The following is a 179,425-nucleotide window of genomic DNA, read 5'->3' on the forward strand; positions in this document are numbered from 1 at the left end:
GCTCGTGATCGTGGGCACGGCGAACCACTACTGGCTGGACGCGATCGTCGCCACCGCCATGCTCGGCATCGCCCTCGCGCTGACCCCCCCGCCGCACCGCACGGCGACCACGGCAGGTCGCGGTCAGCCGGAGCTCGCCCCCGAGAAGCAGCCGGTTCTCGTCGGAGCCGGCCGATGAACGCCACGCTCGTCGCCGTCGGCCTCTCCCTGTTCTCGGCCGTCGCCTACGCCGCCGCCGCCGTGGCGCAGGAACGGCTGGCGTCCCGCAACTCCGACGCGGGCATGCTGCGGCTGCTCGCCACGGGTTCCTGGTGGTGGACGGTCGTCCTGAACGCGTCGGCCGCGCTGCTGCACGTGGTGGCCCTCAAGTACGGTCCGCTGACCGTCGTACAGCCGCTGGGCGCGCTCACCCTGGTCGCCGCCGTGCCCATGGGCGCGCGGGTGGCCGGGCGGCGGGTCAGCGCGGTCGAGTGGCGGGGCACCGCGCTCACCCTGCTCGGCCTGTCGGCCCTCCTGGTCACGGCGTCCGGACCGCAGCCCGACCAAGTCCTCACCGTTCCGCAGGCGTTGGCGGTCGCGGGCGCGACGTCCGCGCTGATCGGCCTGCTGGCCCGGCGCGGCGCGAAGCCCGGTCTACGGCACGCCTCGGCGTCCGGTGTCGCCTCGGGTGTCGCCTCCGCGCTCACGCAGACGGTGACGGTCGCGGCGACGGACCGCTCGGGCCCGCTGCTGAGCATGCAGGTGGTCGGAGTCGCCCTGCTGGTCGCGGTGTTCGCGGCGGGCGGGCTGCTGCTGTCGCAGACCGCCTACCGGGGCGGCCTCGGTGCCCCGCTCGCGGTGGTGACCCTGGCGAACCCGCTGGCCGCCGCCGGGATCGGCCTGGCCCTGCTCGGCGAACGCCTCCAGGGCGGTGCGGCCGGCATCCTCCTCGCGCTGGCGGGGGCCGCACTCGCGTCGTGGGGTGTGGTGCTGTTGACCCGGGTGACCCCGGTCGTGCCGCTGCCGAACGAGTACGGCGACCACGATCATCCCGTGGCCGCCGTCCTGGCGCTGGAGCCCGAATCGGCCTCCCTGGAACCGGCGTTGATGCCCCGGCAGCCGAACCGACGGTCCGAGCCGGGGCACCTCACCGCGCTCTGATCGGGGTCAGCCGAGGCCCCGCGAGTCCTGCTTGAGGGCGGTGTCGACGGTCAGGGCCGTCGCCACCACCAGGCTCAGCAGCGGCTCGGGCAGCTGGTAGTGGATCTGCAGGACGTAGTTGTCCGCGGTGGTGAACATCGTCTTGGCGAGGCCTTCCCAGGTCTTGGTGATCCGGGCGACCTCGTTGTCCGCGTGGTCGACGATCGCGAAGTTCCAGGCCCGCCAGTTCTCCGCCTTGATGGCGCCGATCTGCTGACCGTTCACCATCAGCCCGAAGTTGATCTTCCCGATCATGTTCTGCTGGACGATCTCGCCCACCGGCGAGCCGTCGGGACGGGACACGATCACCCTGGACTTCATGATCTTCGCGGGCCGGGTCAGCACCAACTGCGGCTGTCCGTGGGCGTCCCGGATCTCCAGCCGGTGCGTCATGAACTGGTCGAGGCTGGAGACGAAGCGCAGCGCCTTCTTCAGCGCGCTCTGGCCGATCTCGGTGACGGTGCCGATCAGATTGCCGTTCTGATCCATGACCTTGTACTCGTTGGTCAGCTCGATCAGCTTGGCCTTCTGGTTCACCACGAGGACCGGCTCGCTGAACAGACCACCGCCGCCGGGGCCACCCCCGGCGACCCCGGCCTGCTGCTGAACCTGCTGCTGGACCCGCGGGTCCGGCCCGGGCGCCTGCTGCGGTACGCCCTGCGGCGCCTGCTGGGCGCCCTGCGCCTGCTGGTCCGGGTTGGTGTGCTCGGTCCACTTCGCGCCGTCCCAGTAACGGAGGGTCTGGGGCGCTCCGTGCGGATCCGGGTACCAGCCTGCAGGTGTGTTCGAATGCGTGGTCACCGGGGCACACTACCGCGAGTGCCCCGGAATACAACCGGCGCTACGACAGCGGTCACACCTGCCCGAACGCCGGGTCGCTGACCCCCGGGCGGCCGTTCTCGACATGTCCGGCGAATCGCCGCAGGAAGCCCGCGTCGCCGTCGGAGGTGACCGTCAGGTCGTACCACCGCTTGCTGGCGCCGAGGTCGAAGGTGTGCCGGACGGTGGCACCCGCCCGCACCTTGACGGTCAGGGTCTTGCCGCCGTAGCCGTTGGCGACCTTCAACTGCACTGTGCCGGAGCCCTTGTTGGTGAAGGTCAGCTCGACGTCGTCGCCGCAGTCGCGGGCGGTGACCTCGGGTCCGGCGCTCTTGCCGGGGCCCTTGAAGACGCGCAGGAAGCCGTTCGGGCCGTGCACGGTCAGGTCGTGGGAGCCGTTGGAGTAGGCCGAGTTCCAGGTGTCCGAGACGGTCTTGCCGGCCTCGGTGGTGTAACTCCAGGGCCCGTCCGTGCGGTTGCCGGAGGTGACCAGGAAGTTGGCGCCGGCCTTGGCACCGGAGGCGAAGGCGAGCGTGAACTTCCCGGCCGCCGTGTCCGCCGAACCGTCCACCGCCGACGCGTACTTGAGCGGGCGGGCCGGGCGCAGTCCGCGCTCCTGCTTCGGCAGCACGGGGTTGGCGGGCGGGGTCGGCACATAGTCGGGGTGGCGGTTCTTGTCCGGCGGCTGGTAGCCGTCGGTGTCCGGCAGCGAGACCTTCTTGACGTCCTTGTGGGAGAAGTCGAAGGCGGTGGTCAGGTCGCCGCAGATCGCGCGCCGCCACGGCGAGATGTTGGGCTCGTGGACACCGAAGCGGCGCTCCATGAAGCGGATGACCGAGGTGTGGTCGAAGGTCTCCGAGCAGACGTAACCGCCCTTGCTCCAGGGCGAGACGACGATCATCGGCACCCGCTGGCCGAGGCCGTAGGGACCGGCGGGGGGGCTGGCGTTGCCCGCGAAGAGGTCGGGACCGACGTCCACGGTCGACTTGCCCTGCGCGGCGGAGCCCGGCGCGAACGGCGGGACCAGGTGGTCGAAGAAGCCGTCGTTCTCGTCGTAGGTGATGAACAGAGCCGTCTTCGCCCACACCTTCGGGTCGGAGGTCAGCGCGTCCAGAACCTGGGAGACGTACCAGGCGCCGTAGTTCGCGGGCCAGTTGGGGTGCTCGGTGAAGGCCTCGGGGGCGACGACCCAGGAGATCTTCGGCAGCTTGCCGCCCTTGACGTCGGCCTTCAACCGGTCGAAGAAGCCCTCGCCCTTGGTGGCGTCGGTGCCGGTGCGGGCCTTGTCGTAGAGCGGGTCGCCGGGCTGGGCGTTCTGGAACTGCTTGAAGTAGAGCAGCGAGTTGTCGCCGTAGTTGCCGCGGTAGGCGTCCTGGATCCAGCCCCAGCCGCCGGCCGCGTCGAGGCCGTCGCCGACGTCCTGGTAGATCTTCCAGGAGACCCCGGCCTTTTCGAGCCGCTCGGGGTACGTCGTCCAGCTGTAGCCGGCCTCGTCGTTGCCGAGGACGGGGCCGCCGCCCTGGCCGTCGTTGCCCGTGTAACCCGTCCACATGTAGTAGCGGTTGGGGTCGGTCGAGCCGATGAACGAGCAGTGGTAGGCGTCGCAGATGGTGAAGGAGTCGGCGAGCGCGTAGTGGAACGGGATGTCCTCGCGGGTCAGGTACGCCATCGTCGTGGAGCCCTTGGACGGCACCCACTTGTCGTACTTGCCGCCGTCGAAAGCGGCGTGCCCGTCGTTCCAGCCGTGCGGGAGGTCCTGGATGAACTGCAGGCCCAGGTCGTCCGCCTCGGGGCGGAACGGCAGGATGTCCTTCGTGCCGTCCGACTGGTACCAGACCGGTTTTCCGTCCTGCCGGGTCACGACCGGACGCGGGTCGCCGAAGCCCCGGACACCTCTGAGCGAACCGAAGTAGTGGTCGAACGACCGGTTCTCCTGCATCAGGACGACGATGTGCTCGACGTCCTCGATGCTCCCGGAACGGTGGTTCGCGGGGAGCGCGGCGGCACGCTCGATGCTGTTCGACAGCGCGGTGAACGCCGTGGTGGCACCCGCGAGTTGGAGAAAGCGACGCCGATTGACTTCGGACATGGGTGAGGCACCTCTCATCCTGACGCGCGGCCGGCCGGAACATGGCGAAATGCGCGCGGTGCGAGTGTTCCAAGAGCAACAAACGTCAGGGAAGGGTCTGGTGGCGCCCATGTGAAAGTCGTCCGTACGTGCGGGGGCGGGTCGGCGTTCCCCACAGCCTCACGCCGTCGCCAACGCCTCCGTCGGGGTGAGCCGGGAGGCCCTGATGGAGGGGTGGACACCGGCGGCCATGCCGATCAGGACAGCACCGCCGAAGCCGCCGGCCACCGCCGGCAGCGGGATCACCGGCGGCCAGCCCTGGTAGGCGGCGTAGCCGACCGTCGCCAGGACGCCGAGGACCGTGCCGGCCAGACCGCCCAGGCAGGACAGGGCCACCGACTCGGTGAGGAACTGGCCGCGGATCTGACCCCTGTTGGCCCCAGCGCGCGGCGCAGACCGATCTCCTTGCGGCGAAGTCCCGCAGCCCGCGCACCGGCGGCAGCGGTCTCGGCCTGGCCATCGTCCGCCGCCTCACGGAGGCGCACGGCGGGACGGTGACGGTGGCCGGCACGGTCGGCGCCGGCACGGTCTTCACCGTCCGCCTGCCGGTGTGACCCCTCGACGCGGAACCTTCCCTCTACGACTCCTCAGCGCGCGGCGGCGGGCGGGGGCAGGCGCATTCCGGCGAGGTCCGGCGGGACGGGGGTGTCGGGGCGGAAGAAGGGGGCCGCCGGGCCGTCCTGGGCGGTGGCGGGGGCGTCGGTGAGCCGGAACCGGTCGCGCAGTCGGCCGTAGAAGTCGGTGGGGCGCAGGCGGATGAGGCGGACCCGCTGCGGGGCGCGGAAGACGCCGATCCAGTCGCCGGGGTCCAGGACGCCGCGCAGTTGGCCGTCGACGCTGACGGCGGCCTGGCCCGAGTGGGGCAGTACCCGTAGGCCGACCGGTTCGTCGGGGGCCGCGACGACGCTGCGGTCGAAGGTCATGTGCGGGGCGATGGGCGTGAAGACGAGGGCGTCCATGTGGGGTGAGAGGACGGGTCCGCCGGCGGCGAAGCTGTAGGCCGTGGATCCGGTGGGGGTGGCGACGGCCAGGGCGTCGGCCGAGTAGCTGGCCAGCAGCCCGCCGGCCAGGTAGACGCCGACGCTGACCTGCCGGTCGCGGGCGAGCTTCTCCAGGACGACGTCGTTGAGGGCGATGACGTCCAGCGCGCAGCCCCAGCCGCCGCCCTCCGTGGTCTCGGGCCTGACCTGCGGCGGCGGCAGCATGGGACCGCGTCCGTAGCGCAGCAGGGACTCCATCTCCGCCGGGATGTCCAGGGGCCGGGAGGCGCGCATGGTCAGCGTCATGCGTTCCTCCACGATGGCCTGCCCCTCGTGCACGGCGTCGAGGGCGTCGCCGATGTCGCAGGCCGGGACCTCGGTGAGGAAGCCGACCTTGCCGAGGTCGACGCCGAGGACGTCGGCTCCGCTCTTGACGGCGATGCGGGCCCCGCGCAGGAAGGTGCCGTCGCCGCCGAGGGTGACCACGAGGTCGGGGTTGCCCGCGGCCTCGGCCTCCTCGCGTCCGGTGCGGCGGTGCTGGTCCTTGGCCCACACGTCGATCTCCGTGCAGCGGACGCCGTGTGCCTCGCTCCAGCTGTGCACGGCGCGTGCCGCGTCCCGGGCGGTCGCCCGCCCCTGGTGGACGACGAGGCCGATACGACGTACGGGCATGGAGTCCTCCATGGAGTGTGGTCAGGCATCAGGGCTGCGGAGCTCGTCGGCGAGGGCGGCACGTTCGTCCGGCGGGACCTGACTGAGCACGATCTTCCCGCGGGTGTGGCGTCGCTGCACCTGCCGGTAGGCCTCGTCGGGCCGTCGAGGGTGCGGGTGTCGGCGACGCGCTCCGCGACGAGCAGGGCCCGCACCTTCTCGCCGTCCAGACCTGAAACTCCCGGCGCGGTCACAAGTGTGCGGTCGCCCGGGCCTTCTTCGGCTCGGTGGCCAGGGCCCGCAGCGTCTCGAAGGCCGCCGCGGTGGGGCTCGCGGGTTCGGCCTGGTAGACGACGAGTTGCTGGTGCGGGGCGCCGTTGACCGTGAAGGCGGCGAACGCGATGTGCAGGTCGCCGACGTCCGGGTGCTTGAGGTGCTTGCCCTCCTGGGACTTGGACTTGACGTCGTGCAGCCGCCATAGGGCGGTGAACTCCTCGCTGGCGTCGGACAGTTCGGCGACCACCTCGGCGATCCGGGCCGATTGGGGATCATGTCCGTAGGCGGCCCTGAGTTCGGCGACACAGGAGTGCGCGGCCCGCTCCCACTCCTGGTAGAACTCGCGTCCTGCCGGGTCGACGAACACATTGCGGGCGAGGTTGTCGAAGGCGTCGAACCCGCTGTGCAGCGCCGTGGCGAGGGAGTTACCCGCGAGGATGTCCAGGGCCGGGCCGAGGACGAAGGCCGGGGTGTGCTCCCAGCCGTCCATCAACTGCAGCAGCTGCGCGCCGACTTCGGCCTCGCTCCGGCCGTGCGGGCGCTGCGAGGGCGCGAGGCAGAGGCGGTTGAGATGGTCGGTGGACTCCGCGTCCAGCTTCAGCGCCTGCGCCACGGACTCCAGCACCTGCGCGGACGGGCTGTTCTCCCGCCCCTGCTCCAGCCTGATGTAGTAGTCGGAGCTGACTCCGGCGAGCAGCGCGACTTCCTCCCTGCGCAGACCCGGCACCCGGCGGCGGCCGTACTCCGGCAGACCGACGTCCTGGGGTTTGAGGGCCTCGCGGCGGGCCCGGAGGAAATCACCCAAAGGGGTCCCATTGCTCATGCGGCAAGACTAAATGCTTTTCGATCGATGAGAAGGATCGGTCGTCCACCATTGCACCAGGTTCCACACGCTGCACACACAGTGATTCGCCGTGGGCCGGCCCTCCCGCGTCACCCGGGGAGCCGCGGTCCTGGGTGCGACGCACCCACTGTCGACCGAACTTCTCCCGGTGTTTTCCGCCTAGCCTCGACGGTATGGACAACGACACGCGCCCCGACCCGGTGGAAGGACTGGGTCGTTTCCTCCGCTCCCGCAGGGAACGCGTCAGCCCCGCCGACGCGGGACTGGCCGGCTCCGGCCGCCGCAGGGTGCCCGGGCTGCGACGCGACGAGGTCGCGGCGCTCGCGGGGGTCAGCCCGGGCTACTACAGCCGGCTGGAGCAGGGCCGTGAACTCAGCCCATCGGTAAGCGTGTTGGAGGCGATGGCCCGTGCGCTGCGGCTCGGGGACGAGGACCGGCGGGAGCTGTTCCGCCTCGCACGGCCCACGGCCCGTCGTACGAGGCAGCCCGTGCGGGTCGAGCGGGTCCGCCCGCATCTGCGGCAGCTGATCGAGAGCTGGACCGGGACACCGGCCTTCATCGTCGGCCACGCCCAGGACCTGCTGGCCACCAACGCCCTGACCGACGCCCTCTACGGCGACTTCGCCCAGCAGGACAACGTGCTGCGGATGCTGTTCCTTGACCCGGCGGCCAAGATGTTCTACCGGAACGCGGAGCGGGCCAAGGACCGTGCGGTCGCCGACCTCCAGCAGACCGCCGCGAGCACCCCCGAGGATCCCCGCATCCTGGAACTCGTCGGTGAACTGTCCGTGCGCAGCGGCGAGTTCCGCTCACTGTGGGCCCGTGAGTACACCCGGGTCCCGCCCTACGAGGTGAAGCGGATGCGGCATTCCGTGGTGGGGGAACTGGAGTTGCGGCACGAGGCCCTCAACATCCGCAGCGCGCCGGGCCAGCAGCTCATCGTTCTCCAGGCGGAGCCTGACTCCCCCTCGGCGGACGCCCTGGCTCTGCTGGGCTCGCTCAGCCTGCCAGAGGTGCCGCACCAGCAGAATCCGGCACAGGACGCCCAATAAAAGCACGGCCCTTTGCCGCATTGGCTTTTACTGGGAATTCTGCTCGACAGCCTCCAGTATTCGGTGCAGCATCTCGCCGAAAAGGCGCACCTCGTCAGGAGTCAGCGGATCGAACACGAGCCGCCGTACATTTTCCGCGTGCGCGGGTGCGGCGGCCTCGATAGCTTCTCGGCCCTTTTCCGTCAGCCGCACCATGGAGCCGCGGGCGTCGTCGGCGCAGGCCTCGCGGGTGACCAGCCCGCGCTTCTCCATGCGGCTGATCTGGTGGGACAGCCGACTGCGCTCCCAGTCGACCTCGGCGCCGAGGTCCCGTGCCCGCAGCACCCCGTCGGCGGACTCCGACAGGGGCGCGAGGAGCGCGTAGTCGGCCGCCGAGAGGCCCGAATCGCGCTGCAGCTGCTGGTCCTGGGCCCGTTGCAGGGTGCGGCGCAGCGTCCGGTACTTCGCCCAGACCTCGGCCTGGTCGGGGGTGAGCCATCGGGGTTCGGACATGCCGTCACCGTACCAGCTTGTTGACATGTCACCGACTTCGCGGTCCGGTCCCCGTTCCTGGGTGTGGGACTCCCAGGAAAACCGCTGCCTTCATAGCTCCTCGCTGGAGGGACAGACTCATTTGTGTCAACAGGAAATCCCCCACAAGGGGAAGCGAAGAAAGAGGTTTTCCCCATGGCTACGTGGTTTGTCACCGGCGCCTCCCGTGGAATCGGCGCGGAAATCGCCCGGGCCGCGCTGGCAGGCGGTAACAATGTCGTGGTCGCCGTACGGAATCCGGAGCGGGTGCCCGGCGACCTGAAGAAGTCGGACAACGTGTTCGCGGTCGCACTGGACGTCACGGACAACGACAGCATCCCGCAGGCGGTCGAGGCCGCCGTGGAGCGCTTCGGCGGTATCGACGTCCTGGTGAACAATGCGGGCCGCGGTCTGCTCGGCGCGCTGGAGGAGATCACCGACGCGGAGGCCCGCTCGCTGTTCGACCTCAATGTGTTCGGCCTGATCAACGTCACCCGGGCCGTCCTGCCCGTGATGCGCAAGCAGGGTTCCGGCAGGCTCGTGCACATCGGTTCCCGCTCGGGTTTCGAGGGCGAGCCCGGTGTCAGCCTGTACTCCGCCTCGAAGTTCGCGGTCGCAGGCGTCAGCGAGGCGCTCTCCGCGGAGATGGCACCGTTCGGCATCCAGTCGATGGTGGTCGAACCGGGCGTGTTCCGCACCAACTTCCTCGACGCGAGCTCGCTCTCGGTGGCCGCGAACCGTATCGCCGACTACGACGACACCCCCGCCCACGTCACGCTGGACTGGATCGACCGGGCCAACCACGCCCAGCTCGGCGACCCCGTGCGCGGCGCCGCGCTGATCGTCGAGGTCACCGGCACCGAGAAGCTGCCCACGCATCTCTACCTCGGCCGCGACACGCTGGAGCGGCTGGAGGTCAAGTACCGGCAGGTGCAGGACGACCTGACCCCGTGGCGCGAGAAGTCCGCGGCCACCGCGCACGACGACGTCGCCTGACACACCGTCAAACACCGTTCCCAGCACACTTCCCAGCACCCCCGGCACGCTTTCCCGCACAGAGATCGAGGTCTTGCGATGTCCACTTCCGCCCTACTCACCGGCACCCCGCTGGCCGGCCGTGTCGCCGTCGTCTCCGGCGCCTCCAGCGGCATGGGTGCCGTCACCGCCGAACGCCTCGCCGAACTCGGCGCCACCGTCGTGGCGTTGGCCCGCCGCAAGGAGCGGCTGGACAGCCTGGTGAAGAACATCGAGGCCGGCGGCGGCACCGCGCTCGCCCTGGCCGTCGACGTCACCGACCGGGCCGCCGTCCAGAGCGCCGCCGACGAGGTGGCCGAGCGCTTCGGCAAGGCCGACCTGGTGTTCAACAACGCCGGTGTGCAACTCATCTCCGGTATCCAGGAGTTGAAGGTCGACGACTGGCAGCGCCAGATCGACCTCAACATCAGCGGACTGATGAACGTGATCGCCGCGTTCCTCCCCCACCTCACGGACTCCGCCGCCGCGGGCAAGTCGGCCGACCTGATCAACACCTCGTCGATCGCGGCCACCCGCATCCTGACGAAGTTCTCGATCTACTCCGGCACCAAGGCCTACATCAGCCATCTCACCCGGCTGCTGCGGGTCGAGCTCGGCCCGAAGATGGTCCGCGTGGCCACCATCGAGCCCGGCATGGTCGACACCGAGCTCCCCGACCACGTCACGGACGCCGACGCGTCGAAGCTGATGGCCGACCTCATCCACGACATCGACGTCCTGCAGAGCGCCGACATCGCCGAGACCGTCGCCTTCATGGCCGCCGTGCCGCGCCACGTCAACCTGACCGAGATCACCATCCTGCCCACCGCGCAGGCCGTCTGAGCTCCAGCATTGGTTGACATGACAACAAGCCTGGTGTTTTGTTGATACGTCAACGAGGACAGCGAACTCCCGGCAGACCGGAGGGCCCGACATGAACATCACGGTGATCGGACGAGGACACGTCGGCGGCGGCCTGGCCCGGCTGTGGGAGAAGGCCGGGCACCAGGTCAGGACGCTGGGCCGGGACGGCGGTGACGCCTCGGACGCGGACGTGGTGGTCGTGGCCGTCCCCGGCGGGCTCATCGCCGAAGCGCTCGCCGGCGTCACCGGGCTCAGCGGCCAGGTGACCATCGACGCGACGAACCTCTACGGCGACCGCGACGAGTCCTTCCCCTCGCTCGCGCACCAGGTCAAGTCGATCGTCGGCGGTCCGACCGCGAAGTCCTTCAACACCGTCTTCGCCTCGGCGTACGACCGGATCGGCACCCAGCGCGTCACCCCGAGCAACCTCTACGCCGCCGAACCCGCCGCGAAGGACCTCACCGCGCGACTCATCACCGACGCCGGCTTCGACCCGCTCTACGTCGGCGACCTCACCCCCGGCGCCCGCCTCCTGGAGGACAGCTCCGGCCTGACCCGCGCTCTGGCGGGCCAGCTCGACGGACCGTTCTTCTACCGCTACGGCCGCCCCGGCGAGCTGTAGAACCACCTTGCCCTCAGCGGCAGTTCACGCCCCCGACTGGATGTCCCCCCGCGTCGACGACTCGATGGTGTCGCGGTGGGCGAAGTCGCCCGGGGGGATGCCGGGGTGGTGGCCGAGGGGGGCCGTGGGGGCCGCGACCGAGGGACCGAGGGTGAGGCGGGAGACGATGCGGTAGCGGTCGCCGCGGTAGATCGAGTGGACGTACTCGACGGGCCGCCCGGTCGTGTCCGAGGTGAGGCGTTCGAAGAGCAGGGCCGGGGAGAGTTCGGGGACGTCGAGGAGTTCGGCCTCGGCCTTGGTGACGACCGTCGGCTCGATCGCCTGGACCGCCTCCTGGACGTGCACGCCGTGCTGTTCCCGGAGGTGTTCGTAGAGGTCGCCGGTCTCCAGCTCCTGTGCGGACAGGGTGGGGACCAGATCGGCCCTGATGTGCAGGTGCTCGATGGCCATCGGGGCGCCGTCGACCAGCCGCAACCGCGCCACGTACACGATCTCGGCGGCGGGCGAGAGGCGCAGTCTGCGCCCCACCCGGGCACCGGCCGGGATGGTGGTGAACTCCAGCAGCCGGCTCGACCAGGCCCCGGAGGCCTGCGGCGCCGTCATGGTCTGCTCGGCGGAGACGAGTTCCTGGGTGATCTTCTCGGGCGCCACGAACATGCCGCGCCCGTGCTCCCGCACCAGCAGCCCCGCGGCGACGAGTTCGTCGACCGCCGCGCGCAGTGTCGGGCGGGACACGCCCAGGCGGGCACAGAGGGCGCGCTCGGAAGGGATCGGGTCCCCCGGCTGCTGCGACTCGACGAGGTCGAGGATGAAGTCGCGGACCCGCTCCCGTTTGAGTACCGCCCCTGGCGCGTCGGCCTTCATGTCGCACTCCCTCGTACGCGGAACCCCCGGCCGACCGGTTGACCAGTTGACCAGCGAGTGCCCGCAGTTCGCCCCTCTTGACCGGGGAAGTGTAACCACCATCGGCCGGTGATCATCCGGTTCCCGACCGATATACGGGCCAAATCCCCTAGCGGCAGAGGGGGTTGACGCCCGCATTGGTCTATGCCACCTTCATCCCCACATCGAGAGGTGAGCTGTCCAGTGGGCTTCACTGGTCAGGTGGTCAGTTCATGTCCTCCAGGGGTGAACCGTGCAGCTCCGTATGTTCGCCGGCGTGTCCGTGCTCGTGATGACAGCAGGGCTGAGTGCCTGCAGCAGCTCTTCCGATACCTCCGACGGCAGTTCCAAAGGCTCCGGGGGAAACACCACCATCGACGTCTGGCTGATGCGCGACAGCGTCTCCGCCCAGTTCCAGAACGAGTTCGTCAAGGGCTTCGAGGCCGCCCACCCGGACATCAAGGTCAAGGTGCAGATCCAGGAGTGGGACGGGATCGGCGAGAAGGTCACGGCCGCCCTGGCCAGCAACGACGCACCGGACGTCATCGAGACCGGCAACACCCAGGTCGCCCAGTTCGCGCAGAGCGGGGGGCTGCGCGACCTCAGCGACAAGGTCGACGACCTCGGCGGGAAGACCTGGCTCAAGGGCCTCGCCGAGCCGGGCGCCTACGACGGCAAGCAGTACGGCATTCCGTACTACGCCGCCAACCGCGTCGTCATCTACCGCACCGACCTCTTCAAGCAGGCCGGTGTCGACGCGTCCGCCATCAAGACCCGGGACCAGTGGATCGCCGCCACCAAGAGGCTCAACTCCGGTGGCACGCAGGGCATTTACCTGCCCGGCCAGAACTGGTACACGCTCTCCGGCTTCATCTGGGACGAGGGCGGCGACCTCGCCGTCCAGTCCGGCGGCAAGTGGAAGGGCACGCTGGACACCCCGGCGGCGATTCGCGGCATGCAGTTCTACGAGAAGCTGCAGGCCCTCGGCAAGGGCCCCAAGGACTCCGACGAGGCCAACCCGCCGCAGGCCGACGTCATGGCCAAGGGCAAGGTCGCCCAGGTCGTCTCGTCCCCGGGCGGCGCCAACGTCGTCATCCAGAACAACCCGGCCCTGAAGGGCAAGTTGGGCTTCTTCCCGATCCCGGGCAAGACCGCCGCGACGCCCGGCGCGGTCTTCACAGGTGGGTCCGACCTCGTCATCCCGACGGCGTCCACCAAGCAGGACGCGGCCTACACGTTCATCAAGGAACTCACCGGCGACACCTGGCAGAAGAAGCTCGCGCTCGCCATGAGCTACGTCCCGAACAAGACCACCCTCGCCTCCGCCGTCGCCGCCGACCCGGGTGCCGCGGCCATGGCGGTCGGCGCCGCGCAGGGCCACGCCACGCCCAACACCCCGGGCTGGGCCGCCGTCGAGGCGAAGAACCCGATCAAGGACTACATGACGGCCGTGCTCACCGGCGGCGACATCCAGAAGAAGGCCGCCACCGCGTCCGAGGCCATCACCGCGGCGATGAACTCCGGCTCCTGAAGCGCCCGTTGACCGGAAGGAGGAGCGCCGTGCCGGCCGTCCGAGAACAGACCGCCCCCCGTCCCCCACTCGGTACCGACCCGCCCCGGCGCTCCCAGGCACCGGGCACGCGCCGCCCGTCGAAGTCCGGCGGCCGGGGAATCTGGCCGTACCTCCTGATCGCGCCCGCCGTGCTCGGCACGCTCTATCTGCTCGTGTATCCGCTGATCCGTGCCGTGGTGATCTCGCTGCAGGACTTCGGGCTGCGCCAACTCATCCTGGGGCACGCGAAGTTCGTCGGCCTCCGGAACTACGGGACGCTGCTGGGCGACAGCGACTTCTGGGAGGTCGTGCGGCGCACGTTCCTCTTCATGGCGATCAACGTCGTACTGATCATGACGCTGTCCACGCTGGTCGCGCTCATGGTCGAGCGGCTCGGCCGGTTCGGGCGGACCACGGTGCTCAGCGCGCTCGTGCTGACCTGGGCGATGCCGGTGATCTCGGCGACGACGGTCTTCCAGTGGCTGTTCCACTCGGAGTTCGGAATCGTCAACGCGGTCCTGACCGGGATGGGGTTCGAGTCCTTCGACCGCTATCCCTGGTTCGCGCACGGCCCGGCCGCCTTCGCCATCGTGGTCGCGCTCGTGGTGTGGCAGTCCGTGCCCTTCGCGGCGATCACCCTGTACTCGGCGCTCACCACCGTCCCCGTCGAACTGTACGAGTCGGCCCGCATCGACGGGGCGTCGGGGCCGCGGATCTTCCGCTCGGTCACCTTCCCGATGATCCGGCCGATCTTCCTGCTGGTGTTCTCCCTCGAAGTGATCTGGACGTTCAAGGCGTTCGTGCAGATCTGGGTGATGACCAACGGCGGGCCGGGCGACGCCACCACGATCCTGCCCGTGTACGCGGTGCAGACCGCGCTCTCCCACCAGCGCTACGACCTCGGTTCGGCGGCCTCCATGGTCACCGTGGTGCTGATGTCGGGCGTGCTGGTCTTCTACTTCCGTCAGATGTTCCGCCAGGAGGACGAGCTCGCATGAGCACGACCCGGCCCCGGATCCGCCGTCTGCCCCTGAACGCCGCCGCCGTCCTCACGGTCCTGGTGTGCCTGTTCCCGGTGTACTGGATGGTCGCGACCGCGTTCACCCCGACCCGTGACATCCAGTCCGACAACCCCCGGATCATTCCCGGGAGTTGGACCCTCGACCACTTCCGTACGGCCGTCGGCGCCACCGGTTTCGGACTGTTCTGGCGCAACAGCGTTCTCGTCACGCTGAGCGCGGTCCTGCTCGCCCTCGTCATCGCGCTCGGCTCGGCCTACGCGGTCGCCCGGATGAGGTGGAAGGGGCGCCGGCAGTTCATGCTGATGGTGTTCATCGCGCAGATGGCACCCTGGGAGTCACTGATCATCCCGGTGTACATCATCTCCCGGGACACCGACATGCTGGACCGGCTGCCGACGCTGACGCTCGTCTACTTCATGATGACGCTGCCGTTCACGATCATCGTGCTGCGCGGCTTCATCGGCACCATCCCGCCGGAGCTGGAGGAGGCCGCGCAGGTCGACGGCTGCACCCGGTTCGGCGCGTTCCGGCGCATCGCGTTCCCGCTGCTCGCACCGGGTCTGATGGCCACCTCGCTGTTCGGCTACATCACGGCCTGGAACGAGTTCACCTACGCCAACTTCCTGATCATCAAACAGCAGGACCACCGCACGCTGCCCGTGTGGCTGTCCTCGTTCCAGAACGTCTTCGGCACCGACTGGGGCGCCACCATGGCGGCCTCGACTCTCTTCGCGGCACCGGCACTTGTGATCTTCCTGCTGCTCCAGCGCCATGTCACCTCCGGCTTCGCGGCCGGCGCGGTCAAGGGCTGACGCTGCGCACCACCCCCACACGCCCCCGTCCCGGAGACGATCCATGCCCGCACAGCGTTCCGCGCTCTTCCTCGTCCCCCGACCCACCAAGTCAGCACCCCGGCCAGGGCACTTCACGCTCGACGCCGACACCGCGCTGCACATCGGCGCGGGCGCCGAACCGGCCGCGGACCTGCTGCGCACCCTGCTCGCCCCCGCCACCGGACTGCCCCTGGGGGCGTCCCCCGACGGGCAGTTGACCCTGACGCTCGACCCCGGCCTGGCCGGTCTCGGCGACGAGGGCTACGGACTCACCGTCGCCCCGCACGCCGTCCTGCTGCGCGCCGCGCACCTCACCGGACTGCTGCGCGGAATCCAGACGATCCGTCAACTCCTGCCCCCACAAGCCCTGTCGGCGAATCCACAGCCCGACACGGAGTGGCTGCTCCCCTGCATCGAGATCACCGACCTGCCCCGGCACCCCTGGCGCGGCGCGATGCTGGACGTGGCCCGGCACTTCCAGCCCGTCTCCTATCTGCGCCGGTACGTCGACCTGCTGGCGCTGCACAAGATCGGTATGTTCCATCTCCACCTCACGGACGACCAGGGCTGGCGCATGCCGGTGGCCGCCTACCCCAAGCTCACCGAGATCGGCGGCCACCGCGCCGAGTCCCAACAGGGCCCCGCCGGAAGCGACTTGTACGACGGCGTACCGCACGGCGGGTCCTACACGCGGGCCGAACTCGCCGACCTGGTGGCGTACGCGGCGGCTCGCGGTGTGACCGTCATGCCGGAGATAGAGATGCCCGGGCACGTCCGGGCCGCCCTGGCCGCCTATCCCGAGCTGGGCAACCACCCGGAGCGCAGCCTCGACGTCTGGACCAGGTGGGGCGTGTGCGACACCGTCCTCGCCGTCCACGACGAGGTCCTCGACTTCTGCCGTACCGTCCTCGACGAGGTCATGGACGTCTTCCCCTCGCCGTACATCCACGTCGGCGGCGAAGAGTGCCCCACCGCCGAGTGGACGAGCAGTACCGCCGCGCGCGAACGGGCGGTCGCGCAGGGCCTGTCGAGTCCCGCCGCGCTGCACGGCTGGTTCCTCGGGCGGATCGGCGAGTTCCTCGTCCGGCACGGGCGGCGCCCGGTCGGCTGGGCCGAGACAGGAGCCGAACTGCCCCTGGACTTCACGGTGATGACCTGGCGCGACGCGGCACACACCCTGACGGCCGCCCGGCGCGGCCACCAGGTGGTGAGCGCCTATCACCGGGCGACCTACCTCGACTACGCCCAGTCCGAGGACCCGCGCGAGCCCCCGGCGCAGTCCGGCAAGGTCGTCGATCTGCGGACCGTCCACACCCACGACCCCGTTCCCGAGGACGCGGACGCCCAGGCAGCCCGTCAAGTGCTCGGTACCCAGGCCCAGTTGTGGACCGAGTTCGTCACGACACCCGAGCGCGTCGAGTACCTCACCTATCCCCGCCTGTGCGCCCTGGCCGACCGCGCCTGGAGCGGCCCGACCGACTGGGACGACTTCCGCGCCCGGCTCGACGGCCACACGGCCCGGCTCGACGCGCTCGACGTCCGGTACCACCCCTGACCCGTCCCGTACCGCCCTTGCTGTCCCGTTCCGGAATCACCCCACCTTCTGGAGAGGCACGACATGAGACACGACACGAGGTTCGCCAAGGCCAGGCTGCGCGCCGCAGCGTCCGCCGCCGTCGCGGTGGCCCTGGGCGCCGCCGCCCTGACCGCCATGCCGTCCACCGCGAGCGCGGCCGGCGACGGGCTGAGCGTCCAGTACCGCACGAGCGCCACGGGTGCCACCGCCGACCAGTCCGAGCCCTGGTTCAAGGTGAAGAACACCGGCTCCACCACAGTGCAGTTGGCGAACGTCAAGGTCCGCTACTACTTCAAGGCGGACTCGGCGAGCGCGAGTTACCGCTTCGCGTGTTCCTGGGCGGTCAAGGGCTGCGCCAACATCACGGGCACCTTCGGCACCCTCGCCAACCCGACGGCCACGGCGGACCGTTACCTGGAGATCGGCTTCACCTCCGGCGCCGGCACCCTCGCGCCCGGGGCCGACACCAGTGACATGCAGCTGCGCTTCTACCAGTCGACGTGGCAGACCCTGAACCAGAGCGACGACTACTCCTTCGGCGCCTCGCAGACGTCGTACGCCGACTGGTCGAAGGTCACGGCACAGCTGTCCGGCGCCACCCTGTGGGGCACGGCTCCGGCGGGCAACGACCCGACGAACCCGCCCACCGACCCGCCGACCGATCCCCCGGCCGCCGGCGCCACGCTGTTCGACGACTTCAACTACAGCGCCTACAACGACCCGAAGGTCTCGGCACACGGCTGGAGCGTGCGCTCCAGCTCCGGCGGCCCGGGCGTCTCCGGCGCCACCTGGGCGCCCCAGAACGTCACCTTCGCCAGCACGAGCGGCAACTCCATCATGAACCTGGAGACCTCGACCTCGGGCACCGGAGAGAGCACCAAGCAGACCGAAGTCGTCACCAACTCAAGGAAGTTCAAGAACGGCACCTACGCGGCCCGGGTCAAGTTCAACGACGCGCCCAAGTCCGGCCCGGACGGCGACCACCTCGTCCAGACGTTCTTCACCATCAACGACCTCACCGCGCCGCTGGCGGACGACTACTCCGAGTACGACTTCGAGTACCTGCCCAACGGCGGCTGGGGCGAGACCTCCAACATCCTCTACACGACGTCCTGGGAGACCTACCAGGCCGACCCCTGGATCGCGGTCAACCAGCACACCGAGGGCCGGCAGAGCTACAACGGCTGGCACGACCTGGTGCTGACCATCGACAACAGCTCCATCAAGTACTACATCGACGGCCAGCTCTTCGGCACCCATGACGCCGCGTACCTGCCGGAGCGGCCGATGTCGATCAACTTCAACCAGTGGCTGATCGACTTCGGCGGCCTGACCAGCTCCACCGCCCGCGCCTACGACGAGCAGGTCGACTACGTCCTGCACGTCAAGGACCAGGTCCTCACCCCGGCACAGGTCGCCGCCAAGGTGGCCGCGTACCGAGGAGCGGGCACCACGTTCGAGGACACCGTGCCCAGCAGTTGAGCACGGAGCGCGGCGGGGCGCGCACTCGGCGTACGGGATCGGAGTGCGCGCCCCACCGTCGCCTAAGCTCCGGGCCATGCGCGTATTGGTCCTGGAGGACGATCTTGAGCTGGGGCCCGTCGTCGCAGCTCAGCTACGGGGTGCGGGGTTCGCGGTCGACCTCGCGCGGACGCTGGCCGAGGCCGACCTCAAGCTGTCCGTGAATCGCTACGACTGTGTCGTGGCCGACCGCTCGGTCCCGGACGGCGATTCCCTCACGCTGCTCGCCGCACAGCGCCGGGCTGGATCGGTGCTGCCCTTCCTGCTGCTGACCGCGCTGGACGCGGTGAGCGACCGGGTCGCCGGCTTCGAGCACGGCGCGGACGACTACCTGGTGAAGCCGTTCGCCTTCGCCGAACTCGTCGTACGGGTAAGGGCGTTGTGCCGACGGGAGCAGCCCGCGCGGCCCTCGTTGCTGCGGGCGGGTGACCTGGAGGTCGATCTGCCGCGCCGCCGGGTGACCCGGGCCGGGGTGCTGCTCAGTCTGTCGGCCAAGGAGTTCGCGGTGCTGGAACTGCTGATGCTGCGGGCGGGCGAGGTGGTCACGCGCAGCGGGCTGATCGAGAGCTGCTGGGACGAAGCGAGCGAGCCGATGTCCAATGTGGTGGACGTCCTGATCGGGCAGTTGCGCAGACGGCTCGGGCCGCCCGACCCGATCGTGACGGTGCGCGGTGTCGGCTACCGCCTGGGCGGCGAGGCGTGAAGCGCCGGGCCGAGGCGGCTGCCCCCTCACCGGCGGTGGCCCGGCTGCGGCGTACCCGACGGCTGATGACGCTCCTGTTCGCCTCGACGACGGCGGCCTGTCTCGTCGTACTCGCCGTCGTCGCCGTCCGTATCGACGCGGCCTCCCGCCGCTCCGGCCTCGACCACGAGGTGGGCAGCCGCGCGGCGGGGCTGTCGCGGGCGGTCTGGTTCGACGCGGGAGTGCTGCACCTGGAGCCGCTGCGCGAGGACGAACTCGCCCAGGGCGCCCAGGTGTTGGCCGTGCTGCAGGCCGCGCCCGGGAAGGCGCCGACGCTGCGGAATGTCGTACCAGGACGCGACTCGCTCCCCGATCAGGACCGACTGGACGAGGTCTGGCGCAGTGTCCTGGACGAGCAGGAGACGGTCCTCGTGAGCGCCCCCGCCACCAAGGGCGGGCGGCTGCGGTGGGCTGCGGCGCCGGTCTGGGACGACGACCGGATCGGGGCGGCCGTGCTGGTCGGCACGGAACTGGCGCGCAGCGACCGCGACCACGACCTCCTCGTGCGCTGGCTGGCACTCGGCTGCACGGCGCTGGTGTGCTGCGCGGCGGCCGTAGGACATCTGCTGTCCGGGTGGGCCATGCGCCCGGCCCTGCGCGGTCTCGACCAGCAGGAACAGTTCCTGGCCGAGGCCGCGCACGAGCTGCGCACCCCGCTGGCGACCCTGCGGCTCACCGTCGAGCGCGGCGGCTCGTCCGACGAGGCGCTACGGCTGGTGGACCGGCTGGGCCGACTGGTCACCGGGCTGCTCGCCAGGGCCCGGCTGGAGTCGGGTGCGCAGCGGGTCGAGCTGGTACCGCTGCGCCTGGACCAGCTGGTGGAGACCACGGTCGAGGAGCTGCCCGACCACGACAGCGTGACGGTGACGGTCGAACCGGTGGTGGTGCTCGGCGATCCGGACCTGCTGGCGCAGGCGGTACGGAACCTGGTGGAGAACGCCCAGCGGTACGGGGGTCCGGTCGGGTCTCCGGTGGAGGTCACCGTCGCGCCGGGGCTGGTAACGGTCCGCGACCACGGGTCGGGGGTGCCGCCCGAGGACCGGGAACGCGTCTTCGCGCGCGGTGTCACGGGAGCCGGTCAGGGCACCGGAGCCGGCCTCGCCATCGTCCGCTGGGTCGCCGGCCTGCATCACGGCACCGCCCGCCTCACGGACGCTCCCGGCGGCGGCCTGGTCGCCGAACTCCGGCTGCCGGCGGCCCGGGCGTCCTCATCCTCATCTCATGAAGGCCCCGGCACCGTGGGCGCATGAACGTTTTGCGCAGCCCTTTCCTGCTGGTCACCACCACCGCCGTGGGCATCGGCGCCGTCCTCGTCGGCCTGAACGTGTACGGCGAGGCCGCCACACCGTCCGCCTCCGAGGTGGCCGTCCGGGTCGACCAGGTCGGCTATGTGCGCGGCGAGACGAAGCAGGCGTACGTCATGGGACCCACGAAGGCGCTCGCGGGGGCGCGTTTCAAGGTCGTGGACGCGAAGGACAAGGTGGTCACGGCGGGCCGGCTCGGTGCCGTCACCGGTCATTGGAACGCGAAGTTCCCCTCCGTGCGGACCGTCGACCTCTCCGCGCTGGACAAGCCCGGCACCTACCGCGTCGTCCTGTCCGGCACCGCGTCCGGCCGCTCCCCCGCCTTCCGGATCGCCGACGCGAGCGAGCTGATGACCCCGCTGGTCCGGGACAACGTCCTCTTCCTGCAGGCGCAGCGCGACGGTGCCGACGTGGTGTCCGGCGGCGGCCTGACCCACGGGCCCTCCCATCTCGCCGACCAGGACGCGACCGTCTACGCCGACCCGCACTACGACGAGGCGGGCGAGGAACTCCTCGACGAGCACCTGACCCCGACGGGTGTGAAGACCGATGTCTCGGGCGGCTGGTTCGACGCGGGCGACTTCCTCAAGTTCACCGGCACCACCTCCTACTCGACCGCCGAACTCCTGCTCGCCGAGCGGGACTTGCCGGCCATGCCGGCGCTGTCCGCCGAGGCCGACCATGGGCTGGAGTGGCTGGACAAGATGTGGGACGGCGACAGTGGAACGCTCTACGCCCAGGTCGGCATCGGCGCGGGCAACGAGAACGTGCGCACGGATCACGACGTGTGGCGGCTGCCGGAGGCCGACGACCGGCTCGACGTCTCGCCCGGCGACCCGGACTACACGATCAAGTACCGGCCGGTGTTCCGGGCGAACGCGCCGGGCGAGCCGATCACACCGAGTCCGGCGGGACGGGTGGCGGCGGTGTTCGCCCTCGCCGCGCAGCGCACGGCCGACTCCGACCCGGACCAGTCGCGGGAGTGGCTGGAGAAGGCCGCGGCCGTCTACGAGCAGGCCGACACCGACCCGGACCCCGACCAGCCGCTCGTCACCGCCTTCCCCAGCGGCTTCTACCCCGAGGACTCCTGGCAGGACGACCTGGAGTTCGCCGGTGCCGAACTGGCTCTTGCTGCAAGGGAGTTGGGGGACGACCGGGAAAGCGGCTGGACGGCCGAAGCGGCCCGCTGGTCCCGCGCCTACCTGGACTCCGACGTCAAGGGCACCCTGAACGTCGCGGACGTCAGCGCCCTCGCCCATGTCGACCTGGCCGCCGCACTGGACGGCGCCCGCAGCAACGGCGTCGGGGCCGAGGACCTGTACAAGGACCTGCGCCGGCAGTTGGAGGACGGGGTCGAGCGCGCCGGGCACGATCCGTTCGGCGCCGGCGCGGTCTACGACGACTTCGACGCCGTACCGCACACGTTCGGTCTTGTGGCCACCGCCCGCCTCTACGCCAAGGCGACCGGGGACACCCGCTTCGCCGCCTTCGCCGGACGGCAGCGGGGCTGGGCGCTCGGCGCCAACCCGTGGGGCACCAGCTTCGTGATCGGGGCGGGTGAGGTCTATCCGCACTGCCCGGAACACCAGTTGGCCAATCTGCGCGGCAGCCTCGACGGGAAGGGGGCGATCCTGCGCGGCGCGGTGGTCAACGGCCCCAACGCGGCAGGGAAACTTACCGACTTGAACGGCTTCCCGACCATGAAGAAGTGCACCGCCGGCCCGCCGTCGGGAGCCTGGACCGACTTCGACGGCAAGGGTTCGCGGTACGTGGACGACGTGGGCGCCTGGCAGACGGTGGAGCCCTCGCTCGACTTCACCACAACGGCCCTGCTGGCCTTCGCCCTGACGGCGCAGGAGGAGGGCGCGTGGCCGAGCCTCTGAGCCTCCTCAAGTCGCTTGGCGCGCACGGGACATGACGGTCAGGCTGAGCCCCATGACAGGAATCACGGGACTGAGCAAGAAAAACACCTTCGTGTTGACCGTCCGGGACTCGGACGTGATCGCGGCGGCCCTGCGCCAGGCACTGGCCGGGGCGTCTCCCGAGGAGCGCCCCGGCCTGGAACGCGCCGCCGCTCTCGTCGAGTCCACCGCCGCCGCCAGCGAGGGGCGGCTGCGCGCACATTGGGTACGGTCCCGGCTGGACGCGGTCGGCTTCACCGGGGACCCCACCTCGGTCGCGGCGGTGCGTGCGCTGCGCCAGGCGGAACCGCGACTGAGCCTGCTGGCCGCTGTGCATCTGCAGAAGGAGGCAGTGGCCCATCCGGAGTGATCCGGCAGCCTCCGGTCACGCGGGGAGTGGAGGCTGCCGGATGCGCCGGGCCGCTCAGGACGTGAGGTAGCAGGACTTGCTCACGTTCGGGAGCGGGTCGGATCCGAAGGCCGTCGTCGTGCAGCTCGCGCCACCGCTGAAGGTCTTGTAGAGGAAGCGGCCCCGGGCGCCGTAGGCGACGGTCTGCTGCCCGGTGAAGCCGCAAGTGCCGCCTTCCGCCGAGCAGTTGGTGGCGTAGCCGACCGGGCCGCCGGTGGCGGTGTAACAGGCCTTCGACTCACCGGCGATGGGGTCGCCGAACGTGGCGTCGGTGCACGCGGTGTCGCCGGTGGCGGTGGCCGTGGTGAACGCTCCGTAGGCGCCGTACATCACCGGCTGTCCCGCCACCGCCGCACAAGTCCCGTTCTGGTCCGCACACTTGGTCCAGCCACCGGCCGGGGCACCGGCGGGCGGCAGGTAGCAGGACTTGGCGACGCCGTCGATGGGATCGCCGAAGTGGGCGTTGGAGCAGTCGACGGAGCCGTTGGTGACCTGGTGGACGAAGTTGCCGTTGGCTCCGTAGGCGACGTCACGGTTGTAGCCCGGCACGGAGCAGGTGCCGTTCTCGGCCGCGCAGACCGTGTATCCGGGCGGGCCGCCCGCGTCGGCGACGTAGCAGGACTTGACGAGGTTCGCCGCCGGGTCCCCGCCGAAGGAGTCGTTGGAGCAGGCGGTGCTGCTCGTCACGGTCTTGTACGTGTACGTCCCGGCGCCGTACGCCACCGAGCGGGTGCCGCTGAAGGAGCAGGTGCCGCCCTCGCCCGCGCACCGGGTGTAGCCCGCGCGCAGGGCGCCGGTGCCGGGTTCGGCGGGCGGTGCCGGGTTGCCGAGGCCGGTGGCGGACACCGTGTAGCTGCCGGGGGCGACGCCGGTGAGGTAGACGTACGTGTCGTCCTGGCTGCCGCCGGTGATGCCGGAGGTGGGCGCGAATGAGCCGTTGCTCCAGACCGTTGCGCCGTTCACGGTCACCGTGATGTTCCCGCCGAGCTTCGGGACGCCGATCCGGCCGGTGCTGCCGGACGGGCTGGAGAGCGTGGCCGAGTAGGTGCCGGCCGACGGGTTGCGGGACCAGGAGGCGTTGATCGCGCCCTGGGGCATGGTGATGCGGCCCTGGGCACTGGTCAGGTCGCCGGGGTGCGGGACGAAGCGGTAGGCGCCGGTGGACGACTCGGGCGCGGTGCCGAGCACGTCGAAGGTGAGCGTGGAGGTGGGCGCCGTGGACCAGCCGTGGGCCAGGCTCATGAACGAACCGCCGTACGCGAGGCCCCCGTCGGACTGGATGCCCTCCCAGAACGTGCTCTTGGTGCCGATGTCGCTGTCGAGCATGTGGCCCCAGGTGCGGCGGATCTGGTCCAGGGCGGTGTAGTCGTCGTTGGCGGTGAAGCGGGCGTTCAGCTCCATGCCGCCGGCGAACGGCGAGACGTTGCCGCCCCATTCGGGCGTGGTCGGGCCGTAGATGCCCCAGTTGTTGCCGAGCCCCGCGATGATGCTCCTCGACTTGGCCGTGGAGTCGCTCAACCCGTACCAGACGGCCAGGGAGTTGCCGTCCTGCGGGTACAGGCCGCTGGTCGGGTTGTCCTTGTACATGCCCTTGGAGGCGTCCCACAGCCGGGAGTTGGCCGCGGTCCTGATGGCGTCGGCCTTGCTGTTCCAGCTCGCCGCAAGGGCGCTGTCGCCCTCGACCGTGGCGAGGGTGGCGCCGCCTCTGAGGGCGCCGTACAGCAGCGCGTTGGCGGAGATGTTCTCGCCGCCCTGGCCGACCCGGGCCCAGTCCTGGGTGCGGGTCACGTTGAGCAGGTTGTTGCCGTCGATCTTGTTGGTGATGAAGGCCATCCCCCGCTTGTAGTTGGACCATTCGGAGTCCAGCCACGACCGGTCGGCGGTGTACGTGTAGTACGTGGCCGTCCCCAGCAGTGTCCAGGTGTGGTAGGTGTCCGAGCCGGTGAGGTTGAACGGCGGCCCGGACCACGGGATTTCACCGGCGGACGACTGCGCGTTGTACATGGTGGTGAGCGCGTTGCGGGTCGAGGTGAGGTCGTTGGAGTACGCGTACTGCGTGGGTACGGCGATGCCCATGTCGCCGGGCCACACCGTGCGGTCGCGCTTCGCCCCGTCGACCAGCACGGAGTCCCCGACACCCACGGTGGCGCTGTTGTCCCACGCCGAGGAGGGCGGCGGCCAGGCGCGGCCCTGGTTGGAGGCGATGGTGTTCAACTGCACGGTGTATGCCCCGGCGTACCAGATGCGGTTGAGCAACTCGTCGCTGGAGGTGAAGTAGTTGGCGTAGTCGGCCGGGTCGGACTTCCCCGGTGCCGCGGTGAAGTCGAGGCTGACACCGGTGAGGTCCACCCAGCCCGAGCTGTCCAGGAAGACGGTCAAGTAGCGGAAACCGCCCCGGAGTTGGGCGGTGGGCACGGTGTAGGTGCCGTTGGCCGACGGGGTGGCGTAGAGGGCGCCGTCCTCGCCGTCGCGGCCACTGCTGCGGTCGCTGTTGTTGCCCACGTACAGGGACGACTCGCTGAAGGCCAGGCCGACGCGCTGGCCGCTGGAGCTGGTGCTGCCGAATGACAACGTTACCAAGCCGCCGACCTCCTTCCCGAAGTCGAGCGTGACGGCGGACTGCGAGCCGGAGATCCGGGTCGCCTGTCCGTTCAGCACGTTCGTCGGGTTCGCGACGCTGCCCGAGGTGCGATAGACGGCGGTCGGCTTGAGGGTGCGCGAGGTCGGCGAGTAGTTCACGGCGTCGAGGGCCGCCTTGGGGGCGGGCGTTGCGGTCGTCGGCGCCGCCCCGGCGGACAGGGCCGGGGTCACGGCCAGCGCGGCGGCCACCACCACGGTGAGCCCGACTAGACGCCCTGGTCTGGGCTTTCGGTTCAGCGCTGGCCTGCGACGGCGCATGAGTGCCTCCCGGATCGGTGGGGGAACCAGCCGCTCAACTGGACAACCAGGTGAGTGAATCGATTCAACTCGATCGACCACGGAAGCCTGGAGCTGGAGGAGTGACGGGTGTGCGAGATGACTCGCCGAAGTTCGCACCGATGATGGGCGCCGGGAGAGCGGGTGTCAACCCATCGCGAAAGCCTTCAACTCCCGGGTAAAAAGCGCACCTTACGACATTGACAGGGCCGCACCAAGCCGGTTCACTGCGTCGAGTACGGGTATAGGTATGGACCTTTGATCCAGAGCTGAATCCATTCATGCCCGGCGTCCCCCATCGTGAAATCGAGGCGAGTTTCCGGTGTCCCTACATGGCTTCGACATCGTTGTCAGACCACGGTTCCTCAGCTTTCTGCTGACGGCCGCCCTCGCGTTCGTGGCGCTCGTCCCGGCCGCGACGCCGGCGTCCGCCGCAACCCAGGTGTGCGTCCTGGCCTGTGACACGCTGGACCCTTCGCAGGCCGGACAGGAAACGTTTCCAGTGCCGGACAAGACGCTCAACGGCCGGCGTGTGCAGCTCCATGTGTCCGACGCGGACGACATGGCGTGGGCCAGCATCGACAACGGCTCGACCGGTGACGCGGTCTGGTTGGACCGGTCCTGGGACGGCGGCGCCACCTGGGACGGGCTGCTCGGCAAGGCGAGCATCCCGAGTACGTGGACCGGTACCAGGACGCTGATGTACAACATCACCGACCCGCGCAACCACAAGCGCGGCCTGGTCCGGGCCTGCGGCGACGCGGCCGGCGTCGGCTGCACGAACTGGGTCTACCCCACCGTCTGCGACACCCTCTGCGACGGCACGGGCGCGGGCCAGGCGGCGGGCGACGACCAGCCGGTACCGTCAACCACCCTCTACGGCCGCACGATCCGGCTGCACGTGGACCAGAAGAACTCCATGGCCTGGGCGAGCATCGACACGGGCGGCGCCGGTGACGAGATCTGGCTGGACCGGTCCTGGGACGGTGGCGCGACCTGGCCGGACGGCTCCTCCCTCGGCCGTACCAGCACCCCGTCCGGGGCCACCACCACCCGCACCACGATGTACGCCACCCGCGATCCGCGCGGTCTCCTCTACGGCGGCGCGGTCCGCGCCTGCGGCCGGGAGGCGAGCCACAACGAGGGCAGCTGCACCGCGTGGTACCGGCCGGTGCCGACCCGGGCGCGCGCGGCGGCGGACGCGCTGATGACGTCGTACGACCCCTACAACGGCTGGTGGCCCAGCAGTTGGTGGAACTCGGCGGCCACCCTCACCTCCGTCATCGACTTCGCGAAGACCACGGGCACACACGACTACGACTGGATCATCGCCCGCACCTTCGACCAGAACAAGGGCGCCTTCCCGGCCGGGACGCGCAGCTCGGACGCGATCGAGGGCGACTTCATCAGCCGGTCCATCGACGACTCGGGCTGGTGGGCGATCGCATGGATCGACGCCTACGACTACACGCACGACGCGCGCTATCTCAACGAGGCCGTCACCATCGCCAATTACGTGCAGCAGTACTGGGACACGAGCACCTGTGGCGGCGGTGTGTGGTGGGACCGGGAGAAGACCTACAAGAACGCGGTGACCAACGGGCAGTACCTGTGGCTGACCACCGCGCTGCACCAGCGGATCCCGGGTGACACCGTGTGGCTGCAGCGGGCGAAGACCTCGGCCGCCTGGTACAGGGCCAGCGGGATGATCAACTCCTCGGGTCTGGTCAACGACGGACTGTCCTCGTCCTGTGCCAACAACGGTTCCACCGTGTGGAGTTACAACCAGGGGCTGGCCATCGGCGCCTTCACCGAACTGTGGAAGTCGACCGGGGACAGCTCGCTGCTCACCACGGCGAAGACCCTGGCGAATGCCGCGATCAGCAGTTCGCAGCTGACCGTCGGCGGGGTGCTCACCGAGTCCTGCGATGTCGGCTCGGCCTCCTGCGACGACAACCAGAAGCAGTTCAAGGGCATCTTCATGCGGAACTTCGCCGATCTCGCGAACGTGACCGGATCCAGTACCTACCGCGCCTACATCCAGAAACAGGCCGACACCCTGTGGGCGCAGGACCGGTCCACGCTCAACGCGCTCGGTGAACGCTGGGCCGGCACCAGTCCGAACCAGACCGACTGGCGGACACAGGCCAGCGCGCTCGGGGCGCTGACCGCCGCCGCGGGCTGAGCCGGCGCGCAGGGTGGGTGCGGGACACCTGGGGTAACGGCGGCCTGGTTGCGTCCCTCGGACGCGGCCAGGCTTGCCGTGCAGCACCCGATCCGCCCACCCGAGGAGCAGGCGATGAGCACCACCCACACGGACACCGTGACCTGGAACGGTCCAGCCTTCGACGAGATCGTCAGGAACGACGCGGGCCGTCCCGTCCTGTTCACCAACGCCCGGGTCCTGACCATGGACCCGCTGATCGGCACCCTGACCGGTGCCGACGTCCTGCTCGTCGGCGCCCTGCTCGTGGGCGTCGGTCCGGGCATCGTCACGGCGGCCGGGGACGACAACGCCATCGTCGTCGACTGCACCGGCATGACGGTGGTGCCGGCCGTCGTGGACACGGTCGCCCTGGTAGGTGGACGCGGCCAACGCTCCGAGTACGTGGCGACGTTGACGCCCGGGAACACCGGTGACCTGCTCGTCGTACCGGACGAGTGCGCCCCGGACGTGGCGGGCGCGCAGGCCACGTTGCTGACCCGGCCGGAACAGGTCCGCGCCCTCGTGGCGGACGGCAGGCCGGTGCTGTGGGCGGGCGCCGATGCCCCCGGCCGGGCCACCGCGCCCGAGGCGGGTATCCCGGCCGCCCAGGACCTGACCGGCAGCCCGCGCGTCGGCGTCTGGATCGACGAGAACGACTTCCTGCACCAGGAGTTGACCGCCGACGGGCGCTACGACGAGACCCGCGGTGGCCGCCCGCACGCCTACGAGGGCCGCTACTGGATCGACGGCGACCGCATCGACTACCTGGACGACCTCGGCTTCTGGGCCTTCGGCGAGTTCCGGGGCGACGAGCTGCACCACGCGGGGTACGCGATGCGGCTCGGGGCGCGCTCCCGGTCGTAGCGGATCAGTCGTAGCGGATCATCGGGCGCCGCTCCCCCGGAACCCGGCGCGCAGCCGGGCCTCCGCGCCGGGGGCCGCTCGCGGGTGGAGGTCCAGGGCCGCCAACGCGGCGCCGAGCAACGGCGGTTGGGTGCACACCACCGGGCGGACGCCCGGTACGGCCTCGGTGAGTCTGCGTTCGATGTCGTCGAGGAAGGACCGGTGGCCGGCGGCCAACACGCTTCCGCCGAGGACCACTTCGGGGTCCGGGGCGGTCGCGAGCTGGAGGCGGCACAGGACCGTCAGGGCCATTCTCGCGATCTCCGCCGCGAGGCGTTCGACCAGTTCGGTCGCGATCTCGTCGCCGTCGTCGCGGGCCGCGAAGACCGCCGGGCAGAGTTCGCTCAGCCGGAGCGCGGGCAGGTCGCCGCTGTGCAGGGCGGCGGTCACGTCGGCGACCGCGGCGAGACCGAAGTGCCCGGTCACCGCGGCCCGCAGCGCGGTCGGCGCGCCCCGGCCGTCCTCGGCCCTCGCCGCGTGCCACAGCGCCGAGGTGCCCATGTCGATACCGCCGCCCCAGTCCCCGGAGATCCGGCCGAGCGCGGCGAAACCGGTGGTACGGCCGTCGGGGGCGACGCCGACACAGTTGATGCCGGTGCCGCAGACCACGCCGACGCCCCAGGGTCTGGCAGCCCCGGCGCGCAGGACGGCGTAGGAGTCGTTGTCGACGCGCTGGGTGACGGCCCAGCGGCGGGCGCCGACGGCCTCGCGCAACGCCTTGACCTCGTGCGGCAGGTCGGCCCCGGCGAGGAAGGCGGTGATGCCGTCCACCACGGTGTCGGCCCCGACACCCGCCGCTGCCATGGCCTCGGCGCGCAGTGCAGCCAGTACGTCCATGGCCGCGTCGAGGCCCACCGCCTGGGGGCGGAATCCGCCGCCCCGGGCGCGGCCCAGGACCGTACCGTCCGTGGTCAGTACGGCGAGGTCGGTCTTGGAGTTGCCGCCGTCGACGGCCAGCAGCAGACCTGAACTCATCAGGCCCACCAGAGGTGTTCGCGATTGGCGGCGACGAGCTTCGCCGCCAACTCCTCGGCGACGGAGACCTGTCCGATCAGCGGGTGCGCGAGCAGTGCGGTCGCGACCCGGTCGACTCCGCCGTGCAGGGCGGCTTCCAGGGCCAGTTCCTCGTACGCCGTCACATGCGCGATCAGTCCGGCGAACAGCGGCTCAACGGCGGTGACGGGCAAAGGAGTTGCGCCGTGCGCGCCGATACGGGAGGGGACCTCGATGACGGCGTCGTCGGGGAGGAAGGGCAGGGTGCCGTTGTTGCGGACGTTGGCGACGCGAACGTCACCGGTGTCGGTGGTGAGGGCGTGGACCAGTTGGACGGCGGCCTCGGAGTAGTAGGCGCCGCCGCGCTTGTCGAGGAGGGCGGGCTTCTCGGTCAGGGCCGGGTCGGCGTACATCTTCAGCAAGTCGCCCTCCATCGCGGCGACTTGCTCGGCGCGGGACGGCTCGGTGAGCTGTTCGCGGAGGACCTCGTCGTGGGCGTAGTAGTAGCGCAGGTAGTAGGAGGGGACCACGCCGAGGCGGCGGACCACGTCGAGCGGCATGCGCAGCCGGTCGGCGAGGGCCTGGCCGTGCTCGTCGAGGAGTCGCGGCAGGACGTCGACGCCGTCGAGCCGTACGCTCCGTTCCCAGGTCAGGTGGTTGAGCCCGACGTGGTCCAGGGTGATCCGCTCGTGGTCGACGCCGAGCCAGTCGGCGAAGGTGCGCTGGAAGCCGATGGCGACGTTGCACAGGCCGACCGCCTTGTGCCCGGCGTCGAGAAGGGCGCGGGTGACGATGCCGACCGGGTTGGTGAAGTCGACGATCCAGGCGTTCGGGGCGCGCTCGGCGACCCGTTCGGCGAGGTCGAGGACGACCGGTACGGTGCGCAGCGCCTTGGCCAACCCGCCTGCGCCGGTGGTCTCCTGGCCGATGCAGCCGCACTCGTGCGGGAGGGTCTCGTCAATGTGCCGGGCGGCCTGGCCGCCGATGCGGAGCTGGAAGAGGACGGCGTCGGTGCCGTCGATGCCGGCGTCCGGGTCGGCGGTGGTGGTGATCTTCGCGGGGCTGCCCTGGCGGGCCAGGATGCGGCGGGCGAACGGGGCGACGACGTCGAGGCGTTCGGGGTCGGGGTCGACGAGGGCGATCTCGGTGACGGGCAGTCCCAACCGGGCGAATCCGTCGACCAGTTCGGGGGTGTACGTGGATCCGCCGCCGACAACGGTGATCTTCAACCTTTGACTCCTGTCAGTGTGACGCCCTCGATGAAGGCCTTTTGCGCGAAGAAGAAGACGATGATCACCGGCGCCATCGCGATGAGGGTCGCGGCCATGGTGAGGTTCCACTGCACCGCATGGGAGGTCTTGAAGGTGGCCAGGCCCAGGGCCAGGGTCCAGTGGGCGGGCGTCTCGCCGGTGTAGATGAGGGGCCCGTAGTAGTCGTTCCAGGCGTTGAAGAAGGAGAACAGGCCGACCGCGACGAGCGCGGGGCGCATCATCGGCAGCACCACCCGGGTGAGCACGCGCAGTTCGCCGCAGCCGTCGATGCGGGCCGCGTTGAGGTAGTCCTCCGGGACGGTGAGCAGGAACTGGCGCAGGAGGAACACCGAGAAGGCGTCCCCGAACAGGGAGGGGAGGACCAACGGCCAGATGGTGCCGGTGAGATGGAGCCTCGCCCACATCAAGTACATGGGGATGACGAGGACTTGGGGCGGCAGCATCATCATGGTGATGACGCAGAGGAACGCGGTGTTGCGTCCCTTGAAGCGGAGCCGGGCCAGCGCGTAGGCGATGGGGACGCTGGAGAGCAGGGTGGCGACGGTGGCAGCGACCGCGTAGAGCACGGTGTTGACCAGCCAGGTGCCGACCGGTGCGGTGGCGAAGACGGTGCGGTAGTTGGACCACTGCCAGTGGTGGGGCCACAGGCTGGTGGTGAGGGACTGGCCGTCGGTCATGACGGACGTCAGGAAGATGAACACGATCGGGCCGATGAAGGCACAGGCCAGGCCGACGGCGACGGCGTGTTCGGCGATCCAGACCAGTTTGCGCCGCCGGCTCGCCCGGCCGCGTGCGGCCTGGTGGGGTGATGCGGCGCGGGTCTGGCGGGCGGGGGCCGGGGCATAGGTGGCCGTCATCGCGGCGCCTCCTCGATGTCGAAGCCGGAGGCGCGGCGGAGCAGGACGACGGTGAAGGCCATCGCCACCACGAAGAGCACCACGGCCAGCGCGCAGGCGTAACCCGCGTGGAACTGGTTGAAGCCGGCGATGTAGAGCTGCTGCGGGAAGGTGAGGGTGGAGCCGTCGGGATAGCCGGGCGCGGGCTGGATGTTGCCGTTGGCGACCTGTGAGGCGACCATCGCCTGGGTGAAGTACTGGAGTCCGGCGATCACCCCGGTGACGGTCGCGAACAGCACGACCGGTGAGATCGTCGGCAGGGTGACGTAGCGGAAGCGCTGCCAGGAGCCTGCGCCGTCCAGTTCCGCGGCCTCGTACAGTTCGGCGGGCACCTCCAGCAGGGCCGCCAGGAAGATGACCATCATGGTGCCGCTGCCCCAGAGGGCGAGCAGTGTCAGGGCCGGTTTGGACCAGCCCGGCGAGTTGAACCACAGCGGTCCGTGGATGCCGAGCAGGCCCAGGATTCGGTTCACCGGGCCGGAGTTGGGGTTGAACATGCAGACGAAGGCGACGGTCGCGGCGACCGGCGGGGCCAGCGCAGGCAGATAGAACAGGGTGCGGAACAGGCTCGCCCCTGCCTTGAGGCGGGCGGTGACCATGGCGACGCCGAGGGCGAAGAGCACCTGCGCCGGCACCATGACGGCCACCAGCCAGCCGGTGTTGCGGATCGCGTGCCAGATCAGCGGGTCGCCGTCCAGCAGATAGCGGTAGTTGCGCAGGCCGACGAAGCGGGCCGGGGAGATCATGTTGGAGTTGGTGAAGGACAGCCAGACCGTCATCACCAGGGGGTAGACCAGGAAGACGGCGAAGCCGATCAGGCCGGGTGCGAGGAAGAGCAGGACGCGCAGCCGGTTGCGGCGCAGCCGGGCCCTCAACGGCGCCGGGGCGAGCTGGAGTTGGGTGGCCATGACGGTCACTGCCCCAGCTTGAGCGCGGCGTTGTTCTGCTTGTCGACGGCGGCGAGACCGGCCTTCAGGTCGGATACGGAGCCGCTCTGCCACTTCTCCACGAAGTGACCGAAGTTGGTGAGGTAGGCACCGCCGTCTGCGCTCGCCGGAGTGGTGGTGGTGAGCGGGTTCTTGAACACCTGGAGGAACGGCGCGAAGTGCGGGTCCTTGGAGAGCCCCAGCGCGGGCGAGTCGAGCGCGGCCTTGGTGGTGGGGACGTTGCCGATGGCGTCGGCGAGGGTGGTCAGCGCGTCGGTGTCGGTGGTGAGGAATTTGATCAACTTCCAGGCCGCGCCCGGGTGTTTGGCGCCGCGCGGCATGCCGATCACGTTGCCGCCTACGTAACCGGCGCCGTACAGCTGGGACTTGCCGTCGGCGGCGGGCATCACCGCGGTGCCGTAGTCGATGTCGGCCTTGTCGCTCTTGATGAAGGAGTTGCGCCACTCGCCGTCCACCATCATGGCCAGCTTGCCGGTCTCGAAGGCGTTCTGCGCGGAGAACTCGTCGCCCATGCCGGCCTTGAAGGTGACCAGTTTCTTCGCGCCGAACCAGTCGACCAGGCTCTTCTGCCAGGTCAGCGCCTGGGCGAAGGCGGGATCGCCGCCGACGTTGGACTGGCCGTCGGCGGTGAGCCACTTGCCGCCCCAGCTGGGGACCAGGTGCTCGGTGAGCATCTCGTAGGCGCCCAAGTAGGGCATGAATCCAGCGGTCTTGATCGAGCCGTCCGTGTTGAAGGTGGTCAACTTCTTGGTGTCCGCGGCGAGTTCGGACATCGTCTTGGGCGGCGCGGATATCCCGGCCTGCGCGAAGAGCTTCTTGTTGTAGTACAGGCCGAAGGTGTCGGCGAGCCAGGGCATGGTGCAGCGCTTGCCGCCGAACGCGGTGTACGACTGGACCGCCTTCGGGATCTGGGACATGTCGACGTGGTCGGCCTTGATGTCCGGGGTGAGGTCCTGGAACGCTCCACTGGTACACCAGCCGCCGACGTTCGCCGCGTTGAACGAGGACGCCACGTCGGGCGCGGTGCCGCCGCGGATGGCCTGGTTGACCTTGTCGTCGGTCTGGGCGGCGACGGCCTTGACCGTGATGTAGGGGTACTTCTTGTGGAACTTGGCGAGCACGGCGTTCACCGAGGCGATCTCGTGCGGGGAGCTGAGACCGTGCCAGAAGGTGATGGTGACGGGCGTGGTGTCGTCGGCGCCGGTGTCCGCCTTCGACGCGGCACCGCCGGTGGTGCATGCTGCGGCCAGCAGGGCCGTGGCCGCGAGCAGCGACGCGGCGACGGTACGGCGGGGGCGGCGGGCGGTGCGGGTGACGGGTCCGCCACGGGACTCGGACATGGGACCTCCGGCGAATTCACTTACCACTTATTGACCAGTGGGCACATGTTGGGGCACTATTTGGGGACTGTCAAGCAAGCATTTCGGAAGTAACCGGCAGAGAAGATGAACCACTGGTAAGGAAAGTTGGTAGGAATGGTCAGCGGTGAGAGCCGTTGGGAGAAGCGGGAACGCATCCGCACCCACCTCCTCGATCTGATCGAGGAGACCGGGACCGGACGCCCCCTCCCGGGCGAACGGCAACTGTGCGAGGAACTCGGGGTCTCCCGCCCCACGTTGCGCGCGGTCGTCGACGACTTCGTCCGCGACGGTCTGCTGGTGCGGGAGCACGGGCGCGGTGTGTTCGTCGCCCGGGCCAAGGTCGCCCAGCACCTCAGCGGCTCCCCCGGGCAGCCGCAGACGCTGGGGGTCGGCGGTGTGGACGGCACCTGGGCCAGCCGCACCCTGGACTTCAAGACCGTCGCCGCGGGGCCCCGGATCGGCCGCCGGCTGGGCATCGCGCCCAGCGAGCAGATCCTGCGGATCCTCCGGCTGCGGACGGTGGACGGCGACCCGATGTGTGTGGAGACGCTGCATGTGCCGCACGCGCTGGTGCCCGGCCTGACCGCCCGCGACCTGGAGACCGACTCCTTCTACCGGCTGCTCGGCCGCCGCTACCAGATCCTGCTGACCGACGCCGCGCAGAGCATCGAACCGACCGTGGTCGACGAGTGGGAGGCCGAACTCCTCGGCGTGTCCGTGCACACCCCCGCGCTGCTGTTCGAGCGGGCGGCCAGGGACGCCGAGGGCAGGGTGGTCGAGTTCACCCGCTCCGTCTACCGGGGTGACCGCTACCGCATCTTCACCCGGCTGTCGCTGGCCGGCCGGCCCGACGGCGGACGCGTCGTCGACGGCTCCTGGTCGGCCGCCACCACCGTCCCCGGCGCCGACACCCTGGCCTTCGACCCCTACTGGAGCAACTAGCCACTCCTGTCCCCCAGTTCACCGCGCCGGTCCTCCGGCCGACGCGGCGATCCCGCACGCCCCTCCCCACCCGAAAGGACCGCTCATGTTCCGTCACGCACTCACCGTGACCGGCGTCGTGGCCTCCACGGTCACCACGCTGCTCGCCTGTACGGCCTCCGTCCCGGCCGGCGCCAGCCCCTCCGCCACCTCGGGCGTCCAGCTCCAGACCTGGCTGTACCCCGGCTCGACGGGCGACTCCACCTGCACCGCCAAGAGCGAGTACGCCGACAACAGGGTGAAGAACGGCGCCCTCAACCCCGAGTACTGGTCGGTCGGCGGCGACGGCTCGGTCACCCTGGAGACCACCGCCAACGGCACCTGCAACACCTACAGCGCGGCCAACGTCGCCGACCTCAAGGCGCACTCCACCTACCAGTACCCGACGCTCTCCGGCATGACCACCGCCGACGTCCACGCCCTGGTCGGCAGCAGCGCCAAGCGTACGGCGGCCGTCTCCAAGGTCACCTCCCTCGTCAGCGACGCCGGGCTCAGCGGCGTCGACGTCGACCTGGAGGACTACTGGTCCTGGAGCACCGCCGACTTCACCAACTACAAGACGTTCCTCGGGCAGTTGGCGACCGCCCTGCACGCCAAGGGCAAGCGTCTCCAGGTCGACGCACCGGCGATGACGGAGGACGCCGCCTTCTACGACTACGCGGCCGTGGCCGCCACCGGCGTGGACGACCTGGTGATCATGGCGTACGACGAGGAGTTCGACACCGCGTCCGGCGCCCGCTGCCTGCCCATCAGCCCCTACGACTGGCTGAAGAAGGTCACCAAGTACGCGCAGAGCAAGGTCCCCGACCCCAACCGCCTGATCATCGGCGTGCCCTCCTACGGCTACAGCGCGCCCGACCCCTGCGACCTCAACTCCGTTACGGGCAACATCCAGTTCAGCGACATGAAGAAGAGCCCCGGCTTCTCCAGCAACCCGGCGACCATTGAGAGCCGCCGGGACGCGTCCTCGGGCGAGATCCGCTGGACCTCCGGAGGTGTCCTCTACGACTACGTCGACAGCGTCGCCATGGACCGCAAGCTGGCCGTCCTCAAGGGCCTCGGCGTCACCAAGGTCTCGGTGTGGTCGCTGGGCGGCGGCAACCCCTGGTTCTCCAACTGACCTGAGCACGCGTTCGGGGCGCTCCCGGGCTCGTCCCGGAAGCGCCCCGAACTCCCGTCAGGCGACAGGGGTGTTGAGGACGTGGTCGCGGGAGGCGTTGACCTCGGCGCGCAGTGCGGGCAGGTCCACGTCGAGGACCTGCCCGTCCCACTTGCGCGGCTGCCCGTCGACGAACACGGCACTGATGTTGCGGGCGTCGGAGCCCAGCACCAGAGTCCCGATGGGGTCGTTGAGCGGCATGTTGTTGAGGTCCTCGGCCCGGACCACCAGCAGGTCGGCCTTCTTGCCGACGGTCAGGGAGCCGGTGACATCGCCGAGCCCGTTGGTCCGGGCGCCCTGGAGGGTGGCGAAGTCCAGGACGTCGCGCGTGGTGATGCGGGAGAGCTCGCCGCCGGTGCCGTGGGCGGCGTTGACCGCGCGCATCCGCTGGATGGCGAGCAGGGCCCGCATCTGGGTGAACAGGTCGCTGGCCAGGGCGACTTCGACGTCGATGCTCAGGCCTGGGCGGATGCCGACGGCGAGTGCCTCGTCCACGGCGGGGATCGCGGTCTCCAGGCCGATCTGCGCGTCCGAGGTCGGGGCCAGCGCAACCGTCGTACCCGACTCCCCCATCGACTTCCAGGCTTCGGCGGTCAGACCCGTGGAGTGGATCAGGGTGACGTCGGGGCCGAGGATGCCGTGCTCGGCCCAGGACAGTACGGCCCGCGAGGACGCCTCGCCGAAGACCGCGTCGACGCTGACGCCGATGCCCAAGTCTGCTGCGGTGCGGGCGAGTTCGGGGCCGTAGGCGAGGGCGGGGCCGGCGATCTCGTCGGTGGCCAGGGTCGCCAGGCGGAGGGTGAGGAGTTGGTCCTCGCTGCTGAAGTACCGGTCCTTGAGTCGGGTCAGGTCGGCGGGCCATTGGCGGTCCCAGTCCCCGAAGTGCGGTCCCATGGACGCGTGGACGCCACGGATGCCGGTGTCGCGGAGGGCCTCGATCGCCGCCTCGGAGTGTTCGCGGGTACGGGAGTTGTGCGAGAAGTCGAGCATGGTGGTGATGCCGCTGTCGAGCGCGGTGAGCGCCGCGAGTCTGGTGCCGATGTACATGTCCTCGGGCCGGTAGACGGTGGCGTACCCGGCGAGGGTGGTCATCACATAGCCGCCGAGGTCGTCGACGTCGGGCATGATCCGGCGCAACTGCGCCTCCCAGGCGTGCCGGTGGGTGTCGACGAGGCCGGGGGCCAGGATGGTGCCGGAGGCGTCGACGACCACCGCGCCGTCCGCGCCCAGGTTCGGCCCGATCGCGGCGATACTGTCGCCCTCGACGAGCAAGTCACCCTGGAGGATGCCCAGTTCGGGGTCCATGGTGACGATGGTCGCGCCGGTGAGGAGGATGCGTCGGCGCGGATCGGCGGACTGGCGGCGGAGTTGTTCCAGGACGGCGGCGCTGGTGGTGTCGTGGGTGTTCATGAGCGGTGCCTTTCAGGTGCGCTGAGACTGTGCCGAGTTGGCTTCGCGTGCGGGATGGGGAGTTCAGGGCCTGCTCAGCCGGACTTCCTCCACGTCGAGGACTTCCTGCACGCTGCGCAGGACGATGTCGTCGATCCGGCCGCTGTCGCGGAGGTCGGTGAGGGTGTCGCGTTTGACCTGGAGCAGGGCGAGTTGGAGGTGTCGCAGGCTCTCGCGGCGGTGCGCGGAGTCGGGTGCGGGGGCGGTGCGGTCCTCGATGTCCTGGACCATGCGCGCGGTGTCCTCCTCGGGCACCCCGAACCGCTCCGCCAGCTCGGGCAGGGCGTCGAGGGCGGCGCTGCTCAACCGGCAGCGGGCGAGGGTGAGTTCGGCGCTCTTGGCCGCGTCGGCGGGGAAGCGGGCCCGGCGGACCATGGCCGGCAGGGTGGGGCCGAGCATCGTGAGGGTGACGACGATGGCGACCGTGGTGATGAACACGACGGCGTCACGCTGTCCGACGACCGGCCCGTCGGCGGTCGTGGCGGGCACGGTCAGTGCGGCGGCCAGCGAGATCGCGCCGCGCATGCCCGCCCAGGCCAGCGGCAGCCGCTGCGGGGCGGTGATCCGGCGGTCCCGTTGCTGGGGGCGCCGGTCGAGGAGCCGTACCAGATAGGGCACCGAGTAGAACCAGAGCAGCCGGGTGCCGAGCACGGCGACGCTCACGGCGAGGGAGGCGGTCGTCGCCTGCAGCAGCGAGACCGAGGTCAACGCTCTTACGGCGGCCGGCAGTTGGATGCCGACGAGGACGAACAGGGCGCCGTTGAGCAGATAACTGGCCACCTCCCAGAAGGCGACGGCCTGGATACGGGCCTCGGAGCCGATGACCCGCGGCCCGAACCTGGCGGACACCAGACCGCAGACGACGACCGCCAACACACCGGAGACATGCAGGAGTTCGGCGGGGAGGTAGGCGAGGAAGGGCGTCGCGACGCTCAGGACGCTGTGCAGCAGCGGCTCGGGCAGCCGGCGCCGGACCGGGATCAGGAGCAGGGCCACGGCGGCGCCGATCAGGATGCCGCCCGCGTAGGACGTGACGAAGGCGAGCGCCGTGCCGGACCAGGAGAAGGGGTGTTCGTCGGTGACGACGTCGATGGTCACGGCGAGCAGGACGAGCGCGGTCCCGTCGTTGAGGAGGCTCTCGGTGCGCAGCACGGTCAGGAAGCGGCGCGGCATGGCCCTGGCGACCGCGGCGACGGCCGCCGCGTCCGTCGGCGCGAGGACGGCGCCGAGGACGAAGGCGATCGGCCAGCCGTAGCCCAGCGCGTGGGCCACGGCGGCGACCGCGACGGCGGTGGCGAGGACCAGACCGGTGGACTGGAGCGCGATGCTGCGGAAGTTGTTGCGGATCTCCCGCACCGAGGAGGTCAGCGCCTCCCAGTACAGCAGCGCGGGCAGGAGGAGGAACAGGACGACGTCCGGGGACAGCGCGAACGACGCGAAGGACGGGGTCAGCCCCACGAGAGTGCCCACGCCGAGCAGCAACAGGGGTTCGCTCAGGCCCGTGCGCCGCGAGAGCCTGCCCATCAGCAGGACGGCGATCGCGACGACGACGATCAGTTCGAGGCTGTCCATGGCCGTACCGGCTTACGCGCGGTACAGGACGAGGTGCTCGTGGAAGAGCACACCGTCGCGGACGTCACCGGTGGCGGTGAAGCCGGTGTCGTCGACGTAGTCGATGTGGTTGCCGGTGACGGTGTAGCTGCCGGTGTAGGCGCTCTGCCGGTTGCCACGGGCCTCGTCGTAGCGGCCGTTGGGCAGGAGTTCCTGCCGGATGTGGCCGTCGGCGGTGACCCACATGCCGACGAAGGGGTGCGGTGCTGCGTTCGTGTTCATGGCTCCACGGTCGCGGTCCCGCACGGGGTCAACCAGGCCACGCCTCTCCTGGGTGCACGGCACCCACCCTCAGTGGACCGGTCCTACGGCGGAGGCGTCGAAGGCGTGCGTGACCTCGGGTGCGGTGCCGGGCAGGAGGAGGGCGCGGGCCTTGTCCTCGAAGGCACGGTCGGTGGTGGTGAGGCGGTTGTGGTGCTGGGCGAGGTGCTCGGCCCAGGAGCCGACGAGGTAGTTCTCGATGAACCGGCCGGGTTCGTTGCCGTCCTGGAAGAGGCCCCAGGTGAGCGCGCCGGTGCGGCGGCGGGAGCGGGCGACGTTGTCCATGGCCTCGACGAACGCGGGACTGTCGTCCGGTGTGACGCGGTACACGACGGAGACCAGCACCGGGCCGTCGGAGGGGCCGGGCACGAAGACCAGCGGCGGGGTGGGCCAGTGGTCGGAGAGGGTGGGGTCGATGCCCTCCATGCCGTAGAGCCGCCAGCGGCGGAGGCTGAGCGCGCTCAGCAGCATGACGGCGGTGCCGATGAGGAGGGCCGTGGTCAGGCCCAGCCATTGGACCAGGGCGCCCCACACGGGGGCGGCGAGTGCCTGGCCGCCCTGGAAGACCAGCAGGTAGACGGCGAGTCCGCGGGCCCGGACCCAGCCCGGCAGCCGGGTCTGGATCGCCGCGTTGAGGGTGGACAGGACGCCGATCCAGGCGACCCCGGCGGGCAGCAGTGCAAGGACCGCGAGCCAGGTGACGTGCACGGTGGCGAGGACCAGCAGGACGAGCGCGAACACGACGGCACCGGCGGCCAGGATGCCGTTGATGCCCAGGCGCCCGCGCAGCCACGGCAGTGCGAACGCGCCGCCCACCGCGCCGAACCCGACCGCGCCGAGCAGCAGGCCGTAGCCGCCCGACCCCATCCCGAGCGAGTCGGCGGCGATCAGCGGGAGCAGGGACCACAGTGCCGCCGCGCCGGGGATGAACAGGGCGGTGCGCAGCAGGACGCGCCGGATGCCTGGAGCGTTCCAGACGTAGCGGCGGCCCGCGTACAGCGCGGTCAGCAGCCGTTCGCGTTCGGCGGCCGGGACGGTGGTCTTCGGGCGGTGCCACAGCAGCAGTACGGCGGCGATCCCGAGGAACGACAGCGCGTTGAAGCCGAACACCCACCCCGCACCGGCCGCCGCGACCACCACACCGCCGAGCGCCGGACCGACCGCCCGCGCGAGGTTCATGTTCACCGCCCCCAGCGCGGACGCCTGCCCCAACTGCTCCCGCTCCACCAGCTCGGGCTGGATGGCCTGCCACGACGGCCCCATCAGCGCCGTACCGCAGCCGAGGAGGAAGGTGAGAGCCAGCAGCGGTACGGCGGACAGCGCGTCCGCGAAGGCGAGCGCGGTCAGCACCGCCGATACGGCGAACATCGCGAGCTGCGCGACCAGCAGCAGCCCCCGCCGGTCGAACCGGTCGGCGAGGACGCCCGAGGGCAGCGCCAGCAGCACGATCGGCAGACTCGACGCCGTCTGCACCAGGGTGACCATGGTCGCCCCGTGCCCCAGCAGCAGCCACTGGGCGCCGACCGTCTGCATCCAGGTGCCGATGTTCGACACGAACTGGGCGATCCACAGGGCCCGGAACACGGGGCGGGCCAGCGGTGCCCACGCCGAGCTGGACCGGGCGTCGCTCCCGGACGTCGTACTGGCGCTCATGGTGCTGCTCCCGGGGCGAGGTCGGGCGGTCGGGAAAGGTGACCGGTCGAGGAAGAAGGTACGCCGGACGCGTCTGCCGGTCAGAAGCAGCCGTCCAGCGGGTCGAGGGCACCGCCGAGTCGGTGCGGCACGGACGGTACGTGCGGTACGTGGTCGAAGTCGCCGCGTCGCTCGCGCCAGGCGCGCTGCTCCTCGGAGTCGCTGGCCGCGTCCACGAAGTCGCGGGCCTGGCGCGCGCCCGAGCCGTCGGCCTGTCGTCCGCCGGTCGCCGCCCGGCAGCCGCCGAAGCGGGCGACCGGGCTCCAGGCGGGGCTGATCTCCGGGAGCGGGGCGGCGATGTTCTCGTACTCACCGGCCGCGTGCACGACCTTGCCGCCCGCCACGGTCACCAGGGCCTCGATGCGGTCGATGTCCTCGTCGGCGACGGAGAAGTAGTCGGCGGACAGGATCGCCAGGTCGCCGTACTTGCCCTCGGTGATGGTGCCCTTGACGTCGGACTCGCCGGTCAGACGGGCGCCCGCGCTGGTGTACATCTCCAGGGCGGTGGAACGGTCCACGCGGTTCTCGGCCGGGTAGAGGAGTGTGTCGCCGATGGTGCGGCCGGTGACCAGCCAGGACAGGGAGAGCCAGGGGTTGTAGCTGGAGACGCGGGTGGCGTCGGTGCCGGCGGCGACCAGCAGGCCGGTGTCGCGCATGGCGCGGATCGGGGGTGCGGTCGCGGCGCGCTCGGCGCCGTACCGGTCGATGAACGCCTTGCCCTGGAACATCATGCGGTTCTGGACGGAGACGGCGCCGCCGAGGGCCTTGATCCGGTCCAGACTCTCCTGGCTGACGGTCTCGGCATGGTCGAACAGCCAGCGGGTCCCGGCCGGGAAGGCGCCGTCCGCGGCGATCTTCTCGAAGACGTCGAGGTCCTGGCGGATCGTCTCGTCGTAGGTGGCGTGGAGGCGGAAGCCCCAGCCGTTGTCGAGGAGCAGTCGGGCCGCAGCCTCCAGGTCCTGGCTTGCGCGGGTGGTGAGTTGGGGGCGGGGTTCGGCGAAGTTCTCGAAGTCGGCCGGGGACCAGGCGAGGTTCTCGCCGGCGCCGTTGCAGCGCAGCCATGCGTCGCCGTCCCCGGGGCTGACCATACCGATCCAGCGGCGCAGGTCGTCGAGTTCCTGACCGGCGGTCTGCGGGAAGAGGTGGTAGGCGATACGGACCGTGAGTTCGCCGCGCTCGGCGAGTTCGGTGACGGCCGCGTAGTTGTCGGGGAAGTTCTGGAAACCGCCGGCGGCGTCGATGGCGCTGGTGATGCCGAAGCGGTTCAGTTCGCGCAAGTAGTGGCGGGTGGAGCCGAGTTGGTCCTCGGGGGCGAGGATCGGGCCCTTGGCGAGGGTGGAGTAGAGCAGCCCGGCGGCGGGCGCGGCGAGCAGAACGCCGGTTGGGTTGCCCGCGAAGTCGCGGACGATCTCGCCGCCGGGCGGGTTCGGCGAGTCACGTGTGAAGCCGACGGCCTCCAGCGCGGCCCGGTTGAGGATCGCCGACTGGTACAAGTGCAGGACGAACACAGGGGTGTCGGGGGCCGCGGCGTTCAACTCGGACACGGTCGGCAACCGCTTCTCCGCGAACTGTTCGCCGGTCCAGCCGCCAACCACCCTCACCCACTGCCCTGTTGGCGTGCGCTCGGCCTGTTCCCGCAGCATCCGCAGCGCGGTGCGCAGGGACCGTACGCCGTCCCAGCGCAGTTCGAGGAGGTAGTTCAACCCGCCCCGGATGACGTGCAGATGGGAGTCGTTGAGGCCGGGGATCACCCGTCGCCCGAGCGCGTCCACGACGCGGGTGTCCGGGCCGATGTGCGGGGCCACGGTCGCGTCGTCTCCCACGGCGCTGAAGACACCGTCGGTGATGGCCACGGCGGACGCCGCCGGGCGGGCGGGGTCACCGGTGTGAACCCGACCGTTGCGGACGACGAGTTGCGCGGGGTGCCGGACCCCGTCGTAGGGGCGTATGCCGCCCACGGGCATGGTGCTGCTGGACACGTCGGCTCCTGAGGGGTCGGTCGGCTGGTGGCGTCCCGACGCTAGGTTTGCGACGATGGATCGGTCCAACACATGGTTCTGCTCGAATCGATCGGCCAAAGGGATGGACGAGGCCATGGACCTGCGCCACCTGAAGTACTTCCTCGCCGTCGCCGAGACCCGCAACTTCACGCAGGCGGCGGCCAGTTGCTACGTCGCGCAGTCCGCCCTGAGCCAGCAGATCGCCCGGTTGGAGAAGGACGTGGGCGCCCGGCTGTTCAGCCGCACCAGCCGTTCCGTACGGCTGACGGCCGCCGGGGAACTCCTGGAACCGTTGGCCCGCCGCGTCCTCGCAGACGTCGACAACGCGCAGGCGGCCCTCGACGCGCTGTCCGGGCTGCGGCGCGGGCGGCTGCGCCTCGGCCTCGTCCAGACGCGCGCCTCCTCCGTCGACCTGGTCGAGGTGATGGCCGACTACCACGCCCGCTACCCCGGCATCGACTTCCATGTGACCAACGCGCCCAGCGCGCAGATGGCCGCGTCCGTCCTGGCCGGTGACCTCGACATCGCGGTCGTGGGCCTTGGACCGCGCCAAGTCCCGGAAGGGCTCGACCACTTGGTGCTGGCCGTCGACCCGCTGCTCCTCATCGTGCCCGCCGATCACGCCCTGGCCGACCGCGACGCCGTCGACCTCGCCGACCTGCCGGAGAGCCATCAGCTCATCCAGTTCACCCGGGGCAGCGGACTGCGCCGTCAGGTGGAGGCGGCCTTCGCGCGCGCCGGGGTGGAACCCGGCCAGCACTTCCAGGTCGGCCAGATCCACGACATGATCCGGCTGGCCGCGCGGGGCATCGGCGTGACGGTCGTGCCGCGCTCGTCCGTGTTCACCGGCTCCGCGCCGGGCACCGACCCCCAGGGCTCCCTGCCGTACGGGGCCCGCGCGCTCCGGGTCGCGGACGAGGCGGCGGTGCACACCATCTGCGTGGTCCACGACAGCAAGCGGCTGGCCCCGGCCGCCGCCGCGTTCCTCGAAGTGGTGGAGCGGCACGCGGCCCGGGAGGAGAGCGATCGATCGCCGCGATAGTTCGATCGCTGCAACAGATCGCTGCATCCGCATCCATATGTTGGACGAAACGCTCCCGCGGCGCGAGGCTCGTGGAGAAGCCCGAGATCCAGCGAAGGGGAGCACTGCCATGTCTGCCGTACTGCGGGACGCCTGGTCCACGGTCGTCCCGGACATGAAGGACCGGCACGGTCCGCTCCCCCCGCTCATGCTCGCGCTGACGGTGGTGACCGGGCTGGTGGACGCCTTCAGCTATCTCGTCCTGGGCCATGTCTTCGTCGCCAACATGACGGGCAACGTCGTCTTCTCCGGCTTCGCGATCGCCGGTGCGGCCGGTTTCTCGCTGGCCGCCTCCCTCGCCGCGCTGGCCGCGTTCGCCCTCGGCGCCCTGCTCGGCGGCCGGCTCGCCCACGGGGCCGGCGCCCACCGGGGACGGGTCCTGCACCTGGCGCTGCTGCTGGAGACGACCCTGGTCCTGGGGGCGTACGTCATCGCCCGGACCACCGACACCGCGCACGTGAGCACGGTGGTGCAGTACGCCCTGATCGCTCTCCTCGGCCTGGCGATGGGCGTACAGAACGCCACCGCGCGCGCCCTGGCCGTACCCGACCTGACCACGACCGTGCTGACGCTCACCATCACCGGAGTCGCCGCGGACAGCCGCCTCGCGGGCGGCAAGGGCAGCAGGATCGGCCGCCGGCTGCTCTCGGCGGCGGCGATGTTCGCGGGCGGTCTGGCCGGTGCCGTCGCGGTCGAGCACGGCGGCCGGGCCCTGCCCCTGCTGTTCGCCGCGCTGCTGCTGGTCGCGGCCTCCGTCACCGCGTTCGTGCTGACCCGCTCCGACGCCTCGTGGACGAAGCCGCTGTGAGCGCGAACCGCCGCACGCTGCACTCGTCCCTCCTCGAACTCGCCCTGACCGCGGTCATGTTGTTCGTCGTGGCCACCACGGTCCGCTGGCTGATGGGCACCCTCGACCCGGCGGCGGGCGGCTGGTGGAACGGTCCAGAAGCCCGGCTCCTCGTGGTGGCCCCGCTCTCCGGCTACACGGTCACCGCCGTCATGCTCTCCCCCTGGGGCAGAGTGACCGGCGGCCACATCAACCCGGCGATCACCCTCGCGATGTGGCGCTACGGCCGCACACCGGGCCGCGATGTCGCGCCGTTCGTCGCGGGGCAACTGCTCGGTTCACTCCTCGGCATCGCGGCCGGACGTCTGGTCTGGGGACCGGTGTTCGCCTCCCCCGCCGTGGACTTCGCCGTCATCAGGCCGGCCCCCGGCTGGAGTTGGGCCGCGGTCGCCGTGGTCGAGGCGGCCACGATGTTCGTCATCGTCGCCGTCGCCGGGATCGGCGTCTCCAGCCACGGACTCGGCCCGTTCACCCCTTGGGCGGTCGGCACGATGATCGCCGCCCAGATCATCGCCTTCGGCACCCTGTCCGGCGGAATCGCCAACCCTGCGCGGGAGTTCGGCCCGGCGCTGCTCTCGGGCGACCTCTCCCTCCTGCCGGTCTATCTCCTCGCCCCGCCGCTCGGGGCGCTCGCGGCGACGGTCGTGATCAACGGCGTCAACACCCGTCGCCGTACGACGCCACAGACGCCGACCGCCGAGGAACCGGCCGCGGCTCGGTGCTCGTAGGCGAGCCCCTTCCGCGAGACGGTCGCCTCCCCTGGAATGATCCCCGACGGCCGCACCGACCGATTGGCCTGGTCACGGTGACCCTGCGTGCGGGGCGGCTCGGCACCGTGGTGCCGTGGTGGTCGGGCCGCCTCCCATGCCCGACGGATCACGGGCCCGCCTTCTCCAAGTCGGCGCCGATGAGATGCCCTTCAGACCCCTTTCAGAACCCGATCGAGTGCCGCACGGCCTACAGGTCCCCAGTTCGGCTTGCCGCCGGGAAGGCCCCGGTCTCCGTTCTGTCCCATGAGCATCAGGAAGAGGCACTTCATCGCGGCCAGCCCGCGGGCGCGCCGGATCGCCGCCTCGTCTGCGTGCGCGTACACCTCGAAGAACCGTGAGGCCGTGCCCGCGGGCAGCAGCACCCATGCGGCGGCGAGGTCGCAGGCCGGGTCGCCGGCGCACAGGGCACCGAAGTCGACGACGCCCGAGAGCGTTCCGTCCGAAACGACGACGTTCGCGGGATGAAGGTCACCGTGCACCCACACCGACGGGGCCTCCCGTTCGGGGGCCGCAACGGCGTCGTCCCAGACAGCCCGCACCTCGTCGGCGATGCCGCCGGGGACAACGGCTTCGAAGAAGTGGTCGAAGCCGTTCGTGCACCTCTTCGGGTGCACGCCGAAGTTCGAGCTGATCGGCGCCTCGGCGGGCGCCTCCACGTGGAGCGCCCGCAGGAAGCCCGCCAGGGTGTCGGCCGCGTGGACGCCGCGGCTGATCGAGCCGTGGTCCAGCGGCTCGCCGGGGACCCACGTCATCACGGTCCAGTGCTTGGGGAAGCGCTCGGACGGTTCGCCGAACCGCACCGGGGTCGGCACCGGGAGCGGCAGACGCGGGGCCACCACGGGTAACCACCGCCGCTCCTTGAGCTGGAGCTCCGGGGTGGGGTCCATGCGCTGCATGCGTACGGCCAACTCGTCCCCGAGGCGCCACATTTGATTGCCCCAGCCGCCCGCCACCTCACGGATGGCCAGCCCCGCAAGGTCTGGATGCTGCTCCTGGAGCAGGTCGCGGACCAGGTCCGCGGTGATCTCGATCTCGGTGCCGGTCATGCGAAATCACAGTACTGGCCTTCCACATGCCCTTCATGAAGACCCAGTAGCGCGAACTCAGGGACACCTCGGCCGAGCGACAGCGCGCAGGGGAAGAACGCGGCGCCTGGTCCGGCACCGGTGTCGCGGGCGTGTTCCGCGATCCGATCCCGGAGCGCTACTACGAGTACGGCATTGCCTCGGTGTACGCCGAGGCGTCCCCTCCTCTCCCGGTCGCGGCCTCGGGAGGCCTGTCGCTCGGTAAGAGCCTGAACGGGTCGTGATCGTGAACGCACGGGCCACCTGCCGGGCACTCCCCGTGATCCGCCCGGTCAACCACGTCCTCGACGGCGACACGGTCATCATCCGCACCCAGACAGGCTCAGCCCTGATCGGCGGCTCCACCGTCGCGAGACACCACGGCTGACCGTCGGCAGCCTGCTTCGCTCGCCGCTTGCGCGCCCCGGAAACCGCACCTCAGTTCCGGCCAGGAAATGTCACGAAAGGACACTTCGCTACAAAGCGCCCGCCCTCGCTTCAGCCGGTGCTGAGATATGCCATGGAACCAGGCAGGCGCGAGAGGCACCCCAACATGATCCCGGTGGCTGAGGAGCCGTTTCGCGCATTGCTGGAGGCGGCTCCCGACGCGATGGTGATCGTGGACGACGCCGGAGTCATCCGCCTGGTCAATGCCCAGACCGAAGCCCTGTTCGGTCATCCCCGCAACGAACTGCTCGGCCGTCCCATCGAGATGCTGGTCCCGGAGCGTTTCCGCGGTCAGCACCCCGGTCACCGTCTGGGCTACTCCGCCAACCAGCAGGTCCGTCCGATGGGTGCCAACCTGGACCTGTACGGGCTACGCCGGGACGGAGCCGAGTTCCCGGTCGAGATCAGCATCAGCCCGCTGCAGACCCCCGACGGGTTGTTGATCTCCGCCGCCGTGCGGGACGTCAGCGAACGCAAGGCCGCCGAAGCACGTTTCCGCGCCCTGTTGGAAGCCGCCCCCGATGCCATCGTCATCGTGGACGACACCGGCACCATCCAGCTGGTCAACGCACAGACCGAGGCACTCTTCGGCTACCGGCGGGAAGAACTCCTGGGACAGCAGGTGGAAATCCTCGTCCCCCAGCGGTTCCACCATCACCACCCCGCCCACAGGCACGGCTATGTCGACAACAGGCGTGTGCGTCCCATGGGCGCCGGGCTGGAGCTCTACGGACTGCGCCAGAACGGGGTCGAGTTCCCGGTCGAGATCAGCCTCAGCCCCCTGGAAACCCCGGACGGCACCCTGGTCTCCGCCGCCATCCGTGACGTCAGCGAACGCAAGAAGGCCGAAGCCCAGCTCGCCGAACTCTACGAACAGCAGCGCCACGTCGCCCTGACGCTCCAGCGCAGCCTGATGGGCTCACCCATCCCCCTGCCCGGCATGGACACCTCCAGCCGCTACTTCCCCGCACGCCAGGGACCCGGCGTGGGTGGGGACTGGTTCGACCTGATCGCCCTGGGCGGCGGACGGATGGGCGTCCTGATCGGCGACGTCATGGGCCGCGGCCTGGAGGCCGCCGCCGTCATGGGCCAGCTGCGCTCTGCCTCCCACGCCCTGGCGAAGACCGGCATGCCGCCCTGGCAGCTGATGCGGGCCCTGGACGCGGTCGTCAGCGAACTGCCCGACCAACTCGTCACCTGCTGCTACCTGGTCCTGGACCCCGACGAGAGCGCCCTGACCGTGTGCTCGGCCGGTCACCTGCCGGTGCTGGTGGTGGATCCCACCGGACAGGTCCGCAGGCTCCCGGTCGATGTCAGTGTGCCGCTGGGCGTCGGCGACGTACCCCACCAGGAGACCCGCATCACCGTCCCCCCGGGCTCGGTGCTGGCCCTCTACACCGACGGCCTGGTGGAAACCCCCACCAGCGACATCGAACTGCAGATCGACGCCCTCGCCATCGCCCTGGAAAAAGCCGCCGCCGACACCACTTGCCTGGAGCGGGCCGCCGACTGCGTTCTCACCGCCCTGCTGCCCGACCCCCAGGACTACAGCGACGACGTGACCCTGCTCCTGGCCCGCATCCCGCCCTCTCCGGTGACCGCCGTGTCCGCGCTCCTTCCGGCACAGCCCATCAGCGTGCGGGAAGGACGCCAATTCCTGCGCCGCACCCTGCAGGACTGGCACTGCGAGACCCTCACCGACACGGCATGCCTGCTGGCCTCCGAACTACTGTCCAACTCGGTACGCCACGCCTGCGACCCCCTGCGGCTGCGACTGCGCCGCACCCGGGACGAACTCCACATCGAAGTCTGCGACGGCAGCCCGGTCCTGCCCCGAGCCAGGACCGCGGGCCCCGACGAGGAGTCCGGCCGCGGACTGGCCCTGCTCGACCAACTGGCCTCCACCTGGGGCACCCTGCTCGCCGAGGAAGGCAAAGCCGTGTGGTTCTCGCTCCCCCTGCCCGGCTCTCCTCACCGCCAGGGCGAGAACACATCGGGAGACGCGAGCGGCCCTCCGGAGTAACCACTCCTGACCCGGGCAGCTCCCCCTGTCCCCGCGGAGCTGATCTGTCGCACGCCGAATCCGGCGAAGTGAGCACCCGTCGCCGACCCGTGCGACCAACACGCCCTTGACGTACGAGGACGTAGAAGGATTGGGACACGCATGTCAAGCAGATCCGGCGAAAATCGCTCCACCGAGTGAACTCCGCCTGCAGAGAATCGTTTTGTCATGCAAGAGACTCCAATGGGGCATACGCTGGCGGTCTGTTGCCGCCCCAGCCCCCGGTGGCGAAAAGCGCCCCGGACCCGGCATATCGGGCTTCCGGGCTCACTCGGGGGAACCGCCGTGCAACAGGGCGACAGCACATGGCCCATTGGGTACATCCGCACCCAACAGGTCAGCGGGGCCACAGTCATCGAGTTCCACGGCGAGATCGACATCGCCGCCGCCCAACAGATCCTGCCGAACCTGGACGCCGCGACAGCCGCTCCCAGCCAAACCGTGGTGATCGATCTGACTCCGACCGAGTTCTTCGACGCCTATGGGCTACGACTGCTGTGCCACGCCGAGCGACGCGTCAAAGAGCGGGGCGGATGGCTGTTACTGGTCTGCCCGCATCCGATGATCCTGAGGGTCCTGCGCGCAGGACGTCTCATCGGCCGGTTCACCCCCCTCGCCACGCGGGAGGAAGCCCTGATACTCAGCGACTCGGAAGCCACAGGCTGATGCACAGGGCGGACCGGACCGAACAAAGCCAACTCGGCTGGAGCGTGGTCGTCACCGGCCATGAGCTGACCCGTTCACGGATCTCGCCGTGCGTATCCGTCCCGAGGTGGCCACCGCCCTGCGCCTCACCCGCTGAGCGCGCCGCCCGCCCTTGCTTTCTTGGGTAGGGCCCACAGGCCATCCCCGCGTGATCAGTACCGGCGCGTTCCGCCCGCGCTGCTATGACCGTGTCGTGCTCCGCATACCGCCTGCGGTGCTGCGCCGGCAGAGCCCGACCGGCCTCGAAAAGTGACTGCGTGGCCGCGGCCCGCCTGGCCATCCGGCCCTGCCGCCCGAGGCAGTGGAGAACGGCTGGTCTCTGAAGTCGATCGCATCGGGGCCGACGACCTGGCGCGCGGAGGGATCCGCGAAGGTCCGTCCCATGGAGGCTAGGTCGTCGAAGTACGGTCCAAGACCTCGTCATGGGCTCCCTCGCACATGAGTCCCTGCACCGGTGGACCACGCGTCGCGAGAACAGCCGGAATGACGATCGGTATCCAGACACACACCGACAGGCCCAGCCGTAGGCAGACCCGTGACCGCGCCGATCGGACGGTGGGTGGCGCCGAGGCCGGTCAACCGGGCATGGTCGCCCACGCCTTCTCGACCGCGTCCGCCAGGGCCTCTCCCTTCGCGAAGCCGTAGTACGCGGCGAACTGCAGCACGATCTCGTCCATCTCCTCCTTGGTGAGGTCGCCGGAGTGGAGCGCGGACCTGACGTGCGTCTGCAAGGGAACGGGCGAGTCGTCGAGAGCAACGCTGGCGACGGTGATGATCCGGCGTTCGCGGCGGGTCAGTCCGGGGCGCTGCCAGACGTGCCCGAAGACGAAGCCCAGTCCTCGCCACGATCCCGGCCGTCGTGCGCTGGTTCGGCATGCTGGTCATGCCGGAGAGCCCACGCTGGCTGGCCTCCAGGACCCGCTTCGCCGAGGCCCTCGACGTGCTCGAACAGGTCCGGTCCCAGCAGCGGGCCGAGGCCGAACTCGCCGAAGTCTCCGCGCTCGCGGTCCGGGAGGACCAGCAGAGGCTCGGCGGCTGGCAGGACATGAAGTCCACCCCGTGGCTGCGCCGACTGATGCTCGTCGGCTTCGGTATCGCCATCGTGCAGCAGATCACCGGCGTCAACACGATCATGTACTACGGCACCCAGATCCTCACCGACGCCGGCTTCACGGCCGACAGTGCCCTGACCGCGAACATCGCCAACGGCGTCATCTCGGTGCTGGCGACCTTCGTCGGCATCTGGCTGCTGGGCCGCGTCGCGCGCCGCCCGATGCTGATGACCGGTCAGATCGGTACGACAGCAGCCCTGTTGCTCATCGGAATCTTCTCCCTGCTGCTGCCGTCGGGCGATACCCGGGCCTTCCCCGTACTCGCCATGACGGTCACCTTCCTCGCCTTCCAGCAGGGGGCGATCTCGCCGGTGACCTGGCTGATGCTCTCGGAGATCTTCCCGATGCGGATGCGCGGATTCGGGATGGGTGTCGCGGCCGTGGTGCTGTGGCTGACCAACTTCGTGATCGGGCTGGTCTTCCCGTCCCTGGTCGACGGGATCGGGGTCTCCAACACCTTCTTCCTCTTCGTGGTGGCGGGGGTCTTCTCGTTCACCTTCGTCAGGCTCTACGTCCCGGAGACCAAGGGCCACACCCTCGAAACCCTCGAAGCCGAACTCCGGGCGCGCTTCTCCTGAACACCCCTCATTCCTGAAGGAATTGACCATGACCGTACGTGTAGGAGTCATCGGCGCCGGCTGGATCGGCAAGAAACACATCCGGCGCCTCACCCACACCGTCACCGGCGCCCGCGTCACCGCGGTCACCGACATCGACGCCGCCCGCGCCGAGGAGGCAGCTGCCCCGGTCGGCGCCCGGGTCCTGCCCGACGGCGCCGCCGTGATCGCGGCGAACGACGTCGACGCGGTTCTCGTGACGTCCTGGGGCCCGACCCACGCCGAGCACGTGCTGACCGCGATATCCGCTGGGAAACCGGTGTTCTGCGAGAAGCCGCTGGCCACCACCGCCGAGGACTGCCTGCGGATCATCGAGGCCGAGCAGGCGCACGGCCGTCGCCTGGTCCAGGTCGGCTTCATGCGCCGCTACGACGCCGGATACCGGCAGATGAAACAGGTCATCGACGCCGGCCGCATCGGTGAGCCGCTGATCGTGCACTGCGCCCACCGCAACCCGACCGTCCCGGAGTCGTACACGTCCGACATGGCCGCCCTGGACACGGCCGTGCACGAGGTGGACGTACTGCGCTGGCTGCTCGACGACGAGATCGTCTCCACGCAGGTGGTGACCCCGCGCGCCACGAGCAAGCGGTTCGCGCACCTCAAGGACCCGCAGATCATGCTCTTCGAGACAGCCAAGGGCGTCCGTATCGACCTGGAGGTCTTCGTCAACTGCCAGTACGGCTACGACATCCAGTGCGAGGCGATCGGCGAAGAGGGCCTCGTCCGGCTGCCCGACCCGACCGCCGTCGGCGTGCGCACGGCGGGACAGCACAGCACGGAGGTGCTCACCGACTGGGTGGGCCGCTTCGCGGACGCCTTCGACACCGAGTTCCGCGAGTGGATCGCGGGGATCGCCGCCGGCACCGAGCCCACCGGCCCCTCGGCCTGGGACGGCTACGCGGCCACCGTCATCACCAGCGCGACCGTCGAGGCCCTGGAGTCGGGCCACGCCGTCGCCACCGACCTCAAGCCCCGACCCGCCTTCTACGGAGGTGCCGCGTGAAGATCGCCCTCGACCCGTACATGTTCCGCAGCCTGCCCATCGACGAGATGGTCCGCACGGTCGCCCAACTCGGCTACGAATACATCGAGTTGTCACCCCGCGACGACTTCATGCCGTTCTTCCTGCACCCGCGCGCCGACGACGAGCGCGTCGCCGAGCCGAAGAACTCCCTGCGCACGCACGGGGTGAAGTTGTCCTCCGTGCTCCCGCTGTACAGGTGGTCCTCGCCCGACGAGACCGAGCGACAGACCGCCGTACGGTACTGGAAGCGGATGATCGAGATCACCGCCGACCTCGAATGCCCCCTGATGAACTCGGAGTTCAACGGCCGCCCCGAGCGCGCCGCCGAGAGCGAATCCGCCTTCTGGCGCTCACTGGAGGAACTGCTCCCGGCCTTCGAGCGCGAGGGCATCGCCCTCAACCTGGAGGCCCATCCCGACGACTTCTGCGAGGAGAACACCCCCGCCGTCGACCTCGTCCGCGCCGTCAACAAGCCCTGGGTGAACTACCTCTACTGCGCCCCGCACTCCTTCCACCTTTCGGGCTCCGACCCGACCGCGGACATCGCCGCGATGATGCGCTACGCCGGCGACAAGCTCCAGCACGTGCACATCGCCGACTCCTTCAACCACAAGGGGTCCAGCGGACTGCGCTACATCCTCAACCCGCCCGGCACCACCGCCCGCATCCACCAGCACCTCGACATCGGTCAGGGCGAGGTCGACTGGAACGCCTTCTTCGGCACCCTCCGCGAGCTGAACTTCGACGGCGTGGCCACAGCCTGCGTCTTCGCCTGGGAGGAACGCGCCCGCGAATCCTCCACCTTCATGCTCGACCGCATCACCAAGGAACTCACCGTGTAACCGACCGTCGGACCGCTTCCACCAAGGGCCACCCCTGCACCTACGGGGACAGTCCCGACACGAATCATCGGCAGAAACGCTCGGCAAGGTCGCCGGCTCGGCGCAGCCCTGATCTCACTCCCAGAGACGAGCACCCGTCCTGAACAGGCAGTTCCCCCTACCTCTTCCGCGAGACGGAAGAGGTATTGCGCCCCGGTGACGCCCTTCCGGACGATGTCGCCATCACCCAACGACGGGAGCCGCAACGATGCCGCACACCACCGCCTTCGCCAGGAACCAGTGGTACGTCGCCGCCTACAGCCACGAGGTCGGCCGTGACCTGCTCGGCCGGACGATCCTCGGCGAGCCCCTCGTCTTCTACCGCACCGAGGACGACGGCACCCCGGTGGCGCTGCACGACCGGTGTGTGCACCGGCGGTTCCCGCTCTCCGAGAGCCGGCTCGACGGGGACCGGATCGTCTGCGGCTACCACGGTTTCACCTACGACACGACCGGCACCTGCGTGTACGTGCCGGGGCAGAAACGCATCCCCCGCACCGCCCGCGTCGCCTCCTACCCGGTGGTCGAGCAGGACGCGCTGGTCTGGGTGTGGATCGGCGACCCGGCGCTCGCGGACCCGCAGGTCATCCCGCGCGCCCCGCACCTCGCCTCCCCCGAGTGGGTCACCGTCAGCGGCATGGAGCCGATCGACGCCGACTACGGCCTCCTCGTCGACAACCTCCTCGACCTCTCCCACGAGACGTATCTGCACGGCGGCTACATCGGCTCCCCCGAGGTCGCCGAGACGCCGATCACCACGGAGGTCGACGAGGGCGCCGGTGTCGTACGGGTGAGCCGGCACATGGACGACGCCGAGTGCCCGCCGTTCTACGCCAGGTCGACCGGCATCGAAGGCCGCATCACCCGCTGGCAGGACATCGAGTACCACGCCCCCTGCCTCTACCTCCTGCACAGCCGGATCGCCCCGGTCGGCGTGCTCCCCGAGGCGGACAGCAGCGACCCGAACGGCTTCCACACCGAGATCACCTACGCCATCACGCCCTCCTCCGACGGCAAGGTGTACGACTTCTGGGCGGTCTCGCGCGACTGGGCCACGGACGACGCCGAGGTCACCGAGTTCCTGCGGGCCAACAACCACACCGTCGTCATGCAGGACGTGGACGCCCTCAACCTCCTTCAGAAGACGTTGGGTTCGGAGCGCACCGGCTACCAGGAGCTGAGCATCAACATCGACACGGGCGGTCTCGCCGCCCGCCGGATCCTCGCCCGGCTGGTCGAGGAGGGCGCCAAGCCGGTGGAGAAGGTCCAGTGACCGCTCCGACCGGCGAGGTCTACCGCATCGACTGGCTGCCGGGCACCGACATCCTGCACGGCACCTGCCACTGCGGACGCGAGCACACGTCCCAGGACCCGATCGAGATGTGGGAGTGGATGCTCGCCCATCCCAGGGGCCACTCGGTCGACGAGCCGCAGGGAGCCGACGCATGACCACCTACGAGGCCGAACCCGCCGTCGAACGGAGCGAATTCACAGCCGACACCGAACTCGTCGTCGACCGGCGCGAGTTCGCGGCAGACGGCGTGCTCGCCCTCACCCTGCGCCACCCGCTCGGCGAGCAACTGCCGCGCTGGGAGCCGGGCGCGCACATCGACGTCCTCCTCGGCCCGGATCTGGAGCGCCAGTACTCGCTGTGCGGCGACCCGGCGGACCGTACGGCGTGGCGGATCGCGGTGCTGCGGGAACCGGACGGGCGGGGCGGATCGGCTTATGTGCACGGGCAGTTGAGGCAGGGCGACAAGGTGCGGGTGCGCGGACCGCGCAACCACTTCCGCCTGGAGCCCGCCCCCCGCTACCGCTTCGTCGCGGGCGGCATCGGCATCACCCCGCTCCTGCCGATGCTGGCCGCGGCGGAGGCGGCGGGCGCTGAGTGGAGCCTCCTCTACGGCGGTCGCACCCGCAACTCCATAGCCTTCCTAGAGGAGTTGAGCCGCTACGGCGACCGGGTCACCGTCGCTCCGCAGGACGAGGTCGGGCTGCTCGACCTGCCGTCCGTCCTGGACGACGTGCCCGAGGGCACCCTCGTCTACTGCTGCGGTCCCGGACCGCTGCTCGACGCGGTCGAGGCACGCTGCCCCGGCGGCATCCTGCACCTGGAGCGGTTCCAGCCGAAGGTCCAACAGGCGGGCACCGACAGCGAGTTCGAGGTGGTGTTGGAACGGAGCGGAAAGACCCTCACCGTCCCGGTGGGCGTGTCCGTGCTCGACACGGTGCGCTCCGCCGGGGTCGAGGTGCTGTTCTCCTGCACCGAGGGCACCTGCGGGACCTGCGAGACCGACGTCCTCGACGGCACCCCGGACCACCGGGACTCGGTGCTGAGCGAGGAGGAGCGGGCGGCCGGCGAGACCATGCTCATCTGTGTCTCGCGCTGTGCGGGGAAGCGGCTCGTGCTCGATCTGTGATCCGCAGATCGTCGTCGATGAGCGCCACCGCCGCCAGCAACTGGGGCAGCAGGTCCCGTCGTACGGCCTCGGCGGAGTGCCGGCCGGAGTGCGCCCCGACGCTCACGCCGGCGACCACCGCGCCGTCCCGGTCCCGCACCGGGGCGGCGACCGATCTGAGCCCTTCCTCCAGCTCTTCGTCGACGAGCGCGTACCCCTCGTGCCGTATCCGGTGAAGTTCCTTGCGCAGTAGGTCGCTTGACGGCCGGGCGTCCGGTTCCCCGGCCGGCAGGTGGGCGAGGAGCACCCGGCCCGCGGCGGTGGCACGGGCGGGGTGGCGGGTGCCCACGGTGATCGTGGCGGCCAGGACGCGGCGGGCCGGGAGACAGACGACGTGGACGACGTCGTCGCCGTCGAGGACGCACAGGGACGCCGACTCCCCTGTCCGTGCGACGAGTTGCTCCAGATGCGGGGCCACGATCTGCGGCAGGGTGGAGCCCGCGAGGTAGGAGTAGCCGAGCTCCAGGACGCGCGGGGTGAGCCGGAAGAGGCGCCCGTCGGACTGGACGTAGCCGAGGTCGGCCAGGGTCAGCAGCAGTCGGCGGGCGGCGGCACGAGTCAGCTCGCAGGCGCGGGCCACCTCGCTGAGCGTACGGGCGGGATGCTCGGCGTCGAAGGAGCGGATGACGGCGAGGCCGCGCTCGAAGGACCTCACGAAGTGCGGTGCGCGGACTGCCGCAGGCATCGTCGCCTCCAGACGGACGCACGGAGTGCGCTCCGGGAGCACGGTAGAAGCGCATTTCGATAACTGTCAACAATTTTGTTAGCCAAACCATTGACCCGGTTGGACGCCGGGTTCTACGTTCCCGCTGAGCACCAAGAAGAGCACCACTGTGCGCTGTGCGCACAGCCTGTCGGAACACCGTTGTCTGCACAGGAGGAGCCGTATGCGTCGTCTGCTCGCCGGTCTCACGGTCGGCACATTTCTGCTCGCCACCGCGGCCTGTGGCTCGTCCGACGGGTCGAGTTCGTCGAAGAGCACGTCCTCGGGAGGCACCACCACGGTCAAGGTGGGGGTCATCCCCATCGTCGATGTCGCCCCGCTCTACCTCGGCCAGAAGCAGGGCTTCTACACCAAGCACGGCCTGAAGCTGACCATGACGCTCGCGCAGGGCGGCGCGGCCATCGTGCCGGGTGTGGTCAGCGGGCAGTTCCAGTTCGGCTTCTCCAACATGACCTCGCTGATGCTCGCCCAGAGCAATGACGTGCCGGTGAAGGCCATCGCCAACGGTGTCGCCTCAACCGGCGTGTCAGGGAAGGACTTTGGCGCGCTGGTCGTCAAGAAGGGCAGCACGCTCAAGTCGGCGAAGGAGCTGGAGGGCAAGAAGGTCGCGGTCAACACGCTGAAGAACATCAACGAGACGGCCGTACGCGAATCCGTCCGCAAGGCCGGCGGCGACCCGGACAAGGTGAAGTTCGTCGAGTTGGCCTTCGACCAGATGCCGGCCGCGCTCGACAAGGGCCAGATCGACGCCGCGATGGCCGTCGAGCCCGCGCTCACCACCATGCTGAGCCAGGGCGCCCAGCAGATCGCCTGGCCGCTGGTCGACGTCGCGCCGAACCTCACCGTCGCCATGTACTTCACGTCGTCGGCGTACGCGACCAAGAACCCGGACGTGGTGAAGAAGTTCCAGGAGGCGACCGCCGAGTCCCTCGCCTACGCCGACGCCCACCCGGACGAGGTCCGCCAGATCGTCGCCACCTACACCAAGGTCCCGGCGAGCGTGCTGGCCAAGGTGATCCTGCCCAAGTGGCCCGCCGATCCCAACCGTTCGTCGATCGATGCGCTGGAGAAGCTGAGCGAGACCGACGGCCTCTTCAAGAAGACCCCCGACCTGAACACGCTGCTCCCGTGAAAGGACTGAACACCGCACTCGGTGCGGCCGGACTCGCGGCCTTCCTCGCCCTCGGCGAGGTCGTGCCGCGCGTCGGCATCGTCAAGGAGGCCTACTTCCCGACGACCAGCAGGATCGCGTCCGCACTCCGGGACGAGCTGACGGACTCCGCGTTCTGGTCGGCGCTCGGCGACACCCTCACCGGCTGGGCCCTCGGCCTCGCCATCGCCGTCGGCGCGGGCATCGCCGCGGGCGTCCTGCTCTCCGTCGTCCCGTACCTGCGCGAGGCGACCGCCTCCACGATCGAGTTCCTCCGCCCGATCCCCTCGGTCGCCCTCATCCCCCTCGCGGTGCTGTTGTACGGCACCGAGCTGAAGTCGGTGCTATTGCTCGTCGTCTACGCCTCCTTCTGGCAGATCCTGATCCAGGTCCTCTACGGCGTCCAGGACGTCGACCCGGTCGCCGAGGAGACGGCGCGGTCCTACGGTCTCGGCACCTGGGCGCGGGTGCGGTACGTGCTGTGGCCGAGCGCGCTGCCGTACGTCATGACGGGTGTGCGGCTGGCGGCGGCCGTCGCGCTGATTCTCACCATCACCGCCGAACTGGTCATCGGGGCACCGGGGTTGGGCGCGACCATCATGGTCGCGCAGAGCTCGCAGGCCGTGCCCGAGATGTACGCGCTGATCGTGGTGACCGGTCTGCTGGGCCTGATCATCAACGTGGGCGCGCGAACGGTGGAGCGGCGGGCGCTTGCCTGGCACCAGTCCGTGCGCGGGGAGGTGACGGTGTGAGGCGTGTTCTCCTCCGGCTGCTGTTCGTGATCGCACTCCCGGCGGTGCTGCTCACCGTCTGGTGGCTGGCGTCGGACGGCAGCACCAATGTCTTCTGGCCACCACTGCGGACCATCCTCAAGACGTTCCCGGACGTGTGGACCGCCGACCGCTTCAGGACGGACGTGCTGCCCAGCGTGCTGCGGCTGACGGCCGGTTACGCCGCGGCGGCCGTCCTCGGGGTCGCACTCGGCACGGTCATCGGCTCCTACCGTCGGGTGCGCGCGGTGTGCGAACCGGTCCTGGAGTTCCTGCGCGCGGTCCCGCCGCCGGTCCTCGTCCCGGTCATCATGCTGTTCGCGGGCATCGGCGACACCATGAAGATCGTGGTCATCGCGAGCGGCTGCGTCTGGCCGATCCTCCTCAACACGGTCGAGGGCGTCCGCGCGGTCGACCCGGTCATGAAGGAGACGGCCCTCTCCTACGGCATCACGGGCGCCGCCCGCCTGCGGAGCCTGGTGCTGCGCTCGGCGAGCCCGCAGATCTTCACCGGGCTGCGCCAGGCGCTGTCCATCGGGATCATCCTCATGGTCATCAGCGAGATGTTCGCGGGCACCGACGGACTCGGTTACACCGTCGTCCAGTTCCAGCGCAGTTTCGCCGTGCCCGACATGTGGACCGGCATCCTCGTCCTCGGGATGCTGGGATTCCTGCTCTCCGTCGTCTTCCAGGTGGTCGAGCGGCGGGTGCTCGGCTGGTACCACGGCCTGCGCGCGGCAAGCCGCCGGTCCCCGTGAACATCGTGAAAGGGCGGTCCATGCACGCGCTACTCGACGTATGCGGCCTCAACAAGGTCTACGAGGGTTCCGGCCGCCGGGTGGAGGCGGTGCGGGACCTCACCTTCACCGTCGACGCCGGCGAACTCGTCTGTCTCGTCGGCCCGTCGGGCTGCGGCAAGACCACTCTGCTCAAGTGCATGGGCGGACTGCTCACCCCGACCGCGGGCGAAGTCCTGCTGAGCGGACGGAAGGTGAGCGGTCCGCCGCCCGGGATGGCGTTCGTGTTCCAGGAGTACGGGCGCAGCCTGTTTCCCTGGATGCGGGTCGGCGAGAATATCGAACTCCCTTTGAAGCAGAAGGACTTGAGCAGGTCCCGGCGTCGGGAACTGGTCGCGGACGCGCTGGAGTCGGTGGGACTGACGGATGCGGCGGGGGCGTATCCGTGGCAGTTGTCCGGCGGTATGCAGCAGCGGGTCGCCATCGCCCGCGCGCTCGCCTACGAGCCCGAAGTCCTGCTGATGGACGAGCCGTTCGCGGCGGTCGACGCGCAGACCCGGGCCGATCTGGAGGACTTGGTACGGGGGTTGTGGCGGGAGCGCGGCATCACGATCCTCTTCGTGACCCACGACATCGACGAGGCCGTCTACTTGGGCGAGCGGGTCGTCGTTCTGTCCGCGTCGCCGACCGTCGTGCAGGAGCAGCTGAAGGTCGATCTGCCCGTGGAACGCGACCAGTTGCACACCCGGGTCGCCCCGCGCTTCGCCGAACTGCGGACCCATGTGTACGAGCAGATCCAGGCGGCGAAGCGCGGGACGCTCCCGGTTCAGGACCGGCTCACAAAGTCGGATACGCCTCCACTTCGCTGAACTGAGCCGCCGGTCGGCCGGAGTTGGCGCTCACGTCAGCCGCAGACAGCGCAGGTTGGTGCCGCTCGGCCGGGCCACGGTGCCCGTGTTGCCGGTCGCCGGGTCGAAGCGGTAGCCGGCGGAGCCAGCGACGGTCGAGTACGTGGAACCGTCGGTGCTGCCGAGCACGGTGACGGTCTGCGTGCGCGCTCCACGCGGACGCGGGCGGGAGCTTCAGCACCAGTCTGCGGACGGCCTGGGCCGAGCCGAGGTCGACCGTCCAGGCCTGCGGGAAGGCGTTGTTGGTGGACTCCTTGGGCGGCGGAGATGTCGTCCCGGAAGGCCTGCGTGGAGTTGCCCGCGCCGCTGGGGTCGGCGCCCTTGGAGACCACGGACACCGAACCGGCCGGCTGCGCTGCAGCACCGGCGACCTGCTGCTCGAAGTCGGCGACGTCGACGGTGACTTGAGTACCTGTCGCCGCGAACGCGACCTTGTCGCCCTGCTGCACGTTCTGGGCGAGCAGGAGCCGGGAGTTGTCGAAGTAGTGGTGCGTCTTGGCACCGGCGATCCAACTGGTGTCGACATACGAGTACTTGGACGTGACGGCGAGGGTTTTGGCGATCTTGGTGCCGTTGACGTACACGTCGAGGCTGCCGCTCTGCCCGTCCGGGACGCTGTAGGACACCTTCACGGCATTGGCCGCGCGCGGCACGGTGAAGTCGACGCGCTCTCCGGGGGCCAGCCGTACGGCCTGCCGCCCGGAGGCCTCGGAGGCGAGGCTCCCCTGGGTTTAGTCGGGGCCGATTCCGGTGCCGGTCGCGGGGACAGCGGATGCGGGGTGGCGGTCGACCGTTGACGGTCGACCGTGGGCACTACGCGGTGTGCAGCCAGGCCGCCGTGTCCTTCGGCAGTCGGCCCCGGTCGTCCGGGGGGCCGCTGGTCAGCAGGAGTCGGCTGTGCGGCGGGAGTTCGACGGGCGTGTCCGACAGGTTGACCACGCACGTCGCGCCGTCGGCCCGGGCGAAGGCGAGGACGCCCTCGGGGGCGGGCAGCCAGGCGAGGGGGCCGTCACCGAAGGCCGGCCGGAGGCGGATCGCCTCGCGGTAGAGGTTGAGCATGGAGTCAACCGTCCGCAGCTGACGGTCGACCGCATACGATGTCCAGCCGTCCGGCTGCGGCAGCCAGGGCTCACCGCGCGAGCCGAAGCCCGCGTACGGCGCGTCCGCGACCCACGGCAGCGGTACCCGGCAGCCGTCGCGGCCGGGGTCGGTGCCGCCCGACCGGAGGTACATCGGATCCTGAATACGGTCGACCGGCAGCTCGACCTCGGGCAGCCCCAACTCCTCCCCCTGGTAGAGGTAGACCACCCCGGGCAGTGCCAGTGACAGCAGCGCCGCCGCCCTGGCGCGCCGGGTGCCGAGGGCGAGGTCGGTCGGGGTGCCGAAGGCCTTGGTGGCGAAGTCGAAGCCGGTGTCGGTGCGGCCGTAGCGGGTGACCGTGCGGGTCACGTCGTGGTTGCACAGGACCCAGGTGGCGGGGGCGCCGATCGGGGCGTGCTCGGCGAGGGTCTCGTCGATCGAGGTGCGCAGCCGGTCGGGGTCCCAGGGGCAGGACAGGAAGGAGAAGTTGAAGGCGGTGTGCAGTTCGTCGGGGCGCAGGTAGCGGGCGAAGCGCTCGGTGTCGGGGAGCCAGACCTCGCCGACGAAGACGGCGCCGTACTCGTCGGCGACGGCCCGCCAGGCGCGGTAGATGTCGTGGAGTTCGTCGCGGTCGACGAAGGGGTTCGGGTCACGGCCCTCGACGAAGTCGGGCAGTGCCGGGTCCTTGGCGAGCAGTGCCGCCGAGTCGATGCGCACTCCGGCGACGCCGCGCTCAAACCAGAAGCGCAGGATGTCCTCGTGCTCCTGTCGGACGGCCGGGTGGGCCCAGTTGAGGTCGGGCTGTTCGGGGGTGAACAGGTGGAGGTACCAGTCGCCGTCGGGGAGGCGGGTCCACACGGGTTCGGTGGAGCCGGCGAACTGGGACGGCCAGTCGTTGGGCGGGAGTTCACCGTGTTCGCCGCGTCCGGGGCGCAGGTGGAACAGCTCGCGCTCGGGGCCGCCGGCGAGGGCGGCGCGGAACCACGGGTGCTGGTCGGAGACATGGTTGGGCACGATGTCGACGATCGTGCGGATGCCCAACTCCCGTGCCTCGGCGATGAGTTTCTCGGCCTCGGCGAGCGATCCGAAGGCGGGGTCGATGGCGCGGTAGTCGGCGACGTCGTAGCCGCCGTCCTTCATCGGTGACAGGTACCAGGGGTTGAACCACAGGGCGTCCACGCCGAGTTCGGCGAGGTAGGGCAGTCTGGAGCGGACGCCCGCGAGGTCGCCGGTGCCGTCGCCGTCACCGTCCGCGAAGCTGCGGACGTAGACCTGGTAGATGACGGCGGAGCGCCACCAGTCGTGGCTGAGGGCAGGGGTGGGCTGTCCCACTGTGCTGGCCTTTCTGTCGGAGGGCGTCGAGGGGCGGTGTCAGCCCTTCGTGCTGCCCGCGCTGATCCCGGCGATGATGTGGCGCTGGAAGACCAGGAACATGGCGACCATGGGGATGCTCGCGATCACCATCGCGGCGATGAGCACGGTCAGTTGGATGTTCTGCGACAGCTGGACGAGTGCCACGCTGATCGGCTGTTTGTCGGTGTCGGAGAAGACCATCAGGGGCCACAGGAAGTCCTGCCACACGGCGACCAGGGCGAAGATGGAGACGACGCCGAGCACGGGCCGGGACATGGGCAGCACGATGGACCACAGGATGCGGAGTTTTCCGGCGCCGTCGATCTCGGCGGCCTCCATGACGTCGCGCGGGAGTTGGTCGAAGAACCGTTTGAGGAGATAGAGGTTGAAGGCGTTGGCGACGGCCGGCAGCCAGATGCCGAGGGGGTCGTTGAGCAGGCTGGTGTGGATCAGCGGGAGGTCGGCGACGGTCAGGTACTTCGGTACGACCAGGGCCTGCGCGGGGACCATCAGCGTCGCCAGGATGCCGCCGAGGATCAACTTGCCGAAGGCGGGCTTGAGTTTGGACAGGGCGTAGGCGGCGGCCGTGCACAGGACCAGCTGGAAGGCCCAGGCGCCGGCGGCCTGGACGACCGTGTTCCACAGGTGCTCCGGGAGCTGCATCAGGTCCCAGGCGTCGGTGTAGCCGCTGAGGTGCCAGTCCTTGGGGATGATCGTGGGCGGTGTCTGCGCGATCTCGTCCGGCGACTTCATGGCGCCGGTGACCATCCAGTAGACGGGGAAGAGGAAGGCCAGCGCGAAGAGCACGACGACGCTGGTGAACACCGTCCAGTAGACGGCCTTGCCGCGGGGCCGGGCGAGCGCTGCCGGGGAGAGAAGGGTGCGGGTGCTCACAGGTCGTCCTCTCCGGAGCGGGTCAGCCGCAGATAGAGGGCCGAGAAGACGCCGAGCAGCACGAGGAGCATCACGCTGAGCGCGCAGGCGCCGCCGAAGTCGTTGTAGAGGAAGGCGTATTTGTAGATCAGGTAGAGGACGGTGACGGTGGCGCTCTCCGGTCCGCCGCCGGTGATGACGAACGGTTCGGTGAACACCTGCATCGTGGCGATGATCTGAAGGAGCATCAGCATCAGGATGACGAACCGGGTCTGAGGGATCGTCACATAGCGGACGCGTTGCAGCAGGCTCGCGCCGTCCAGTTCGGCGGCCTCGTACAGCTCGCCCGGGATGGACTGGAGCGCGGCCAGGTAGATCAGGACGGTGCCGCCCAGGTTGGCCCAAGTGGCCACGATGACCAGGGAGATGAGGGCGGTGTCGGTGCCGTTGGACCAGTTCGAGGTGGGCAGGTGCAGGAAGCGGAGCGTCTCGTTGGCGAGGCCCGCTCCCGGGTCGTAGAACCACTTCCAGAGCAGGGCGGTGACCACCGGCGGGATCATCACCGGGAGGTAGACGACGACCCTGAAGAAGGCCTTCCAGTGCCTCAACTCGTTGAGGACCAGGGCGAGTACGAACGGGATCGCGAAGCCGATGAGCAGGGCCAGCAGGGTGAAGACGAGGGTGTTGCGCCAGGCGGCGGTGAACTCGGGGTCGTGCCAGACGCGGGTGAAGTTGGCGGTGCCGACCCACTCGGGCGAGGAGCCGGGCGTGTACTTCTGGAAGGCGATCACGACGGCGCGGATCGCCGGGTACCAGGAGAACAGGGCGAAGCAGATGAGGCCGCCGAGGAGGAACGCGTAGGCGCGGGCCTGGTCGAGGAGGCGGCGCCGCCCCCGGCCCCCTACCGGGGGCGGCGCCTCGACCTGTCGTACCGCCGTCGTCCGGGCGGGACTCCGGGTGGCCGTCCGGGTCATCGGGTCAGCCCCGGGCCAGGATGCCGTCGATCTTTCCGGAGGCGTCCTTGAGGAGTTGGTCGATGTTCGCGTCCTTCTTGGTGAGGACGGCGGAGACGGCCGAGTCGAGGACGGAGTAGATCTGCTGGGCGTCCGGCGGCTCGATCTTCATCTGGAGGGACTGGTTGCCGTCCAGGAAGGCCTGGTAATTCTGCACCGGGACATTGGAGTTGGCCTTCTTGACCTGTTGGTCCTTGGCGTCGGCGGCGCCGGTGAACAGGCGCGGTTCGGGCAGTCCGACGGGCGCGTTGGCCTGCTTGGCGCGGGCGTAGTCGCCGAGGAAACCGCTGCCCGGGGTGAGGAACATGCTGTCGAGCCACTTGAGGCCGGCGCGGATCTGGGCGGGCGTGTCGTGCTTGTTGAACATGTAGCCGTCGCCGCCGATGAGCGTGCCCTGGCCGCCGGGCATCGGGCCGAGGGCGAGGTCGTCGTAGTTGCCGCCCTTCTCCTTGACCAGGATCGGGATGTTGTCCGGGGCGGAGAGGTACATGCCGAGCTTGCCCGAACCCATCAGCTGCTGCACGTCGTTGATGACGAGGAGCTGCTTGCTGCCCATCGAGTTGTCGGTCCAGCGCATGTCGTGCAGGTTCTGCAGCACGGCGTGGCCCTGCGGGGTGTCGATGGTGGCCTTCTTGCCGTCGGCGCTGACGACGTCGCCGCCCTGTGAGTACATCTCGACGGTGAAGTGCCAACCCCCTTGGTTCTGGGCGCTGTAGTCGGCGTAGCCGATGGTGCCGTTGCCGAGCGCGGCGATCTTCTTGGCGTCGGCGCGGACTTCGGCCCAGGTCGTCGGCGGCTTGTCGGGGTCGAGGCCGGCCTGCTGGAAGAGCTTGCGGTTGTAGAGCAGGCCCATCGAGTAGCCGGTGCGCGGGATGCCGTAGATCTTGCCGTCGACGGTGTAGATGTCGCGCAGCTGCTGCTGAAGAGTGTCGTAGCTCTTCAACTCCTTGATGTACGGGGTGAGATCGGCCGCCTGCTTGATGTCGACCACGTGCTCGGCGTCGGTGAAGTACGTGTAGAACACGTCCTCCATCTGGCCGCCGGCGAGTTTGGCGTCGAAGGTCTTCGGGTCCTGGCAGGGGAACGCGTCATGGGCGACGACGTCGATGTCCGGGTTCTTCTTCTCGAAGGACGCGACATCGGAGTCGAAGAACTTGCGGTCGACCTTGGCGCTCTTGGGCGGCTCGCAGTTGACCGTGATGCGCGTCTTGCCGCTCGCCGAGTCGTCGCCGGACCCGCAGGCGGCGGCGGTGAGCGCGAGAGAACAGACGCCGATCGCGGCGAAGGTACGGCGGAACCCGGTGCTTCTCATCGGTGGACCCCTCTGGGCAGGAGCGGTGGGCGCCCACACTCAAGCACCGCCGACATCTCTCCGCAAGATGTCGCGCAGAATCTGTAATTATTCGACAGCTATACGGCCGTCAGCTGCGCGGGGCTTGCGCGGTGGAACCCCTGACCACCAACTCCGGCTCGAAGAGCAGCTCTTCGGCGGGTACGACGGCTCCGCCGACCTGTGAGTTCAGGAGCTCAACGGCCGCCCGGCCCATGGCCTCGATGGGCTGGCGGACAGTGGTCAGCGGGGGCTCGGTGCAGTTCATGAACGCGGAGTCGTCGTAACCGACGACGGAAATCTGTGACGGGACGTCAAGTCCCTTGCGACGGGCGGCCCTTACCGCGCCGAGAGCGAGCGGGTCGCTGGCGCAGATGATGCCGGTGACACCCCGGTCGATCAGCCGGGAGGCCGCCGCGTGACCGCCCTCGATGGAGAAGATGGCGCGCGCCACGAACTCGTCGGGCAGGTCCCCGGACAGGGCCCGCGCGGCGGCCAACTTCCTTGCCGACGGCATGTGGTCGGCGGGTCCGAGGACCAGCCCGATGCGCTCGTGACCGAGGGAGGCGAGGTGACGCCAGGCCTGTTCGACGGCGACGGCGTCGTCGCAGGAGACGGCGGGGAAACCGAGGTGGTCGATGGCCGCGTTGAGCAGGACGACCGGGATGTTGCGCTCGGCGAGCAGCCGGTAGTGGTCGTGCGGCGCGTCCGCCTGGGCGTACAGGCCGCCGGCGAACACGACTCCGGAGACCTGCTGTTGCAGCAGCAGCGTCACATAGTCGGCCTCGGACACCCCGCCCTTGGTCTGGGTGCAGAGCACCGGGGTGAGGCCGAGTTGGGCGAGCGCGCCGCCGATCACCTCGGCGAAGGCGGGGAAGATGGGGTTCTGCAACTCGGGCAGCACCAGGCCCACCAGCCGCGCGCGTTCACCGCGCAGTTGGGTGGGCCGCTCGTAGCCGAGGACGTCCAGGGCCGACAGCACGGACTGCCGGGTCGAGTCGGAGACTCCGGGTTTGCCGTTGAGTACCCGGCTGACCGTGGCCTCGCTGACCCCGACCTTCTTCGCCACCTCAGCAAGTCGTCGCGTCATGTGCGCAAGAATAGCGCAAGGGACGCAAGCGGTTTGCGCCATGGGGCAAGTGACCGGAACCGACTCACGGCGTCCCGGCCCCGATGTCAGTCGTGTGCGGCCCACAGTCCGCGGACATGTCCCAGGTGGCAGGTCATGATCTCACGCACGGCCCGCTCGTCACGGTCCACCAGCGCGTCGAGGAGGTCCAGGTGCTCCTGGGCGGAGGCGAGCAGGCGTCCTTCCTTGACGAGGGCCGTGAGCCCGTAGAGGCGGGACCGCTTGCGCAGATCGCCGACGACCTCGACGAGATGGGCGTTGCCGGCCAGGGCGAGCAGCCCGAGATGGAAGCGGGTGTCGGCCTCGACGTACGCGATGAGGTCGCCGGCCACGGCCGCGCCGACGATCTCCCGGGCGGCGGGTCGCAGCGCCTCCAGCGAGACGGGGTCGGCGGTCCCTGCCAGCCCCACCACCGTGGGGATCTCGATCAGGGCGCGGACATGGGTGTACTCGTCGAGCTGCCTCTCGGAGACCGCGGTGACCCGGAATCCCTTGTTCGGCACGGTGTCGACCAGACCCTCCTTGACGAGGTCGAGCATGGCCTCGCGTACCGGTGTGGCCGAGACACCGAAGCGGGCGGCGAGCGTCGGCGCGGAGTACACCTCGCCGGGCCGCAGCTCCCCCGCGATCAGCGCGGCCCTGAGCGCGTCGGCGACCCGCTCGCGGTAACTGCTCTTCCCGCCCAGCGTGGGCAGATCCGGGGCAGTGGCGGGCGGGGCGCCGGTGCGCTGGACGGCCATCGAATCTCCTCGTGGTGCAAGTGGTGCAATGTCACGCGTGACCGGCCATTATCCCCGGGCTAGAGGATGAACCCGCCCGGGAACGGGTCGGTGGGGTCGAGCGAGTACTGCGCGGTGCCGGTGATCCAGGCACGGCCGGTGAAGCTGGGCAGGACGGCGGGGACACCGGCGACCTCCGTGGTGCCGAGGAGCCGTCCGGTGAACTGTGTGCCGATGAAGGACTCGTTCACGAACTCGGTGTGCAGCGGGAGTTCGCCGCGCGCGTGGAGCTGCGCCATGCGGGCGCTGGTGCCCGTGCCGCAGGGCGAGCGGTCGAACCAGCCGGGGTGGATCGCCATCGCGTGCCGCGAGTGCCGCGCGGTCGCGCCGGGCGCGTACAGGTGGACGTGATGGCAACCGCGAATGGAGGCGTCCTCGGGGTGGACGGGCTCGTCCCTCTCGTTGATCGCTTCCATGAGGGACAGGCCGGCCTTGATGATGTCGTCCTTGCGGGACCGGTCGAAGGGCAGCTCGAACTGGTCCAGCGGCAGAATGGCGTAGAAGTTGCCGCCGTACGCCATGTCGTATGTCACCGTCCGCCCGTCGGCGAGTGCGATTTTCCGGTCTAGGCCGACGGAGAACGACGGGACGTTCTTGAGGGTGACGTTCTTCGCGGCACCGTTCTCGACCGCGACCTCGGCGACGACGAGTCCCGCCGGGGTGTCGAGGCGGATCGTGGTGACCGGCTCGACGACCTCGACCATGCCCGTCTCGACAAGCACGGTGGCCACGCCGATCGTGCCGTGCCCGCACATCGGCAGATAGCCGGAGACCTCGATGTAGACGACGCCCCAGTCGCAGTCGGGGCGGGTGGGCGGCTGCAGGATCGCGCCACTCATCGCGGAGTGGCCGCGCGGCTCGTTCATCAGGAACTGCCGGATGTGGTCGCGGTGTTCGCGGAAGTACAGCCGCCGCTCGTTCATGGTGGCACCGGGGATGGCGCCGATGCCGCCGGTGATCACCCGGGTCGGCATGCCCTCGGTGTGCGAGTCGACGGCGTGCAGGACGAGTTTGCTGCGCATGACGCTCCTGGTGGATCGATGCCGATGCGAGGGTGCTTACGCGAGTCCGGCCGCGACCGCCCTCTCGGTGGCGGCGCGCACGACGGCTTCCTGCTCGGGCAGCAGCGGGACGCGCGGCGGGCGCACCGGGCCGCCGTACCGTCCGACGATGTCCATGGACAGCTTGATGGCCTGCACGAACTCGACCTTGGAGTCCCAGCGCAGCAGCGGGTGCAGCTGCTCGTACAACTTCTTCGCGGTGGCCAGGTCCCCGTCGACGGCCGCGTGGTACAGCTCGACACTCGCGGCGGGCAGCGCGTTCGGGTAACCGGCCACCCAGCCCTTCGCACCCGCGAGCGCCAGCTCCAGCAGGACGTCGTCGGCGCCGATCAACAGGTCGAGTTCCGGGGCGAGTTCGGCGAGCTGGTAGGCGCGGCGGACATCGCCGGAGAACTCCTTGACGGCGTGGATGTACCCCTCGCCGTGCAGCTTGGCGAGGAGTTCGGGCACCAGGTCGACCTTGGTGTCGATGGGGTTGTTGTACGCCACGATCGGCACGCCCGCCTTCGCGACCTCCGCGTAGTGCGCGAGGACCGAACGCTCGTCGGCACGGTAGGCGTTGGGCGGCAGCAGCATCACGGAGGCGCAGCCGGCGTCGCGGGCCTGCTCGGCCCAGCGGCGGGACTCGGCGGAACCGTAGGCGGCGACACCGGGCATCACCCGCGCCCCGCCGATCGCGGCGACGGCCGTCTCGACGACCTTGGCGCGCTCCTCGGGGGTGAGCACCTGGTACTCGCCGAGCGAGCCGTTGGGCACGACACCGTCGCAGCCGTTGTCGACCAACCAGGCGCAGTGCTCGGCGAACTTGTCGTGGTCGACGGCGAGTTCGTCGGTCAGCGGAAGCGCGGCGGCGACGAGGACGCCGCGCCAGGGACGGTTCGGGGTGGTGGTCATGGAGCGCCTCATCTCAACAGGGTGTGACATTTCATTGATGCTCGTCGTCCTCGGCCGCACCGGCGCGCGCCAGTACACCGAGCGGCACGGGTCTGGCGAACGGCCGCCGGGGCGGGGTGGGTTCGCACCCGGCGAGCCCCGCGACCGCGGGCCCGCACATCCGCCCCTGGCACCAGCCCATCCCGGCCCGCGTCAGCAGCTTCACGGTGCGTACGTCACCGGCGCCGAGCCCGGCCACGGCCTCGCGGATCGCACCTCCGGTCACCTCTTCGCAGCGGCACACAACGGTGTCGTCGGTGACGAGATCCGTCCAACAGGCGGGCGGCGCGTACACGGTGTCGAGTGCGGCGAAGAACTCCCGCAGTCCCGTACGGGACTTGGCAGCCGTCGCCCACCCGCGCGGGTCGGGTACGGCACCCGTCAGGCGGGCGGCTGCGGAGCGTCCCGCGATGTGCCCTTCGGCGAGGGCGAGGTCCGCGCCGCCGATACCGGTGGTCTCGCCGGCCGCCCAGACGCCGGGGACGTCGGTGCGTTGCTCGTCGTCGACGTGGACGTCGAGCCCTTCGAGCCGGCAGCCGAGGGTCTCGGTGAGGTCGGTGTGCGGCAGCATGCCGTGGCCGACGGCGAGGGTGTCGCAGGCGAGGCGCCGTTCGGTGCCTGGGCGGACACGCCCGTCGGTGTCGAGCGCGGCGACGGTCACCGCCTCCAGCCGCTCGGCGCCGTGCGCCTCGACGACGGTGTGCCGAGTGAGCAACTTGATGCGGTGGCGCAGGAGTTGGGCCGCGTACTGGGCGCCTTCGGCGACCTTGCCGGGCTGTGCCGCGAACGTGCGGGGCCGTCGTGCGAACGCCTTGAGGTCGGCGGACTCGATGAGCGCGGCCACCTCGACACCGGCCGCGGCGAGTCCGGTCGCCACGGGGAGGAGGAGCGGGCCGGTGCCGGCGACCACGGCGGTTCGTCCCGGGACGGCGAGGGAGCCCTTGAGCATGGCCTGCGCGCCGCCCGCGGAGAGGACTCCGGGGAGGGTCCAGCCGGGGAAGGGGAGGACCTTCTCGTAGCCGCCGGTGGCGAGGAGGACGGCGTCGGCACGGATCTCGACGGGGACTTCCTGTTCGGGGCCGAGGAGGGCGTGCACGGTGAAGGAGTCACGGGGGCTGCTTCCGTCGGCAGTACGGTCACCCTCTCGGTTCGACCTCCGCTCCACGAACCAGATGTGATGGTCCGTCAAGTGGGTTACGCGGCCTGCCTCCACGTGGCGGGCGAGGGCGTCGCTGAGCCGCCGCCATGTGCGCCACCGGTGGTGCAGGGCCTGCGGTCGCGCGGCGCGCAGTTCGGCGGCGGGCTGACGGTAGAACTGGCCGCCCGCCAGCGCCGCCGAGTCGAGCAGCGTGACCCGGACGCCGTGGGCCGCGGCGGCCACGGTGGCGGCGAGTCCCGCCGGGCCCGCGCCGATCACGGCGAGGTGCGGTCGGTCAGTCATCGTGGCCCGTTCCGTCCTGTGTGCGGATGGCGTCTCCCGGGTGCAACAGCACCAGGCAGGCCCGTTGGTTCGGGCGGTCGTTGACGGTGACGAGGCAGTCGTAGCAGACCCCGATGCCGCAGAAGACGCCGCGCGGCGCTCCCCCGACCCGGGTGGTGCGCCAGGACGTCACGCCCGCCGACCACAGTGCGGCGGCGACGGTCCGGCCGGGGACTGCCTCGATCTCACGGCCGTCCAGGGTGACCGTGAAGGCCGGTCCCGGGCGGGCGTCGGCGAGGTCCTGCGGGGATCCTGAGCTCACTTGCCCTCCTGGTCCGGGAAGCGGTCGGGGCGGAAGGGTGCCAGGTCCAGGTCGGGGGCCTTGCCGCCGAGCAGTTGGGCGATCAAGTGCCCGGTGCCGGTGGCGAGTCCGATGCCGGCGCCCTCGTGTCCGCAGGCGTGGACGAGGCCGGGGGCCCGGGGGTCGGGGCCGATGGCGGGGAGGTGGTCCGGCAGGTAGGGGCGGAAGCCGAGATAGGAGCGCATCGCCCGTACGTCGGCCAGGAACGGGAACAGCCGGGTCGCGCCCGCCGCCAGCGCCCGGACGATCGGCAGCGAGAACTCCCGGTCGAAACCGACGCGTTCACGGCTGGCGCCGATCAGGACGGGTCCGGCGGCCGTGCCTTCCACGACGGGTGAGGTCTGCAGGGCGGCAGAGTCGCTGGCCACGTCGGCCACGTAGTCGGCGGCGTACACCTTGTGGTGGATCAGGCGCGGGAGCGGTTCGGTGACGAGGACGAAGCCGCGGCGCGGGAGGACGGGGAGGATGACGCCTGCGAGGGCGGCGAGTTCGCCGCCCCAGGTGCCGGCGGCGTTGATCACGGTCGGGGCGAGGATGTCGCCCGGGGCTGTGCGGACACCTTGGACCGTTCCATCGGCCTTGCGGAGTACGGCCGTCACCGTGCGGCCGGTGAACAGGCGGGCGCCGGATGCCCGGACGAGGTGGGCGGCGGCCAGGGCGGGCATCACCTGGCGGTCCTGGGGGTAGTACACGCCGCCCGGGAGGCCCGGGGCGAGGCGGGGTTCGAGGTCGTACAGGGCCTCGGCGTCGACCGGTTCGGCGACGACGCCGGCGGTGCGCTGTTCCCCGGCGAAGCGTTCCAAGGCGGTGAGCCCGCTGGGCGTGGAGGCCACGACGAGGCCGCCTTTCGCCTCGTACTCGATGAACTCCCCCAGACCCTCCGCAAGTTGTGCCCACAGGCGGGCGGAGAGGAGGGCGAGGTCGAGTTCGGGGCCGGGTTCCTTGTCGGAGACGAGCAGGTTGCCCTCGCCGGCGCCGGTCGTGCCGCCGGACACCGGGCCGCGATCCACGATGACGACATCGAGGCCTGCCCGGGCCGCGTAGAGGGCGCAGGCCGCGCCCACCACTCCGGCTCCGACGACCACGACATCGCAGGTCAGTCGCTTGCTCACATCAGTACTATGTCACATACCTCTCTGGCTGAGTATGTCCCCGCGCGAATGTCACCGCTGAGGGCGGCACGTGAAAAGGGTCTGATGCACGATCGGGTGACATCTGAACTGGCTTGCCCTGTGGGGGGTGCCCTGCAGGCACAACCGGTCCGGCACCGGTTTCGGCCCCTGCGACCACTCAGGCCAGGACGGCAGCAGCGGCTCGCTCACTGCCCACAAGTCGTCGTCTACGATCCGCGGCCGAGTCATCACACCCACCCGACCGATCGGATCGTCACAACAGTCACGCCCGACCAGGACCGCCCAGCAAGATCCTGTTACGAGCTCTGAGCAGCTCACGCCAGTTCGTCTCACGTCCATCCCCACAGCCCGCTGTGAACCACTGGAGACGGGATGCAAAAGGAGGCTCCCCGCACCTGACACGGGAAGCCTCCTGGCCTGCGGAGTACCCGAGGTCAGCCCGGGAGCCCCCTGACGGGCGTGGTCATGGTGCGGGTGCTGTCGACGATGCGCTCGTCTCCTTGCAGGGTCACCTGGACGGGAACGCCACGGTCGCCCGCCGACCGGGCGACGGTGAGGGTGAGGTCGCCGGGTTCGACGCGTCGGCGAAGGTCTCTCCCGGTGAAGGCGGCCATGTCCGTGTGGACCTCGAACTCGACGACACGGGTCTCACCGGCGGCGAGGTCGACGCGAGTGAAGGCGATGAGTTGGCGGACCGGGCGGGTGACCGAGGCGACCGGGTCGGTGAGGTAGAGCTGGGGGACGCAAGTGCCCGCGCGCTCACCGGTGTTGGAGACCCTGGCCCGCAACGTGATCGTGGCGTCGACGGACACCACGGCTTCGTCGACGGACGCGCTCTCGATCTCGAAGGTCGTGTACGACAGACCGTGCCCGAACGGGAACGCGGGTGTGGGGTCGATGTTGCTCACACCATCGCTCTTGAGGGCGAGCGGAGGCGCCAGGTAGGTGCCCGGCTGGCCGGCCTCGTCGCCCGGGATCTGGACCGGCAGGCGCCCGGAGGGGTTGATCCGGCCCGAGAGGACACCGGCGATCGCCCCCGCCCCTTCCTCGCCGGGGAAGAACGCCTGGACCGTGGCGCCCGCCCGCCACGCGTGCCGGCCGATGGCGTACGGACGGCCCGAAAGGACGACGAGGACGGCTTGGTTCGCCGCGTCGAGGACGGCCTCCACCAGTTCGTCCTGGACTCCGGGGAGTGTCAGCACGCTGACGTCGCAGCCCTCGCCGGAGGAACCGTGTCCGAACATCCCGGAGCGGTCACCGACGACGAGGACCGTCACGTCGGCCGCGGCTGCGGCGGCCACCGCGGCGGCGATGCCGCTGCGGTCGTCCCCGATGACTTGGCAACCGGTCTCGTGGCGGACCTCGGCGTCGGGGAACTCGCGCCGGAAGGCGTCGAGCACCGTGGGCGCCTCGACTCCCAGGGGGGTGTCGGGGTAGTGGGGCAGTACGTGGTTGGGGAACGAGTAGCAGCCGAACAGGCACCGGACGTCGGCGGCCGCGGGACCGATCACGGCGACGGAGCGCGCGCCGGTGAGCGGCAGCAGGTCCGAGGAGTTGTCGAGCAGGACGACGGACTCCTCGGCCAACTCGCGTGCGACGGAGCGGTTTCGGGCCGAGTCGAAGTCGGCGGGAGCGGTGTACTGCCCGGGCTTCCAGTCTGGATCGAGCAGGCCGAGTTCGGCCTTCTGGGTCAGGACCCGCAGTACCGCGCGGTCGACGAGATCCGCCGGCATTCCGTCGTCCAGGAGCGGCCCCCCGTATGCGGTGGTGTGGGGCAGTTCGACGTCGATTCCGGCCCGGAGCGCGGCACGTGCCGCGCCCGGGATGTCGGCCGCCACGTGGTGCAGGGAGGCGAGGAACGCGATCGCCCAGTAGTCGGACACCACCGTGCCCTCGAATCCCCAGCTGTCACGCAGCAGTCGGGTCAGGAGTTCCTCGCTGGCACCACAGGGCACGCCGTCTATGTCGTTGTAGGCGTTCATGACCGAGCCGACCCGGCCCTTCACCACGGCCTTCTCGAACGGCACGAGGATCAGGTCGGCGAGTTCGCGGGGACCGACGGCGGCGGGGGCGTGGTTACGGGCGGCCCTCGATGCGGAGTAACCGGCGAAGTGCTTCAGCGTGGCGACGACGCCTGCCGACTGCAGCCCCTGCACGTAGGACAGGCCGAGTTCGGACACGAGGTAGGGGTCCTCTCCGAGGGTCTCCTCGACCCGGCCCCAGCGGTAGTCGCGTACGACGTCCACGACGGGTGACAGTCCCTGGTGGATACCGACGGCCGCCATGTCCGAGCCGATGGCCGCTGCCATGCGGTGGACGAGGTCGGGGTTGAAGGCGGCTGCCCAGGCGAGCGGTGTGGGGTAGACCGTGGCCTGCCAGGCGGTGAACCCGGTGAGGCACTCCTCGTGGGCAATGGCCGGGATGCCGAAGCGGTTGGCCGCTGTCACCCGCTCCTGGAACTCCGCGAGGCGCTTGCGGCCCGCCTCCGGTTCGACCGGCGCCGTACCGAACACCCGGGTCAGATGCCCGAGACCGTCGACGATCGCTTCTTCGAAGCTCTCGGCGCCGCGGAAGGTGTCCTGCATCGGGGCCACGTCGCCGGACTCGTCGTGGCCGGGCCAGGTGCTGCCGAGCTGTGCGACCTTCTCGGCCCTGGTCATGGTGTCGAGGAGGGCCCGCGCGCGAACGGACGCCGGCAGGGCGGGATCGTTCCACAGCCCGGTCGTCGGGCGCTCGTCGCTGATCGTCAAGGTCTCATCCGTTCTGTTGCGGGGGGGGTGCGCGAGAGCGCGCGAATGGTCCAAGGGGCCGAGGGGATACTGCCGACCGGGAAGGGAGTGGGCCCGGGCGCCGGTCCGGCGGTCATGGGGAGGCAGACACGCCGGACTGCGTCGCACGGGGGGAGTCGGCGCCTTTCGGCGTCCGGGCCCCGAACAGGGTGGCGTCCCGCTTCGGCGAATCCGGCGGGACTCGGCACCGTTACTTGCCGCCGGCTCCCATCAGACCCGCGACGAGGGCGCGGCGGGCGAAGAGGTAGACGACGAGGATGGGGACCGCGGACATCAGCACCGCGGCCAGCAGGGCCGGCACGTTCGACCCGTACTCGGAGACGAAGTTGTACAGGCCCAGTGTCACCACCTTGTTGTCGTTCGACTGGGTCATGATCAGCGGGAACAGGAAGCCGTTCCACGCCTGGAGGGCCGTGAAGACGCACGTGGTCGCGATGGCCGACTTCGACATCGGGACGACCAGCGTCAGCAGGGTCCGGGCCGGGCTCGCGCCGTCCAGGGCCATGGCCTCGTACAGCTCGTTGGAGATGTCCCGCATCCCGCCGCTGAGGACCAGCACGCTCACCGGCAGCGCGAACGCGGCGGTGGGCAGGATGATGCCCCACAGGGTGTCGTAGAAGCCGAGATTGTTGATGATCAGGAAGAGCGGGATGATCACCGCCTGCGAGGGGATCGCCAGGCCCAGCAGGAACAGGCGGAACACGCCCTTGGTCATCCAGCCCCGGCCGCGCACCACGGCGTAGCTGATCGGGACCGCGAGCGCCAGCACGATGGCGACCGTGGCCACCGCGACGACGACGGTGTTCCAGATGTACTGCAGGAAGCCGCTGTCCAGGACCGTGCGGAAGTTGTCCAGGGTCACGGTGTCGGGGATCGAGACGGGGCCCTTGTCGGTGTACGTCGTCTGCGGCTGTACCGCCGTGTTCACCAGCGCGTACAGCGGGACGCCGATGATCAACAGCCAGACCAGGGTGGCAGCGCCGGCGAGGTAGTTCGGGCGCGTCCTCACAGCCCCTCCATCGTGCTCGTCATCTTGTCGTACCCGCTGAGCTTCGTGAGGAGGACCGAGGCGGCGGTGGCGAGCAGCAGCAGGAAGCTGGCGATGGCGCTCGCATAGCCGTAGTCGTAGGTCCGGAAGGCCGTCTGGTACATGGAGAACGGCAGGATTGAGGTGTCCGTGCCGGGTCCGCCGTTGGTCAGCAGCAGCACGATGTCGAAGGCCGTGAGGCCGCCGACGACCATGAAGATGGTCGAAGTGATCATCGTGTTGCGCAGCTGCGGCAGGGTGATGTGGACGAACTGCCGGACCCGTCCCGCGCCGTCGATCGAGGCAGCCTGATAGAGCGTGTGCGGGATGGCCCGGGCGGCGCCCTGGTAGAGCAGGCTGTGGAAGGGGACGAACTGCCAGGTGGTCACGAGGACCAGGCAGGCGATCGCACCCTGCTGGGTACCCATCGGATCGGAACCGAAGAGCCATTCGAACTTCGATGGAAGACCGAAGTTCGGGTCCAGCAGCTGGCGCCACATGACGGCCGTTGCCGCTGTGGACAGCAGCAGCGGCAGGAAGAACAGCGCCGACAGGACCGCCCGGTTGCGCTGGGGACCGGCCGCCCAGACGCCCAGCAGGATGCTGACCGGCGCCTGCACCACGATGTTCCCGATCAGCAGGACCCCTGTGACCACGGTGGACTGCCAGACCTGACTGTCGCCGAAGAACCGCGACCAGTTCGCCGTGCCGGTGAACTGCGGTGGGTTCAGGCCGTCCCAGTGCGTGAAGGAGAGGTAGAGCACGCCCACCATCGGCGCGACGGCGAAGACGAGGAAGAACAGCAGCCCGGGAACCGCCCAGGCCACGCCGGGCCGCTCCAGGGTGGGCGGAGCGGCCCGGTCACGCACCCGCTGCTTGCGCATGGGCCGTGAAGTCGTTGCGGAGACCACGTGGACGCGCCTTCCTACTTCTTGATCGCCAGAACCGCGCTGACGAACTGCTCCGGCGAGCTCTGCCCGTTGAACAGCTTCTGGATCTCGGTCAGCAGCGGCGTGCCGAGGGTGAGGCCGAGCGCCTGGTCCCAGGACTGGGTGAAGGAGGGTGCCTTCTGCACCAGGTCGTACTGGAACTTGGCGTACGCCGGGTCGGCCGCCTTGGTGAGGTACTGCGCGGCGTTGGAGGTGACCGGCACCTCACCCTTCTCGACCAGCCCCTGCACGTAGCTGTCGCTGTAGGTGGTCTGCAGGAAGTCCGTCGCGGTCTGCATGGCGGCGGAAGTGGTCACCGAAAGGTAGTTCGTGGGGTTGCCGACCACGTTGGCGGCATCGCCCTTGCCTCCCTCCACAGAGGGGAAGGCCACGTATCCCAGGCCGTTCTTCGCGAAGTCGGGGGCCTCGGCCAGCTGGGTCGCGTACTCCCACGAGCCCATCAGCACCATGGCCGCCTTGCCCTTGTTGAGCAGCGTGGAGGTGCCGCCGGCGCCGTAGTTGACCGATCCGAACTTCTTGCCGAACGCGCCGCTGTCCACCAGCTCCTTGATCATCTGCGCGGTCTTGAGGATGGCGGGGTCCTTCCACTGCGACCAGTCGCCGCCCTGGATCTTGTCGAACAGCTTCGGCCCCGCGAGGCGGTCGACGAGGTACTCGACCCACATCAGCTCGGTCCACGAGGAGCTGGCGTTGCCGGCGAGCGCGAAGGGCGTGATGCCCTTGCCCTTGAAGACCTTGACCAGGTTCTGCAGCTCGGCGTAGGTCGTCGGCGGCTCGACGCCCGCGTCGGCGAAGACCTTCTTGTTGTAGAAGAGGAACACCGGCTGGGTGCCCCGGCAGGGGATGCCGACCAGCTTGCCGCCGACCTTGCCCGCGGCCAGGGCGGACGGCAGGAAGTGCGACTCCAGGGCCGTGTCCAGCGTGACCAGCTTCCCGGCCGTGACGTAGTCGTTCAGGCTGCCGCCGCCCCAGCTGAAGAACACCCCGGGCATCTTGGCCGAGCCCATCGCGGTCCGCAGCTTGTCCTTGTACCCGTCCGTGGCGATGACGGTCATGCTGACCTTGCCCTTGCCGGCGGAATTGAAGGTGTCCACCGCCGCCTTCTGGACGGAGTTGGTCGGGTCCTGCAGCGTCCAGAAGTCGACGTTGCCTGTGGGCGAGGACGTGGAGCTGGCGGACGAGCCACAGCCGGCCACGGTGACGCTCAGCGTGGTCGCCGCCGTCGCGGTGAGGAACCATCTCCGGGACACACTGTTCATCGTTGAACACCTTTCGAGTCAGCAGGATCCCTTCGCGGGTGAACTGCACCCGGCAGGCCGTCCCGGGCCTGCCCGCACTGGGGGATCTGGGTCGATGGCCATGACCGTCAGGTGCTGTTGCGCAAGTGTTGCGGTTCCGTTGCTCCTGCGGTTGAGCTGGCGTCGGTCACGTTAAGCGGCGCAATTCGGCCGCGGCAATATCGGAGCGAAATCACTTCCGAAAGACTTTCGCTGTCCGAGGGCTTGCGGAACCGGCTCGGGGTTCGTCCCTATTTCCCGGTTTCGGGCGGCGCCGTGGACATGCGCACGACGAGTTCGGTCGCGAGTTCCCTGCGCGTCGTGGCGGGAGGCCTGCCGTCGGCGAGGTTCAGCAGGACGCGCGTGGCCTCCTGACCCAGTTCCCTGAACGGCTGCCTCACCGCACTCAGCGGTGGCGAGGCCATGCCGGCCACGAGGGTGTCGTCGAACGACATCACCGACAGCCCGCGCGGTACAGCGATGCCCAGTTGCCGGGCTGCCTCCAGGGCGCCGAGCGCCTGGACGTCACTCGCGGCGAAGAGAGCCGTCGGTCTCTCGCCCTGCTCCAGCACACTGCGGGCGGCGCGCAGTGCCTCGCCGTAGTCGAAGTCCGTCGAGCGCACGAGCGTGGCGTCGTAAGGGATCCCGGCCTCCGTCAGGGCGGCCCGGTAGCCGTGCAGGCGCGCGGACCCGGCCAGGGAGTGCGACCGGCCGGCCAGCATGCCGATGCGGCGGTGCCCGAGGTCGATCAGGTGCTGGACAGCGGTCGTCGCGCCGTGCCAGTTCGCCACCCCTACGCTGGGGATGTCTGCTGACGGGGCGTTCAGGGGATCGACGAGCACCACCGGAATCCGCTGCTCCAGGATCCGGCGCTCGTCCCTCTCCACGAGTGTGGAGATGACGATGACGACCCCGAGGGCGTCCAGCTTCTGAGACTCTTCCAACCACTGCGCGATGGAGCGCCGACTCGTCGTGCCGACGGTCGTGTGGACACCGATCTCGGCCGCCGACTCCACGATGCCGCGGACCACTTCGAGGGTGTACGGTCCCGCCAGGTCCCGGAACACCGCGAGGATCTGCCGTGGCCGACGAGCTTCGGTCTCCCACGTACGGACAAACCCACGTTCGGCCAGCAGCGCCTCGATGCGGGCGCGTGTCGCCTGGGACACGTCGCGCCGCCTGTGGACGACCTTGGACACGGTCGCCGGCGAGACGCCGACCTCGTCGGCTATCGAGGCGAGAAGCCCGTACTGGGCGTTCCGTCGGGAGCTGGTTGGGCCCGTCACTGCGGTGTGGACCTCCCCGACCCCGTCCATTGGCTTGATCTGATTGCGTGCTGAGCGAACGTACACGCCGGTTCGATCACGGCAGGCCGAGACAGGGCGCCGAAAGCCCTGTACACCTGCGGAAACGGGGAGGCTCAAGGGCTGCGAAAGTCTTTCGCGACCCGATCGGCCGCCTCTTGTAGGCTCCCCCGCAGCCTGTTCGAGCCGCTCAGGCACGTTACTTCCGGGAGGCCGGGAATGCCGGTGCACAGCATCTACGACACACAGCCCGCCGACCGCTGGGAGGACGCTTTCCTCTCCGGCAACGGCGAGTACGGAATCATGGTGTTCGGGCATCCCCACCGGGAACGGATCGTTCACAACCACCACCGTTACGTGCTGCCCAACGAGTCCCTAGGGATGCGGCCGCCGGCCGTCGCCGACCGTCTTGAACAGGTTCGCGACCTGGCCCTCGCCGGGGAACGGGAGCAGGCACAGCGCGAGTTCTCCGACGGCAGGGGGATGGCCTGGACACAGTCCTTCCATCCGGGGCACATGCTGCATGTGGACACGACGGCCGGGGACGGCGCTGTCGAGCACTACCGCCGGGTCACCGACTTCACCACCGGCGAAGTGAGGGTCACCTGGTCCGACGGGGAACGGGAGTGGATACGGCGCGCGTTCGTGTCGCGCACCGACGCCGTCGCGGTCGTCGAGATCACCGGTCCGCGGCTCGACCTGGCCCTACGACTGTCCGGAGAGCTGTCGGGCCGCCCCGCCGAGGTCACTTTCACGACGTCCACCGAGGTCACCGGGGACGGCGAGGCGTCACTCGCCGTCGTGGGCGAGTATCCGCCCGGTCCCGGCGCGGCGGGTTTCACCGGCGTGACCCGGGCCGTCGTCACGGGCGGCCGGGTCGCCGCGGAAGGGGACACGGTCCGTGTCGAAGGAGCGACACGCGTCGTTCTGCTGACCCGGATGGACCGGTCGGCGCCCCTCCCCCGCATCGACGCGCTCCGCGCGGCCCTGGCTGAACTGCCCGCCGAATACGACGAGTTGCTCTCCCGGCACGCGCCCGTCCACGGCGAGCTCTACGGCCGCGCCGAACTCGACCTGGGCGTGCCGGACAGCGACCGCGGCCTCCCCGTGGGCGAGCTGATCGCCCTCGCCGACACCAAGACGCTGGACGGCGCGCTGGTCGAGGCGCTGTTCCACTCCGGCCGCTATCTGCTGCTCAGCTCCAGCGGGGTACTGCCGCCCCGACTGACCGGCCTGTGGCTGGGCGAATGGGGCGCCGCCTGGTCCGGCGACTACACCACCGACGCCAACATCAACCTCCAGATGGCCGGGGCGGTCCTCACCCGCATGCCCGAACTCATCGCGCCGTACGCCGCCTTGATCGATGGTCAGATCGACGACTGGCGCACCAACGCCCGCACGATCTACGGCACCCGCGGAATCCTGGCCCCCAGCCGGACGGACGGCGAACACGGGCTGCTCTTCCACCTGGACGACGACTGGCCCTGGACCATGTGGCTGGCGGGCGCGGACTGGCTGCTGTTCCCGCTGCACGAGTACTGGCAGGCGACCGGCGACGACGGCTTCCTCGCCCGTACCCTCGCCCCCTGGCTCGTCGAGGCCGCCGTCTTCTTCGAGGACTTCCTCACCCGCGAGGACGACGACGGGCACGTCGTCCTGGTCCCCTCCTACTCCCCCGAGGTCGGCCCTCGCGACGGGCGGGGCATGTCCGGGGTGAATGCCACCATGGACCTGGCCGCGGCCCGGCACGCCCTCACCACCGCAGCCGACGTCTGCACCCACCTCGGTATCGAACAGGACGCGGTCGGCCGCTGGCGCGCGCTGGCGGAGCGGCTGCCGCCCTACCGCGTCGACGGGCAGGGGGCGCTCGCCGAGTGGGCGTGGCCGGGACTGGAGACCGCAGACGACCACCGGCACATCAGCCACCTCTACCCGGTGTGGCCGCTGCACGACATCACCCCGGACGACACCCCCGACCTGGCCGCCGCCGCCCGCGAAGCCCTGCTGCGACGCGGTGACGAGAACCTCTCCGCGCACGGCAGCCTGCATCGCGCCCTGGTCGCCGCACGCCTGAAGGACAGCGGGACGGCGAAGGAGAACGTCCTCAAGATCGTGGGCCACAACATGGTCTTCCGATCCCTGATGACCTCGCACAACCCCGACTTGGAGATCTACAACGCGGACGCCGCCCACTGTCTGCCGGCCGTGGTCGTGGAGATGCTCCTCGACTCCCGGCCCGGGATCGTGGAACTCCTGCCGGCCCGGCCCCCGGAGTGGCGGTCCGGCAGCCTGCGCGGCCTCGCCACGCGCGCCGGTGTCGGCGTCGACGAACTGACGTGGGATGTGTCCGAGGGCCTCGCGAAGGTGGTTCTCACATCGCCACTTGAGCGGGACCTCGTCCTCGTGTGCCGTGACGGCTCGGACCAGCGGCAGACCGTACACCTGCTGCCGCACGTCCCCACCACGGTGACCGTCCCGCTCGCCTGAGGCCTCAGGGACGCCCGCCCTCGGGGCAGCCGCAACGGCGCAACGCGTGTGCCCTGGGGTCACTCACTGTGTATCGACTCGCCTGCGTACCGACGTCGAGGTGCGCAGCACGAGCTCCGTCGCCAACTCGATCCGGGACGACGCGGGCGGTCGACCCTCCGCGAGTTGCACGAGCACCCTCGTGGCCTCGGCGCCCAGCTCCTCGAACGGCTGGCGCACCGCGCTCAGCGGCGGACAGGCCATGGCCGCCACGAGGGTGTCGTCGAAGGACATGACCGCCAAGTCCTCGGGAACGCTGAACCCGTGCTGACGCGCCGCTTCCAGAACACCGAGCGCCTGCGCGTCACTCGCCGCGAAGACGGCGGTGGGTGGATTGCCGGAGCGCAGGATCTGCAGGCTGGCGAGCAGCCCTTCTTCGAAGTCGAAGTCGGTCGAGCGCACGATCGCCGGGTCGTACGCGATCCCCGCCTCCTCCAGAGCGGCCCGGTAGCCGTGCAGTCGCGCCGCCCCGGCCAGCGAGTGCGAACGGCCCGCGACCATGCCGATCCGGGTGTGCCCGAGGCCCAGCAGGTGTTGCACCGCTTCCCTGGCTCCGCTCCAGTTCGTCACCCCGATGCTCGGAATGTCGTGGGTCGGTGCGCTCAGCGGGTCGATCAGCACCACGGGAAGCCGCCGCTCGACGATCCGGCGCTGGTCTTCCTCGGCCAGCATGGAGATCACGATGATCAGGCCCGCCGCGTCGAGCGCCACGCACTCGTCGAGCCACTGGGAGATCGAACGGTGACCGGTCGTCCCGGTCACCACGTCCAGGCCCAGTTCGTCCGCCGCGTCCACGATCCCGCGGACGACTTCCAGCGTGTACGGCCCCGACAGGTCACGGAACACCGCGATGATCTGACGCGACGCCGCGGGATCGGGTTCTCCCGGGCGGACGTACCCGTGGCGTGCCAGGAGATCCTCGACTCGGGCTCGCGTCGCCGCTCCGACGTCGGCACGCCGGTGCACGACCTTCGACACGGTACTGAGCGACCCCCCCGCCTCGCCGGCGATGCTGGTCAGCAAACCGTACTGCGCATCCCCGCGCGCGCTGCCCCAACCTGTCACTCGTACGCCTCGCCTTTGAGCTGCCACCCGAAACTCCGCCGCAAGCCAACAGGACGAAAGGCCCGGTGACAAGGCTGCTGCGTCGGATGACCCCGACCGCACCTGTCCGCGCGACCTCTACGCGCCGTCGTCCGGGAACAGCACGCGGTGCGCCGGTGGCACGTCCCCGCGAGTGAGCCTGAGTCCAGGCCCGGACCGGTACCGCTCCGGCCACTCCCCTCTCGCTCGGCGACGGGAGGGTGGCAACGGTGAGCGACGGCCGGGACTGCCGACCAGTGATCAGCCGGCCGGCCATGGAGCGGAGGTGCGGAGGTGGCGGGGCTACGCCGTCGTCAGGGGCAGCGCGGCGAAGGTGTGGTGTTCCCAGAGTCGACGGACGGCCTCCTCCGGGTACGCGGTCACCGTCGGTTCGGTGTCGAGGAGTTGGACGAGGCGGCGCTCGGGATCGTACGCGGGCCAGCCCGGGTCACCCGTGGTCGCGAAGGCGGTCCAGGCGGAGCGGAAGCGGGCGGAGAGCGCCTCGGTCTCCGGCGAGGGAACGGGACCGGTCAGCATGGCGCCGAGACCGCCGTAGACGCCGAACGTCAAGGGCACATCGAGTCCGTGACAGGCGCCCAGGGCGCCGCCGTTGGCGGGTGCGGCCCAGGTCAGCTCGTACACGTGCGCCCTGCCGCCGCCGGCCACCTGCGCCTCCGCGAGGTGCAGCGACGGCATCCGGAACAGCCAGTCGGACTGCACCAGTTCGAACAGATACTCCGCCGAGGCGTCCGGAAACGCGCCACGGTAGGCCGACTCGCTCTCCGGCCCCGGTCCGAACAGGCCCAACGCCATCGAGGCCAGCCCCTCGTCCACCTGGCCGAGCAGCCCACCGAGCATCAGGAAGAGGCGGTATTCGTCCCTGTTGTGCCCGGCGATCAGCTCCACGTCCCGCGCGGCACCACTCGCGAGGGCCTGCCACGGGGTAGTGGGCAGGACATCGCCGTCGACGACGGGCGAGAACGGGGTCGGGGTCAGAGCGACCGGACCCCAGCGCTCCACGTACCCACTCATCCGGCCGGTCAGTTCGGCTCCTGCCTCAGGCAGCTTGCGCGGGTCCACACCGGACAGATCGGCGACCGTCGGACGCAGCCCCAACCCGCCGGCCAGCACCTCGGCGATGTCACCGGCCAGCTCGGAGGAGAAGAACGTGCCCGGCACACTCTGGGTGATCGCCCGCCGGAACAGACCCCGCGCCCGCGGCATGGCCATCAGCGCGGCGATGGACCCGGCACCCGCGGACTCGCCGAAGACGGTGACCTGCTCGGGGTCGCCACCGAAGGCGGCGATGTTCTCGCGCACCCACTCCAGGGCAGCGACCTGGTCGAGCAGACCACGGTTCGCGGGCGCTCCCTCGATCAGGGCGAATCCCTCGATGCCGACCCGGTAGTTGAGCGTGACCACGACCAACTCGCCGTCACGCGAGAGGCGACTCCCGTCGTAGGCCGGATCGTCGGCGGAGCCGAACTTGTACGCGCCGCCGTAGATCCACACCATCACCGGCCGCCGCACGGCCGGGTCCGTCTCGGGCGACCACACGTTGACCGTCAGCCAGTCGTCACCGGCCGGAAGACCGGCGGGAACCTCGGGCCCGGGACCCGCCTGTTCCTGCGGAGGAGGCGGGCCGAACGTGAACGCCTCCCGCACACCGTCCCAGCCGTCCACGGGTCGCGGCGCCGCGAAGCGCGCCGCACCCACCGGCGGCTGCGCGAACGGGATACCCCGGAAGACCTCCAGGCCACCCTCACGACGACCGCGGACCGCGCCCGCCACCGTCCTGGCCTCCGGAAACTCGCTACTGCTCATCGACGACTCCTCAAAGGACCGGCCACCGGGCAGACGGTCCGCACGCGGGATTCAAGCGGATCACCGAACGGGATACGTGGCCGGCCGCCTCAGATTTTCGTGAATCATATTTCACTAGACGAACTCATTTGTCGACGAGTTCGCACTTCGAAGACCCGCGCCTTCGAGGGCGAGGGCCCGCCTCGCGCGACAGAGCGGGCGAGGTCACCGGCGAAATGGCGGAGGAGGAGGAATGAAGATCCATGGTTCGGGCTCTCGGGGAGGTCGGCGGCGTTTCGGACGGGGCGCGCCTGCGGGGACGAGCCGAGCTGCGGGACGTGCGGGCCTCGACGGTGAGGCGAGCCGCCGTCGACGGTGTCATCGATTCGATGTGAACATCGAATCGATGAAACATATGAGAAGATGACCCCATGCTGGAACTCGCGATACTGGGCTTCCTGGCCGAAGGCCCCCTACCGGGTCATGAGCTGCGCCGACGTGTTTCGGACCTGACCGGCTACACGCGCCCGGTCAGTGACGGCACCCTCTACCCGGCCATCAACCGCCTCGCGAAGGCGGGTCTGCTGGAACGGCGGGCCGATCCGCGCGCGGGTGCGGGCCGCTACATGCTCAGCCTGACCGAGGCAGGCCGCGCCGACATGCTGGAGCGCCTGCGCAAGCCGGCCGACCACGAGATCACCGACTTCACCCGTTTCTACACGGTGCTGTCCTTCCTCTCGCACCTCCCTGACGTCGCCGAACAGCACGCGGTACTGCGCCGCCGCCTGGCGTTCCTGGAGGAGCCGGTGAGCTTCTTCTACGACGGTGACCGGCCCCTACGCGCCGAGGAGGTCTCCGACCCCTACCGGCGTGGCCTGCTCCTCACCGCCCGCGCGACCAGCCGCGCCGAACGCGCCTGGCTCCGCGAGGTCCTGGGCGAACAACCGCCCGAGAACCCCTGAAAGACCCCGGAGGTACCTCCATGCTCGCGTCCTGGTATGACCGGCAGGGCTCCGCCGCCGATGTCCTGCACGTCGGTGAACTGCCCGACGCCCACCCCGGCCCCGGTGAGGTGCGGGTCCGCGTGACCGTCTCGGGCGTCAATCCCGGTGACACCAAGAAGCGGCGCGGCTGGCTGGGCTCCTCGATGCCGTATCCGAGGGTCGTCCCGCACAGCGACGCCGCCGGCGTCATCGACGCGGTGGGCGACGGCATCGACGCCCACCGCGTCGGAGAGCGGGTGTGGGTGTACGGCGCCCAGTCCTACCGGGCCTTCGGCACCGCCGCGCAGTACACCGTCGTACCGGATCAGCAGGCCGTACGTCTCCCCGACCACCTCACCGACGAGCTCGGCGCGAGTCTGGGCATCCCGGGCATCACCGCTCACCGCGCCGTTTTCGCGGACGGCCCGGTCGACGGCCGGATCGTCCTCGTCCACGGTGTGCTCGGCGGCGTCGGCTCCCTGGCCGCACAGCTCGCCCGCTGGGGCGGCGCCACCGTCATCGGCACCGTCCGACGCGGCGACGACCTCGCCCATGTCGACGCGACCGCCGTCTCCCACGCCGTCGCCCTGGATTCGGCCGACCCGGCGGCAGCGATCCGCTCGTACGCGCCGGGTGGTGTCCACCGTGTCGTCGAGGTGTCCCTGTCGGCCAACGCCGACCTCGACAACGCGGTCACCGCGCTCGACGCCGTCATCGCCGCCTACGGCACCCACGCCGACCGTACCGAACTCCCCTTCTGGCCCCTGCTGTTCAACAACGTCACCCTGCGGCTGCTCGGCAGCGACGACTTCCCCGCCGTGGCGAAGCGGCAGGCCGCCCGTGATCTCACCGCGGCCGCCGCGGTCGGCGCCCTCACCGTCGACGTCGCGGACCGCTACCCGCTGGAGGACATCGCCAAGGCCCACGAACGGGTCGACGCGGGCGGGCGGGCCAGGGTGGTGGTCACCGTCCCCGGCTGACCGGAGCACGGCCAGTCGCCGTGTTGTCAGGAGAGGGGCATTAGTCCTGCGGTACTAATCGAGGCCTGTCGATTCGATGCCACAGGGGGCAGGAAGCGCGGAAACCCGCACCTAGCTTGAGATCAAGGGTCGATCAGGCCCTGCTCGCGTAATGATCTCTTCTCCTGGTGGGAGTACCCCGTGGCCACCTTCCTCTATCGACTGGGACGGCTCGCCTTCCGGCGACGACGCCTGTTCCTGATGTTGTGGATCGCCGTCCTGGCCGCCGTAGGCATCGGCGCCATGAGTTCCACCGGCTCCACCTCGGACAGCTTCACGCTGCCCGGCACGCAGTCCCAGAAGGCCATCGACCTGCTGGGCAAGGAGTTCCCGCAGGCCTCCGCCTCGGGCGCCACCGCTCGGGTCGTCTTCGAGGCCCCTTCCGGCCAGAAGCTCACCTCCGCCGCCAACAAGGCGGAAATCACCTCGCTGGTGGCCGAGTTGAAGGCGTCGCCGCAGGTGGCGAGCGTCTCCGACCCGTTCACCAGTGGTCTGGTCAGCAAGTCGGGCTCCATCGCCTACACCCAGGTGTCCTACAAGGTCGCCAAGTCCGACGTCAGCAGCGCCGCGCACGAGGCCTTGAACAAGGTTGCCGCGGAGGGCGAGAAGGCCGGGCTGACGGTCAGCATGGGCGGTGACGCGGTCGAGGACAAGGCGGCCAGCAAGGCTGCCGAACTGATCGGTCTGGCGGTCGCCGCGGTCGTTCTGGTGATCACCTTCGGCTCGCTGATCGCGGCGGGCCTTCCGCTGCTGACCGCGATCCTCGGCGTGGGCGTGGCCGTCATGTGCATCACCATCGCCACCTCGTTCGTGGACATGGCCTCGGCCGCCTCGACACTGGCTCTGATGCTGGGTCTGGCGGTCGCCATCGACTACGCCTTGTTCATCGTCTCCCGCTACCGCAACGAGATCCGCGACGGCCATGATCCGGAAGAAGCCGCCGGCCGGGCCCTGGGCACCGCCGGATCCGCCGTCGTCTTCGCCGGCCTCACCGTGATCATCGCGCTGGCGGGCCTGAGTGTCATCGGCATCAAGATGCTCACCTCGATGGGCCTGGCCTCCGCCTTCGCGGTCGCTGTCGCCGTGGTCATCGCCCTGACCCTGCTGCCCGCGATGCTGGGCTTCGCCGGGACGCGGATCATGAAGGGCAAGCTCCTCAGCCGCCGCATGCACGCGCTGGAGGAACGCGGCGAGGGCGAGGCCATGGGTGTGCGCTGGGCGCGCTTCGTCACCCGCAATCCGGTCAAGGTCCTCGCCGTCGCGGTGATCGGCCTGGGCCTGCTGACCATCCCCGCCATGTCGCTGCGCCTAGCGCTGCCCGACGACTCCATGAAGTCCCCCGACAGCACCCAGCGCGTCGCCTACGACACCCTCAGCAAGGGCTTCCGTCCCGGCTTCAACGGTCCCCTGACCGTGGTGGTCGACGCCCGTGACAGCAAGGACCCGAAGGCCGCCGCCGCGGACGCGGTGGCGCGGATCAAGAAGCTGCCCAACGTGGCCACGGTGCGCGACGCCGCGTTCAACGAGTCCGGCGACGTGGCCCTGATCGGGGCCATCCCGAAGAGCGCGCCGAGCAGCCAGGCCACCAAGGACCTGGTCAAGGACATCCGCGCCCAGAGCGGCACGTTGCACAAGGACACGGGTGCCGACCTGATGGTGACCGGCACCACCGCCGTCAACATCGACGTCTCCACCAAGCTCGGCCAGGCCCTCATCCCCTACCTGGCGATCGTGGTCGGCCTGGCGCTGGTCCTGCTCCTGCTGGTCTTCCGCTCGATCCTGGTCCCGCTCAAGGCAGCCCTCGGATTCCTCCTGAGCGTGGGCGCCACGCTCGGTGTCGTGGTCGCCGTCTTCCAGTGGGGCTGGCTCAAGGGTCTCTTCGGCATCCAGGAAACCGCGCCGATCGTGAGCGTCCTGCCCATCCTGCTGATCGGCGTGGTCTTCGGACTCGCCATGGACTACGAGGTCTTCCTCGTCACCCGGATGCGGGAGGAGTACGTCCACGGGGCCGAACCCACGCAGGCGATCGTCCAGGGCTTCAAGCACAGTGCGCGCGTGGTCACCGCGGCGGCGATCATCATGATCTCGGTGTTCTCCGGCTTCCTCCTCGACGACGTGGCACTCATCAAGTCCATCGGCCTCGGCCTCGGCTCCGCCGTGTTCTTCGACGCCTTCGTGGTCCGCATGACCATCGTCCCGGCGGTCATGACCCTGCTCGGGCGCCGCGCCTGGGCCCTGCCCAAGTGGCTGGACCGGGTCATGCCCAACGTGGACGTCGAGGGCGAGAAGTTGCGAAAGGCCCTGGCAGCCGAGGAGACGAGCACCGCACCCGAACCCGTATTCGCCGGCGTACCCGCCGGGGGCCGCCAGGGCTCGGACGACCACGCCGCCCCGTCAGTCCTCACCAGCAGCTCCGGCTCCGACGCCTCGGACACGCCTGGCTTCGCGTCGCCGCTTCCCCGGCACCACCGTGGAAGGATCCCGGGACTGCCCGGCCTCGGGCACCGCGCGAACGAAGGCGACGCCGCCCCGTCGGCCGACACGGCCGAGCCGAAAGCAACGCCGACGAGGGGGTTGCGGAACAAACTGTTCCGCAAGAGCTAAGAGCTGACGGAGACGCGTCGCAACAGCGACCACTGCCGACCGCTGTTCGACCACCGACCGGATCGGCCACCTCCCACCGGCCGATTCCCCAGCCCCGCCCGCCGGTCCAATCCCCCGGGACCGGCGGGCGGCCTCCCGACCCGTGAAGGACCCCCGTGACCACACCGAGCGCCCCCGCGGCCCCCGGCCCGGACGACCGCCGGGTCCTGGAGACCCTGACCAGCGATTCCGAACAGCGCGTGATCGCCTCGGTCATCTTCCGGCTGGCCGCGCTGCGGCGGGCCGACCGGGCCCATCCCAAGGTCCGGTACTGGGGGGTACCGGCCTTCTGCGCCGCGCTCGGCATCAACTCCTACCTCAACCCCTACAACACCGGCGACGTCCCGGCGCAGCTGGCGCTCATCGTCGCGTTCGCCCTCCCCCTCCTGTGGCGGGAACGCCGGCCCATGCTGGTCTTCGCCCTGACCACCGCCGCCTCCGTGCTGGCCCTCCCCCTGGGGGTGCTGACCGGGGCCGAGTCCGCACGGGTCGTGGCCCTGTTCAACGTCGGCCGCTACAGCACCCCCCGGCAACTCGCTCTCGCCGTCGGCATCACCACCGTGCAGCTCGGAGTGTGGGCCGCCGTCTTCTGGCGGGGCGGCCAGCTGGAACACGCCACACGCCCCGAGGTCGTGACCCTGCTGGCGATGACCGCCATGGCGGCGTTCGCCGCGCTGGGCCTGCTCAGCCGACTGGCCAGTGCCTACATCGACGCCCTGCGGAAGGAACGCGACCAGCAGGCCCGCCTGGCCATAGCGCAGGAACGGGCCCGGGTCTCCCGGGAGATGCACGACATCCTCGGCCACACCCTCGCCGTCATCGTCGGTCTCGCCGACGGCGCCGCCGCCCTCACCGACAAGAAGCCGGAACGCGGGGCCCAGACTCTCCGCATCATCAGCACCAGCGGCCGTGACGCACTGGCCGAACTGCGCCGCCTGCTCTCCGTCATCGGCGACGAGGACGACCGGCCGGGCGACAAGCCGCTCGCCCCGCAGCCCGGCCTGACCGACCTCGACTCGCTGCTGGACCGCGTCCGCGCGGCCGGTCCCACCGTCACCCTGGACACCCACGGCAGCCTCACCGACCTGCCTCCCGGGATCCAGCTCTCCGTCTACCGCATCATCCAGGAGGCCCTGACCAACACCGTCAAGTACGCCGCCCCCGACACCTCGGTCCAGGTGTCCCTCACCGCCGACCCGGACGCCGTACGCGTCACCGTCGAGGACACCGGCCCGTCCCGCACACCCTCGGCGAACCGTCCCCGCGCGGGCGGCGGCCGTGGCCTGGTAGGCATGCGCGAACGCGCCGCCCTCTACCAGGGCACCGTCACCGCAGGCCCCAACGCTCACGGCGGCTGGTCCGTCCACGCCCTCCTCGTCCCCAGCCCGCAGCCCAACTCCCCGGAGAAGCACCCCTCATGACCACCGTCCTCATCGTCGACGACCAGGCCCTGCAACGCATGGGCTTCAACATGCTCCTGGAGGCCCAGTCCGACATGAACGTCGTCGGTGAGGCCACCAACGGCGGTGAAGCGGTCCGTATGACCGCCGAACTCCGGCCCGACGTCGTCCTCATGGACGTCCGGATGCCCGGCATGGACGGCATCGAGGCCACCCGCCGCATCGTGGAGTCCGGCGGCCGTTCACGCATCCTGGTGCTGACGACCTTCGACCTCGACGAATACGCCTACGACGCCCTGCGTGCCGGCGCCAGCGGCTTCCTGCTCAAGGACGCCCAGCCCGACGAACTCGTCGCCGGGGTCCGGGCCGTGGCCGCCGGCGACGCCGTCATCTCCCCAGGCCTCACCCGCAAACTGATCGACGCCTTCAGCGACCGCCTCCCCGGGCACAGTCCGCAGCAGCAGCGCCGACTCGCCGACTTGACCCAACGCGAGTGCGAAGTCCTCACCGCCATGGCCACCGGCTGGACCAACCAGGAGATCGCCGAGCGTCTCCACCTCGCCGAATCCACGGTCAAATCCCACATCGGCCGCATCCTCACCAAGATCGACGCCCGCGACCGCGTGCAGGCCGTCATCTTCGCCTACGACACCGGACTCGTCCGCCCGTCGTAAACCGCCCCGCCCCGCTCGCCCGACCCCCAAGGGCCACACCGACGCCGCTCCTTGTGTACCGACACGTCCCCGCAACCCAGCATCCGCAACGAAGAACAGGACACAGCAATGGGACCGTTGGCACGAACCGGCATGGGCGTGGCCCTTGCCTGCGGGGTACTGGTCACCGCCGTCAGCATCGGACAGAGCTCCGACAGCAGCGGCAAGAGCCACGACAAGAGCACCGCCGAAGAGATATCCAAGGGGCCGTACGTCGCACTCGGCGATTCGTACACCTCGGGTCCCAAGATCCCCCCTCAGACCGGCACTCCGGCCGGCTGCGACCGATCCGGCCGCAACTACCCGGCCCTGGTCGCCAAGGGACTCGGCCTCAAGACGGCCGACTTCCGTGACGTCAGCTGCAGTGGGGCCACCATCTCCGACCTCACCACCTCCCAGTCCACGGGCAACGGCACCAACCCCGCGCAGCTCTCCGCGCTGACCGCCGACACGCGGCTGGTCACGCTCGGCATCGGCGGCAACGACATCGACTTCAGCTCGATGATCACCAAGTGCGTAGGCACCGGAACGCTCTTCAAACTGGCCGAGCGCGTCACGGACATCACCGACAAGGCACCCTGCGAGGAGAAGTACACCTCCGGCGGCACCGACAAGGTGGCCCAGAAGATCAGCACCGCGGGTGACCGCCTCACCCGCGCACTGAACGAGATCCAACGCCGTGCGCCCGAGGCCCGGGTCTACGTCGTCGGTTACCCGTCGATCCTGCCCGCCAAGGGCACTCGCTGCGGTCGTGGCCTGCCCATCGCTCCCGGTGACGTCACGTTCCTCCGCGAGAAGCAACAGCAGCTCAACACCATGCTCGGCAAACGCGCACGGGCGGCAGGAGCAACGTACGTCGACACCTTCACCCCGTCCGCCGGCCACGACGCCTGCTCGCCGGCAGCCACCCGCTGGATCGAACCCCTCAAGCCCAGCAGCCCCGCCGCCATGGTCCACCCCAACGAACGGGGTGAACGAGGTATGGCCACCGCCGTCCTGAGCACCGTCAAGAGCTGAGGACACGACAGTCCGACGGCAGTGAGACCATCCGGCAGGCCACCCCGGCCTTCTGCCTCCTGCGCCCCACGACTCCGGTCGCGCGTACTCAAGCGGAGCGCGCGTCCGGTCCGCATCGGCCGTCCGTGGGGACAGGCGCCCGGTGCGGGTGAAGGGCCCGGCCACGATCTGAAATCCCAGGATCCGTGGCCGGGTCCGCACCCCCACGCACCGTCCCCGCCCCGACCATCGCCGGCCGAACGCCTTCAGGGCCCGGTCCGCCGGGAGAGCACCCGCATGACCACCGTACTCATCGTCAACGACCAGGCTCTGCAACGCCTCGGGCTGCGGATGTTCCTGGAAGCCCAGCCCGACCTCACGATCGTGGGCGAGGCGACCGCCTACGCCCAGGCGGTCCGACTCGCCGACTCGCTCCGGCCCGACGTCGTCCTCATGGACATGGGCCGACCTGACGAGAAGCACATTCAGGCCATACATCGCATCACCCGGCCCTATGAGGATGCGAGTACACCTCACGCGGACGGGACAAGCAGGCTCCCTCCGCGGGTGCTCATACTCAGTCCCTTCGACGCCGACGAGTCCGCCTGCGCCGCCCTGCGCGCCGGTGCCGACGGACTCCTCCTCAAGGACGCCCTCCCTCACGAACTGACAGCGGCTCTCCACGTCATCGCCCTCGGAGGTGCCGTCCTGTCTCCCCACCTCACCCGCGCACTCGTCGACGCGGTCCGTGAGCAGAGCCAGGCCGACCTCACCGAACGCAGACACAGGCTGTCTCATCTCAGCGAGCGCGAATGCGAGGTGCTCGCCGCTCTCGCCTCCGGCTGGAGCAGCGGGGAGATCGCCGAACGGCTCTCGATAGCCCCGACCACGGTCAAGAGCCACATCAGCAGCATCCTCACCAAGATCGGCGCCCGCGCCCGCGTCCAGGCCGTCGTGTTCGCCTACGAGACCGGTCTGGTCAGGCCGACAGGGCAGCAACTCCACCGGAACGACACGGACTTCTCGGATCAGTCAGGGTGAGGTCGATCGGCAGCGCACTCACTTGACCAGACAATCGCTGACGGACTGACGGCACATCGAAGCTCCGGACGGCGCGGGCGACTTGATCGGGCCCCGGCATCAACCGGAGCTTCGTTGCATCCGGACCGGGCCGACCACCCATCGACCGAGCATCGCGACCTACACCCTCACGTGATCACCGGGACTTTGAAACCGCCCTGGATGGCGACGGATGCGCCGGCACGTCAATACACGGTGAACCACCCCTCCGCGAAACACTTTCGAAACGCGCTGGTGACATGGATGCCCCACGCCCGAATAATTGTCCCAACCCCGCTCCCCGTCGGAGATTTCAGAGGAGGTGAAGGGGTTGCCTTGCTCGCGCTGGCACGAAGGCATTGGAACTGCGTTACAACCGCAGCCGGAATGGCACACCGCCGGCCTCCTCTGAACGGACCGCCACCCATCCGGTCCGTGCCGTCTGCGAATGTACCGACAGCGACGTGCCATCACCGATTCCCCTGTCACCGCCAACGGTTGAGGAAAACGCAACACCGCCTTCCTCTGTGAACAGCAGTCGCGGACAGGTCGCTCGGCTCCCTTCGGATTTCACGCACTGACGCACGTGTACGCCATAAGCCGTGAATTCGCCCGCTCGCCAACCAGGGAAACCGGTACCCCAGGGCCCGACTCGACTGCGCCGATCCGCAGGCTCAGTCCGCGACTCGAACGTTTGGCTTCCCCTTGCCACGGCACGAACGGGCCGCTCCAAATACCTGGGGGAAGACAAACCCGCCTCCGCCTTGGCGCCGCCAACTCGGAATCGAACCACCGGCCGCCGCCATGCGGATCCCGGCTCGCTCCGGACTCCAAGATCCGATCTTGTCTATCTTTTCGGGAGGAAAGATGAAAGGCACAAGACATCCGCGTAAAGCCTTGATCGTCGTTCTGGCTATAGCCGCGGCGCTGTGGGCCTTCGTGACGCCCGCGCAGGCGTCCACGCCGACTCCTGCCACCCTCTACCAGCTCCCGAGCAACGCATCCTGCACGAAGGCCACCAACAACTGCGCCCTGTACCCGAAAACGGCAGTGCTGCCGAGCGGACGGCTCGTCGCGGCATTCGAAAAGTCGACGGTGGCCGCCTCGGGCTCGGCCGACGGCCAGACAATGCCGTTGTACAAGAGCGACGACAACGGCACGACCTGGCAACACCTGACAGACGTCAAGGCACCGGCGTACGCGTCGTCGAACCCCGCCTACTCGTCGTATGTCAGTAACTGGACCAACCCGTATCTGTACGTGCTGCCCCAGGCAGTCGGAAATCTCGCATCCGGCACACTGCTGATGGCCACCGTCGTCTCGGGCGACGACTACAACTACCTCGACCAGAAGGCAGCCAACTCCAGCTACACGCCGACGCATGACGGCGACCGCAGTAACACGGCGATCGCGCTCTATTCGAGCACCGACTCGGGCGCGACGTGGAATGTCGTCAACGTCATCACGACGGGCAGCTGGTCCAACGGCGTGAACTATCCGGCCACCGAGAACACCAGCCACCAGAACGACCCCGTATGGGAACCGTATCTGATGGTCTACAACAACCAGCTCGTCGCCTACTACTCCGACGAGAACGACTACACCGGTTACGACTCGTCGACGGGCATTCCGACGATCGATCCGAACAACAGCACAACTCCGGATCCCGCCACACAGATCCTTGCGCACCGGACATGGGACGGCGTCAGCTCGTCGTGGAGCAGCCCGGTTGTCGATGTCTCCGGAACGACCGTCACCAATTCGTCCGGCTACAGCGAGATCGGCGGTGGTCGCCCCGGCATGACCAATGTCGTCCAGACCAGTGACGGCAAGTGGATGATGACCTACGAATACTGGGGCGGCGGCGACAACGTCCGCTACAAGATCGCCAGCGATCCGCTGCACTTCTACTCGGTGGGCGGCACCGCGGGCACCGGCATCACCTCGCTCTCGGTGACATCGGGCTCCAGCGCCTTGTCCCGTGGAGGGAGCCCGGTGCTCATGCGGATGCCGAACGGACGGATCGTCTTCAACGCCGCGGGCAGCGGGGACGTCTGGACGAACGCCAGCGGAAGCAGCACCGGCGCGTGGACGCAGCAGCACACGACGATGGCGTCCTCCTACAGCCGCAGCCTCACCTACATCCCCAACACGGGCCGGGTCGAGATCGTCGGCGGGACAACCACGATCTCCTACGCGGACATCGACTTCGGAAACTCCACCGGCGCGTACTACAAGCTCGTCAACGTCAACAGCGGTAAGGCCCTTGGTGTGCTGGGCGCGGACCTCCTCGACGGGCAGAACGTGGTCCAGTGGACCGACAACGGGTCGGCAGACCAGTTGTGGCACGTCACGGATGTCGGCAGCGGATACAGCACACTGCTCGACAAGAACAGCGGCCGAGCCCTCGGCATCCTGGCCGCCAACACGTCGAGCGGTGCGAGCGCCGTGCAGTGGGTACAGAACAGCGGCAACGACCAGCAGTGGCAGGTGGTCGCCGTCGGCTCCAACTACAAGCTGGTGAACCGCAACTCGGGTCTCGCCCTCGGCGTTTCCGGAGCATCCACCAGCGACGGCGCGCAGATCGTCCAGCAGACGTACACCGGCGCCTCCTCTCAACTGTGGTCCCTGGTGCTGGTGTCGTCCTAGACACCGGCACGCCTCAACGGGCAGCACACAAAGCGGGAGCCCGGCCGGACGTCGGGCTCCCGCCAGGGTCGTCACGTGAGCGTGTTCATGGGCCGGCGCACGATGTGGCGTCGGCCCTACGGCGTCAGTCGAGCGGGACGGTCCGCGCCGAGCGGGCAGGTTCACCCCGATACACGACGCGTGGTGGTCAGCTGCCCGCAAGGCCAGCAGGTACAAGACGGGCACGAAGGCTCTGATCGAGGTGCTGCTGTTGCACCGTCGTGTCTCACACGAGCACCTGGTGGCCGGGCTGGCCGCGTCCTTGGGGGGCGCATCGACCGCGGACGCTGTCGCTCCGGAGGCCCGCAAGGCCGTCGAGGCCGATGAGGCCGATGATGATTCCGCGCTGGTCCTGACCCAAGAGCCTTCTTCCGTGGCCTCGTTGACGCAGCGTCGCCTTGCCTGCTTTCCACCCGATCTTCGGCCGTTGCCCTCGCCGACCGTATAAACGGATGTAAAGACGCGGGCCGATTGTGCCTGGGCTGTCTTCCGCCTGCGGACCACCGCCCGGAGCTGTCCAGCCGCCGCGACGATCGACAACACGGAACGGGTGGCATCGTGATCACGATGCCACCCGTTCCGTCGGTGATCAGCAGCACTTTCGTCGACACTCCCGGGGCCCCGGCGACGTTGCTGAGACTCAACGACGGGCGTTGCCGGCCGTCATCGACATACGCGCTCAATCGGGGTGGGCTCAGCCCTCACTGGCTTGAGATGTGCGATGCCGTGCTTTCGGAGATCGGCGCCCCCGATCCGGGAGAAGTGACCTGGCACGGGTGGTTGAGCGAGTCCGAGATGCGGAGGATTCTGCAGTGATCGACTCGCCGCTGGCCGAGCCCGCGCGGGGCCGGTTCGCGTCGGCTGTGGGCGTGAGCGGGTCAGCCGGCGGGCGGCGAGCACCCAGCTCACACAGCTCCAACAGCCCGACCACCGACGGCATCCACGACCTCCTGGGCAGCGACGGCACGACAGGCCCCTCTTCCCACAAGACCGCCACCCTTACGCCCGACCAGCGAAAACGCAGTCCTCATCTCCGGAATGACAACAGCTTCTCCAACTCCTTGCCGGGGTGGGAAGGTACTGCCGGTGCGGTGTGCCGGACAGCCGTGTTCAGGCGCGCGGGCGGATCCGCAGTCCGTGCATGCCGCCGTCGACGGCGAGATCGGTGCCGGTGGTGGAGCCGGAGAGCGGGCTCGCCAGGTAGGCGATGGCCGCGGCGACCTCTTCCGCGCTGACCAGGCGGCCCATGGGCTGGCGAGCGTTCAGGGCGGCGCGTTCGGCCTCGGGGTCGGCGGCGCTCTCCAGCAGGCGTCCGACCCAAGGGGTGTCAGCGGTACCGGGATTGACGCAGTTGACGCGGATTCCGGAGTGCACGAGGTCGGCGGCGGTCGCCCGGGTGAGGGAGAGGACGGCGCCCTTCGTGGCCGAGTACAGGGCCCGGTCGGGCAGCCCCGCCGTGGCCGCGATGGAGCAGGTGTTGACGATGGCCGCGCTGTGCGAGCGCCGCAGGTGCGGCAGCGCGGCACGGGTCACCCGCACCATGCCGAAGACATTGACATCGAAGACTCGACGCCACTCGTCGTCGGTGTTGTCCTCGATCGTGCCCTGGGCGCCGATCCCCGCGTTGTTGACGAGAATGTCGATGCCCCCGAGCCGACGCGCGGCCTCCTCGACGGCCGTTTGGACACCGCTGTCGTCCGCCACGTCCGCCTGTATGCCGATGAGCGGTCCGGGCACGTCGTCCGGCTTGAGATCGAGGCAGGCCACGCGCGCCCCACGCCCGGCGAGCAACTGAGCGGTGGCCAGACCGATGCCGGAGGCACCACCGGTGACCAGCGCGGTCAGCCCGGCGAACTCCTTCGTGCTCATGTCCCGGCCTTCGCTTCCCATACGGGGCCCTCGGGGTAGCGGTGGGCCGCCACGGAGTCCGGGTGCAGTTCGGCACTGATCCCGGGAGCGGTCGGTGCGAGGTAGTGGCCTTCCCGGATGCGTACGGGATCGGTGAAGTGCTCGTGCAGATGGTCGACGTACTCGATCACGCGGTTCTCGGTGGTGCCGCTGACGGCGACGTAGTCGAACATCGCCAGGTGCTGCACCATCTCGCACAGGCCGACCCCGCCGGCGTGCGGGCAGACCGGGACGCCGAACTTGGCGGCCAGCAGCAGGATGGCGACGTTCTCGGTGACGCCCGCGGTGCGGCTCGCGTCCATCTGGAGGATGTCGAGCGAACCGACCTGGAGCAACTGCTTGAACATCACCTGGTTGTGGGTGTGCTCACCGGTGGCCACCTTCACGGGCGCCAGCGCCTTGCGGATGGCGGCGTGGCCGAGGATGTCGTCGGGGGACGTGGGTTCCTCGATCCAGTACGGGTCGTAGGGCACGAGCGCCCGCATCCAGTCGATGGCCTGCTGGACGCCCCACGCCTGGTTGGCGTCGACGGCGATCCTGATGTCCGGGCCGACCGCCTCGCGGGCCAGCCGCATCCGGCGCTCGTCGTCCGCGCGGTCGGCGCCGACCTTCAGTTTGATCTGCGAGAACCCGTCGGCGACCGCCTCCTTCGACAGCCGCACCAGCTTCTCGTCGTCGTAGCCGAGCCAGCCGGGTGTCGTCGTGTACGCCGGATATCCGTGCTCCAGCAGGTGCGCGGCACGTTCGGCGCGGCCCGGTTCGGCGCGGCGCAGGATGTCCAGGGCCTCGTCGCGGGTCAGCGCGTCCTGCAGATAGCGGAAGTCGACCAGGTCGACCAGCTGCTCCGGGGACAGTTCGGCCAGCAGTCGCCAGACCGGCTTGCCCGTACGGCGGCCGTACAGGTCCCACACGGCGTTCACGATCGCCGCGGCGGCCATGTGGATGGCGCCCTTCTCCGGGCCCAGCCAGCGCAGTTGGCTGTCGCCGGTCAGCCGCCGGGAGAAACCGCCGAGGTCGTTCAGGACCTCTTCCACCGGCAGGCCGACCACCAGCGGGGCCAGCGCACGTACGGCGGCGACCTCCACGTCGTTGCCGCGCCCCACGGTGAAGGCGAGCCCGTGGCCCTCGTCGCCGCCGCTCGTACGGATCGTCACATAGGCGGCCGAGTAGTCGGGTTCGGGGTTCATCGCATCGGAGCCGTCGAGTTCCAGAGAGGTCGGGAACCGTACGTCGACCGCGTCGACGGCGCTGATCAGTTCACTCATGGTGCCCGGCCTTCGTGGCCGGGAGGCCGAGCTGTCGTTTCGGGGTCATGGCAACCACCCATCGTCATGTGTACATGGCATGTCTGTTCTGCAGCAGCGGCTCCAGACATGGGATGGATTTTTAGTCTCTGTTCGCCTCCGTGTCCATAGCCGAAACGAAAAGAGATGGGCGATTACGCCTCTGACCTGCAAGGTAGACGAGATTTTCGTGGTCGCGGCAGCGGGTTCAGTCATCCCATGTCTTCCTACGTCATGGGATGTATTGCTACGGTGCCGCTGCGCACGCAACGACAAGGAGGGCAGCCACACATGTCACTGACCGACAAGGCCATCGACCGCATCAGGGACCTCATCCAGTCGGGCGAGCTGCCCCCTGGGGCCAAACTTCCGCCCGAGCAACAGCTCGCCGCGGAGCTGGGTCTGTCCCGCAACCTGATGCGGGAAGCGGTGAAGGCACTGGTCGTCGCGCGGGTGCTGGAGATCCGGCGCGGGGACGGCACCTACGTGACCAGCCTGGAACCGGAGCTGCTGCTCAGCAGCATCGGGTCCGCGGTGGAGTTGCTGCGTGGCGACACGTTGCTGGAGCTCACCGAGGTGCGCCGATTGTTCGAGCCGGTCGCCACGGCGCTGGCCGCCACCCGGATCTCGGCCACCGAACTCGGCGAGGTGGAGCGGCACCTGGACGCGATGCGGGCGGCCCGCGACGACGTGGAACGCCTCAACGAACACGACGCCGCCTTCCACCGGGCCGTGGTCGCGGCCACCGGCAACGCCACGCTGACCACTCTCCTGGAGGGCATTTCCGGCCGGACGCTGGGCGCCCGCGTCTGGCGGGGACTGGTCGACGACAACGCCGCCGGCCGCACCCTCGCCGAACACGAGGCGATCTACCAAGCGCTGGCCGACGGTGACGCCGCGCTCGCCCAGGCGGCGGCGCTGATGCACGTCAGCACCACCGAGCGGTGGCTGCGCGAGCACCTGGAACGGGACAGCCGGCTCCCCCGGAACGGCTCAGCCGCGTAGAGGCTTCCTCTCCGAGCGCTGGTGCGCCCCTTTTCCCCCTTTCCCCCCTTTCATTCCTGATGTCCCGCTCCCGGGTGCCGAATTGCCGGTCACCGGGCGGGCTTGTTCACCTCACCTAGGAGTACCGATGAGATTTCTGCGCGTGGGCCCGGCGGGCTTCGAGCGGCCCGTGGTTCTGGATTCCGACGGCACCGCGAGAGATCTGAGTCCGCTGACCGCCGACATCGACGGTGCGTTCCTGGCCGAGGGCGGCGTGGAACGCGTCCGTGCCGCCCTGGCCGACAACGCGCTGCCGCGCACGGACATCGCCGGCCGGCGGGTCGGCGCCCCGGTCGCACGCCCCGGCAAGGTGGTGTGCATCGGGCTCAACTACGTCGACCATGCTGCGGAGACGGCGACACCGCCCCCTGCCGAACCGGTCGTCTTCATGAAGGCCGCCAACACGATCGTCGGCCCCGACGACACCGTGCTCGTACCGCACACCAGTGAGAAGACGGACTACGAGATCGAACTCGCCGTGGTCATCGGCCGCACCGCGCGCTACCTGGACTCGCCGGAGGCGGCCGACGACGTCATCGCGGGCTACGCCATCGCCGACGACGTCTCCGAGCGGGCCTTCCAGCACGAGCGGGGCGGGCAGTGGGACAAGGGCAAGTCCTGCGAGACGTTCAACCCGCTCGGCCCCTGGCTGGTCACCCCCGACGAGACCGGCGACCCGCAGGGGCTGGCCATGCGGCTGTGGGTCAACGGCGAACTGCGCCAGGACGGCCACACCAAGAACATGATCTTCGGGGTGCGCCACATCGTCTGGTATCTGAGCCAGTTCATGGTGCTGGACCCCGGAGACGTGATCAGCACGGGTACCCCGGCCGGCGTGGCCTTCGGCGCCAACGACTTCCCCTATCTGGTCGCCGGTGACGTGGTCGAGGTGGAGATCGACCGGCTCGGCCGCCAGCGGCACGTCCTCGGACAGGCCTGATGACCTCCGCGAGCCCGCCCTGGTTCGCCGAGCGCGTCCCGCTCGGCCGCTCCAGGGTCACCGTCAGCCGTATCGGCCTGGGCACCGCACCGCTGGCCGGGCTGTTCTCGGCGGTCGGCGACGAACAGGCCACCGCCACGCTCGACGCAGCCTGGGCGGCCGGTGTCCGGTACTTCGACACCGCCCCGCACTACGGTGCCGGGCTCGCGGAACGGCGGCTGGGATCCTTCCTCGCCGGCACGGGCCGCCCGCGCGCCGAGTTCACCGTGTCCACAAAGGTGGGACGGCTGCTCGTGCCGGGCGACGCCGCCCTCGGGGACGAGGCGTTCCACGGCGAACGAGGGCTGGTCAGGGTACGCGACTACAGCGCCGAGGGCGTCTACCGTTCGCTCGCCGAGAGCCTTGAGCGGTCCGGTCTCGAAGCCTTCGACACGGTCCTGATCCACGACCCGGACGACCACTGGGAGGACGCGGTCACGGGGGCGTACCCGGCTCTGGCCCGGCTGCGTGACCAGGGAGCGGTGCGGGCGATCGGCGCGGGCATGAACCAGACGGCGATGCTCACCCGCTTCGTCACCGAGACCGACCTCGACTGCGTACTCGTCGCCGGCCGCTACTCCCTGCTGGACCGCAGCGCCGCCGACGTGCTGCTGCCGCTGTGCGCCGAGCGCGAGGTGGGCGTCCTGGTCGGCGGCGTCTTCAACAGCGGCATCCTCGCCGACCCGTCCCCGGGCGCCACCTACGACTACGCCCCGGCCCCCGACGAAGTGCTGCGCCGCGCCCGGTCCCTGAGCGAGCGGTGCGCAGCCCGCGGGGTGCCGCTGGCCGCCGCCGCACTGCAGTTCCCGCTGCGCCACCCGGCGGTCACCGGTGTGGTCCTCGGCGCGCGCAGTCCACTGGAGGTCACGGAGAACATCGCGCACGCCACGGCGGAGATCCCCGCGCAGTTGTGGGCGGAACTCGACGCCCTGGCGGGGGCCCGGCCATGACACGGATCGACGCACACCACCACGTCTGGCGGCCCCGGCCCGCGACGCCTGTGGCAGAGACGGCTCCGAGAGCGCCCAGGACCGCTTCCGGCCCGAGCCGTCGCCCGCACGACTGGCTGGACGCCCCCGGCATGGCAGCGCTACGCCGTGACTTCACCCTCGACGACCTCGCACCGGGGGCCGCGGCAGCGGACATCGACCGTACGATCCTGGTCCAGGTCCTCCCCGACGCCGACGAGACGGCGGAGTTCCTGTCCCTGGCGGGGGCAGCGGACCTGGTCGCCGGTGTCGTCGGCTGGGCGGACCTCACTTCGGACCACCTCACGGACACACTGGCCGCCCTGCGGACGGGCACCGGAGGTGAACTCCTGGTAGGGATCCGCCACTTGGTGCAGGGGGAGGCGGACCCGGGCTGGCTGAACCGGGTGGGCGTCCGGCGCGGACTGGGCAGAGTGGCGGACGCGGGTCTCGCCTACGACCTGCTCACCCTCCCGCACCAGCTCCCCGCCGCCATCGCCACCGCACGGGCCCTGCCCGAGCTGACCTTCGTCCTCGACCACCTGTCCAAGCCGCCCATCGCCTCCGGCGAACTGCATCCGTGGGTCTCGCTGATCCGTGAACTGGCCGCCGAACCCAACGTGTTCTGCAAGCTGTCCGGCATGGTCACCGAGGCGGACCGCACCGGCTGGACCGTCGCGGATCTGCGACCGTACGCCGATGAGGTGCTGGACGCCTTCGGCCCGTCCCGTGTGATGTTCGGCTCCGACTGGCCGGTGTGTCTGCCTGCCGCCTCCTACGAGGAGGTCGTCCGCGCGGCCGAGGAAGTGACCGACCGGCTGACCGCCGCCGAACGTACCGAGGTCTTCGGAGGCACGGCGGCCCGCGCCTACCGACTGCGGAAGGAAAACCTGTGAAGATACGTCTGGCCTACGGGCAGTCGGGCCTCGACATCGAGGTGGATCCGCGGACGGCGACCGTCGTCGAACCCGTTCACCACGAGGCCGCCGCGGACCAAATGGCCGTACTGCGCGAGGCGTTGCGCGCCCCCGTCGCCGGGCCCCCGCTGCGCGAACGGGTGCGACCGGGGCAGACGGTGGCGATCTCGGCCTGCGACGGCACCCGCCCCCAGCCGCGCCATCTGATGATCCCCGCCGTCCTCGCCGAACTCGAAGGGATCGTCCGGCTGGAGGACGTGGTGATCCTCGTCGCCACCGGCACCCACCGGGGCAACGGCGAGGCGGAACTGCGCGAGATGTTCGGCGACGAGGTCGTGGACGCCGTACGCATCGTCAACCACGACGCCCGCGACCCCGGACGACTGACCTGGATGGGGACGTACGGCAACGGCGTCCCGGTCTGGCTGAACCGTGCGTGGGCCGAGGCGGACGTCCGCATCACCACAGGCTTCGTCGAACCGCACTTCTTCGCCGGCTTCTCGGGCGGTCCGAAACTCGTGGCCCCCGGCCTGGCCGCGCTGGAGACGGTCCTCGTCCTGCACGACGCGGCCCGCATCGGCGACCCGCGCGCCACCTGGGGCAACACGCACGGCAACCCCGTCCACGACGACGTACGGGCCATCGCCGAAGCGACCAGAGTCACCTTCTCGCTGGATGTGGTGCTGAACCGGGACAAGGACATCGTGGCCGCCTTCGGGGGCGATCTGGCGCCGATGCACGCCGCGGCCACGGCCACGGCGAAACGCATGGCGATGCGGCCGGTCGAGGCGCCGTTCGACGTCGTCGTCACCACCAACTCCGGCTTCCCGCTGGACCAGAACCTCTACCAGGCGGTCAAGGGCATGTCCGCCGCCTACCAGGTGGTCAAACCCGGCGGCATGATCGTCTGCGCAGCCGAGTGCCGCGACGGCTTCCCCGACCACGGCTCCTACCGGGAGGTGCTGGCCTCCGCTCCGTCCCCGCAGGCGCTGTTCGACGACATCAGCGCCCGCACCGAAACCGTGCCCGACCAGTGGCAGGTACAGATCCAGGCACGTATCCAGTCCGGCAGCCGCGTCGTCATGCACACCGGTTTCCTGAGCGACGCCGAACTGGCCACCGCCCACCTGCGACAGACCCGCGACATCTCGGCCACCGTCGCCGAGGCGCTGGCCGCAGCGGGCCCCGGCGCCCGTCTCTGCGTCCTGCCCGAAGGGCCGCAGACCATCCCGTACGTCGGCAGGAGCGGGGCATGAGCGGGGTACTGGACCTCGGCTTCGCCCGGCTTGACCTCGCCCGCGAGGCCCGGCAGGGACTCCCCGAGGTCGTCTACGGGCCCGGAAAGACAGTCGAGCAGATCAGCGGCATCGTCACCGGCCTGCTGGGACACAACACCGGTCCTGTCCTCGTCACCCGGATCGAGGCGGAGACCGCCGAGGCCGTCATGGCACGGCTGGATCCGGGCGCGCACGACGAGGAAACGCGAGGCCCGGGGCCGTACGACGGTCAGCCATACGACCCGGGAACGTACGACGGTCAGCCGCACGGCCCGGGAACGTACGACGCCGAGGCCCGGCTGCTGTGCTGGCGGCCCTCTCCGGCCGGGGACTTCTCCGTGACGGTGGTGGCAGCCGGCACCTCGGACCTGCCTGTCGCCGCCGAAGCCGTCGCCGTGGCCGCCGCCGTCGGCCTGGACACCACCGCCATCCACGACGTGGGTGTGGCCGGCCTCGACCGGATCCTCCAGGTGCGCGACCGGCTCCAGGCCGCCGACGCGTTGATCGTCGTGGCCGGGATGGAGGGCGCCCTCGCCAGTGTCGTGGGCGGTCTGGTGCGCGCACCGGTCGTCGCGGTGCCGGTCTCCACCGGGTACGGCGCGTCCCTGGAGGGCGTCACCGCACTGCTCGCCATGCACGCCTCCTGTGCTGCCGGGGTGACCGTGGTCAACATCGACTCCGGCTTCTCGGCCGCGATGGCGGTCCACCGCATCGCCCAAAGCCGTGTGACCCCACAAAGCCGTGTGAACACACCCGGAGGCCACCGGTGATCGTCTGGATCAACCCGTTCACCGGGCTGGCCGGAGACATGCTCCTGGCCGCCCTCATCGACGCCGGAGCACCGCTGGACGCGATCCGGGCCTCGATCGCCGCCACGGGGCTCACCGGTTGGGAACTGACCGCCGAGCACGTCACCGACCACGGGCTGGCCGCCACCCGGATCCATGTGAACGTCACCGACCCGTGCACCGAGCGCCAGGCCGCCGAAGTCATCCACCTCGCCTCCCGGGCCACCCCCGAACCTGTCGCCGCCCTCGCGGTCGCCGCCGTGACCGCCGTTGCCGAGGTGGAGGGCCGCCTGCACGGCGCCGACCCCGCCACCGTCCACCTCCACGAACTCGGCGGCCACGACACCCTGGTCGACATCGTCGGCGTCGCGGCCGCCCTGCATGCCCTGGGCGTCATCGACGTCTTCAGCGCACCGCTCCCGCTGGGCAGGGGGCGGGTGGCCTCGGCGCACGGAGTACTGCCCTGCCCGGCACCCGCCACGCTGGCGCTGCTCGCCGGAGCGGCTGTCATGGGAAGCGATCTGCCCGGCGAGACGGTGACGCCCACCGGCGCCGCACTGCTGCGCGCGCTCGGGGCGCGGTACGAACCGCCGCCATCCATGACCCTGGGCCGCACCGGGTACGGGGCGGGCACTCGCCGCCTGCCGGACCGGGCCAATGTCACGGCGGTGACCCTGGGAGTCCCCGCCCCGGCAGCTTCGAGCCAGGACCCTCCGGCGGAAGACGTCGTCGTTCTCGAGACCAACCTCGACGACGTCACCGGCGAGATCCTCGGACACACCATCACCCGGGCGATGGAGTCCGGTGCTCTCGACGCCTGGGTGACGCCCGCCGTGATGAAAAAGAGCCGCCCCGCGCACGTGTTGCACATCCTGACCACCCGCCAGGACGAGCGTCGGATGCGCGACCTCGTACTGTCGGAGACCGGCAGCCTCGGCATCCGCCGCGTCGCCGCCACCCGCACCGCGCTGCCGCGGGACTTCGAGACCGTGCACGTGGACGGCCACCCGGTTCGGATCAAGCACGGTCCGCACGGCGCCAAACCCGAACACGACGACCTCGCCGCCGTTGCCGCAGCCCTTGGCCTGCCCCTCCGGACCGTGGCGGCACGCGCACTCGCGGAGAGCGGTCGGACCGCCGCCCCTCAGCACACCGACCTTCTCGCAGGAGGACAACCATGACCGTCCCAGACGAGGGAGCGGCCGCACTCGCACACGCCGACGTCCTCGCCGACCGGCTTCTGGACCGCATGCGCGTCATCGGCGCCGTCGCCGTGGCCTATTCGGGCGGCGCGGACTCCGCCCTCGTGCTCGCCGCCGCCGTACGTGCCGTCGGCCCGGAGCGGGTTCTCGCCGTCACCGCCGTGTCGGAGAGCCTGGCCGCCGGTGAACTGCCGCATGCCCGCCGCCTGGCCACAGACCTCGGCGTCACTCACCTCACCCCGCGCACCAGCGAACTGACCCGTCCCGGCTACCGCGCCAACGGCCCCGACCGCTGCTACTTCTGCAAGTCCGAGGTCCTGGACACCATCACCGGGCTCGCCCACGACCACGGATACGAGCGGGTGGCCACCGGAACCAACGCGGACGACGCCCGGGACCCCCACCGCCCGGGCATCAGGGCCGGCCGGGAACGCGGCATCCACACCCCGCTCCTCGACACCGGCCTGACCAAGGCGGAGGTGCGCCTGCTGAGCAGCCACTGGTCACTGCCGACCTGGAACAAACCCGCGACGCCCTGCCTGGCCAGCCGCATCCGCTACGGCATCGAGGTCACCCCGCACCGCCTGGCCCGCGTCGACCGAGCCGAGACCGCGGTGCGCGCGCTCCTGGCCGACGCCGGACTGACAGTGACCGACCTCCGGGTCCGCGACCTGGGAGACACCGCCCGCCTGGAAGTGGACGCCTCGCTCGTCGACCGGATCTCCGCGCTCCCCGGGCTCGCGGGGGCGCTGGCGGACGCAGGCTTCGCCGAACTGCCCCACCGGGTTGAGCCCTTCCGATCGGGACGGCTCAACTCCGAGGCCTCAGGCCTTGGCGCGGCGCCCTGGTGAACAGCGCGATTCGAAAAACGGAGAAGCTGCCCGCGGCCGAGCAGACCGTCTGAACCCCTGGGAACGACGAAGCCACCGTCCGGACCGCCCCGGTGCACGTCCCGGTGGCGGCTGACGAACCACAAACCGCGTCACTTTACGTGACGAGCCGGCTCCTCCGTAGACCACCGTCAGTTCTCGGGGTCAGTGGCGCCGCCAGGTCGGCCGAGCGCCCGCTGACGCAGATCCCCCTTCGACAGCAGCTCCCAGCAGAGATCTCCGGAGGCAAGGGTCACCCTCCAGGAAGCGAAGGACACCGCCAACCGATCAAGCACAGGGGGCAGAGCAGCAGGAACAAGCCCACACTCACGTGCGATCCGGTCCAGCTCGACGCACCCACGACCAGTCAAGGAGTCCGCGTGCGCCGCAAGACAGAGGGCGACCAACCGCAGAGACGGGTCACTGGTATCCACACACCTGCCGCCGTCCGTACGCAGCGCCCAGTCAGCAGCGCGCCTACGGTCCGGCCGTGCCGGAGACTGGGCGAACAGCGCACCGTCGAGGATCTGGACGACCATCCCCCTGGCCGCGCTCTCCGGCGCCGTCGGCATTCCCCGGAGCCACCGCTCTCGCTCAAGTTCGTCCCACGGGAGCGGATCACGATCGAGGCGAAGGCTGCGCAGGACGCCGGCCGACAAGCGAACCTGCCCTTCGGAGTCCATGCGCAGTGCGCACTGCATGGCGAGGAGCCTGGCCGCAGCTCCGACATGGGCGGGCAGGGCGGCAGCCAAGTAGCTGAGCATCTCTCGCACCCGAATCTGGTCACCCGGCCCTTTGGGACATCGTCTGCGTCGGCGCAACGTGAGGTCGGGCAACGTCGCGGCCGCGCGCAGGACGGTTTCCGGAACCACGGCGGCCTGCTCCGTCACCGACGCGCAGGCCGTGCAGGCATCCGCGAGGCGCCAGAGCCGTCCACCTCGCTCGCGGGCGAGAAGCAGACGGATGGGGCCGGCACAGCCTCGGTGACGGGGGTGCCAGCGGCAGCCACGCTCGTGACACTGACAGGTACGCAGGTGCGGCGGCAGAACGTCGCCGCGGGCATGTCCGGCAAGATGCTCAAGCACCGCGGAGCGCGCGGACACCCCAGCCAGCAGCACGCCTCGGTGATCGCACTGCCGACACACGAGCCGCGGCCCCCCGGAGCCGGGCCGCAACTCCACAGTCCAGGCACGCCGGGCTGCCGGGCGTGCTGTGCAGAGCCTCATGGGCGCGCGCTCCTTCCGATTCCATCCCACACCTCGGAGATCAAGAACGACCTAACGGAGTCCTACTAAGCGGCTGTCCCGTAATGATCAGCGGTGAAACGGGGGCGTGGTCGCGTGGGGTGCGGGCACCTGCGTCATCCGGCGAGGGTGAGGTTGTGCAGACGGGCGATACCACTGGATCTTCCAGTCCTTCTTCCGGGCACGGACGTGCTCGACGCGAGCGCGGACTTCGCGGTGAGAGACGTCGTTCCTCCTTCCAGGCCAGGAGTCCAGCCTGGCCGGGTTCGCGGCGATGCGGGATGACCAGCCCGGTGCCCTGGTAACCGTGGTCCGCGATGACCGTTGTCCCGCCGACGGCGTCCTTCGTGCTCGACAGTGCCCACACCATGCAATCGTTGCGCTGAAGCCGCTGCCACTCAATAAGGGCTGGTCAGGCCCACTCTCATTTACAACTCCACACATCCGAGCTACTGCGATGACTGTGAAAGTGATAGTGCGCAGGTCAGAGGCCTTGTGAACTCTCACTTTCAGCGGCGGCTCTCAACCGCGAGGACGGTGCGCCGTGGCGGACCGGGGACACCACTCCTTCAGGAGTGCTTACTGACGCCGTTGCCCGAGGATGCAGAACTCGTTGCCCTCGGGGTCCGCCAGGACGACCCACGACTGTTCGCCCTGGCCGATGTCGACACGCTGTGCGCCGTGCGCCACCAGTCGGGCCACCTCGGCGTCCTGGTCGTCGGGCCTGAAGTCGAGGTGCAGTCGGCTCTTGGACTTCTTGCTCTCGGCGAGCCGCACGAAGTCGATCCCCGGCAGGCGGTCCGGCGCCGGACGGATCTCGAACTCGTCGTCGGAGGAGTGGACCACCACCCAGCCGAGAGCCGTGGCCCACCACTGGCCCAGGGCCGCCGGGTCCTCCGAGTGCACGATTACCTGTTCCCATTCCAAGGTCATCCGCAGAGCTTAGACCGGCCGGAGCCCCGGAAAACAGGTGCTCAGGGCGTCAGACCCGGCTGGCGGTGGCCGTGTCGGCGGACAGCCGCTGTGCGACGTAGATCGGGAGGACCGAGAGGAGGACGAGCACCGCGGCCACCACGTTGACGACCGGCGCCTGTTGGGGCCGGGTCATGTTGTTGAAGATCCAGATCGGGAGGGTCTCGATGCCGGGTCCGGCGGTGAAGGTGGTCACCACGATCTCGTCGAAGGACAGCGCGAACGCGAGCAGTCCGCCGGCCAGGAGCGCCGAGCGCACCAGCGGGAAGGTGACGTCGACGAAGGCGCGGAAGCTGTCGGCGCCCAGGTCCATCGCGGCTTCCTCGTACGACCCGGAGGTGCGCCTGAGGCGGGCGACGACGTTGTTGAAGACGACGACGATGCAGAAGGTGGCGTGCCCGACGATCACCGTGAACAGGCCGAGGCCCACGCCGAGCGGCTCAAGTACCGTGCTGAACGCCGAGTTGAGGGCGATGCCCGTGACGATGCCGGGCAGTGCGATCGGCAGCACGACCACGAAGGAGATGGCGCCGCGGCCGAAGAAGCGGTACCGGGCGACCGCGAAGGCGATCAGGGTGCCGAGCACCAGGGCGATGGCGGTGGCACCGAGGCCGGCCTTCACCGAGACCCAGAGCGCCGCGCGGGCACCGGAGTTCTGCCAGGCGACGGACCACCAGTGCAGGGTCAGGCTCGACGGCGGCCAGCTCGCGCTGCGGTCCGGGTTCAGGGAGTTGACGAGGACGAGCAGGAGCGGGACGTAGATCACCGCGAAGCCGAACCCGGCGGCCACGCGCAGGGCGATGCGCGCGGAACGGGAGAGTTGCACGACGGGCTCCTCTACAGACTGCTCAACGCGCCCGTGCGGCGCATCGCGAGCAGATACACGACGATCACGACGACGGGGACGGTGCCGAGGGCGGCGGCCATGGGCAGGTTGAGTTCGATGTTGGAGTAGACGAGGTTGCCGATGAGCTGGGTCTTGCCGCCGACGATCTGCACGGTGATGTAGTCGCCGAGGCTGAGCGAGAAGGTGAAGATCGACCCGGCGGCGACGGACGGCAGCACCATCGGCAGCACGACCGACCGGAAGGTGCGCCCGGTCCGCGCGCCCAAGTCGGCCGACGCGTCAAGGAGGTTGGCGGGCAGCTGCTCCAGCGCGGTGTGGATCGGCAGGACCATGTAGGGCAGCCAGAGGTAGGTCAGAGTGAGGACGGCGGCGGGGAGTCCGAACCCCGGGCCGCTGAGCCCGAACGGCTTCAACATCCAGTCGGCCAGGCCGCCTTGGGACAGGATGAGCCGCCACGCGTACACCTTGACCAGGTAACTGGCCCACAGCGGGGTCAGGATGGCGACCACTAGCAGCGGGCGCCACTTGGGCTTGGCGACACGGGCCGTGTAGAAGGCGAGCGGGAACGCGATCACCGCGCACAGGACCGTGACCGAGAGCGCGACGCCGATGCTGCGCAGGATGACCTGGCGGTACACGGGCACCGTGAACAGCTCGTGGAAGTTGTCGGTCGACCAGACCTTCACGACCTCGGAGGTGAAGGAGTCCGTCGTCCAGAACGCGGAGACGAACAGCACGCTCAGCGAACCGAGATAGAGCACGGCCAGCCACAGCAGGGGTGCGGTGAGCAGCAGGGAGAGCCGCAGCCGGGGGCGCCGGTACAGCGCCCCCGCGGTCCGGTTCAGCAGGGACATGTCTCAGCCCTTGATCTCGGTCCAGGCCTGTACCCACTTGGCGTACGGCACGCACTTGACGTCGGAGCGGCCGTCGAGGCACTGCTCGATGGGCGTGTTCCAGAAGGCGATGTTCTTCCAGTACGCGGTGTCGGCGGCGTGGTAGGTGGTGCAGAAGTTCTTGTCGCTGGTCTCCTCGCAGGCCTTGGAGTTGGCGGGGGCCTCGCCGAAGTACTCGGCGACCTGGGCGTTGACCTTCGGTGAGACGATCCAGTTGAGCCACTTGTAGGCGCAGTTGGGGTGCTTGGCCTTGGCGGAGATCATCCAGGTGTCGGACCAGCCGGTCGAACCCTCCTTGGGCACGAAGGCCTTGATCCTGGCGCCCTCGTCGGCGGTGAGGTTGGCGATGACCTGCCAGGTGGTGCCGACGACGGAGTCGCCGCTCTTGAAGGCGGAGATCTCCTTGAGGTAGTCGCTCCAGTACTCGCCGATGTCCGCGTTCTGCTTCTTCAGCAGGGCGACGGCGGCGTCGAACTGGGTCTGGTCGAGCGCGTAGGGGTCCTTGATCTTCAACTCGGGCTTGGTGGCCTTGAGATAGAGGGCCGCGTCGGCGATGTAGATCGGCGAGTCGTACGCGGTGACATGGCCCTTGTACTTGGAGGCGTCGTCGAAGACCGCGGCCCAGGAGGTCGGGGCGGGCGTGACCTTCTGGGTGTTGTACATCAGCAGGTTGGCGCCGCGGCCGTGCGGGATGCCGTAGGCCTTGCCCTTGACCGAGTTCCAGGCCTGGAGCTTCAAGTCCGGGAAGATGTCCTTGTAGTTGGGGACCAGACTCGTGTTGACGGGGGCCGCGTCGCCGGAGGCTATGAGGCGCAGGGAGGCGTCGCCGGAGGCGGAGACGGCGTCGTACTCGCCGGTCTTCATCAGTTTGACCATCTCGTCGGAGCTGGCGGCGACCTTGGAGTTGACCTGGCAGCCCGTCTGCTTCTCGAAGTCGCCGACCCAGTTGACCTTGGGGTCGTTGGAGCCGTCCTCGACATAGCCGGCCCAGGCGATCAGATTGACCTCGCCCTCGCTCTTGCCGAGCTTCGACTGGGCTTTGAGGTCAGGGGGGTTGAGGCCGCCGCCCGACGAGTTGCTGCCGGAGGAGCCGCAGGCGGTGGCGGCGAGCAGGACGGCGGCACAGGCCGTCACCTGGAGGGTTCGGGTGAGACGCACGGCGTTCTCCATGGGTGAAGGAGATGGGTGAAGGAGCGAGCGGGGTCAGCGGGGGTCGGGGACGTGCACCGTGTGGCGTCGGTGCCATTGCAGTAGCACCCGGCTGCCGCGGTAGGCGGCCACGTCCTCGGCGGAGGTCTCCAGGTTCTGCTGGAGGGCGGTGAGCCGGCCGCCGGCGTCGAGGTCGACGAGGAAGCGGGTGGAGTCCCCGAGGTAGACGACCTCGGCGACGGTGCCGGCGGCGCTCTCGTGGTCCGGTTCGCCGGTCTCGGCGGAGTCCTTGAGGACGCGGATCTTCTCGGGCCGGATGCTGTAGGTGCCGGTGGTGCCGACGATGCGCTCGGCCGCCTCGCCCGCCAGCAGGTTGGAGGTGCCGACGAAGGACGCGACGAACGGGGTCGCGGGACGCTCGTAGACCTCGGCGGGGGTGCCGACCTGCTGGATGCGGCCCTGGTCGAAGACGGCGATGCGGTCGCTCATCGTCAGGGCCTCCTCCTGGTCGTGGGTGACGAAGACGAAGGTGATGCCCACCTCCCGCTGGAGCGCCTTGAGTTCGACCTGCATCTGCTCGCGCAGTTTCAGGTCGAGGGCGCCGAGCGGTTCGTCGAGCAGCAGCAGACGGGGGCGGCCGACGAGGGCGCGGGCGAGGGCGACGCGTTGCCGCTGGCCGCCGGAGAGTTGGGCGGGCCGGCGGTTGCCGTAGCCCTCGAGTCGTACTTCGGCGAGGGCTGTCCGGGCGCGGACCAGTCGTTCGGCCTTGGCGACCTTGCGGACTTTGAGGCCATAGGCGACGTTCTGCTCGACAGTCATGTGCGGGAAGAGGGCGTAGTCCTGGAAGACGGTGTGGACGTCGCGCTCGAAGGGGGCGAGGCCGGTGACGTCCTGGCCGGCGAGTTCGATGGTGCCGCCGGTGGGGCTCTCGAAGCCGGCGATCATACGGAGCACGGTCGTCTTGCCCGAGCCGGACGGGCCGAGCATCGAGAAGAACTCGCCGTCCCTGATCTCCAGGTCGACGCCGGCCACGGCGGTCGTCTCGCCGAACGACTTCCGCAGATCCCGCAGCCGGATCGCAATCCCCTCCATGGGCGGGAACCTTTCTGGTGCTCTGTGACGTTGCACGGAAACATATGAAGTCATAGTTCAAAGCTCAAGGCCCCCTTAGGGTAAAGCTTGAGTCAACGTGCAAGGTGGTGGCCGTGAACCAGCAGCAGCACCTCAACGGCGGCGCCCGAAAAGCCGTCTTCGCCCCGGTCGACAACCGGGCGCGGGTCGACGCCGTCGTCAGCCGGCTCGGGGACGCCATCGAACTCGGACTGCTCGCCGACGGCGAGCAGCTGCCGGGCGAGAGCGAGCTCGCCGGGCAGCTCGGTGTGTCCACGGTGACCCTGCGGGAGGCACTGATGGCGCTGCGGCAGCAGGGGCTGGTCACCACCCGGCGCGGGCGCGGCGGCGGCAGCTTCGTGTCGCTGCCCGAAGTGCCGGGCGAGGAGCGGCTGAAGGTCCGGCTGCGCGGCTGGAGCACCGAGGAGCTGCGTGACCTCGGCGACCACTGGGCCGCTCTGTCCGGCACCGCGGCCCGGCTCGCCGCGGAGCGCACCGAGCCCGAGGATCTCGTACAACTTCGGCGTACGGCCGTGGAGTTGACGCACGCCGAGGATGCGGCGGCGCGCGGCCGGGTGTACGGCCGGTTCCATGTCGAGCTGGCCGCCGCCGCGCAGTCGGCCCGGCTCACCCGGGAACAGGTGGCGTTGCAGACCGAGGTCGGGGCGCTGCTGTGTCTCGTGCTCGGCAGCGACGAATATCGTGAGGAAGCCGCAGACCGTCACCGCTCCGTAATCTCGGCCGTGCAAGATGGGGCCCACGATTCGGCCAGGGAGCTGGCCGAGCGGTGCGTGCAGGAATCGACGGCGCGGCTGATCGCCGAGCGGCTGGCCCTGTAGCCGTCGCCGCGTCCGCTCCCCGTCTGCTGGAGGGCACGCATGAGCCTCGCGACGGCACCGCCGGCCACGGCACCCGAGCAGTCCGTCGCGGCGGGGGTCCGCTCGGCCCTGGAGTCCGTCTTCGACGCCGTGGCCGCCACCCGCGCCGACACGACGGCCCTGCTCGCCAAGGTGTCCGCACAGGGCCGCCGCCCGGCGACCGTGGACCTCGCGGCGCTGCGCCCGGGCCTCCATCTCCGGCTGGCCCGCCACGAGTTGGTGTCCGGCGTCGGCTTCGTGGCCGCACCGGGGCTGCTGAGCGACGTGCCGGCCTGGCTGGAGTGGTGGCAGACCACGTCCGACGGGGGCATCCGGCCGCTGCTGCTCGACCTCGATCCCGAGCACTCGGCCTACGCCGACTACACGCACTGGGACTGGTTCGCGCTGCCCCGTGACACCGGCGAGCGGGCGGTCGCCGGACCGTACGTCGACTACCTCTGCTCGGACGAGTACAGCCTCACCCTGTCCGCGCCGGTGGATGTGGAGGGACGGTTCGCGGGGGTGGCCGCGGCGGACGTGTACCTACGGCACTTCGAGGCGGCCGTGATGCCGATGCTGCGTCAACTGCCCGGTCCGGCACGGCTGGTGAACGCGCGGGGCCGGGTCGCCGCGTCCACCGACCCGCGTCATCTGGTCGGTTCGCTCAGCAAGGGTCCGGACTTCGCGGAGGCGCTGGCGGCGGGCCGGGCGGGGTATGCGCGCGGGCTGCGGCTGGTGCCGTGCGACGGGGTGCCGTTGGTCCTGGTCGTCGCCGAGCGGTGACCGAACTCGCGTGGTGATGGCGCGAGTTGAGGTGGTGGCGGAACCCGCCCAGTCGTGCCGCGGGTCGGGTGGTGCTCACTCTGCCGCCGGGACCACCCTCAGGTGTCCCGCGCCGCGTCCCGGCCTGCGCGTCCTGGGCGGCGGGGTGCGGCGGGCCTCGCGCAGGACCAGTGTCAGACGCGTGTAGCCCATGTTCTCAAGGGTCTTGGGGGTCTCGCCGACGACCCGGCAGTCCGTGGCACCCCAGCGCGGGTCGGGGTGCAGCACCGGACGGACCGCGCCGTCGTGTTCCACGGCCCCCTCGCCCACCGCGCGGATCCAGTGCGGCAGGCCCTGCCGGTAGGCGGCCTCCATGATCGGGTCCTGGGCGATGTCGCGGCGGATCGCCTGCAGGCCGTGATCGTGGCCGTGGGTCTCCACGACGGAGGCGAAGTGGGCCAGCATCGGCAGGCACCAACTCGACTCGTGCTCACCGAGAACGGTGCTCGCGTCGGGGTGGAAGAGCACGAACCGAAGGAAGTTGTCGCCCGGCATGGCCGTCGGATGCGAACCGACCGCCCGGAAAAGTGACTTGAACGCGCCGTTGGTCAACACCACGTCCCAGCGGTGGTCCATGACGACGGAGGGAAAAGGGACGGCCTCCAACAGTGTGGCGTAGTCCAGCAGATACGCCTGGGCCTCGGGACTCTCGGGGGCGGGCCGCGGTGCGGACCGCTGCCCACCTGCCTGATACGCCATCGGGAGGTCACCCCTCTTGCCTATGCGGCCTTCTCGCGGCGCCCTGATCCTGCTGCCCCGACTCTTGCCGTGTCAACTATCGTGGCATTTCATGATGGTTGACGGCTGAAATTGGCCACAGTTGTGGCGAGACCTGGATGCGAGTTCGAACGAACCGCTACCCTCCGGGATGTTCACGGCCACCATTTGTGAGAAGCCTGTGAGAGACGTAGGAGATCTGTCGGTGTCGGATGGCTTCGAGGTACCGGGCACGACGGCGAACGCCGTGCTGCCCGCCGTCGTCGACCGCGTCACCGCGCTCGCCGAGCGGCTCGACGTCCCGCAGGCCGAGGTCTTCCACATGGGCCGGCTCTCCGTGGCCTCCGGTGTCCCCGACTCCGTGGTCAGGGCCCTGCTGAGCGGTCGCCCCGCGGGCGAGCCCGATGTGCAGGCGCGGTTCCTGCAGCGCCTCGGACTGTTGCGCCGCACCAGGCTCAAGCCCAACGGGCGCAAGTACACCCAGCAGGAGATCGCCGACGGCGCCGGCATGTCCCGCCAGCAGGCGGGTGCGCTCATCAACGGCGACCGGCGTCCCACCATGGAGCACTGCGACGCACTCCAGCGGTTCTTCCGGGTGCATGCCGGATTCCTCACGGCCGAGGATCCCGAGGCCCTCGCGGGCGCCCTGCAGCGCACCGAGCAGGAGCTGTTGCAGAAGCTCGCCGACCGCGAGCGGGCGGCGGCCGAGGCCGCGGGAGACCCGCTGGAGAGGCTGCTGCAGGACCACGGGGTGCGCGGAATCGCCTGGCGTGCCGCGCAGTTGCCCACCGACCAGCACCGCGACAAGGTCGCCGAGTGGCTGGACATGCTCCTGGAGAGCGTGAAGCGTCCCGAGTCGTGATCCGGGTCCGCACGGCCGGGAATTGACGGATCGTCAGGTCGCGCTGCGCTCGCTCGCCTCCCGCAGGTCCCGTTCCAGGGCGCCGCTGTGTGCCGTGGTGTCGGGCCGGCCCTCGCACAGGAGGTCGCGCCAGTGCTCGCGGCTCCAGTGGGCCGGGGTGGTGGTACCGGTGAATTCCGCGACCAGGGCGAGGAATCGGGCCGGGTCGGTGTGGAACGGGAAGTGCCCCGCCCCCTCGAAGATCTCCAGCCGGCTGCCCGGCATCGCCTCGTGGGCGCCGTAGGCGTGGCGTACCGGCACCACGCTGTCGCGGTCGCCCCACAGCAGCATGGTCGGCATGCCCTCGGTCAGATAGCAGCGGTCGAGCATGGTCACCACCTGGCCGCGCCAGTCGACGACCGCGCGCAGGGTGCGGATGAAGGCGTTGCGGGCGGTCTCGTCGGGCAACGCGTCGACGAGGGTGAGGAGTTCTGGGGCATCCTGGCCGAGATCGGTGTCGAGGAGTCTCATCAGGCCCACGGCGAGGCCGACTTGGAGGCGCATGCCGGGCAACCGCAGCGCGGACAGGGCGAGATGGGAACCCGGAAGCGTGACGAGCCGTAGCACGGGGTTGACCTCGCGGCCCACGCCGCCCGCGCTGACCAGGACGAGCCGTTCGGTGCGTTCGGGGAACTGGTAGGCGAACTGCATCGCCACTCCGCCGCCCAGCGAGTGCCCGAGCAGGGTCGCGGACTCGATGCCGAGGGTGGTGAGCAGATCGCGCACGCCGTTCGCATAGGCGGCGACCGAGTAGTCGGCCCGCGGTTTGTCGGAGGCGCCGTGGCCGAGGAGGTCGGGGGCGATCACCGTGTGGGTGCGGGCGAGGTGCGGTATCAGCTCGGCCCAGGTGGCCGAGGAGTCGCCGATGCCGTGGATGAGGACGAGCGCCGGGCCCTCGCCGGCCATGCGGAAGGCACGCCGGTATCCGTGCACGACGCGGTACTGGAGCGTGAGTTCTTCGTCGCCCACCGGGCGCAGCCGTGCGGCGCGCGCCGGGCGCCGTGCCGGGACGTCCTCCACGCACTCGCCTCCCGTTCACCTGGCCGCCCGCGGACGGCCGAAAGCCCTTCCCCTCAGCGTAGGGCCGCTGTCCCACCGGGGATTTCGGGGACGTTTCGCCTCCGCTAAGCGGGCGAACCGGGGCCGGGGGAAACGGGATTGTCAGTGGCAGGCGGCAAGCTGGAGTCGTGCCACCGCCGTGCGGGGGCGCACGACGCCGATCAGGGGAGAGCCGTCCTATGCAGACCGCAGTGATGACCGACCGCGAGCGCGCCGCCGTCCAGGCCTATCTACGGCTGCTGCACACGGTCAGAGCCGCCTTCGACGGCCCCCCGGGCGACCCACGCCCGGTCCTGGTCCCACCCTCGGTACTGGCCGAGGCGGACCAGGCCCTGACGGACGCCGGACTCGCGGGCAACGAGGGGGCGCTCTTCAGGTTGCTGGAGAGCTGGTGCCCGGAAGGGTGAGGGGGTTCAGGGATGCGGGACCGTGATCGCCGTGGCGACCAGTCCCCGTCGTACGGTCCAGCGGCCCTCGAAGGTGTCGAGGCGCTCGCCGCCGACCACCGGGCCGGGGACGAGGAGGCGGGCGCGCAGGCCGCCGCGTGGTTCGTCGCCGGGGTCCGCGAAGAGTTCGATGTCGGCCTCCGAGAAGTCCAGCCACTTCCCGGTGAGGGGGAACCAGGCCTTGTAGACGGACTCCTTGGCGCTGAACAGGAGCCGGTCCCAGTGCACGGCCGGCAGTTGTGCCGCGAGCCGCGTCAGCCGTTCCTGTTCGGCGGGCAGGAAGACGGAGGGGAGGACGCCGTCGGGGAGCGGTGCATGGGGTTCGGCGTCGATGCCGAGCGAGGCGAGGTCGGTGGCGCGGGCCAGCGCGGCGGCGCAGTAGCCGTCGCAGTGGGTCATGCTGCCGATGAGACCGGCGGGCCAGATCGGCGCGCCGTGGGCACCGGGCAGGATCGGCTGCGGGGGCACGCCGAGCTTCTCCATGGCGCGCCGGGCGCAGGCCCGTACGGCGGTGAACTCGCGCCGCCGCTTGAGCACCGCGCGGGCCACCCGGGCCTGTTCCTCGGGGTACAGCGGGGCGTCCTGGAACCCCTCGTCACCGTGTGTCTCCACGGTCACCACGGACTCCGGGAGCAGCTCCTCGATCACCGGCTCCGACCTCCATCGGCAGGATGCGGCGCAGTCGTCCCGGGGGCTCCGGGCGCTTCTGCCACTCGCGGGGGTATCCCACGGACACCTCTTCGAAGCGGACCCCCTCGTGGTGGGTGGTCCGCGGGATGTGGAGATGGCCGTAGACCATGGTGTCCACGCGGAATCTGCGGTGCCAGTCGGCGGTCAGGGTGGTGCCGCACCACATGGCGAACTCGGGGTACCACAGGACCTCGGTGGGGTGCCGGTCCAGGGGGTAGTGGTTGATCAGGACCGTGGGCAGGGTGTCGGGGATCTCGGTGAGCCTGCGTGCGGTCTCGGCGACCCGGGCCCGGCACCAGGCCTCGCGGCTGGGGTAGGGGTCGGGGTGCAGCAGGAACTCGTCGTTGCAGACGATGCCGGTGCCGTGCGCGTACTTCAGTCCCTCGTCCTTGGTGGCGCAGCCGGCCGGGAGGTACGAGTAGTCGTAGAGGAGGAAGAGCGGGGCCACGACGACCGGGCCGCCGGGGCCGTCCCAGACGGGGTAGGGGTCCTCGGGGGTGAGGACGCCGAGCTCCCGGCACAGGGCGACGAGGTGTTCGTAGCGGGCGACTCCGCGCAGTGTCACGGGGTCCTTGGGGTGGGTCCACAGTTCGTGGTTCCCGGGGGACCACAGGACCTTGCGGAAGCGGCCGGCGAGGAGTTCGAGGACCCAGCGGATGTCGGCCACGGTCTCGGCGATGTCACCGGCCACGATCAGCCAGTCGTCATCCGTGACGGGCCGCATGTTCCCGACCAGGGCGCGGTTCTCGGCGTACCCGATGTGCAGGTCGCTGATGGCCAGCAGCTGTCTGGCACCGCCGACCGTCGACTCCACCTCTCGCCCCCTCCGCCTCCGCGCACGAATGAGGCCACGAGATCACATCCCGCCGTTGCGCGACAAGACGGCGGGGCGGAGGGAGCGGTGGTCGGGACAGTGGTCGGAGCTGTCGGAGGAAGGCGGTCGGAGCGGCCCGGTGACGGGAGTTCGTGTGCCGGGTGGGCAGGATCTGGAAATCCGTAACACGGGCGTTGCACGCGGCACCCCTTGAAAGCCGTATGATCGCCCCAACACCACCGCCACGAACGCCTCTTCGCCGAGGGCGGTTTGGTGTCCCTCCAACCACCCTGGCCGGGCACGGCCTCGCTCCGCCGTGCCCGCGAACCCGAAAGGACGGCCCTGCATGGTCTCTCGCGTACGCGTCTGGCTCAACCGCACGTACGCGGAGAACGTGTTCTTCATGGATCAGCTGCGGAGAAATCCCAGCGATCGGGCCGTCGAGATCCATGCCACGCACGGCGACGCGGACTCCCCCGTACTGGCCGCCGCCGACACCGCCGACCTGGAGCCCGAGGGCCTGTCCCCGGCCGGATACGTCGAGTACGCCCTCGACCAGTGCGCCCGCCGCGGCATCGACGTGTTCGTGCCCCGGCTGCACCAGTCGGAGATCGTGGCGCACCGCGCGGACTTCGAGGCGGTGGGTACGGCACTGCTGGCGCCGACCCCCGAAGCCGTCGCCGTCTTCCACGACAAGGTGATCGCGTACGAGGCGGTCCAGGCGATCGGCGTGCCCGTGCCGCCGTGGTGGCGGGTCCGCACGGCGCCCGAACTCGTCGCGGCAGTCGAGGAGTTGGAGGCGGCCGGGCACAAGGCGTGCTTCAAGCCGGCGTCCGGTGCGGGCGGGGTGGGCTTCCGCGTGGTCACGCGCGCCCCCTTCTCGCTCATGCACCTCAACGGATTCCCGAGCCCCTACGTCCCGCTCGACACGGTCGTCGAGGCGCTGGAGCAGGCCGACGAGCAGGTCGACTGGCTGGTCATGCCGCGTCTGGAGGAGCCGGAGGTGTCGGTGGACTGCCTGACCGGTCCCGACAACCTGGTCCGGCTCGCCGTGGGCCGCACGAAGAACGGCCGTCGGCGCGGTTTCACCCTGCACGAGCAGTGGCTGGAGCCGGCCCGCCGGATCGCGGAGGGCTTCGGGCTGCACTACCTGTCCAACATCCAGTTCCGGATGTTCGGCGACAAGCCCGTGCTGATGGACGTCAACACCCGCCCCGCGGGCGGCCTGCACCAGCTGTCGCTGTGCGGGGTCAACGCCCCTTGGGCGGCCGTGCAGTTGGCGCTCGGCGAGGACCCTGGCACGATGGAGCCGCCGTTCCTGGGCGCGGACTACGCGGTGGTCTCGGGCCCCCGTCAGCTGCGTCCCGTGACGCTCCCGCACCAGCGCGCGGAGGAGTCGGAGCCGCTGCTCCCGACAGTGCCGGCGCAGACCGAGGCGGAGCCGGAGAGCACCCGCACACCGGAGTTGGGCAGCCGGGCGGCAGCCCGCGCCTAGGCCTCCCGGGTCTCCTCTTTCCCCTCCGCACCACAACTTCATACCGGCCTGGACCAATCATGGCGCAGCACCTTGACACCATGATTGGTCCAGACCAAATTGGTTGCGCACCTTCCTGCACTCCCGAACACCCCCATTCCTTCAGGGAGATCGCGTGCGCGACACACTCAGACGTTCCAGACGCAGGCTCCTTGCCCTGCTCGGTACCGCAGCCCTGGCCATGGCCGGGGCCATCGCTCTGCCCGGTACCGCACAGGCGGCCAACGTCCTGACCAACCCCGGCTTCGAGTCGGGTTCCCTGTCCCCCTGGTCCTGCACCGGAAACCTCGGCTCGGTGGTCTCCTCTCCGGTGCACGGTGGCTCCAAGGCCCTTGCGGGCGCGGTGAGTTCGAGCGACACCGCACAGTGCTCCCAGACGGTCGCCGTGCAACCGAACACGGCGTACTCGCTCAGCGGCTGGGTGCGCGGCAGTTATGTCTACCTCGGTGTCAACGGCGGTTCCTCGACGTGGACTTCGTCCCCGTCGGCGTACGCCCAGTTGACGACGTCGTTCACCACCGGCGCCTCGCAGACCAGCGCCACCATCTACGTCCACGGCTGGTACGCGCAGGGCACCTACTACGCGGACGACATCAGCCTCGACGGCCCCGGCGGTGGCGGTGGTGGCGACACCCAGGCCCCGACCGCGCCGACCGGACTGACCTCCACGGGCAAGACGTCCTCCAGCGTGTCCCTGTCGTGGGGCGCCGCGACGGACAACGTGGGTGTCACGGCGTACGACATCTACAGCGGTGCGAACCAGGTCCTCAGCGTCTCCGGTACGAGCGCCACGGTCAGCGGGCTCTCGTCCAGCACCGCGTACACGTTCACCGTGAAGGCGCGGGACGCGGCCGGGAACTCCTCCGCGGCGTCCAACTCCGTGAGCGTCACCACGGACGCGGGCACCGGCGGCGGCACCGGCTTCAAGCAGGCCGCGCCCTATCTGTACGAAGGGTGGGGCGACCCGCCCAACCCGGCGACGGTGATGGCCGCGACGGGCGTCAAGTGGTTCACGATGGCGTTCGTGCTGGACTCCGGCGGCTGCAACCCCGCCTGGGACGGCAGCCGGGCGCTGACCGGCGGCGTCGACCAGACGGCGATCAACCAGATCCGTGGGGCCGGCGGTGACATCGTGCCGTCGTTCGGCGGCTGGCAGGGCAGCAAGCTCGGCGCCAACTGCTCCTCCGCGAGCGCGCTCGCCGGGGCGCTGCAGAAGGTGATCAGCGCCTACGGCCTCAAGGCCATCGACATGGACATCGAGAACACGGACGAGTTCGAGAACGAGGCCGTCCAGGCGAAGATCCTCACCGCGCTGAAGACCGTCAAGGCCAACAACCCCGGCCTGAAGACGATCGTCACCTTCGGCACCTCGACCACCGGCCCGACGTACTACGGCAACCGGCTGATCGAGCAGGCGCAGTCCCTCAACGCCGGCATCGACGTCTTCACCATCATGCCGTTCGACTTCGGCGGCGGCTCCGACATGTACGGCAACACGGTCTCCGCGGCCGAGGGCCTGAAGACCAAGCTGAAGTCCACCTTCGGGTGGGACGACGCGACGGCCTACTCGCACATCGGCATCTCCGGCATGAACGGTCTCAGCGACCAGCAGGAGAACACCACTCCGGCGATCTGGACCCAGATCCGCGACTGGTCCAACTCGCACCACATCGCGCGGCTCGCCTACTGGGCCGTGAACCGCGACCGGCCGTGCGCCGGTGGCGGAGTGGTCAGCAACTGCTCCGGCATCAACCAGAGCACCTGGCAGTTCACGTCCATCACGGCCGGCTTCACCGGCTGAGCGTCAGCGTGGGGGTGCCCCGTCCGGGTACCCCCACGCCCGCGCCAACTCCCTGAGCCTGGGCGGCAGTTCAGTGGCCGGATCGGCGGTGCGGGCGGGCTGGACCCGGCCCGACTTGAGGGTGCTGCTCCAGTCGCCGAGCTGCGGCCGGTGGACGCCGTGGTCCTTGCTGCCGTAGTCGAGCATGCCGCTCTCCCAGGGCACACCGAGGTACTCGCACAGGCCGCGGGTCGACTTCTCCGGTTCGGCGGTGAGGTCCTCGTACGTCATCACATGGGCGTCGAGATGCTGCCGGGCCTCCTCCAACTTCTCGGCGTAGCCCAGGACTTCGGCGCGTATCGCCTCGTGGTCGGGGTCGTCCCGGCGGGCGGTGAGCGAGGCGACGACCGCACCGGGGTGGCGCAGCAGCAGGATGTAGCGGGCATGCGGCCAACATCGGTGCAGGCGGGGCCAGATGAGGGTGTTGGGCGGGGTCTTGTCGACGATGACGTCCTTGCCGCTGCGCTGCAGTTCGAGGTGGAGCACCCGGTCCCACAGGACGTGTTCCAGTTCCTCCTTGTCGAGCGCGAGCTCCCGCATGGCGTCGTCGCTGAACTCACGGGACAGATGGACGTGCAGGGTCCGCAGATGCATCTCGTGCGGGGCGCGGATCCGGCTGTGACTGTTCATCAGCACCCGCAGCAGCGTGGACCCGGAGCGCACGGACGACAGCACGAACACCGGCGAATCCACCAGGCGCGGGGCGCGCGGCGCGGTGTAGCCGTCCGCGGCCGGCCGGGGCGCGGGCATCGCGTCGAGCTGGCGGCGCGGCGGGCTGACCGCCTGCGCCATCAGCCTCCCCCGCCGCCTGAGCCCCTTGCCGATCGCGGACATCCGCGGGTCTCGCATGCTGACACCTTTCTCTCGCCGTTCCCCCCGGATCCCAGAGGGGGCAGGCGAACTCCAGGTGTCACGGAGTCGAACGGCGCAAGCCGAAATCAGCCGAAAAGAGCTGCTGACCTGCCCACTTACCGTTTCCTTAATTCTTGATGGGAACTGGTCCACGCCTCGGGACGCGCAGCGGTCTCAGAACCGTCCCGAGCCGCGATACAGCTCCAGATCCCCGTCGAGTTCCACGGCCAGCACGGTCGCATGCGGGTCGAGGTCCGCTGCGGCGGGCGGGTCGATCCACAGCACGCCGACCGCCTCGTGCAGGCCGCCGATCACTCGGTGGGCGAGTTCGGTGCCGGTGCCGAGCACGGTGACCCTGCGGACCGGGGTGACCAGCCCTCGGACGCCGATCTCGGCGCGTGGGACGTCGAACAGGGTGAGATAGAGGGTGCGGCCGTCGGCGGAGAGGGTGCTCGGCCCGTAGTGGTGACCGGCAGGGAGGCCGCGGACGGTGCCGTACACGGCGTCGGAGTGCTTCCGGATCCACTCCCCCAGGCCTTCGAGGCGCTCGACCTGCGGCGCGGGGATGGTGCCGTCCTCCATCGGGCCGACGTCCAGGAGGAGGTTGCCGCCCCCGCCGATCGTCTCCGTGAAGTAACGGACCAGCTGGCTCAGCGACTTGTGGTTGTCGTCGTGGTGCTGGTAGCCCCACGAGTCGTTGATGGTGAGGCACAACTCCCAGGGCCCGTCCGGGGGTTCGATGGGGGCGCCCTGTTCCGGTGTCGCGTAGTCGCCCTCGCTGAGCATGCGGGCGTTGAAGACGACGTGCGGTGAGTACGAGCGGATGAGCGCGGCGAGTTCCTTGATGCGCCACTGCTCCTCGCTGCGGTCCCACTCACCGTCGAACCACATCAGGTCGGGCCGGTAGCGGGAGGCCAACTCCCGTATCTGGCCGTCCCGGTAGACGATGAACCGCTCCCAGGCGTCCAGGTCCTCGAACTCGGCCGCGACCTCGGAGTACCGGTTGTCCTCCTGCTCCGGCGGGCGGCCCGGCTTGCGGGTGGTGGCGTAGTCGGGGTGGTTCCAGTCGGAGTGCGAGTAGTAGAGGCCCACCTTGAGGCCCTGCTCGCGGAGCGCGTCGGCGTAGCCGGTGAGGTAGTCCCTGCCCAGGTTGAGATCGCCGAACTCGGTGTCCCACAGGGCCACTCCGTCGTGGTGGCGGCTGGTGAGGACGGCGTACTTGGCGCCGGCGCGGGCGAACAGGTCCGCCCAGGCTTGCGGGTCGTACTGCGCGCCGGTGAAGCGGTCGAGCTGGGACATGTACTGGTCGTGCGGCACGATGTCGTCGTAGAACGACCAGGACTCCTGGACGCCGTCGACGGCGTAGATCCCCCAGTGGACGAAGATCCCCAACTTGGCGTCGGTGAACCACGGTTGCATGGGCACGGCTGAACTCCCGTTACGTACAAGGTCAGTTGGGGGATGTCAGGGGGCGGGCCCGGCGTGCGACGACCGGGCCCGCCCCCTGGGGTCTACTGGCCCGCGTCCGCCCGCTTCAGACGGAGCGTCAGGATCTGGAAGGGCCGCAGGGCGACGGCGACCGAGCCGCCGTCGAAGGAGACCTCCTCCTCCAGCGGTCGCTCCAGCAGGTCGGTGATCCGGGCACCGGCGAGCGGGAAGCCCGTGCGCAGCGTGCCCTCGGCTCGGCCGCCGTTCGACTCGTAGAGCCGGACCACGACATCGCCGGACCCGTCGTCGGCGAGCTTGACCGCCTCGACGGTGATGCCGTCGCCGTCGACGGAGACGACCGGCTGCGGGGCACCGCCCGAATCGGCCACCCGCAGCGGGAGGTTGAGGGCGTAGCCCTCGGCGACCGCGTCCTCGATGCTCGCGCCGGGCAGCAGCGAGTAGACGAAGCGGTGCCTGCCCTGGTCGGCGCCCGGGTCCGGGATGCGCGGGGCGCGCACCAGGCTGAGGCGGACCGTGGTCGTCGTACCGCCGTCCTCGCGGACGGTGCGGGAGACGTCGTGGCCGTACGTCGAGTCGTTGATGACGGCGACGCCGTAGCCGGGCTCGGCGAGGTGCACCCAGCGGTGGCCGGAGACCTCGAAACGGGCCGCCTCCCAGCTGGTGTTGGTGTGGGTGGGCCGCTGGATGTGGCCGAACTGGATCTCGGCGGAGGAGTGCGCCGCGCGGATGTCGACCGGGAAGCCTGCCTTGAGGAACTTCTCGGCCTCGTGCCAGTCGATGTCGGTCTCGAAGTCGATCCGGGCGCTGCCGGCGCGCACGGTGATCGTCTGCACGATCTTCGAGCCCTTGCCGAAGGACCGCTCCACGCGGATCGCGCCGAGCAGCGGGTCCTGCTCGACCACCGTGATGGAGTCGGCGGTCAGGAGGTCGGTGAAGCGGTTCTTGTAGTGCTTGTCGACGTCCCAGGCGTCCCAGTAGTTGGGCAGGTCGGTGTGCAGGCGCAGCAAGTTGCCCTGGTCGGCGAGGACTTCACGGCCGCCGTGACGCAGGTCGCGCACCGAGGCGAGGGTGCCGTCGTCGGCGAGTTCGACGCGGACGATGCCGTTGTCGAGGACGCGGTCGGTGACGGTCACCGCCTGCGGGACGTACTCGGCGGCCAGCTCGGCGCTGCCGTTCGCCGGGACCGTCGCGTACATCGGCACGCCGGTCGCGGTGCGGATGACCTCGGCACGGTCGTAGGGGCTGGTGTTGAAGACGCGGGTCTCGCTGCCGCCGAGCGCGGCGACGGCCGCCGTCGTCAGCTCCTCCAACTCCGTTGCCACGCGGGCGTATTCGGCCTCGGCCTCGCGGTGCACCCAGGCGATCGAGGAGCCCGGCAGGATGTCGTGGAACTGGTGCAGCAGCACCGTCTTCCACAGCCGGTCCAGCTTCTCGTACGGGTACGCGTAGCCCGGTGCGTGCAGCGCGGCCGTGGTCGCCCACAACTCGGCCTCGCGCAGCTTGTGTTCGCTGCGCCGGTTGCCCTGCTTGGTGCGGGCCTGGGAGGTGTAGGTGGCGCGGTGGAGTTCGAGGTAGAGCTCGCCTACCCAGACCGGGGCGTCGGGGTACTCGGCGCGGGCCTTGGCGAAGAACTCGTCGGGGTGCTCGACGACGACCTTGGGCGAACCCTCCAAGTCGGCGAGCCTGCGCGCGCGTTCCATGATCTCGCGGGTGGGGCCGCCACCGCCGTCGCCCCAGCCGAAGGGGGCCAGGGAGCGGGTGGCGCTGCCCTTCTCCTGGTAGTTGCGGACCGCGCGGGACATCTCCTCGCCGCTGAAGCGGGCGTTGTAGGTGTCGACCGGCGGGAAGTGGGTGAAGATGCGGGTGCCGTCGATGCCCTCCCACCAGAAGGTGTGGTGGGGGAACTTGTTGGTCTGGTTCCAGGAGATCTTCTGGGTGAGGAACCACTCGTTGCCTGCGAGCTTGGCGAGCTGCGGGTAGGCCGCGTTGTAGCCGAAGGAGTCGGGCAGCCAGACGCCCTTGGTCTCGACGCCGAAGTGCTCGATGAAGAACCGCTTGCCGTGGATCAGTTGGCGGGCGATGGCCTCGCCGCCGGGCAGGTTGCCGTCGGACTCGACCCACATGCCGCCGACCGGCGCCCACTGGCCGCGCTTGACGGACTCCTGGATGCGGGCCCACACCTGCGGGTAGTTGTCGCGGACCCACTCGTACTGCTGGGCCTGCGAGCAGGCGAAGATGAAGTCCTCGTACTCGTCGGCGAGGGAGGTCACGTTCGAGAAGGTGCGGGACGTCTTGCGCTTGGTCTCGCGGATCGGCCACAGCCACGCCGAGTCGATGTGCGCGTGCCCGACACCGGAGACGATGTGCGCGCTGGCGTTGGCGGGCTTGGACAGCACCGGCTTGAGCGCGGCCCGTACGTCGGCGGCCGTGCCGGCGACGTCGTCGAGGTCGAGGAGGTCCAGGGCGCGGTCGAGCGCGTGCATGATCTCGTGACGGCGGGGGTCGTGCTCGCCCAGTTCCAGCATCAGTTCGCGCAGCACCTGGACGTCGAGGTCGAGGTGGAAGACCTCCTCGTCGAGGACGGCGAGATCGGCGCGGCGGAATGTATACAGTGGACGGTCGCCCGCCGTCAGTACGTCGCCGAGTGGTGTCGGCTCGGAGAAGTTGTTGGCGAGGATGTCGGGGTTGGAGGCCGCCTCGACCAGGTAGTCGATCGCCTCTCCGCCGGTCGCCGGGTTGGCGATCGCCACGTACTGGTTGAGCGGGTTGACCGCCTTCAGCGGCGTCCCGTCCACGAGGTGGACCAGCGCCTCGGCCTGGTTGCCCGGCCAGTCGCCGACGAAGCCGAGGTCGATGACGGCCTCGACACGCTTCCCGGCCCACTCCGCGGGCACCTGTCCACGCATCCGGAACCAGGTGGTGCCCCACGGCGGGCCCCACGGGGTGTCCATCGCGAACGGCTTGTACGGCGCCGCGGCGGCCTCCTCGAAGGGGACCGGCTCGCCGGGGGCCTGCCAGGCCTCGACCGTGAAGGGAGCGGTGGCCGCGTAGATCGCGGGCTTGATCCGCTGGTCATGGGCGCGCTGGACGCGCTCCTCGATCCGGCTGCGTTCGTCGTGCATGGGAAGTCTCCAGGGAACCAGGGAGCTGAGCTGCTGAGAACTTGGGGAGCTGTTGAGAACTCGCTGCCGAGAACTCGGGGAAAGCGCTTACTGGGGCGGTGCCTACTTAAGGTACGCCAGACCCGGGTGGACCTCGGTGTAGCCCTCGACCAGGCGGCGTGCGACGTTCACGGAGTCGACCAGCGGGTGCAGCGCGAAGGCCTTCACCGCCGTCGTGCGGGAGCCGTTCTCGGCCGCCGAGAGGACCTCGCGCTCGACGCCCTTGACCGCGCAGACCAGGCCGGTGGCATGGTCGGGCAGCGGGTCGACCGCGACGGGGTGGGCGCCGTTGGCGTCGACCAGGCACGGCACCTCGATGACGGCGTCCGTGTCGAGGACCGACAGCGCGCCCTGGTTGCGGACGTTGAGGATCAGGGTGGTGCGCTCGTCGCGGGCGATGGCCCGCATCAGGGCGAGGGCGACCTTCTCGTAACCGCCGGAGAGGTCGTCGGCGTCGCGTTCGCCGGCGCCGGCCGTCTCCCGGTTCTCCGACATGTAGGTCGCCTCGCGCTCGGCGCGGGTACGGTCCCAGGCGGTCAGCGCGGCGGCGTCCGGGTGCTTCATCTCGTCGTAGAACTGGGCCTGTTGGTCGCGCAGGAACGCGCCGCGGGTGCGCTCGACCTCGCTGTAGGCGCGGACGGTCTCGCGGTTGAAGTAGTAGTAGTGCAGGTACTCGTTCGGGATGGCGCCGAGCGACTGCAGCCAGTCGGTGCCGAAGAGCTTGCCCTCCTCGAAGGAGCCGAGCAGGTCCGGGTCGGCGAGCAGGCGCGGGAGTTCGTCACGGCCGGCGACGCGCAGGCCGCGTACCCAGCCGAGGTGGTTGAGGCCGACGTAGTCGATGTAGGCCTCGCGCGGGTTGGCGCCGAGCACCTTGGCGATACGGCGGCCGAGGCCGACCGGTGAGTCGCAGATACCGATGACGCGGTCGCCGAGGTGGCGGGACATGGCCTCGGTGACCAGGCCCGCCGGGTTGGTGAAGTTGATGACCCAGGCGTCGGGGGCGAGGCGGGCGACGCGCTGCGCGATGTCGACGGCGACCGGGACGGTTCGTAGACCATAGGCAATACCGCCGGCGCCGACCGTCTCCTGGCCGAGGACGCCCTGGGCGAGGGCCACCCGCTCGTCGTTCGCACGTCCCTCCAGGCCGCCTACGCGGATCGCGGAGAAGACGAAGTCGGCTCCGCGCAGGGCCTCGTCGAGGTCGGTGGTGGCGGTGACGGTGGGGGCGTCGGGCACGGTGGCGGCCTGTTCGGCCAGTACACGGGCGACCGCATACAGTCGACTGTCGTCGAGATCGTGCAGCACCACCTCCGTGACCCGGCCCTCGCCGCGGTCCGTGAGCAGTGCCCCGTACACGAGCGGTACGCGGAACCCGCCGCCGCCCAGAATCGTCAGCTTCACGCTTTCACCTTTCCTGCCACGACGACCTCGACGCCCGCTTCCTCCAGGGAGGAACGGGTCACCGGGTCGACCGGGGCGTTCGTCACGACCGCGTCCAGGTCCTCGGGACCGCACACCTTCGCCATGCCCGTACCCGGGAACTTCTGCGCGTCGGCGAGCAGGACGACCTTCTCGCCGGCCTTGATCATGGCTCGCTTGACCGGCACCTCGACGACCGTGGTGTCCATCACCTGTCCGCCGGGCCGCACGCCGCTGGTGCCGAGGAAGACCCAGTCGGCGTGCAGTTGACGCAGGTTGTCCTCGGTGAGGAAGCCCACCAGGGAGCGGTACTCGCGCCGGACCATGCCGCCGAGCAGCACCAGTTCGATGCCCTCGTCGTCGGCCAGCTCCTCGTAGACGACCAGGTTGCTGGTGATCACGGTGAGCCGGCGGCCGTGCAGTTGCCGGGCGAGCCGGTAGGCGGTGGTGCCGATGTCGAGGAGGACGGACTGGCCGTCGGCCACCATGGCGGCGGCGTGCGCGGCTATCGCGTCCTTCTCGGCCACCCGAACCTCGGCGACCTCGGCGAAGGGCTGGTCGCCCTCGTCGGCCACGGCACCGCCGTGGACGCGGGTGAGCAGCCCGTCCTCCTCCAGTCTGACCAGGTCGCGCCGGATGGTGGCCGGACTCACGCCCAGTTGCTCGGAGAGGTCGGTCACAGAGGCGGGGCCACCGGAGCGAAGGGCCCGCAGGATGAGTTGGTGTCGTCGTTCTGCCAGCACGCGGTGCACACTACTCGTCATCTTCAATCATTTCCATGCTCAGTTCTGCTCGGGTATTGACCAATCTCGCCGAGCAGCGCACGATTCCGGCATCGAAAATGACGAGTTTTGACGAGAGGCGGCGCACGTGGACGACGACAGGCCCGATGTGCTGCTGACCGGACTGCTCTTCTACGACCTCGTCCTCACGGGGCTGGGAAAGCCGCCGACGCCGGGCGAGGAGATCTGGACGGCCGGCATGGGATGCAGCCCCGGCGGCATCGCGAACCTCGCGGTGGCCACGGCCCGCTTCGGCCTGCGCACCTCGCTGGCCACGGTCTTCGGGGACGACTTCTACGGCGAGTACTGCCGGGACGTCCTGCGCGACCAGGAGAACATCGACCTCTCGCTCTCCCGCACCGCGGACGGCTGGCCCACCCCCGTCACCGTCTCGCTCGCGACCGGCCACGACCGGGCCCTCGTCACCCACGGCCAGGAGCCCCCGTTCTCGCAGGACGCGCTGACGGGCGACCCGCCCGAGGCGCGCACGGCGCTCGTGCACATCGAGGCCGAGCCGCGCGAGTGGATCGCCAAGGCCGCAGCGAACGGAACCCACGTCTACGCGGACGTCGGCTGGGACCCCACCCAGGAGTGGTCCCGCGACCTCCTCGACCAGCTCGCACTGTGCCACGCCTTCCTCCCGAACGAGACCGAGGCGATGGCCTACACCCGCACCGACAGCGCGGTGGCGGCCCTCGGCACGCTCGCGGAGCTGGTGCCGGTGGCGGTCGTCACCCGGGGCGGGGACGGGGCGGTCGCCGTCGACCAGACCACCGGGGAGTACGCGGAGGTCCCGGCCCTCGCCGTGGACGTCCTGGACGCGACCGGCGCCGGGGACGTCTTCGGGGCGAGCTTCGTCACGGCCTCCCTCGGCGGCTGGCCACTGGCCGAACGGCTGCGGTTCGCGGTCCTGGCGGCCGGGCTCTCCGTACAGCACCACGGCGGCGCCCTCGCGGCCCCCGGCTGGTACGGCGTCGACCGCTGGTGGCGCTCCCTGACCGATCCCGACCTGAGGCAGGCCTACGGCTTCCTCGCCGACCGCCTGCCGCCGGACGTGGGCCCCCCGGTGCGCCACGCGCCCGTCACCCCGCCCGCCCGGCAGCACTGACCCGCACCCGATCCACCGCCCGGTCCCAGAGCCCCACAGCACCCCCGCCCCACACCCACAGCACCACCCCCCTCAGCCCACGCCCCTCAGTACCACGCACAGGAACAACAGGAGTGACCCGTGGACCTATCACGCAGAGGCTTCCTCCAGGCCGCCGCGCTCACCGCGGCCGCGTCCGGCCTGACCGTCGCATGCGGCGGCTCCGGATCGGGCGGCACCAAGAACGGCAAGAACCTCACCCTGTGGTACTGGGGCGGCGCGCTCAGCGACAAGGTGGTGGCGGAGGCAAAGACCCACTTCAGCGGCGCGGTCAAGCTGACGGCCTCCTCCATCGGCGGTGACTTCAAGCAGAAGCTCACCACCACCCTCGCCGCGGGCGGCTCCTCCGTGCCCGACATCACCGGCATCAAGGGCGAGGACATCGCGTCCTTCCTGCCCAACGCCTCCCGCTTCCTCGACCTGAACGACCTGGGCTTCAAGAAGATCTCCTCGCAGTACCTGGGCTGGAAGACGAAGCTCGCCCAGACCTCCGACGGCAAGCAGATCGGTTTCCCGATCGACATCGGTCCCACCGCGCTCTTCTACCGCGAGGACATGTTCGCCAAGGCGGGGGTGGCCACCGACCCCGACAAGGTCGCCGCCCTGGTCAAGACCTGGGACGACTACTTCGCGCTCGGCACCGAGCTGCAGAAGAAGAACCCCGGCACCTTCCTGGTCAACAACCTCGGCTCCATGTTCGACATGACCGTCGGCCAGGGCACACAGCGGTTCATCGACAAGAACAACCACTTCATCGGCGACCAGGACCACATCCGCGCCGCTTGGACCACGTCGGTGCGCCCCTACACCCTGGGTCTCGACGCCAAGATCAACGACAACTCCTGGAACGCCGCCGTCGGCAAGACCCTCCTCACCGAGCTCGGCGCGGCCTGGCACGCGCTGGACATCGAGCAGGCGGCCCCGCAGACCAAGGGCAAGTGGCGGGTGTGCGCGATGCCCGTCGGACCGGCCAACCAGGGCGGCTCCTACCTGGCGCTGCCCAAGCAGTGCCGGAATCCCGAAGAGGCATTCAAGATCATCAGCTGGATCCTCAGCCCGGCCAACGACGCCCGCGGGTTCACCGACGCCGCCATCTTCCCCGCCGCCCCGGCCGCGTACACGATGCCGGCCATGACGGGCCCCGACGCCTTCTTCGGCGGACAGAAGATCATCGAGATCTTCGGACCGGCCGCCAAGGCCGTCCCGAACACCTACGAGGCCCCCGCCGACGCCGCCGTGATGGCCCCGTACAAGACGGAGCTGACCAACATCGAGGCCAAGGGCAAGAAGCCCGACGACGCCTGGAACGATGCGGTCAGCCAGGCCAAGCAGATCGCCCGCCGCCAGGGGGTGAACTGAGGTGACTTCCCCTCCGGTCACCGGTCCCGCCGCGGTGCCCGAACACCGCGGCGGGCCGGGCCCGGCCCGGTTCCGCCCCCGGCGCGCCACGCCCGTGGGCACCGTCCGGCCGAAGCGGCGCGGCCCGCTGGCGTACTGGCGGCAGTACCTGGCGATCTCGCCCTTCTACCTGATCTTCGCCGCGTTCTCCTTCTTCCCGGTCTTCTACTCGCTGTACCTGGCCTTCCAGCGCTGGGACGGCCTCGGCGACAAGCAGTTCGTGGGCCTGCAGCAGTTCCGGTTCCTGTGGTCGGACCCGGTCTTCTGGCTGTCGATCCGCAACACCCTGGTGATCTGGGTGCTGTCCACGGTGCCCACCCTGCTGGGCGCCCTGGTGCTGGCCACGCTGCTGCACTCGGTGCGCCGCTTCAAGGGCTTCTACCGGATCGCCCTCTACGTGCCGAACGTCACCTCGATCGTCGCCGTGGCGATCTTCTTCGGCGCGGTGTTCAGCAACAACTTCGGCCTGGTCAACGCGATCCTCGGCACGGTCGGCATCTCGCCGGTGCCGTGGCTGAGCAACCCGTGGCTGATCAAGGTGGTCATCGCGCTGCTGATGACGTGGATGTGGACCGGTTACAACATGATCATCTACCTGGCCGGTCTCCAGGCGATCCCGACCTCCATCTACGAGGCGGCGAAGGTGGACGGCGCCGGCCCGGTCCGCACGTTCTTCCAGATCACCGTCCCGATCCTGCGGCCGATCATCCTGTTCACGGTCATCATCTCGACCATCAACGGCCTGCAGAGCTTCAGCGAACCCCAGGTGCTGTTCGCCAGCAACGCCGCCAACGCCAACCTCGGCGGCCCCGGACAGGCCGGTCTGACCACGCTGCTGTACTTCTACCAGTCGGCCTTCCTCAACAACGACTACGGCTACGGCGCCGCCATCGTGTGGGCCTTCTTCCTGTTGATCATCGTCCTCGTCGCCGTCAACTGGCGCATCACCCAACGAGGGAGGAAACCGTGACCACAGCCGATCCGACCCGGCCGGCCCCGCGCTCGAGGCGGCTGCGCCGCCCCAAGGGCCTGACCGCGCACATCATCCTCATGGCGGCCGTCCTGCTCTCGGTCTTCCCGTTCGTGTGGACGATCGTCATGGCGACCAACACCACCCAGGACATCTACAAGAGCCCGCCGAAGTTCACCTTCGGCTCCCATCTGCTGGAGAACATCCGGCATGTGCTGAACACCATCGACTTCTTCGGGTCGATGCTCAACACGGTCGTCGTCGCGACCGTCACCACCGTCCTGGTGCTGTTCGTCGACTCGCTGGCGGCCTTCACCTTCGCCAAGTTCGACTTCCCCGGCCGCAAGGTGCTCTTCGGCACGCTGCTGCTGTTCATGATGCTGCCGTTGCAACTGGCGATCCTGCCGCAGTTCATCCTCATGTCGAACATCGGCTGGGTGGGCATGCTCAAGGCGCTGATCCCGCCCGCCCTGGCCAACGCCTTCGGCATCTTCTGGCTGCGCCAGTACATCGAGAACGGCGTGCCCGACGAACTCCTCGATGCCGCGCGCATCGACGGCGCCGGGTTCTTCCGCCAGTACTGGAACATCGCGCTGCCGATGATCAGGCCCGCGCTGTCCTTCCTCGCGATCTACGCCTTCGTCGGCGCCTGGAACGACTACGTCTGGCCGCTCATCGTGCTCACCAACCCGGACCACGTGACCCTCCAGGTGGAGCTGGCCCAGCTGAACGTCGGCCACACCACCGACTACAGCATGGTCATGGCCGGGGTGCTGATGGCGTCGCTCCCGCTGGTGCTGGTCTTCGCCGTCTTCGCCCGCGGCTTCATCGCGGGCGCCACTGAGGGCGCGGTGCAGGGCACCTGACCCGCGCGGGCCGCCCCGGCCCGCGCGGTACGCACAGACAGCGGTAAGCGCAGGACAGAGGAGGGATCCGGTGACGGACACGGACGCCGAGCGGACGCGGGCGGCGGAGAGCCAGGGGTCCGCCGGCCGGGGCGGCACCCCGCGCGGCAAGGTGCTCGTGGTGGGCATGGACGGACTGCGCCACGACCGGCTGGTCCGCTCCGCGGCCCACGCCCCCGTCCTGCACGGCCTGCTGGCCGGGGGCGCCCACGGCACCAGCCTGCTGCCGTACGGCGAGGCCGACGGCCAGGCCGAGGGCGGACCGTGGACGAGCATGGCCTACACCGACTCCGGGCCCGGCTGGTCCAGCGTGCTGACCGGGGTGTGGCCCGACCGGCATGGGGTCACCGGCAACGACTTCGCGGGCGCCGACTACGCCCGCCACCCCGACTTCCTCAGCCGCGCGGCCCTCGCCCGCCCCGGTCTGCGCACCGCCGCCGCAGTGTCCTGGCCGGAGCTGGTCCACCGCGGTGTCCTCGGCCCCGCCATCGGGCGGCGGGTGCACCACGACGGCGAGAGCGACGGCTACGCGACCGCGGACGACCTCGTCGCCCGCACCGCCCTGCGCTGGCTCACCGAGGACGACCCCGACCTGGTGTTCGTGTACTTCGGCGCCACCGACGAGGCCGGTCACGCCACGGGTCCCCTCTCCGCCGCCTACGACCACGCTCTTCTCGCCCAGGACACCCATCTGGGGCGGCTGCTCGCGGCGCTCGACGCACGGCCCTCCGGCGAGCGGTGGACCGTGCTGGTCACCACCGACCACGGGCACCTCGACACGGGCGGCCACGGCGGCGACACCCGCGCCGAGCGCGAGGTGTTCGTCGTCCTCGCCGAGCCCGGCACGCTCGCCGGCACCCGGCTCGACTCGCCCCGGCTCGTCGACATCGCCCCCACCGTCCTGGACCGGCTCGGCATCCCCGTCGACCCGGACTGGGGCCTGGCCGGACGGGTCCTGCCCGGACCCGTCATGCCACCCCCGCCCCCCGTCATGCCGCGCACACCGACCGACAAGGGAGCCATCCGCCGATGAACGATCCGTCGATCCACGGGCTCCGGCCCGCCGATCCCCTGATCGCCCTCCGCCCCTGGGAGGCACCCGAGCTGACCTCCTGGGCACGGCTCCCCATGAACGCCGTCGACCGGCGCACCGGAGCACTCCCTCTCGACGGGGACTGGCGCTTCCAGTTGCTGCCGGCACCCGACGCCACGCTCGCGGACACCTGGTCGTCCGCATACGTGCCGGGCGTATGGACCATGCAGGACACGGACGACCTTCCGCAGTACACGAACGTCCGTATGCCGTATGCAGAATTCCCTCCACTGTCGCCCGCCGACAATCCGACGGGCGTCTACGAGCGTGAGATCGACATCCCCGCCGAGTGGGCCGGCCGGCGCATCGTGCTCCAGGTCGGGGCCGCCGAGAGCGTGCTGCTCGTGCACGTCGACGGGCGGCCCGTCGGCGTCTCCAAGGATTCCCACCTCGCCGCCGAGTTCGACCTCTCGGCGGTCGTACGTCCCGGCGAGCGGGCCACCGTACGGCTGACCGTGGTCAAGTGGTCGGACGCCTCGCACATCGAGGACCAGGACCAGTGGTGGCACGGGGGCATCACGCGGTCGGTGCTGCTGTACGCGACCGACCCGCTGTATCTCGCGGACCTGACCGTGCGGGCGCGCCACGACGGGGAGCTGCAGGTCGACTGCCAGGTGCGGGACGCGGGCGGCGCGCTGCCGGCCGGGTGGTGGATCAGCGGTGACCTGGAGGGCCAACTCCTGGCCCAGGAAGCGGAGTTCGACCGTTTCAACACGGAGGACGACCGGGTCTCCGACTTCCTCGGCGAGGCCCGGATCACGGCCACCGTCCCCGAGGTGCGCACCTGGAACGCCGAGACGCCCGAGCTGTACGGACTGACGGTCAGGCTGCACCGGGCCGACGGAACGGTCGCCGACACCTCGTACCGGCGCATCGGTTTCCGTGACGTCGAGATCGTCGGGCGGGACCTGCTCGTCAACGGCGAGCGGGTGTTCGTCCGGGGCGTCAACCGGCACGACTTCCATCCGCTGACCGGCCGGACGGTGTCGTACGACGAGATGCGCGCGGATCTGGTGCTGCTCAAGCGGTTCGGGTTCAACGCGGTCCGCACCTCGCACTACCCGAACGACCCGGCGTTCTACGACCTCGCCGACGAGCTGGGTCTGTATGTCGTCGACGAGGCGGACATCGAGTCGCACGACCACGCGCACGAGATCGCCGACGACCCGCGCTATCTGAACGCCTTCGTGGACCGCGTCTCGCGGATGGTGCTGCGCGACAAGAACCACCCGTCGGTCATCGTCTGGTCGCTCGGCAACGAGTCCGACTACGGCGCCAACCACGACGCGGCGGCCGGCTGGGTCCGCCGGCACGATCCCACCAGACCGATCCAGTACGAGGGCGCCGCCAAGCGTGGCTGGGCCGATCCGGATCTGGCCTCCGACATCGCGTGCCCGATGTACGCGCCGCTGGAGGACTGTGTCGCGCACGCGCTGTCCGGTGAGCAGACCAAGCCGTTGATCCAGTGCGAGTACTCGCACGCGATGGGCAACAGCAACGGGACCCTCGCGGACCACTGGGCTGCCATCGAGTCAACCCCGGGTCTTCAGGGCGGCTTCATCTGGGAGTTCTGGGACCACGGAATCCTGCAGCGTGTGAACGACGGAAGACCCACCGGCCGCGCGGGCGCCGGACTGTATGACAACGGTGTCGCCGCGCCCGGTAACCGCTGGGCGTACGGCGGTGACTTCGGCGAGGCGATCCACGACGGCGCGTTCATCGCGGACGGCGTGGTGTTTCCCGACCGCACGCCCAAGCCGGTGATGTTCGAGCACCGGGAGATCGCGGCGCCGGTGCGCATCGAGTGCTTCCGGCACGAGGGCATCGTCCTCGGCAACCACCAGCACTTCCGGGGCCTCGAATGGCTCGCCGGGACGTGGGAGCTGGCGCTCGCGGACGGCCGTACGCTGACCGCTCCGGCCCAGCTGCCCGCCCTGTGCCCTGGCGAGACGACGGCCGTACCGCTGCCGTTCGAACTGCCTGAGGACGGCGGCGAGGCCTGGCTGACGCTGCGGGTGACCACGGCCGAGGACCAGGTGTGGGCGCCGCGCGGCACTGAGGTGTGCACGCCCCAGGTACGGCTGCGGGCGGCAACGCCCGTGGCGCCACCGGTGGTTGGCGGCAGCGGTGTCGAGGTCGACGGGGAGGGTCTGCTGCTCCACCCGCTGCTGACGGTCGCGCCGACCCTGTCCCTGTGGCGGGCGCCCACCGACAACGACGAGTTGGGCGGCATGGCGCTGCGCTGGCGGACCTGGGGGCTCGACTCACTGGTCCGCAAGGTCGTTTCGGTACGGCGTGACGGCGAGCGCGTGACGGCGGTCGCCGAGTACGCCGGGGCGGTCGGTGTGGTCCGGCACTGTCAGGTGTTCACGCCGGTGGAGGGCGGGGTCCGGGTCGAGGAGTCGGCCGAGCTGCCCGAGGAGTTCGTCGACGTGGCCCGGGTGGGCACCGTGTTCGAGACGGTGCCGGGTCTGGATCTGCTGGAGTGGTTCGGCCGGGGTCCCTGGGAGTCGTACCCCGACCGCTGCACGGGCGCGCCCGTGGGCCATCACTCGGTCCCCGTCGACGAGTTGTTCACCCCGTATCTGCGCCCGCAGGAGAGCGGTGGCCGGCACGGGGTACGGCGGTTCACGCTGTCGGCACCGGACGCCACCGGTCTCACGGTCGACCTCGACGAGCCCCGCCAGGTCTCGGTGACCCGCCACCGCGCCGAGGACCTGACCGCCGTACGGCATCACGACGAGCTGGTGCCGCGCACGTCCTGCGTGGTGCAACTCGACGCGGCACACCGGGGGTTGGGCACGGCTTCGTGCGGCCCCGACACCACACCGCAGTATCTCGTCGCACCGGGTGTCCATCGCTGGAGCTGGACCCTGCGCGTTCTCTGAACCCACCGGTTCGGAACTTCCCGGCTTTGAACTCCCCAGCTTTCACGAGCACTTACCCACGGAGCACACGTGTGTACTTCGCATGACCACGAGCACGAGCAGTGCGAGAGCGCCCAGGCCGGTGCCGGGCGACGCAACTTCCTCCGGGCCACCGCGCTGCTCGGTGCCGCCGCCACGGCCGGTGTCGCGCTGCCGGGCGTCGCCGAAGCGGCCCCGAACTCGGCGTCGACGAAGGCGGGTTGGCGGCCCGACACCGACAGCCGGCGCTTCACGCTCGCCGTGATGCCGGACACCCAGTACCTCTTCGACGGTCCGAGCATCGACAAGGCGCCGATCGAGGCCTCGCTGCGCTATCTCCTGGAGCACGGCAAGGACGACAACATCGTCTTCCTGTCGCACCTGGGCGACCTGACGCAGAACGGGGCCGTGCCCGAATTCACCGCCATCGGGGAGGCGTTCAAGCTGCTGGACCGGCGCGGTGTCGGCTACAGCGTGCTGGCGGGCAACCACGACATCAAGTCGTCGACGGACGACCAGCGCGGGGCGTCGCCCTACCTGGACGCGTTCGGCCCGCAGCGGTTCAAGAACAAGTCCACGTTCGGCGGCGCCTCTTCGGACGGCTACAACACGTACCACCTGTTCAGGGCGGCCGGGCGGGAGTGGCTCGTGCTGGCGCTCGACTGGCGGCTGTCGGCGAAGGGGTACGCCTGGGCCAAGGACGTCATCGCCAAGCACCCGAAGACGCCGGTCGTCCTCACCACGCACGAACTGGTCGTGGACGACGACACGTTGTCGGACTACGGGCAGCAGCTGTGGGACCAGCTCATCGCGGACCACGACCAGATCTTCCTGACTCTGAACGGCCACTACTGGCCGGCTCGCCGGGCGACCCGCAAGAACGCGGCGGGCAACGACGTCCACCTGCACCTGACGAACTATCAGAACCGCTACTTCGGTGGCGCGGCGATGATCCGTCTCTACCACTTCGACCTGGACCGCGACGTCATCGACGTGGAGACGGTGTCGCCGTGGATCCTGGGCCGGGCCGCGAAGGGCCTCAACGAGCTGGAGCGGCAGGAGATCGAACTCAGCGGCGACGCCGACCGGTTCTCCGTCGACATCGACTTCGCGGACCGCTTCGCGGGCTTCGACCCGGTGCCGGTCCGCGCGGCGCGCCCCGCGTCGAAGATGCTGATCCCGGGCACGGCCGCCTACTGGCGCTTCGAGTCCCCGGTTTCCGGCTCCGGCACCGTCCGTGACCTGTCCGGCCGCGGCAACGACCTCGCGGTGGTCTCCGTGAACGGCGGCACCCTCGGCTGGTCGGCCGACCACCACCCGGACCAACCGGGCCACGGCAGCCTGGAGTTCACCGGCTACAAGTCACCGCTGAAGGGCGCTTATCTGCGGACCGTGGACGAGGCGCCGCTCAACTCGGCGACGTTCAAGAACGGTTACACCATCGAGGCGTTCTACTGGCTGCCCGCCGACTGGAACGCCTCGCACAACGCCTGGGCCGGTCTGGTCAGCCGCACGGGCCGCAACGGCTCCGTGGGCACGGTGACGGACGACCCCGACGAGCCGCTCGCGACCCTGTCCCTGTCCGACGGACCGGGCCCGCAGTGGGCGGTACACGCCCTGAACCAGCAGCAGTTGGCCACCAACTGGGGTGACGAGACCGACCCCGAGATCTGGTGGCACCTAGCCGTCGTCAACGACGGACGGCACACCACGATGTACGTCCAGGGCTGCCCGGTGGCCCGCAACCCGCACGCCCCCGCGATCGGCATCGCGTCCTCCGGTCAGCCGTGGCTGCTCGGCGGATACGAGTACGCGGACAAGATCGACCAGATCCTGCACGGCCGCCTCGGCGACGTCCGGATCGTCTCCCGGGCGCTGCCCGTGACCTCCTTCATGACCCACTGACAGCGCTCCAGAGGACTCACACCGATCATGACCGAGCAGCAGCTGCCCATCTGGGCCGACCCTTCCGTCTCCCCCGCCGCCCTCGACGCCCAGGGCGTCTCCCGGCGCCAACTCCTGCGCCGCGCTGGCCTGTTCGGCGCCGCGTTCACCCTCGGCGCAGGACCGCTCGCCGCACCTGCCGTGGCGGCCGGGCGGGGCTACGGCGGCAACGACCCGCGCCTCGCCTACCTCGTCGGCGACCACCATGTGCACTCGGTGTACAGCCACGACGCCAAGTACACGTTCTCCCAGCAGGCGAAGGCCGCCGCGCAGTACGGCCTCGACTGGATGGTGTTCAACGAGCACTCCAACTTCGGACACGCCAACTACGGCGCGAAGTTGGAGCACACCGAGATCCTCAAGGCGCGCGCCGAGAACCCGCGCCAGCTCATCTTCCAGGGCCTGGAGTGGTACATCCCGGCCGCCGAGCACTGCACGATCTTCGCCGCGCCGGGCCGTCACGAGGTGGATCTGCTCACGCAGTTCGAACTCGCCTACGACGGCAAGCTGTTGGGCTACACCGAGGGCTCGGCAGGGGCGACGGACACCGCGCGCAACGAGGCGCACGCCGTCAAGGCCATCAAGTGGCTGGCGGAGCAGCGCCGTTCGGGCTACGTCGACGACGTCCTCGTCCTCGCCAACCACCCGCTGCGCCTGGGCATCGACTCCCCGCACGAGATGCGGGCCTGGCGGGACGCGGCCCCCGAGATCATGATCGGCATGGAGGGCGCGCCCGGCGCCCAGGGCGCGGCCCTGCCCGGCTGGCGCGGCGCCACGTCGATCCGCGGCGAGTACGAGAACAAGCCGTCGGCGCAGTCCTGGGCGGGTTATCCGGCGGACGCGTATGTGACGTACGGCGGGTTCGACTGGGCGACGGCGACCGTCGGCGGGCTGTGGGACTCGATGCTGGCCGAGGGTCGGCTGTTCTCGATCACCACGAACTCCGACAACCACCGTACGGTCTACGACACTTGGGCCAACGGCGCCTGGCCCGAGGGGCAGAACTTCGACAACACCGGCAAGCTGCCCGACCCGGTGCAGACCGGCACCCCGCAGCCCGGCAGCGACTTCTGGCCCGGCGAGTTCAGCCGCACGCATGTGGGCGTGACCCGTTACGGCTACGGCGCGGTGATGGCGGGGATGCGCGCGGGCCGGGTCTGGGTGGACCACGGGCATCTGCTGGACGGGCTCGACGTCCGCCTGAAGCGGGACTGCGACTCCGGCCGGGGTGTCACGCTGGGCGGTCGGCTGCGGGTCCGCAAGGGCGAGAGGCTCACGCTGAGCGTCACCGTGACGACCGCCTCGCGGCCCAACGCCCAGGGAATCCTGCCGGAGTTGGCGCACGTGGACGTGATCCGGGGTGCCGTGCGCGGCGCGGTGTCCGACCGGGACGCATGGCGGGCGCCGGACACGAAGGTCGTCCGTACGGCCGACGTGAACGGCCGCAAGGGGACGTACACCCTGCGGATCCCGGTGACAGCCGGGGACGAGTCCTTCTACCTGCGGCTGCGCGGCAGCGACGGCGAGCGGCACGGCGCGGGCTACCTCGGCGCCTCGGTCGACCCGCACGGCCCGATCCCCCACGCGCCCGGAAACGGTGACCCGTGGGCCGACACATGGTTCTATTCCAACCCCATCTTCGTCGACCTGGCAGGTACCTGATGAAGCGTCAACTCACTGTCCTCGCCGCCTTATCGGGTGCTCTCACGCTCGGCGTGAGCACCTCCTCGGCCGCCGCTGCCACCACCTGGGCGGAGACCGGCACGGCCTACACCGACAGTCTCGGCGGCGGCGAGGGCGTCGCCTCTCGTGCGGACGGCTCGCTGCTGTACCGCGGGCCGGCCTCCATCCCGCTGGATCTGCGCGTCCAGGGCTGGAACCACGTCGGTGACCCGGACATCGCGAACGGCTACGTCTTCGACGCCTACCAGGCCGCCGACACGGGCACGTCCAAGATGTTCGCGGTCACCACGCCGTCCGGGACGCGCTACACGTACGTCCACCCGCTCGACTCGGGCGAGAAGATCAACAACTCGTTCGACGCCATCTCGCCGGACACGCAGTGGATGGTGTCGGGCGAGTGGGGCGACCAGTCCAGACTCCAGGTCTTCCCCACTCCCCTGCTCAACCCGTCCACTCCGGCGACGGGCGGAACGCTGCCGCAGGCCGGGCAGATCACCCTGGACAGGACGGTGAACGACATCCAGGGCTGCGACTTCGTGACGGACACCCGCCTGGTGTGCGTCTCGGACGACGCGTCGGGGACCAAGTTCCCCGAGATCCGCCCGCTCCTCCAGGTCGACCTGCCGCACAAGCTGGACGGGCAGCCGATCACCGGCACGGTGACGAGCCTGTTCGCGCTGCCCCAACGCAGCATCTGCACGGGCACGTTCGAGGCCGAGGGCGTCGACTACGACGTGAACAGCGGCACGCTCCGCGCCGAGGTGGTCCAGCCGGGCGTGTGTGTGGTGTCGACCAGCGTGTACTCGTACAAGCAGCAGTAGACCGGGAACCGCGGACAGCCGGCGGTGGGCTTCGGCCCGCCGCCGGCTTCGACGTTCCCGGGCGAGCGGGTGTCAGAAACACACGCACACCGGGATGATGTGGTCCACCATGGGGATTGACCGCTGCACAACCACCAGGCACACCACCGCGACCGGGTCATGAGGGGAGGCCGCGCATGCGGAAAGAGGTGCGGACGGGGGACGGTCGACGATTAGCCGTCGAGATCACCGGCGATCTCAACGGGTCACCGGTGTTCCTCCTGCACGGCACACCCGGCAGCAGACTCGGCCCGGCGCCCCGCCCGATGATGCTCTACCACCAACGGGCCATGCTGATCACCTACGACCGCCCCGGCTACGGCCCCTCGGACCGCCTCCCCGGCCGCCCGGTCGCGCACGTCGCCGCCGATGTGGCCGCCATCGCCGACGCCGTGGGGCTGGAGCGTTTCGCCGTGGTGGGCCGCTCCGGCGGCGGCCCGCACGCACTGGCCTGCGCCGCACTCCTGCCGGACCGGGTCACCCGGGTGGCGGTACTCGTCGGGCTGGCTCCGCGTGACGCCGTCGGGCTGGACTGGTTCGCCGGGATGGCCGCGTCGAACGTCAACGAGTACACGAAGGCCCTGGCCGGCCCCGACCGGCTCGCGGCCAGCCTGCGCAGACGCTCGATCGCCATCCGCGCCGACCCCGTACAACTCCTGGCCCAGCTGCGCCGGGAACTGACCGAGTCCGACCTCCGGGTGATCGCCGACGCGGGCATCCGCGCGATGCTGGTCCGCAACTACCGTGAGGCGCTGCGGGTGTCGGCCGACGGCTGGGTGGACGACGCCCTGTCGTTCTGCAGCCCGTGGGGCTTCTCCCCGGACGACATCTCCGTACCGGTGCTGCTCTGGCACGGAGAGCAGGACGCGTTCTCCCCCGCCAGCCACTCGCGCTGGCTCGCCGAGCACATTCCCAGTGTGATCGCCATCCTCCAGCCCACCGCCGCGCACTTCGCGTCGCTGCGCGTGCTGCCGGACATCGTCACCTGGCTTCTGGGCGGCCGGCCCGCGCTGACGGCCGAGCGCTGCTGAGGGGCCGTCACCGCGTACCGCTCACACGGGCAGCGGCTCCAGGTCCCGGTGGACACGTTTGCCGTCGCGGACACTCACGGTGTGCGGATGCTCCTCACCGAGCCGCCGGGACAGTTCCTCCACGGCGCCCCCCTGCAACTGGTCGGCCTCCGGCAACCGCTTCAGGGCGCGCAGCGTGACGGACAGATTGGCGCGTGAGACGACGGTGTCCGGATGGCTCGGGCCGAGGCTGCGCTGGAATCCGGCTATGGCCGTCCGCTCCAGTTGCTCGGTCTTGAGCAGTTCCCCGTGCTCGGCCAGCACATTGGCGAGGTTCACGGCACCGGACAGGCTGTAGGGATGCTGCTCGCCGAGGACCTCGCGCAGGACGGCGAGGTTCTCCTCCAGCAGTTCCCGGGCGCTGCCCACCTCGCCCGAACCCCGCAGGAATATACCGAGGTTGTTGACCGCGGCGAGGGTCGCGGGATGGCGCAGACCCGGCGCTATCCGGTACTGCGGCACGATCTCCAGCGCCAGTGCCACGGCCTCGTCCCGGGCGTTGGTGGCGTAGAGGTCGGTGGCGTAGTTGAGGGTGCAGTCCAGCACGTCCGGAGTGGACGTGGGGATCTCGCGTGCCCGGTAGTGCTCCCGGGTCTGGAGGGTGATGTGGCTGGCCTCCGCGACCTGACCGGCCTTGCGCAGCGAAACGGCGAGGCTCTTGGCGGCGCGCAGGGTGTCGGGGTACGTGTCGCCGAACCGCCGCCGGTAGGTCTCGTAACTGCTCCGCAGCAGTGTGAGCGAACCGTTGTAGTCCCCCACCTCGCGCAGATCGCGACCCAGGTTGACGCCGCTGTTCAGGGTCTGCTCGTGCTCCGCCCCCAGGTCGTTGCGTCGCCGGTCGTAGATCTCCTGGTCGATGTCGCGGGCCTCGGTGTAGCGGCCCAGCTGGCGCAGGCAGACGGCGCGGTTGTTGTTGGCGTTGAGGGTCCGCTGATGGTCCTCGTCGAAGTACTCCTTGAAGCCGTTGTAGGCCTCGGTGGCCAGTTCCAGAGCCTCGGAGAAACGGCCGACGCTGCCGAGGTCGGTGGCAAGACCGCTCGCCGTCATGAAGATGTGCGGATGGTCGGGGGCCAGTATGCGACGCTGGCGGGCCAGCGTGTCCGACCCCAGTTTCTCCGCCTCCACGTACTTCCCCAGTGAGCGCAGCGGGTTCGCGATGTGAAAGCGCAGATGCAGGATCTGGATGTCGAGGTCCCGCACATAGCGTTCCTCCGACTCCAGCAGCTCCAGATCCGCGGGGTCCGCGCTGCCGGTCCGCTCCTTGTCCGCGGCGATCCTCTTCTCCAGCTCGGCGATCTCCTCCCGCCGCGCGGCGAGTTGGTGTTCCCAGGACGACCGCAGCTCCGTACCGAAGGCGAGGGCGGAGTTGAGATCACCGCGCTTCCACAGATAGCGCAGTCGGTCGATGAGGAGCTGCCGGGTCGCGGGCTCGTCGCAGGTACTGGCCTCGGAGGCCTCCAGGTGCGGCCAGATCGCGGCGAAGATCGCGTTGTTCTCCGGCTCGTCGATGGGCTCCTCGCCCGCGGGCCTGGCGCCCGCCAGGATGCGGTGCACCACGTGCTGGGCGCTCTCCTGCTCCTCCTGCGAGAGCTGGGAGCGGATCACCGCCTGGACCAGCCGGTGCACCTGGATCGACTTGGTGGCCCGGTCCACCTTGGCGAGCGCGAACCGGCCGATCTCGCGGATCACCCGGCCCAGGACCATCTTCTCCTGCAGCGTGGGGTCCTCCTCGGAGAGGACCTTGATCATCTCGTTGCCGTAGAGCAGATTCAGGGATATCGGTTCCGCGGCGAAGAAGGCGCACAGCTGCAGCAGGCGTACGGCGGCGGGCGAGCGGTCCTTGAGGCGCTCGATGGAGACGTTCCAGGTGGCGGCCACCGGTTGGGGGTAGTTGGCGGGGTGGCTGAAGGACAGCACCTGTTCGGCCTGCTGTTCCAGCTCCATCAGGTAGGTGTCCACCGGGGTGCCGGTCTCGGCCAGCCAGGCGCCCGCCTGGTCCAGGGCCAGCGGCAGGTCGCCGACGGCCTCCGCGACCCGGTCGGCCTCCGCGACGCTGAGGTCGGCGGCCCTGCGCAGCAGGTGCTCGACGCTCTCCTCGCGCAGGAAGGGGTCGACCTCCAGGGCCTCGCCGAACTGCAGCCAGGTCTGGTTGCGGGAGGTCACGAGGATGTGGCCGTTGCCGCCCGGGAAGTACCGCCTGACCTCCTCCGGCTCGTCGGCGTTGTCGAACACCAGCAGCCAGTGCAGCGCGGAGGTCGACTGGCGCAGGTACTCGCGCGCCTCCTGCGCGGCCTGTGCCGCGTCGTCGCCGACCCTCAGGTTCAGTCGGCCGGCGAGGTCCTGCAGCGCCGAGATCACGAACTCGCTCTGCTCCGAGGGGATCCACCACACCAGGTCGTAGTCGGCGGCGAAACGGTGGACGTACTCCAGTGCGATCTGGGTCTTGCCGACGCCGCCCAGCCCGTACAGGGCGTAGGGCGCCGGGGAGCCTCCGGCGGTGCTGGTGACGAGGCCGTCGCGGAGCCTTTCCAGCAGGGCGCTGCGTCCGGTGAACGAGGCGTTGCGCGGCGAGACGTTCCAGAACTTCGGGGCGGTTCCCGGGAAACGTGCCTCCGAGGCGATTCCGTCGGCGGACTGCTCGACGGGCAGCGACGGCTTGCCGAGGGCCCGCAGCAGCACGGAGGCCGCACGCGGCTCGTCCAGCCGCACCAGGTCGACGGACTCCCACTCGCTGAACGACGGTGTCAGCCGGATGTCGCCGACCCGGACCGCCGTCACCTCACGCCGCCTCGACGGGTCGCCACCGGTCGCGGTCTCCCACACCTGACGGGCACGCGCGGAACGCTGATAGGCCTGGGACAGTACGACGACGGTCCGATCGGCCGGCTTCTCCGCACCGTCGCCCTCGGAACCGACGTACTTCAGGACCACGCGGAAACCGGCGCGTGCCAGCAGCGAGCCGATCCAGTCCGCCCACATCCGGTCCTCGGCGACATAGCTGAGGTGGAGATCGGCGGGGAGTACCGCGCGGCTGCGGGTGAAGGCGGTCTTGTAGCGCTGGCGCACCTGTTCGTCGATGCGCGGCAACGCGGTGACGGACTGGCCGCTGATGACACCGGTGAGCCGCTCGAAGGCCGAGAGCAGCGAGGTGGGATTGCCGATCTCGTCGCCGAACGTGGCGAGCGTCTCCTCGTAGGCGTAGTAGACGCGGTACGGGATCTCCACCGACCCCCAGTAGCTGGTGCGTTCGGTCTCGGTCATGCCCGAGGGGAAGCCGTCGAACTTGGCCCGGGCCAGGGAGCGTCCGGCCTCGGCCTTCTCCTTCTCGCCCTCGTCGATGCGCATGGGGACCGGCAGAATGCGGATGGCGCGGGTGGCGAAACGACGGTCGATGTGGTGGGCGACCGCCGAGGCACCGTCGATGCTCTGGTCGCTGAGTGTGAAGCAGTCGACGAGGATGTCCGGGAGATGGGCGGTGCAGATGTCCGCGATGTCGGACAGACCGGTGCGGCTGTCGATGAGGACGTAGTCGTAGTTGCGCCGCATGTCGTCGCGTAACGCGTCGAAGAACACGCCACCGCCGAGGTGGTCGTAGAAGTTGTCCCAGTCGAAGGTGCTCACGATCGCCGAGTAGTCGCGGTTCTGCCGTCCCGCGGTGACCAGGTCCAGGGTGCCCTGGCCGGGGAAGGTCCATTCCAGGGAGACGGCGTGGCGCTGGATGCGGGCGTAGTCGAGGTACCAGTCCGGCGGGCGGGACTCGCTCTCGACGGCATCGGCCGCGGCCGCCCAGGCGTAGTCCGAGAGCAGTTCGATGACACCTGTGGTGGCACCGATGGTCGCCGGGTCGAGGAACGGGTGGAAGAAGCGGTGCAGGCCGGGCGCCTCCAGGTCCCAGTCGACGGCCAGGACCCGTTTGCCGTTGGCGGCCAGGATCCAGGCGGCGTTGGCGAGCGTCATCGTCCGGCCGGTGCCGCCCTTGTACGAGTAGAACGTCACGATCCGGCCCTCGGGGCCGTCATGTTCCTCAGGGCTGGTCATCGTCGTCCTCCTCGGCATACGGGCGGGGCCTCCGCCGTTGACCGTCCTGGTCTCCCGAGATGCTCAGCCGGAAGCGCGGGGCGGTGGGGCCGGGAAGTGCAGGTCCCGGGTTCTGTTTGAGGTACTGGACCGCCGCCCACTGCACGACGTGCGGCAGCAGCACGCCACAGGACTCGTGGTCGGGAATGCCCCGGACGGCGGGTCTGCAGGCCTGGCGCCCCTGGTTCATCTTCTGCGGCAGGATCGCCTCCGTCGCCGCCGACAGTTCGTCCTCCGCCGCCTCGCTGTCGGGATCGTCGCGGTTCCACGGCACGACGAGCGCGGTCGCCGGCCGGTGGCTCCGGTCGAACTCGGCCAGTCCCGCCCGGTGTTCGGGATCGCGCAGCGTCCAGCGGTCGAGCAGCATCACCTCGGGTCCGTCGGGCGGTCCCGCGTCGGCGGTCGTGCCGGGGTCGAACGCCCTGACGTCGGGCCGGTAGTCCAGGCGTTCGGCGATCTCGGCGGCAACGCTCGCGAGCGGTTTGGCGGACTCCGGGTGGTAGGGATTCCAGTGGAGTGGCGAGCGGCCGTAGTAGGAGTGCGTGCGCCCGTCCGGAATTCGGTCCACCGATTGCGCGGCGACGGTGATCCGCAGGGTCCGCCGGGTGTTCAGCGGCTCGAAGGCGTTCGGCAGGTGCCTCAGTGGTGTGTCGCCGCCACGCTCCACGATGACGTCCTCGCCGACCTTGACGATGCGCTGGGCGAGTTCCATCACCGCCTTCTGGTAGGCACCGCGGAACGAACTGACCTTGATGAGTCCGTACAGCCCGTACTCGCGGTAGCGGTCGCCCAGTTCGGGATGCGTGTACTGCAAGTCCTTGACGCTGTCCGGCAGTCGATGGGTGGGGACGGGCGTCCACAGGGCCGGCACCACCGCGCTGGGGGCGGTGGTGCGCTCCCCGGTGCGACGGCGCGCGGCGCGGCGGCCGAAAGCAGTCCATTCCCGACCGCACCAGGTACTGCGGAAGTAGCGGGGCGAGTACAACGGTACGAACACCCTGCAGCCGGCGAGCGAACCTTCGAGCTCTTCCGTCCAGACCTCCCCGGCACGCATCGAACGGTCCATGAACCCCGCGGGACCGCCGTCCGTGTCCGCCATCTCCCGTATGTGGCCGCGCAGATCACGGAAGAATCGGTGGACCCACATGTCCGGGTCGGGCTCGTCGAAGTCGTCTCGGGGCGAGTGGGCGTAGCTCAGGAAGAAATACGGGGCGGCACTCTCCACCCCTAATGGTTCCATCCGCTCCACACGATCCCCCGATCCCCCATGCGTGGAGACTCAGTGTAGGAATCCGACAGCGTTTTGTGACTGGTTCGCCTCATGCGGGCGAGGGCGATTTCCGGACAGCCATCCGACGGCGAACTCCACCGCCGCTCTCAGCGGCAGCAGCCGGGCGTCTGCGTGGCCGAGCCGGTCGTGCCGCAGGGCGGGGGAAGCGAGTGCCGCGTCGTGAGCCTCGTACGCCGCGCCCAGTGCGCCGAAGTCGCTGTCGTCCAGGTCGACGTCCTTGTACGAGGTCCAGACGCGCCGCCCGTCGCGCAGGACCACGCAGCGGTACTCCCGGCGGGGCGGGTCCGCGATCCGGTACTCCGCGAGATGGAAAGCGCTGCACACCTCGTAGCCGACGCCGACCAGCAGCACCTGGGCACGGGCCGCGAACAGCCGGGCCAGGGGCGAGCTCTCCCCCAGATGGCACTCCTCGTCGTGATCGGCCATCAGTTCCGCCGCCCGGGCTCCCACAGCGGCGAACGACGTCTGGGGATGTGCGCTGCGCACCGCGTCCCGTCTGCGACGCACCGTCTCCGCCAGCCACCCCATGCCCTGCGAGGCCGTCCGCGCCGGGTCGAACGGCGGCATGTCCCTTTCGTGGGACGCTCGCTGACGGTCCGTCATCCCGCGGACCCGCTGTCGGTAGGCGGGCGAGGAGTCGGAGTTGCCTGCGGTGAACGTGGGGACGACCAGCGTTCCGTCCCGGCCGAGAGCGTCGAGCAGGGCACCGGGCAGCGAGTCGGCGACCGGGCCGACCCGGCGCGACGACGCGTGCACCAGCAACGTCGCCCCGGGCCTGACACCGAGGGCTTCGAGGCCGTCCGATAACGGCCGGGGCCCTCTCACCGGCCCCGCCGCATGCCGTCGACGAACCGTCGTCCGAGCACCGTGAGCGAACCGACCGCCGCGAGTTCCTCCAGCCGGGCGTTCGTCCGCCGAGCCGACCCGGCGGTCGGCCGCAGCGCCTCGGTCGCCACGCGGGCGTACAGGTCGGCGAGCAGAATCCCGGTGTGCGTGTCCGCCTCGTCATACAGGTCGCACACGTCGAGCACGGCGTCCAGGAGACCGAGGCGGAAGGCGCGCACCAGATCGACGGCGAGCCGCACCGGATCGCTGCTCAACGCGACTCCGAGGCCCGCGAATCCCCCTCCCGGGGAGACACCGTCCGGATCCGCGGCACCGACGAGTGGTGTCACCACCCGCACACCGGCCGCCATTCCGGAGGCCACCCCCGGCAGCGTCTTGCGGATCAACTCCCATGCCTGCGGGAGCAGATGCCGCCACTCCTCGATCTCCTCGTCCGTCAACCGCCCGCGGACGGGCCGGTCGTAGCAGTCGCGGTACGGGTCGACATCGTCCAGTGCCACGTCGAGGCCGTCGGCCCGCAGCCGTCGCAGGTGCTCCCAGCCGGGTGCGCCGACGCGGATCCGGTCACCGGTCAACTCCACTGTCGCCGCGGCCTCTTGGGTGCGCAGCCGCCCCGCCCCGGCAAGATGGGCGAAGCCTTCGCGGACGGGCACCGTGACCCGGTCGACAGCGCCGGCCGGCAGCGCGGCGGCAGCGACCAGCGAGGCCAGATGGCCGGACGGAGCTTCGCCGTCGAGGCAGCGCACCAGCCATGTCCGGGTGTAGGGATGGGACAGGAAGGGCTCCAGCAGAGCGGCGTCCCGACGACCGAGCCGAAGCGCCAGGTCCCAGGCGGACTCCCACAACTCGTCGTCTCCGTGCGGCAGTTCACGGTCGACCATGGTGAGCAGCTGACGGGTCACCGCCTGCCGCGCCCGCACCAGTTCCCGCACCGCCGTGCCGTCGTCGCTGCCGTCGGCCAGGGCGTCGAATCCGTCGATCGGCCGGTCGGCGCCGGCACCCGTGCGGTGGTCGATCGAGCGGATCAGCGCTTCGAGATCGGCGCAGAAGACCGACGGGTTGTCGAATCCGCTGCCGTCGCCCCGGTACCGGTGGGCGAACAGTCCGCCTCCGCAGGAGCGCACCACGGGGCAGGACCGGCATTGTTCGCTCAGTCCCGCAAGTCCCTGCTGGCGAGCGGTGATTCCGGGATGACGGGCCACGTCGTCAAGGGTGTTGTCGAAGACGTCCTCACCGGTGGCCGGAGCGCCGTCGTACGCGGTCTTGAGCGAGTCCGCCTGCTCGAACGTCCCGTCGGTCTCGATCACCGCGACGTCGGCGGGTGCCAGTCCCATGGACTCGGTCAGGCTCAGTCCACCGCCGAGTGTGCTGATCACCGAGTCGAACAACCGCACAGGCATGGGGCGCCCTTGAGCGTCCCAGCGGTCGTAGACCGCCATCAGCCAGTCGGCGTACGGCGTGGGGACTGTGTCGGGGCGCGGCGGCGGGTCGTCCCAAGTGGCGTGCGGCAGAAGGAAGTCGATGCGCGGGGGATCCAGCGCGGCCAGCGCTTCGTAGGCGGCGACCGGATCGTTGCGCACGTCGATGGTGCACAGGAGGCCCGCGTAGAGGTGGCGGTAGCGCTCCTGCCGGAGCAGTGCGACAGCTGCCAGCACCTTGTCGTAGCTGGTGCGGCCGTTGGCGAATCGACGGTGCAGGTCGTTGGCGGCCTGATCGCCGTCCAGGGAGATGCCCACCCGGACGTCGAATTCGGCGAAGAGATCGAGGTAGCGCTCGCTGAGTTGAACGCCGTTCGTGTGGATACGTAAATCGAGTTCGGCGATTCCGTGCAGTGCGGTGTGCAGTTCCTCGCAGATGCGCCGCAGGCGGGCCGGGCCCGCCAGCAGGGGCTCCCCTCCGTGCAGGATGACCTGCACGGAGGGCAATGCATGGGTTTTCGCGTGTTCCGCCAGACGCAGAGCAGTCCACGAAATGACCTCGTCCGAGATCACTTTGGGGCGGGAACTCCAACTTTGATCGGCATGCTCGTATACATAGCAGTGATCGCACGCAAGGTCGCACCTGCTGTGGACCTTGAGAACGATTTGCCGAAGTGGAACCAGCGGACTGGTCATTCTGAAGGAATCGCTGTCATCAAATAGAAGACTGGAATGTGACCCGGGCGCCCTCTCGACTGTGCGTGGACGAGAGAGCACGACGTACCCCTCGGACACTCCTCGGGTCGTGCGGAGCGTCAAGTTGCGTCATGGCCGCAGCACGGTTGGCGACAGCAGTCGGCTGCGAAATGGTTCTTGCTGAAATGATCACGGCATTCCCTGATCAGGAGGGCGGTAGGGCGGCAGAACAAGCCGCCCCTTCACCGCACAGGCGAGAGTCTCGGGGAACACGCTATCGCGGACTGGCCCACCATGTTAGCCAACGCCGACGGCGGATTCTTTACCGCAGGTCAGCGGGCCTATCGCTGTGGGTGCGTTGGGCCACTCGGGTAGTTTCTTCCCTCACCATAGCGTTCGTATGCGCGCAGCGTGCCGGCAAAACCGCGCCGCCGCCCGGTACCGGCCAATCTCCGCCATGCCGCGTCATGCGTAGAAACGGGACAGACTCTGCACCACCGCCGCCGGCTTCGGCCCGCCCTCGATCTCGATCGTCCCGTCGACGGCGATCTGCACCCCTCCCGGCACGTCCTCCACCGAGGCGAGCCTCGCGGCGAGCCGGATCCGCGAGCCCACCTTGACCGGCGAGGGGAAACGCACCTTGTTCAGGCCGTAGTTGACCTTCGTGGACACGCCCTCGACGTCCAGCAGTTCGGTGAAGAGCGGGATGAAGAGGGAGAGGGTCAGATAGCCGTGGGCGATGGGTGCGCCGAAGGGGCCCGCCGCGGCCTTCTCCGGGTCGACGTGGATCCACTGGTGGTCGCCCGTCGCGTCGGCGAAGGTGTCGATGCGTTCCTGGGTGACCTCGATCCACTCGCTGGTGCCCAGGTCGCTGCCCGCGAGCTTCTTGAGTTCGTCGAGGCCGTTGACGGTGATGCTCATAAGTAGCCTGTTCCTTACGGGAGTTACCGGTTGTCCATGGGCTGTCTCTTGGCTGTCTACTGGTCGCCGAAGTGCTTGCGCACCCGGGACTTGAGGAGCTTCCCCGAGGCGGTGCGCGGGAGTTCGTCCGCGACCACCACCGACTTGGGGATCTTGTACTTGGCCAGGCGGCCGGCCAGCGAGGCGAGCACCTCGTCGGGGTCCAGCGCGGCGCCTTCCCGCGGTACGACGACCGCGCGCGGCACCTCGCCCCACTTGTCGTCCGCGACCCCGATGACCGCGCACTCGACGACGTCCGGGTGGGCCAGCAGCAGGTCCTCGATCTCGGCGGGGTAGATGTTCTCCCCACCGGAAATGATCATGTCCTTCATACGGTCGACGATGTACACGTATCCGTCGTCGTCGGTCCGGGCCGCGTCCCCGCTGCGGAACCAGCCGTCGGCGAAAACCGCGGCCGTCTCCTCGGGCAGCCCCCAGTAGCCGGGCATGACATGCGGTCCGCGGACCACGACCTCGCCGGTCTCGCCGACGTCGACAGGGGTGAGGTCCGGCCGGACGACCCGTACGTCGCTGAAGAAGTGCGGCACACCCGCCGAACCCGCTTTGCTCACCGCGTGTTCGGCGTCCAGGAACAGGGTTCCGGGCGAGGCCTCCGTCATGCCGTAGCCCTGGAGGAAGGTCAGGCCGCGCTCCTGGTACGCGGCGATCAGCGGGGACGGGACCGGGGAGCCGCCGCAGGTGAGGATGCGCAGCGAGGACAGGTCGGCGTCGGCCCAGCGGGGATGCCGGGCGATCTGGTCGAACATCGTGGGCACCCCGAACATGAAGGTGATCCGGTGCCGTTCGACCAGGTCGAAGGTGGCGTCCGGGTCGAAGGACTCGACCAGGACGCAGGTGCCGCCCTTGAGCAGCACCGGAAGGGTGAGCATGTTGAGGCCGGCCGTGTGGAACAACGGGGCGGAGACCAGGGCGCGTTCGTCGGCGATCAGGTCGGTGTCGACGAGGACGTTGAGCGCGTTCCAGGTCAGGTTGCCGTGGGTGAGCATGGCGCCCTTGGGGCGGCCGGTCGTGCCCGAGGTGTACATGATGATGCAGGTGTCGTCGGCCGTGACGGGCTCGTCGATCGGCTCGGCGGATGCGGCTTCGAGCAACTCCTCGTATGCGGGGCCGACTTCGACGTAGACGCGTACGTCGGTGCTGCCCGGCAGTCCGGCGACGAGGGCTGTGTGTCTCGGGCCGTGGACGAGGATCTTGGCACCGGAGTCGGCGAGTTGGTAGGCGATCTCGGGGGCGGTGAGGCGGGTGTTGAGCGGGACGAAGACCGCGCCGAGCGTGCCGGCCGCGAACAGGGTCTCCAGGTAGGAGGGGTGGTTGGGACCGAGGTAGGCGATGCGGTCACCGCGGCGGACGCCCCGGGCGCGCAGGGCGTGGGCGAGGCGGTTGGTTCGTGTGTGCAATGTGCCGTAGTCCATCGACGAGCCGTTGCCGCCCGTCGACGATCCGCTGTCGACTGTCGACGAACTACCGTCGCCGGACGACGATCCACCGGCGACTGCCGACGAACCACCGTGGCCGGACGACCGTCCACCGGCGACCGTCGACGAACTGCCGGAGCCGGTCGGCGAACTACCGTGCCCCGCGGGCGATCCACCGCCGGCCTCCGCAGGCGATCCATCGCCGACCTCCGCGGACTGCCCACCGCCGACCGTGGACAGTCCGCCGTAGACCAGAGCCGTGCGGTGCGGGGTCTTGCGGGCCCGGCGTGCGGGCCATGACCCCAGTCCCTCGTTGCGCATCCGGTGCCCCTTACGTCAGCCCGAGCAGGCGGGCGGCGTTCTCCTTGAGGATCTTCGGCCTGACCTCGTCCTTGATGGGCAGCTTCTCGAAGTCGGCGAGCCAGCGGTCCGGGGTGAGGACGGGGTAGTCCGAGCCGAAGAGGACCTTGTCCTTGAGCAGGGTGTTCGCGTACTGCACCAGCTGCGGCGGGAAGTACTTCGGCGACCAGCCGGACAGGTCGATGTGCACGCCCGGCTTGTGGGTGGCGACGGCGAGGGCCTCGTCCTGCCAGGGGAAGGACGGGTGCGCCAGGATGATCTTGAGGTGGGGGAAGTCGGCGGCGACGTCGTCCACATGGAGGGGGTTGGAGTACTTGAGGCGGATGCCGCCGCCTCCTGGTACCCCCGCGCCGATGCCCGTCTGGCCGGTGTGGAACAGGGCGATGGCGCCCGTCTCCTCGATGACCTCGTACAGGTCGTAGGCCGCGGCCCGGTCGTTGGGGAAGAAGCCCTGGATGTTGGGGTGGAACTTGAAGCCCTTGACGCCGTACTCCTCGACCAGCCGCCGGGCCTGCTTCACGCCCGCTCGGCCCCGGAACGGGTCGATGGACGCGAAGGGGATGAGCACGTCCGCGTTGGCGGCGGCGGCCTCGGCGACCTCCTCGTTCGGGACGGGCTCGGTGCCGGTCGCGGACTCGGCGTCGACCGTGAAGATCACGGCGGCCATCTTCCGCTCGCGGTAGTACGCGGCGGTCTCCTCCAGGGTCGGCTTCCGTTTGCCCTCGACCTTGAAGTAGGCGGAGGAGGCGTCGTGGAGGTCGTCGTCCAGGGAGGAGTGGCCCTTGGAGGACACCTCCGCGTGGGTGTGGACGTCGATCGCGACGAGTTCGCCGATGTCCATGGGGTCCCTGGGGGGTGTCATCACGCCTCCGGCAGCTTGGGCGCGGGGATGCCGACCGACTGGAGTTCGGCGCCGACCGAGGTGGGGAAGGCGACGGCGAGGGTGTCGGGGGTCCAGCCGCCGTCGGCGTAGGCCGTGCTGATCTCCTGCGGGTGGGACCAGAGTGCCACCTTGTCGCCGCCGATGCCGATGGCCTGGCCGGTGATGCCCCGCGCGGCCTCGGAGGCGAGGAAGGGGACGAGGGCGGCGCAGTCCTCGGGGGTGCCGAAGCCCTCGCCCTTGCGGAGGAAGTCGGGCAGCGGGTCGCCGCCGCGCATGGCCTCGACGTACGGGGCGAACGCGGGGATCGTCTCGGTCATCGCGGTCGCGGCGACCGGCACGATCGCGTTGACGGTGATGCCGGCGCGGCCCAGTTCCATCGACCAGGTGCGGGCGAAGGCGGCGATGCCGGCCTTGGCGGCCGAGTAGTTCGTCTGGCCGAAGTTGCCCCGCTGGCCGGCCGGCGAGCCGACCAGGATCAGGCTGCCGCCCTCGCCCTGTTCGCGCATCCGTACGGCGGCGGCGCGGGCGCAGGTGAAGGTGCCCTTGAGGTGGGTGGTGATCACCGCGTCGAAGTCCTCGTCGGTCATCTTCCACAGCACCTTGTCGCGCAGGATGCCCGCGTTGGTGACCAGGATATCGATCCGCCCGAACTCCGCCACGGCACGGTCGACCAGCCGCTCGGCGGCCTCGGTCGTGCCGACCGGGACCACCTCGGCGACGGCGGTGCCGCCCGCTTCGGTGATCGACTTCACGGCCTGGTCGGCCACCGCCTCGTCGATGTCGTTGACGACCACGGACGCGCCGTGGGCGGCCAGGGCCTGCGCGTAGGCGAGACCGAGGCCCCGGCCACTGCCGGTGACGACGGCGACCTTGCCGGTCAGATCGATGCTGGGCACGAGCGAGTCCCTTCACAAGGCGATACGGCCGTGAAGACGACCGGGACGCGGCTACGAGCGGCACCGGTGCGGCTTCGAGATCGAAGCTAAGAGCAATAATTGTTGACGTCAATAGTTGTTGCTGACGGACCAGGTGCGTCACACTGGCCCCGAACCGCCGCACGCCCCGCCCGGGGCCTCGACCCAGGGAGCCCGCCATCGCCCGCCAGCAGCACGCCGCGACCCCCCCGATCGACGCGCACGAGCCGTGGATGCGCGGGCTGCACGCGGACACCGGCTACCTCCTGTACCGGCTGGGCCTGCGCTCCGGCCAGCTCTTCAACACGTTCCTCCAGGAGTCGGGCCTGCGCCTGCGCCACTACGCGCTGCTCCGCTTCCTGGCCACGTCCGAGGGCGCCCTCCAGCGCGAGCTGAGCACGCGGCTCGGCTACGACCCGAGCGCGATCGTCGGCCTGGTCGACGACCTGGAGAAGCTGGGATTCGCCGAGCGGCGCCCTTCCCCCGACGACCGGCGAAGCCGCATCGTGGTCCTGACGGAGGACGGCCGCGGCTTCCTGCGCGACACGGACGAGGCCGGTCTGCGGGTGACCAACGAACTGCTCGGCCCGCTGGACGCGACCCAGCGGGAGACCCTGCACACGCTGTTGCAACAGGTCGCCGAGGACGGACTCGCCTGACGCCCGACGAAGGAGGCCCGGCGATGACCACCACCCGGCCCGAGACCGGCACCGGGTCCGCGACCACCGCCGGATCCGGGACGGCCGCCCGTTCCGCCCCCGACCGGCTGCTCGCCGTGCTCGCCGCCTTCGACCACGAGCACACGGCCCTGTCCCTGTCCGACATCGCCCGCCGGGCCGGACTCACCCTGACCACCGCGCACCGGCTCGCGGGCGCCCTCACCGAGTGGGGCGCGCTGGAGCGGGACGCGTCCGGCGTCTACCACGTGGGGCTGCGGCTGTGGGAGATCGCGGCGCTCGCACCCCGCGGCCTCGCCCTGCGCCAACGGGCCCTGCCCTACCTGGAGGACCTCTACGAATCGACGCACGAGAACGTGCAGTTGGCGGTGCGGGACGGCACGGAGGTCGTCTACACCGAGTGGATCTCGGGCCGTTCGGCGGTCGGCGTGCACATCCGGGTGGGCGCCCGCTGGCCGCTGCACGCCACCGGCGTCGGCCTCGCCCTGCTGGCACACGACGAACCGGACCTCCAAGAGGCCTACTGCGCGGGCCCGTTGGCGACCTTCACGCCGTACACGATCACCGATCCGGTACGGCTGCGGCGGGTGCTGGCCGAAGTGCGGCGCGCCGGCGTGGCGGTGAGCGACCGTCAGGTCACGGACGACGCGCTGTCGGTGGCCGCTCCGGTACGCGGGCCGGGCGGTGCGGTGGTGGCAGCCGTGTCGGTCGTCGTGCCCCAAGTGGACGCCCAGGTACCGGCGTTGATCCCGGCGGTACGGCTCGCTGCGCGCGGGATCTCGCGGGCGCTGGGGTGGCGGCCGGAGCGGTGAGGGAGCAGGTCACCGGTGCAGCCAGCGGGTCATCCGCATGCGCTGGTTCACCTCCTCCAGCATGGCGGCCTGCTCGGGCATGCCGTCCGCACGCAGGGCCTCAGCGGTGTCCACCACCTCTCGCACGGGCGAGCGCCGAACCACCTTGTGCACCAGGCGGAGCGCAAGGTCGTCCTTACGGGCACCGCCCAGCTCGGCGAGTACGTCGGGCAGCCAATCCCCCAGTACTCCCGGCCGGAGGGCGGCACCGGCAATGACCCGGTCCACTTCGTAGCGCTGGCTCTGCCCGTCGAACGATGCGAGAAGCTCAGCGAGCTGCTGTCGGGGAAGGACCGTGCCCGCTTCCAGAAGGACGCTCGTCGTGTGGACGCCCTGAGCGTTTTCGAGGACGTCCGCCACAACCTGACTGCGCTGCTGGGGCGCGAGCACCTGTCCCGCACGCCGGATACGCATGGCGTCCCCACGGGAGAGTCCCGACTCACGCAACCGAGCCAGGACATCGGGGCGGCTCGCGATCTCGGACAGCATCGACGCGTCGGGGGGACGCCCGTTTCGGACCATGATCCAGTACACCGAGGCGGCCCGGTCCGGAGAAGCTGTCCGTAGCACCTGACTCAGCTCTGCGGCGACGCGATCGGCGTGCCCGGGTGCCTCCAGCAGTTCGGAAAGCAGGAGTGGAGCGTCCTCCCGGTCGGCCAGAGCCGATTCCAGCACCCAGACCAACGGGCGCGTACCACCCGTACCCGAGGTCAGCCGGTCGGACGAGATGCGCCCACTTGCGGGGCCTCGGGCAGGCGAATCGGAGCGCTGCTCCCTCAGCACCGCGATCAGGGCCAGCACTGCGGACACCCGCATCTGGAGCAGCCCCTCCCGCACAGCCGACTGAAGTCCTGCCGTGACCCAGCTCCCCCAATCACCACCGCGCGAGGCGCCCTCGGCGGCATAAGTGACGATGCGTAAGAGTGTCCGGGAATCGAGACGAGGCACTGCAGCGGCCAGGGGCCCTGCCCAGCGGTCCTGTATGAACCGTGTCTCCGACACCCCGAGCAGTCGTCCGCGCTCGGGGTGTCGTTCGAGGCGAAGCTCGGACGCCAGCACCAGCGGGGCTGCGGACAGCGTCTCCTCCAGCAGAGGCGACTCGCGCCCGGCGAGCAATTGCAGGAGCTGGTCCGCTTCGGTGTCCCGCCCACTCTGCCAGTACCCCAGAAGGACCGGCGCCACCTGCTTGCCCTTGGCCGAAGGGGCGATACAGGAGTGCAAGGTCTCCACGTCGACCTCCCCGGCCAGGGAAGAGAGAGCGTCGAGCAGTTGCTCGGCGGGCCTGTCGAGGACATCGGCGAGCATCCGGGCGGCATCATCCTCTCCACCGTGCCCACGCAGGAACGCCACGAGTTCGAGGCGGTCCGTGAGAGGGCGGTCGCCCATCCGTTGCAGGAGCCTGGACGCTTCGCTCCCTCGCTCGGCGCGGAGCGTCGAGATGAGGATCGCGGCCGTCTCAGGACTCGAATCCGCAGCTTCGTCGAGGATGCGCATGGCGTCCAGAGGCAGACCGTACTCCCGCAGAGCCATGGTGAAGGACACGATGTCGGCCGCGCTCCGGTCCTCGCCGATCGCCCAGCGCACCACCAGCAGGAGATCGGCGGGGCGCGCCCTCCGCACGTGTTCCAGGATCCGCAGCACATCCTCGACGGCGGCCGAGCACAACAGTCCCCGCGCTGCTTCGTCGGCCCAGTCGAGACCTTCAGCGCCCAGGACGAGCGCCCATCCCACCCGCTCCGCCGGGTCGCCCGCCCCGAGCAGGTCGGCGAGCAGCGCCTCCGCGAGGAGGTGGGCGCCGTGCTCGGCCATGGAGCTCAGCAGCCGTGCGGTCTCCTCCTGCGGACGCGATGCGCCGAGCGCCACGGGCAGGGCTCGGTAGATCTCGTACGCGGGCGCGGTGAAACCGAGCGCCAGCAGGGTGTCCGCGGCCGGTAGGTACGCGGGGTCGTGGTGCTCCGCCAAGACCCCGCGCAGGGCGTTCAGCGCCTCTTCGCCCAGCGCACACCGGTACAGGCCGTCGACCAGGTCGGCCGCTCCGTCCGGTCCGGCTTCGGCGAAGGCAGCCCGTACCAGGCGCTCCGTCAGAGCCGGCACGAGCTCGCGCAGGTTCCGCGCCACGGGTGCGACGGTCGACGCACCGGTCCGAGCCAACGCGTCGACCAGCGCGTCGACCGCTGTCAGCGCCCCGAGCCGGTCGAGAACGTCCAGACACCCGGCGACCTCCCGCGCGGGCCGGTCGGCGACAATCCGGCAGGCGAGGGCCGCCTCACGCGTCAGGCCCACGTCAAAGACCTCACGGAGCAGACTCGCCGTCTGCTGTTCGGGCCATCGACTGGCGACAGCCACGAGCGCGGCATCCGCCTGGACGTCCTCTCCGGACCTCACAAGCCCGGCCAGCCGTTGGACAAAGCCCGACACAGTCTCGTGCAACAGATTCTCGTGGCCGGGCTGGAGTGCGGCCGTACGCGGCCCAGAGATCGGCCGGTGCCGGAATCCGACGTGAGCCCGGTTGCGGACGAGGGCGATCTCGGCGCCGCCGTTGCGGGCTCGCTGCTGCGGCACGGGCCCGCCACCAGCGCGTAGCGCGCCCTCGATCCTGCGGTAGATGGTGTGCATGTCGAGCAGGTCCCCAGCATCGGGATCACCCTGCTCCAGCACTGCCAGGAGTTCTCCGGTGAACAGCGTGTACTGAGCACCGACCGGGGCCATCGAACGCCGGTTCTCGGCTGAGGAGGTCATGAGGAAGGTACCGTCGACGCCCGCGATATCGGCGATGCCCGTCGGCGCCATAACGCCCTTGAGAGCACGGCCGCTGAAGCAGGTGTCGAGGATGACAACCTTGTGGAGAGCCTTGCAGACGGAGAGGATCAGCGATCGGAGACGGTCGTAGGCCAAAGCCCGGTAGAGGTGTTCCATGGATGCGTCCGGCAGGGCGAGATGCAGGCCGTCGGGCGGTTCTGGGAGACCGTGCCCCGCGAAGTAGAACAGGAATGTTCCTTCGGCCTCGGATGCCATCTGGTGCACCGCTTCGAGGATTTCACGTTCCGACGTCGGGTTCAGCAGCACTCTGCAGTGTTCGTCCGCCAGACCCCACAGACCTGGGTCGAGCAGCAGTTCGGCGAGGCGCCGTACGTTGTTGGCGACCGCCGGGAGCGGTTCCAGGTGGGAGTAGTCACCCACCCCGACGATGAGCACTCTCGCGGCAGACGGGTCAGGCTGTGCCATCGCCGTGCGTGCCCTCCTGCCCGTCCGGGGTCGCACGGAGGGTGGCCAGAATGAGCTCCAGTGCCTCCGGGCTGTCGTCAGTCACGGTCAGCGCGCTGCCGCCCGGGAAAGTCACGGTGACAGCTGGTGGGACAGGCCGCGTGGAGCGCCAACTGGCGTAGGCCATCGCAAGATTGAGTACGGCGACGCCCTGACCCACCACAACCTCAATGACATCCAGCGCACCCATCGTGCCGGCGGCGTCACGGGCGACACGGCGAATCTCGGCGGTCCGATGCAGATCGGCGTCCCCTGCGAGCCAGGTGTGAAGCTCGTCGACGAGCAATTGCCCGTCGTCATGCTCCGGAGCTGCGATGACAACTCGCATACGACCCCCCATTGGTCCTGCGGCAAAGACACGCAGGCGATTGTAGGGTCGCGGCGTCCTCCCCACCGTCGAATGCATATACCGAGGACCCCGATATCCCTCGTACCGGTGAGGTTCCGCGCGACAGTGCCGTCGCGATACTGGACAGCCTTAAGGTTCTACGGCCCTGCCCTTGGTGCGGCAGGAGCAGTTCCGTACTCGAACACGCCTTTCGCCTATCAGGGATGCTCTGCCTTTACGGGCTCGCCGGGCCTCGAACGGCAGGACGGACGGAGCGCCGACGCGCTCACCCGGCCAACCCCGCCAGCATCCGCCGGTCCCTGGGCGCCGCCTTCCGGTCAAGTCGCGCGTCCAGCAAGCGCCTTGCCGCGTCGCACCGCCCCGCGGACACCAGTGCGTACAGCAACGTCTCCTCCACGACCTCGCGTTGGGCCGCGCTGCCGCCCACCTTGCGCAGTACCGGAAGGAGTGCGTCGAGGCCGTGGGCCGCGTCGTGGAAGCGGTGTTCGACGAGGGCGGCGAAGGCCTCGCAGAGCGGGGCGACGACCTCGCGCTGCACCGGATCGGCCCCCGCCGCGTGGTCGCGGAGGCGGCGCAGCGCCGGAAGGTCACCGGCGGCGGCGAGGGCCACCGCCACATGCAGGGCGGTGAACGCGGTCGCGGGGCGCTCCAGGACCTCGCGGGCGACGGCGTCCAGGACGTCCGAAGTCGGCAGTTGTCCCTGCCAGTTGCCGCTGAGCCGGGCCCGCCACAGCAGGGACCCCGAATCAACAAGCGCGCGTACCCCGGTCACCCGCCCGGGCGCCAACTGGGCGAACCAGCGCCTGCGTACGGCGGCGTGGTCGTCCAACGCGAGTTCGTGCAGGGCGATGTGCCAGGAGAAGTGGGCCCGGTGGACCGCGCCCCGGCCCTGTCCTGACACCCAGCCGTCGAGCCAGTCCCGGCCCGCCTCGTGGGCGCCGGACTCGTAGTGGACGTGGGCCAGCGCGTGCACGGCGTGCCCGGAGGCGGGCTCGACTCCCAGGGCGCGGTGGGCGAGTTCGCCCGCCTCGTGCAGCCGGCCCTGCTCCTGGCGCAGGAACGCGAGCAGCGAGGTGTGGAACCAGTGCCCGTCGTAGGCGGGGGACGTGCGCTCGGCCAGGCGGAGCGCGTAGTCGTCGTCCAGGTCGGTGACACCGGAGAACGCGATGGTGGGTACGGCGGCGGCGAGGGCGAGCGCGTCGGCGGGGTGGGTGTCGAGGTGCCGTATCAACGCGCGGTCCCCGTCGGTGAATTGAACGCGGCGGGTGATCACGTCCACGAAGGACCGCTCCCGCTCGTCGGCCCGTTCCTGGGCGCAGCGCTGGGCTTCGGCGAGGGCGCGGGGCACGTCGACCGCGGCCCCGCACTCGTGGCCGAGGAGGGCCAACGCCGCGTGGCCCAGGGCGAATCCGGGGTCCAGCGCGACCGCGCGGGCGAACGCGTCCTCGGCGCCGGCGCGCACTTTGAGGACCCGGTCGAGTCCGCTGCGGTATGCGGTGGCGGCCTCGGCGTGGGTGGAGAGCGGGAGTCCGAGTCCGTCGACGGGCCTGCGGCGGGCGGTGCGGCGGGCCGGTGGTGCGAGCAGTTGCCGGGCCAGGGCAGCGGCCTGGACGCGGATCTCGGGGATCGCGGTGGTCTCCCAGAGTTCGCCGCGCCGTGGGGCGCCGAGGGTGAACAGGGGCCGTGCGCAGCGGCCTTGGGCGTCGAGGAGCCGTCCGTCACGGGTGGCGACTCCCATGCCGAGCGGCCCCGGCACCGCCCTTCCCGTGTCGAACAGGCCGCGCCACAGCGGGTCTTCGAGCCGTTGCCCCGGACCTGTGCAGTCGATGACCCACCCGACGCGCAGCGTACGGCCGTTGGAGAGTGTGACCGCCAACTGCCCGTCGACTTCCCCCGCGTCGGCGATCGTGCCCGTGTGCACCCGGAGGCGTCGTGCGGTGCGGGCCCGGGTGACCGATTCGGCGGTGGCGGGGGCCATGCGGTGCCGGTGGGTGTTCCAGATCGCGCTCTCGTGGGCGAGGAACTCCGCGCGTTCTTCGGGGGTGAGGCTGTGCCAGAGGCGCGCGGTGTGCGGGCGCAGGCTGTCCAGTGCGGGTCGCCAGTCGCCGTGGGTGCGCACGGAGCGGCTGACGTGCCGGTAGACGGTCCGGCGCAGTCCGCCCAGGGTCAGGTCGCGCGGCCACGTGGGTGCGTCCATCGGGCCGGCCGGTCCCAACGCGTGCGGCTGCGGCAGGAGTCCGCTGCGGGAGGCGGCGTGCACGGTGCGTTCGGGGCGGTCGAGGGTGAGGGCGAGGTCGACGGCGGTGAGGCCGGTACCGACGAGGAGGATGTCGGTGGTGTCCTCGCGTATGGCGTCCAACGCACCGGGAATCCAGGGCGAGTTGATGAAACGGGGCGAGGCGCGCAGCGCGGGCGGGGCCCAGGCGGCGGTGGGGGCGGCGGGGCCGGTGGCGAGGACGGCGCTGTCGGCGGTGAGGAGTCCCCCGTCGGCGAGGTGGAGTTGCACCGGGCCTCCGGGGGCGCCGGTACAGCTCTCCGCGCGGGTGCGCAACCGGCGTACGGAGACCGTGCCGTGGGAGCGGACGACGGCCTGGGCGAGGGTGTCGGCGAGGTAGGCGCCGTAGCGGTAGCGGGTGGCGAAGTCGGCGGCGCCGACGGTGGGTTCGCCGTGGCGGCACAGCCAGCGGGTGAAGTGGCCGGGGTCGTCGGGGTAGCAACTCATGCCCCCTGCGGGGACGTTGAGGCGGTGGCGCGGGTCGGGTGTCGCGTAGGCGGTGCCGCGGCCGGCCTCCGGGGCCGGGTCGACCAGCACCAGATCAAGAGGGGTCCGGCGGCGCGTGGCCGTCTCGCAGAGTTGAACGGCGGTCAGGGTGCCTGCCGCGCCCGCTCCGACGATCGCCGTGGTGGGCCGCTTGCGGACTTCGGTCACGAATGCCTCCGGCGTGGTCTGCCGCGGAGCCGCCGAAGCGGAACTCCGCCTTCAGTTCCTTCCTCACTCTTCCGACCGGATGGGTGGGGAAGCCATGGCGGGACGGGGATCTCACCGGATACTCAGGGCACCGGCCGGCGCCTTCATACTCTGTTCACACGCGCGGAGCGTCCGACAACCGTGGTTTCAGGCCTTCTTTCAGGTTCTCTTCACAGGAATCTCAGGTTGGGGCCCTGGGATTCAAAGACTCAACCCATGGAAGTGACGCAGGATGCAACGGCACTGGTGATCTCGTCGCGTACGGCCAGGGGGTGTGCGCGACATATGGAGGAAGGCCTGCCGTGGGCGTGTCGCACATATCCAACCGGTCCGAGAAGTCGTCGGAGAGGTGGTCCCGGCGTGGGGTCCTCACCGTGCTCGGGGTGGTACCGGCGGCTGTGCTGACCGGTTGCAGCAGTTCGGCGGGCGCCGCGGAGAGCGCCGCGTCCGGCGGTGCGCCGGCGACGGCATCGGTGAAGGCCGCGAAGACGCCGACCGTCACGGTCTCGCCCGCCGACGGTACGAAGAAGGCCGACTTCTCGGCCCCGGTCACAGTCACGGTGGCCGACGGCACGTTCACCACGGTGAAGGTGACCGGCAACGACGGCTCCACGCTGGCCGGGACCTTCAACGAGGCCAAGACGAAATGGACGTCCACGAAGAACCCGTACTCGGGCACGAAGTACACGGTCGCCGCACAGGCGCAGGGCGCCGCCGCGAAGACCGCGACCTTCACCACCAAGTCGCCCGGCGAGACCTTCGTCGGCTATTTCACCCCCGAGGCGAACTCGACCTCCGGCGTCGGCATGCCCGTGTCGATCAACTTCACGCACGCCGTCAAGGACCGCGCCGCCGTCCAGAAGGCGATCACGGTCACCGCCGAACCCGCCGTCGAGGTGGTCGGCCACTGGTTCAGCGACACCCGCCTCGACTTCCGCCCCGAGACGTACTGGGCGGCCGGCACGAAGATCACGCTCAGCCTGCGCCTGAAGGACGTCGAGGGCCAGGACAGTGTCTACGGTATCCAGTCCAAGGACGTCACCTTCGACATCGGGCGCGAGCAGATCAGCACGGTCGACCTGTCGAGCAAGGAGATGGTCGTCAAGCGGGACGGCAGGACCCTCGCCACCTACCCGGTCAGCGGCGGCAACGCCCAGCACACCACCTGGTCCGGGATCATGGTGATCAGCGAGCGCTTCAAGCAGACCCGTATGGAGTCCTCGACGGTCGGGCTCGGCGACGAGTACGACATCTCCGACGTGCCGCACGCCCAGCGCCTGACCACCTCCGGCACGTTCGTGCACGGCAACTACTGGGCGTCCACCGCGGTGTTCGGCCACGAGAACACCAGCCACGGCTGCGTCGGCCTGCACGACGCCAAGGGCGCCGACAACAGCTCGGTGGCGGGCTACAAGTTCTACGACAGCTCGATGCTCGGCGACGTCGTCATCGTGAAGAACTCCGGCGACAAGACAGTGGCGGCGGACAACGGCCTCAACGGCTGGAACCTGTCCTGGGCGGACTGGAAGGCGGGCAGCGCGGTCTGAGGCCGTGCCGCAGGCGAACACCTGCTCCGCGCCCGCGGGTGGGGCGACTTCATCCGCCGCCCGAGCGGATCCACGGCCACTTGACGAAGCAGACCACCACAGGTGCGACGAGCATGGCCAGCATCCACAGTCCCACGCTGGCCGGCGAGTAGACGTAGTACTGCCAGTGCTCGGGCAGGGCCGCCGGCGCGAGCACGAGCACTGTCAGCGCAACCCACGTGGCCAGCACCGATGCCACCATGCGCACTGCCACCATCGTCCTCGACCCTCTCCGCGACCGCCCGGTTCCCGGAGACGAACGATACGACCCGTGGCCCGTCCGCCCACGGCACCCCTCGCGACCCGCCCGCCGGGGAGGGCCGCTCGGAACCTCCTCTTTCACCCGCATTCATCGCCTTCATCACCTGAACTCCCGCACAGCGAAAGGACTTTCCCGGCTTCACCTCTTGACGGCCGGAGTGGCTGAGAGCACATTGACCGCGCACCCACTGCGTGAGAGCGCTCTCAAGCAGCAGGCGCGGCACCCGCACCCCCACTCCGTATCCGAGAGGCACCCATGAGTGAAACCTCCGGCACGCAGCGCAGACCCCGTCCCCTCCGGCGCGTTGTGATCGCCGCCCTCAGCACCCTCGGCCTGGCCCTCGCCACCGCGACGGCCTTCACCCTGCCCGCGGACGCCTCCGCGCCCACGCCCCCCACAGGCTGGACGCAGGTCTTCCTCGACGACTTCAACGGCACCGCGGGCACCGGCGTCTCCACCACCAACTGGCAGTACGACACCGGGACTTCGTATCCGGGCGGCGCCGCCAACTGGGGCACGGGCGAGGTCGAGACGATGACCTCCTCCACCAACAACGTGGCACTCGACGGCAACGGCAACCTCCTGATCACCCCGCGCCGGGACGCCTCCGGCAACTGGACCTCGGGCCGGATCGAGACCAACCGCACGGACTTCCAGCCGCCGGCCGGCGGGAAGCTGCGGGTCGAGGCCCGCATCCAGATGCCGAACGTCACGGGCTCGTCGGCGCTCGGCTACTGGCCCGCGTTCTGGATGCTGGGCGCGCCCTACCGGGGCAACTACCAGAACTGGCCCAGCGTGGGCGAGTTGGACATCATGGAGAACGTCCAGGGTCTCAACACCGACTGGGCGACGATGCATTGCGGCACCAGCCCGGGCGGCCCCTGCAACGAGACGACCGGCATCGGCGGCAACACCGCCTGCACCGGCACCACTTGTCAGGCCGGCTTCCACACCTACGCCATGGAGTGGGACCGCTCCACCAGCCCCGAGCAGATCCGCTTCTACCTCGACGGCGTCAACTTCCACACGGTGAACGCCAGTCAGGTCGACGCGACGACCTGGGCCAACGCCACCAACCACGGCTTCTTCATCATCCTGAACGTGGCGATGGGCGGCGGTTTCCCGGCGGCGTACGGCGGCGGCCCCACCAGCGCCACCGACCCGAACCACCCGATGACGGTGGACTACGTCCAGGTACTCCAGTCCACGGGCAGTGGGAGCGGTACCACGACCCCGCCGACCGGCAGCCGGGACGCCTACGGCGCCATCCAGGCCGAGTCCTACGACAGCCAGTCCGGCACGGTCGCCGAGACCACGACGGACACCGGCGGCGGACAGGACCTCGGCTCGATAGCCAACGGCGACTGGGCGCTCTACAAGGGCGTCAACTTCGGCTCCACGGCGGCCACCCAGTTCTACGGCCGGGTCGCGAGCGGTGCGGCGAGCGGGGTGAGCGGTCTGGTGCAGGTACGCCTGGACAGTCCGACCGCGACCCCGATCGGCAGCTTCGCGCTGGCCAACACCGGGGGCTGGCAGTCGTGGAAGACGGTCCCGGCGAACATCAGCTCGGTCACCGGCACCCATGACGTCTATCTCACCTTCAGCAGCGGCCAGCCGGCGGACTTCGTCAACGTCAACTGGTTCGACTTCGGCCACTGACAGCAACCCCCCACGGGGACAAGGGGCTTCACGCATGCGTGCGTGAGGCCCCTGCTCCTGTGCGTTCCGGTCGGGGCAGGATCACGACCGGCTTCCTCCCTGCTGCTAGCCCCTGCCTTCCATCGCAGGTCAGCGCTCCGCTCCCGCGGAGACGGCCACCGACGCGCGATGGACCGTAGTAGACCGGTCGGCTAGCTTCGATGGTGCGACGCGGATCGGACGTCGGAGCCCTTCTACCTTTGAATCCGGAGCAGAGCCATGAACGACCACGGTCATCAGGACGGCATCCACCCCTTCCCGGCCGGCATGGAGTCGCGTGCGATCGAGACCAACGGCGCCACGATCCATGTACGCGTCGGCGGACAGGGGCCGGCGGTCGTCATGCTGCACGGCTTCGGCACCACGGGCGACATGTGGGGCCACCTGGCGAGCGCACTCGTCGAGGGCCACACCGTCATCGCACCCGACCTGCGCGGGCTGGGCCTCTCGTCGAAGCCCGAGGGCGGCTACGACAAGAAGAACCAGGCGGCCGACGTGTGGGGCGTCCTGGACGCCCTGGGCGTGGGCCCGGTCGAGTTGGTGACGCACGACATCGGCATCATGGTCGGCTACGCGGTCGCCGCCACCCGTCCCGAGCGGGTGAGTCGATGGGTGGCGATCGACGCGCCGCTGCCCGGCATCGGACCCTGGGACCGGATCACGCAGGACCCGGCCATGTGGCACTTCGGATTCGGCGGCCACGACATGGAGCGCCTGGTCGCCGGCCGGGAGCGCATCTATCTCGACCGCTTCTGGAACGAGCTTTCCGTGGTCCCCGAGCGGTTCGACGAGGCCAAGCGCCAGCACTACGCGGCGCTCTACGCACAACCCGGCGCGATGCGCGCGAGCTTCGCCCAGTTCCTGGCGTTCGGTCGGGACGCGGCCGACAACGAGAAGTTCCTCGCGCAGGGCAGGCTCCGGATGCCGGTGCTGGCCTTCGGCGGCGAGGCCACCTTCGGCCCCGGGATCGGCGAGGTACTGCGGGGTGTCGCCGACGACGTCGAGCACGCGGTCATCCCCGACTGCGGGCACTGGATCACGGAGGAGCAGCCGCAGGCGACGACGGACCTGGTCGTCGACTTCCTGCACCGGGCACGCTGAGGCCCACCGCGCACCACCTGTGAACCGTCCGACAACCGGGCCCACTTCGGGCCCGCGTACCCGGGGCCCGGCACGGATCGACGTGCCGGGCCCCGTCGTCAGTGCTCGTGCCTCACGCGCCACCCGGTCGTGGCCACCCGTGCGCCCCGGCTGCCGCACCGCTCCCCCGCCACCGCCCGTCCGCGCTCGCTCACCGCAACTCCGCCCGGAACCCAGCCGGTGTCACATCCGTGTGCTGCTGGAAGAACTTGGAGAAGTTGGCCGCGTCGGGGAAGCCAACTGCCGCTCCCACGCGGCCGATCGGCAGGTCCGTGTGGGCCAACAGCCGTTTCGCCTCCAGCACGACCCGCTTGTCGATGAAGCCCTTGGGAGTCTCACCGGTGGCGGCGCGGACCGCGCGGACGAGGGTGCGGCGGGAGTAGCCGAGGGCGTCGGCGTAGGCGCTGACGCTGTGGTTGGTGGCGAAGCCCTTCTCGACGGCGTCACGGAAGAGCGTGAACGTCGTGTCGGCCTGCTGCCGGGCCGCCTCCGCCGAGCTGGCCGCGAGATGCGCGAGCCGTAGCAGGAACGCCGTCAGGGAGTGTCGTAGGACCGAGGTGTGGAGGCTCAGCGGGAGCGTCTGGGTGTCCTCGTACTCGCGTTGCAGCTGGCCCAGTGAGGAACGGAGGGCCGCGAGGCGGGGCTCGTCGGGGTGGAGCAGGGGCGGCAGGTCGTAGCGGTAGAGGCCGGTCGCCTCGACCGTGGCACGGGGGAGGAAGCCGGGCTGCATGGTCAGGACCGTGCCGCGGTACTCGTCCATCCGCGAGAAGTGATGGACCTGGCCGGGGCGGATCCACAGGACGTCGCCGGCGTTCGCCTCGTACTCGGCGAAGTCGATCATGTGGCGGACCGGGCCCTCGTCGAAGAGCATCACCACATGGAAGTCGATGCGGTGGACGCGGTGCAGGGGTGCGTCGGCATGCCAGGCGCGTCCGGGGCTCATCGGGCCGACCTGCATGCCGACGCCGCAGACGCTCAGATCGACAGGGAAGGGAAACGTTCTGATCACGTCGCCGTCACCCGCGACGCCTTGGATGGTTCTGTCCGCCATGTCCTTCTCGTGCCGCCTCAGTACGGGTTCCGGTGTCCCACTTTCACCACAGGCTGGCACACCGGCACCTTCCCTCGTAAAAGTCAGACTTTTAGATTTGAAGACGTCCGAGCAGTTCTGCCGCTCTTACCGAGGACTTCTTGAAGATGAACGCGCACACACCTGACAGCTTCGAGTGGACCGATCTCGACCGTCGTGCCGTCGACACCGCCCGTGTTCTGGCCGCTGACGCGGTGCAGAAGGTCGGCAACGGGCACCCGGGCACCGCGATGGCCCTGGCTCCCGCCGCGTACACGATCTTTCAGAAGGTGATGCGTCACGATCCGGCGGATCCCGAGTGGACCGGCCGGGACCGCTTCGTCCTCTCCCCCGGCCACACCTCGCTGACGCTCTACACGCAGCTCTACCTCGCCGGGTACGAGCTGGAGCTGGACGACCTGAAGGCGTTCCGGACGCACGGTTCGAAGACGCCTGGTCACCCCGAGTACGGGCACACGGCCGGTGTGGAGACCACGACCGGCCCGCTCGGACAGGGCGTCGCGAACGCGGTGGGCATGGCGATGGCCGCCCGCTACGAGCGCGGTCTGTTCGACCCCGAGGCCCCCGAGGGCGAGTCGCCCTTCGACCACACGATCTGGGCCATCGTCTCCGACGGCGACCTGGAGGAGGGCATCTCCGCCGAGGCCTCCTCCCTCGCCGGCCACCAGCAGCTCGGCAACCTCGTCTTCGTCTACGACGACAACCACATCTCCATCGAGGGCGACACCGCGACCGCCTTCTCCGAGGACGTACTGAAGCGCTACGAGGCCTACGGCTGGCACACCCAGCGCATCGAGCCCGCCGCCGACGGCGACATCGACCCGCACGCGCTGTACACGGCGCTCAAGACGGCGCAGGCCGAGACCGGGCGCCCCTCGATCATCGCGATGCGCACGATCATCGCCTGGCCCGCCCCGAACGCGCAGAACACCGAGGCCGCCCACGGCTCCGCGCTCGGCGCCGACGAGATCGCCGCCACCAAGCGCGTCCTCGGCTTCGACCCGGAGCAGTCCTTCGAGGTCGCCGACGAGGTCCTCGCGCACAGCCGCAGGGCCCTGGACCGGGGCGCCGAGGCGCACTCCGCGTGGGACAAGCAGCTCGACAAGTGGCGCGGCGCCCAGCCCGAGCGCGCGAAGCTCTTCGACCGGGTCCTCGCCGGTCAGCTCCCCGAGGGCTGGGAGGACACCCTCCCGGTGTTCGAGGCGGGCTCCTCCGTCGCCACCCGCGCCGCCTCCGGCAAGGTGCTCCAGGCGCTCGGCGCGGTCCTGCCCGAGCTGTGGGGCGGCTCCGCCGACCTGGCCGGATCGAACAACACCACCATCGACAAGACCTCGTCCTTCCTCCCGAAGGGCAACCCGCTCCCGGAGGCCGACCCGTACGGCCGTACGATCCACTTCGGCATCCGCGAGCACTCCATGGCGGCCGAGATGAACGGCATCGCCCTGCACGGCAACACGCGTGTCTACGGCGGCACCTTCCTGGTGTTCTCCGACTACATGCGCAACGCCGTCCGCCTCTCCGCGCTGATGCAGCTCCCGGTGACGTACGTCTGGACCCACGACTCCATCGGTCTCGGCGAGGACGGACCCACCCACCAGCCGGTCGAGCACCTCGCCTCGCTGCGCGCCATCCCGGGCCTGAACATCGTGCGCCCCGCCGACGCCAACGAGACCGCGATCGCCTGGGCCGAGATCCTCAAGCGGCACGCCACGAAGCCCGCCCCGCACGGCCTCGCGCTGACCCGTCAGGGTGTGCCGACGTACGCGCCCAACTCCGATGCGGCGCGCGGCGGTTACGTCCTCAAGGACTCCTCCACCGAGACGCCCGACGTGGTGCTCATCGCGACCGGTTCCGAGGTCCACCTCGCCGTCGGGGCGCGCGAGCAGCTGGAGGCCGAGGGCGTGGGCACCCGGGTGGTGTCGATGCCGTCCGTGGAGTGGTTCGAGGAGCAGTCGCGCGAGTACCGCGACAGCGTCCTGCCGCCGTCCGTGAAGGCCCGCGTTGCGGTCGAGGCCGGGATCGGTCTCACGTGGTACCGGTTCGTGGGTGACGCAGGACGCATCGTCTCCCTCGAACACTTCGGCGCCTCCGCCGATGCGAAGACCCTGTTCGCCGAGTTCGGTTTCACCGCCGAGAACGTCGCCGCAGCAGCCAAGGAATCCCTCGCCGCCGCGCGCGGTTGATCCGATCGCCAGAAAGAAGATGATCACAGTGACCGAAGTGACCGCCACCGCGGGAACACTCAAGCGCCTGTCCGACGAGGGCGTCTCCATCTGGCTGGACGACCTGTCGCGCAAGCGGATCGAGTCCGGCAACCTCGCCGAACTCATCGACACCAAGAACGTCGTCGGCGTCACCACCAACCCGTCGATCTTCCAGGCCGCCATCGGCTCCGGCGAGGGTTACGAGGAGCAGCTCGCCGACCTCGCCGTACGCGAGGTGACGGTCGAGGAAGCCGTACGGATGATGACCACGGCCGACGTCCGCGCCGCCGCCGACATCCTGCGCCCCGTCCACGAGGCGACCGGCGGCCGGGACGGCCGGGTCTCCATCGAGGTCGACCCGCGCCTCGCGCACCACACGGCGGCGACCGTCGCCGAGGCCAAGCAACTGTCCTGGCTGGTGGACCGCCCCAACGTGATGATCAAGATCCCGGCGACGAAGGCCGGTCTCCCGGCCATCACCGAGGTCATCGGCGAGGGCATCAGCGTCAACGTCACGCTGATCTTCTCCCTGGAGCGCTACCGCGAGGTCATGGACGCCTACCTGGCCGGCCTGGAGAAGGCGCAGGCGGCCGGCATCGACCTCGCCACCATCCACTCCGTCGCCTCCTTCTTCGTCTCCCGTGTCGACTCCGAGATCGACAAGCGCCTGACCGCGCTCGGCACGGACGAGGCCCTCGCCCTCAAGGGCAGGGCCGCGCTCGCCAACGCGCGGCTCGCGTACGAGGCCTACGAGGACGTCTTCGCCGGTGACCGCTGGGCCGCCCTCGCGGGTGTCGGCGCCAACAAGCAGCGCCCCCTCTGGGCCTCGACCGGCGTGAAGGACCCGTCCTACAAGGACACCCTCTACGTCGATGAACTGGTCGCGCCCGGCACCGTCAACACCATGCCCGAGGCCACGCTGAACGCCACCGCCGACCACGGTGACATCCACGGCGACACGGTGACCGGCGGCTACGCGCAGGCCCGCGCCGACCTGGACGCCGTAGAGCGTCTGGGGATCTCCTACGACACCGTCGTCAAGCAGTTGGAGGACGAGGGCGTCGCCAAGTTCGAGGTGGCCTGGCAGGACCTGCTGGGTGCCGTCGCGAAGTCGCTGAGCGGGAAGGGGGTCGACGGGGAATGAGCGCGGAACTTCCCACATCGACAACGGCCGTGCAGGCGCTCGGCGTCGAGGACATCGCGGGCGCCCCGGCCGTCGGCTGGGACAACCCGCTGCGGGACGCCCGGGACCGTCGGCTGCCGCGGATCGCGGGTCCGTCCGGGCTGGTGATCTTCGGGGTCACCGGTGACCTGTCCCGCAAGAAGCTGATGCCGGCCGTCTACGACCTGGCCAACCGGGGCATGCTGCCGCCGGGCTTCTCCCTCGTCGGGTTCGCCCGGCGGGACTGGGAGGACCAGGACTTCGCCCAGGTGGTGCACGACTCGGTGCGCGAGCACTCCCGCACCGAGTTCCGCGAGGAGGTCTGGCAGCAGCTCGCCGAGGGGATGCGGTTCATCCCGGGCGACTTCGACGACGACACCGCGTTCAAGCAACTGCGCGCGGCCGTCGACGAGCTGGACACCTCGCGCGGTACCAGTGGCAACTACGCGTTCTATCTCTCCGTACCGCCGAAGTTCTTCCCGAAGGTCGTCAAGCAGCTCAAGAAGCACGGGCTGGCGGACGCTCCGGAGGGGGCGTGGCGGCGCGCGGTCATCGAGAAGCCGTTCGGGCGTGACCTCAAGAGCGCGCGTGAGCTGAACAAGATCGTGCACGAGGTGTTCGACCCGGACCAGGTGTTCCGGATCGACCACTACCTCGGCAAGGAGACCGTCCAGAACATCCTGGCGCTGCGCTTCGCCAACCAGATGTACGAGCCCATCTGGAACCGGTCCTACGTCGACCACATCCAGATCACGATGGCCGAGGACATCGGCATCGGGGGCCGGGCCGGCTACTACGACGGCATCGGTTCGGCGCGTGACGTCATCCAGAACCACCTGCTCCAACTCATGGCGCTGACCGCCATGGAGGAGCCGATCGCCTTCGACGAGGAGGCGCTGCTCACCGAGAAGCTGAAGGTGCTGAAGTCGGTGCGGCTCCCCAAGGAGCTGGGCGAGCACACGGTGTTCGGGCAGTACGCGGAGGGCTGGCAGGGCGGCGAGAAGGTCGTCGGCTACCTCCAGGAGGACGGCATCGACCCGCAGTCGAAGACCGACACCTACGCGGCCGTCAAGCTGGAGGTGGACAACCGCCGCTGGGCGGGCATCCCGTTCTACCTGCGCACCGGCAAGCGGCTCGGGCGGCGCGTCACGGAGATCGCGGTCGTCTTCAAGCGGGCCCCGCACTCCCCCTTCGACTCCAACGCCACCGAGGAACTGGGCCAGAACGCGATCGTCATCCGCGTCCAGCCCGACGAGGGCATGACGGTCCGGTTCGGTTCGAAGGTGCCGGGCACCTCGATGGAGATCCGGGACGTGTCCATGGACTTCGCCTACGGCGAGTCGTTCACGGAGTCGAGCCCGGAGGCGTACGAGCGGCTCATCCTGGATGTGCTGCTCGGCGACGCCAACCTGTTCCCGCGCCACCAGGAAGTGGAAGAGTCCTGGAAGATCCTCGACCCGATCGAGGAGTACTGGGCACAGAACGGCAGGCCCGCGCAGTACTCCTCGGGCAGTTGGGGTCCCGAGGAGGCGGACGAGATGCTCGCACGAGACGGACGGAGCTGGCGCAGGCCATGAAGATCGACCTGAGCGACACCACGGCAAGCAAGATCAACAAGGCGCTGGTGCAGGGTCGCCGCGACATCGGCACCCCTGCCGTGGGCATGGTCCTGACGATGGTCATCGTCACGGACGAGGAGAACGCCTACGACTCGATCAAGGCGGCCGAGGAGGCCTCGCACGAGCACCCCTCGCGCACCCTGGTCGTCATCAAGCGGCACGCCCGCACCCCGCGCGACCGCACCAACTCGCACCTCGACGCCGAGGTCCGGGTGGGCGCCGACGCCGGCACCGGCGAGACGGTCGTGCTGCGGACCTACGGCGAGGTGTCCGACCACGCCGACTCCGTGGTGCTACCGCTGCTGCTGCCGGACGCGCCGGTCGTCGTGTGGTGGCCGGGCGACGCGCCCGAGATCCCGGCGAAGGACCCGCTGGGCGCCCTCGCACAGCGCCGGATCACCGACCTGTACGCGGCGACGGACCCGCTCGAAGCGCTGGCCGCCCGCGCCCGCGCCTACGCGCCCGGCGACACCGACCTCGCCTGGACCCGGCTGACCCCGTGGCGCTCGATGCTGGCGGCGGCCCTCGACCAGGCCAAGTCCAAGATCACCTCGGGTGCCGTGGAGAGCGAGGCCGACAACCCGGCCGCCGAGCTGCTGGCCCGCTGGCTTGAGGCCCGCCTCAAGGTGAAGATCGACCGCGTGGTCACCGACGGGCCGGTCATCACGGCCGTCCGCCTGGGCACCGGGGCCGGCGACATCGTCATCGACCGTCCCGACGGCCCCCTTGCAACGCTGTCCCTGCCCGGACAGCCCTCCCGCACCCTCGCGCTGAAGGTCCGCACCACCTCCGAACTCATCGCCGAGGAGCTGCGGCGCCTCGACGCCGACGAGATGTACGCCATCGCCCTCCGGGCCGAGGGCACCAAGGAGACGCCCAGTCATGTCTGACTCCCCCAAGCTCGTGCGGCGGCCCGAGTGGACCGCTCTGGAGGACCACCGCGCGGGTCAACTGCACTCGCAGTTGCGTGAGTTGTTCGCGGCGGACCCGGGGCGCGCGGAGCGGTACGTGGTCACCGTCGGCGACCTGCGCATCGACTACTCCAAGCACCTGATCACGGACGAGACCCTCGCCCTCCTCCAGGAACTCGCCACGGCCACCGGTGTGTCCGGCCTGCGGGACGCCATGTTCCGCGGCGAGAAGATCAACGTCACCGAGGACCGCGCGGTCCTGCACACCGCGCTGCGCGCCCCGCGTGACGCCGTGATCGAGGTCGACGGCGAGAACGTGGTGCCCGCCGTGCACGCGGTGCTCGACAAGATGGCGAACTTCGCCGACCGCGTCCGCTCCGGCGAGTGGACCGGGCACACCGGCCGCCGTATCCGCAATGTCGTCAACATCGGCATCGGCGGCTCGGATCTGGGTCCCGCGATGGCGTACGAAGCCCTCCGCGCCTTCACCGACCGCGAGTTGACGGTTCGCTTCGTGTCGAACGTGGACGGCGCCGACCTGCACGAGGCGACCCGTGACCTCGACCCGGCGGAGACGCTGT

The 179,425-nt window shown here is 69.9% G+C and carries 144 protein-coding genes and 6 pseudogenes (1 of these 150 only partly in view); 80 read left to right on the forward strand and 70 right to left on the reverse strand.

Annotated elements, in window-relative coordinates:
* Positions 1–178, forward strand: partial view of a phosphatase PAP2 family protein gene (locus OC490_RS09715; protein WP_262057431.1) — the end only. It extends 620 nt beyond the left edge of the window; only the last 178 of its 798 coding nucleotides appear in the window; its start codon lies off the left edge, out of view; it ends in the stop codon at positions 176–178.
* The gene (locus tag OC490_RS09720; protein ID WP_262057432.1) at positions 175–1,140 is read left to right on the forward strand and encodes a hypothetical protein; all 966 of its coding nucleotides are present in this window, start codon (positions 175–177) and stop codon (positions 1,138–1,140) included. Before OC490_RS09715 ends, OC490_RS09720 begins: the two co-directional genes overlap by 4 nt.
* A 6-nt stretch (positions 1,141–1,146) precedes the next feature.
* On the opposite strand, the gene OC490_RS09725 is transcribed toward OC490_RS09720, so the two are convergent.
* The 3 genes and pseudogenes from OC490_RS09725 to OC490_RS09735 form a co-directional block, all read right to left on the reverse strand.
* A complete protein-coding gene (locus tag OC490_RS09725) occupies positions 1,147–1,980 on the reverse strand; it encodes a phospholipid scramblase-related protein (RefSeq protein ID WP_262057433.1) in 834 nt (277 codons plus the stop codon).
* A gap of 52 nt (positions 1,981–2,032) precedes the next feature.
* Entirely contained in the window at positions 2,033–4,087 is a 2,055-nt protein-coding gene (locus tag OC490_RS09730) for a phosphocholine-specific phospholipase C (protein WP_262057434.1), read from the reverse strand.
* A 159-nt stretch (positions 4,088–4,246) separates the two neighbouring features.
* Positions 4,247–4,539: pseudogene (locus OC490_RS09735) on the reverse strand (ABC transporter permease); the annotation flags it as partial.
* Between OC490_RS09735 and OC490_RS09740 the strand changes: the two are divergent.
* Positions 4,534–4,680: pseudogene (locus OC490_RS09740) on the forward strand (ATP-binding protein); the annotation flags it as partial. The pseudogenes OC490_RS09735 and OC490_RS09740 sit on opposite strands and share 6 nt — an antisense overlap.
* Before the next feature lie 33 nt (positions 4,681–4,713).
* Here OC490_RS09740 and OC490_RS09745 read toward each other — a convergent pair.
* Positions 4,714–5,778 (reverse strand): NAD(+)/NADH kinase, encoded by a 1,065-nt coding sequence (locus OC490_RS09745; protein ID WP_262057435.1) that lies wholly within the window; start codon positions 5,776–5,778, stop codon positions 4,714–4,716.
* 229 nt (positions 5,779–6,007) lie between these two features.
* Entirely contained in the window at positions 6,008–6,856 is an 849-nt protein-coding gene (locus OC490_RS09750) for a helix-turn-helix transcriptional regulator (RefSeq protein WP_262057436.1), read from the reverse strand.
* Between the two features lie 194 nt (positions 6,857–7,050).
* Between OC490_RS09750 and OC490_RS09755 the strand changes: the two genes are divergently transcribed.
* Positions 7,051–7,929, forward strand: coding sequence for a helix-turn-helix transcriptional regulator (locus tag OC490_RS09755; RefSeq protein ID WP_262057437.1), 879 nt, complete (start codon positions 7,051–7,053; stop codon positions 7,927–7,929).
* Between the two features lie 27 nt (positions 7,930–7,956).
* Here OC490_RS09755 and OC490_RS09760 read toward each other — a convergent pair whose 3' ends face one another.
* Positions 7,957–8,421, reverse strand: coding sequence for a MarR family winged helix-turn-helix transcriptional regulator (locus OC490_RS09760; protein ID WP_262057438.1), 465 nt, complete (start codon positions 8,419–8,421; stop codon positions 7,957–7,959).
* A gap of 174 nt (positions 8,422–8,595) precedes the next feature.
* Here OC490_RS09760 and OC490_RS09765 point away from each other — a divergent pair, with 174 nt between their 5' ends.
* The 3 genes from OC490_RS09765 (at position 8,596) to OC490_RS09775 (ending at position 10,939) form a co-directional block, all read left to right on the forward strand.
* Positions 8,596–9,435, forward strand: a complete 840-nt coding sequence (locus OC490_RS09765) for an SDR family NAD(P)-dependent oxidoreductase (RefSeq protein ID WP_262057439.1) — start codon at positions 8,596–8,598, stop codon at positions 9,433–9,435.
* A gap of 78 nt (positions 9,436–9,513) precedes the next feature.
* Complete coding sequence (locus OC490_RS09770; protein WP_262057440.1) at positions 9,514–10,296, forward strand: SDR family oxidoreductase; 783 nt, start codon at positions 9,514–9,516, stop codon at positions 10,294–10,296.
* Positions 10,297–10,387: 91 nt separating this feature from the next.
* Positions 10,388–10,939, forward strand: a complete 552-nt coding sequence (locus tag OC490_RS09775; protein WP_262057441.1) for a dinucleotide-binding protein — start codon at positions 10,388–10,390, stop codon at positions 10,937–10,939.
* A 24-nt stretch (positions 10,940–10,963) separates the two neighbouring features.
* Here OC490_RS09775 and OC490_RS09780 read toward each other — a convergent pair whose 3' ends face one another.
* Complete coding sequence (locus OC490_RS09780; protein WP_262057442.1) at positions 10,964–11,803, reverse strand: GntR family transcriptional regulator; 840 nt, start codon at positions 11,801–11,803, stop codon at positions 10,964–10,966.
* 283 nt (positions 11,804–12,086) lie between these two features.
* On the opposite strand from OC490_RS09780, the gene OC490_RS09785 reads away from it, so the two are divergent.
* The 9 genes from OC490_RS09785 to OC490_RS09825 all read left to right on the forward strand — a co-directional run bounded on the left by OC490_RS09785 (position 12,087) and on the right by OC490_RS09825 (position 22,642).
* The gene (locus tag OC490_RS09785; RefSeq protein ID WP_262057586.1) at positions 12,087–13,352 is read left to right on the forward strand and encodes an extracellular solute-binding protein; all 1,266 of its coding nucleotides are present in this window, start codon (positions 12,087–12,089) and stop codon (positions 13,350–13,352) included.
* 29 nt (positions 13,353–13,381) lie between these two features.
* Complete coding sequence (locus OC490_RS09790; protein ID WP_262057443.1) at positions 13,382–14,371, forward strand: carbohydrate ABC transporter permease; 990 nt, start codon at positions 13,382–13,384, stop codon at positions 14,369–14,371.
* Positions 14,368–15,207 carry a carbohydrate ABC transporter permease gene (locus OC490_RS09795; protein WP_262057444.1) on the forward strand — a complete coding sequence of 280 codons (840 nt, stop codon included), beginning with the start codon at positions 14,368–14,370 and terminating at the stop codon, positions 15,205–15,207. The genes OC490_RS09790 and OC490_RS09795 overlap by 4 nt, the downstream gene beginning before the upstream one ends.
* Positions 15,208–15,250: 43 nt before the next feature.
* Complete coding sequence (locus OC490_RS09800) at positions 15,251–16,783, forward strand: beta-N-acetylhexosaminidase (RefSeq protein WP_262057445.1); 1,533 nt, start codon at positions 15,251–15,253, stop codon at positions 16,781–16,783.
* 63 nt (positions 16,784–16,846) lie between these two features.
* Positions 16,847–18,286, forward strand: a complete 1,440-nt coding sequence (locus OC490_RS09805; protein ID WP_262057446.1) for a cellulose binding domain-containing protein — start codon at positions 16,847–16,849, stop codon at positions 18,284–18,286.
* A 76-nt stretch (positions 18,287–18,362) separates the two neighbouring features.
* On the forward strand, positions 18,363–19,028 hold the full coding sequence (locus OC490_RS09810) for a response regulator transcription factor (protein ID WP_262057447.1): 666 nt from the start codon (positions 18,363–18,365) through the stop codon (positions 19,026–19,028).
* Entirely contained in the window at positions 19,025–20,317 is a 1,293-nt protein-coding gene (locus OC490_RS09815; RefSeq protein ID WP_262057448.1) for a sensor histidine kinase, read from the forward strand. The genes OC490_RS09810 and OC490_RS09815 overlap by 4 nt, the downstream gene beginning before the upstream one ends.
* Positions 20,314–22,254 carry a glycoside hydrolase family 9 protein gene (locus OC490_RS09820; RefSeq protein WP_262057449.1) on the forward strand — a complete coding sequence of 647 codons (1,941 nt, stop codon included), beginning with the start codon at positions 20,314–20,316 and terminating at the stop codon, positions 22,252–22,254. Before OC490_RS09815 ends, OC490_RS09820 begins: the two co-directional genes overlap by 4 nt.
* Before the next feature lie 52 nt (positions 22,255–22,306).
* A complete protein-coding gene (locus OC490_RS09825; RefSeq protein WP_262057450.1) occupies positions 22,307–22,642 on the forward strand; it encodes a hypothetical protein in 336 nt (111 codons plus the stop codon).
* 54 nt (positions 22,643–22,696) lie between these two features.
* On the opposite strand, the gene OC490_RS09830 is transcribed toward OC490_RS09825, so the two are convergent.
* The gene (locus OC490_RS09830; RefSeq protein WP_262057451.1) at positions 22,697–25,516 is read right to left on the reverse strand and encodes an MGH1-like glycoside hydrolase domain-containing protein; all 2,820 of its coding nucleotides are present in this window, start codon (positions 25,514–25,516) and stop codon (positions 22,697–22,699) included.
* A gap of 403 nt (positions 25,517–25,919) precedes the next feature.
* On the opposite strand from OC490_RS09830, the gene OC490_RS09835 reads away from it, so the two are divergent.
* Together OC490_RS09835 and OC490_RS09840 are read left to right on the forward strand one after the other, a co-directional pair.
* On the forward strand, positions 25,920–27,782 hold the full coding sequence (locus OC490_RS09835; protein ID WP_262057452.1) for a glycoside hydrolase family 76 protein: 1,863 nt from the start codon (positions 25,920–25,922) through the stop codon (positions 27,780–27,782).
* A gap of 114 nt (positions 27,783–27,896) precedes the next feature.
* Complete coding sequence (locus OC490_RS09840) at positions 27,897–28,667, forward strand: Atu4866 domain-containing protein (protein WP_262057453.1); 771 nt, start codon at positions 27,897–27,899, stop codon at positions 28,665–28,667.
* 18 nt (positions 28,668–28,685) lie between these two features.
* Here OC490_RS09840 and OC490_RS09845 read toward each other — a convergent pair whose 3' ends face one another.
* Genes OC490_RS09845 through OC490_RS09865 form a run of 5 tightly spaced genes read right to left on the reverse strand, consistent with a single transcriptional unit; the run spans position 28,686 to position 34,153 of the window.
* Positions 28,686–29,681 (reverse strand): N-acetylglucosamine kinase, encoded by a 996-nt coding sequence (locus tag OC490_RS09845; RefSeq protein ID WP_262057454.1) that lies wholly within the window; start codon positions 29,679–29,681, stop codon positions 28,686–28,688.
* A complete protein-coding gene (locus tag OC490_RS09850) occupies positions 29,681–30,928 on the reverse strand; it encodes a 6-phospho-beta-glucosidase (RefSeq protein WP_262057455.1) in 1,248 nt (415 codons plus the stop codon). The genes OC490_RS09845 and OC490_RS09850 overlap by 1 nt, the downstream gene beginning before the upstream one ends.
* Positions 30,925–31,827, reverse strand: coding sequence for a carbohydrate ABC transporter permease (locus tag OC490_RS09855; protein ID WP_262057456.1), 903 nt, complete (start codon positions 31,825–31,827; stop codon positions 30,925–30,927). The genes OC490_RS09850 and OC490_RS09855 overlap by 4 nt, the downstream gene beginning before the upstream one ends.
* On the reverse strand, positions 31,824–32,774 hold the full coding sequence (locus OC490_RS09860) for a carbohydrate ABC transporter permease (protein ID WP_262057587.1): 951 nt from the start codon (positions 32,772–32,774) through the stop codon (positions 31,824–31,826). The genes OC490_RS09855 and OC490_RS09860 overlap by 4 nt, the downstream gene beginning before the upstream one ends.
* Positions 32,775–32,779: 5 nt before the next feature.
* Positions 32,780–34,153: an ABC transporter substrate-binding protein gene (locus tag OC490_RS09865; protein ID WP_262057457.1), complete on the reverse strand. Its 1,374-nt coding sequence runs from the start codon at positions 34,151–34,153 to the stop codon at positions 32,780–32,782.
* Positions 34,154–34,288: 135 nt separating this feature from the next.
* Between OC490_RS09865 and OC490_RS09870 the strand changes: the two genes are divergently transcribed.
* Together OC490_RS09870 and OC490_RS09875 are read left to right on the forward strand one after the other, a co-directional pair.
* Positions 34,289–35,116 (forward strand): GntR family transcriptional regulator, encoded by an 828-nt coding sequence (locus OC490_RS09870; RefSeq protein ID WP_262057458.1) that lies wholly within the window; start codon positions 34,289–34,291, stop codon positions 35,114–35,116.
* Positions 35,117–35,201: 85 nt separating this feature from the next.
* On the forward strand, positions 35,202–36,275 hold the full coding sequence (locus OC490_RS09875; RefSeq protein ID WP_262057459.1) for a glycosyl hydrolase family 18 protein: 1,074 nt from the start codon (positions 35,202–35,204) through the stop codon (positions 36,273–36,275).
* A gap of 57 nt (positions 36,276–36,332) precedes the next feature.
* Here OC490_RS09875 and OC490_RS09880 read toward each other — a convergent pair whose 3' ends face one another.
* The 5 genes from OC490_RS09880 to OC490_RS09900 all read right to left on the reverse strand — a co-directional run bounded on the left by OC490_RS09880 (position 36,333) and on the right by OC490_RS09900 (position 43,291).
* Positions 36,333–37,724: an amidohydrolase family protein gene (locus OC490_RS09880; RefSeq protein ID WP_262057460.1), complete on the reverse strand. Its 1,392-nt coding sequence runs from the start codon at positions 37,722–37,724 to the stop codon at positions 36,333–36,335.
* A gap of 63 nt (positions 37,725–37,787) precedes the next feature.
* Positions 37,788–39,335: a Na+/H+ antiporter gene (locus tag OC490_RS09885; protein ID WP_262057461.1), complete on the reverse strand. Its 1,548-nt coding sequence runs from the start codon at positions 39,333–39,335 to the stop codon at positions 37,788–37,790.
* Positions 39,336–39,347: 12 nt separating this feature from the next.
* Positions 39,348–39,596, reverse strand: coding sequence for an Atu4866 domain-containing protein (locus OC490_RS09890; RefSeq protein ID WP_262057462.1), 249 nt, complete (start codon positions 39,594–39,596; stop codon positions 39,348–39,350).
* A gap of 69 nt (positions 39,597–39,665) precedes the next feature.
* Complete coding sequence (locus tag OC490_RS09895) at positions 39,666–41,288, reverse strand: MFS transporter (RefSeq protein WP_262057463.1); 1,623 nt, start codon at positions 41,286–41,288, stop codon at positions 39,666–39,668.
* Between the two features lie 80 nt (positions 41,289–41,368).
* A complete protein-coding gene (locus OC490_RS09900) occupies positions 41,369–43,291 on the reverse strand; it encodes an amidohydrolase (protein ID WP_262057588.1) in 1,923 nt (640 codons plus the stop codon).
* A gap of 130 nt (positions 43,292–43,421) precedes the next feature.
* Between OC490_RS09900 and OC490_RS09905 the strand changes: the two genes are divergently transcribed.
* The 3 genes from OC490_RS09905 (at position 43,422) to OC490_RS09915 (ending at position 45,983) form a co-directional block, all read left to right on the forward strand.
* Positions 43,422–44,369: a LysR family transcriptional regulator gene (locus OC490_RS09905; protein WP_262057464.1), complete on the forward strand. Its 948-nt coding sequence runs from the start codon at positions 43,422–43,424 to the stop codon at positions 44,367–44,369.
* A gap of 109 nt (positions 44,370–44,478) precedes the next feature.
* Positions 44,479–45,216 carry a YoaK family protein gene (locus OC490_RS09910; RefSeq protein WP_262057465.1) on the forward strand — a complete coding sequence of 246 codons (738 nt, stop codon included), beginning with the start codon at positions 44,479–44,481 and terminating at the stop codon, positions 45,214–45,216.
* Positions 45,213–45,983: an MIP/aquaporin family protein gene (locus OC490_RS09915; RefSeq protein WP_262057466.1), complete on the forward strand. Its 771-nt coding sequence runs from the start codon at positions 45,213–45,215 to the stop codon at positions 45,981–45,983. Before OC490_RS09910 ends, OC490_RS09915 begins: the two co-directional genes overlap by 4 nt.
* A gap of 191 nt (positions 45,984–46,174) precedes the next feature.
* Here the strand turns inward: OC490_RS09915 and OC490_RS09920 are convergent, their stop codons facing one another.
* On the reverse strand, positions 46,175–47,071 hold the full coding sequence (locus OC490_RS09920) for an aminoglycoside phosphotransferase family protein (protein ID WP_262057467.1): 897 nt from the start codon (positions 47,069–47,071) through the stop codon (positions 46,175–46,177).
* A 131-nt stretch (positions 47,072–47,202) separates the two neighbouring features.
* Between OC490_RS09920 and OC490_RS09925 the strand changes: the two genes are divergently transcribed.
* The 4 genes from OC490_RS09925 (at position 47,203) to OC490_RS09940 (ending at position 50,264) form a co-directional block, all read left to right on the forward strand.
* Positions 47,203–47,334 carry a hypothetical protein gene (locus OC490_RS09925; protein ID WP_262057468.1) on the forward strand — a complete coding sequence of 44 codons (132 nt, stop codon included), beginning with the start codon at positions 47,203–47,205 and terminating at the stop codon, positions 47,332–47,334.
* Complete coding sequence (locus OC490_RS09930) at positions 47,331–47,477, forward strand: pyridoxamine 5'-phosphate oxidase family protein (RefSeq protein WP_262057469.1); 147 nt, start codon at positions 47,331–47,333, stop codon at positions 47,475–47,477. Before OC490_RS09925 ends, OC490_RS09930 begins: the two co-directional genes overlap by 4 nt.
* 165 nt (positions 47,478–47,642) lie before the next feature.
* On the forward strand, positions 47,643–49,559 hold the full coding sequence (locus OC490_RS09935; RefSeq protein WP_262057470.1) for a PAS domain S-box protein: 1,917 nt from the start codon (positions 47,643–47,645) through the stop codon (positions 49,557–49,559).
* A gap of 324 nt (positions 49,560–49,883) precedes the next feature.
* Complete coding sequence (locus OC490_RS09940; RefSeq protein ID WP_262057471.1) at positions 49,884–50,264, forward strand: STAS domain-containing protein; 381 nt, start codon at positions 49,884–49,886, stop codon at positions 50,262–50,264.
* Positions 50,265–50,878: 614 nt separating this feature from the next.
* Here OC490_RS09940 and OC490_RS09945 read toward each other — a convergent pair.
* Complete coding sequence (locus tag OC490_RS09945) at positions 50,879–51,139, reverse strand: carboxymuconolactone decarboxylase family protein (RefSeq protein WP_262057589.1); 261 nt, start codon at positions 51,137–51,139, stop codon at positions 50,879–50,881.
* Between OC490_RS09945 and OC490_RS09950 the strand changes: the two are divergent.
* From OC490_RS09950 to OC490_RS09975, 6 genes and pseudogenes are all read left to right on the forward strand, one after another.
* Positions 51,139–51,993 (forward strand): annotated as a pseudogene (locus tag OC490_RS09950) (MFS transporter); the annotation flags it as partial. The gene OC490_RS09945 and the pseudogene OC490_RS09950 sit on opposite strands and share 1 nt — an antisense overlap.
* Positions 51,994–52,021: 28 nt before the next feature.
* A complete protein-coding gene (locus OC490_RS09955; RefSeq protein WP_262057472.1) occupies positions 52,022–53,038 on the forward strand; it encodes a Gfo/Idh/MocA family oxidoreductase in 1,017 nt (338 codons plus the stop codon).
* A complete protein-coding gene (locus tag OC490_RS09960; RefSeq protein ID WP_262057473.1) occupies positions 53,035–53,901 on the forward strand; it encodes a sugar phosphate isomerase/epimerase family protein in 867 nt (288 codons plus the stop codon). Before OC490_RS09955 ends, OC490_RS09960 begins: the two co-directional genes overlap by 4 nt.
* A gap of 247 nt (positions 53,902–54,148) precedes the next feature.
* Positions 54,149–55,213 (forward strand): aromatic ring-hydroxylating dioxygenase subunit alpha, encoded by a 1,065-nt coding sequence (locus OC490_RS09965; RefSeq protein WP_262057474.1) that lies wholly within the window; start codon positions 54,149–54,151, stop codon positions 55,211–55,213.
* Complete coding sequence (locus tag OC490_RS09970; protein WP_200715902.1) at positions 55,210–55,389, forward strand: hypothetical protein; 180 nt, start codon at positions 55,210–55,212, stop codon at positions 55,387–55,389. The genes OC490_RS09965 and OC490_RS09970 overlap by 4 nt, the downstream gene beginning before the upstream one ends.
* Complete coding sequence (locus OC490_RS09975; RefSeq protein WP_262057475.1) at positions 55,386–56,360, forward strand: PDR/VanB family oxidoreductase; 975 nt, start codon at positions 55,386–55,388, stop codon at positions 56,358–56,360. The genes OC490_RS09970 and OC490_RS09975 overlap by 4 nt, the downstream gene beginning before the upstream one ends.
* Here OC490_RS09975 and OC490_RS09980 read toward each other — a convergent pair.
* Positions 56,311–57,084, reverse strand: coding sequence for an IclR family transcriptional regulator C-terminal domain-containing protein (locus tag OC490_RS09980; RefSeq protein WP_262057476.1), 774 nt, complete (start codon positions 57,082–57,084; stop codon positions 56,311–56,313). The two genes, OC490_RS09975 and OC490_RS09980, sit on opposite strands and share 50 nt — an antisense overlap.
* Positions 57,085–57,286: 202 nt before the next feature.
* Here OC490_RS09980 and OC490_RS09985 point away from each other — a divergent pair, with 202 nt between their 5' ends.
* From OC490_RS09985 to OC490_RS10000, 4 genes are read left to right on the forward strand one after another with little or no spacing between them, the layout of a single operon-like run.
* On the forward strand, positions 57,287–58,255 hold the full coding sequence (locus OC490_RS09985) for an ABC transporter substrate-binding protein (RefSeq protein WP_262057477.1): 969 nt from the start codon (positions 57,287–57,289) through the stop codon (positions 58,253–58,255).
* Positions 58,252–59,025 carry an ABC transporter permease gene (locus tag OC490_RS09990; RefSeq protein ID WP_262057478.1) on the forward strand — a complete coding sequence of 258 codons (774 nt, stop codon included), beginning with the start codon at positions 58,252–58,254 and terminating at the stop codon, positions 59,023–59,025. Before OC490_RS09985 ends, OC490_RS09990 begins: the two co-directional genes overlap by 4 nt.
* Positions 59,022–59,801 carry an ABC transporter permease gene (locus tag OC490_RS09995; RefSeq protein ID WP_262057479.1) on the forward strand — a complete coding sequence of 260 codons (780 nt, stop codon included), beginning with the start codon at positions 59,022–59,024 and terminating at the stop codon, positions 59,799–59,801. The genes OC490_RS09990 and OC490_RS09995 overlap by 4 nt, the downstream gene beginning before the upstream one ends.
* A 20-nt stretch (positions 59,802–59,821) precedes the next feature.
* Positions 59,822–60,649 carry an ABC transporter ATP-binding protein gene (locus tag OC490_RS10000; protein ID WP_262057480.1) on the forward strand — a complete coding sequence of 276 codons (828 nt, stop codon included), beginning with the start codon at positions 59,822–59,824 and terminating at the stop codon, positions 60,647–60,649.
* 290 nt (positions 60,650–60,939) lie between these two features.
* On the opposite strand, the pseudogene OC490_RS10005 reads toward OC490_RS10000, so the two are convergent.
* The 17 genes and pseudogenes from OC490_RS10005 to OC490_RS10085 all read right to left on the reverse strand — a co-directional run.
* Positions 60,940–61,449, reverse strand: a pseudogene (locus OC490_RS10005) (mycodextranase); the annotation flags it as partial.
* Between the two features lie 52 nt (positions 61,450–61,501).
* Positions 61,502–63,100, reverse strand: coding sequence for a glycoside hydrolase family 13 protein (locus OC490_RS10010; RefSeq protein WP_262057481.1), 1,599 nt, complete (start codon positions 63,098–63,100; stop codon positions 61,502–61,504).
* Positions 63,101–63,139: 39 nt separating this feature from the next.
* Positions 63,140–64,015, reverse strand: a complete 876-nt coding sequence (locus OC490_RS10015; RefSeq protein WP_262057482.1) for a carbohydrate ABC transporter permease — start codon at positions 64,013–64,015, stop codon at positions 63,140–63,142.
* Positions 64,012–64,968, reverse strand: coding sequence for a carbohydrate ABC transporter permease (locus OC490_RS10020; protein ID WP_262057483.1), 957 nt, complete (start codon positions 64,966–64,968; stop codon positions 64,012–64,014). Before OC490_RS10020 ends, OC490_RS10015 begins: the two co-directional genes overlap by 4 nt.
* Before the next feature lie 4 nt (positions 64,969–64,972).
* Positions 64,973–66,319 carry an ABC transporter substrate-binding protein gene (locus OC490_RS10025; RefSeq protein ID WP_262057484.1) on the reverse strand — a complete coding sequence of 449 codons (1,347 nt, stop codon included), beginning with the start codon at positions 66,317–66,319 and terminating at the stop codon, positions 64,973–64,975.
* 109 nt (positions 66,320–66,428) lie between these two features.
* On the reverse strand, positions 66,429–67,427 hold the full coding sequence (locus OC490_RS10030; protein ID WP_262057485.1) for a LacI family DNA-binding transcriptional regulator: 999 nt from the start codon (positions 67,425–67,427) through the stop codon (positions 66,429–66,431).
* A gap of 86 nt (positions 67,428–67,513) precedes the next feature.
* Positions 67,514–68,206 (reverse strand): GntR family transcriptional regulator, encoded by a 693-nt coding sequence (locus OC490_RS10035; RefSeq protein WP_262057486.1) that lies wholly within the window; start codon positions 68,204–68,206, stop codon positions 67,514–67,516.
* 59 nt (positions 68,207–68,265) lie between these two features.
* Positions 68,266–69,267, reverse strand: coding sequence for a proline racemase family protein (locus OC490_RS10040; protein WP_262057487.1), 1,002 nt, complete (start codon positions 69,265–69,267; stop codon positions 68,266–68,268).
* Positions 69,268–69,303: 36 nt separating this feature from the next.
* Entirely contained in the window at positions 69,304–70,200 is an 897-nt protein-coding gene (locus OC490_RS10045) for a dihydrodipicolinate synthase family protein (RefSeq protein WP_262057488.1), read from the reverse strand.
* A gap of 31 nt (positions 70,201–70,231) precedes the next feature.
* The gene (locus tag OC490_RS10050; RefSeq protein ID WP_262057489.1) at positions 70,232–71,680 is read right to left on the reverse strand and encodes an FAD-dependent oxidoreductase; all 1,449 of its coding nucleotides are present in this window, start codon (positions 71,678–71,680) and stop codon (positions 70,232–70,234) included.
* Complete coding sequence (locus OC490_RS10055) at positions 71,673–71,981, reverse strand: (2Fe-2S)-binding protein (RefSeq protein WP_262057490.1); 309 nt, start codon at positions 71,979–71,981, stop codon at positions 71,673–71,675. Before OC490_RS10055 ends, OC490_RS10050 begins: the two co-directional genes overlap by 8 nt.
* Complete coding sequence (locus OC490_RS10060; RefSeq protein WP_262057491.1) at positions 71,978–73,132, reverse strand: NAD(P)/FAD-dependent oxidoreductase; 1,155 nt, start codon at positions 73,130–73,132, stop codon at positions 71,978–71,980. The genes OC490_RS10055 and OC490_RS10060 overlap by 4 nt, the downstream gene beginning before the upstream one ends.
* Positions 73,133–73,587: 455 nt before the next feature.
* Positions 73,588–75,903, reverse strand: a complete 2,316-nt coding sequence (locus OC490_RS10065; protein ID WP_262057492.1) for a beta-glucosidase family protein — start codon at positions 75,901–75,903, stop codon at positions 73,588–73,590.
* Between the two features lie 229 nt (positions 75,904–76,132).
* Positions 76,133–76,951 (reverse strand): carbohydrate ABC transporter permease, encoded by an 819-nt coding sequence (locus tag OC490_RS10070; protein WP_262057493.1) that lies wholly within the window; start codon positions 76,949–76,951, stop codon positions 76,133–76,135.
* A complete protein-coding gene (locus OC490_RS10075; RefSeq protein ID WP_262057494.1) occupies positions 76,948–77,853 on the reverse strand; it encodes a carbohydrate ABC transporter permease in 906 nt (301 codons plus the stop codon). The genes OC490_RS10070 and OC490_RS10075 overlap by 4 nt, the downstream gene beginning before the upstream one ends.
* A 41-nt stretch (positions 77,854–77,894) precedes the next feature.
* The gene (locus OC490_RS10080) at positions 77,895–79,178 is read right to left on the reverse strand and encodes an ABC transporter substrate-binding protein (RefSeq protein WP_262057495.1); all 1,284 of its coding nucleotides are present in this window, start codon (positions 79,176–79,178) and stop codon (positions 77,895–77,897) included.
* A gap of 269 nt (positions 79,179–79,447) precedes the next feature.
* Positions 79,448–80,482, reverse strand: coding sequence for a LacI family DNA-binding transcriptional regulator (locus tag OC490_RS10085; RefSeq protein WP_262057496.1), 1,035 nt, complete (start codon positions 80,480–80,482; stop codon positions 79,448–79,450).
* Positions 80,483–80,719: 237 nt separating this feature from the next.
* On the opposite strand from OC490_RS10085, the gene OC490_RS10090 reads away from it, so the two are divergent.
* On the forward strand, positions 80,720–82,987 hold the full coding sequence (locus OC490_RS10090) for a glycosyl hydrolase family 95 catalytic domain-containing protein (RefSeq protein ID WP_262057497.1): 2,268 nt from the start codon (positions 80,720–80,722) through the stop codon (positions 82,985–82,987).
* Between the two features lie 63 nt (positions 82,988–83,050).
* On the opposite strand, the gene OC490_RS10095 is transcribed toward OC490_RS10090, so the two are convergent.
* Together OC490_RS10095 and OC490_RS10100 are read right to left on the reverse strand one after the other, a co-directional pair.
* On the reverse strand, positions 83,051–84,118 hold the full coding sequence (locus tag OC490_RS10095) for a LacI family DNA-binding transcriptional regulator (RefSeq protein ID WP_315986666.1): 1,068 nt from the start codon (positions 84,116–84,118) through the stop codon (positions 83,051–83,053).
* A gap of 294 nt (positions 84,119–84,412) precedes the next feature.
* Positions 84,413–85,933: a carboxylesterase/lipase family protein gene (locus tag OC490_RS10100; RefSeq protein ID WP_262057499.1), complete on the reverse strand. Its 1,521-nt coding sequence runs from the start codon at positions 85,931–85,933 to the stop codon at positions 84,413–84,415.
* A 410-nt stretch (positions 85,934–86,343) separates the two neighbouring features.
* Here OC490_RS10100 and OC490_RS10105 point away from each other — a divergent pair, with 410 nt between their 5' ends.
* The 8 genes from OC490_RS10105 to OC490_RS10140 all read left to right on the forward strand — a co-directional run bounded on the left by OC490_RS10105 (position 86,344) and on the right by OC490_RS10140 (position 97,374).
* The gene (locus tag OC490_RS10105; protein ID WP_262057500.1) at positions 86,344–86,874 is read left to right on the forward strand and encodes a PadR family transcriptional regulator; all 531 of its coding nucleotides are present in this window, start codon (positions 86,344–86,346) and stop codon (positions 86,872–86,874) included.
* 20 nt (positions 86,875–86,894) lie between these two features.
* The gene (locus OC490_RS10110; RefSeq protein ID WP_262057501.1) at positions 86,895–87,875 is read left to right on the forward strand and encodes an NADPH:quinone reductase; all 981 of its coding nucleotides are present in this window, start codon (positions 86,895–86,897) and stop codon (positions 87,873–87,875) included.
* Positions 87,876–88,055: 180 nt separating this feature from the next.
* Positions 88,056–90,518 carry an MMPL family transporter gene (locus tag OC490_RS10115; RefSeq protein ID WP_262057502.1) on the forward strand — a complete coding sequence of 821 codons (2,463 nt, stop codon included), beginning with the start codon at positions 88,056–88,058 and terminating at the stop codon, positions 90,516–90,518.
* 155 nt (positions 90,519–90,673) lie between these two features.
* Positions 90,674–91,978, forward strand: coding sequence for a sensor histidine kinase (locus tag OC490_RS10120; RefSeq protein WP_262057503.1), 1,305 nt, complete (start codon positions 90,674–90,676; stop codon positions 91,976–91,978).
* Positions 91,975–92,631, forward strand: a complete 657-nt coding sequence (locus tag OC490_RS10125) for a response regulator (RefSeq protein ID WP_262057504.1) — start codon at positions 91,975–91,977, stop codon at positions 92,629–92,631. The genes OC490_RS10120 and OC490_RS10125 overlap by 4 nt, the downstream gene beginning before the upstream one ends.
* Positions 92,632–92,739: 108 nt before the next feature.
* Positions 92,740–93,687 (forward strand): SGNH/GDSL hydrolase family protein, encoded by a 948-nt coding sequence (locus tag OC490_RS10130; protein ID WP_262057505.1) that lies wholly within the window; start codon positions 92,740–92,742, stop codon positions 93,685–93,687.
* A 276-nt stretch (positions 93,688–93,963) separates the two neighbouring features.
* Positions 93,964–94,707 carry a LuxR C-terminal-related transcriptional regulator gene (locus tag OC490_RS10135; RefSeq protein ID WP_262057506.1) on the forward strand — a complete coding sequence of 248 codons (744 nt, stop codon included), beginning with the start codon at positions 93,964–93,966 and terminating at the stop codon, positions 94,705–94,707.
* 915 nt (positions 94,708–95,622) lie between these two features.
* On the forward strand, positions 95,623–97,374 hold the full coding sequence (locus OC490_RS10140) for an RICIN domain-containing protein (RefSeq protein ID WP_262057507.1): 1,752 nt from the start codon (positions 95,623–95,625) through the stop codon (positions 97,372–97,374).
* A gap of 1,149 nt (positions 97,375–98,523) precedes the next feature.
* Here the strand turns inward: OC490_RS10140 and OC490_RS10145 are convergent.
* Both OC490_RS10145 and OC490_RS10150 read right to left on the reverse strand, forming a co-directional pair.
* Positions 98,524–99,282, reverse strand: a complete 759-nt coding sequence (locus OC490_RS10145; protein ID WP_262057508.1) for an SDR family NAD(P)-dependent oxidoreductase — start codon at positions 99,280–99,282, stop codon at positions 98,524–98,526.
* Positions 99,279–100,586 (reverse strand): L-fuconate dehydratase, encoded by a 1,308-nt coding sequence (locus tag OC490_RS10150; protein WP_262057509.1) that lies wholly within the window; start codon positions 100,584–100,586, stop codon positions 99,279–99,281. The genes OC490_RS10145 and OC490_RS10150 overlap by 4 nt, the downstream gene beginning before the upstream one ends.
* Before the next feature lie 309 nt (positions 100,587–100,895).
* Here OC490_RS10150 and OC490_RS10155 point away from each other — a divergent pair, with 309 nt between their 5' ends.
* The 8 genes from OC490_RS10155 (at position 100,896) to larE (ending at position 108,630) form a co-directional block, all read left to right on the forward strand.
* Positions 100,896–101,609 carry a FadR/GntR family transcriptional regulator gene (locus OC490_RS10155; RefSeq protein ID WP_262057510.1) on the forward strand — a complete coding sequence of 238 codons (714 nt, stop codon included), beginning with the start codon at positions 100,896–100,898 and terminating at the stop codon, positions 101,607–101,609.
* 127 nt (positions 101,610–101,736) lie between these two features.
* On the forward strand, positions 101,737–102,588 hold the full coding sequence (locus OC490_RS10160) for a fumarylacetoacetate hydrolase family protein (RefSeq protein WP_262057511.1): 852 nt from the start codon (positions 101,737–101,739) through the stop codon (positions 102,586–102,588).
* Positions 102,588–103,577 carry an aldo/keto reductase gene (locus OC490_RS10165; protein WP_262057512.1) on the forward strand — a complete coding sequence of 330 codons (990 nt, stop codon included), beginning with the start codon at positions 102,588–102,590 and terminating at the stop codon, positions 103,575–103,577. Before OC490_RS10160 ends, OC490_RS10165 begins: the two co-directional genes overlap by 1 nt.
* Positions 103,574–104,491 (forward strand): amidohydrolase family protein, encoded by a 918-nt coding sequence (locus OC490_RS10170; protein ID WP_262057513.1) that lies wholly within the window; start codon positions 103,574–103,576, stop codon positions 104,489–104,491. Before OC490_RS10165 ends, OC490_RS10170 begins: the two co-directional genes overlap by 4 nt.
* On the forward strand, positions 104,488–105,768 hold the full coding sequence (gene larA, locus OC490_RS10175; RefSeq protein WP_262057514.1) for a nickel-dependent lactate racemase: 1,281 nt from the start codon (positions 104,488–104,490) through the stop codon (positions 105,766–105,768). The genes OC490_RS10170 and larA overlap by 4 nt, the downstream gene beginning before the upstream one ends.
* On the forward strand, positions 105,765–106,559 hold the full coding sequence (gene larB, locus OC490_RS10180; RefSeq protein ID WP_262057515.1) for a nickel pincer cofactor biosynthesis protein LarB: 795 nt from the start codon (positions 105,765–105,767) through the stop codon (positions 106,557–106,559). The genes larA and larB overlap by 4 nt, the downstream gene beginning before the upstream one ends.
* Entirely contained in the window at positions 106,556–107,758 is a 1,203-nt protein-coding gene (larC, locus tag OC490_RS10185; protein WP_262057516.1) for a nickel pincer cofactor biosynthesis protein LarC, read from the forward strand. Before larB ends, larC begins: the two co-directional genes overlap by 4 nt.
* Positions 107,755–108,630 carry an ATP-dependent sacrificial sulfur transferase LarE gene (gene larE / locus OC490_RS10190; RefSeq protein ID WP_262057517.1) on the forward strand — a complete coding sequence of 292 codons (876 nt, stop codon included), beginning with the start codon at positions 107,755–107,757 and terminating at the stop codon, positions 108,628–108,630. Before larC ends, larE begins: the two co-directional genes overlap by 4 nt.
* Before the next feature lie 1,378 nt (positions 108,631–110,008).
* Here the strand turns inward: larE and OC490_RS10195 are convergent.
* From OC490_RS10195 to OC490_RS10220, 6 genes and pseudogenes are all read right to left on the reverse strand, one after another.
* Positions 110,009–110,274 (reverse strand): annotated as a pseudogene (locus tag OC490_RS10195) (IS5/IS1182 family transposase); the annotation flags it as partial.
* Positions 110,275–110,471: 197 nt separating this feature from the next.
* The gene (locus OC490_RS10200; protein ID WP_262057518.1) at positions 110,472–110,825 is read right to left on the reverse strand and encodes a VOC family protein; all 354 of its coding nucleotides are present in this window, start codon (positions 110,823–110,825) and stop codon (positions 110,472–110,474) included.
* A 49-nt stretch (positions 110,826–110,874) separates the two neighbouring features.
* On the reverse strand, positions 110,875–111,690 hold the full coding sequence (locus OC490_RS10205; RefSeq protein WP_262057519.1) for an ABC transporter permease: 816 nt from the start codon (positions 111,688–111,690) through the stop codon (positions 110,875–110,877).
* 11 nt (positions 111,691–111,701) lie between these two features.
* Positions 111,702–112,565 carry an ABC transporter permease gene (locus OC490_RS10210; protein WP_262057520.1) on the reverse strand — a complete coding sequence of 288 codons (864 nt, stop codon included), beginning with the start codon at positions 112,563–112,565 and terminating at the stop codon, positions 111,702–111,704.
* 3 nt (positions 112,566–112,568) lie between these two features.
* The gene (locus OC490_RS10215; RefSeq protein WP_315986667.1) at positions 112,569–113,762 is read right to left on the reverse strand and encodes an ABC transporter substrate-binding protein; all 1,194 of its coding nucleotides are present in this window, start codon (positions 113,760–113,762) and stop codon (positions 112,569–112,571) included.
* A 45-nt stretch (positions 113,763–113,807) separates the two neighbouring features.
* Positions 113,808–114,845: an ABC transporter ATP-binding protein gene (locus OC490_RS10220; protein WP_262057522.1), complete on the reverse strand. Its 1,038-nt coding sequence runs from the start codon at positions 114,843–114,845 to the stop codon at positions 113,808–113,810.
* Positions 114,846–114,958: 113 nt separating this feature from the next.
* Here OC490_RS10220 and OC490_RS10225 point away from each other — a divergent pair, with 113 nt between their 5' ends.
* Positions 114,959–115,702, forward strand: coding sequence for a FadR/GntR family transcriptional regulator (locus OC490_RS10225; protein WP_262057523.1), 744 nt, complete (start codon positions 114,959–114,961; stop codon positions 115,700–115,702).
* Positions 115,703–115,741: 39 nt separating this feature from the next.
* On the forward strand, positions 115,742–116,503 hold the full coding sequence (locus OC490_RS10230; protein WP_262057524.1) for a hypothetical protein: 762 nt from the start codon (positions 115,742–115,744) through the stop codon (positions 116,501–116,503).
* Between the two features lie 75 nt (positions 116,504–116,578).
* Here OC490_RS10230 and OC490_RS10235 read toward each other — a convergent pair whose 3' ends face one another.
* Positions 116,579–117,241, reverse strand: coding sequence for a hypothetical protein (locus OC490_RS10235; RefSeq protein WP_262057525.1), 663 nt, complete (start codon positions 117,239–117,241; stop codon positions 116,579–116,581).
* Between the two features lie 223 nt (positions 117,242–117,464).
* On the opposite strand from OC490_RS10235, the gene OC490_RS10240 reads away from it, so the two are divergent.
* On the forward strand, positions 117,465–118,121 hold the full coding sequence (locus OC490_RS10240) for a helix-turn-helix domain-containing protein (protein WP_262057526.1): 657 nt from the start codon (positions 117,465–117,467) through the stop codon (positions 118,119–118,121).
* Positions 118,122–118,154: 33 nt separating this feature from the next.
* Here the strand turns inward: OC490_RS10240 and OC490_RS10245 are convergent, their stop codons facing one another.
* Positions 118,155–119,180 (reverse strand): alpha/beta fold hydrolase, encoded by a 1,026-nt coding sequence (locus OC490_RS10245; RefSeq protein WP_262057527.1) that lies wholly within the window; start codon positions 119,178–119,180, stop codon positions 118,155–118,157.
* A 218-nt stretch (positions 119,181–119,398) separates the two neighbouring features.
* Here OC490_RS10245 and OC490_RS10250 point away from each other — a divergent pair, with 218 nt between their 5' ends.
* Positions 119,399–119,626: a hypothetical protein gene (locus OC490_RS10250; RefSeq protein ID WP_262057528.1), complete on the forward strand. Its 228-nt coding sequence runs from the start codon at positions 119,399–119,401 to the stop codon at positions 119,624–119,626.
* 6 nt (positions 119,627–119,632) lie between these two features.
* Here the strand turns inward: OC490_RS10250 and OC490_RS10255 are convergent, their stop codons facing one another.
* Both OC490_RS10255 and OC490_RS10260 read right to left on the reverse strand, forming a co-directional pair.
* Positions 119,633–120,313: a 4'-phosphopantetheinyl transferase gene (locus OC490_RS10255; protein WP_262057529.1), complete on the reverse strand. Its 681-nt coding sequence runs from the start codon at positions 120,311–120,313 to the stop codon at positions 119,633–119,635.
* The gene (locus tag OC490_RS10260; protein WP_262057530.1) at positions 120,261–121,169 is read right to left on the reverse strand and encodes a metallophosphoesterase family protein; all 909 of its coding nucleotides are present in this window, start codon (positions 121,167–121,169) and stop codon (positions 120,261–120,263) included. The genes OC490_RS10255 and OC490_RS10260 overlap by 53 nt, the downstream gene beginning before the upstream one ends.
* Before the next feature lie 346 nt (positions 121,170–121,515).
* Between OC490_RS10260 and OC490_RS10265 the strand changes: the two genes are divergently transcribed.
* Together OC490_RS10265 and OC490_RS10270 are read left to right on the forward strand one after the other, a co-directional pair.
* Positions 121,516–122,664 carry an ATP-grasp domain-containing protein gene (locus OC490_RS10265; RefSeq protein ID WP_262057531.1) on the forward strand — a complete coding sequence of 383 codons (1,149 nt, stop codon included), beginning with the start codon at positions 121,516–121,518 and terminating at the stop codon, positions 122,662–122,664.
* A gap of 154 nt (positions 122,665–122,818) precedes the next feature.
* Positions 122,819–124,504 (forward strand): carbohydrate binding domain-containing protein, encoded by a 1,686-nt coding sequence (locus OC490_RS10270; RefSeq protein WP_262057532.1) that lies wholly within the window; start codon positions 122,819–122,821, stop codon positions 124,502–124,504.
* 3 nt (positions 124,505–124,507) lie between these two features.
* Here the strand turns inward: OC490_RS10270 and OC490_RS10275 are convergent, their stop codons facing one another.
* From OC490_RS10275 to OC490_RS10295, 5 genes are all read right to left on the reverse strand, one after another.
* On the reverse strand, positions 124,508–125,392 hold the full coding sequence (locus tag OC490_RS10275) for a sulfotransferase family protein (RefSeq protein WP_262057533.1): 885 nt from the start codon (positions 125,390–125,392) through the stop codon (positions 124,508–124,510).
* Between the two features lie 177 nt (positions 125,393–125,569).
* Positions 125,570–126,820 carry an alpha-L-fucosidase gene (locus OC490_RS10280; RefSeq protein ID WP_262057534.1) on the reverse strand — a complete coding sequence of 417 codons (1,251 nt, stop codon included), beginning with the start codon at positions 126,818–126,820 and terminating at the stop codon, positions 125,570–125,572.
* 86 nt (positions 126,821–126,906) lie between these two features.
* Positions 126,907–129,966: an alpha-mannosidase gene (locus OC490_RS10285; protein ID WP_262057535.1), complete on the reverse strand. Its 3,060-nt coding sequence runs from the start codon at positions 129,964–129,966 to the stop codon at positions 126,907–126,909.
* A gap of 102 nt (positions 129,967–130,068) precedes the next feature.
* Entirely contained in the window at positions 130,069–131,406 is a 1,338-nt protein-coding gene (locus OC490_RS10290; RefSeq protein WP_262057536.1) for a 6-phospho-beta-glucosidase, read from the reverse strand.
* On the reverse strand, positions 131,403–132,167 hold the full coding sequence (locus tag OC490_RS10295) for a DeoR/GlpR family DNA-binding transcription regulator (RefSeq protein WP_262057537.1): 765 nt from the start codon (positions 132,165–132,167) through the stop codon (positions 131,403–131,405). The genes OC490_RS10290 and OC490_RS10295 overlap by 4 nt, the downstream gene beginning before the upstream one ends.
* A 127-nt stretch (positions 132,168–132,294) precedes the next feature.
* Here OC490_RS10295 and OC490_RS10300 point away from each other — a divergent pair, with 127 nt between their 5' ends.
* From OC490_RS10300 to OC490_RS10345, 10 genes are all read left to right on the forward strand, one after another.
* Positions 132,295–133,314, forward strand: coding sequence for a carbohydrate kinase family protein (locus OC490_RS10300; protein ID WP_262057538.1), 1,020 nt, complete (start codon positions 132,295–132,297; stop codon positions 133,312–133,314).
* Between the two features lie 120 nt (positions 133,315–133,434).
* The gene (locus OC490_RS10305; RefSeq protein WP_262057539.1) at positions 133,435–134,712 is read left to right on the forward strand and encodes an ABC transporter substrate-binding protein; all 1,278 of its coding nucleotides are present in this window, start codon (positions 133,435–133,437) and stop codon (positions 134,710–134,712) included.
* A 94-nt stretch (positions 134,713–134,806) separates the two neighbouring features.
* The gene (locus OC490_RS10310; RefSeq protein ID WP_262057590.1) at positions 134,807–135,721 is read left to right on the forward strand and encodes a carbohydrate ABC transporter permease; all 915 of its coding nucleotides are present in this window, start codon (positions 134,807–134,809) and stop codon (positions 135,719–135,721) included.
* Positions 135,718–136,587 (forward strand): carbohydrate ABC transporter permease, encoded by an 870-nt coding sequence (locus tag OC490_RS10315; RefSeq protein WP_262057540.1) that lies wholly within the window; start codon positions 135,718–135,720, stop codon positions 136,585–136,587. The genes OC490_RS10310 and OC490_RS10315 overlap by 4 nt, the downstream gene beginning before the upstream one ends.
* A gap of 151 nt (positions 136,588–136,738) precedes the next feature.
* Positions 136,739–137,659 carry an alkaline phosphatase family protein gene (locus OC490_RS10320; RefSeq protein ID WP_262057591.1) on the forward strand — a complete coding sequence of 307 codons (921 nt, stop codon included), beginning with the start codon at positions 136,739–136,741 and terminating at the stop codon, positions 137,657–137,659.
* Positions 137,656–140,607, forward strand: a complete 2,952-nt coding sequence (locus OC490_RS10325) for a glycoside hydrolase family 2 TIM barrel-domain containing protein (protein WP_262057541.1) — start codon at positions 137,656–137,658, stop codon at positions 140,605–140,607. The genes OC490_RS10320 and OC490_RS10325 overlap by 4 nt, the downstream gene beginning before the upstream one ends.
* A gap of 69 nt (positions 140,608–140,676) precedes the next feature.
* The gene (locus OC490_RS10330) at positions 140,677–142,530 is read left to right on the forward strand and encodes a LamG-like jellyroll fold domain-containing protein (protein WP_262057542.1); all 1,854 of its coding nucleotides are present in this window, start codon (positions 140,677–140,679) and stop codon (positions 142,528–142,530) included.
* A gap of 27 nt (positions 142,531–142,557) precedes the next feature.
* Positions 142,558–144,231 (forward strand): PHP domain-containing protein, encoded by a 1,674-nt coding sequence (locus OC490_RS10335; RefSeq protein ID WP_262057543.1) that lies wholly within the window; start codon positions 142,558–142,560, stop codon positions 144,229–144,231.
* Positions 144,231–145,073, forward strand: coding sequence for a hypothetical protein (locus tag OC490_RS10340; RefSeq protein WP_262057544.1), 843 nt, complete (start codon positions 144,231–144,233; stop codon positions 145,071–145,073). The genes OC490_RS10335 and OC490_RS10340 overlap by 1 nt, the downstream gene beginning before the upstream one ends.
* Before the next feature lie 176 nt (positions 145,074–145,249).
* On the forward strand, positions 145,250–146,143 hold the full coding sequence (locus OC490_RS10345) for an alpha/beta fold hydrolase (RefSeq protein WP_262057545.1): 894 nt from the start codon (positions 145,250–145,252) through the stop codon (positions 146,141–146,143).
* A 21-nt stretch (positions 146,144–146,164) separates the two neighbouring features.
* Here OC490_RS10345 and fxsT read toward each other — a convergent pair whose 3' ends face one another.
* The 8 genes from fxsT to OC490_RS10385 all read right to left on the reverse strand — a co-directional run bounded on the left by fxsT (position 146,165) and on the right by OC490_RS10385 (position 159,045).
* Positions 146,165–150,220 (reverse strand): FxSxx-COOH system tetratricopeptide repeat protein, encoded by a 4,056-nt coding sequence (gene fxsT / locus OC490_RS10350; protein ID WP_262057546.1) that lies wholly within the window; start codon positions 150,218–150,220, stop codon positions 146,165–146,167.
* A complete protein-coding gene (locus OC490_RS10355) occupies positions 150,207–151,484 on the reverse strand; it encodes a TIR-like protein FxsC (protein ID WP_262057547.1) in 1,278 nt (425 codons plus the stop codon). Before OC490_RS10355 ends, fxsT begins: the two co-directional genes overlap by 14 nt.
* A gap of 54 nt (positions 151,485–151,538) precedes the next feature.
* Entirely contained in the window at positions 151,539–152,306 is a 768-nt protein-coding gene (locus tag OC490_RS10360) for an aminoglycoside N(3)-acetyltransferase (protein ID WP_262057548.1), read from the reverse strand.
* 65 nt (positions 152,307–152,371) lie between these two features.
* On the reverse strand, positions 152,372–154,510 hold the full coding sequence (locus tag OC490_RS10365) for an FxsB family cyclophane-forming radical SAM/SPASM peptide maturase (RefSeq protein ID WP_262057549.1): 2,139 nt from the start codon (positions 154,508–154,510) through the stop codon (positions 152,372–152,374).
* A gap of 465 nt (positions 154,511–154,975) precedes the next feature.
* Entirely contained in the window at positions 154,976–155,431 is a 456-nt protein-coding gene (locus OC490_RS10370) for a MaoC family dehydratase (RefSeq protein WP_262057550.1), read from the reverse strand.
* Positions 155,432–155,487: 56 nt separating this feature from the next.
* Positions 155,488–157,227: an acyl-CoA synthetase gene (locus OC490_RS10375; RefSeq protein ID WP_262057551.1), complete on the reverse strand. Its 1,740-nt coding sequence runs from the start codon at positions 157,225–157,227 to the stop codon at positions 155,488–155,490.
* 10 nt (positions 157,228–157,237) lie between these two features.
* Positions 157,238–158,107, reverse strand: a complete 870-nt coding sequence (locus tag OC490_RS10380; RefSeq protein ID WP_262057592.1) for an amidohydrolase family protein — start codon at positions 158,105–158,107, stop codon at positions 157,238–157,240.
* A gap of 20 nt (positions 158,108–158,127) precedes the next feature.
* Positions 158,128–159,045: an SDR family NAD(P)-dependent oxidoreductase gene (locus tag OC490_RS10385; RefSeq protein WP_315986668.1), complete on the reverse strand. Its 918-nt coding sequence runs from the start codon at positions 159,043–159,045 to the stop codon at positions 158,128–158,130.
* A gap of 251 nt (positions 159,046–159,296) precedes the next feature.
* On the opposite strand from OC490_RS10385, the gene OC490_RS10390 reads away from it, so the two are divergent.
* Both OC490_RS10390 and OC490_RS10395 read left to right on the forward strand, forming a co-directional pair.
* Positions 159,297–159,722 carry a MarR family winged helix-turn-helix transcriptional regulator gene (locus tag OC490_RS10390; RefSeq protein WP_262057552.1) on the forward strand — a complete coding sequence of 142 codons (426 nt, stop codon included), beginning with the start codon at positions 159,297–159,299 and terminating at the stop codon, positions 159,720–159,722.
* Positions 159,723–159,745: 23 nt separating this feature from the next.
* A complete protein-coding gene (locus tag OC490_RS10395) occupies positions 159,746–160,552 on the forward strand; it encodes an IclR family transcriptional regulator (RefSeq protein ID WP_262057553.1) in 807 nt (268 codons plus the stop codon).
* 9 nt (positions 160,553–160,561) lie between these two features.
* On the opposite strand, the gene OC490_RS10400 is transcribed toward OC490_RS10395, so the two are convergent.
* The 3 genes from OC490_RS10400 to OC490_RS10410 all read right to left on the reverse strand — a co-directional run bounded on the left by OC490_RS10400 (position 160,562) and on the right by OC490_RS10410 (position 167,133).
* Positions 160,562–163,816, reverse strand: coding sequence for a caspase family protein (locus OC490_RS10400; protein ID WP_262057554.1), 3,255 nt, complete (start codon positions 163,814–163,816; stop codon positions 160,562–160,564).
* Positions 163,803–164,183 (reverse strand): effector-associated constant component EACC1, encoded by a 381-nt coding sequence (locus OC490_RS10405; RefSeq protein ID WP_262057555.1) that lies wholly within the window; start codon positions 164,181–164,183, stop codon positions 163,803–163,805. The genes OC490_RS10400 and OC490_RS10405 overlap by 14 nt, the downstream gene beginning before the upstream one ends.
* Positions 164,184–164,469: 286 nt before the next feature.
* Positions 164,470–167,133: an FAD/NAD(P)-binding protein gene (locus tag OC490_RS10410; RefSeq protein ID WP_262057556.1), complete on the reverse strand. Its 2,664-nt coding sequence runs from the start codon at positions 167,131–167,133 to the stop codon at positions 164,470–164,472.
* Between the two features lie 341 nt (positions 167,134–167,474).
* Between OC490_RS10410 and OC490_RS10415 the strand changes: the two genes are divergently transcribed.
* Complete coding sequence (locus OC490_RS10415; protein ID WP_262057557.1) at positions 167,475–168,719, forward strand: Ig-like domain-containing protein; 1,245 nt, start codon at positions 167,475–167,477, stop codon at positions 168,717–168,719.
* 49 nt (positions 168,720–168,768) lie between these two features.
* Here the strand turns inward: OC490_RS10415 and OC490_RS10420 are convergent, their stop codons facing one another.
* Complete coding sequence (locus OC490_RS10420) at positions 168,769–168,948, reverse strand: hypothetical protein (protein WP_262057558.1); 180 nt, start codon at positions 168,946–168,948, stop codon at positions 168,769–168,771.
* A gap of 327 nt (positions 168,949–169,275) precedes the next feature.
* Here OC490_RS10420 and OC490_RS10425 point away from each other — a divergent pair, with 327 nt between their 5' ends.
* A complete protein-coding gene (locus OC490_RS10425) occupies positions 169,276–170,679 on the forward strand; it encodes a glycoside hydrolase family 16 protein (RefSeq protein WP_262057559.1) in 1,404 nt (467 codons plus the stop codon).
* A gap of 258 nt (positions 170,680–170,937) precedes the next feature.
* Positions 170,938–171,819, forward strand: a complete 882-nt coding sequence (locus tag OC490_RS10430; protein WP_262057560.1) for an alpha/beta fold hydrolase — start codon at positions 170,938–170,940, stop codon at positions 171,817–171,819.
* A 190-nt stretch (positions 171,820–172,009) separates the two neighbouring features.
* On the opposite strand, the gene OC490_RS10435 is transcribed toward OC490_RS10430, so the two are convergent.
* The gene (locus OC490_RS10435; RefSeq protein WP_262057561.1) at positions 172,010–172,909 is read right to left on the reverse strand and encodes a helix-turn-helix domain-containing protein; all 900 of its coding nucleotides are present in this window, start codon (positions 172,907–172,909) and stop codon (positions 172,010–172,012) included.
* A 146-nt stretch (positions 172,910–173,055) separates the two neighbouring features.
* Between OC490_RS10435 and tkt the strand changes: the two genes are divergently transcribed.
* The 5 genes and pseudogenes from tkt to OC490_RS10460 form a co-directional block, all read left to right on the forward strand.
* Positions 173,056–175,131, forward strand: coding sequence for a transketolase (gene tkt, locus OC490_RS10440; RefSeq protein ID WP_262057562.1), 2,076 nt, complete (start codon positions 173,056–173,058; stop codon positions 175,129–175,131).
* Positions 175,132–175,150: 19 nt separating this feature from the next.
* Positions 175,151–176,296, forward strand: a complete 1,146-nt coding sequence (gene tal, locus OC490_RS10445; protein WP_262057563.1) for a transaldolase — start codon at positions 175,151–175,153, stop codon at positions 176,294–176,296.
* The gene (gene zwf / locus OC490_RS10450) at positions 176,293–177,891 is read left to right on the forward strand and encodes a glucose-6-phosphate dehydrogenase (RefSeq protein ID WP_262057564.1); all 1,599 of its coding nucleotides are present in this window, start codon (positions 176,293–176,295) and stop codon (positions 177,889–177,891) included. The genes tal and zwf overlap by 4 nt, the downstream gene beginning before the upstream one ends.
* Positions 177,888–178,823, forward strand: a complete 936-nt coding sequence (gene opcA / locus OC490_RS10455; protein WP_262057565.1) for a glucose-6-phosphate dehydrogenase assembly protein OpcA — start codon at positions 177,888–177,890, stop codon at positions 178,821–178,823. Before zwf ends, opcA begins: the two co-directional genes overlap by 4 nt.
* Positions 178,816–179,425 (forward strand): annotated as a pseudogene (locus OC490_RS10460) (glucose-6-phosphate isomerase); the annotation flags it as partial. The gene opcA and the pseudogene OC490_RS10460, both read left to right, overlap by 8 nt.

It is taken from the genome of Streptomyces sp. STR69 (assembly GCF_024519455.1).
GTDB lineage: Bacteria > Actinomycetota > Actinomycetes > Streptomycetales > Streptomycetaceae > Streptomyces.

Excerpts from the sequence above, each read along its gene's own strand:
- OC490_RS09720 (WP_262057432.1), top strand. The coding sequence starts at position 175 with ATGAACGCCACGCTCGTCGCCGTCGGCCTCTCCCTGTTCTCGGCCGTC.
- OC490_RS09730 (WP_262057434.1), bottom strand. The coding sequence starts at position 4,087 with ATGTCCGAAGTCAATCGGCGTCGCTTTCTCCAACTCGCGGGTGCCACC.
- OC490_RS09745 (WP_262057435.1), bottom strand. The coding sequence starts at position 5,778 with ATGCCCGTACGTCGTATCGGCCTCGTCGTCCACCAGGGGCGGGCGACC.
- OC490_RS09750 (WP_262057436.1), bottom strand. The coding sequence starts at position 6,856 with ATGAGCAATGGGACCCCTTTGGGTGATTTCCTCCGGGCCCGCCGCGAG.
- OC490_RS09755 (WP_262057437.1), top strand. The coding sequence starts at position 7,051 with ATGGACAACGACACGCGCCCCGACCCGGTGGAAGGACTGGGTCGTTTC.
- OC490_RS09760 (WP_262057438.1), bottom strand. The coding sequence starts at position 8,421 with ATGTCCGAACCCCGATGGCTCACCCCCGACCAGGCCGAGGTCTGGGCG.
- OC490_RS09765 (WP_262057439.1), top strand. The coding sequence starts at position 8,596 with ATGGCTACGTGGTTTGTCACCGGCGCCTCCCGTGGAATCGGCGCGGAA.
- OC490_RS09770 (WP_262057440.1), top strand. The coding sequence starts at position 9,514 with ATGTCCACTTCCGCCCTACTCACCGGCACCCCGCTGGCCGGCCGTGTC.
- OC490_RS09775 (WP_262057441.1), top strand. The coding sequence starts at position 10,388 with ATGAACATCACGGTGATCGGACGAGGACACGTCGGCGGCGGCCTGGCC.
- OC490_RS09780 (WP_262057442.1), bottom strand. The coding sequence starts at position 11,803 with ATGAAGGCCGACGCGCCAGGGGCGGTACTCAAACGGGAGCGGGTCCGC.
- OC490_RS09785 (WP_262057586.1), top strand. The coding sequence starts at position 12,087 with ATGTTCGCCGGCGTGTCCGTGCTCGTGATGACAGCAGGGCTGAGTGCC.
- OC490_RS09795 (WP_262057444.1), top strand. The coding sequence starts at position 14,368 with ATGAGCACGACCCGGCCCCGGATCCGCCGTCTGCCCCTGAACGCCGCC.
- OC490_RS09800 (WP_262057445.1), top strand. The coding sequence starts at position 15,251 with ATGCCCGCACAGCGTTCCGCGCTCTTCCTCGTCCCCCGACCCACCAAG.
- OC490_RS09805 (WP_262057446.1), top strand. The coding sequence starts at position 16,847 with ATGAGACACGACACGAGGTTCGCCAAGGCCAGGCTGCGCGCCGCAGCG.
- OC490_RS09810 (WP_262057447.1), top strand. The coding sequence starts at position 18,363 with ATGCGCGTATTGGTCCTGGAGGACGATCTTGAGCTGGGGCCCGTCGTC.
- OC490_RS09820 (WP_262057449.1), top strand. The coding sequence starts at position 20,314 with ATGAACGTTTTGCGCAGCCCTTTCCTGCTGGTCACCACCACCGCCGTG.
- OC490_RS09825 (WP_262057450.1), top strand. The coding sequence starts at position 22,307 with ATGACAGGAATCACGGGACTGAGCAAGAAAAACACCTTCGTGTTGACC.
- OC490_RS09840 (WP_262057453.1), top strand. The coding sequence starts at position 27,897 with ATGAGCACCACCCACACGGACACCGTGACCTGGAACGGTCCAGCCTTC.
- OC490_RS09845 (WP_262057454.1), bottom strand. The coding sequence starts at position 29,681 with ATGAGTTCAGGTCTGCTGCTGGCCGTCGACGGCGGCAACTCCAAGACC.
- OC490_RS09855 (WP_262057456.1), bottom strand. The coding sequence starts at position 31,827 with ATGACGGCCACCTATGCCCCGGCCCCCGCCCGCCAGACCCGCGCCGCA.
- OC490_RS09860 (WP_262057587.1), bottom strand. The coding sequence starts at position 32,774 with ATGGCCACCCAACTCCAGCTCGCCCCGGCGCCGTTGAGGGCCCGGCTG.
- OC490_RS09865 (WP_262057457.1), bottom strand. The coding sequence starts at position 34,153 with ATGTCCGAGTCCCGTGGCGGACCCGTCACCCGCACCGCCCGCCGCCCC.
- OC490_RS09870 (WP_262057458.1), top strand. The coding sequence starts at position 34,289 with ATGGTCAGCGGTGAGAGCCGTTGGGAGAAGCGGGAACGCATCCGCACC.
- OC490_RS09875 (WP_262057459.1), top strand. The coding sequence starts at position 35,202 with ATGTTCCGTCACGCACTCACCGTGACCGGCGTCGTGGCCTCCACGGTC.
- OC490_RS09880 (WP_262057460.1), bottom strand. The coding sequence starts at position 37,724 with ATGAACACCCACGACACCACCAGCGCCGCCGTCCTGGAACAACTCCGC.
- OC490_RS09885 (WP_262057461.1), bottom strand. The coding sequence starts at position 39,335 with ATGGACAGCCTCGAACTGATCGTCGTCGTCGCGATCGCCGTCCTGCTG.
- OC490_RS09890 (WP_262057462.1), bottom strand. The coding sequence starts at position 39,596 with ATGAACACGAACGCAGCACCGCACCCCTTCGTCGGCATGTGGGTCACC.
- OC490_RS09895 (WP_262057463.1), bottom strand. The coding sequence starts at position 41,288 with ATGAGCGCCAGTACGACGTCCGGGAGCGACGCCCGGTCCAGCTCGGCG.
- OC490_RS09900 (WP_262057588.1), bottom strand. The coding sequence starts at position 43,291 with ATGCCCGTGGGCGGCATACGCCCCTACGACGGGGTCCGGCACCCCGCG.
- OC490_RS09905 (WP_262057464.1), top strand. The coding sequence starts at position 43,422 with ATGGACCTGCGCCACCTGAAGTACTTCCTCGCCGTCGCCGAGACCCGC.
- OC490_RS09910 (WP_262057465.1), top strand. The coding sequence starts at position 44,479 with ATGTCTGCCGTACTGCGGGACGCCTGGTCCACGGTCGTCCCGGACATG.
- OC490_RS09920 (WP_262057467.1), bottom strand. The coding sequence starts at position 47,071 with ATGACCGGCACCGAGATCGAGATCACCGCGGACCTGGTCCGCGACCTG.
- OC490_RS09935 (WP_262057470.1), top strand. The coding sequence starts at position 47,643 with ATGATCCCGGTGGCTGAGGAGCCGTTTCGCGCATTGCTGGAGGCGGCT.
- OC490_RS09955 (WP_262057472.1), top strand. The coding sequence starts at position 52,022 with ATGACCGTACGTGTAGGAGTCATCGGCGCCGGCTGGATCGGCAAGAAA.
- OC490_RS09965 (WP_262057474.1), top strand. The coding sequence starts at position 54,149 with ATGCCGCACACCACCGCCTTCGCCAGGAACCAGTGGTACGTCGCCGCC.
- OC490_RS09975 (WP_262057475.1), top strand. The coding sequence starts at position 55,386 with ATGACCACCTACGAGGCCGAACCCGCCGTCGAACGGAGCGAATTCACA.
- OC490_RS09980 (WP_262057476.1), bottom strand. The coding sequence starts at position 57,084 with ATGCCTGCGGCAGTCCGCGCACCGCACTTCGTGAGGTCCTTCGAGCGC.
- OC490_RS09985 (WP_262057477.1), top strand. The coding sequence starts at position 57,287 with ATGCGTCGTCTGCTCGCCGGTCTCACGGTCGGCACATTTCTGCTCGCC.
- OC490_RS10000 (WP_262057480.1), top strand. The coding sequence starts at position 59,822 with ATGCACGCGCTACTCGACGTATGCGGCCTCAACAAGGTCTACGAGGGT.
- OC490_RS10020 (WP_262057483.1), bottom strand. The coding sequence starts at position 64,968 with ATGACCCGGACGGCCACCCGGAGTCCCGCCCGGACGACGGCGGTACGA.
- OC490_RS10025 (WP_262057484.1), bottom strand. The coding sequence starts at position 66,319 with ATGAGAAGCACCGGGTTCCGCCGTACCTTCGCCGCGATCGGCGTCTGT.
- OC490_RS10030 (WP_262057485.1), bottom strand. The coding sequence starts at position 67,427 with ATGACGCGACGACTTGCTGAGGTGGCGAAGAAGGTCGGGGTCAGCGAG.
- OC490_RS10035 (WP_262057486.1), bottom strand. The coding sequence starts at position 68,206 with ATGGCCGTCCAGCGCACCGGCGCCCCGCCCGCCACTGCCCCGGATCTG.
- OC490_RS10040 (WP_262057487.1), bottom strand. The coding sequence starts at position 69,267 with ATGCGCAGCAAACTCGTCCTGCACGCCGTCGACTCGCACACCGAGGGC.
- OC490_RS10045 (WP_262057488.1), bottom strand. The coding sequence starts at position 70,200 with ATGACCACCACCCCGAACCGTCCCTGGCGCGGCGTCCTCGTCGCCGCC.
- OC490_RS10050 (WP_262057489.1), bottom strand. The coding sequence starts at position 71,680 with ATGACTGACCGACCGCACCTCGCCGTGATCGGCGCGGGCCCGGCGGGA.
- OC490_RS10075 (WP_262057494.1), bottom strand. The coding sequence starts at position 77,853 with ATGCGCAAGCAGCGGGTGCGTGACCGGGCCGCTCCGCCCACCCTGGAG.
- OC490_RS10080 (WP_262057495.1), bottom strand. The coding sequence starts at position 79,178 with ATGAACAGTGTGTCCCGGAGATGGTTCCTCACCGCGACGGCGGCGACC.
- OC490_RS10090 (WP_262057497.1), top strand. The coding sequence starts at position 80,720 with ATGCCGGTGCACAGCATCTACGACACACAGCCCGCCGACCGCTGGGAG.
- OC490_RS10100 (WP_262057499.1), bottom strand. The coding sequence starts at position 85,933 with ATGAGCAGTAGCGAGTTTCCGGAGGCCAGGACGGTGGCGGGCGCGGTC.
- OC490_RS10105 (WP_262057500.1), top strand. The coding sequence starts at position 86,344 with ATGCTGGAACTCGCGATACTGGGCTTCCTGGCCGAAGGCCCCCTACCG.
- OC490_RS10110 (WP_262057501.1), top strand. The coding sequence starts at position 86,895 with ATGCTCGCGTCCTGGTATGACCGGCAGGGCTCCGCCGCCGATGTCCTG.
- OC490_RS10125 (WP_262057504.1), top strand. The coding sequence starts at position 91,975 with ATGACCACCGTCCTCATCGTCGACGACCAGGCCCTGCAACGCATGGGC.
- OC490_RS10130 (WP_262057505.1), top strand. The coding sequence starts at position 92,740 with ATGGGACCGTTGGCACGAACCGGCATGGGCGTGGCCCTTGCCTGCGGG.
- OC490_RS10135 (WP_262057506.1), top strand. The coding sequence starts at position 93,964 with ATGACCACCGTACTCATCGTCAACGACCAGGCTCTGCAACGCCTCGGG.
- OC490_RS10145 (WP_262057508.1), bottom strand. The coding sequence starts at position 99,282 with ATGAGCACGAAGGAGTTCGCCGGGCTGACCGCGCTGGTCACCGGTGGT.
- OC490_RS10150 (WP_262057509.1), bottom strand. The coding sequence starts at position 100,586 with ATGAGTGAACTGATCAGCGCCGTCGACGCGGTCGACGTACGGTTCCCG.
- OC490_RS10155 (WP_262057510.1), top strand. The coding sequence starts at position 100,896 with ATGTCACTGACCGACAAGGCCATCGACCGCATCAGGGACCTCATCCAG.
- OC490_RS10160 (WP_262057511.1), top strand. The coding sequence starts at position 101,737 with ATGAGATTTCTGCGCGTGGGCCCGGCGGGCTTCGAGCGGCCCGTGGTT.
- OC490_RS10165 (WP_262057512.1), top strand. The coding sequence starts at position 102,588 with ATGACCTCCGCGAGCCCGCCCTGGTTCGCCGAGCGCGTCCCGCTCGGC.
- OC490_RS10170 (WP_262057513.1), top strand. The coding sequence starts at position 103,574 with ATGACACGGATCGACGCACACCACCACGTCTGGCGGCCCCGGCCCGCG.
- larB (WP_262057515.1), top strand. The coding sequence starts at position 105,765 with ATGAGCGGGGTACTGGACCTCGGCTTCGCCCGGCTTGACCTCGCCCGC.
- larE (WP_262057517.1), top strand. The coding sequence starts at position 107,755 with ATGACCGTCCCAGACGAGGGAGCGGCCGCACTCGCACACGCCGACGTC.
- OC490_RS10200 (WP_262057518.1), bottom strand. The coding sequence starts at position 110,825 with ATGACCTTGGAATGGGAACAGGTAATCGTGCACTCGGAGGACCCGGCG.
- OC490_RS10210 (WP_262057520.1), bottom strand. The coding sequence starts at position 112,565 with ATGTCCCTGCTGAACCGGACCGCGGGGGCGCTGTACCGGCGCCCCCGG.
- OC490_RS10220 (WP_262057522.1), bottom strand. The coding sequence starts at position 114,845 with ATGGAGGGGATTGCGATCCGGCTGCGGGATCTGCGGAAGTCGTTCGGC.
- OC490_RS10230 (WP_262057524.1), top strand. The coding sequence starts at position 115,742 with ATGAGCCTCGCGACGGCACCGCCGGCCACGGCACCCGAGCAGTCCGTC.
- OC490_RS10235 (WP_262057525.1), bottom strand. The coding sequence starts at position 117,241 with ATGGCGTATCAGGCAGGTGGGCAGCGGTCCGCACCGCGGCCCGCCCCC.
- OC490_RS10250 (WP_262057528.1), top strand. The coding sequence starts at position 119,399 with ATGCAGACCGCAGTGATGACCGACCGCGAGCGCGCCGCCGTCCAGGCC.
- OC490_RS10265 (WP_262057531.1), top strand. The coding sequence starts at position 121,516 with ATGGTCTCTCGCGTACGCGTCTGGCTCAACCGCACGTACGCGGAGAAC.
- OC490_RS10275 (WP_262057533.1), bottom strand. The coding sequence starts at position 125,392 with ATGCGAGACCCGCGGATGTCCGCGATCGGCAAGGGGCTCAGGCGGCGG.
- OC490_RS10285 (WP_262057535.1), bottom strand. The coding sequence starts at position 129,966 with ATGCACGACGAACGCAGCCGGATCGAGGAGCGCGTCCAGCGCGCCCAT.
- OC490_RS10325 (WP_262057541.1), top strand. The coding sequence starts at position 137,656 with ATGAACGATCCGTCGATCCACGGGCTCCGGCCCGCCGATCCCCTGATC.
- OC490_RS10335 (WP_262057543.1), top strand. The coding sequence starts at position 142,558 with ATGACCGAGCAGCAGCTGCCCATCTGGGCCGACCCTTCCGTCTCCCCC.
- OC490_RS10340 (WP_262057544.1), top strand. The coding sequence starts at position 144,231 with ATGAAGCGTCAACTCACTGTCCTCGCCGCCTTATCGGGTGCTCTCACG.
- OC490_RS10345 (WP_262057545.1), top strand. The coding sequence starts at position 145,250 with ATGCGGAAAGAGGTGCGGACGGGGGACGGTCGACGATTAGCCGTCGAG.
- fxsT (WP_262057546.1), bottom strand. The coding sequence starts at position 150,220 with ATGACCAGCCCTGAGGAACATGACGGCCCCGAGGGCCGGATCGTGACG.
- OC490_RS10365 (WP_262057549.1), bottom strand. The coding sequence starts at position 154,510 with ATGACCAGTCCGCTGGTTCCACTTCGGCAAATCGTTCTCAAGGTCCAC.
- OC490_RS10370 (WP_262057550.1), bottom strand. The coding sequence starts at position 155,431 with ATGAGCATCACCGTCAACGGCCTCGACGAACTCAAGAAGCTCGCGGGC.
- OC490_RS10375 (WP_262057551.1), bottom strand. The coding sequence starts at position 157,227 with ATGCGCAACGAGGGACTGGGGTCATGGCCCGCACGCCGGGCCCGCAAG.
- OC490_RS10380 (WP_262057592.1), bottom strand. The coding sequence starts at position 158,107 with ATGGACATCGGCGAACTCGTCGCGATCGACGTCCACACCCACGCGGAG.
- OC490_RS10390 (WP_262057552.1), top strand. The coding sequence starts at position 159,297 with ATGCGCGGGCTGCACGCGGACACCGGCTACCTCCTGTACCGGCTGGGC.
- OC490_RS10395 (WP_262057553.1), top strand. The coding sequence starts at position 159,746 with ATGACCACCACCCGGCCCGAGACCGGCACCGGGTCCGCGACCACCGCC.
- OC490_RS10400 (WP_262057554.1), bottom strand. The coding sequence starts at position 163,816 with ATGGCACAGCCTGACCCGTCTGCCGCGAGAGTGCTCATCGTCGGGGTG.
- OC490_RS10405 (WP_262057555.1), bottom strand. The coding sequence starts at position 164,183 with ATGCGAGTTGTCATCGCAGCTCCGGAGCATGACGACGGGCAATTGCTC.
- OC490_RS10425 (WP_262057559.1), top strand. The coding sequence starts at position 169,276 with ATGAGTGAAACCTCCGGCACGCAGCGCAGACCCCGTCCCCTCCGGCGC.
- OC490_RS10430 (WP_262057560.1), top strand. The coding sequence starts at position 170,938 with ATGAACGACCACGGTCATCAGGACGGCATCCACCCCTTCCCGGCCGGC.
- OC490_RS10435 (WP_262057561.1), bottom strand. The coding sequence starts at position 172,909 with ATGGCGGACAGAACCATCCAAGGCGTCGCGGGTGACGGCGACGTGATC.
- tkt (WP_262057562.1), top strand. The coding sequence starts at position 173,056 with ATGAACGCGCACACACCTGACAGCTTCGAGTGGACCGATCTCGACCGT.
- tal (WP_262057563.1), top strand. The coding sequence starts at position 175,151 with ATGATCACAGTGACCGAAGTGACCGCCACCGCGGGAACACTCAAGCGC.
- zwf (WP_262057564.1), top strand. The coding sequence starts at position 176,293 with ATGAGCGCGGAACTTCCCACATCGACAACGGCCGTGCAGGCGCTCGGC.
- opcA (WP_262057565.1), top strand. The coding sequence starts at position 177,888 with ATGAAGATCGACCTGAGCGACACCACGGCAAGCAAGATCAACAAGGCG.